The following is a 230,686-nucleotide window of genomic DNA, read 5'->3' as shown; positions in this document are numbered from 1 at the left end:
TAAAGCGTTACTTCCACAAGAAGTGAGAATAAAAAATAGAGATAGAATGAAGGTAGGAAGAAAGAGGTTTTTATAGAATTGCATAGTTGTAGGTTAAAGACTTTCCTTTGACTGATAAGAAAAAGGGAATTTGTTGTTGATAAATAAACGCAATTAGATATTACTTATTTCTTAGCTTTTTGATAAAAAATGTTATTTCAAAAGTAAATGCTAATCATAAGATGAGACTACCCAAAGTTCTATTGTTTGTCCTACAACTATTCTAGTTCCTGCTGATGGTTTTTGTGAGATAACTGTACCAGCTTCTTTTCCTTCTGCGTTTTGATAATGAACTTCTACATCTAATCCATTTCCTTCTAATTCTAATTTTACATCTTCCCCATACTGACCTATATAATTTCCTATCTTAAAATCATCATTAACACTTCCATTAGCAATAAAAAGTGTAACTTCAGTTCCTTGTGGAATGTAAGCTCCTTTTTCCAAATCAGCTTTTGTATATTCTTTTCCATCGACAGCAATTTTCAAAACTACATTTCTGGCACTATTGGTAACATATTCTGGCTTACCCATTTTTAACTTCACATTTTTGAGTTGTGTATGTGCGCTTGTATAAGGGAAGTCTATAATTTGAGGAATACGTGTTTTGGGTGGTGTTTCTGAGTTGATGGTCAGATAAATTTTTCTGTGAATCTTAACAGCAGCATTTGTTGCTGGGTTTTGCTGCAAAACAGTAAGAGGTGGATACTCTGGATTATAAGAAGTATCTGCAATTTCGTAACGTAAATCACGTTTTTCTAAAAACTTTTCTACTTCTTCTATTTTCATTTTATTCAAATCAGGCACACGAATCGTAATGTCGTGATTGGTAGTGCTTGGTAAATACATATAAAAGAAAACATATAAAATAAAAGCCACCAAAAATGCCATTAAGCCCAAATGAATGAGCAAAGTAGAATAATGATTGCGAGTAAGATAATAATGCGCTTTGTGCTTTATTTCCTTGAAGTCTATATTATCTATACGATTTTTGAAAGAATTTGTATCCATTTTTATTATCTGTACTAATTAGCAAAACTTAACGGAACATAGAATAATCGATTACGAATTATGAAATAATCAGCTTAGCTAACCGATAGTTCGGCGAAGCCAATTAAAAATTACGAATCTCGTTGTTTACTTTATATAATTTTTATTCCTAAGTTACAAAAATACAATATTCTATCTTATTCTATGCTTTATTCTGTATTTAAGTAGAAAAAAATAAAATTTTACTCGTTTAAACTATTCTTTTTCCATTATTTTTTTCTTGATATTCTCTTGTAGAATCAAACTGACTGTTTTGTATTCTTCCATTATTACATTCAACTTTTCTTCTATTCTATTAAAAACAAAATCCATTGTTGTTTTTAACAGGCTTTCTGAGAGTTGAACAGAAAGAGCAGCTTCTTTCAATGTTTTGTTATCTAAACTATTTACAAACTCCTCTGTAATTTCATCTAATCTATTTTGTGATAATACCTCAATTTGCTTTCTCATTTTCATGAATGTTTTCATTTCTTGAAAAGAGTCTTTTTTAGGGTCTTTTGAAACCCAATTATCATGTTCTTTGAACATTTTAAGAGTAAGTTCTTTACTTGCTACATCCATGTATTCTCTAAGATGTATCATTACACCCATTAAGCCTTTATTATTTAAAAACTTTTCTACAGCATCTTGAACATCTTTTTCTAGATAATCTGTAAAGACAGTATGGAATGTATCTCTAGAACTCATATCTATTATTTGTTTTGTGGTCATTTCAAATAAGGTTCTTAACTCTACGTCGTGTTCTTCTTCAATATCTTCATGTATAAGCTCATACTCTGTTCGTTCTAGTTCTTCAAAATATTCATTTAGAGCAATCCATTTTTCAAAGTCTTTTTTATGTGTTTCCATCAAGCGCAGCTCAATCTGTTTCAAATCTTGAAAGGCTTTGTATTTTTCTTCAATTATTCTATCTCTAATCTGTTTTTTTGATGGACTCATGATTTTCTAAATTAAATTTTGACAGAAAAAAAGCCAATTATTAGGATAATAAATGGCTTTTTTAAAAACTATAAAGTTATATTTTTTAATTTCCTGCTTGTGTATTGTTTGGATTTTCAGTTGCTTTTGGTTCTAAATAAACCTGTGAAAAATCTCGGTATTGCATCGGATTGTTAGGAAAGTTTTTAACGTAAGGTTGTAACAAACGATAGCCTTCATCATACCATAAAACAATAATTGGAGCATCTCTCATCGCTATATTTTCAGCTTGAGCAAAATATTTTATTGCTTCCTCTTCATTAGCTGCATTCATTGCTTTTTCGTAGAGGTTATCAAATTCATCATTTTGATAACGAGATAAGTTGGGATAAGAAACTGTTCCAACTGTGCTAGGAACATCTTTTCCATAAAACATACGAATAAATGCTTCTGGACTAGGAAAATCTGCAATCCAAGAAAGTTTGATAAGTTGAAAGTTTCCTGTCATCATTTTATCAGTAGATTGAGCCATCGGAACAATGTTAAGTTCTACATCAACACCCAAAACATCTTTTAAATCTTTTTTGATTTCGACAGCTACGTTTGTATTTCTGTCACCTTCTGCATTAAGTTCTAATGTGATTTTAGGAAAGTCTTTTGCATTTCTATAACCTGCTTTGTTGAAGTAATAACGAGCCGAATCAGGGTTATATGCGTATCCATAAACATCATCTGGATAACCTTTATCTTTGAAAGAAGGTGGCGTAATTCCGTGATGACCTGCTTCGTAAGCCTCTCCTCCTAATACATATTCAAAAATTTCATCTTTATTGATAGCAAAAGAAAAAGCACGACGTACATCTGCATTCTTAAAGATTTCATCATCTGTCATAAATGTCAAAATCTGAGTTTGCATTTCTGGTTCGTGTTCTAGTTCAAAAGGCAAAGAACCATCAGCACGTTGATATTCATCAATAATATCGATGATATAATCAGTTGGAAGACGATAAACCATATCTAGTTTATTCTTACGAAACTCAAAAAGTTCTGTTTTTTTGTCTTTAATAAAGTAAACTTTTACAGCATCAAGATAAGGAAGACGATTTCCAGCTTCATCTATTCCATGATAATTGTCATTTCTTTTCAAGATAACAGAAACATCCTCTTCTACATCTGACAAAACGAAAGCTCCTGTTCCGATAGCTTTTCCACCCATATCTACACCATATTTTTCGTAGGCTTCTTTTGCAAAAATATAGGCTTCTGGGCGAGCTAAATAATTAAGAAACAAAGCATTTGGTTTTTCAAGTGTAATCTGAACTGTATAGTTATCAATTACTTTTATACCTTCTATTTCAGTAGCAGGTTTTGCTCCATTTGCAGTAGCTGTATAGTAGGCTGTTGCACCTTTTATTACTCCACCAATAACATGGAAACCTTGATTATCACGACTTTGTGTAGCTAGGCGAGTAAAGCAATATTTTACATCTTCGGCAGTAAATTCTCTTCCTTTTCCATCTGAAAAAGCAGCATCATTGTGAAAATAAACTCCTTTTTTTAGACGAATTGTATAAACTAAGCGATCATCACTAAGTTCATAGCTTTCAGCAAGTCCATTGGTTACTTTTAGTGTTTTTGGATCTAATTTAAAAAGCCCTTCATAAATTTGTGAAGCAATTCTATACGAATAAACATCAACAATATTTAGAGGAAATAATGTTCTGAAATATTCTGTTTCATTGACATTGAATACTCCTCCATAAAATCTACCTCCTTTTGCTTCTCTGCCACCTTCATTATTTGAGGATTTGGAATCACCACAAGAGGTAAGAGATAAACAAGAAAAAAGAGCTAAAAGTAAGAGTAAAGAATAAAGTTTAGTAGGTATTTGCTTCATACGAATGTGCCTTAAATAACGTTGAAGATGAAAAAGTCTGAGTAATATATAATTGAATTTCAATTTATTTTAATATAAGTTGAGTAGTGTTAAGTTAAAAGGTAACTTAATTTTTCCTAAATTTAAAAATTTAAACACCCTTTACAAAAACAATTTGTAGAAATAATTTAGCAAATCAAAAAACTTTGCTCATAAATTATGTAAATATAGTAATTTTTGTCTTGTATTGTCAAACTAATTTGTTTAGCAGTCCAACGAACCCTTCAAACCCTATGATAAAGATAAAGAAAGTAAAACAGGACAATGATCAGAATGAACAACTTCAGAAAGAATTTGACAATTTGTCATATATTCCGAAAAAGGTTGTGATATAAAATGGTAATCAATACGCCAACCCAAATTTTTTGCTCTACAATTATTGCGATATGTCCACCAAGAATATTGATGAGGTGTTGTATTAAAATTTCTAAAAGCATCAATCATACCCTTTTTTTCATAATCATCTAACCATTTTCTTTCTTCAGGCAAAAAACCTGATGATTTTTTATTTGATTTGGGATTATGAATATCTATTTCTTTATGACAAATATTATAATCTCCACAAACTATAATGTTTTTTTGTTTGTTCCGAACTTTTTCTAAATAGTCGTCAAACTCGTCTAGCCATTGATATTTGTACTCTTGACGGTGCGCTCCAGACGAACCAGATGGAATATATACATTTATTATCGAAAAAGAAACACCATTGACTTCAAAATTAGCTTTCAAGACTCGTCCTTCCTCGTCAGACTGTTGCATATCTGAGCCTTTTTCTATTGAAATAGGCTTTATTTTGGTAAGAATAGCTGTTCCACTATATCCTTTTTTTTGTGCAGAAAACCAATGTGACTCATAACCTAGAGATTCAAAAAGAGCTTTATCAACTAATTTTTCTTCAATTTTGATTTCTTGTAAGCATATAATATCTGCATTGATTTCTTTGAGCCACCCAACAAAATCTTTTTTTAGAGCTGCTCTAATACCATTGACATTGTAAGTAATAATCTTCATTTAGCTAAAATAGGGTGTTTGGTTGTGTTGTAGTTTTTACTCAAAACACTAAAGTACTAAAACTATTGGAAAAAGTATTTTTTATTCTAAAAACTATTTATTAGACTTTATTACGATAATTTTTGATAGGTTATTCTTGTCTTTACCCTTAAATTATGAATACCACACGCAATTTCCATGACTTGGTCTCTTACCTCTTCTCCCCACAATCGGATTTCATCTAAGACAATTCTAAGTCTTTTTACTCCTGCTATGCTGTGTTCTGCACGTACTCTACGACTAGACTTTTTACTATTTTCAGCCTTGTCCTGCTCCGATAATTCTTTTCCTCTAGGCTTTTTTTTGGGTTGCTCAATAAGGACACCTTTAGGTCTATGACCTTGATAACCAGTATCTTGATGAAGAATAGTTCCCTCAGGAAAGGTAATATCATCTTCTTCTAATAAACGTTTATCGTGTACTTTTCCTGTTTCTGTATCTCCTAAAAAAACTACCTCTTGATGTTTATCTGTAACTAAAGTATTTTTTATAGTGTGCTTTTTTTTTTCCACTATATACTTCTTTTTGAGCTTTGTAATCGGAGGGACGAGGAATTTCACGTTCGCTTCCATCTACCCATAACTCTAAGGCTTTACCTGCTTCTTCAACACGATCTGCAAGTTTTATTGTCCATTCCGATTCATTTCTTGCAGGCAATACATTAATTTTTCTTAAACTTTCTTTTAAAATGGGAAGAAGGCTGTTAATCCATTGATTAACTTTTCCTTGAGAAACATCAAAAGTAAGAGCTAAAGATTCCTGTAAAGGGTTGTTTTTCAAGTAGTAAAGGATAAAAAAAAGTTTCATTTCACTACCTTTTAGTTGTATTTTTGCGTGTTCTCGGAAGGTGGGCTTATTTCTAGCCTTTCCTTTGAGGTCATAATACATATAATGTTTTTCCCAAAGTGGAGAAAAAGTAGCTAATAACTCATCAAACTCTTTGATAGTCAAGCTAGTAAGAGCCATAAAAGGCTTTTCTTTTTTACGTAAGTTAGGTAAATCAATCATAAAGTAAGGATAAAATGACCGCTAATATAATAAAATTTACGTTTTAAAGTCTATTGAGGGTACTTATTTTTTTGATAAAATTTTTTTATTTATTTCCCATGAGTTATTCATGCATGTTTGTTATAGCGATTTTTTGTGTAAAAATAAAAAATAAGCCTTTTAATTGAATGGTATGAGTTTCTTTGAAGGTGATGAATTTTCCTGTTTAAGTCCTTATTTATGATTTTCATCGGATTAAATAGGTGTTTCGCATAATTTTAGCATTAATTATTTTCTATCAGACCACCTTTGGTAAACTATTAGATATACTATTAATGTAGGATGATAATCCATCTACTATTTTGGATTTGAAATAAGTAAAAAAATAAATTCATTTTTTTTGATTGTTGGACTCTAAAAAATAAAATAATCTTTTTGGTAAAAAAAGTACAAGTTGCTAATTATGTTAAAATTCGAATTATTTTTTGATTAACAACGTAGTGTCTGTATCTTTGCTTCAACGAAAACGAAATTTGATAGCAATTACAACATCCTATTTATTAAAGAGTTATAAGTATATGAAATAATTTGTGTACTCTATTTTTGAATCAAAACACTAACATACCAATAAATAATATTCATTAGAAATATAATTTGTATTTGTCCCTTACACTTCATTCTTTATACATGAGAAATACCATTTTTTTTATCATTTTGTTGTTTAGTATTTTTCCCTTACTATCAGCTCAACTATCAGCCCAACATTCGGGGGGAGGCTTAGAAGAGTATGTACAGGCAGAAACTTTTAGAGCAAAGCGACAATATACGACGGCTATTCCATTGTATGATAAAGCTATAGCCAAAGACCCAAGTAATTATAAATATTTTGTGCAGCAAGGTAAATGCTATTATTTGCTTAAAAGAATAGATAATGCGATTGATTGTTTGGAAAAAGCCACACAGCTCAAAGAAGACCACGTAGAATCGTATATTGCACTTTCAAAATTGTATGGATATAAAGGAAACAGACAGAAAGTGTTAAGCTATTTAGGAAGAGCAGCTCAATTTGAAACAAACCCACAAAACCGTTTGTCGTATCGTTTGCATATTCTTAAATTATTATATTCACAAGAAGAGTTGGTTGGTTTTCCTATTCATTTGCAAGATGCTCGTTCGATTGCACCTCAAAACCCTCATGTTTGGTATTTTTCGGCTTGGTATCACAATCAAGCAAAAGAATATGCACAAGCCATTACAGATGCAGAAGCAGGACTAAAATCACTCAATGATTCTAAAGATGCACCTCGTTTCTATTTTCAGTTGGGTTATGCTTTACATGAAATTGGAGAATACGAAAAAGCAAAAGAAGCTCTAGCAAAAGCAAATGTAGGGTCTTTCAAAGAGAAGGTTTTTAAGATGATGCCAAATTACCAATATAGATTAGCAGAAGCCTATCATAGTATCTTTGAATATAAAACAGCAAAAGAGTATGTCCAACAAGCTCTTAAACAAGACCCAAGTTATACGCAAGCCAATGAGTTAGGAGGACAATTAGCAGTGGAAGAAATAAATCACACAGCAGTTATAGACAGACTAAAAGTAGCTGTCGAACATGCAAAAGATTATGACACAAAAGCTCGTTCGTATTCAGAACTAGCACTCTTGCAGTTTCAAAATGAAGATTATCAAGAAGCCATTCATTCATCAGATTCATGTCTAACTATTCAACCGTTACGTTATGATATTCGTTTTTTGCGTGCTGTTTCGCTTTTTCATGCTGGAGATACTGATGAAGCCATTACAGAAATGAGACAACTATCTCATTTGAGTAATATTCCTCCTACATTGCAAGCTCAATTTACTTTTGCAACAGGTGTAATGTACCGAAAAATAGGAAAAAATGACTTTGCAATCCAGTATTTTAAGAATGTAAAGCATGGAGATTTTAGGTATGCAGCACAGGAAGAAATGAAGAAATTAAATGCTATTTAGATTTTGAAAAACATACAAAAAGGAATTTGAAGCATTCAAATTCTTTTTTGTATGTTTTAAATACAGTTAAAGGCAAGCCTTTAACCTACTTTTCATCTATGTATTTGTATTAATTCTAAATCAGACTTTATATTTCGTATTCACTTCTAACTTCATACATCTGACATCAGACTTTGTTTTATATTTCCCATTCGTTGTTGATGTGCGTAATTCCGTGGTGTGCTGTCATATCAAACTGACAAGGAACAATCGAAACATAACCATTATTTACTGCCCATTCGTCGGTATCATCTCCTTTATCTGGGTTTACAAAATCTCCTGCAAGCCATAAATATTCTCTTCCATAAGGGTCTGTTCGCAAATCAAATTTTTCTTGCCAACGTGCATGAGCTTGACGACAAATTTTTGTTCCTTTTATGTCATTTTCTTTTTTGGTCTCTTTATCAAAACGAGCAGGAAAATTGACATTCAAAGCGATGTTTTTTGGAAGACCGTTTTTGAGTGTTTGTTCTGCAATTTTTAATAAATGAGGACGGATATGCGAAAAATCAGCATCTTCTCCATAATCACACAACGAAAAACCAATCGAAGGCAATCCTTCAATCGCTCCCTCAATGGCTGCTGACATTGTTCCAGAATACAAAACACTAATAGAAGTATTGCTTCCATGATTAATTCCACTTACAACCAAATCAGGCGTTCTGTTTTGAAAAATATGAAATTTTGCAAGTTTGACACAATCAGCAGGCGTTCCCGAACATTCATACGCTTCTACTCCCAAATCTTTAAAGACATCCGATTTCCTAACTTTCAGTGGCATGTGAATCGTAATAGCGTGTCCCATTCCAGACTGTGGACTATCAGGTGCAACGACAATTACTTCTCCCAAAAGCGTCATCATTTCTACTAATTCTCGTATTCCTTTTGCCGTAATTCCATCATCATTCGAAACTAAAATCAATGGTTTTTGATTTTCATTTGCTTTATCTGCTTTTTGCATAGTCTGTTTTGCTTAGTTTTTTGGTTTGTTTTTAGATAAGGTAAAGGTAGGGATTTTTGAGAAAATAGAAAGTAGTGGAGTTTTGTTTTGAGATGTAAAGTGAAATATAGATTTATATGGAAACTAAAAAGTCTTTACCTTTCTTGCGAGGCTTTTTTTGTGGCTATCGTTCATATTTGACAACTTCATAAAAACTTTGTCAGTAGTTTTTTGGTAATCCGACAACTCTGACAATAGTTGTCTAAAAAAACTGCATTTGGGTATATTTTTTAGTGCTAATTTATTAGATTTGTGATTGTTGTTGGAGAACAGCGAAATACAGAATACGAATACACGGCAGGGATGCCGAATACATATTACTCACTCGCAAGATGCGAGCGAGAGCCTTTTTGTATCTGCGAGGGACAGTAGGGGGAATTAACAAAAAATAAGATTGTAAAATATTAAGCATTTTTTGCAGTATAACCTAATATTGCCATTAAAATTAGATATATCTTTGCAAAGGAAATTAGAATTTTATATTATTGTAAATAAATCAATACAACACAAGAGAGCAATGGATATAGTTGGTAAACTTTGGGGATTTTGTCATAAGCTAAGGCATGATGGAGTAGATTCTGCTGATTACATCGAACAGCTTACTTATCTGTTATTTTTGAAAATGGCAGATGAAAAAAAATTAGTTGTTCCAAATGATCATAACTGGCAGGCTTTACTATTTAAAAGTGATGATGACTTAATAAAACAATTAGATGATACTCTAAAAGTTCTTAAAAAGGAATCTGGGATTCTAGGACAAATTTTTGCCGAGCCTGTTTCTCGTATTAAAAACCCTCTTGTACTGCAAGAGCTTATCCAAGAAATAGATAATATAAATTGGACAGAACTTGATGCTGATGTGGTTGGTTTAGCTTTTGAAGAGTTAATTGGAAAAGTTGCAAGTGAAGGAAAGAAAGGAGCAGGACAGTATTTTACACCTCGTCCTCTCATTCAATCTATTGTGCGAGTTATGCAACCCAATCCTTTTATAACTGAAAACTACAAGATAGCAGATGTAGCATGTGGCACAGCAGGGTTTTTAACTGTAGCAAGTGAATGGGTTAAGAAAAATCATTCAAAAGAACTTGAGAATAAACAAAATCAAGAACGTTTTGCAAAGCAAATATTTTATGGACAAGAATTAGTACAACGTCCTCGTCGTTTGGCTTTAATGAACTTATTTTTACATGGTGTAGATACTAGCGAAACCATATCTTTTGGAGATTCAATAGAGAATGACCAAATGCCTAATGAGTTGGATTTGATATTAGCAAACCCTCCTTTTGGCAGTAAGGGATCAGCTCCTGTTAGCCGTGTTTTTCCTGTCAAAACAAGTGATAAGCAGCTCAATTTTTTACAGTTAATTATAGAAAAACTCAAAAAAGAAGGACAAGCAGCAGTAGTATTACCTGATAGTTGTTTGGGAGGTAGAAATGCAAAGAAAATTTGGTCATATTATTTAGATAAAGAGAAGAGTGGAAAAAATGTTTGTAATTTACATACCATTTTAAAACTCCCTGAAGGAATTTTTGCTTCGTATGCTAATGGTGTAAAGGCTTGTGTGGTTTTTCTTGAAAAAGGAAAATCCACAAAAGAACTTTGGATGTATGATGCCAGAAAAGATACTCCCAAGATTACAACTAGAAGTAACACCTTAACAGAAGCACACTTTACAGACTTTGAAGTTTGCTTTCAAAAAAGAAAAGCAACGGAAAGATTTAAACCTCATAATTTAGCAGAAATAAAAGAAAAAGAGTTTGATTTATCTTTTGTGGAGTTTATACCTCCTGAACCTTTACCCCATCCTGCTTTTATGATTGACCAAATGGTTATTTTTTACGAAGCCAAAATCAAAGCGCTAAAAGAACTAAAGACCAAATTACCACCTTACAACGAAGATGAATATGAAAATGGATTTCTCAAAACTACCAAAACACTGGAAAGTAAAGAAGCTAAAGGAGATAGTGAGAAAACAAACAGGCGTAAAACCAATGCATCGCTCTCCTAAAGAGAAAAAGGATATTTCCTTGCTTGAATGGGATGTTGAGGTTTTAGAAAAAGGAATCGCTAATATTTTTGCTGATTGGTATTCTACTGTTCATTGTTTTGAAAATGATATTTTTGTTCTTCGTACAGGTGGACGAAATGGCTTAGTTTTTAAAGGCAAAAAAGGTATAGCTGGTAGTACTTTATATTGTTTAACTCCATTAAGTGTTGATTCAGACTATATTTTTTATTATTTGAAGTCAAAAGAATTTGAACATAGTGGTACTCGTGATTTAAAACCGTCTTTTTGGGAGATGAAAATTCCTATTCCACCTATAGAAGAACAAAAACATATTGTGCAATCTATACAAGAAGCCTATCAAAATTTTGAAACCCAAAACCAAGAGGCTGAAAAGAATTTGTTAGATTCATTCAGAAGACTTGTATCTATACAATCAGAAGAACTTGAAAAAATTGAAGGTTTGGTAGATTTTTGTCAATTAGTATCTGATTTTGCGATATTAGGAAAACTAACAGTTGAATTTCGAAAAGCAAATACAATTTCTGATAGGTTTGAAATAGTAAAATTAAAAGAGTTAGTAAAATCCTTGCAGTATGGTACATCAAAAAAATCTGATAATGAAGGATTAGTTCCTGTTTTACGAATGGGTAATATTCAGAATGGAAAAATCAATTGGAATGATTTAAAATATTCATCTAACCAGTTAGATATTTCAAAATACAAATTAAATAAAGGTGATGTCTTGTTTAATAGAACCAATAGTGCTGAACTTGTGGGGAAAACAGCTATTTTCAATGGAGAAAAGGAGGCAATTTTTGCTGGGTATCTGATTAGGGTAGTGTGTAATTCACGAATAAATCCTTATTACTTAAACATATGTTTAAATGGAACACTAAGTAAACACTATTTCGATAGTGTTAAAATAACAAGTGCAAATCAAGCAAATATAAACGCAAAAAAATTATCAAATTTAGATATATTATTACCTGTTATTGAAGAACAAAATAAAATAGTCAATTTAGTAGAAAATATTTTTGTAGCAGCAGAACAAATACAAAATGATTTTGAAGAACAAAAAAAACAACAAAATAATTTGCTAAAATCTGTAATAAATGCGTTCTTTCAATCATCTTCATTTCCTAATTCTCCAACTGATTGGGATTTAGATGTTCAAATCAAAGAAGCAAGAGAAAAAAGGGAAAAAGAAATCAAACTTTTAAAAGAAAAACAAATGAAAAAAAAAAAGGAAGAAGCATCTAAGTCTAAACTAGATATCCTTTCTCTTTTGGAACAATCTGAGAAAAAAATAATATCTGCAAATGATATTTTGGAAAACTCTAAATTCAAGAATAATATTGATGATTTTTATACCGAAGCAAAAGAACTTGTAAATGAAGGTTTAATAGATTGGAAAATTGACGAAGAAACTAAAAACAACAAAACTCCTTTGAGTATAGTAACATTAATAGAACAAGACAATGAGAATTAAATATCTTAAAATAGAAAAGTTCAAAAATATCAACGATTTTGAACTGGATTTACGGAATAACACTAATAATATTTTAGTAACAGTTGGTAAAAATGGCACAGGTAAATCTAACTTGCTTGAAGCATTAGTATTGATTTTCCGTAATCTTTTTCTCTACGAAAAGCAGTCACTTGCTACAATTCAAGAGTCTTCAAAATATCCTTTATTTGATTTTGTAATTGAATACGAATGTAATGAGAATATTGTAAAAGTGGATTTTAGAAAAAAACAAACTGATGAACCCGACTTATTTCCTTTAAAAGAAGAAACACTAGTAGATTTCGTAGAAAGAGAATATATTTTTAAGGTAAATAATAGAGCGTTGAGAAGTAAGGGAGCTTTTTTTAAAAAAAATGAAGAAGATAATTATAGATTTCTACCTAAATATGTTTTTGCGTATTATTCAGGTATTAGTAATCGCTTAGAAGAACATTTTGATTATCATCAAAATCAATTTTATGACGACTTACTAAAAGGAAAAGATAATCCTTTTCGTCCTCTCTTTTATGCACGTCCTATTCATAGTAATTTTGTTTTATTGGCTTTCTATGCTTTTCAACAGGACGAGAGTATTACTGAGTTTTTAAAAACAAGACTAAATATTGTAGGTTTAGAATCTGCTTTATTTGTTATTCGTAAACCACAGTGGAAAAGTAGAGAAGGCGATATACGCTTTTGGAAAGCTAAAGGTGTAGTAAAGAAGTTTCTTAATAACTTATTTAAAGAATCTTTTATTCCTATAAGGGGTAAAGTGAAAGTAAGAAGAGATTTTCGCCATTCAAAAGAAGAAGAATGCTGGTATTTGTTCCTAAAGGATCAAGCAAGTTTAAAAAAACTTGCTAATACATATTCTAATCAGATAGATTTTTTCAAAGCATTAGAAAGTACCTATATTTCTGATTTAATTCATGAAACAAGAATTAAAGTGAAAAGAAAAAATGAGGATGGTTCAATTACTTTTAAAGAGTTAAGTGAAGGTGAACAGCAATTATTAACTGTTCTAGGCTTACTTAAATTTTCTAATTCTGCTGAATCATTATTTTTGCTTGACGAACCAGATACTCATTTAAGTCCAATTTGGGGACACGATTACCTAAAAATGTTGGAAACAGTATCAGGAGATATAAATAAAAGTCAAATGTTTCTTTCTACACACAAATCTACTACTGTCAGTGGTTTATCCAAAGAGCAAATTCTAGTGTTTGATTTTGACGAAAATGGAAAAACGATTTGGGATTATCCTGAAGTAGATGCAAAAGGTTTAACTTCTGACGGTGTGCTTACACAAATTTTCGATATGGAGTACACGTATGATGAGGAAACTTGGAAAGAAATGCTTGAAAGAAGAAGATTGTTTGCTAGAAAATTAGATTTGGAAAAACAAGGTAAGAATTTGTCAAAAGAAGAAGCAATAGAGTTACAACGTATTACAGAGAAAATGTCTGAAAAAGCACAACCTTATTACGATCCATTATTTTTTGATTTTATAAATGCAATGAATGATTCTGAGTTCGAAACCTATTCAAAACCTGCACCTTTATCAGAAGAAGAAAAGCAAGAACGTATAAGAAAAGCTAAAGAAATCTATGCAAAACTAAAAAAAGAACGTGGGCTATGATTTATATTAATTTAGATGACTTTCAACCTGATGAAAAATGGCGTTGGAAAGCTAATTGGCATACTATGAATATGTCCGATTTATCTACTATTGCAGAAATGAAGGCATATATAACAAATATTTGGAGTGAGATAAAAAATGATATATTATTAATTCCGAATGCTAATAAATGCTGGTTTTCGGAGGCAAAAGATGTGGTTTCTGATTATCATATTGAACACTTCCGTCCAAAGAAAGAAGTTACAAAATTTGATAAATCTGTTCCCCATATTGAATTCCAAGAAGAACAAAGAAGTCAATGGACTACTACAAACAATAAAGCAGATGGTTATTTTTGGTTAGCTTTTGATTATAAAAATTATAGAATTTCAGGAGGTAAAATAAATAGCTCATTTAAAAAAAATCTCTTCCCAATACGTTTTGCAAGTCATTTTATAGCAGAAAACAGGAATCAAGATTATAAATTCGAAGAAATAGTCTTGCTTGACCCCACAAAGAGAGATGACCCTGAGTTATTGACATTTGAAGCTAATGGAAATGCTATCCCTACCTACTGGCATGATATTGATCAATGGAAGTACACTCGTGCAGTAGTATCTATTATCATTTATGGCTTAAATGATATTGATGACCTTGTAAACGCTAGATTAAAAAAATGGGATATCTGTAGAATATTAATAGAAGAAACGCAGAGAAAACACCAAATGAGAGAAAATTTAATTGCAAAAATTGATTGGGGAAATGAAAAAGAAGTTTTGATGTTTGGAGAACTTGAAGAAACTTTAAAAATTAATTATCAGAAACTGAAAGATGAAATTGCCCCTTTTTCTCATTTTTCTTCTGTTGCTATGGCTTGTGTTAAGAGCTATAATTATGAGTGGATTCAAGATTATGTTTTTGCATAATAAATGATTAAGATATTGAGGTTGAAATTTACCAATTAATAATAAGGTTGATAGATGTTGATAAAGATTTATTTCAAATAATACAAAAAAGTTCCAACTCAAAAAAATAATCAAGAATTTTTATACTAACTGTTTGGAAGTCTGTAAATTATTTGTACCTTTGCATTCCCTAAAGGATACTATACGTGAACAAATTGTTGTCATTTAATGGCAAAATAAGTTGTTCATTTGCGTACAAGTCCTTTTTCAAAATCGCTTTTCTTTAGCTTTTCTTCATTCCACAATGATAAAAGCTGTTAGAATATACTAATTAGAAATGTTTTTAAATAAGCATTCTGTTAAAGAATTTTTTGAGAAAGAATCCAATACGTGTGAATCTATTTCACATAGCATCTAAAGTATTTATTAAATACTAAAGGGATTTGAAAAGCGTAATTTAATCTCACTTCTTTTATTTATATTAAAAAAGAACTACATTATATTAAGTTTTTTGAGAAGATTAAGTTCCTAATCCGAATTTGCTCTTTAAAAGGAAACTTTTTTTGTTGTTTATTTATGAAATAGAAAGTTTTAAGAATAGAATAAAAAAACGCAATTCATAATTGATATTTTGAAACGATTTTAAGTTAATTCATAATTCAATTATTTATTTCTCAAAATCATTTTCAAATTTATCTTTTTAAAGACCATTAAACGCAAAAGGAGTTATGTTACAGCCTAAGCGCACCAAGTTTCGTAAACGTCATAAAGAAGTACGTCGTACTAGAGGTATTGCTCAACGTGGTTTTTTGGTGGATTTTGGTGATTTCGGTATCAAAGCCTTGGAGCCAACGTGGATTACTTCACGTCAAATTGAAGCAGCTCGTATTGCCGTTACTCGTGCAATGAAGCGTCAAGGTCAGGTATGGATTCGCATTTTCCCTGACAAACCAATTACCAAAAAACCTGCAGAGGTTCGTATGGGTAAGGGTAAAGGTGCTCCTGAATATTGGGTAGCTCCTGTCGTACCAGGTACAGTGCTTTTTGAAATTTCGGGTGTAGATAAAGAAACAGCTAGTGAAGCATTGCGCCTTGCAGCTCAAAAATTACCAATCAAAACTAGATTTGTAACTCGTATTGATTACGAAGCATAAATTAGTTTTGTAGGTATATAAATTATATCTTAACCGACCTTTATTTCACAAAGTTATGACAATTAAAGAAACAAAAGAAGAAATCAGAGGACTAGATGACGCAGCCTTAGCTACTAAAATAGCTGAACAACAAACTGCTCTTCAACGCTTGAAATTTAGCCACGCTATTTCTCAAATTGAGAACCCTTCAAGTATTAGAGATGCAAAACGTATGGTAGCTCGTCTAAAAACTGAACAAACAGCAAGACAAATTGCTAAATCTAAGTAATTACTTATTATAAATAATTACTTCTAACAGTATTCTGACTATGGAACAACAACCAACAGTACAAAACACTGAACGCAAAAGCCGTAAGGAACGTATCGGGATTGTCAAAAGTAATAAAATGACATCTACCATTACTATTACAGTAGAGCGTAAAGTGAAGCACCCATTATACGGAAAGTTTGTGAAGAAAACTTCTACATTCATGGCACACGATGAAGGCAATACTGCTAACATCGGAGACCGTGTTCGTATTATGGAAACAAGACCTCTCAGCAAACTTAAACGTTGGCGTTTGGTCGAAATCTTAGAACGTGCTAAGTAATTGTATATCTTTATAATTTTAAATTATAATACAAACTACAATAAAAAGCCATTCTAGTTCTGTTTTGAAAGATTTTAATTGATTTTTTAAAGCAAAACATTCTAAAAATAACGTTGCTTTTTTTGATTATTCATTTGATAATCAATTTTAGTAGCACATCGTTTCACTCTCTAATTATTATTGAGCGATGATTCAACAAGAAAGTCGTTTGGCAGTTGCTGACAACTCTGGAGCAAAAGAAGTTTTATGTATTCGTGTATTAGGCGGTACTGGTAAACGTTATGCTTCTGTAGGAGATAAAATTGTCGTTTCTGTTAAGTCTGCAATCCCTTCTGGAAATATCAAGAAAGGTGCAGTTTCGAAAGCAGTCGTAGTGCGTACCAAAAAAGAGATACGCCGTAAAGATGGTTCATATATTCGCTTTGAAGAAAATGCAGCCGTGTTGCTCAACAATCAAAATGAGCCTCGTGGTACTCGTATTTTCGGCCCAGTGGCACGTGAACTAAGAGATAAAAGATTCATGAAAATTGTATCTTTAGCTCCCGAAGTACTTTAAATTTAGAAAGATATTTGTCAGACACTTTCAGAAGTGTCAGATAATTAGAAATCTAGTAAAAGTCTTCTTTAAATTATTAAGTGTTAGACACTAATGTACTAATTGTACAAATCCTTACGGATTATGAAAAAGAAAAACACTCAAAAATCAGTCAAACTTCATGTAAAGAGGGGCGACAACGTAATCGTAATTGCGGGCAACCACAAAGGCGAACAAGGAACAATTACTGAGGTAAAAGTTAGTGAGCAACGTGTTATCTTAGAAGGAATTAATATGGTTAAAAAGCATATTAAACCGTCTGCTAACAATCCAGAAGGTGGTATCATCGAAATGGAAGCTCCTATTCACATCAGCAACGTAGCGCATGTAGATGCTTCTGGCAAAGCTACTCGCATCGGTCGCAAAAAAGATGAGAACGGTAAACTTGTTCGTTATTCTAAAAAAAGTGGTGAAATTATTTAAGTTATGGCAACACCTCGTTTAAAAGAAAAATACTTCAATGAAGTAGTTCCTGCTCTTAAAGACAAATTTGAGTTTAAATCAGTCATGCGAGTGGCTCGTTTACAAAAAATTTGTATTAATAGTGGAGTTGGAAAAGCTGTTTCAGACAAGAAACTCATCGATACTGCTGTAGAAGAAATTTCTACTATCGCTGGACAACGTGCCGTACCTACCTATTCTAAAAAGGCTATCTCGAACTTTAAACTTCGTGAAGATATGCCAATTGGTGTACGTGTAACGCTTAGAGGCGATCAGATGTATGAATTCTTAGACCGTTTGGTAACAGTTTCAATGCCTCGTGTACGTGACTTCAAAGGTATTAGTGATAAAGGCTTTGATGGTCGTGGAAACTATACTTTGGGCGTGAAAGAACAAATTATCTTCCCTGAAATTTCGATTGACAAAGTCAAGCAAATTACAGGAATGGATATTACCTTTGTTACTTCTGCTCAAACGGATGAAGAAGGGTTAGCTCTTTTGAAAGAATTGGGAATGCCTTTTCGCAGTTAATAATTGCTAAACGCAACTGGATTCAATCAATTTTGAACAAATCTGACTTTATCTAAAACTATATTTTTACATAAAACTACTTTGGTTTATTCCTAATAGAACAAAATTGAAATAGAAAACTAAAAATATTGTTTCAGAACCGAGACTAATTGAAGTTCAAATCTAATAAAGTTCAAATCCAAATCTAAGTCAATCATACATTATGGCTAAATCATCGATGATTGCACGTGAGCGTAAACGCCAAAAATTGGTAGATAAATACGCTGCAAAACGTGTAGAACTCAAAAAACTTGCAAAGGACGGAGATGTTGAGGCGCAAATTGCTCTTGACAAACTTCCAAAGGATGCTTCTCCTGTTCGTTTGCACAATCGTTGCCGTTTGACGGGTCGCCCTCGTGGCTACATGCGCCGTTTTGGTATTTGTCGTGTCGTTTTTAGAGAAATGGCAAACGACGGAAAAATACCAGGCGTAACCAAATCAAGCTGGTAATACTTTTTACAAGAACTAGAATAATTTCGAATTCTTTAGAACCTTTACAACATTTAGGGAATAAAAAATTAAGTTCTTTTTTCATATTTCCTGAATACAAACCTTGAGGGAATGACAACGGATCCTATTGCAGACTATCTGACTAGACTCAGAAACGCAATCAAAGCTAATCATAGAATTGTGGAAGTTCCAGCTTCAAAATTGAAGAAGGAAATGACTAAAATTTTATATGATAAAGGCTATATACAAGGCTATAAATTTGTGGATGCTCCTGTAGGCGCATCTATCAAAATAGCATTAAAGTATCACCCTGCTACTCGTACTCCTGCGATTACACACCTAGAGCGTGTAAGTAAGCCAGGTCTGCGTCAGTATCGCAAAGCAAGTGAATTACCTCGTGTACTCAATGGATTGGGTATCGCAGTAATTTCTACTTCGCACGGCGTTATGACTGACAAAGAAGCTCGTACAAATAGTGTAGGAGGAGAAGTACTTTGTTATGTATATTAATATTGCACTCATTTCATATAATTCGTATAATTCATTTAGACTTTTAATTATTTGACTTATACTCTTTGTAGCAAAACTAATTTCTGTTAATCGCTAAAATGAAAATTGCTACAGAACTATAAAAATAATAATTGAAATATCTAATAAATCTGATAGAAAATGTCACGAATTGGTAAAAACCCAGTTACCATCCCTAGTGGAGTAACTATAGACGTTTCGGACAACACCATCAAAGTCAAAGGTACAAGAGGCGAGCTTTCTCGCACAATTGACCCAAGAATCACTGCCAAAGTGGAAGATGGAACGTTGATTTTCGAACGCAAAGACGAAGAAAAACAGACTCGTGCTATGCATGGCTTGTACCGTTCATTGGTACAAAATATGGTGGAAGGCGTTTCTAATGGCTACAAATCTCATTTAGAGCTTGTAGGTGTTGGATATAAAGCAGAAGCAAAAGGACAAATCCTTGAGCTGAACTTAGGTTACTCACACGCTATCTTTTTGCAAGTGCCGAAAGAAATTGCTGTAAGTACTGAGATGCTAAAAGGTCAGAACCCAAAAGTTACCTTAGAATCTAGCGACAAAGAATTACTCGGACACATTACTGCCAAAATACGTTCACTTCGCAAGATTGAACCGTACAAAGGTAAAGGTGTACGCTTTGTAGGCGAACAGATTCGTCGTAAGGCTGGTAAGAGCGCAGGTAAATAATCGTTAAACAATTATTTTTCCTATTAAATAAATTAGGATAAAATTGTCAGACACTTTTATTAGTGTCAGACAATTAGCTTAATTTAATTGAAGAATGTAATTTTGATACGATAACTTCGTGTTCCTTATTTTGAGAAATTTTATAATAAACTAGTATCATGGCAACTACCTCACGTAAGAGTCAGCGTCGAACACGTATCAGACGTAGTATTCGTAAAAAATTAGCCGGAACAGCCGAAAGACCACGTCTTTCTGTATTTCGCAGTAATAAATATATTTATACCCAGCTCATCGACGATGTAAATGGGCATACCCTTGTGAGTGCTTCTCTCAAAGATATTGACGCTGAGAAACATATCAATCAAGAATTATCGAAACAAGTAGGCGCAAAACTCGCCGAACGTGCTAAAGAAAAAGGCATCGATAAAGCAATTTTTGATAGAAATGGTTTCTTATATCACGGCAATATCAAAGCAGTAGCAGAAGGCGCACGAGAAGGTGGACTTCAATTCTAAACCCTTTGCACCCTAATAAATTATGGCAGCAAACGTAAATACCGTTAAAGCAAGCGAAATAGAACTAAAAGAAAAAGTAGTTACTATCAATCGTGTAGCAAAAGTAGTAAAAGGTGGTCGTCGTTTCAGCTTTGCAGCATTAGTTGTAGTTGGCGATGGCAACGGTGTAGCAGGTTATGGACTTGGCAAAGCCAACGAAGTAACAGATGCTATTCAAAAAGGTATAGAAGATGCTAAGAAGAACTTAGTAAAAGTACCTATCATCAGACAAACTATACCTCACCCAATTATTGGGAAATTTGGTGCAGCTAAAGTAATGCTTAAGCCTGCAACGCCAGGTACAGGAGTTATTGCTGGTGGTGGAGCGAGAGCCGTATTGGAAGCAATCGGTATCGAAAATGTACTTGCTAAATCTCAAGGCTCAAATAACCCAGGAAACGTAGTTCGTGCTACTTTTGATGCATTATTGCGTATGCGTGATGCAAAATCAGTTGCCGAGCAGCGTGGTGTTAATCTTACCAAAGTTTTTAATGGGTAAGTAGATAAGAATAATTACAGATTATGACCTGCTAAAGCAGCGAAGCTAATTAAAAATTACGAATTGAATAAAGAGTAATTTTAAATTTAATATTTGTAAAGTAAAATAAGTAATTGTCAGGACACCTTAAAGGTGTCAGACAATTTAGTTTTACAAACTGTTCTTATTTAATTACCAAAAACTATTTAGTAAAATGGCGAAAATTCGTATTACTCAGGTGCGTAGCTCAATCAAACGCCCAAAAAAACAACGCCTAACTTTGCATGCTTTAGGGCTTCGCAAAATGCACCAAACCGTAGAACAGGAAAATACTCCTAATATCGTCGGTATGGTAAAGGCTGTATCACATTTAGTAAAAGTAGAGGAAGCGTAGGTACAAAAAATCATTTTGATTCTTAACTAACTTTATAAAGTTATAGAAAAATGATTGGAAAAAGATTTTTTTTCCTACCTTTGCATCTCACTTAGCAAATTCCTTATTAGATGAGTATTTATTTTACTATCTATATATAAGGATTTTGTCTTTTAAATCATTGAACTTTGCTCAAAGCGTTTAGCCTATTATAGTTATAAAAATACAAATCTGAATTATTTCATTTTTGATATTGAATAGATTAGGAAACAGCGAGTTTTGAGTAAATAAAAACTAATCTAACTGATGAAACTTCACCAATTAAGACCTGCAAAAGGGGCTGTAAAGTCTAGAAAAAGAGTAGGTCGTGGACAAGGTTCTGGACGTGGTGGTACTTCTACACGTGGACACAATGGAGCGCAGTCTCGCTCTGGTTATAGCCAAAAATTAGGTTTTGAAGGTGGACAGATGCCACTTCAACGTCGTGTACCTAAATTTGGATTCAAAAATCCAGGTCGTGTAGCTTACAAACCAATCAATTTGGATACACTCCAAGAACTTGCTACAAAGAAAAATACTAACGTTATTGATGTAGAATTATTAGCTGCAAATGGCTTGGCAGGAAAAGGCGATTTAATCAAAATATTGAATCGTGGTGAACTGACTATGGCTATTGAGGTTACTGCACACAAATTTTCAACTTCTGCAAAAGAAAGCATCGAAAAAGCAGGTGGAAAAGTTACTACTCTCTAACATATAAGATAGAAAAGCCGATTATGTCCTACAATGTAGCTCGTAATTGGCTTATTTCGCTTATCCATAAATTATGGATTAAATACAATTTATACTAATTACTATATCTAGTATTGTTTGTCAAAGCAAGCAAAATTTAGTAAACTAGAAAAAGAATTATGAAGAAGTTTTTTGAAACTATAAAAAATATCTTTTCTGTAAAAGAACTCAAAGATCGCATCTTCCTTACTTTAGGATTATTGATGGTCTTTCGTTTAGGTTCTTTTATTGTTTTGCCAGGTATTGACCCTAGCAAACTTGAAAAAAGTACAGGTGTTTTAGGAATGCTTAATGGTATTCTTGGAGGAGCGTTCGAACGTGCCTCTATTTTTGCTTTAGGTATTATGCCTTATATATCTGCATCAATTATCATTCAACTTCTGACTGTGGCTGTTCCGACATTCCAAAAAATGCAGAAAGAAGGAGAGTCGGGTCGTAAAAAGCTCACTCAAATTACTCGTGCGCTTACTATACTCATTACTATCGGACAAGGTTTTGCTTATCTAAAAGGAACTGTTCCTACAGATGCAATTATTATTGACCAAACATTTTTCTTAATTTCTTCTATTGTCATTCTTACATCAGGAACTGTTTTCTGTATGTGGTTGGGAGAAAAAATTACGGATAAAGGAATTGGTAATGGTATATCTCTTCTAATTATGATAGGTATTATTTCACGTTTCCCTACTGCCATAGTAGCAGAAGCTACTTTGAAAGGTATGGGTGGAATATTCATTTTTGTTTTAGAAATATTAGCTCTTTATTTAGTAGTAATGGGAGTTGTTCTTATCGTACAAGCTGTGCGTTATGTTCCTCTTCAGTACGTAAAACAAGTAGCAGGTCGTTCTCAAAAACAAATGCTTACTCAGAAAAAACGTTCTGCATTACCTCTTAAAGTAAATGCAGCAGGTGTAATGCCAATCATCTTTGCACAAGCACTTATGTTTTTGCCACCTTTGGTAGCAGGAGCTTTTCAAGGAGAAGACACTCCAAATGCTGATTATATTGCAAGTGCATTCTCTGATTTTACTTCATTAGAATACAATATTCTTTTTGCTGTTTTGATTATTGCATTTACATTCTTTTATACAGCAATGACTATCAATGTTCAACAAATTTCAGATAATCTAAAAGATAGTGGTGGATTTGTTCCAGGTGTTACACCAGGTGAAGAAACCAAAAATTATTTAGGTAAAATCTTGGATAGAATTACTCTCCCTGGTGCAATCTTTATTGCTATTATAGCTGTTCTTCCTGCTATTGCAGCAGCAGCTACAGTAGGAGACCAATTTGCTCAATTCTATGGTGGAACTTCTCTACTTATTATGGTAGGTGTAGTTTTGGATACTCTTCAACAAATTGAAAGTTATCTATTGAACAAAGAATATGATGGGTTGATGAACACAGGAAATGTAAAAGGTCGTCAAGCACAACCAATGAATTATATATAAATCCAAACAAAAACGTTATTATTTTATTACTATAATACGATTTTGTCAGATTTTATAATCATATACACAAAGCATCAAGAATCGTCTTGGTGCTTTGTTTGTTTAATAAATGTTTTTTTAATTTAAACCCTTAGGGGTTTCAAAACCTTGAGGGTTTGGATAAAAAAAGAAGTTAGTAAAATGGGAAAAACAATATATAAAACAGCGCAAGATTTAGAAAAAATGCGTGCAAGTGCAGATTTATTAGGACGTACACATGCAGAGGTAGCAAAGTGTGTCATGCCTGGTATTACTACACTTGAATTGGATAAAATAGCTTTCGAATTTATAAAAGATAATGGAGCAGTTCCTAGTTTTTTAGGACTTTATGGTTGCCCAAGTTCGTTACTTACTTCTGTAAATGACCAAGTAGTTCATGGATTGCCTAATAATCGTCCTCTAAAAAATGGAGATATTGTTTCTATTGATTGTGGAGTATTGCTTAATGGTTTTCATGCAGATAGTGCTTATACGTATGAAATAGGGGAAGTGAGTGCAGAAGTAAAAAATCTATTGAAAGCAACTAAAGAAGCTCTATATTTAGGAATCGAACAATTAGTTTTTGGAAATAGAATTGGAGATATTAGTCATGCTATCCAAAAACATACAGAAGCAAAAGGATATTCAGTAGTAAGAGAATTAGTAGGACATGGTTTAGGTAGAAGTTTGCACGAAGCTCCAGAAGTACCAAATTTTGGAAAACCTAAAAAAGGAGATAAAATAAGAAATGGATTAGTAATAGCAATTGAACCAATGATTAATATGGGTTCGAAAGCCGTAGTACAATCTTCTGATGGATGGACTATCATGACTAGAGATGGCAAACCTTCTGCTCACTTTGAGCATACTGTAGCTTTAGTCGATGGAAAACCTGAAATTTTGACGACATTCAAATATATCGAACAAGCAATTAAGATTTTTCATAGTTAATCTTGTCCAATTACTTACACAATTCAATAAATGCTCATTCCAGAGTACATAAAAATTAATGTGTCTTCCTTAACTTCTATTAACCGAATAGATGAGCGAGAAAGTCAAGCATTATTGCGTTTTTTGATAGAAGATTCTTTACAGATAAATAGGCTTGATTTTTCTAATTACTCATTAAATAAAGAAGAAGTTGAGTTATTGAATGAGAGTTTAGAAAGACTGAAAAAAAATGAACCTTTGCAGTATATTACAGGTAAGGCTTATTTTTATGGACTAGAGTTTGAAGTAAGTCCTGCCGTTTTGATTCCACGACCCGAAACAGAAGAGCTTGTTCATCAAATCCTAAGAGATTTTGAAACCAAAAAGAAAAAAAAGCAAATCTTTTTAGAAGTAGGAACAGGCAGTGGTTGTATAAGCATTACACTTGCCAAAAATCTTCCTCATTCACACTTTATAGCTATTGATATTTCAAAAAAAGCCTTAAAAACAGCAAAAAAAAATGCTCAAAAAAATAATATAACTAATATAGAATTTATAGAGTTGGATTTTTTGAAAGAAGACCTTTCTAATCATCCCCAATTACAAAATATAAATCATGTAGTTAGTAATCCTCCTTATATTAGAGGATCGGAAAAAATGAATATGAGTGAAAATGTACTTAATTTTGAACCTCATTTAGCTCTTTTTGTAGAAGAAGAAAAACCTCTTGTTTTTTATGAAGCTCTAGCTAAATTCTTTATAGACACAATAAAAGATGGCTTGCTTTATGTGGAAATAAATCAATACTTAACAAATGAAACAAAAGACCTTTTTAAGAGTTTTGGAGTTAGGAATTGTGTAGTCTTTAAAGACTTGCAAGAAAATCCAAGATTTATAAGAGCTAGTCTATAAATAGATATAGAGTATATTTGTTCAAGAGTAAAGTAGCAACATTTTATCTTGCTTATTTTTTTGAATTTGAATTTCGCTCATTTTTTTATTAAAAAATATGAATTTTTATCCAAAAAAGACGCTAATTTTTATTAAATTCTGTTTTTTTGGTTTAAATTTGCAAACAACTATCTTTGTGTTTTCATAGAAAGAATTATCAGAAATTATTTTGTCTATTTTTTTTAGAATAGTTATTAATCATTCTGAAAAAAAACAATTAATTACTAATAAATAAAATAATTTTTTAAGTAATATTATTTTAAATAATTTTTTCTAACAAACCCTATTATTTTATTTAAATAAATTCCAAGGTATTTATATACTATAAAAATGCAATAAAGATTTAATTTTCTCTTGATTTTGACTTAATTATTTGATAAGTATCTAATTAAAAAGCGTTTCTGTATTTGTTTTTACGTATTTTTGCGTTATATTTTTACAGAGTGCAATAGATTTTAAATATACACCAAGAATAAAAGTAGAAATCAAGCTGACTAAAAAACTGAAAATAAAGAGTAGAGTAAAACTGAGTAAAACCGAATCTTTAAATTAAATTCTAGCGATTTTTAATTTTTGTTTCAACTCATTTTTAGCTTATTTTTTAATAAATTGAGTACAGTTTTGGAAATTTTTTTAAAAATATCTACTTTATTTGTATTTATGTCGAATTATCTCAACTTAAAGTTGGTGTCTTTTATAGTATTTATTTTCTTTGTAACAACTTAACCTAATCGCTAATCTCAATCTAATACCCTGATTATGAAAAAAGGAATCCGTAACTGGAGCTTACTGCTCATGTTTCTTTTAGCTGGTACATTTGCAAATGCACAAGACGATGCTACTGCTACAGCCGAAAGTGACGACAAAGCAAAAGATGGTGCTACAAGCATCTATGAACAATGGCATGACCCACAACGTTTTCGTTTGCCACCTGCCGTAAACCAACTTCTTACTGACGAAGTTTCGCCTGCTATCAGTCGTGATGGCAAAACACTTATTTTCCAATCTAACCGTGGCAAAACATGGAAAGGATATGGTCTTTATATGACTACTCGTGATGACAATGGCAAATGGACAACTCCAACTGCATTGGAATCAATCAATTCTAAAGCTGGTGACAGTACTGTAATTGCTGGACCATTTTTGAGCTATGATGGCAAGAGTCTTTTCTTCTCTTCTAACATGGAAGATACTAAAGGTGGAATGGATTTATATGTAGCTACTCGTGAAAGCTTAGACGGCGAGTTTGGAGAGCCTACAAACTTAGGTGATGTAAATACTGCTGATTACCAAGGTTTCCCAACTGTTTCTGCTGATGGAAACCGTCTTTATTATATGCAACGTGCTGAAGGTGCAGAAAATACAGAAGGTGATTCTGAAGCTGGTACAGAAGAAACTGAATCTAAAAAGTCTAAGAAATCAAAAGTATGGTGTTATACTGCAATGGTTTCTAAGCGTTCGGCTGACAATGTATGGTCTGCTGGCGAAGAAGTAGAAGGTGCTATGAACGAAGATTGTAGCAAAGCATTCCGTATCATGGCTGATGGTGAAACAATGTTTTATACTTCTATGAGAGAAGGTGCTAAAATGCAAGGTCATACAAAAGGTATCCGTGCTGATGCTAAAGATTTTGACTTATTTATGTCTCAAATGGGAGAAGGTAGCGAAACTTGGGGTGATCCAATGGCTGCTGATTTTGCTAATCATCTTTCTGCTGAAGGGTATGTAAGTATGGCACCAGATGATGGAGCGCATACAGTTATGTATTTTGATGCTGATATGAATGCTTCTCATGAGATTTTCTGGACGTTAGTTCCTCCAGGATTTGCTCCTCGTAAAGTAATGATGGCTCGTGGTAATGTAGAGGATTCTATTACAGGAGAGCCTGTTTATACTATCATGAAGTTTGAAAACTTGACTCGTCCGTCACTTAGTTATGATCGTTATGATGACAAAGAAACTGGTAAATTTTCTACTGTTATTACAGAAGGAAATCAATATAAAGTAAGTATTGATCACGAAGATTACTTACCATATACATTTATGTGGGACTTCACAAATGCAGACGAAATCACTAACCTTTATCAACGTGTACGTTTAGTACCTAAAGGTGTTGAAGTTACTGTTACTCTTCTTGACGCTATTGATGAGCAGCCAGTAGATGCAAAACTTACTGTGAAAGCTGCTGATGACACAAGTATTGGAGAAGTTGAGAAAACAGGAACTGGTAAATATGAGGCTCGCCTTGATCCAGGTCAAGTTTATACACTTACTGGTGAAGCAACAGGAAATTATATGGAAGAAGTAGATACTTTAGACCTTACTCAAGCGCAGTTTGGTGATAAAGTAAACAAAATTCTTTATATGCTTGATGCTACTAAAATTAAGTTTGATAACATCAACTTTAGAACAGCTCGTTGGGATTTGAATGCAGAAGCAAAAACAGAATTGGATAAAGTATATCAATTCTTGACTGATTATCCTAAAATGAAAATTCGTATTGAAGCACATACTGACTACCGTGGTGGTGATTCGTACAACCAACGTCTTTCTCAAAATCGTGCAAAATCTGCTTTAGATTACTTAGTATCTAAAGGAATTCCTACAGAACGTTTAGAGTCTGAAGGATATGGCGAAGCACAACCTACTGTTCCTAATGAAGTAGATGGTAGAGCTAATCAAGCAAACATGGCTATCAACCGTCGTGTAGAATTTAAAATTGTTAGATAATAATAAACTCTAACATAAAATATGAAGTATAATTGAGTTAAATTATATTTCAATTAAAAAGACCAATTATCAAAATAGGATAATTGGTCTTTTTCTTTGTTGAAAATCAATCAGTTATATATTTTTTTGAATCTAACTATTTTTTTATTTTTGTAACTAAAACACTATATTATACGTTAATATTTAGTTAGTAATCGTATAAAGACAACATACATAAGTTTTATTACAATATTATTTTTTATGTATTTATATAGGTTAATTATAGAATAAAGTTTGCTAATTACAATTATAAATTAATTATTTTTTTATGTGTCCAAATTTACTAAAGGTCAATAAGACTGCTTTTTTATTAATTGCAGCTATTATCTGTGTTATATTTTTTTTATTTCCAGTAAATAGCAATGCTCAATATCTTCCTGATAATTTGGGAGATATAAAACCTTTGGACAATAAATTAATGGTAAAGATAAAATCAAATACTATTAATGAACTAGAACAGGCAAGTAGTACTTTCAAAACAAAAAAAGTAGAAAGAAGATTTAATTTATCTTCAGTTGAGGCTCAAACGCTTTCTTTCAAAAAAATAAGTGCCACTACTATTCGTCTGCAAGATTGGTATGAGATAGAAATATCAGCTTCTACTACACTTCAAGAAGCAATTCTTTATTATCAAAGTCAAGATTTTGTTGAGTATGCAGAACCTATTTATCCCAATTATATTTTAGCTCCTCCTTATATACCTAATGACCCTTCTATATCAGCTCAATGGCAACTTAGTGTTAGTCAGTTATATGCAGCGTGGGGATTAAATAAAGGAGATACAAGTACAGTAATTGGAATAGTAGATACAGGAATTAATTATAATCATGTCCAGTTAAAAAACCAAATTCAGGTAAATTATGCTGAAAAGTATGGACAAATAGGAGTAGATGATGATAATAATGGCTTTGTAGATGATAGTTTAGGATATAGCTTTGGGTATATGAATCCTAATGTTGCAGATTACCAAGGGCATGGAACAGGTGTGGCAGGAATGGCTTCTACTACTACTGATGATGGTATAGCTCTAGCAGGTACTTCATTTAACTGTCGTATTTTGCCTGTAGGAGTTCTTTCTCCAAGTTTTCAAATTATTAATATGTATGATGGAATTTTATATGCTGCTGAAAGAGGATGTCAAGTAATAAATGTTTCTATTGGAAGACCAAGTCTAAGTTTTCAATGGGAGCAAGATGTAATAGATTATGTAACACTTGTAAAAGATGCTTTGATAGTAGCTGCTGCAGGAAATACAGCACAAGAATTGGATTTTTATCCAGCATCTTACAAACATGTATTATCTGTTGCCAACTCTGATGGAGGGGATAACCGATTTTCAACTGCTACATTTAGCAATTATATAGACGTGATGGCTCCTGGAGCTAGAGTACTAACGACAAATGCAAATGGCTCTCAAACATATGCTTGGGGATCATCTTATTCCTCTCCTTTTGTAGCTGGTATTGCTGGACTTGTTCGTTCAGCTTTTCCTAATTTGTCAGCAGACCAAGTGGGAGAACTTATTCGTGTAACATCAGATGATAAATATAATCAACCTGCAAATGTTCCTTTTTTAGAGAAGTTAGGTAAAGGAAGAGTAAATGCTTTTAGAGCATTAAGTGAAGAAAGTAGTGCTAAAGCTATCCGAATGGATAATTTTTTATACTTTGGAGGGAATGGGCAAGCTGCATTTTCAGGGGATACAATTACTTTAGAAGCCGATTTTATAAACTATCTGAATCTTATCACACCAAATGGAAAGATTGTTATTTCTACTTTATCACCTCATATAAGAATGTTAGATAGTGTATTTAATATAGGTGCAATGACAACTATGCAACAAAAAAATAATGCGAGCAATCCATTCCGTTTTGTTGTTAATCAAAATGCACCTTTAGATTTAGATGTGAAGTTTCGCTTAGGATTTTCTGATACAGACTATTCAGATTATCAATATTTTAGTATTCCTATTAATGCACCTTATCTAGCTATTCCATTTAATACCATAAATTTTACACTTACAGGAAATGGACGTGCAGGATATTATGATATTTATAATCGCTTAGGAAATGGAATTACATCAAATAATTCACAGACTTTGCAAGAAGGAGGTTTGATTGTAGGAAAGTCTGCTACAAATGTTTCAGATAATGTGCTGACAAATATGAATGGAATTGTTAAAGATGATGATTTCAAGATGATTGATATTCCTAGAATAACAGAAAAAACACCATTTTTTACGAAAGCAACTTCAAAATTTGCTGATACACTTGCTTCTATTGTTCCTCCTGTGGGTGTCCATGTAAAACATACTGTAAAAGGACGTACTAATACACCTCATCATCAATATATTATATTAGAATATGAATTTACAAATATAAGTGGTACTGTAATGGATTCTATGAATGTAGGTTTGTATTATGATTGGAATTTGGGAGATTATACACGTAATTTTGCAGACTGGGACAATACTCGTCAGTTTGGTTATGTATTTGGTGCAGGGGCAAGTGGATATGCAGGCATAAAAGCAATTAGTTCTAATAAAACGTATTTTGCATTGGATTTCCAAAATGTAGGAGGAAATAATATTAATGTAAATGATGGTTTTACATCTGCTGAAAAATATCAAAGTGTTTCGACAGGGGTTTCTCGCAAACGTGCAGGATTCAACACTGGTGGAGGAGATGTAGCTCATATTGTCGGAACAGTTCTACATAATTTTGGAGTAAATGAAACACGTAAAGTTACTTTTGTAGTTATGCTTGCTCCTACATTGGCAGCCCTTAGAGATGCTCATGATGCTGCTGTTTTGACTACTGACTCATCTTCTTCTATTTCGCCAATTCCAGTAGTTAATAACACACTTTGTCAGAATACCTCTTATACCATTACACCACAAGGAGGTACAAACTTTAGACTTTATGATATTGCAAATACACAGACTCCTATTCAGTCAGGTACTTCATTTACACTAACTCCTGCTGATTTGGGAAGCACTTTTTATGTTACTAATACAGATTCTGTTTTAGAAGGGGATTATACTACACTTCGTTTTAGCGCACGTACTGCCATAGCTGATTTTAACTCTCCTTCCCAACTTAATTTAGACCAAACTAATATTGTAGGTTTTCAAGATGCTAGTCAGAATGCAGTTTCTTGGTTATGGGATTTTGGAAATGGGCAAACATCAGCACTACAAAATCCTTCCATGACTTATACTAGTCAAGGGACTTATACTGTTAGCCTAACAATTGCTGATATAGCTGGTTGTACAAGTACACATTCAAAAGCAATTCAAGTTGTTCGCAAATCTCCTAAACCTATTATTTCAACTACTTCAAAACAATCATGTGATGATGTACCTATTGAAATACGTCCGTTAGCTAATGGAACAAATTTTAAGTTTTATGACACTCAAAATAGACTTTTAGAAACAGGAAGAAGTTATGTTGTACCAGCAAAATCTCTGGATAGTTTGTATGTAACTAATATAGATTCTGCACTAGAAAGCGACAGAGTATTGGTAAAAATCCAATGGATTAGACTTACAGCTAGTTTTGTGGCAAATCCAAGATATGATACTTTGCTTTATGATAATGTATTATTTCAAAATACATCTTCAAGTGACTTTTTCGTCCAAACTACAACTTGGGATTTTGGCGATGGTTCTCCTATTCAAATGGGAGCAGCCAAAAGACATACCTATTCAGCACAAGGAAGATATAAAGTGAAAATGATTACTACAAATGATTTTGGGTGTGCCAAAACAGTAGAAAAATGGTTTTATGTAGGGAAAATATCTCCTCGTCCTTCTATAGCCTCACCTATTCAAGTTTGTAAAGGAGAAAGTATTACAATTCGTCCTACTGGAGGAACAGTATTTAATTTTTATTCTAATTTAGATTCTCTTCCCATTTCACAAGGAACTGAAATTTCATTTAATTCAACTACTTATATTCCTTCTATTTTGTATGTCAAAGGTGCAGATTCTTTGATTGAAAGTGATCCTGTGAGTACACGTCTTGAAGTAGTACAGGTCGTGCCTAATTTTGATTTTCCTAGAGAACTTTATTTGGATGAAGAAACAATAGTTAGATTTAGAGATAATACTTCTGAGGCTACTTCTTGGTTATGGGAGTTTGGTGATGGAACTACTTCAACAGAGCGTAACCCTTCACATACCTACAATACACAAGGCGATTATACAGTTAGTCTGACTATTAGGACAGCAGCAGGGTGTCAAGGAAGAGCTTCTAAAAATTTGGTTGTATTTAGGCGTTCTCCAAAACCTATCGTAAATAATCTGTTTGTATGTAGATATGATTCGACCACGATTATTCCACAAGGAGGAACACTATTTAATTTTTATAACTCAGCTACAACCGACCAACCAATTCATACAGGAAGGGTTTATAATTTAGGTTTTATAAGTCAGCCTAAAGATATTTGGGTTACAAATTTGGATTCTGCTTTAGAAAGTCCTGCTGTAAAAGTACATGTAGATTTCAGTCGTCCTTCTTCTGATTTTGAAATGAGTGTAACAGATACGCTTAATCTTTTCGAAAAAGATACTTTATTTTTGGAAGACAAAAGTGAGGGAGCTGTTTGGTGGTATTGGAATTTTGGAAATGGAGAAATTGCCACGACTAAAAACACCCAAACGATTTATAAACAGCAAGGAGAATATCAAGTTATCTTAATTACAAGAGATACACTGGGTTGTATAGATTCATTGAGTCGTAATTTAGTGGTCGTTGATAAACCTGTAATTACTGGAGGAGATTCAAACACAAATTATCATGTTTTGGTATATCCTAATCCTGCCTCTGATTATCTAAATGCGTATGTAGAATTACAGACCAGTGATGAAGTAATGATTCGTATTTATAATAGTTTGGGACAAGAATTAATGACAAGTCCAAAAGAAGAAATTACGAAGAAACGTTTTGTTTTTGATGTCAGAACGCTTACAAAAGGTGTTTACTACGTTCAGATAATTATGTCAGATAAAGTGGTCAATAAAAAAGTAGTATTAGAATAAGATTAATTGAAAAGGCAATCTAATTTTTTATTGGATTGCCTTTTTTATGAACAAAGACATAAAAGAATATCAGAAAACCTATTTTAATGATTGCTAATATTTAGAACTATTTGATAAATTAGTTAGTAAACAAACTTTTTCTTATTTTTGTATGTCAATAGTTCGTTAATAATATTACTAAGTATATGTTCAAATTTATAGATTTATTTGCAGGAGTAGGAGGAATTAGAATTCCTTTTCAGGAGTTGGGTGGAGAGTGCGTTTTTACATCTGAGTTAGATAAATTTGCTCAAATTACTTATGAAGCCAATTTTGGAGAAAAGCCCAAAGGAGATATTACTAAAATACACGAAGAAGATATTCCCACTTTTGATATATTATTAGCAGGTTTTCCTTGCCAAGCTTTTTCTATTGCTGGAAAACGATTAGGTTTTGAAGACACTAGAGGAACATTGTTTTTTGATATTGCTAGAATTATAAAATATCATAGACCTAAAGCCTTTTTATTAGAAAATGTAAAAGGTTTAATCAATCACAACAAAAAGCAAACTTTTAAAACGATAAAAGAAACGCTCTATCAGTTAGGATATAATGTTCATTTTAAAGTTTTGAATGCTAAAAAATTTGGTGTTCCTCAAAACAGAGAACGCATTTATATTGTAGGTTTTTTAGAAGATGTAGCATTTGACTTTCCTTTAGATTTGAATATTCCAGTTAAATTAGGTGATATTTTAGATGAAGAAATTGATGAAAGATATACAATATCAGACAAACTATGGGAATCTCACCAAGCTAGAAAAAAAAGAAATCTTGAAAAAGGATGGGGGTTTGGTTATTCTTTATTTACTGAAGAATCTGAATATACAAGTACTATCTCAGCTAGATATTACAAAGATGGTTCAGAGGTTTTGATAGCGCAAAAAAATAATAATCCACGCAAACTTACACCAAGAGAAGCTGGTAGGTTACAAGGTTTTCCAGAAAGTTTTATTATTCCTGTCAGTGATACACAAGCCTATAAGCAATTTGGTAACTCGGTTGCTGTTCCTGTTATCCGAGCAGTTGCAAAAGAAATGCTACACAGTTTAAATCTAATACCTAATGAACATAGAGAACATCAATTTCGTGCAAATAGACAACTACCGATTAACTATTAACTTGGAGCTTTATAAGACATTGAAAGATGTTATACAAGCAAAACTCACAGAAAATCAAACGATTAGTCTTGTAGAAAAACTTAAATTACTGACTTCTTCAAAAGAAAATTTTGATGATAAAGTTAGTATTCTCTATAAAGGAGTTGATGATATATCTAATAATGAAAAGACTAGAGAAAAGATAAAACAACTTATTGATAATAGTATTCTGAAAGAAGAAAACTTAGCTATCTTTAAATTAGCACTTAATTTGGATAGATTCAAAAAAATAATCCTAGAGCAAAGCAAATTAGTAGCAGAGGGCTTTCAACTGACAGAAGATATACACATAATGGATTTTCAGTATGATTACAACATGCTACATTTACCGTATTCGATTAGAGTAACAGGAGCATTATTGATAAAGGCTCTCTTTGAGGAAGTAAACATAAGAAAAAATGTCCTTTATAAACCTTTAATAGAAGATTTGGGAAAAATTGCTAGTTTAGATGCAGATGCAATTTTACAGATTATTTATGCTGAAAGTGCTAGTCAGTCTATTCGTTCAAGTTCGGGTAGTAGTTATGAAAGTAGGCTAGAAGAAGTCTTGAAAAATAACAATATCATGTACAAGAATCAATCTTTTGATGCAAATTTAGAAGCAGTAGAGTATGACTTTGTCTTAATGCGTAATGGGAAAAAAATAGGTGTGAGTGCAAAAAGAACTTTAAGAGAGCGTTACAAACAAAACCATGAAGATGTAGATAAATTAGAAGTTGATGCAATGTTTTTAATTACTTTAGGAATCGACTTAAACGAAGATAAAATTAGATATATTACACACAAGGAAGGCAATCATATTTTTGTAGCATCAGATTTATACGATAAAACTTCTTTCTTTCAAAAAAACGAAAATGTCTATCCATTAAATTTACTCACAAATAATTTAATCGATAAAATACTCAAAGTAAAATAAAGCCTGTTTGTAAATAGCTTTCTTAATCCCTCGCCCCTTTTTAGAATCATTCTAATTAATAGTTAAACAAGCAAAGAAATTGATAATTTGCTTAGTTGTGCGTAATTTTCTAGTTTAAATGGAAAGACATGTATTTTGTCTGTTCATTTATAGAAAAACACACACAATCACACACCATCCTTTCTGTATTCTAACTATTTCTAACTATTTTTTGAGATATGAGTTAGTGTACTATATATCTTTTTGAAAATCTTTTACTCTTAAATAAAAAACAAAAAAATGGCTCTTTACGATTTAGATATGATGAAAAAAGTCTATGCGCAACTCAAAAGTCGTGTAGATAAAGCAAGAGAAGTAGTAGGCAGACCCTTAACTTTGTCAGAGAAAATTTTATACAATCACCTTTGGGATGGAGAAGCAACAACAGCTTTCAAAAGAGGAGAAGATTATGTGGATTTTGCACCTGATAGAATTGCGTGTCAAGATGCAACGGCTCAAATGGCTTTGTTGCAATTTATGCAAGCAGGAAAAGACAAAGTAGCCGTACCAACAACGGTTCACTGCGACCACTTGATTCAAGCAAAAGAAGGAGCAGCAAAAGATTTGGCATTCGCAAACAAAACAAGTTCGGAAGTATTTGATTTTTTATCTTCTGTTTCTAATAAATATGGTATTGGATTTTGGAAACCAGGGGCAGGTATTATTCACCAAGTAGTTTTAGAAAACTATGCTTTCCCAGGAGGAATGATGATTGGTACAGATTCGCACACCGTAAATGCTGGTGGACTAGGAATGGTTGCTATCGGTGTTGGTGGTGCTGATGCTGTGGATGTAATGGCAGGAATGCCTTGGGAATTGAAATTTCCAAAATTAATAGGTGTAAAATTGACTGGAAAATTATCTGGTTGGTCTGCACCAAAAGACGTTATTTTGAAAGTAGCTGGTATTCTTACCGTAAAAGGTGGAACAGGTGCAATCGTAGAATATTTTGGAGAAGGTGCAAAATCTATGTCTTGTACAGGTAAAGGAACTATCTGTAATATGGGTGCAGAAATTGGAGCAACAACTTCTACTTTTGGTTATGATGAGTCAATGGAGCGTTATTTACGTGCAACTGGACGTGATGCAGTAGCTGACGCAGCCAATGAAGTAGCAGATTATTTGACAGGAGATGACGAAGTATATGCAAATCCAGAACAATATTTTGACCAAGTCATTGAAATTAATTTAAGTGAATTAAAACCACACATCAATGGTCCTTTCTCTCCAGATTTAGCTTCTGAAGCAGGAACTGATGTAAAATTAAAAGCTGAAGCAAACGGCTGGCCTTTAAATGTAGAATGGGGATTGATTGGTTCTTGTACCAACTCTTCGTATGAAGATTTATCAAGAGCTGCCTCTATTGCAAAACAAGCTGTGGACAAAGGAATTGAAGTAAAAGCTGAATTTGGAATCAATCCTGGTTCGGAGCAAGTACGTTTTACGGCTGCAAGAGATGGTTTATTAGGTATTTTTGAAGAACTAGGAGCGAAGATTTTTACAAATGCTTGTGGTCCTTGTATTGGTCAGTGGGCTAGATATTCTGACCCTAAGAACGCACCTAAAAACTCTATTGTTCATTCATTCAATAGAAACTTTGCAAAGCGTGCTGACGGAAACCCAAATACTCACGCTTTTGTAACTTCTCCAGAACTCGTAGCAGCAATCGCTATTTCTGGTCGTTTGGATTTTAACCCAATGACAGATACAATTAAAAATAAAAAAGGCGAAGATGTAATGTTTGATGCTCCAGTAGGAGAAGAGCTACCTTCAAAAGGATTTGATGTAGAAGATGCAGGTTTCCAAGCTCCAATGGAAGACGGCTCGGGAGTTAATGTTGTTGTTGCTGATGATTCAGAAAGATTACAATTACTTACTCCTTTTGAGCCTTTGGGTTCTGATATTAAAAATGCTAAATTATTGATTAAAGCATTCGGAAAATGTACAACTGACCATATTTCTATGGCTGGTCCTTGGTTGCGTTTCCGTGGACATTTAGATAATATTTCTAATAACTGTCTTATTGGTGCTGTAAATGCCTTTAACAAAGCAACAGACAACGTTAAAAATCAACTTACAGGCGAATATGGTGCTGTTCCTGCTACGGCAAGAGCGTACAAAGCTGCTGGTGTTCCTTCTATCGTTGTGGGAGACCATAATTATGGTGAAGGTTCTTCAAGAGAACACGCTGCTATGGAGCCTCGTCATTTGGGCGTTGCTGCTGTAATCGTAAAATCATTTGCTCGTATTCACGAAACAAACCTTAAAAAACAAGGAATGCTTGGTCTTACATTTGCTAATGAAGCAGATTATGATTTGATTCAAGAAGATGATACATTCACTTTCACAGATTTGAAAGACTTTGCTCCGAATAAGCAACTTACTTTAGAAGTAACTCACAAAGACGGTTCTAAAGATACTATCAAATTGAATCATACCTATAATGCAAGTCAGATTGCGTGGTATAATGAAGGTTCTGCATTGAATTTAATTAAGAAAGAAAATGCAGCTTGATTCTAATTAAGTAGCTCATTTTATAAATTTAGAAAAGCAAGTTCAGAAATGGACTTGCTTTTTTTGTAGGAAAATTTTGAAGTTATTTAAGAATGTGTTTTTTCTACATAGAAAAGGGAACTTTCAACCTACTTTTTTTGGTATATTTGTCATATTAAAACAAAACGTATCATTTTACTCTTTATGGGGGGAATGATTATAAAAATATGCAAATAACTTTACCATGAAAAAACCTTCTGTTCCACAGGGAATGCGTGATTTTTCGCCCGAACAAATGCTCAAACGTCAATGGCTTTTTGATTCTATAAAAAAAGTATTTATAAAGTATGGTTTTCTGCCTTTAGAAACACCTACCATGGAAAACCTAGATTCTTTGACAGGAAAATATGGTGATGAAGGCGACCAACTTCTTTTTAGAGTGCTTAATTCAGGCGATTTTTTGAAAGATGTACGCAAAAAAGATAATCAAAAAAAAGTAGAAGAATTAGACTATAAAGAAATTACCACAAAAGTCAGTAAACGAGGTTTGCGTTATGATTTGACAGTTCCTTTTGCTCGTTATGTGGTTCAGCACCAAAGCGAAATTACTTTTCCTTTTCGTAGGTTTCAAATTCAACCTGTTTGGCGTGCTGACCGTCCACAAAAAGGGCGTTATCGTGAGTTTTATCAATGTGATGCCGATGTAGTGGGTTCAGATTCCTTGATTAATGAAGCCGAATTATTACAAATGGCTGATGAGGTTTTTGAAAAATTGAATCTAAAAGTTACTATCAAACTCAACAGTAGAAAAATTTTGCAAGGTCTTTCAGAGGTTGTTGGTTTTTCAGAGAAAATGACTGATATTACGGTTGCGATTGATAAATTAGACAAAATTGGTTGGGAAGGCGTAGCAAAAGAACTCACAGAAAGAGAGCTTTCAGAAACTGCAATTTCGAAAATACATGATTTTGTGGAATTTATGACGCACAAAAACACAACTTTCAATCAAGAGAAATTAGATTATCTAAAATTGTTCTTTAGTGGAAATGCAGCAGGAGAAGCTGGAATTATAGAATTAGAACAAGTTCAACAGTTTTTACAAGGAATTTCATTTATTAATAATTTGCAAATTGACCCAACTCTTGCACGAGGTTTAGGCTATTATACAGGCTGTATTTATGAAATAAAAGCAGACGAAGCCGAGATGGGAAGCATTGGTGGAGGTGGTCGTTATGATGACCTTACTGGAATTTTTGGATTAAAAGGCTATTCAGGAGTAGGAATTTCGTTTGGAATCGAACGAATTTATGATGTCTTGGAAGAGTTAGATTTATTTCCAAAAGGTATTTCAGAATCTACCAAAGTCATTTTCTTAGCTTTTGATGAAGCTGCACGAATTTGGAGTTTGCCATTGGTAAGAAGACTTAGAGATAGAAATATTGCTACTGAAGTTTATACAGAAAATAAAAATATCAAAAAGCAATTTGATTACGCCAACAAAAGAAATATTCCTTTTTGTGTAGTTGTAGGAGAAAATGAAATGAGAACAGGACAATTAGCCGTCAAAAATATGATTGAAGGTTCGCAAGAAATGATGTCTATTGATGAATTGATTGAGAAGTTTGCTATTTAGATAGGTCGCTCGTAGGGATACAAGCAACAGTAGAATAACTAAAAAAAATAAGCCTTCAAAAACAATATATTTTTGAAGGCTTATTTTCATTCACTTATCACTTACCATTAATAACTTATCACTATTTATCGTATTCTCAAACGTCTTCCCAATCTCAAATTTGTGCGTGTACTAATTCCGTTGAGTTTGCAGATAGATGAAATAGTAACTCCATATTGACGACTAATTTTCCAAAGAGAATCTCCACTTTTTATTTTGTGATAAACGACTCTTCTTACACTATTTGTACCGTCGGCATCTTCATCTCCGTCGTCTTCGTGTGTATGAGTGCTGTTTACTCGTGCGCCCAAATGCTTGAAGTTGGCAGCCGTTAGTTCAAAATCTTTTAATTTGATTTGATTTTTTTCGAAGTCAAAAATAGTTGCTGGATCTATTGAGTTTCCTTCATAACGCATCTCAAAATGCAAGTGAGGTCCTGTACTTCGTCCTGTACTTCCTCCTTTTCCGATTAACTGACCAGCTTTTACATAATCTCCAACTTCTACATCGGTTGCGCTAAGGTGTCCATAAACGGTTTCAAGCCCGTTGTTGTGCCTTATGACAATATGATTTCCGAATCCTCTACCATATTTTTTTACTCTAATTATTCCATCAAAAACAGCATAAATTGGGTCGCCTGTATCCAAATCTAAATCCGTTCCGTGATGCCAACGATAACGACGATAACCAAAATTTGAGTTTATTCTATTACTTGCCATAGGTGGCGACCAATACTGATTTTTTGCAGAATCATAAAGTGCAATCTGAACAGTATCTCTAAACTTAGAAGCATCAACTCCGTAAGGGTTTACTGAATTCGAATCCCAAATTTTATAATACTGGCGCATCGTAATCCAAACACAATCAATCGCAATTTCTTCCGAAATCATGACGATATTACTCATCTTTGCGTTGTCATAATTGGTTGTATCTTCTCTAAACAAACTTTTACGAGCATTCATACTAATAGAAAGTGTATCTAAAAAAAGTGAATATCCCCAACTTCCACCAAGCGTACTAAGACGCAGCATTGTCGTATCAGATAGGTTTAAAAGAGTAGCATTGGCAGGACGAAAATTTTCATCATCATAACTATCTCCACCAATAGAAGGAGCATTTTTATTTACAACATCTGAATTTTTTGATGCTTTTGAAGCCATTCCCTTTAGAGAATCAATTTCAATTTCTCCATTTTTGGAGGCTGACATAAATAGAGCAGAATCTATATTGTTTTTAGAAATGCCAAAAGCATCTATCGAATCTGTCTTTGAAATCGCTAAAGTTTGTTTTAATGAATCTAGTTTTTTGTTTTTTGTAGCTTCATCTTTTTGAGCGACCTTTTGAGTTTCTTTGTCTGTTTCTGCCTGTGTAGGTAGAATGAGCAAATTCGGAATTGTAATAGTTTTGAAGTCACTTTGATTATTTTTATCTTTTTGAGTATTTTGAGCAGTAGCGTTATTTTTTTGAGCTAAAAAAGTAAATAAAATAAAAAAGAAAGAAACAATTTTTAATAGTTTATGATATTCTTTTATATCATAAAATGAGGCTTTTGAGTAATTATTCAAGTCCATGAGAAAATAATAGGGATGTAAGGCATAAAATAAATAGCTTGTTCAAACAGAATTTTTATTTATCAGACAAGGGAAATTCTAGTTTATTAAATTTGTAAAGAACCGATTGTTCGGTTACAAAATTTATTGCTATCTTTTTATGAGTAATTAAACCACTTATTTTTTTGATAAAAGAATAAACTAAAATCAAATAAATAAATCCTTGAGAATGTTTTTTGTGAGCAGATGAAAAAATTAATGCTAAATTATAAGAGATATTTTATCTGTATAATTTTATAAAAAGCTATGTCAGAGATAATTTTTCTGTTCATAAAACTTTTTCAATATTTTTTTAATATAATGGAACTAATTTTTAATAAGATTCCTTCTAAATGAATGTGCAATTTACAACTATTTTATAAACACTACCAAATATTACTATTTCTTTATTTACTTCATGGTATTTATCTTTTATTTAGTAGGAATAAACTAATTTATTATACTTGGGTTTACATATTTTAGTAAAATAGATTTAGTAAATTTTATTTTTCTTTGAGTTATAATCAGTTCTAATTATTCAGTTTTGCTCAAAAATCTATATTTTTGTAGGTGTAGAAAAATTTGTCTGTTAAGTTATAAATACTAAAGTGTATGGAAAATATGAATGAAAACCAAAATAGCTCTCATCTTAATATGGCTGAAAATATAAACGATTTAGTTTCAAAAAACTATGTTTATGCTGCTGTACTGCATTATTTTGGAATAGATTTTTATAATCATACACATCAAACGCTGGCTCAAACGTGTGCTGAAAAGGGAATTGATGCTAACTTATTGATAAAACAGTTAGAAGCAGCAGTTTGTAAAAAGAATAATTCAAACTCTACTAAAAATCAGAATATTTCTCATTATCCAGTTGAGTTGGTCATTGATTATTTAAAACATTCGCATCGTGTTTTTATGCGTCGCAGTTTGCCTTATATGTCAAAATTGGTTTCTGATTGTGATAGTAAGGATTTTTCTATTCAGTACAAATCAATTATAGAAGACCTCAAAATTGCTTTTCCTTTATTTGCAGAAGATTTTATTCATCATATTTTTGAAGAAGAAGATTCGCTCTTCGATTATATTACTCTTTTGGATAATGCTTTTTATGAAAAAATACCAATGACAAAGGTGTTTTATCCAATGAAAGAACACTCTATTTCTCGTTTTTTACGCCAACATCAACAAGACGACGATGAAATGAAAGGCATCAGAGAACTGACAAATAATTATAAAATTACGACCAAAACGCCTCTTTTAATAAAGGTTTTGTATTCAGAATTAAAGGATTTTGAAGAAGAATTGCAACTACATGCAGATATAGAAAACAGAATATTACTTCCAAAAGCCCTAAAACTGGAGTTGAAATTAAAACAAAATATAATAGAAAAGAGTAAATTTAATTAGCAACTAGAACGTAGATATTGGGAACTAGAGAATGAGAAAGTGAAAATAAATTTCTACCTTCAATCACTAAATATTCCTAAATCAATGTTTTTCTGCAATCCTTTAATTAATTTTTACGTAAGTTGTAAATAGATAGACAAAAGGAATAATTAGGAACACAAAAAGTAAATTATACGATAAGTCAAAAGTAAAAAACGATTAAGTCAATACTAAAGTAAATGGGAAATCTGATATTACCACCTTCACTCACTCGGGAACTTCCTTATGCTGTTACTGCACAACTTTCAGAACTGCCACAAGAAGCACAACGAGAATTTTTTGAAGAGTACAACCGAAATGCACGTACTACTTCGATAGGCTATATTCTGCATTTGCTTGTCTTTGGAACACATTACGCTTACCTCAATCAATGGCTCTTGCAGTTTTTATATTGGTTTACAGCAGGTGGTTTTGGGATTTGGTGGTTTATAGATTTGTTCAGAATTCCTTCAATGATAGAAGCACATAACAACAAAGTAGCAGACCAAACACTTCGTCATGTACTTGTAAAATATCGTTATGGACTCAAAAATCCGACGACAGCAGATTCTATTTCATCTTCAGCAAGAGGTTCACGGTTTATGCTCAGAACGCCTTATGATTTACAGAAAAAAAACACTGGAAAAGAAAATTCTACTCATTTAGACAAACGCAGTATTACTAAAATCCGTCCGATTGCACCTCGTATTTTAGAAACTCCAGATGCTGACCCAATGCGATTAAGTATCATTAATATAAAATCAGGATATTTAGTAGATTTTGATTTGACAACGTGGGAAACTGTCCAAGAATGGCAATACGATTGGGATAATGGAAATAGTGGAAAAGAATTTCGTCTAGTCAATGAAAAAGAAACACTGCATTTGTACATGAGAAATGAAGGAACTCAATTACATACTATTTTGGGTCGCAAAGTAAATATTCATTCTATTGATAGAGAATTAGAAGACGAAATTCAGACAAACTCTCGTCCTCCATCAGTACTTAATTATCAAGAAATAGATTATTTTAGAGAAAATACAAAAATAGGTTGGAGGCACGAACTAACAACCAAAACAAGTGCAAACAAACTCACTATTTGGGAATATTTTGATGAAACAATGACGTTTTTTATGCGTATCGAACAAATTGAAAATCAAACCTACAAAGCAACAGTAGGAGAAGTGATTTCTCCGTTTGAGTTTTCGAATGTTCTTCCTAAAGAATAGTATTCAATTACGAATTACGGATTAAAAATTATGATATTGTGAAATAATGAAATAAAATTTTGTCTTATAAAATAAAAAAAGACATTTTCCGTAATCCGTAATTGGTTTTTAATTCCCCAAAGCTCTCCCAAAAAGCTGTATTATAAGCTCAAACCCTTCTGCATAATTATTTCTTTTTTGTTCGAAAGATAAATTTCCATTTTTATCTTCTGTAATTAAATAGGTAAAAACAAAATCTCCATCTCCATTTTGCCAGCCGTCTAGTTGTCCGAAACGAAGGTCGTTTATTTGATAAATTTTCTTTCCATTTTCTGTTCTTGTTTCTACGGTATAATATCCTTGTGGAACTTCTAAAAGCTGTTTTACTTTTTGATTGTCTTTTATAGGTTCTAAGAGATGCCAATTTTTTTCAAAATAATGGTATTTTACCTCTTTTTTGTTATCCAAAACAGAGTAATAACCACTATAATAACCGTCTTTTGTTTCTACAATATTATTCCAAAGTAAAATATTGAGAGGTGTCGTTTTGGTATCATAACGCAGATAATCTATATTTTGAGCTTTTAGATTTTCTTCAAAAACGCTATTTACTCGTTGCTGATTAATCACTCCCATTAATAAATAAAAAGAAGACATTCCCACGCCAAACCAAACCAAAAAAGCACGTTTTTCATTATATTTTTTCTGCTTAAAAGCTGGAAGAAATCTAGCCCAAAGAAGCAAAATCAGAAAAGGAAAAGTATAAAAAAAATCAACTACAAAAACTGTTTTGAGGGCATAACCGTGTTCTGAAAAAGGATAGAAAATTTTCGTTCCCCAAGTAGTAAAAATATCTAACCACGAATGGGTAATCATTCCCCAAAAGAATAAATTTGTCCACCCCCAAAAACTCATTTCTGACAGGAATTTGAGTTTATATTTTGTGCCTAGAAAATTAAAAAGCCAACCCAAAAGAGGAGCTACCAAAACGGCAAACAAAACAGAGTGCATCAAACTACGATGCCACCTAAGTTCTTGTACAATATCTAAAAAAGGATTTGCCAAAACATCTAAATCTGGAATTGTGCCAGCAACTGCTCCCCAAAGCATAGCTTGGTTTCCTATTTTGCGCCCTGCGATAAGTTCGCCAACAGCTGCTCCTAATACAATTTGTGTGAGTGAATCCATAATGTAGCCGATAGCTTCCAAGCTGTCGGAATGTATTTGTAAAGTTTTTCTGACAGCTTGGAAGCTGTCAGCTACGTAAATTTCGTTTATTTTATTTCTTTGTAATCAAAAGGCTGTAATCTTTGTCCTTTCTTCTGTTTTATCTGATAACATGTACTTATAATACCACTATCTGTATGTGTATTGACTTGAAAAATTGTAGGTTTATTAATATCATTGTCAAAATATAATACTCCTTCTCCGTTTACTGTATATTTCTGATTTAGTATTTCAATCGTTGTTTTAGGAATCTTAATATATTTGTTTACGTTTCTCAAGGAGTAAAATCCTAAAGTTGTATCGTTAGCGTTTATAATAGACCCTTTGTTAGAAATAAACCCACAACTACTATAATATAATCTATTATATTCTGTATCTAATAATCTGTAAGCGTTTTGATATAAATTGTTTTGATAAACATCTATCAAGATTTCATAGTCTGTATTTACAGGTTTTTTAGCTTCTGAATGAATGTAAAAAGCAGCACTATCAGGAAGAGAAGATTTTAGATTAGTAACATTTATTTGACTTGTTTTATAAAGGTTTTCAAGGTCAGAATAGGCACTTTCAATTTTATTATATACTGCTATATCTCTTGGATTACGTCCTCTTTCATAGATAGCAAAATCAGCTTTTTGTAGCTTATAATTATGTATTTCTTTAGTAAGCCTTCTAATTTTCTTATGTGTAGTTATAATAGCTTTCTCTTGTTCTGATTTTGAAGAACAATCTGAAAAACATTGATATACTATAACTAAACAGAGCATCAGCCAAGAAGATATTGCTACAACTTTTTTTATTCGTTTCATAGATTTATCTTTTATATGTGTACAAAGTAGTATCCATTTCAGAAGTTACACTAACAGTAAGTTTTTTATCGTTGTTTCTTAAAGAAGGTGGAATTATCAAAAACCCTTTTTCATTAAAGCAAGTTTTTACATTTTCAGGAGCAACGATTCTTGTGCTTGCTGTATCAAAAGGAATTAGTAGTGAAAGATACAATGCTCTTTTACCATCTGGAATGCCATTATTATCTATTCTTTCCGAAACATGAACGGTCATTTTATAGTTAGAAACAATTTTTTCAATTTTATGTGTGATAGTTTCTTGCCTTATAAAGTGAATATCATCAGTGTACATTTTCATTAGTTGAGTTTCAAAACGAGCCAAATGATATTTACTTTCCAAACTATCTCTAGAAAAATAAAGCTGATTGAGTTGAGAGTTATTTAATCCGTTTTCTAGTTCAAAGTTTTGATAGCGTTTTTCTAAGAGTGGAACTATTTTTTTTGCTTCATTTATATACATTTTAAAGATAGAAGTAATTGGAATTTCCTTTTTTTCTGAAAAGGTTATTTTTTTTAATTCATTCAAAACTATCACCTCTCTCAAACTATCTAACCTGTTATCTATTTGATAAATTTCTAAATAGGATTTTCGTAAAGCAAATTCTATCAAAACATCTCCTTCGTAAAACTCTCTTTTCGTTGTTTTAAACTCTTTATGATACTGCTCAGAAAGCTCATCAGTAAACTTAATCCCTTCCTTAAAAATCATTTTTTCTTCTTCTGTGTATTTTTCTTTCACAAAATCAGAATATCCAAACCACAGAAAAGCAATCAGCAAAAGGAAAGCTGGTAAAATAGGATTCAATGGATTCAATAATTTCCGAAGGTATTTCATAGCGTTTTTGAGTGGATAATAAAGACAAACTAACGCAAAATTTATCACAAAGGTTAATCAGAACAAAAAAAATGAAATTTTTTTAGAAAAAAATGAAAAAAAATTTCCTACCGTTTTTGACTTATTTAACAATTTATTCACAATGTAATCTTGTTTTTTAATAAATTATTATTTTGTGTTAGCTAGATTTTGCAAAATAGATTTTTTAGTGAAAGTGATTTTATTACTAACTGATTATCAATGAAATAGCGATTTTTTCAATTATTATTATATTTTTGTGAATAGGAAGTTACTAAACAACGATCTGCAAATAAAATTCTATTAAAAAACAGACTTCAAAATTATATTTGGTTTAGTAGAATAAATAATGTAAATGACCTTATTTAATTCTTTTATAAAGTAGTTGTATAGACAGCTATATAAGTCATTAAACCTATAAGATTTTAAAAATGGTATAGGTTTAGAAAAACAAAAATAAAACTTAATCTTTTCTAATAAAAAATACTCACACACACACTTTTTCTTCTTAAATTATGGTACAAACACTCACTCCTCCGACAAATGATTCTGTAATGGAAATTATGCAAAAAATGGGACATGAAAATCTTGTTTTTTGTCAAGACGAACACTCTGGTCTTCGTGCAATTATTGGTATTCACTCTACCGTTTTAGGACCTGCCTTGGGTGGAACTAGAATGTGGAATTATGCGACTAGCAATGAAGCTGTAACTGATGCACTTCGTCTTTCTCGTGGTATGTCTTATAAAAACTCTATCGCTGGACTTAATTTAGGTGGTGGAAAAGCTGTTATTATTGGCGATGCACGTACTCAAAAAAATGAGCCTTTATTGCGTCGTTTTGGTAAATTCGTAGAAAGCCTTAACGGAAAATATATCACAGCCGAAGACGTAGGAATGACGACGGTAGATATGAGTTATATCGCAATGGAAACCAAACACGTAACTGGTTTAGACGAAAATCGTGGTGGTTCGGGCGACCCTTCTCCATTTACAGCTCTTGGAACGTATATGGGAATGAAAGCAGCAGCCAAAAAACTATACGGAAGTGATAGCTTAGAAGGGAAAAAAGTTTCTATTCAAGGTGCTGGACATGTAGGCGAATATATCATCGAACATTTATCAAAAGAAGGTGCAAAAATATATGTTACTGATGTTTATGAAGACCGTTTGATGGATATTGCAAAGAAATATAAAGTAGAAATTGTAGGTTTAGAAGAAATTTATGATTTAGATGTTGATATTTACTCTCCTTGTGCTTTGGGAGCAACTGTAAATGATGAAACATTGAGCCGTTTGAAATGTCAAATTATTGCAGGTTGTGCAAACAATCAGCTTAAAGACGAAACGATTCATGGAAATGCATGTTTGGAACGTGGAATCATTTATGTTCCAGATTTTTTGATTAATTCAGGTGGTGTAATCAATGTGTATTCTGAATTTGCTTCACTTCCTCGTGAATGGGTTGTTCAGAAAACTGAGCGTTTGTATGACATGTGTTTGGAAGTAATCAATACATCTGTTTCTGAAAGCAAAAACGCTCAAGATGTAGCCATTCAGATTGCTCAAGAAAGAATTGACTCTATTGCAAATATCAAAACTAGAAGATAATTTGGTTCTTCCGACAATTTAGCGATAATTTCTTAATTTAGCCTTTCTATGGATACTAACACAATAGCAATTTTATTAGGTTTTTCAGATTTTTCAGTAACGAAAATAGAATCTTCTCCACTTCGCTTAACTATTTATGGAGAAAGTAATTTAGCCGATTCTATTTGTCCTAATTGCTTGAAAAAGTGCAATAAAGTGACTTCTACTTCAGAACGTATTGTTCGTGACCGAAATATTTTAGACAAAGAGGTTTATTTACACTTAACTTCTCGTCAATTTCATTGTCAAGATTGTACTCGTTACTTTCAAGAAGTTTTTAGTTTTGTTTCTAAGCAAAAAAATCAAACTCATCGTTTGGAAAAATATCTTTATTTATGTTTGAAAGATAGCAGTTTCAAAGAAGTAAGTAGTTAGACAAAATTATTAAATATTTTTTTTATCTTTGTTTTATGAGAGGAAAAAAACGTTTTATTAGTTTGAGTATAGAGGAAGTATCTTCCTTAGAGCAAGGTTGGAAAGAAGGTAAATCATCAACTTTCCGTACTCGTTGTCATTACATTCTTTTAAGCCATCAAGGAAAAAAGGTTAGTGAGATAATGGATTTTTATCAAGTTACTCGCCAATTAGTTATTCGTTGGTTTAATCGGTATGAAAAAGAGGGCATAGCAGGATTAGAGACGAGTAAAGGACAAGGTCGTCGCCCTATTCTTCGTATAGATAATGAAGAAGAAATGAATAAAGTAGAATCTCTAGTTGAAGCCAGTCCTCAAAGTTTGAAAGTAGTTGTTTCTCAATTGGAAGAGGAATTGGGTAAATCTATGTCAGTCAAGACTTTAAAAAGGTTGCTTAAAAAAAAAATGGTGTTGGAAACGCTTCAGAAAAGTAACTGTTAAGAAACCTGACCCTGTTGTATATGAAGAAAAAAAACGTAGTTTAGAATTTCTCATTCTTTTATTTTTAGCAGGCTGTATAGATTTGCGTTTTTGTGATGAGTCTTCCTTCAATTTAGAACCCAATGTTCCTTATGGTTGGTGTAGAATAGGAGAACAAGTAGGCATTAAAAGTAGTAAGGGAGGTAATTTAAATGTATTTGGATTGCTTAACTTGCGTGGAGAACTAAGCAGTTTTGTAAGCACCCAAAACATTAATTCTAAAGTTATCATTGATTGTATAGATCAGTTTGTAGAAACAATTGAAAAAACGACTGTTCTAGTGTTAGATAATGGACCTTGGCATATTTCTAAAGAAATAGAAGAGAAAATAGAGGAATGGGAAGAGAAAGGAGTACTTATTTTCTACTTACCTTCTTACAGTCCACATTTGAATCCCATAGAAACACTATGGAGAAAAATCAAAATAGAGTGGTTAAGACCTCAAGATTTCACGAGTAAAGAAGACTTACATCAAGCTGTAAAAAATATTCTAAAAAAATACAATAGTAAAAAGTATAAAATTGATTTTACTATATATAAAGGAAAATTGTTACGATAATTATGTCTAACTACTTAGCTATCCGAGAAAACATACTTTGGGATGTTTTAGATGGTATTTTTAAAACCTATAGTAAACGTGAGATAAAAAAACACCTAGATTATTTTCCTCGACGTTTAGGTATTGATGAATTTGCTTACAAAAAAGGAAAAAAGGAATATGCTGTTGTTTTAGTAGATTTAGATACAGGTCAAGTTTGGGATATTTTAGAATACCGTAATAAAGAGTATTTAAAAGCCTATTTTTTATCCAAAGGCGAAGTTTTTTGTACTAGTATAGAAGTATTTTCTTGTGATATGTGGGAGGGATTTTCAAATACAGCAAAAGAAGTATTTCCTAACGCTGATGTAGTAATAGATCGCTTTCATTTTTTTCAGCATTGTAATAAAGTGCTAGATAGCATTCGTAAAGAATTACGACGAAAAGATGATAAAAACGTTCATTTCAAGCAAATAAAATGGCTTTTATACAAGGCATGGAAAGACCTTACTTATAAAGAAAGACGAGTTTTACTTAAAGCGTTTAGGTTTAGCTCAACGCTTAGACAGGTGTATTTTATGAAAGTGGAATTACAAAATATATTTAATACTGATTTGAGTAAACAAGAAGCTAAAAAACTACTAGACCAATGGATAGAAGAAGCTCAAAAAATAAATCATAAGGCTCTAAATAGATTTATAAATACGTTTAATTCTTGGAAAAATGATATTATTAATTTCTTCAAAGATAGATATTCTAACGGAATAGTAGAGGGAATTAATAATAAAATTAAGACCCTCAAAAGGAGTGGGTATGGGTTTAGAAACTTTCAAAATTTTAGATTGAGAATGATAGTCAAATTCATATAATCGCTAAAAAGTCGGAAGAGCCGATAAATTTTGTAATGTTATCGTCGGTGGGGACACCGACAACGGCAGGATTTGTAATTGTCAGACAATTTCAGAAGTGTCAGACAATTTACACACAGCAAAAAAATAGAAAAAAGCGAATTGCCTTGCTGCAATTCGCTTTTTTTGTGCGTATGGTTTAAGTATGAAATACAAATCACATCTAAATTTTAGCACCATGAAAAAAATCTATCAAATCATTTTTGCACTTCTTCTCTTATTTTTTATTACAGAACAAGAAAATCTAGTTTTTGGATAAGTGGATTTACAAACTGCTCTTTCGGGTAGATGTGGGCAGGGCATTTTATCAGTTAATCAAAAAGATAGTACAAATCAAACAGTAAAAGACACAACCAAAACAGCAGCAACTAGATTTAGATGCCGAGCTAGATCTACTTTGGATTTAATTAGAGAACCTTTATATATCATAGATGGTATTCCACTCTCTGAAAATGATTCTACTTTTAAAAAGCTCTCTCCAAATGATATTGAATCAATTTCTGTATTAAAAGGAGCGACAGCAACAGCTCTTTATGGTTCTAGAGGTTTCAATGGCGTAATCTTAATTACACTCAAAAAGAAAGAAATCAAAGAAGAGAAAACAGAAAAATCAGTAGAAGAAATAGCAATAAATATTTTCCCAAATCCTACCTCAGATTTTGTAAAAATTGCTTTAGATATAAAAGAAAAATCAGAAGTAGAAATCAAAATTTATAATCTTCAAACCTTAGAGAGTTATGAAGTTGTAAAAGAAGAATACGAAGCAGGAAAACAAATAATCAAATACCAAACGGATTTCTTGAAAAATGGTATTTATAATCTCAAAATTAAAATTGGAAATCAGATTATCGAACGCAAACTTGTTATTGAAAATTAAAAAATTACATAACACAGATTTTTATAAAAAAAGCGTATTGTATTTTAGTACAATACGCTTTTTTGTGTGTAAATTTGACAAAAAATGTAGCAAAGTAGCGTACTCTTTAGAGTGCGAAAATGTACCATACGCTTTAGCGTTTGGAAAAAGAACTAAAAACCAGTTTATTAAAAAATATGGCAACAGAAAAATATATTTGTGAATCTTGTGGAAGCAACGAGTTTGTAACCAAACCAAATCATTTTGACTTATTTTCAGCAGAAGATGGAAAACTTATTTTTCAAGAATCAATGTTGGTAGAAGATGACAGCGCAATCGAACTCTTTTGTTTTGAATGCGATGAAAAATTAGAATTTGATGATGACGATTTAGAGTTTTAACTTTTCTTTAGAAATTGTGGAGAATAGAAATTAGATAAATTCTGATTCTATTCTCTTTTGATTTTTTTGTAAATTGTTTTTTTATATTTCCATAAATTCTACCTTATGAACAATCAATTTTACCAAACTATTCGTCAAATCATTATTGATGCAAGACAAAAAGTAGCAAAAACAATCAATTTTGCTATGGTAGAAACGTATTGGTTAGTAGGAAAACATATTGTAGAAGAAGAACAAAACGGAAAACATCGTGCAGAATATGGAAAAAATCTATTAGGTTATTTATCCGAAAATCTAAGTAATGAAGTCGGAAAAGGCTTTGACAAATCTAATTTGTCAAATATGAGAAAATTTTATACAGCTTTTCCAATTCTTGACGCACTGCGTCAAGAATTGAGTTGGACACATTATCGCCAATTATTGCGCTTAGAAAATCCAAAAGCAAGACAATTTTATATAGAAGAAACGGTTGCAAATGGTTGGAGTACACGAGTTTTGAATCGTCAAATTAATTCATTGTATTATGAAAGATTACTTTCTTCATCGGATAGAAAAGAAGTAATAAACGAGATGCGAGAAAAAACTAAAGAACTTGCGCCAGAAGATTTTTTGAAAGACCCTTATATTTTGGAGTTTGTTCAACTCAAAGACAACAGCAACTATTTAGAATCTGAATTGGAGGAAACTCTTATCGATAAACTCAATGAATTTTTATTAGAATTAGGAAAAGGATTTGCTTTTGTAGCTCGTCAGAAACGAATTAGTACAGAAACAAAGCATTTTTATGTGGACTTAGTTTTTTACAATTATTTGCTAAAATGTTTCGTTTTGATAGATTTGAAAGTTGCAGAACTTTCGCATCAAGATATTGGACAAATGGATATGTATGTTCGTTTGTATGAAGACAAGTACAAATCAGACGACGATAATCCAACTATTGGGTTAATTTTGTGTACAGACAAAGACCAAACGATTGTAAAATATTCTGTTCTGAATGAAAATAAACAGCTTTTTGCTTCAAAATACATGCTTTATCTCCCTACCGAAGAAGAGTTAAAAGCAGAATTAGAACGAGAAAAATTATTTATTGAGAATAGAAAGAAAATTTAATTTTAAAAAATGGATATTGTAGAAGAATATTATTTTGAAGCAACAAAAAACATAACTGAAGAAATATTGAAAGACCATAATCAATGGTATGATTATGTATTGAAACTTGAAAAGAAATTACAAGTAACTTATACGATTGTAATTTTTCATGAACAAGTCTTTAACGGAGGAATAGATCAGTATTATGTTAATAGTTATGGCATTTTTAGTAGTATTACAATAGATAATTTACGTTACATTGGTTCGGCTAAAGAAGCTGATATTCTTGAAGAAGTATTTTTAAAGTTAAGAAAAAATTATTCTGACAAAGAATTTATAAATAAACTATTTTGGAGTGATTTGAATGAAATTTACGAAAAGGAATGGGAAGACTTTGCAGAAGCTAAAACAGAACAATATTATGAGTTATCAGAAGCTAATCATATTTATGATAATTTAGAAAAATACCTTACTGATAAGTGATTCTATCTTTGTCGATATTTTGGTTCAGCGACACCAGTAAAAAATAATCAAAGAATTACAAAAATAAATTTACGCAAAGAAATCTCGTAATTTTTAATTCGTAATTCGTAATTGAATAAAACATGTACGAAATAAAAATACCCGTTTTTGAAGGCGCATTTGATTTGTTACTTTTCTTTATTGAGAGGGACGAATTAGACATTTATGATATTCCGATTACCAAAGTAACGACTGATTTTTTGGAGTACATTCGTGCGCTAGAAAAAATGAATATCGAACTGGCAAGTGAATTTATTGTAGTGGCTGCAACACTCATGCAGATAAAAGCTAAAATGCTTTTGCCTCGTGAGCAGGTTGATGAAGAAGGAAATATCATTGACCCAAGAAAAGAACTCATTCAACAGCTTTTAGAATATAAACGTTATCGTCCTGTTATTCAACAGCTTTCTAATTTGGAAGATGATTCTTTGGCTAGAGAAACACGAGGAAATATTATTTCAGAACTCAAAACACTTTCAAAAGTACGTCCAGAAGATGTAGATTTGGAAGATGTGGATTTGTATAAATTACTAAAGGCTTTTCAGAATGCAATGGAACTACACGAGCTTTCACAACCAAAACTTAATAATATAAAGCCTTATCCATACAGCGTAAATAATCAAAGAGCCTATTTGATTCAGAAGGTTTTGAATAATGAACGAGTAAATTTTTTGGAAGTTTTGAAGGAAAGTGGAAACCGTGTTTTGGTCGTTTTTAACTTTTTGGCAATCTTAGAACTTATCCAAGTAGGAGATATTAAGCTAGAAATCAGTGAAGAACCTGATTTTAATGAATTCTTTTTATGTAAAGGATAAATTTTTTGTTAAGAAAAACCAAACAAAGTATATCAAAAAAGTGCAATTTCTTAGTAAGGAGTTAATCAGTAGGTAAGGCACGAGTAGTAAGTTTGCAGCATCAAAAAAAATACTAAATGCTCATTCAAAAATTTACTATTTCAATATTATCAAAATGAAAACTTCAAAATTTACTTTATTAACTCTTGCTTTTGTAGGTTTAAATCTAACAACAGCTTGTAAAGACGACGATAATGATACACCTGATGTAATCACTACAGATGTAGAATTGGCTGCTCATTCTATCACACCTTCATTTTTAAAACTTTCTTCTGAATTTTCAGGTGTAAAAGTGATGCCTTTGCTTACTTCAGAAGACAAATTAAGCGAAAGTCCTAATTTCGTTTATGGCTCAATGGCTGATGGTGCTGGCTTGTTGAAAAATGCTGATGGAACTTTTACACTTATCAATAATATTGAATCTGATTATTCTATCGCAAGAATCACACTTGACAAAACATTCAAACCTATAAAAGGCGAGTACATCCTCAACGCACAAGCAACAGCTTCAACAGCTCAATGTTCGGGAACTCTTATTACTCCTGAAGAACATGGTTTTGGTCCTTTGTATTTGTCTGGTGGAGAATGGGGAGGCGCATCTAAAGGTGTTTTTGCTACTGACCCTTTCAAAAGTGCAACTTCGGCTTCTTCGCCTCGTATGCTTACTGCAATGGGACAATGGTCGACAGAAAATGCTGTTCCAATCGGAAAAGACGCATATTCTGACAAAACAGTTGTTTTTATTGGTGATGATCATTCAGATAATGCTATACCATCAGGACAATTAGGAATGTATGTTGGTGATAGAGGTGATTTAGAAGGTGGAAAGCTTTACGGACTAAAAGTAACATCAAATGGTATCAACTATGAAATGGATATGAAAGAAGGGACTTCTTATGACATGGAATTCGTAGAACTCAATGAAACAAATATTGATTTGTTAGATGCAGAAGCCAAACAAAAAGGTACAATGGGATTCTCAAGAGTAGAAGATATTGACTGGAGAAGAGGTTCTGCAAACAACAACAGAGAAGTTTATTTTTGTGTTACAGGTCGTAAAAAAGATGGTTTAAAAGGAAAAGGGTCTTTTTACGGACGTGTTTATAAATTAGAAATGAATCCAGAAGATCCAACCAAGGCAGGTAAAATCACTTGTGTATTAGATGGCGACAAACTAGATGGAAAAGCAAAAGCATTTCATAGTCCAGATAATATCCTTGTAACTGAAAATTATGCTTATATTCAAGAAGATCCAAATGGCTATTTTGATACACAAGACAAAACACATTATGCACGTTTATATCAATATGATTTGAGAACAGGAGCATTAAAAGTAGTTTTGGAATGTGACCAAGTAACAGCAGCAGCACAAGGGTATGGAACAGAAAATGGAGTCTGGGAAATTACAGGAATGATTGATGTTTCTGATGTTGTAGGAATTGATGAAACATTCTTAGTAATCACTCAAAATCACGGTTGGGAAAGAGTTGATGGAACTCCTTTTACAGATGCAAATGCTGTGTCTGATGTAAATGCAAGTACAAAAGAAGGAAGTATGTTATTTATCGTAAATGGTTTAGGAAGATAATTTTTCTATTCTTATTTACTAAAAACAGCCCTAAGAAACGATTGAATAAGTCAATTTTTTCTTAGGGTTTTAGTTTATAATATCGTTCAAGCATTTGCTTGGACGCTCTTTTTCGCAAGCATATGCTTGCAAAGTCATAAGCACAAGATAGAATCTTGCGCTAGAAAGATTAATCTGAAAAACACTCTCTCAAATGAAATTCCCAATTTCCCTCCTTACCTTAGTTTCTATTTTACTTTTTGCTGTTTCTTGTACAAATTCAGAAAAAGAAACTTCTCAAAAAAGCAATCTTCAAGAAGTCAAAAATCCATTCAAAGAAATAGAAACCATCTATTTATCAAATATAGAAAACTGTATCAATAATTTAGAAGCTACCAAAAAAGCACTCAATTTTATTGATAAAGACACAGCTTATAATAAAATTCATATCCAAAAAAGTCAAGAACATTATAGAGAAGCGAGAAATAATTTTAAGAAAATAGAACCAGTTTTGTCTTTTGTGGATGCAAATAATTACAAAACACTTATCTCTCCAAATCTTTTGAAAGTAGAAGAAGAAGATGCTACCAATATCAAAATTAATGAGCCTTTTGGTTTTCAAGTGTTGGAAGAATTATTATTTTTAGAAATCAATTCAAATGAAAACATAGAAAAAGAAATCGTCAAAAAAATTCAAAAAAATGCTGATAAAACACTTCAACGTCTTCGATTAATTGAAAGGAATACGAATCTTTCTGTTTATAAAAATTATCATTTTTTGTGGCTTTTGAGAGATGCTATTTTTAGGGTAACTCTGACAGGAATTACAGGTTTTGATTCTCCTTCAGGAATTTCTCTTGATGACAATAAAATTGTTTATCAAGAACTAGAAAACTATTTATCTTTTTTCGAAGCTAATTTTGAGAAAAAAGAAATTTATCAAGAATGGAAAGAATCACTAAAGAAAAGTATTCAGTTTCTGAATGAAGATGATAAAACTAATTTTGAAAATTTTGATAGATATTCATTTATAAAAAATCACACAGAAGCACAAATCCAGCTTTGGAACAAGACAGTAAAAGATTGGAAAATAGATTTTCCTTTAGAACTTGCCATTCAAAATGATGCAACTTCGCTTTTTTCAGATTCTACATTCAATCTAAATTTCTTTTCTGACCAAAAATTAGGACAAATCTCAAAAGATAAAATCGTTTTGGGAAAACAGCTTTTTAATGATGTAAATCTTTCTAGCAATAAAAAAATGAGTTGTGCAACTTGTCATCAGCAAAACCGAGCATTTACAGATGGAAAGAAAATTCCAGAAGGTCAAAAAAGAAATAGTCCGACGCTTATGTATGCAGCCTTGCAAAAAGGTTTTTTTTATGATAATAGAGCAGGAAGTTTAGAAGGACAAATTGTATCAGTTATCAATAATGAAACAGAATTTCATACCAATGCAGAAATTTTATTGCAAGCTGTTAAAGAGAATCCAGAGTATGTTCAGCAGTTTTCAAAACTTTATTCAGATAGTTTGACAGAACAAAATATCAGAACAGCAATGGCAGATTATATCCGTAGTCTTTCACCTTTTTCTTCTAAATTAGATAGAAATATGAAGGGAACAGAAAATTCTTTGACTCAAAATGAAATCAATGGTTTCAATCTTTTTATGGGAAAAGCTGCCTGTGCGACCTGTCATTTTGCGCCTCTTTTTAATGGAACTGTTCCACCTTCGTTTAGAGAATCTGAAATAGAGCTTATTGGTATTCCGTCAGAAAATGATATCCTAAATGCAAAAATTGATACAGATTTTGGAAGGTACGCCATTTTCAAAACAGAAGAAAGAAAGCATTTTTTCAAAACTCCAACACTTCGAAATATCTCAAAAACAGCACCTTATATGCACAATGGAGTTTATACTACTTTAGAAGAAGTAATGGATTTTTATAATCGGGGTGGAGGTACAGGAATTGGAATTGATTTGGAATATCAAACCTTACCAACCGAACCTTTGAATTTATCAGAACAAGAAATCAAAGATGTAATTGCTTTTTTACGAACTTTAGACGACGAATAAAGGAAGGAATATTTTTTTTGTAACTTACAAATTAACCCTGAACTATATAGCCCAGTAAATTACTATCACTTGGTTTTTTTAAGACAATACCTAATATTTTTTTAGTCTTCGCAAGACTCTGTAAAATAAGATATGAGTAAAATTTTGTACTATAATATATCAACAATCATGAGGAAAATATTAGACCAAGCTAAAAGAAACAAAACGTGGGGAGTTATTATACTGGCAAATTTAACTTTATTATTACCTCTATATTTAGCACTTTCAAATGCAAAAGCAGGAATGGAAACATTAATTATAGCTGTGGTGGCATTAGTTTCTGTTCTTGCAATAAATCCAATTATAGCTCTAATTTTAGTTTTATTCACAGATTCAAAGGATTGGGAAAAGTGGCTTTTTGCTGCATGTATTGTATTTTCAATAATCTCTAGCTTTATACTATATGCTTTATATGCATCATAAAATATATTTAAAATAAGCAGAAAGTAAGATTTTAAACTGTCAAGTTCCTGTAGCTCGTTAAATTGCTATTGTTTTGTTGAGTAATTTATATATAGTCTATAAAAAGAAGGAATATTTTTTTTGTAATTTGCATCAAAATTGAATTTAACACACACAAACGCAGTTCCTTTTTATGCAAAAAATAGCTCTTATTCGTGAAGGCAAAACGCCACCTGACCGTCGTGTCGCTCTTACTCCTACTCAATGCAAAGAAGTTTTAGATAAATATAGAATTACTGATAAAGATTTCGAAATATTAGTTCAGCCTAGTCCTATTCGTTGTTTTTCAGATGAAGAGTACGAAAAAGCAGGTTGTAGAGTTACAGAAGATATAAATGAAGCGAGTATTCTTTTAGGTGTAAAAGAAGTTCCCAAACCTCAACTTATTGAAGGCAAAACCTATTTGTTTTTCTCTCATACCATCAAAAAACAGCCGTATAATAGAGATTTATTAGAAAAAATTATAGAAAAAAATATTCGTCTAATTGATTATGAAGTTCTGACAAATGCAGCAGGGCAAAGAGTAATTGCTTTTGGTCGTTATGCAGGAATTGTAGGAGCATATAATGGGATTTTGACCTATGGAAAGCGTTTTGATTTGTTTGATTTGAAGCCAGCCAATGAATGTTTTGATATGGATGAAATGTGGCAAGAATTTGAAAAAGTAAAACTTCCAAACATAAAAATAGCTGTTACTGGTGGTGGAAGAGTGGCAAAAGGTTCAGTAGAAGTTTTGGAAGGAATGAAAATAAAGGAGGTCAGTCCAGAAGATTATTTGAATAAAGAATTTGATGAAGCTGTTTTTACTCGTCTTCGCTCAAAGGATTATCATTTCAAAAAAGGAAAAACAAAAGAAAATAAAGAATTTGATTTAAAGGATTTTTATAATAATGCTGGTAGTTATGAGAGTCATTTTTCAGATTTTGCTCAAAAGACTGATTTATTGATTGCTGCTGCTTATTGGAATCCAAAATCGCCTGTTTTGTTTACCAAAGATGAAATGAAGCAAAACAATTTCAAAATCAAAGTGATAGCTGATATTACCTGTGATATTGAAGGTTCGATTCCTTCTACGAGTCGTCCTTCTACGATTGCAGAGCCATTTTATGATTATAATGTAGAAACAGAAAGTGAAGAAAAACCGTTTTCTGATGAGAAAAATGTTACGGTTATGGCAGTTGATAATTTGCCGTGTGAACTTCCTAGAAATGCCTCAAAAGATTTTGGTAGAGAACTGATAGACCAAGTTTTGCCCTATTTATTATTTGAAGATAATCCTTATTACCTCAAAGAACATAATTTTGATGATGGCAAACGTATCAAAAGAGCTACTGTTACTAAAGACAAAGACCTTGGAGAAGAGTTTGAGTATTTGAGAGATTATTTGGAAGGGAAATAGATTAACTCAAATCCTTGGGTAGGGAACAGAATTTGACTATTTTTTCATACAGTCTTGTAATTATGTAGTGTATTCTAGCTGCATCACAGCTAAATTTCTAAAAAATAAAATGCTTTTAAATAAGTATTTTATTTTTTAGAAATTATGAACAGCCTACCCTAAGGGTTTCGAAAACTACTTTTGATTGAGTATAGCTTTTAACTTCTATAAAATCTTTGCATTGTATCTACTGACAATAATTTAATCCATAGAAAAGAGTATGAAGAAATATCATGCTTTGTGTAACATCATCAAAATTAGTTATGCGCCATTTGCAATAGGATAATGAATTTCCAACAAAAAATGAATTTCAGAACTCAAAAAAAATCCGTATTTTTGAAGTTGTCTTTTTCTAAAAAAGGTGCTTTTTTGTTTTAGGTAGATATAAAATGTAGTTCTAATTCGTAATTTTTAATAATTGATTAATGAATGTTTCGCCTAACGAATCGTTTAAAGTTGTTTATTCTTTATATGAACATCAGTTTTTGGGTTGTTTGTTTGAGTCGTTTGTGGTACAGGTTCAGCATGGAAAACTGACACTCAAATATCAAAATATTTCTTCTCGTAATGCCCATGAGTTTGATAAAGGTTTGTCAGAATCTGATTATGAATTGATAAAATTAATGGATTCGATTCAGCAAGATGCTATTATCAAAAAATTTAGTACTGTATCTTCAAAAGTAGGAAAGACAGCCAGAACAAATAAAGCAGGAAAAAAACTAACTATTTTTGATTTTGTAGATAAAATTTATGACGAAGAAAAAGGCGATAAAGTTACTCAAAAGCTAATTGAGGAATATATAGAGGTGAAAAAAGTAAAAATTCTGAATCTTCTTTTAGAAAAAAACAAGCTGGTCTATACCATGCAACGAGACGGAACACCAACAGGAGAGTTTATCGAAATCCCGAAAATTCCTGCTACAATTCTTTTTCACGTCTATAAAAATCCTGATAATACACAATATTACCCCACCATTCGTCATAATGAAAAGACGATAGAATTTCGTCAGTCTGATGCCAAAATTGTTTGTAATTCTCCTGCTTGGTTACTTCACAAAAACATTTTATATCATTTTGATAGACCTTTGGAAGGTGCAAAACTAAAGCCTTTTTTACGCAAAAAATTCATTCTTGTTAATAAAAGTGTTGAAGAAACTTATTATAAAAAATTTGTAGCTTCTTTGATTTCATCCTATACTGTGATTCCAGTAGGCTTCAAAATTGAACACGAAAAACACGACCCACAAGCCGAACTTCATTTCAAAATTCTGTCTTCTTCTACTGGGTCACTTTTTGATACAACTGTTTCTTCAAAAAGCAACTCAAATCAAAATGAAAGTGAAAATACAGTAATTTTTGAATTAAATTTTAGATATAATAATGAAATTTATAAGGTTTCAGAACTCAATGAACAGCAAAATGGTCACGTCGTTTTTGAAAATAAAGATGATAACTTTATTTTTACAAAGTTTATCCGACAAGTTGTAATAGAAAAAGCTGCCATTTCAAAACTCAAAGAATTAGGCTTGAAAATTCAGAAAGGAAAAACTACGCTTCCTCGTGGAAAGGCTTTTTCGTGGATAACAGAAAATGAAAATATACTACAAAAACTAGGAATTGAATTAAAACAACATCAAAGTGAAGAAGGCAAAAATTATTTTATTGGAAAATCTCAAATTAGTATTTCGATAGATGAAAATAAAGATTGGTTTGATATTAATGCAAAAGTTTTTTTCGGAGAATATCAAATTCCGTTTATGCAGCTTCGTCAGTATATTTTGAAAGGGCAAAAAGAATTTACATTACCAAATGGAGAAATTGCCGTGATTCCTGAAGAGTGGTTTGTAGAATATAGTGAGCTTTTTGAGTTTATGCAGTCAAAAGATGAAAAGTTTGCACTCAAAAAACACCATTTGGCACTCGTTCAAAATTTAGAACAAGGAAATCTTGCCAACGTAACAATGAACCGAAAACTTCAAAAACTCTATGATGCTGATAATTTTGGAGAAATAGAAGATTTCGAACTTCCAAAAGGATTCAAAGGACAATTACGTCCCTATCAAAAAGCTGGCTATAACTGGCTGCGTTTTTTGCAAGAATTTAATTTTGGTGGCTGCTTGGCTGATGATATGGGACTTGGTAAAACGGTTCAAACCCTTGCTTTGCTTCAAGCACAGAAGGAAAAAGAGGGAGAAGTTGCGCCTTCATTACTTATTATGCCTACTTCACTTTTGTACAACTGGGCAGTTGAAGCCAAAAAATTTGCACCTGATTTGAAAGTTTGGCGATATACTGGAACAGACCGAAATAAAGATATTACGACTTATTTTCCAAAGTATGATGTTATCTTGACTTCTTATGGAACGATGCGAATTGATGCCGATATTTTGAATGGATTTTATTTTAATTATGTAATCTTAGATGAATCACAAGCCATAAAAAATCCGACTTCGGCAATTTCAAAAGCTGTTAAAACGCTAAAATCTCGTTTTAAACTTATCTTGACAGGAACGCCAATCGAAAACTCTACACTTGATTTGTGGTCACAAATGTCCTTTGTGAATGGTGGACTTTTGGGCAATCAAAAATTCTTCAAAACGCATTATCAAATTCCGATAGAAAAGCAAAGTGATGTCGATAAAGCTAGAAAATTACAGACTATTATAAAGCCTTTTATTCTTCGAAGAACTAAAAATCAAGTTGCAACAGAATTGCCACCAAAAGTAGAAAATATCATTTATGTAGAAATGAGTAAATCGCAAGAAAAGGTCTATGAAGAAGCAAAATCGTATTATAGAAATGAAATTTTGAAACATATCGAAATTCAAGGAATGGCAAAATCTCAAATTATGCTTTTACAAGGTTTGACTAGATTGCGACAACTTGCCAATCATCCAAAAATGGTCGACCCAGATTATGATGGCGATTCTGGGAAATTTTCAGATTTGACAGAAAAATTAAAATCTGTTTTGAGTGAAGGACACAAAGTTCTGATTTTTAGTCAGTTTGTAAGGCATTTGACTTTAGTTAGAAATGAATTAGACAAAGATAAAATCAAATATTCCTATCTTGATGGAGGAACAAAAGACCGAAAAGCTGAAGTCGAAAATTTCCAAAATGATGACAAAATAAAAGTTTTTCTGCTTTCTCTAAAAGCTGGTGGAGTTGGACTGAATCTTACGGCTGCTGATTATGTATTTATGTTAGACCCTTGGTGGAATCCTGCCATTGAAGCACAAGCTGTGGACAGAGCGCACCGAATTGGACAAGAAAATAAAGTGTTTATTTATAAATTCATCACTCAAAATTCCGTTGAAGAAAAAATATTAGCTTTACAACAACAAAAAATAGCCCTTTCACAAGATTTGATTACAACAGAATCTAGTTTTGTCAAAACGCTTTCTAAAAATGATATTGCTGACATTTTGAAGTAACCTTTATGAATCTAATAAAAATAGTATTTCTTTCAGTTTTAGTATTCCTACTTGCTTTGCTTGTACAATAAAATCACAGGATTATTTAGAACAAATCAAAGAGGCATAGTAGATAAATTCTTTCTTTTTAGAATGGAAAAGCTATTTGCTTAAATTCCAATTTTTTAATGTGTCCCATTTCTTTTTGAATTTCAGCTTTTGATTTAGTTATACCAAAATAAAATCTATTTTTTTCCTTTAGATTTCTCGTTCAAGCATTTTGTATAGATTTAATGTTTATTTTGGTATTATTTTATCGTACCACCGAAATATATCCCATAATTGGCTTCAACGAATCACTAATTCGAATTTTATAATAATATGTTCCTTCAGCGAGTTTCATTCCATTCAGAAGTGCGTCCCATTCTTTACGATAACCATTTTTTTGAGTAAAAATAATTTTTCCATTTCTATCAAAAATTTCTACATCAGCAGTTGGGTAACGGTCTAAAAATGGAATTTGCCACGTATCATTTGTTCCATCATTATTTGGGGTAAAGGTATTCGGAATTCCTGCAAAACAATCTTCATTTATTTCTACAAAAATAGTATCAGCCGAACATTCATCTGCTTGATAAACAATTTTATACATTCCTTGATTCGATTTATTTAATTGAATTTCCCCACTCACAGAATCTAATTCAATTCCTGTATCTGTTGTAAAGAAAAAAGCGTTTTTATTTCCTACATTATTCAAAATGGTCGGTTTTGGATTAATTTCTAATCTACAATAACTTTCATATTCATAATTGAAACGAGCATCAATCGGTTTTCTACGAATCACAAAATCAGATAATGTAATCTCACAATCATTTGCATCTATAATCTTTACTTGATAAGGTGCTGTTTCATTGGGTTCTAACTCTGAAAGGTCATTGGTATTTGCTGCAATGGTTGTTCCTTTGTATGTCCAAATAGTTCTGTAAGGCTCTGTTCCTCCTTTTATTTGTAAAGAAATTTTTCCGTCATTGAGTTCCGAATTACAAGTAGCTTCTTCTGTAATTACATTTCCATCTAATAATTGAGGTTCTGAAATTGAAATAAGTAAAGAATCTTGACAGCCCAAATCATCAGTTACGTTTACTTTATAATCGCCTTTTGAAAGGGTTGATAAAGAATTTTGAGTTGTTCCATCTTCCCACAAAACTTGATAATTTCCAAATGCTCCTCTAATTTCTAATTCTATTTTTCCATCATTTCCACCAAAACAAGAAACATTCGTGGTTTTTGCTTCAATTTTTAGATTCGAAACTTCAATCAGAATGACATTACTATATTTTGCATCACAATTAAACGTAGTGTCAGGCGTTACTTTTCTTCTAAAATAAGTAGAAGTTGATAATTCTTGAGGTTGATAAGTGAGTGTACTATCCAAATCTGTCCAATTCAAACTATCTGTTGAGGATTGCCATAAATAAGTATGACCAACAAGCGAAGAATCTCCAGTCAGAAGGCTTGGCGTTTCATTTCTACAAATACGCTGTGAAGAAGAAATAATATTATTTTTTACTCCTGCAAAATTTATTCTGACCGTATCGATTACTGTACAAAAGCCATTATCCACCCAAACCGTATAAATTCCCTCTTCCGAAATTCTTATATTTTGAGTTGTATCACCTGTACTCCAAAGATATTCTATTGCATTTGGTGTAGCAATTAATTCATATTCAAAAGGGTCACAGAAAGTTGTATCTTTAAAATTTTCATTAGGAAAATTATTATCAGGAACAGTAAATTCTGTAATAATAGCCGTTTCGGATTGTAAAATTAAATTAGGAACACTATCATTTTTTATTTTGACATAATAATTTCCGATGTGTTTGGCTGCTAGGATTGAATCTGTTTCATTTTGAATAGAATCACCATTAAAAAACCATTGATAATGATTGTATTTTCCTGCTGTTTGTACTTCCAAATAACAAGGTTGGATAATAGGAACAGTTGCTTGAGGAGAGTAACTAAAACTTGCAACTTTCGAAACCTGTTCTTCTAAATCTTCAAAAGTAAGCCTATTATTACTGACATTTAAAGATTGTAAATTGGTAAGCGAATCTATATTATCTATTTCTGTAAATTTATTTTTACTCAAATCTAATGTACGAAGTGAAGAAGATACCATAAAAAATGAATTCGGAATTTTTCCTTCAAAATTATTTATAGAAGCAATAAAAGTCTGAATACTTCTCATATTTCCTATTTCGGAAGGCAAAGTTCCCCTAAATTTGTTAGTAGAAATATTGAAAAACCCCAAAGAAGAAACAGTAGCTATTCGTTCGGAAAGCTCTCCATCTAATTTATTATTGTTTAATTTTATTGTTCTCAAATTTCTTAAATCATAAAAATCTATTTTTTCAAAATTTGTCAGTTTATTATAGGATAAGTCTAAATAAGATAAATTTGTAAAGGAATTAAAAGAATAAACTAAATTGATATCAAGAGGAATATCTATATCTTCAAGAGGTTCTGTTTGAAATAAATTATGTGAAAGGTCAAGATGAGAAAGAACACTTGATAAAGGCAAACCATTAGGTAAAACACTTTTAAGTTTGTTGTTAGAAAGATTTAATATAACAAGCGAAGGTGCATAATACACTTGTATTGGGACTTGATTTTCTAATAAATTATTTGATAAATTACACGTTTTGAGTTTTGACAGATTACCCAAAGAGGAAGGAATTGTTTGAGTTAATTTATTATTCTGTAAAAAAAGTGTTTCTAAGTTTTGTAGATTTGTAATTTGTGGATTTAAAGAAAATTGATATTCATTATTTGATAAATCTAAATAGGTTAGGTTTCCCAAAGTATATAAAGAAGTGGGTAATCCTCTATTTCTTCCGAATTGATTTGAAGCTGCTGATAAAATTTTCAAATTTGGCATAACAGAAATAATATCTCCCAAATCGGAATTAAAACTATTCCTTGTTAGATAAAATTCTTCTAATTGTGTCAGATTTCTCAACGAATTGGGCAAGCCACCAGAAAAACGAGAAGCCGAAAGATTAAATTTTTTGAGTTTTCTAAAATTACCAAATTCAGACTGCATACTTCCAGCAAAACTATTTGACTGAATATACAATTCTTCTAAATTAATCAATAAAAAAAAACCTGTTGTATCTGAAATAGGGCTTGTAAAACCATTTTGAGCAATATTTAGATAAGTCAGTTGTCGCATCTGTCCAAAAATAGAAGGAATGTTTCCATAACTTGCTTTATATTTAGTTGCTGCCATGCTCAATGATTTCAGATTAGAAAGTGAGGTAAGCATTTCTAATGAACCTGTCAGATTATTCGAAGAAATATTTAGACTTTTGAGTGCAGAGAGTCTGCCTAAGAAACTTGGAAGCTCTCCTACAAGTCCACGACTACTCAAGTTTAGAGCTACTATACGTTTATTTTCTATGGTTACGCCACTCCAAGTAGTTGCACTTTGATTAAGTTGCCAAGGGGTTGTCCAATTTCTGCCATCTGTTGCTTGATAAATCTCTACCAAAGCCAACGAATCATTTGCAATAACATTACACTCACATTGAGCAAAACTATTTGTTGAAAAAAAGGTGTAAAAAAAGAGTGTCAATAAAAGGGGAAATAGATAATTTTTCATGGTTTATTTTGGAAGAAAGGGGAAGACAAAATAATTGTTTGATAGAATTTTGTAAGAATGGAGTTTAAAAAATAGAATTATATTTTTTGTCAGAATCAGAATTTTTATTGAAAAGACGAATACCTAATAAAATTTCATTAGTTGTTCCTAATGAATTAAAATTATTTTCATTGCTTTTTATGAATGTTGAAAATTGATAAGAGTAGGCAATATCTAACCAAGAAGTAATCCGAGTTCCTAGAAAAGTCTGAATTGCTTTTTTATGACGATAATTTATAGCCGTCCAGAGTAATTCATTGTAGGAAATCTTTGTATTCAAATCCCAATTAATATCTGTTGTTTTATTTACATTCATCAAAAAAGAAGGCGATACAACAAAGCTTTCTGTTAGGTTAATATTTCCACCTACTGTTACAGTATAAAAGCGTTCTAAATTATTACCTTCATTTGTACTTTGTCCTATATTTATATTATTTTCAAATAATTGATAGACACCAAAACCACCAAAAAAACGGTCATTTCTGAGCCAAATACCAATATTTGCATCTGGAATTGTGCTTTGTTGATTATTCTGAATAGCATTGTCATTCGGATTGTATAAGGTCGCTTTTGAAGCATCAAAACCAATCGTTTTGAGTCCAAAACTAGCACCAAAAGACATTCGAAGTCTAGAATTTGCATCCCACTCATCACGCTGTGAAAGTGTCAAATGATAGGCATAACGAGCATAAATACCTGTTTCAGACCACAAACCAGCTTCATTATAATAGGCTTCTACACCTGTTGCATGATAAGTCGGAGATAAAACTTCTGTTGCCTTTTGAAAAAGTGGACTTTGTGCCAAAACTAAAAAACTATTTGGTGCGCCTTCTATTCCAGACCACTGCTTGCGATAATTCATTTTTATATCTAGTGCATTTTCAACACCTAGTGCAGCAGGATTAACAGTTGCCCAATTCCAGAGATAATTTCCAGAATAGAGTGAGTTTTGCGCTCTAATAGAATAAAAACTTACAAGAGTAAAAAAAGATAAAAAAAGGATTCGGACTCTCATAGTTGTATCATGTTCAGTAGTGAGATTAAAAATTGTTTTTTTAGAATGAAAATTCCACAGAATAAAAAAAGGGAGCTTTAGATAAACGATAAATAATTGGTTTATAAACAGTTTAGCTTCTTTTTTCTTAAAAATACAAAAATAAAGCCTAATTTATGTTGCATTCATGCCAATCAGCAAAATATTTTTCAGTTTTGGTTTATGAAAAATTCTAGTTAAAAATAGAAATTATCTTTGAAGTAAGTTCTTTACTAGAAAAGTGATATTAAAGGAATTAAAAGCTAAAGGAGAAAAAATACGAATATTTGCCTTATATTCGTTTCTAAAACTATAAAGGAGATGAATTGAATAAACAGAATGATTATAGAAATAGCATAACTTTATTTTCAATTCACAAAAAAACTAAGACTAAATATAAAGGTCACTTTATTAAGAAGAAAGTACTATTAAAATTGATATGCTGAATAGAGAATACAACCATTATAAAACCTATTTAAAACTATTTTTAGTAGTTTATCTAATCTCTATTCCTATTTTTTCGAAAGCTCAAACAACAAATCCTCAAGTTATTCCTCTTTCTGCAACAGAAGAAAAAATATCTATTTCCAAATTTTCACAACTTGCAGAAGATACAACAGAGTTTTTATCGATACAAGAAGTTATCAAAACATTAGCTTTTGAAAGCTCTACGGAAGAAAAACCTAATTTTGGTTATACTTCCTCATCTTATTGGTGTAGATTTAGTGTTCAGAATATAGCCAACACGCCTCAAATAAGATGGCTAGAAATTCAATACCCTCTTTTAGATTCAGTTTGGTTGTATGAAGTTGATAGCTCAAAGAGTATTATACAGGTACGTTTATTAGGTGATAAAATGCCTTTTTCAGAGCGAGAAATAAAAGATGCTGACTTAGCGTTTGTGTTAGACATTGATGCTAGAAAAACTAAAACGTATTATATGCGCTTTCGAACACAAGGAACAATGACTTTTCCTTTGGTTCTTTGGAAACCTCAAGCTTTTAGCGAACAGACAGCTAGTGATAGATTTGGTTTTGGTATTTATTATGGAATTATTGTCGTAATGATTTTCTATAATTTATTTATCTTTTTTTCTTTGAAAGATAGAGCCTACTTATATTATGTACTCACAATTACTTCTATTGCACTTTTTCAACTTGCTTTTAATGGATTAGGTTTCGAATACTTATGGGGAAACTTTTATCCTTTTAATGATATTGCTATTCCTTTTTCTATTAGTTGTTTTTCTTTTATTTCACTCCTTTTTGCTAGGCATTTTTTACATTTAAAAGAATTACTTCCTAAAATAGACCGAATGGTGCTGTTTTTTGTAGCACTCATCATTATCGAACTTTCTTTAACTTTCTTTCTTCCCTATAAAGTGATGATAAAAGTGAGTTCTGTTACTGGAATAGTTGCCACAACATTGCTTTTTTATATGGGAGTAATGAGTTATAAAAATGGCTACAAATCAGCTATCTATTTTTTAATAGCATGGTCATTATTTTGGATGGGTATTTTGTGTAGTATTTTTAAAGGTTTTGGACTTTTATCCACCAATTTTATTACTACGTATGCTATACAAATTGGCTCTGCTTTAGAAGTGATTTTATTATCTCTAGGACTTGCAGACCGTATAAATTCTCTCAAAAAAGAGCTTTCTGAAAAAACAATCGCTGAAAAAAATCAAAAAATAGAAAATGAAATAAAGCAACGTTATTTAATAGAATCTCAAAATCAAAAATTAGAAGAATTAGTAGCAGAAAGAACGGCTGATTTAGAACAAAAAACAATAGAATTACAAACTCAAAATCAAAAAATAACAGATAGTTTGAAATATGCAAAGCGAATTCAAGAAGCTATTTTACCTCCCAAACAAGAATTAGATGCTATTTTGGGAGAGCATTTTGTGTTTTTTAAGCCAAAAGATATTGTTTCTGGAGATTTTTATTGGATTTCGGAGCATAAAGAAGAGCAAAAGACAATTATTGCAGCCGTAGATTGTACAGGACATGGAGTTCCAGGAGCATTTATGTCTATTATTGGAAATAATTTGCTCAATCAAATCATCAATGAGAAACAGTTATTTTATCCTTCTCAAATATTGGAAGAGTTGCATGAGGGAGTGCGTACTATACTAAAGCAAGATTCGGATTCAAATATAAACACACTTAGCACCTCTAGGGATGGAATGGATATCGCTCTTTGTGTTATAAATAGAAAAGAAAATACTTTAGAGTTTGCAGGCGCAAACCGTCCTCTATGGATTGTAAAGAATGGGAATTTTGAAGAAATAAAAGGAGATAGAAAAGCGATTGGAGGCTGGCAAAATAAAGGAGAAAAACGAGAGTTTACTACACATTCTATTCATCTAAATGGAGAAATGAAGGTCTATTTATCTTCTGACGGCTACGTTGATCAATTTGGAGGAGATGGACAAATAAGTAAAAAATTTATGTCTAAAAACTTCAAAAAGCTATTGATAGATATGAATAACAATGATAAAACCACTCAAAATCTAGAAAACCAATCTTCTATTTTGGAAGAAGTTATGAAAAAGTGGAAAGGTGACGAACCTCAAATAGATGATGTTTTGGTGGTAGGTTTTGTTGTAAGTAAAGAATCTATTTAAGTTGAACTCTTAAACAACTTTAATTTCATAAACTAGACAACAAATAATTTATACCAAAGAGCATTTTTTGAAGTTATATAAGTTCAACTATAATCCTAAAAACTCTTCTGAGAAACTTATACATCATGAAATTTAATCTTCCTTTAGTAGCTACCTTTATTTTATTTATTATCTCCAGTTTATTTTTCTCCTCTTGTCAGAGCGAAGAAGATAGTTTTATTCCAAAACCCTATGGTTATTTCAGAATTGAACTTCCAGAGCAAAGTTATCAAAAATTAGAAGGCGATTTTCCGTATTCTTTTGAGCATTCGAAATATGCAAAAGTGGTGAAAAATACAAGCCAAAATGCTGAAAATTATTGGATTACATTAAAATACGAACCGACAAGCGTAGCCGAAATTCATATTACCTATAAAGAAGTCAAAAACGACCCTAAACTTTTTATGGAATATGTAAATGATGCTCACAAAATTACTTTTAATGAAATAAATACAGCTCGTTCGTCTGCCATTGACCAAGTAATTGATTCGAAAAATGGTAACGGAATTGTCTTTACGATTTCAGAAGGCGAAGTTCCGACAGTTTTTAATTATTGGGTTTCTGATAGTTCTACGCACTTTTTGAGAGCAGCGATGTATGTTCCGACTTCTAGCCAAAATGATTCTCTTGCTCCAATTTTGAAATACACAAAAGATGATATGATGCACATGTTGGAGACTTTTGAGTGGCGTAATTAAATTATTGAATATCTAAATTAATCAGATAGTTTGTGATAGAATTAACCCTACTAAATATCGCCATTTTTCAAGGAATTATTATTAGTTTCGTTCTTCTAAACTCCCCTTTTTTTAAGAGTAAAACTAATCAGTATTTAGCATTTGCAATACTTTCACTTTCGTGGTCTCTACTTAATTTAGTGATGGATATCACAGAACTCTTCTCTGAATACCCATTACTCAAATTTATAGATATAGTAGATTCAGCAGTATTGTTTCCAGTGTTAATATTGTTATTTGTTGTTTATCAAGTCAATTACCCACAAAAAGACTCTAAAAAAATACTTTGGCTATTTTTGCCTTTTATATTTTCTGTCTTTTGTAGCATCTTAGATGAAATAGATACAAGTACACAAGCAAGTCTTAATTCATATTCCTTTAACCTTTTTAGCACTGTTCTAGGATTTCTTCTTTTCTTCATAACACTCTTTTTTATCCCTACTGTTTTATTAAAAACATATCAGGTTATTCAATTTTCAAAAGATAAACAAGAAAAAAAATGGCTGATTTCTTTATGGCTTTTTGAATTGATTTTTCTAACATCATGGTTATTGACAGTAGTATTAAGTATATTTATTGAGTATGAAATTACCAGCCTAATGCACATTATAGCTGTTTTTACTTCACTCCTTATTCATTGGGTAGCCTATGTAGGTGTTTATAAACTCAAACTAGCTAATGAAAAAAAGAAAATTAAAGAGTTGATATCAAATTCTAGTAAGCTAGAAGAAGTAAAAACTGTTTCATATGATGTAGGTTTATCTAAAAAAATAGAAAAAACTAATGAAACTACAATAAAAACTTCTATAACGTCTTCCGAAAATATACACTATCAAGCATTAGAAGCTCTTTGTTCTAAACAAAAAATTTATATGGATAGTACATTAGATAGAAATAAAGTAGCCGATATGTTAGGTATTAGTCCAAGCTATGTCTCTCAACTCATTAACTCCATAACAAATGAAAACTTCTCTACCTATATCAATACGTTTCGTGTAGAAGAAGCTAAAAAACTAATTTCAAACAAAGAGTTTGATAACTACAATCTGTTATCTATTGGATTAGAATGTGGTTTCCCTTCCAAAGCAACTTACTACAACTGGTTCAAAAAAATAACAGGAATGACTCCAAATATGTACCGAAAACATATAAATAAGTCCTAATTTGTTCACTTTAGAGATATTGAGACTATCTTTTATTCGCCCTAATATAGATTTGTTGGTGTAAACTTTTATTTATTTACCTTAAACCTTCAAAATAATGAACAAGCTATCACAACAACAAAAAGTAACTGAAAAAAGAGAGAGAAGTAGTTTGAAAAAAATATTACTACTACTAATTAGTCTGAATTTGATAAGTTGTACGAAAAATGATGTGCTACCAAGTACATTAGGTAGTGATATTTCAAATAAGAAATATGTTGAAATATTAGAAAATAACTTATCGACATTGCCAAATAATGCTCAAGTAGCTATTGCTTTAGTTCATAATGGAAATACAGACTATTTGGGAGTAACAAATCAAAATAATGAACTTATAAAAACAGACAATGCAGATAAAATATTTGAAATTGGTTCTATAACAAAAGTGTTTACAAGTATTTGTCTTGCAGAAATGGTAACTTCAAATGAAGTTTCATTAACAGAAACGTTGCAAAGTCAATTTGATTTTCCATTGCGAACGGGTGGTGACATTACTTTTCAACAGTTGGCAAATCATACTTCTGGACTCCCTGTTATCCCTACAAACTCTAATGAAATACAAAATCTCAACTTAGAAGATCCATATGCAGTGTACAGTTATGACAACTTGAAAAGTTATTTGCAAAATCACATTATTTTGAATGCAACAAGTGGAACTAAGTATGAGTATTCTAACTTAGGAGCAGGTATTTTAGGATATTCTCTAGCTAAGAAAAGAAGTTCTACTTTTGAAGAATTGTTACAAAGTACAATATTTCAGCCATTAAGAATGCACAATACGACTACTCTGATAGAACAAGTAGATGCTACAAAACTTGTCGAACCACGAGATATAAATGGTCAAGTTGTTTCTCATTGGAATTTTGCAGAAACCTTATCAGGTGGTGGTTCTATAAAATCATCTGTAACAGATATGGCAAAATTTATTCAAAAAAACTTTGAAAATGATGTAGTCTATAATCTTCCACAAGTCAAGACTTTCAAAAATGAAGATAATCTTCATATAGGGTTAGGTTGGTATATTTATCAAGATGATGAATTTACCATATATACTCATGATGGAGGAACTGGAGGATTTTCATCTATGTTAATGCTTGATAAGAACAAAAAAATAGGTGTAATTGTGTTATCTAATGTAGAAGATTATCATAACAGCATATCTCCACTATGTAATGATTTTATTTTAGAAATAAATAATTAAAATTGCCTATTAAAATTAAAAGTAGCTCTTGACCTTAGTTAGGAGCTATTTTTTTGTTATTAAATATTGTCGTTAATATCTAACAATTTGGTATCCTAAAATGTATTACAGTAGTTACATTATTAATAACTGACAAGCAAAAAAATGTCCTTCGAAGAATTAGAAACTACTTTTAGCCGTTTTATAGATTTTGGAAAAGTCTTGGATAAGCCTACACGCAAGTTTTTGGTGTTTTATCTCTATTCGATTTTGAAAGGAGATGGTAACAAAAATGATTTGGGGATTGAGAATGAGGAATTTCAAGCCTCTTATTTTTCTTATCTTAGAAAGACATTAGACCGTATTTTTGAAAATCAAACTATCATCAAACTTGCCAAAGAAAACGCATCTTTGACCAATCAAATAATAAATGATACTATAAAATGGATAAGAGATACCGATAAAAAAATAAATGCAAAAAATCCATTTCAAGAAGAGCAAGACAAATTTGATGCGTGGGCGCACAAACCGACGCATTTGTATCTGACAGATTGGGATAATCTTATCAATTACCTTTCTATTCGTTATGATAGAGAAGAGTTGAACTCCGATTTTTATACTCAAAAATTCAAAGAATTAATCCCAAAAAGTAAAGAGTTTGTTTTATCAAAAGACTATGACCCACAAGCAGAAAAAAAGATTCCTTTAGATATTTTGATTGCTGATTTGTTAGCTCAATGGGATGCTTTACTTACTGCAAAATGGCTAGAATTTCAAGCACAGTATTTGGAAGAAGCAAGTGAAGATTTTTCTCAAAAACTCTATCAAAAAGCTGATGATTTGGAAAAGTTAGGCAAACTTATTTCTCCTTTTGCAATGGAAGTGGGGCGTTATTGGGATTTGTCACAAGCTCTATGGAAAAAAACAGGTTTTGAAGCATTAGAAAAATATGCAGCTATTCTTGAAAACGAAACGGCTATTCAAGAATTGGTAGATTTACTAGGAAAAATGCGAGAGGCACAAATCGAAACCGAAGAAGAAGAATATAAAGAAGTGGTCGTTTATCAATCAAAAGTAAAAGACCCACATTTGCGTTCTGAAATAAACGGAACTAGAATGAGCAATGATTTGAATACTGTTTTGCCTTCCGAAATTGCTTTTTTAGGAAATCCAGAAACAGAATGGATGTTTTTGAAAAAATATGCAGACAGTCAGTTATTATCTTTTCAGTATGAAGGAACAAAAACTATTTTTAATTCGGAAGAAGAAACATTTTCGCACCAATATCAAAAAAAGAAAGAAAAAGGAGCATTTATAGTCTGTATTGATACAAGTGGCTCAATGCAAGGAACACCTTCACAAATTGCCAAGACTTTGTGTTTTGCTATTATGAAAATGGCTGCAAAGGAAAGTAGAAAGGCTTATTTGATTTCGTTTTCGGTAGGAATAAAGAAAATTCGCTTAGATGATATTGCTGAATCTCTGGACAGAATTGTCGATTTCTTGTCTATGTCTTTTGATGGTGGAACAGATGCAACGCCTGCTCTTTCCGAAACTTTGACACTTTTAAAAGAAAATGATTTTAAAGATGCTGATGTTTTGATGGTTTCTGATTTTGTGATGTATTCGTTGAGAGAAGATTTTATCAAAAGAATGGAAACCGAACGCCAAAAAGACACTCGTTTTCATAGTTTGGCGATTGCTAAAGATGCAAATGCTGAGATTTTGGAAGTTTTTGACCACAACTGGGTCTATAATCCAAAAGAAGAAAATGTAATTCAACGTATTTGGAAAGATTTGCAGACTTTGGAGGATTAATAGTACTTTTGTCTTCCAATAAAGCCCCAAAAAATGTCAAACATTCTAAAACTTACTAAAAAGCAAAGAAGTTTTTTAAAGGAAAGCCGTCAAGATCCTATTACTGGAGATGCTTTTTTGTTGGGAGATGAGATTGTTTTTTGTGCTGAATGTAAGTCAGCTTTTTTTAAGGATAGTTGGGAATATATGGGTTCTGTGCATTGTAACCAAAGCGAAACACTTACTAGCTTTCCCACTCACTCAAAATTAAAGTTGGAGAAAGAAGTAGAATATGAATATGTAGCAGCAGATACAGTAATGCGATTTTTAGCTTTTTTGCTTGATGCTGTCGTTGGTATTTTGATAATTATCTTTGCCAAAATTATGTTTAGTGTGTTTAAAAAGACCTCTTCTTCTTTTGATTTGAATAATTTATTTTATGTGTACATGCTCTTTAGAGATTCTTTTTTAGGAACTAAAAGCATAGGTAAAAAAATTATGGGATTTAAGTTTGTACATTCCAAAACTCAACAACCAGCTTCATTTTTTTTAATTTTAATTCGAAATGCTCTTTATTGGATTCTAAATGTTTTTTTTCTACTTCTACAAAAAGACTTTTTTGGATTAGAAACAACTATATTAGGTGTTTTCTGTTTGGTGTCATATAATTTTTTTTATGTTATATTTTTTATTGGTAATATTTTCGATGATGATGAGAATAGTCTTTTTGATAAATTATTGAAAATAAAATTAGTAGAAAATAAATAATTGATAAAAAACTTAAATTCTTGATAAGAAGATACTTCAAATTTATTCTTCCACTTTCAAAATAGTATTTCCAGTCAAAAAACCATCTAACAAAATAGTCTTTGTAACTTTATTAGTAGAATCTCTCACAAAACGAATAGAGGTATCACTTTCATTCATAAAAAATTGATTTTCAGATTGTGGTTTTAGTTCTACTTTATTCTCTCCCATTACAAAAAACAAACTATCTTTTTCTGCTACAAAAGTGGTTGTATGACAGCTTTTGTGCTAAGTAGTAAATTTAGCATCTTCATGATATACAAACTACTCACTATTAGGTAAATATGCTCTTGAAGTAATCTTAATTATTCATTCTTTACAAAAACTGTCAGATAACCTTTAAATTGAGCTAAATGAGGTAAAATATTTTCTGTTATGTTTTTTTTTGATAAGTTTACATACAGATAGAAGAGTAGAAATTGCAAATATGAGTATTTACTATTTTATCTATTTTTTTAGAAAAGAACCTTATTTTTTTCAATAGCTTGAAAATAACTACACAATGCCAAAAGAAACTCACATCATTCCGACATTTTCCCTACAAGAAGCCCAAAAAGCATTAGAAAATCATATCAAAAATCTAAATACAGAAGGCAAACCAACTGATTTATATGCTCCTATCGAATATATTATGTCTTTGGGTGGAAAAAGAATGCGTCCTTTACTCGTTCTTTTGGGCTATTCCTTGTATGATTCGGAATGGAAAAATGCCGTTGCTCCTGCGATTGTAACAGAGGTTTTTCATAATTTTACTTTGTTGCATGATGACATTATGGACAATGCACCAATCCGTAGAGGACAACCCACAGCACACGAAAAATGGGACGAAAATACAGCTCTTTTGTCTGGCGATTTGATGCTTATAAAGACGTATCAATGGTTTGGAGAATCTATTCCTTCTGATAAATTTCATTCTGTTTTGCAGCTTTTCAATGCCTGTGCGATTGGAGTGTGTGAAGGACAGCAGTTTGATATGGAATTTGAAAGCCGAAACGACGTAGAGATAGAGGAATATTTAGAAATGATAAAACTAAAAACAGCCGTTTTATTAGGTTTTTCATTAGAGTTAGGAGCTATTTTGGGAGGAGCAAAGCCTTATGAAGCACAACAACTTAGAGAAGCAGGTATTTTGGCAGGAATTGGTTTTCAACTTCACGATGATATTTTAGATGTTTATGCAGACCCAAAAACGTTTGGAAAGCGAGTAGGTGGAGATATTATAGAAAATAAAAAAACCTATTTGATGCTGACAGCTTTACAAAAAGAAAAAGAAGTTGGAAATAAGGAATTACAGGATTGGATAAACAAGACAGAATTTGATGAAGTCAAAAAAGTAAAAGCTGTTACAGATATTTACAACAATCTGAATATAAGAACGTTCACAGAAGATAAAATGAATGAATACTTTGAAACTTCTTACAAAACTTTAGAAAATCTTTCTGTCAGACACGAAAAACAAAAACAAGTCTTGAAAAATTTTTTGATGCAAATACAGGAAAGACAGAAGTAACTTTTGGGAATGGGAATTGATGGTTAGAGAGTGATAGGGGAAATGAATAAAATTTATCTTAAACTTCTCTTAAATATTTGCATCAAAGCCATCAGAAATTCTTTTTTTATCAAAAAAACTGTATTTTTGCAGTATCAAATCTGTTTATCAGAACCTTTTAAATCAATCAACTATGTTAAATACACTTCTTTTCATCGGTGGACTTGGAGCTTGGGAAATTGCTCTCATTATGCTTATTGTCCTTGTCTTCTTTGGCGCAAAACGCATTCCTGAACTTGCTCGTGGAGTGGGGCGTGGTATTCGTGAGTTTAAAGATGCAACTAGCGAAGTAAAAAACTCAATAGAAGCAGAAAGTAAAAAAGAAGATGTTTCTACAGCTAAAAAAGAAACACAAGTATAAAAATAAAACAGATTTCTTAGTCTGTTAAATTTTTTATAAAAATAGAATATAAATTAATACGAAAGAAAACAAACAGAATTTTGCAAGTTCTATGTTTTCCTTCGTATTTTTGCTTTTATATAAAATGACGTAGAATAATTGTTTTGAGCATTCAAAATTAAATCAATTTTTCTATTCGTAATTCGTAATTTCTAATTCGTAATTAAATTGAAAACTCATATAGATTCCTTTGCTTCTGTCCAAAAAGCCATTCAAAACAAAACACTTACTTGTGTAGAATTGGTCGACCATTACTTAAAAGTCATCCATGAAAAAAATCCTTCTTTGAATGCTTTTTTAGAAGTGTATGATGAAGAAGCAAAAGCACAAGCAAAACTTGTCGATGAAAAAATCCAAAACGGAACAGCAGGAAAATTAGCTGGAATGATTGTCGGATTGAAAGATGTTTTGTGTCATAAAGACCACAAATTAGGTGCATCATCAAAAATGCTAGAAGGTTTTGAATCGCAATTTGATGGAACTGCCGTCGAACGTCTTTTGAAAGAAGATGCAATTGTAATCGGTCGCCAAAACTGTGACGAATTTGCCATGGGTTCTTCCAATGAAAATTCTGCTTTTGGAGCTGTAAAAAATGAAATTGGTACAAACCGAGTTCCAGGAGGAAGTTCTGGAGGTTCTGCTGTTGCCGTACAAGCTGGAATGTGTATGGTTTCCTTGGGTTCTGATACAGGTGGTTCGGTGCGTCAGCCTGCTGCTTTTTGTGGAATTGTTGGTTTGAAACCGACGTATTCACGTATTTCTCGTTATGGTCTGATTGCCTTTGCTTCGTCGTTTGATAGCATCGGAATTTTTGCAAATAATGCTGCTGATGTTGCTATTACCTTAGAAGTAATTGCAGGAAAAGATGATAATGATAGTACAGTTTCTCAAAGAGAAGTGCCGAAATATTCGGAATTATTAAAGCAAAGTAGCAAACCAAAAATCGCCTACATCAAAGAAACTTTGCATAGCGAAGGATTAAGCGAAGAAATAAAAACAGCAACTACCACAAAAATTGAAAAGTTAAAAAAAGATGGTTACGAAGTAGAAGAAGTTGATTTTTCTCTGTTAAAATATGCTTTACCGACATATTATATTTTGATTACGGCAGAAGCAAGTACCAATCTTTCAAGATACGATGGCGTTCGTTATGGTTTTCGTAGTCCGAATGTTACGGATTTGGAATCAATGTACAAAAAAACACGTACAGAAGGTTTTGGTAAGGAAGTTAAGCGCAGAATTATGCTAGGAACATTTGTTTTGAGTGCAAGTTATTACGATGCTTATTTTACGAAAGCTCAAAAAGTAAGACGTAAAATACAGGAAGCAATGAAAGAATTATTTACCAACTATGATTTCATTATTTCTCCAACAACGCCTACAACAGCCTTTGAAATTGGAAAATACGAAGGCGAAACGGTAGAACTTTATTTAGCTGATTTATTTACTGTTCCTGCTTCTGTGGTCGGAATTCCTGCGATTTCTATTCCAAACGGAACAGATAAAGAAGGTTTGCCTATCGGACTTCAAATAATGGGAAATTATTTTTCAGAAGATAAATTATTAGCGTTTGCTGATGAGTTGATGAAGTAAATTTATAAACCCTCGTTGATATTTTCATTTGAACCTCAACGACGGTTGGTTTATAATAGAACTTTTAAAAAATCGTTTGAGTAATAACTTGAACGATTTTTTTTAGTACAATTTTTTTTTTGTATTCAGAAAAATTGGTGTAAAATACCCAAATATCTATATAATTCTTACAAAAGCAGAACATATAAATCAAATAAAATAAAAATTTTATTTTTTGAAAAGCTGATAAATCAGTATATTATTTTGTAAAATCAATCTAAATAATTGCAGATATTAATAAACTATTAATTTTCTCTTACATCTGACTATTTTGAAATTAGACTTATAGTCATTTTTTAGAACGATTTTTGCTATATATTTATCAAAACTTATTTACTAAAAAATACGTACTAACTTTCTATTTTATTGATTAAATTTGAACTTAAATTAAAACAAAACACTTTCTAATGCGTTCTATTTTAGCATCTTAAGAAAGATTTGTGTGAAAATCTATCTAAAGACTTGCAAAATAATATAGAAAAAAGTTATAGATAACTATTCAGTTTTTAGATACAAACTTCATAAAAACTTATTCATATATAAAAATATTGCCCACCTTTTATTACTAGGAAACCACAATAGATGAGACAACTAAAAATTAGCAAACAGATAACCAACAGAGAAAGTCAATCACTAGATAAATACCTCCAAGAAATTGGAAAAGTTGATTTACTTACACCTGATGAAGAAGTAGAATTAGCAAAACGTATTCGTGATGGCGACCAAATCGCATTAGAAAGATTAACAAAAGCTAACTTACGTTTTGTGGTTTCTGTTGCAAAACAATACCAAAATCAAGGACTTTCTTTAGGTGACCTTATTAATGAAGGAAATCTAGGTCTTATCAAAGCTGCACAACGTTTTGATGAAACTCGTGGTTTTAAGTTTATTTCGTATGCTGTTTGGTGGATTCGTCAATCAATTTTACAAGCATTGGCAGAGCAATCTCGTATCGTTCGCCTTCCTCTCAACCGTGTTGGTTCACTTAACAAAATCTCAAAAACGTTTTCTGAGCTAGAACAACGTTATGAGCGTGAGCCTTCTCCAGAAGAGTTAGCTGATGAATTGGAAATTACGCCAGCAGAAGTAATTGATACACTCAAAATTTCGGGGCGTCACGTATCTATGGATGCGCCATTCGTACAAGGAGAAGACAATACACTTCTTGATGTTTTGGAAAATGATACCGAAGATAAGCCTGATTCAGAGCTAATGAATGATTCACTTCGTCGTGAAGTTCAGAGAGCTTTATCTACACTTACTCCTCGTGAAGCTGACGTAATTACGTATTATTTTGGTCTTAACGGAGAACACCCAATGACTCTAGAAGAAATTGGAGAGAAATTCAATCTTACTCGTGAGCGTGTTCGTCAGATTAAAGAAAAAGCAATTCGTCGCCTTCGTCATACAACACGTAGCAAGGCTTTGAAACCTTATTTGGGTTAATCTCAAACGACATTTTTATATAGAAAAACCGAGATTCATTTTTTTGAATTTCGGTTTTTCTCATTTCAGCCAATTTATAATTTGAAGGTTAGAAATATTCTCATAATCCTTTATATTATTTGTGCAAATAGTAAGGTTATTTTCTAAGGCAATACCAGCTATATACAAATCATTTACTCCAGAATGAAGCCCTGTTTGTCTTAAAGTTGCATAGATTTTTGCTGATAAATGTGCAGAATGTTCTGTAAGTTCTAGTATTTTATGTTTTTTTATAAAATCTTGAAATTTGTCTAATTGACTAAACGCATTTTTTGCTCTAAGCCCACTTTCTACTTCGAAAACAGTAGGACGAGCAATATTTATATATCCTACTGTATCAAGATAATTATTAAAATTCTTTGTGAGAACTGGATAATCCTTGAATAAATAATAAGACAAAATATCTGTATCTACGACAACTTGTATCATAAATTTATTTCTTTAAAATAACTCATCTAGTTTATTACTAAGCTCTTGTTTTGATTTTTCTCTTTCTGTATAAATATCTTCTATAAACTGCTCTACATCAAAGTTTTCGTTTTCTACTAAACTTTCTTGCGTTTGACAAGAAACAAATTCTACAAATTCCATTCTTTTAAGAAGTTCTAAAAGGAATTCCATTTTGCTATTATCCGTAATTTGAAGTGTTAATTGTGTCATAATTTTATCATTTGAAATGAAGGAATATTACTTTTGAATAGAACGTACTATTAGCAATTTTAGTTTTTGATATAAAAAACTCTACTCCTCCATTTCCCTCAAAATCCCCACCGTTTCGACACTCACTCTACACACTTTCCTCAAAAGCTCAATGAGTTGTTCTTTCTGATTATCGAAAGAATACGTAGTAAAAATCCCTTGTTCTATGGCTTTTTTGACGGTTTTATCTCTTAATTTTCGTTCGCTGTGGTGTTCCAAAACCCATTCTAAGGCACTTCTGACACCCAAACGATAATGCCATGCTTCTTCTGGAATATTTTTTAGATATGTAGTTTCATCAATCCAAACCAAACTGCGAACTCTGTCGGCTTTCAAAATGGCTTTTTTCTTAGGTTTGCTTTCTGTAACAGATTCTTGATTTTCTGTTTCTTGTTTCTCTATTTCTTTCTCTTCTCTTTCTAGTGGATAAATCGTAACTTCTTCATACTTGAGATGTAGATTTAATAATTTTTCTCCCCACGTTGCCCATTTCCAAAAATCTTCATACATCGGAATTCGTGGCAGTTCGGTATGGAGAATTTTTTCATACTTTTTACGGTATTCTGGCGAGTGCAGAACGGCATAGATATAAGCAAAAATAGTGTCTTTGGTTAGTGTTCTTGCCTCTACTTGATTGTCTTTCATAGACTGCAAACTCTTCTTTAATTCCTTAAAATTCTTGGCTTTAAACTTTACAGGTTTGGAAGAATAATGATAACGAAACTGTTCTAATGCCCAATCAGTAATATTTTCTTTAAATTCTTCTGTTTCTTCATCATAAAAATATTTTGCAAACGTATGTGTCGCTCTTGCACCATATCCATTATCAGGAATAAAATTAGTTGCATGAACCACCAAAGGAACTTGTTTATGAACCGTTACACAAATAGTCGGATTTGGCGTTTGCTGTTTTTGAAGTGGAAAAAAACGAAATTGCTGATACGGACGATGCGTAATTACTTCATCTACATAAACAAATTGCTTTACAAAAGGACGATAAGAAGCCTCTCTAATATTAAAAGAATCATAATTTGTCTCTGCATTCCTTTTAAGGTTTTGCATCAGTTCGGCATTCCATTTTATTTTAGTTTTGTCTGTTGGATTGGTTGTGCTTTTTACACCTAAGAAATTTTGTAAAAGTTCGCTTTGGTCAGAATTATGCCATTTATGACGTTCCTCTTCATAAATCTGACTAAAGTAACTTGCTTTTTTTTCTAAATTTTTTTTATCAAAATCATACATCCATTCATCTCTAGCTGTCAGAAGTGCAGGAGATGCCCATTTAAAAAGAGCTGTTTCTTCGTTGGCAAACTCTGCTGTTTGAGTAGCTTTATGAGAAAGGGGCATAAAACTTAAAAAATCATCTTCTGGAAGTGCAATCCAATAATTTACAGCTTGACTTACTTTTTTGAAAGATAAATTTTGAAACTGGGTACGAGAAAGAGCTTCTCCAAAATTCTTTAACGATTTGAAATTTTTGGTAGGTTTCCAATAATAAACAGGACATTGAGAACGCAAATGAGCCAAACGAAAACCATTTTGATAATTATTTTTATTCTTTCTAACCAAAAAAAGTAAAGCTGATTCATTTTCTTTTATGCTAAAATCCTTTGTACTATCTTTTTCATTTTTTGATAATTCTGATTTTTCATCTATAATTTTTGTTGGATTATCTTCTTCTACATTTTTATATTCCAAATCCATCACATAAATACTATCAAATTCAGCTTGTACTCGCTTTCTAAAACCCTCATACGTAGGTGCATGCAAGACAACTGAAGGAAGCCAAACAGCAATAACACCTTTGTCGGTAAGCCTATCAGTTGCCCAACGAATGAATCGTAACGGCACAGGCGAAAACGCATTTTTTTCATAAATAGGAGTATAAGCTGCCATCACACGGTTGTCAATGGCTGCAAAATCTACCTCTTGACTTGTTTTATCCTTTGTTTTGTCTTTATTATTTTCATTATAAAATAGCTGATTTTGCTGACTTGTTTTGAAAGAATTACCAACAATGATGTGATAATTAGAGTCAATCGAACGATAAAAATCTTGTGCTTCACTTTCTTGCGAACCAAAAAGTAATGTTTGTTTTGGAACATCTACAAAATAAGCAGCATTTGCCCAAAAAATAGGTTGTATATTCGTATAATTATTGCCATTATTTAAACTTGTTTTCCATAAATAATATGACCAAATGGAAAGCGTACAGGTATAAGATTGACCGACAGAAGGCTGAATATCTTGAAAAAAAGTGCCTTGATAGAGCGAAGGAGCTTCAAGATTGGCGATAGATTGTTGAATAAAATTTGAAAATTCTAAAGGTGCAACACCAACTTCAAATTTGCGCTGCCAATAGACAATAATTTGTTCTTTTTCAGCTTTGGAAAAATTAGCTGAAATGTCTTTTAATGAAAAACAGTATTTTTTCCATTGTTCTAAAAAACCATTTTTAAAGAAAACAGAAAAAGCATCTAATTTTTGAAATACAGCATCTGATTTTATAAAAAAAGGAGTTTCTGAACTGGTAGAATCGTCTATAAAAAATAAATTTTCTAATAAAGGAAATACAATTTGATGCGATAAAATAGCTGTTTTGAGTAAGTTCTCATCAGGAAGACTATGAAACCCAGAAGCAAAAGCACCCAAAGTACGATAAGCAACCTGCTGACGAATTTTATTTTTATCAAATTCGCTTTGCAAAGATTCTATTAAATTATCGACTGCAAAAAACTTGGGGAGTTCAGTATTTTTATTCTCCGTATTCATCAAAAAATGCTTCCTTTAATTCTGTCTTATTTCTTGTTTAGGTTGTAAAGGCAAAACTACAAAATAGTTCTCTATTATTTATGGATTTTGTGGTTTGTTTGTCGAAGAGCGTAACGTTTTATTTTTCTCAACCTAATTTTCTGAACAAAAAAAACTAAAATCAATGCTAAAAATAAAACAGGATAAATTACACAAAAAATGAAAAAATTGATTTCGTAATATGATAAACCTAAAATATTAGCAAAATTGATAATAAAATCGGTGCAATAAAAATAAACTTTTGCTATAAAATCATTTATGAAACTACTTGTCAAGAATAAAAATAAAGTATTTTCTTTTCTCAATGATTGAGCATTTTTAATTTTCCGTTGTAAAGACAATGATTTGATGAGCAAATAATACATCAAAAGAGGAATCAGAATCACTAAAATTATAATATTTGCAATTCTATATTTTCCTGTTCTTTGTAAAAAATGAATCACTCCAAAGTAAATTGGGTCAGTAAACTCAAAGTAATTTTGAAGAATTTTGACATGATTATTTTTGCAATAATTTTCTATATTATGACATGCCCACGAACATTTTTTAGTGGATTTTATGGCTGAATTTATAGCTATGATTCCTTGTTCTTGAAAAGGTTTTTCTGTAATGGTTGATCTGATGGCTTCATTTATTGCTATCATTAACAAAAAAGGGAAAAATAATAAGGCTATATTTCTGAGGAAAATGAGAAGTGATTTCATATAGTGCATTTTTATAAAAACTTTGTCAGTAGTTTTTGGTAATCCAAAATAACTCTGACAATAGTTTAGTGCAGAAGTGCTTATTTTTCAAACTATTGACAGCCTCTGAAGAGGTCTGTCAAAGTTAGAAAAATACTATAATGTTTTTACAATTTCCTACCCAAAATCCAAGTCAAAAACACACCCATTCCCACCACAGTAATCGAAGACAAAGGCATCAGAATAGCTGCCACGATAGGGGAAAGCGTTCCACTTATAGCAAAACTAAGTCCGACCAAATTATAACAAAGGGAAATCAGAAGACCAAAACGAACTACCCAAATCGTTTGGCGAGCATAACGCATAAACTTCGAAAGTTTTGGTAAAGATTCGGCTCTCAAAATGGCATCACAAGCAGGAGAAAATTGTTCTTGATTTTCACTAACAGCAATTCCAAAATCAGATTGTTTCAGTGCGCCAGCATCGTTTAATCCATCACCAATCATAAAAATTGATTGATTTTCGTCTGTTTTAGTCGTCTTTAAATTTTTCAAAAACTCTAGTTTGTCTATTGGTTTTTGATTGAAGTGAATGTTTGTTTCTCCAAAAATATTCACAAAACGCATTTTTTCACGCTCTGTATCGCCTGAAAGCAAAGAAAGTTCAAAATCCTCTTTTTTAAATTTTTCTAAGAGATTCAACGTATTTTCTCGTAATGGATTTGAAAGTTCGAAATAACCTTTTATTTCATCATTTTTAGTTACAAAAACTACTGATTTTTGGTTCTCGTTAATACTGTTCAACTCTGAGGAGTTGAACACACGATTATTCATTCCTACAAAATTAGCATTTCCAATTTTCCAAGTATCAAAACCTATTTCATTTTTAGGATTCTGAATTTTGGCTTGTGTTCCTGCACCAATTTTTTCCTCAAAATCATAAATAATTCCTTCCCCATATTTTGAAATGGCTGCATAAATTGCCTTGCTAATTGGATGCAAAGATGCAGAAGAAAGAGCAGCTAGAGCTTGTTGGTCTTCGATGGTTAAATCAGAATTATTATTTTTTAGACTATTTTTTTTCCAAATTGCACTTGGTGTAGAAGTAGTCAGCGTTCCTGTTTTATCAAAAATTAGATGTGCCTTTTGAGAAGCCAACATTTCGATAGAATCTGTATTTTTTAAGAAAAACAACTTTTTAGCCAAAATTTGTCTAGCATTTCCGAAGGCAAAAGGTGCATTTAGAGCCAATGCACACGGACAAGCCACAATCAAAACCGACGTAAAAACATTGATAGCAACCTGCCAACCTTCAGCATACAACCAATAGGAAGCACTTCCAAAAGCAACCAACAAAACAAAAATCGTAAAATTTCTGCCCCAACGCTGCGTTAGATTTTTGAGTAATTTTGAGTTGTCTTTATCAAATGTATCACTATTCCAAAGTTGCATCAAATAACTTTGAGAAACTGTTTTGAGTAATTTTATACGCAACGGTTCGCCCCATTGCCGTCCTCCTGCATACAAACGCTGCCCTTTTTCGCATTTTACTGGTTCGGATTCGCCACTCACAAAACTATAATCTATCTGCGCTTTTCCCTCTAAAAGTTCGCCATCAGCAGGAATAAGTTGTCCATTTTTTACAATCACAATATCATTAATCTTTAAATCAGATAAAGAAATTGATTTTGTAGTTTTCTTAGTTTTATCAGAAATAATATGTTTGGTGGGGACACCAAACAGGGCAGAGTTATTTTTATCATCTATTTCCAAAAGAGCAGCCAAAGGAAAATAAGATTGATAATCTCTTTCAAAAGAAATGCTATCAAAAGTACGACGTTGAAACCATTGCCCAATTAAAAGAAGAAAAATCAAGGCAGCCAAAGAATCCAAATAGCCAGCACCTGTTTGGCTCAGAATTTCAAAAATACTTCTTCCAAAAAGAGCTGTTATTCCTAGTGCAATCGGAATATCAAAATTGAGGGTTTTGTGTTTGAGCGCATAAAAAGCATCTTTAAAATAATTTGCACCACTAAAAAAAACAACAGGAAGCGACAATAAAATATTCAAATACCCAAAAAAACGAGGAAAATCATCTTCTGCAATCGGTAAACCCAAATATTCGGGAAAACTAAGCAACATCAAATTTCCAAAACAAAAACCTGCTACTCCCAAACGAAGCAGAAAATTAGGTGGTAAATTATCCGTTTTTTTCTTGTTTTTAGATTCTAGTTTTAAGTCTGGCGAATAACCTAATTTTGTGAGGTTTTCTACTAAAGTACGAAGCGAAATTTTATCACTATAAAAACTAACATTTGCCTCTCTACGCAAATAATTGACTTTTGAATCTTGAATCCCTTCAAATAAATGTGGAAGTTTTTCCAACAGCCAAACACAAGAAGCACAATGAATTTGAGGTAATTTGAAGGTAATGCGTGTAAAATTTCCATCTGTAAAATCTACAAGTTGGCGCATCAATTCCTCATTATCCAAATAAGCAAACTGTTCTGGGTTTTCTATAATTGAACTAGGCGCAATTCCTGTTTTTTCAAGATTATAATAATTATCTAAACCATTTTTTGTCAGAATATCATATACCGTTTGGCAGCCAGTGCAGCAAAAAGAATGCTCCTCAAACTCAATTGGACTTGAAGGACAATCATCGCCACAATGATAACAAGCTGCTTTTTGAGCTTTTTTGTTTTCTTGTTTATTTTGATATACATTTTCTTTTGGATGATTTTCTAGTAGTGTCGCCATAATCTTGATAATCAAAAATGCTAAAGTTAGATTTTAACATTACAAAATTACCTTTTAAAAAGGGCTTAAAAAATGAAATTTATCAGCTTTTTGGGTGGTTTTGATTATATAATTGTAATGTTAGACATGCTTTTTACACAAGCGTTTGATTAGGGTTGTTTTAAAAAAGTTATCTCTTCAACAGTATAAACAGGAAATTCGGAGTTTTTATATCGTTCATCTCTATTACATTCATTGCCTTCAAAACACTTTTTGAGTTCTAAATTAGACTTTAAAACGTAAATTTTATTATATTAGCGGTCATTTTATCCTTACTTTATGATTGATTTACCTAACTTACGTAAAAAAGAAAAGCCTTTTATGGCTCTTACTAGCTTGACTATCAAAGAGTTTGATGAGTTATTAGCTACTTTTTCTCCACTTTGGGAAAAACATTATATGTATTATGACCTCAAAGGAAAGGCTAGAAATAAGCCCACCTTCCGAGAACACGCAAAAATACAACTAAAAGGTAGTGAAATGAAACTTTTTTTTATCCTTTACTACTTGAAAAACAACCCTTTACAGGAATCTTTAGCTCTTACTTTTGATGTTTCTCAAGGAAAAGTTAATCAATGGATTAACAGCCTTCTTCCCATTTTAAAAGAAAGTTTAAGAAAAATTAATGTATTGCCTGCAAGAAATGAATCGGAATGGACAATAAAACTTGCAGATCGTGTTGAAGAAGCAGGTAAAGCCTTAGAGTTATGGGCAGTGATGTTAAGTTCTCTTTTTAAAGCATATTTTTTGAAACTGTGTACGAAATAAAATTTGGTTATACATTACATTTTCAGAATATTTATCTATTAGGAAATTGAGTGCTATAGTATTGAAAATAGCTCTATTTACTGCATGTTTACTATTTTTAACTTTGTTATCATCCTGTTTGAATACAATATCTTTATTTCTGTGTGCTTTATTTTCAATATCCCAATGCCCTCTAATACCTACATTAAATGACTTGGCTGAGAATCCCTCTTCTAGTTTTTTATTTGAAACATAATAACGACGAGTAGGAGTTACTTTAGTAGGTTCAATAACTGTTTTATAAATTACGATAATTGTTTCAATGCACTGCCATTCTTTCACTTTTTGCACATAATCGTAGCAGTAGCATTGCCAAGTTGTTTTTATGCCATTCTTTTTTTTTCTATAATGTGAGTGTCTCTATGAGTAGTAGTAAGTAGTGTAGTTTCTAAACTAGCTAGTAACTTTGGAGTATTTCCTTTTACTTGAACTGTAAAGTCATTTCCACTAGCGACAATACTTTTTAATGTTTTTTTTGGCAATGTAGAGCATCCAATGTAAACATTAAGCCTTTGTCTTTCAAATTCTTAAGTAGTAACTCTAAAACTATTTTAGCTTCTGATTCTTGTTTATCTTTATTCATATAATCTTTCAATAAAATACTCAAACCTGTTTTTTGACAAAATAAACTCACTACACTAACATAATCTTGTTTGCTTGTATGAGAAGAACTAACGGTAGAACATAGAGTTTGTCCATCTCCTGCTATCCAATCTCCTTTTTCTAATTCCGAATGAGAAAGCATAACAGTATTAAAAGAGGCTGCAAAAGATAAACTATCTAAATAAGATAAAAAAGTATGAAAAGTGCCATAACTAGGAGTACCATGTTTTAAATCAAAATAATCTATAAATACGTCTTGATAAGAAATACAAAAAGTAGCCATTTTACGACTACTCTCATAGCCACAAGCAATACTCAAAAAAATCATCCACATCATAGATTCAAAAGAGTAACGCTGACCTTGACTTCTACGGCTATCTTCCATGTTTCTGATAAAGTCACTAAATTCCATAAACCAAATTTTATTCTGTCAATAAAAAAACAAAAATACAAAATCAATTAGAACTTAACATCACTGGAGTTATGGATAGATGGAAGCGAACGTGAAATTCCTCGTCCCTCCGATTACAAAGCTCAAAAAGAAGTATATAGTGGAAAAAAAAAAGCACACTATAAAAAATACTTTAGTTACAGATAAACATCAAGAGGTAGTTTTTTTAGGAGATACAGAAACAGGAAAAGTACACGATAAACGTTTATTAGAAGAAGATGATATTACCTTTCCTGAGGGAACTATTCTTCATCAAGATACTGGTTATCAAGGTCATAGACCTAAAGGTGTCCTTATTGAGCAACCCAAAAAAAAGCCTAGAGGAAAAGAATTATCGGAGCAGGACAAGGCTGAAAATAGTAAAAAGTCTAGTCGTAGAGTACGTGCAGAACACAGCATAGCAGGAGTAAAAAGACTTAGAATTGTCTTAGATGAAATCCGATTGTGGGGAGAAGAGGTAAGAGACCAAGTCATGGAAATTGCGTGTGGTATTCATAATTTAAGGGTAAAGACAAGAATAACCTATCAAAAATTATCGTAATAAAGTCTATTATATAATTTTCCTTCTTCAAAAAAGCCCTCTTTTTTAAAATCTGGACACATGACCACGCCAAGAAAAATAGTTTCTACTTCATTGCTTTTCTCAATTAGCTTAAATTTATAAGTTTCAAAAACAGTAACAAACCCACAAGCTATAATTTCCCACTCCGACATTTCTATAATTTCTGCTTTTACTTTTCTTAGACGATAAATCTTTTTAAAGAAAATAGCTTGTTCTAAATCTGTAATTCTCCATTTTTCTGTTTCCGAAATTTTCAAAAACTCTTCTACCTTTTCTTCTTTAATTTTTGTAGGATTCAACAAATTATCTTTCCAGTATTTTATTTCTACAAAAGTAGTATTTGTAATTGTATCAAACTCTTTGATGTAGCAAATTTTAGATTTTATAGTTTTTTCATTTGTAGGAAAATAATAAATAACTCGCTTCTTGGGCTGATTGACAAAACTAATTTGAGTTTTGAGAAGTAAATCATTTTTATAAAATGTAGTTAGTTGTACAAGCTCTTCTTCAAGATAAAAATCTAAAAACAAAGTATCCACCGAACTAGAATTGATTGCTTTCTCAATAGAAACTAAGTGATTTTGAAGTGCTTTTTCAGATTGTGTTTTTGAAATAAATGCAACAGAAAGTAAAGTAAAAAAGAGAACTAGACAGAGTAAATTATTTTTCATTTTAGATAAACTGTTTTTTTTGCTTTAGTATTTCATTTTAACCACTTACTCAAAATAATTCTTCCATCTAATAAAATAGGAACATATTGATAAAATCCTCTTTCATCGTACACAAACTTTGCAATTATTACCCAGTTTTTATTTCCTTCTTCTTTAAAAATTATTCTTTCAAAACTTATTTCCGTTAGAATATACTCCTTACTTGAGTTTGGAGAATAATACCGATTTTCTAAATATAACTTCGCATTAGTTGTAACTTCTTCTAAGTCAAGTTTCATTTCACTAAGTGAAGGCAAACTATCTAAAAGGCTTTTATCTATACCCCAAATTTCAGTTGTTTCTGTTTTGCTACCAGAAGATAAAACTGCATAGTAAGAAGTTGTATCTGAATAGTCGCATTTATAGAATTTCAAATGACTAATATTTGGTCTTTGAGCAAAAACACAAGACATTGATACCAAGAAAAAGGAAAAAAACAAGAGTAAAAAGCGCATAAATCAAATAATTATTTTTTGAATGACAAGTATTTTATTGAAAAAATGTAGTTGCATAAGTTCCTCTAAATTTTATTTCTCTGTGTTCTCTGCGAACTCTGTGTTTAAAATGTATTTCGTATATATTTTTTACAAACTCTTCTCAAAAAGCCACTTCCACATCTTTTCATCTTCATAAGCAGGTTTCCAACTTCCATGTCTGACTTTCTCATATTCTGTATAATGAATATCATTATTCCCTGTCTTTTTTAGAGCCTCTACCATATTTCGGCTGCGTTGTGGTTTTACGGTTTGGTCTAATGCGCCATGAAAAGCCCAAATCGGCATATTTTTTAAAGAATCAGTCGTTTTTTCATCTGCACCTCCACAAATAGGAACAATAGCTGCAAACTTGTTTGGAAAACGAGCAGCCAAATCCCACGTTCCATATCCTCCCATAGATAAACCTGTGAGATAAATTCTAGTCGAATCTATTGGTAATTCTTTTTCTAATTCTTCCAAAAGCTCAACCGTCAAATTCATATACTTGCTCATTTCTTTAGGTTGATTGTGCGAATCTGCCGACCAATCTACTTCTACCCATTTATTATTTTTTTCGCATTGAGGCACAAGTACAAAACATTCATAGTCTTTTCTGTTTTTTTCTTGCAATGCCCACGCTCCTATATGCTTGACTGTAAGCGAACTATCCCCACGTTCGCCTGCGCCATGAAGGAACAAAACTAAAGGGTATTTTTTGTTTTTATCATAATTTTTTGGAAAAAGTAAACGATAAGCCATCGAATCCGTTTTATTTGTAGAGTTATTATGCATGACGAACAGCTTATGTTCGAAAAGTTCGTATCTTAGTAGTTGAGCTTCTGTTTGTTGTCCCAAAACGGGAACTGACAAACTAAGCGCAAAAACACATAATAACAGACACACAAAGGCAGAAAAAGAATATATTTTATTTTTCATAGAAAAAAATAGTTAAACCCTAAGGGTTTCTGAAAACCCTTAGGGTTTGTTTGGAAATTCTTACAATATTAAAACATTATGAGCGAAATTCAAGCCGAAACCGTTTCTTCATCAAATACAGAAACTAATTTCAAAACACAAATAGACCAAATTTTTGAAGCACAACAAAACAACCGTTGGGCAGTAGCCAAAACAACAACAAAAGAACGCATCGAAAAACTAAAAAGGTTACAAGATGCACTTTTTAATTATCGTGCAGCTTTTCATCATTCTTTGCGTCAAGATTTTGGAAAACCAGAAGCCGAAACAGATTTATCAGAAATTTATCCTACTTCAAACGAAATAAAACATGCTGTTTCGAATCTTGAGAAATGGATGAAAGACGAATCTGTAAGCACTCCGACGGCTCTTTTAGGTTCAAAATCGTATATTCGTTACGAAGCAAAAGGAGTTTGTTTGATTATTGCACCTTGGAATTACCCAGTAAATTTAATCTTAATTCCTCTTGTTTCGGCGATTGCAGCAGGAAACTGCGTTATTTTGAAACCTTCTGAATATACGCCAAATACTAATACAGTTATGGCACAACTGATTAAAGAAGTGTTTGCTGAAAATGAAGTTGCTTTTGTGGAAGGCGAAGTAGAAGTTTCTAAATATTTGACAGAGCAACCATTTGACCATATTTTCTTTACAGGAAGTACAGCCGTAGGAAAAGTAATTATGAAAGCAGCAGCCGAAAACTTGACTTCTGTAACACTTGAATTAGGTGGGAAATCGCCAGTTATTGTTGATGAAACAGCAAATATTAAAGAAGCAGCTAAGAAAATCGTTTGGGGTAAATTTTTAAATGCAGGTCAGACTTGTATTGCTCCTGATTATGTATTAGTTCATGAAGACATCGAACACGAACTTATCCAACAAATGCTCAAATATTTGAGTGAGTTTTATGGACAATCTTCTGGCGAGCGTTTGGATTCTCCAGATTATGCACGCATTATTAATGAAAAACAATACAAAACGCTGGTTGAGCTTATTGGTAAAGCAAAAGGACAGGGTGCAGTTATTCATACAGGAGGAACAGTGGTAGAAGAGCAGCGTTATATTGCTCCTACGATTATGTCAGAAGTTCCATTGGACTCAGAAGTAATGCAACAAGAAATTTTTGGTCCTATTATGCCAGTTATTCGTTACAAATATCTAAATGATGCACTAGATTTAATCAATAAAAAAGACAAACCTTTGGCATTGTATCTTTTCTCACAAGAACGCAAGACGATTGATAATGTACTTGCTTCTACTTCTTCGGGTGGAGTTTGTATTAATGATACTGTTATTCATTATTTCCAACATAATTTACCTTTTGGTGGAGTTAATCATAGTGGAATTGGAAAAGCACATGGTATTTTTGGGTTTAGGTCATTTTCTAATGAGCGTGCTGTTTTGGAACAACCAACTCGTTTTAGCGCACCTCAACTGATGTATCCTCCTTACAAATCAGAAGTTCAGACACTTATTGATTTTACAGTGAAATGGATTTAATATAGCTGATACTTTCCAAGTGTCAGAAATATAAATCAAACCTATTCTTTCTTTTTTGAGAGAATAGGTTTTCTGTTTTCAAGTACAAATAATAATTCCAAAATGGCTACTATTACAAATAACTTTCAACAAGACAAAATACATCAAAAATAGAACTCTCTAAAACAGGTTGAATCCAAGAGAGCAAATAAAAAACTTATTTTATAATTTATGATTCTCTCAAAAAATCTTTATTTATGCAGCCTATTCCTATTATTTCTATCTTGTCATTCTGAAAAAACAGAAACAAAGACTGAAATTCAAAAAGAAATAGTTGTAAATAAGTTAGAAGAAAAAACAGAAACTCAAAAACAAAATGTAGAAAACTCGTCATCTACAAAAGTTCTAAAAGAAGGTGATATTATTTTTCAAACTTCTACATCTTCACAAAGTAAAGCAATTCAACTGGCTACAAAATCAAAATATAGCCACGTCGGAATTATTTTTAAAGTTAAGAAAAATGGCAGCAAGAGTGATAATTTTGTGGTTTTAGAAGCCGTCGAACCTGTAAAGTTTACACCTTTAAAAGAATGGGTAAAACGAGGTAAGAATGCTCATTTTGTCGTAAAACGGTTAAAAAATGCTGATGAGATTTTGACAGATGAAGCCATACAGAAAATGAGAGGTGTGGGAGAAAATTTAGTAGGCAAAAACTACGATTTATATTTTGAATGGTCTGATGAAAGAATTTACTGTTCTGAGTTGGTTTGGAAAATATACAAAGAAGCCTTAGATATTGAAGTAGGAAAACTAGAGAAACTAGCTAGTTTTGATTTGAATAGTAAAACTGTAAAAGATAAAATGAAAGAACGATATGGTAATAAAATCTCTCCTGCTCAACTTAATGAAAGAGTGATTTCTCCTGCTGCTGTTTTCGAATCTGATGAGCTTATTTTTGTAAAATAAAAATTATCAAACTTTTTTTAAACCCTAAGAATTTTTGAAATTTCTGAGGGTTTTTGATTTTTATATTAAACCTTCCTTTTTCAGTTGTATCTAATCCTACGAAAAGTGAAAATAGAAAAGTGAAATTTCTAAATAAATCATAAAAGAAAAAATCAAATTAAACCTTCACTTTTTAGTTGTATCTAACCTTACGAATACCAACCAATAAAACAACAGAAAAAATGTTGTGTAAGTATTCAAAATCTATTCACTAAAATTATATTTCAAAAAATAATTTAATCTTAAATTTCAATCAATTATGAAAAATATTCAAAAAATCGCTTTATCATTCACTCTTGCTTTCACTTTATTCTTTGCTTTTTCAGTTTCTTCATTTGCACAAGAACATGAAGGCAGACATGGAAAACACGACAATCACGAAGCAAGGTTAGAAAAAATGAAAACAGAACTTGGTCTTTCTGATGCTCAAGTAGAACAAATAAAAGCTCTTCATGAGAAGAAAAAAGAAAAAAGTAAAGCTGATAGAAAAGCCAACCGAGAGGAGTTTAGAGCAGAGGTAAATAAAATCTTAACTCCAGAACAACGCAAAAAAGCAGAAGCCTTGCATGCAGAACACAAAGACCCAAATAAAAGAGCCGAAAAACGTGTAGAAAAATGGAAAACAGAACTTTCTTTGAGTGATGCACAAGCTACAAAAGTAAAAGCTGCCTTAGTTACGAAAATGACTAAAATGCAAGCATTAAGAGAAGCAGCCAAAGACAAGGGAGATGATGAAAAAGTAGATAAAATAGAACGAAAAGCCATCAAAACAGCCTTCGAAACTGAACTAAAATCTATTCTTTCAAGTGAACAGTTTGCTAAATACGAACAAATAAAAGCAGAGAAAAAAGGTAAACATGGCAATCACAAAAAAGGTAAACATGGACAGCCTAAAAGAGAAGTAAAAGATATTAATCCTCCTATTGAGCATTAATCTTAATTTTGTCTTCCGAACTAAATAATAAAAAATGTCATAATTCTAAATTAGAGTTATGACATTTTTATTTAGAAAAATTGCTTTTTAGGAGTCTGCTGTGTGTGATTTTATGAAAGGTTGAATTGCTCTTTACCTAAAAACTCTTTTTTATAAGGTAAAAACTGAAACACAAAACCAAAAAATGGTGTAAATTTGGGATAAATAAAAAAACGTCTAGTAATCCCTAAAAATTTTAAGAAATGCAAAAATGCCCAAGTTGTGCTTGTCCGTATGGATATGCTGTAAGTGATGATTTATATAACTGTCCTGAATGTGCTTTTGAATGGAATCCGAATGAAACGAAGGAAGTAAAAGAAGAAGAGGAAACAGTAAAAGATGCCAACGGAAATCTTCTACAAGATGGAGATGATGTTGTGATTGTGAAAGATTTGCCAGTTAAAGGCGCACCAAAACCTATAAAAGCAGGTACAAAAGTCAAAAATATCAGAATTGTAGAAGGTGACCACAATATAGATTGCAAAATTACTGGGTTTGGAAGTATGGCTCTAAAATCTGAATTCGTAAAAAAAGCCTAGAGAAATTACAAGTGATAAATGGAAAACATTCTATACATAGAAACTATTTTTAGTTGGTCTAGTCTTTATGATTTTTCCATCATTGCTAATATTTCCAAAAAAAACAAAAAAAGAGAGACTGTCCGAAAAGGACAGTCTCTCTTTTTTGATAAAAATTTGTTTGTAAAAACTAAGCATTAGCTGTTTCTAAAACATCTTTCATTGTTTTTCCAATATTTGCAGGAGAATCTACTACATGGATTCCACATTCACGCATAATACGCATTTTTGCTTCGGCTGTATCATCTGCACCTCCGATAATTGCACCTGCGTGTCCCATACGTTTTCCTTTTGGAGCTGTTTGTCCAGCAATAAAACCAACAACTGGTTTTTTATTGCCTGTTTCTTTAATCCAACGAGCAGCATTTGCTTCTAAGTTTCCACCAATTTCACCAATCATGATAATTGCTTCTGTCTCATCGTCATTCATTAAAAGTTCTACAGCTTCTTTTGTAGTTGTTCCGATGATTGGGTCACCACCGATTCCGATAGCTGTAGAAATACCTAAACCTGCTTTTACTACTTGGTCAGCAGCTTCATACGTCAATGTACCTGATTTAGAGACGATTCCGATTTTACCTTTTTTGAATACAAACCCTGGCATGATACCTACTTTTGCTTCATCTGGTGTAATTACCCCTGGACAGTTAGGACCTACCAAACGGCAATCTTGTTTGTCCATTACATACGCCTTTGCTTTTACCATATCTTGTACAGGAATTCCTTCTGTAATCGCAATAATTACTTTAATTCCAGCATCAGCAGCTTCCATAATAGCATCAGCAGCAAATGCAGGGGGAACAAAAATAATTGAAGTATCAGCTTTTGCATCTTCAACAGCATCAAGAACTGTATTATAGACAGGCAAACCTAAATGGAAAGTTCCACCTTTTCCAGGTGTAACTCCACCTACTACATTTGTTCCGTATTCAATCATTTGCTCTGCGTGGAAAGAACCTTCTTTTCCAGTAAAACCTTGAACAATAATTCTAGAATCTTTATTTACAAGTACGCTCATAGTCTGTATATTGATTTTTTGTGAGTGTAAAAAATGATATAGACAAAAATACCTTTTATTTTGATAAAATAGTATTGTCTTTAAATTTAATTACGTTTTTTTTTAGAAAAACTCTCTAAATATAGTTTATAAGCCGTTTTTAGCTCACTAGCTAGTTTTAATTTTTCTAGTTTTATTTCGCTGAATAACTCTGGTGTAAAAATAGTGTAAAAAATAATGAAGCATGAAGGTAGCAATATCTAGTTTAAAAGGCAAGTCAATAGAATTTTAATTATAATCTCCACCTCTTCTTTGAGCTTCTAAACTTTCTGAAAAGAAATTATCATAGTATAATTTTCTTCTTCTGCTCTCGTCTTTCTCTTTGTTGGCTATTTGCTTTTGCATAATATCCTCCTTTAACTTTAGTTGTTTCAAACGCTCTGTTACCTCTAACATTTGATTTGAGTTATTAGGTTGTTGGCTTTCCCTTAAACTAATGCGCTCTTCCTCCAAATAAAGCCTTTCCTGCTTTATTTTCTGTTTCTCTTCTTGTTGGTCTAAATCGATTTCTCTAAGACGAACTAAATAGTTTCTGTTCTCTAGTTCTGAATTTACTTTGTCTAGTTTCTCTTGCTCCTTTTTTAGTCTTGCTTCTAATCTTCTTTGATAAGAAAGCATTAATGAAGGTGTCTTTTTAGTTATCTTTAGCATTTCTATTTTGTCCTCTTCCCACTTGTCCGTTTTTTTGGCTACTTCATCGGTTCTGAAAAGTATATTTCTACCTCTAATTATCAGTACCATAAACTGACCAAAACTAGCCAAACCTAATAGAAAAAAAGAACTTATAGCATATCCAAAAAATAAGATAGGCACTACTAACCCTCCTGTAATTTTTCTAGTAAGGCTCGTTTCTCTTTTGAAAAAATAATCTCGTATTTCTCGTATCTGTGGTAATGCTCTTAGCACAAAACGAACTTGTAATTTACTGAGCCACGCCATTCCAGATAGAAATTCTCCACTTAGAACGAAACGAGTAAATGCTTTACTAACTGTTGATGTGATGCGCTTCAAATAATGGTTTGCTCTTGTCCAGAAAAGTCTTGCCATTGGTTTATTAATTTAGAATGATGTACGTCTTCAATCGGTTTAAAAAATAAATGTTCCTTCATATGAAAAAAATAATCGTCTTTTTCTATTCTTTCCATTAATGCCTTCATCATCGATGGATATTCAAAAACACACAACAAACGATAAGGCTGTTCAAATTCATAATGCTGATTAACAGAACCTGCTTGCATTGCTTCAAAATGCTTTTTGATTTGCTTTAAATTCTTCAATGTATCTTTTCCATTACAGACCTCTAAAAGATACAATTCTTTCTTTAAATCTCCTAACTCTATCATAAATACTACATCTGGAATAACATAGCTTGTACCTACTTCTATTCTTGTTTTTGCTCTTAAATTCTTTCCAGTTCTGTTATTTCCTGTCTTATCAAAATAAGTATCAAAGAAAAGTAGATGTGAACCGTTTGTTTTTGTCCACTTATTCAAATGAATATGAAAATCTATTGTACTTCTTCTGTGAAAATAATCTTTGAAAAATAAGTTAGCTCTTCCTATTGGTATTCTAATCTCCTCCTCTTCCATTCCTAAGCCTTCCATAATTAGCTTTTTGCCTTTTGTAGTGAGGTAATTAACATTTTCCACTCTACCAATTTTAGGCGTAAATCCATATGAAATACTTTGCAAAAGTTTCAACTGTCTAAGTTCTTTTACTTTTTTGCTTACATTTCTTTTGTCGCTCATAATACCTATTTCTACCAGTTGCGAAACAGTAAGATATTTGTATTTGGCTAAACTAAGTAATATTCGTTCTTGGGAATGGCTAAGTCTATTCATTTTCTTCTTTATTTTGAGTAAAACCAAATTTTGGTTTCGGACTGTTTTTTGGAATCGGTTCTTTTTTGGTTTCAATAGGAATAACTACATTTTGCTCTTCACTATCTGCCTTCTGACGATTTTCTTCTTGCTCATTTTCTATTATTATTGTTCTCGTAATTGGATTAGTCTCTTCTACTTTATCTTTGTAGTGTCTAAATAAATAATTCTTTAGATTCTCTTTTTCAAAATCTCTAAGCTGATATGACCGATGTGTAAGGTGGTTTGTTGTTTTGATAGAAAAGGCTTTGTTACTTCCTACTTTTGAGAAAAATGTATATTGTTCTAACTTTTGAAGTTTCTCTAGTTTTACTTCCATTTCTCTAGCAAAAACAGATAATGTAAGTGGAGAGTTACGACCTACAAACTTGATATGTGTATTTCCTAACATAATTTCTTTAAGTTTTTTGTTGTCTATTTGTGCTAGGTTTTGATTTGCTGCTATAAGATGCAAACCGTATTTTCTTGTTTCTGCTAAAATCTTTTCAATACTTATCGTCAAATAATTATGAAATTCATCGATAAAAAGATAGGTAGGTGTTCTAAATTCTTTAGGTTGGTAAGCTCTTTTTAGGGCTGCACTTGTGAGTTGTGCAATGATAAATTTACCGTATATACTTGAAATCTCTGTTCCCATTTTTCCTTGTGCCAAATTGAAAAAAATTACTTTTTCGCTATTGATAGCTTTTCTAAGTGAAAATGTGCTTTTACCATTTATGAGGTCGTGGAATATCTTGTGATTAAGTAGGCTTTGTATTCTCGTATAAACAGACTGTTTTGTAATTCTGTAATCTGTTTTCTGAAACGCATTTTTGAAAAAAGTTTGATGGCTAGGGTTTGGACTTTGCAAACCTTTTTCTATTAAATCAAGATTATGTTTGTCGTCCATAAAACGCTGTAATTCTGACAAACTTCCTGTATTACTTCTTAATAAAACTGCAATGCAAGGCGTTAGAATTGCTTCCATCTGCAAAGAAAGCGCACTAGGAATTAATTCTTTAAAAACGTTTACTAGCTCTTGGGTTAAAAGGTCTATATTGTCTTCGCTTTTATCGTGTGTTTCAAATGGATTGAGCGTAGCTATTTTATTTCTGTCTAAATAAGGGTCTATATAAATTATCCTATCTTTTTGCTCTCCTACTATTTGTAATTTCAAAATCTCCTCTGCTAAATCTCCGTGTGGGTCTATCAAAACCAAAGACCCTTTTTGCTTTTTAATGAGCTGATAAAATAGATTTTTGAGTAATTCAGATTTGCCCACTCCTGTCATTCCTGTAATGTAGGTATTTTGTTGGAAGTCTTTTATTCGTACAGGAATGCGAAGTGGGCGAAAGAAAAAGCTTGCCACAGGAATCTGATTGAATTCCACCATCAATTTAATATATCCTTCTTCATCGGCTGTATAATGTTGGATAAAAAATTCGTGTGCTTCTTTATCTCGTATAAGTAAAAATTCAAATATTTTGAAAGCACTAATTTCAAAATCTTCTCTAGGGGAATGATTGAAAATATCTATAAACTCTTCGTAAGAAAATAGACGAACATCCCACAATCTTAATTGTAATTCGTCGTCGTCTTCTGTCTCTAATTGTTCATCTACATTTTGTGTCCACTTCTTCAAAATCTCAAAAGTATCTTCTATATCACGAGCATATCCAACCCCTATGTCTATCGTTTCTGGGTCTTGGTAATGTGTACCTAAAATAGTATAAAATAGCGTTTTGAAATCCTTCCAATTCATAATTTTGTGGACTTGTCAAAGTTAGTAATCTTTTTAGTGAATGCAATTCATAGATGTACTCATTTGTGATACGTTTTACCTATGATTTGCTCTACTCATTTAATATACGACAAGGTAGGTGCTTAAGTTACTGTAATTCAATAATTTATACCATATTGTTGTATTCAATAATATCTACTTCTACCTATTTGTCTCCCTTCGCTCAATAAATAGGTAGAAGTAGATATTTCGCTATTCCTTTTTTTCTTTTTCCACGAGCGAACCGAAAGGCAAAAAACCAAAAATTCAAAATAAATTCAACTTCTTTTCTGAATTGAAAAATGAAATAAATTATCAATATTTTTATTCTCTCAAAATAAAAATTAGCCACTCATAACTTTTGGTTATGAATGGCTAATTTCTTTAAAAACTTGAAATATTCTTGAAGTGTGGATTTAGAAATTTTCCTTAAATCTTTGAACCCTTTTAAATGATTTTTGCAAATTTTAATTTTCAAATTACTACCACAGAAACATTTATCATTCGGACGTATTTTAAAATTTTTAGATGCTAAAAAGACAAGTCTTGTGATAACATCTATTCTTTCTATATTTAGTATTTCTTTTAAAGAATCTATAATTGCACTAATGTAATTATGTGAAAACTCACCAAACTTATATTCCTTATTTATTTCAAAATATGAATTATTTTGCAAATAAGGAATTAAGATTATTTCAGCAAAATCTACTAAACTTTTTACTTGAGTGGCTAAAAGAATTTCAATATATACTTGGGTAGTAAAACATAAAGTGTCATCTTTATTGATATGCCTATCTACTTTTCTTGGTATTCTTTCGTTTGTTTCCCAAACTCTAGGAAATGATGTAGGAAAATTTGTAATATCTATTTTAATAAAATATTTATCTTCATTTCCTACTTCTAAAAAACCTTCTATTATCCCCTCTTCAACAAGTGATAAACTAGGATATTTCTGTAATACACCTTCTATATTTTTATCCATTTTTAGCAAAAGGTTTAGGTTTGAATGGTGTGCTAATTAGCTTTTTAGAAAGTTCATCAGATTTCTGTTTATCATCTATATCAGGTGCAGTAGGAAATCTATCTCCAAACTCTTTTCGCATTATTTCACTCGCTTTTTTTCTATTACTCTCTTCATCTGCTTTTTCACAAGCGTTTACTAACTTATTCAAGTTATCCAAAAAATTTTCTCTCCTCGTCTGAGAATAATCAGCAAAAATATCTTCTATTGGTGCAGTAGGTCTTTCGCATTTAAAACCATTAACTTTATTCAACTCTTCATTTATTTTGCTAACTGTTTCTCTAAATGCTTCGTCGTCGTTATCACATTCTACATAGTTGTTTGAAGCAAGTATAGTTAGTTCAAATCCACTTGGTAACTTTAAGTTTGTATTACAATTCTCTCTATAATTTTTCCAAGCCTTTAGATACCGAACTATTCTTTCAAGTTGTTTATTTTTCAAATTATTAAACCACTCAAAAAATGCTTTAGGGTCGCTTTCTGTCCAACCTTTACTTCTGTGTGCTAATTCTATTTTATCTCCATCCTTGTAATATATAGGTAAATCTATATGCCTACCATTTGAAAAAACAACCCTTACACACGTTGTTTTTCTTACAGGTGGTATAGAAGTATGGTCTTTAACAGCTTCACATACCCAGTTATGCCACGTATCTATATTTTGTATGTTATCTTCGTTTTCATTCTCTATAAAATAGATACCGTAGTCTAAATCATACTTTAGTTTTTTTTCTTCTCCCTCGTATTGTGGAATAGGATTGATAGTTGTATTCATCTCAGAAGAACCTTGTCCCCAAAATTTTGGTTGTAGCTCATTCTTTTTGTTCTCTTTGAACCACTCTTTGATTTTCTTCTTGAGTGAATCACGACTACTCATTAAATCATCTTTTCTTGCAGAAGTTAATTTAATTTTTTTATTAAATTCGGTAAATTGTTGGTTCAATACTGCCATTTTTAAAAAGGTGGGTTATGTTTATTATTTATATATTTAAGGTCTGTAAATTGTCCTCTTGTTTGTGGCATACGGTTAGTATAATATTTGCCTTTCAAACGCTTTTTCTCATCTCCATCAAAAACAACTTCTATTATTTCTGTTCCATAATGAGGGGGATATTTTAGCTTTTCATTACCTTCATTTTCATAAGTATATGTTATAATAAAGGTATCATCTTCTTTTCGCTTGATTAAAACTTCACGACTTATAGAAGGAGAAGATTCTTCTCCATTTTTTTTAAATGTAAATGACCTAATTGTTATAGTAGAACCAGTTTGATGTATAATTTTAGTATGTTGTAACTTGCCTGTCTTAGTTTTTCCGTTTTCATCTCTATATTCATACTCTAAGTAACCTTCATAAGTTCCATTAAAATCTTTTATCCAAAGTAAGTATGAAAAGGGTTTAATTTTCCATAACCATCTATTTACTACATATAGAAATGGTATAATTATAGGCTGAATAGATAAAGTTATTGCCATATCAAGCCAGTTCTGAAAACCAAATTTTGATAATAAAGATATTACTCCTAATTGAATAATAAATGGTGTTATTATCAAATAAAGGAGAGATTTAGGATAATAGTAGTTAAAATAGTTTTGATTCATTACATTTATTTTATGTTAGTCTTTCCACGTAACGAACCTTATTACAATTTAGTTTCATTTATTTCAAATTATTTTAGCAAAATGCTATTTTCACAACCTATTTTAAAAACCTTGTCTATAATACCTTGCAATTCTCTATAAAATCAATATGATATATTCATAGGTATCTGCTTAAAAAGCGAATGCCATAGAGACCTTCATTTGAGTCTCCAGATTCCTGCTCTCCTTCGTGTGAGTAGGCGATTTTTTTTTAAATGAAATTTTTAATTTTCTTTTTCAAGAGTTGCAAAAAATTAGAGTGCAAAACAGAATTAGATTTTTCCTTAATTAGTCTTTTAGTAGAAATAACTTTGAAACGATTTAGGATAAATGCACTTGGATTTGAAAGTCCGTATTGAGTAGGGTTTTTAATGAGAAGTTTATAAACCCTATGTTCTTCTTTGTATTTTGTTGTGATAGGTAGAATAAGAACCATTCAACGACCTACTTTTTTGTTTAGAATCAAGCCTACTCTTCTAAAATTTCATTCTTTTCATTTTGATTGTTCGTTACCTATATTCATTCACTCATAATATCGCCAAAGTTGTCATTCACGAACTGAAAGTATAGAATCATCGCTTTTTTCTATTTTTTGTTTTTGCTTGTCTCGCAAATCAAAATCTGCTTTTGTTTTTTCCATTCAAACAAAGTCTAAAATAAAATTTAATCGTCTTCGGATAGGAATTTTTTAGCCAAAAAATTCTGTCGTAATATTTTCTTTCCTCGTGGGCGTTCGCTTAGTTGTTGCAAATGAGGTTTTGAAATATGAGCTTTAAACTCCTCTTCCAAACTATTTTTTTCATCTTCTGAAAGTGCTTTTTCTATCTGAATAATTAGCTGTTCTTTTTCTTCTTGTGCTTTCTGTTTATCTTTTTCACTCTGTTTCTGTTCTTCTATCTCTGCTTCTTTTCTCTGTTGCTTTTTGTTTCTTTCTATTTTGACTTCTTCATCAAAAAGGCTTTTTTCGTGCTTTCCTTCTATCAAAGTCTTGAAAGTGTAAGCTCCTAATTTTTCTATTTCTCCTGTCTTATATTTCTTAGCTATTTCTCAAAGGATTTTTTCCAAATGAAGTAAATCATTCTCATATTTTTTTAGCACCTCACGGACTTGTCTAGGGGTAAGCAAAAATTTTGCGCTTAAATCATTTTGTACAACGGTCTGAACTGGGTTTTGAGTACCCTCTTTCTCTTTCCTTTGAATATAGAACACCAACTTATTTACTCTCCTACCCTTTTTGATTTCTTTAAAGGTAAATGAAATATCACAATAAGCTCAAACTTCTTTCTGCGCTCTCTTTAAAATATACCTTTTAAAATCAGCGTATGATTTATACTTTTTTTCTACCTTTAGAATACTTTTTAGCTCTGTAAGTTCAAAAGTTCTTTTCCCTATCGTTTCGTACTGTTTGAGTAATTCATAGATTCTAATACTGGAAAATGATTTTATTCTAACGATATTGTGAAGATTATACTGTGTAAATCTCTCTTTAAGTTCTAATAAATACGCTCTTATTTCTTCATAAAACTGAATTTCTACATAGCCTTCTCCGTCGTGGTAAACAGAAGGTCAGAATAATTGACACATCAAAACAGATTTATCTTCTCCTCTTGGTATTTCTACAATCTTTTTCATTAGACTTTTAACGGTTGCTTTCACTCTTTTGTATTCCTGCTTAGATTGTGTATTTACAAGCTGTTTAAAATCCTTTACATAGATTCTATATTTGGTATTTGATTCATCTTTTGGCTGTATTTTAGAAACGGCTAATAAAAATACCTTCATTTCTAAAAGAGAAAAATCATATTTTGCATTAATTAAATAATTATGCTTTACGACTAACTGCTGTGTGGCTTTTTCCATTGTGGCAAAATAAGCTAAACACCAAAAATCTAAGGAAAAATTATAGGAATACAAGTTTAAAATATGAAAGGAAAATATTTATTTCCATACTTGCTTTTTTTCTTGCCCTATTTCTCTCATAGTTATACCCTATAAGTTTCCATCTTAAACCCTAAGTTGTTCCACTTTTGACCCTAAATTTCTCATACTTGACCCTATAAGTTTCCATCTTTAAGTCTGAAACACTAGGTCTGAACTGGTCTTTAAGCTGCGTAAAATATATAAAATAGTAAAATAAAAAAAGACAACGTTGTTTTTCTTTAGGTTTTCAGAAAGAGTAGATAGACTAAAATTAGTGTAAGAGCAAAAGCAAGTCCTCCCAAAAGTGCAAAAAATAAAGCTGTTTTTCATTTGAAACGAGCTACTTCCTCCACTTTATCCAAAAATCTATTTTCCAAAGTATCATATTTTTTCTGCAAGTTTTTTCTTTCTGTTTTCTCTTCATTAAACGCAAGTGCATATTTTTGAACTTGTTCGTTTAGATTATTGCTATAATTTTCTAGTTGTTTTTTTTCTTTATTTCGGTTTTGGGTATTTTCCTTGCTTTCTGAACTTTCTGCAACCCTTTCCGAAAGATTTCAGAAATTTCAATTTGGCTTTTCTATACTATTTTCTTGTATTTCTTCTGAATTATTTTGTATTTCTTTCTGAATATTTGGAAATATTTCTGAATCTTTCGGAAAGGTATTGCCAAGTGATTTTGCATACTCTAAAAATGGTGCAAACTCTAGGTAAGTCCTACCATTTCTTTGTTCTTCTTTGAATTTACCTTTTAGTTTTTTTCTGTAATTATAGATTGTCCTTTCGGAAACTCATAGTTTTTGAGCTATTTGGTGGGGGAGTAGGTGCATTCTAAATGGACTTTTTATAAAAAAAAACTAAAGATAGATAAATTAGGTTTATTTGTTTTCAGTAGCTAATTTAGCATTTCAAATAAAAAAATCAAGAATGGAAAATATTATTGTAAGAGAAAAAGGAGCTTCTTCTGAAATTCTGAAAGATAAGTATAATTTAGATTTAGAAGGAATCCAAAAATGGCTACAAAGGAAAACTATATTGAGTTCTAGTGATACGCTAATTTCGTTTACTGACCTAAATGATTGGCATAGAAAGGGAGCAGAAACTTATTTTACATCTTTTCAAATAAAATATAGAAATGTTTATGATATAATTAAAGAAAAACAAATAGTTATTAAGGCAATAATAACACTACCACCAGAGAAACATTTGCAAGACTGGAGTAACAGAAGAAAATTATTACAAGAAAATGGACTAAATATTTCTAATTGGTATTTTTACGGTCAAGGTGTTATCATAGAAGATTTTTACCCTAATGACTATAAAAGTACAAAAGATTTTAGAGAGCTTATTATTATGGCTGATACTTTAGACAAGCTAGGTTTTAATACAATTAACTTTCTTAATGATGTAAGATGTAATAGTTTAGGAAGACCACATTATATAGATTTTGGTTATGACTTAGGAGAGTTTTCTTACTTTAGAAAAGATGTAGCTATACAAAGACTAAAAGCAACTTATCCAAACAGAGTAGATGATATAGATAATTTTCTTAACTCATAACTTTTATGGGTTTTCATTCTTTCTTGAAAAATATTGTGTTATATTTGTACATTAAATCAAAAAACACAATAAATACTTAGTATGGAACTTTCAATAGACAAAGAACTAATAACTTCTATAACAGAAGGAGTAAAAAAAGCGCAAGATAGTAGTATAGAATATTTAGAAGTCTTCACAAATAGTGAAGTCTTAGAGGGAGAAAATGAGTTTCTTTTCTTTATAAAACCTGAATTAACTCTATCTTCAGAAGATATAAAAATAGATAAAATATTTGAAATGATTTTTGCCAAAATGCAAGAATTTAATTTGAGCATTAAAAATATTAATATATTATCTGCGAACTATTTAGATAAAAATAATATAATAGCACAACACTATGGAGTTATTAATAGTATAGCTTCTGACGCTAAAAATAATCTTTCTGAGGCAGCTCATAATAAGTTTAAAGAATTATTTGGCAAAGAAGTAAATGATTGTAATGTCTTAGGTGGTATTGAGTTCCTTGAAAAATATGATTTCTTTAATCCTTTATCACTAGAATATCTATGGCAAAACAACAAAAATGTAAAATTGGCAGGAGGTACATATTGTGAGGAAATAAAGATGGATTCAGAAACAGTTTATTTAGTTAATGGTTTTCATCCAAGTCAATTACTTCATTTTACAGAAAAAGGTCGTTCTATTGTAACGTTTACATTAGTTGGCAATACAAATTGGTCGGAGGCACGAAACAATCTTATAGGAGCTACCAATCCTATCAATGCTAAAGAAGGTAGTATAAGAAAAATTTTACTGGAACAAAAAGAACAATTTGGTTTAGACCAAGTTTCTCAAGGAATGAATGGTGTACATCTTTCTGCTGGTGCTTTGGAAGGATTAGTTGAACTAAAACGCTATAATTCTAACTATAATTTGAGTAATGGAGAAAAAAATTATAATAACTTTTCTTTTGGGAAAAAGCTAATTAATACATTTCCCAAAGATAAAGTGGAAACTATTATTTCTAATCCTAATGTAGAATTTGAAGGTAAAAATATTTCGTTATTTGATTTAACAGAAGAAAAAAATTCAGAAGAAAGTATTAGTACTTTGAAAGAGATATTCTAAAAATAATAACTTTAGAAAATAATTAAGAGTGATAATTTGATAGATTTCAAGTTATCACTTTTTTTATCCTTCTTTAGCTTGTTTTTGTTGTAGTGAATTCTTATATTAAAAAAAATTTTACAAAAAAAATAAAATGAAACAGATACTAATAGGAACTGGTAACCCTGCTAAATTTGCTCGCTATAAGAGTGTATTAGAAAGATTTTCAGATATACAAGTTATATCTTTGAAAGACTTAGATAAAGAAGCTCTTCCTATAATTGAAGATGGGGAAACAGCAAAAGAAAATGCTTTGAAAAAAGCGAAGATTTATGCAGATTATACAAAAATACCGACACTTAGTGTTGATGAAGCTCTGTATATAGATGGGCTTCCAGATAATGAACAACCAAGAACTAAGGTAAGACGTTATGAAAGTGATGTTGCATTGACAGACGATGAGATGTTAAATAAATTCCAATCTAAAATATCTAAACTAAAGAATAAAGGAATAACTTGGATTTATGCAATATCGTTAGCCCATCCAGACGGAGAGATTCTATATGAAGAAGTGCATCTAAAGGAAGAAATGACAGATACGCCAAGTTTACCAATAATTGAAGGTTACCCATTAAGTTCTCTTTTGTTTGACCCTAAAAAGAAAAAGACCCAAAGTCAATATAATCAAGATGATTGGAATGAATATCTTACCCCTTTATATAATAAAATACAGTTAATAATTGATAAATTTCTTAAATCATAGTTATATGGCATTTTTAATACCGTTTTCTGGTGCTTCTAATTCGGGTAAAACAACAACCCTTAATAAAATTGCTCAAAAATATTCTGATAACTCTGTAGTAATATTAGATGAGATAATAAGAAGAAACAATAAGCCTTTTGATATTGATACAATAAGAAATGACCCCAACTCATATCTTGAATTTCAGTATGAAATCAACCTTCAAAAAATAGAAGAAGAAAAAGCTCTTTTAAATAAATATAAAAAAACAAACGATATAATATTGATAGATAGAAGTATTATAGACAGTTTGTTTTATTGTACTTTCTACTTAGATAAATCTAACTTATCAGATAATTCTTTGGGAATATATGTTGATATGTTTGAGAAGATAAAAGCTCATATAGATAGTCTTCCATATTTTAAAATATTATTATTCAGTCCAATAAAGAATATAGATTTTGATTCTGGTCTTAGAACAAAAAAACTTAAATACTTTCAAGACTTTGAGTTTTTTTTTATAAAAAAACTAACTTATGGATGTTTTAGTAATGATTTAATATTAGAAATATCTACTAATCAAATACCAACATTTATAGATGATTTTATGACTATATTAAAAATAGAGTAAAATCAATTTCTTCGTTATAAAAATTATTTGTAAAAATGAATACTTTCAATTCTTTTCAAGAGGTTTATTTTTCGTCTTTAAATGAACTTATTAGTAATGGAAAAAAAGTTAGTTCTGTATCAGATACTCGCTCTATAGGTTCTTCCTTTGGTACTAGGAAGAAGGATTTTTATGAAATAAAAGGCTATTCCTTTACTTTATCAAATCCTCTCAATAGATTAATCTTTTCTAAAGAAAGAAAACTTTCTTTAGGTTTCTGTTTTGCTAATTTTATATGGTTACTTTCAGGGAGTAATCTAGTAGAAGATATTAGTATTTATAATAGACAAGGTAATGTTTTTTCAGAAGGTGGTAATTATTATGAAGCAGCTTTTGGAGAAAGAATATTTGGAAAGGGTAATCTATTTTTCTATTTGAAGAAGTTAATAGAAAAAGATAGAAATACTAGACGTGCTATGATTCCTATATTTATTCCCTCAGATTTGGTTAAATTACCTTTAGATACACCCTGTGTATCTAGTATTCAGATAATGATAAGAGATGAAAAGGTTGATTTTTTTCTTCATATGAGGTCTCAATCTGTGGTAACAGTTTTTCCTTATGATATATTTTTATTTTCAATGCTACAAGAAATAATTTCTCTATTATTAGGTATTAAAATAGGAGAATTTCATTATTATTGTAATTCTTTTCATTATTATGAACACGAAAGTGATACATTAAAAAAAATTATTTCAGAGGATATTTCTAACTTAGAAACATTTTGTATGCCTGCTATGTCATTAGATAATAAATTATCTGTTAATGATATTGTTAATTTAGAAAAAACTTTCAAAGATAATATTAATGCTGACATAGAAGATATTTTTAAAAATTTATCTTATGATTTATCTGATTATTGGGTTGAAATATTTAATTTAGTTTATCTAAAGATTCGATTAGAAAAAGGATTAGAGATAGATAGGAGCAAATCTAAATATTTATCATTTGAAAACATTTTTTTATAAAAAAATTAAGCAAGTAGAATAAAATCTACTTGCTTTTTGTTGATTCTAATAATCTTCTGCAAACATAAGAGTAGCATAATTATACTCCTGTGGCTTTTGACCAGACTGTAACTCAGTCTTAGTGGATTCATCTATGAAAAACAGTTTTTCTCCTGTTTCTTCATTTAGATAGACTAATAAATAGTCTATTCCATTTTGTTCTTTCGCAAATTTCAAGGCATTAAATACAATAGCTTGTATAACTTCCTGTTCTAAACCTTCTTGAACGGTAGCTGTCATAAGAATACGACCAGAAAAATGATAATCTCCTGTTTGTACTTCTTGTTCTTTGCGTGTCCATCCAAATTTTGAAATATCCATTTTGTATTACATTTTTGTTTGAAAATTTATTTTCAAGAGTATGTAAATAGAAATGGATATTTCAAGTGATTTGAATCCGAATAAGTGCTACAAATCCATTATAGCATTGTCCAAAACTGTATTTTCAAACTTAGATAAATAGTGTTGTGTAACTGCTAAATCGCTGTGTCCTAAGGCTTCTGAAATAATATCGGTGCTTATTCCTTTGCGTTTTAAAGCCATTGCAGCAGTATGTCTAGCTGTATAAAATGTGATATACTTATGAATCCCTTGTATCAGAGCAATTTGCCTTAAACTTTCATTTATTTCTTTTTGAGTATTTCCTATTTTATTTTTTATCTTGGTTATGGTATTATGTTTCTCTTTTTTCAAGACTGGAAACAGATAGTCCGATTCAGAACTAAAAAGCTCTATAATACCTTGTGTTTCTTTCGTAAGTAATAAGCTAAATGATTTACCAGTTTTTTGTCTGATATATTCCAAACGTGTGCCTTTTATGTTATCGTCTGTTAGCTTTGCTATATCTGTGAAATTCATCCCAAATAATTTGAAAGAAAACATAAAGTAGTACCAAGCCAAAGATAGTTCTGGGTATTTCTTAATATTGAAATTCCTAAACCTATCTAACTCTTCTTTATCTAAGGCTCTAGGTCTTAAATCTGACTTAAATTTTGAAAAATTATATCCGTCCTTTTTGAAAGAATTATTAAAAGGGTTTTTATCTTTTGCAATATGATTGCATCTAATACCTTCATAATACATAGCTCTTAGTATAGCCATACGAGTAAAGACTGTTCCCTTTTTAGAACCTAATGCAAATAATTCAGCTTCTAGCTTTTTTAGAAAAGAATAGTTTATACTTTCAAATTTTAATGGTTTAGGGTGGTAACGCTTTAAGATATTATAAACGTCTTTGTAACCTCTTGAAGTAGATATTTTTCCAAGTTTTTTCTTAGCAGAAATTAGCTCTTCAACAAAGTCATAAAAATTAACTTCTTTTTTCTCTTCCTGTTTTTCTTCTTTTTCTCCTCTAAATACTTTTTTGAAAGTAGGGAAATCAAATCGTTCTCCTTTTCTGACAAAATCATCTACAAGCTCATGAGCAAGTAGTTCTTTTTTACGTAATTCAAGGTTTTTAGCTTTTGCATTAGGATAGCTTTTATTAAACCTTCCTTTCTTTTTATCCCAATCTTTTGGAAAAGCTCTGTAACCTAGTGAAAGACGATAAGGTTTTTCTTCATAAACGTAAAGCATAACTGGCGACTGTCCGTCTGCTAGTTTTTTCTGTGTGTACAAAATAGTTTTGATAGAAGACATCTTGGTGTAAATATAGTGTAAAAAAAATCACTATGTTCTACTTTGACTTATTCAACTCTTTTGACTAAAAAGCACCTTATTTATATCTGAGGGGCATTTTCATATTATACATAAAAAGTAAAAAAACAATAGATTATTTATTTTGATAAAATAATAATCTTAGAAATAGAATTATTGAAAATATCGTTGATAATGACACCAACAACAAAGGATATTCTTATATTCAAATTATAAAAACACTCATTTCAAGGTTACAAGTCAAGTTAGAAATTTTTCTTTTTTAGTTTATTTCTTTTGGAAAAACTAGTTTTTCAATTCAAAAAATCATTGAATCTGTTTAAAGTTTATCAATAGTTTAAATTATACTTTAACTATTGTCAGAATTTACTTTGGTAAAAACTACTGATGAAGTTTTTTGATTGAACATAAAACTTTAAACATTGTTAATTTCTTCCTGCCATAACTCCACCATCAATATCCCAAATAGCTCCTGTAACCCAAGAAGTTTTATCTGTAAGTAAAAAATAAATGGTTTGAGCAATTTCCTCTGGTCTGCCAACTCTTCCAATAGGGTGGAATCCATTAAAACCTTGCAAATTTTCTTCAATTTTATCTTTTTCCATAAATGCACCATAAATAGGTGTCACTACAACAGCAGGTGAAACAGCATTTACTCGTATATTATGATCAGCTAATTCCATTGCTAAGTGTTGTGTGAAACTATGCAAACCTGCTTTTGCCATTGAGTAAGCTGAAGAAGGAGTAGCTTTAATTGCTTGTTTTGCCCACATAGAACCAATATTTACTATAGAGCCTTCTCCATTTTTTGCCATTACTTGAGCTACTGATTGAGTAATAAAGAAAAAGGCTTTATTAAAATTATGATAAATCTCATAATCTTCTTCTTGATGCTCTAAAAATGGCTTTGGACTAAAATAACCTGCTGCATTGACTAAGTATTTTAAGTTTGGATACAGGCTAGAAATAGTTTTTGAAAAACTAGTTACTTTTTCAAAGTCTGATAAATCTAACTCTACACCTTTTACACTTCCTAATTTTGATAATTCTTTGATGGTTTGGTCTAGTTGTTTGTCAGGTCTGCCAATAATGATAACTTCATTTCCATCTTTTAACAATAGTTCTGCTGTACTTCTACCCATTCCTGTTGTTCCACCTACTATAATTGCTTGCTTTGTCATATTTGAATTGATTTAATGGTTAATAATATGACACAAAGTTGAGGCTTTCAGTACAGAGAAAATGGTAAATTAGGGAAAAGGAATGATAAATTACAGAAATTGCTTTTGAAATTCTTTGGGAGTAAGAGAAGAGTGCTTCTTAAAATATTTAGTGAAATAAGTAGCTTCTTCAAACCCTAATTGATATCCAATTTCTTTTATACTCAAATTTGTATTTGAAAGTAAACGTTTGGCTTCTAGTATCTTTCTTTTATGGATAAAATTAGCAGGTGTTTCATGAAGATATTTTTTTGAAATATTTGTCAGTGTTTTATCACTAATTCCTAATGACTCACTAAAATAGGAAACTGTTTTAAACTCATTTTTAGACTCTATAACCATTTTTTTGAAGCGCATTACTAGCTCAAAATTATAATCTATTTTTAAGTCATTCAAATCTATCTCTTGGTCTGACTGTGACCATTTCAGTCTTTCAAGATTTAGTAAAAACACTTGAAAGTAATGATAAATTTGCTCTTTATAACCTCGCTTTTTAGTTTCTATTTCATTAATTAACTTCTTTGTCAGATATTCAAAATCATGTATCTTATCTTCTGAAAGAATTATGAATGGTTGTCCTGACTCATTGAAAATTTTATATTGAATTAGATTAAAAGAGTCTTTTTCTTCTTTATTTAGAAAAAAATCATTAAAATGAAATAGATAACCATCATTTTCAGAATCTTTACAAAAATAATGTACTTGTCCTTCCGAAATGAAAAAAATAGAATTTTTAGGATGTAAATACTCCACATAATCCACAAAATGTTTTCCTTTATTTTTAAACCAAATCACTTGAAAAAAAGTATGCACATGTGGCTTAAAGCAATGTTGTATATTTTTTTCACAATATAGTTTGGAGGCATTAATATCAAGTTGCAATTTAGAATAATTGTCTTTGTGTAAATGATATTTTTTGAGTGGATTCTCATTCATTGACTAGTTTATTGTAGTTTTTAATTTCTTTCTCTAAAATCTTCTTCAATCCTGTAAAGAAAGTCATTAAGGTTCAAGTTTATGTTCAATATGATTATGTTCTAAAGGAAAGCATATTAATTTTAGTAACCGACCTCACTCATTCTTCAAATGGTCTAAATACAATATTCCATCAAGATGGTCTATTTCGTGTTGAAAGATAACAGAAGTAAAACCATCAACGATTTCTTGATGCTGTTTTCCATCTAAAGTTTGGTATTCAATGGTTATTTTGTCTGGACGAATTACTTTTTCTCTACGGTCTGGAATAGAAAGACAGCCTTCCATTGTTTCTTTTACTTCTTCATCGTATTTGATAATTTTTGGATTGATATAAACTTCAAAAGGCATTTCTTCTTCCTCTTTATCAAAACGCTTGACCCAAATAATACGCTTATTGATTCCCACTTGTGGCGCAGCAATTCCTACACCCATCGAACTAGGGTGACGAACGGTTTTGAAAAGTCGGTGTACAAAATAATGAATTGTTGTATCCGTAGGATTAAATTTTACTTCTTGACATTTTTTTCTCAAAAATATAGAATCTTCCTTGTTAGTAATTTTCCAAATACGCATCGCTTGACTAGAATCTTGCTCATAAATCAGCTTTAATTCTTCTTCTGAAAAAAATGAAGTGCTAGAGCTGGAAGGTAGATTCTTACAAGAATTGAGAATAATTAATGCTAACAGAAAAAGGAAAAAGTAATGTGATTTCATTATAATTTAGTGAGTGATTTACATATATGGAAAGGCTATAGATTTATACAGTACTGGACATGTGTTAATTTAGGTTGTATTTTGAGTTTTAGATTTTTGCACTAATTGGGTTATTATTTTTAATATTTTGTCTATAGAAGTAGCATAAAATACTACTTTTCCATATCCGATTCTAAAAACAGACTCGTAAAAGGATTCATTGTCTTTTTTTACTCTTTGTTTTGTTTTTACTCCTTCTAAGATACAGAGTAAAAAAGATGCAATTACTAATGCCATTAGAACACGAATTTTTCTTGGGTTTACCATTCCTAACTCCTCTAAATGAAATCCATTTGTTTTCAAATGTCTAAATAAACACTCTATTTTCCATCTGAGATAATAGATAGCACTAATTTTCTCCTTTGTTAAACGATATTTGTTGGTTAATAAAATGACAAACTTTTCACTTTCTTTTGCTGCTTGAGCATTATAAGAAATCACTATTTTTAGTTTTTTTGCAAAGTCAGTTTCAAATTCTTGGCTTACTAGTTTGCCTGATTTAGCTTTTTTAAGTAAGCTGTGGTATTTTTTAACTTCTAATTGATAATCTCCCTTACAAAGACGAATAATGTAAGTATATCCTTGTTCTTCTAAATACCTAAACCAAACTCTACCTTTATACTCTCTATCAGCTAAAATTGTAAATCTTTTTAAAAAAGGATATAACAATAAAGCCGATGCTAATAAACTTTTACGATGAGCAACAGTAGAACTACCTTTTCGTTCTAAATTGATCCAAAAAATAGGAATAGCCATTTTTCTATAAATAACACTTAAGACCAAAACATGATAGGTATATTCCCCTAATTGCCAAACACTACCATCCATAGCTAGATAGAAAATTTCTTTTTTTATGTCTTTTCTATTCAAAAAAGAGCCTATACTAAAAACTAGAATCAGCTTCCATAGTGTTTTTTGAACATAGACATCCAAAAAATAACGAGTAAGCCGTTTATAATGAGAATCAATTTGAACAGTAGGAGAATTTAAAAAAATACCTACTTGATTTTTTAATTTGTTTAGATTAACAGTTTCTTTTATCAGAATACAGCTAATAAGCAACAAAGTAGCGTGAACATAATGGATAGGAATATCTGAAAATTCCTTTGTATATTTGTTCAGCAGGACGGAATAGAGTTTTTTGGTTTTCACACTTCTAAATTAACTCTTTCTGTCCTTTTTTTGTCAAAAATTTAACTCATGTCCAGTACTATAATAGATTTAAGACACCGAGATTAAAAATAAAGTAAAAACAAAAAATAAGCAACTACGATGTTAGTGTAATTGCTTATTCTTCATTAATTGGAAGAGGGTATTTGTCCGATTGTTTAAATTTATAGCTGGTTTTTTTAATGAGAGTCAAAAGTATGAAGTTAAATTCTACACTTCTGACCTCTGACATTTTACTTCTTACTTTATTCTAAAGTCTTACTCCGAAGCTAAACGCATTGAGTTTTGGTAGATTAGAGTTTTCTGTAAAAAGCGTATTTATGTCATAATTGAAAAAAAGACGAAGCCCACTATCGAACTTATCTTCTCCTATTCCAATTTCTGCTCTTACACCGTATCTCCAATCGTTTAAACGAAAGTTAGAATGCTCTTTATCTTTCTGACGGTCGCCGTTTTCGTGATATACAATTTTGGTATAACTACCTACTCTATATCCTGCATATCCACCAAAAGCTAATTTTAGTCCTCTCTTGTTATTTTCTGCAAAATCTAAATGCACCATCAAAGGTATATTAATGTAAGCAGCCGTTAGTTTTGACTTGTCTAAAGAACTTTCATATTCAGGGAAATCAACTCCATCTCTTGTTTCTAAGGCATAATTGTCTCCCGAAAACATAAAGTTATTCCAAGATGCTTCTAAGCCATATTGTACTAAAAGTGGGCTTTTCTTTCCACCAATTTGAGTCTTAAACATTGTACCAAAGGCAAAATAACGAGAACCCCAAGAGCGTAATTCATACCGTTTCCCTGTTGGTGTTTCTCCAAAATTTCCATTTTGAAAATAATTATTTAAACCAAAATCAATTGGAATTTGATGACGTGTTCTTGTCCAAAAAGTGTTTTTATCATCTTTGTCATCATCTCTTTCGATACGAATTCCTCTTGAACCAATAATGATAGTACGTGTTTTTGTATTTTCTTTTACTTCAAAAGAATCTTCTTTATTTGTTTCAGAATCTATTTCTTCTTCACTTGTCGTTTCAATTTTGCCATTATTTTGATGTGCTTCTTCAAGGTAATTTGCTGTTCTTTCCATAATCAAATTCCAATCAAGATTACGAATTTCTTTTGCATCTTTTTGATTTTGAATATAGACTGTTACTTTGCTGCTATCACCAAAATCAATAAGTACTGTATCAGCTTTTGATTGAGCAGAAGAATTTGATAGAGTAGTGAAAGATAATCCAGCTATCAAAGTAAGTAGAAAGAGTACTTTTAGATTAATCTGCTTGGATTTCATTGTTCTGATTAGATTGATTAGTAGTTGTTTTTTCGGTTGCTTTTTCATTATTCGGAAGTATATTTTGTAAATTAACTTTTTTACCAGATTTCAAATTCCAAACTTCTTTCAAGACTGTTTTTGCTTTATCAAACTGTGAAGGATTTTGATTTGCATCAAAACCTGTTGCTTGACTTGTAGTAGTTGAATAGTCATTATTTCCTACCTTAATTGTAATAGCAACAGTTTGATTATCAATGTTTAATTGATGTGTGTCTGCACTATTGGTTTCTTTTTTCAAAGAAGTAGAGGTAGTCGAACTCTGTACTACAAAATCACTTGCCCATACATTTTGGGAAATATGTGTACTTGGATTAGTGAATGTGTTAGTATTCATTTTCTCCTGTGATTTTTGGTTCTTGATTTTGGTTTGGTCTTTTTCAAGACTGGCTACTGCTCTATCAATATGTTTCTGAGGATTGATTCCTTTTACATGTTGATTTTTAGAAGCAGTATTTTTATTATTAATTGTTGGGGGTATTTGCTTATTAGATGCGATTATTTTCGAAGAGGTTGCGTCTGTATTTTGATTTTCTTCTTTATTTATGAATGAATTTTTATCAGACTCAGACTCAAAATCAGAATTAAGAGAAGCTATGCCTTCTGAACCATTCAAATCATTTGCAATTTCTGTTTGAGAAGAGTTTGCAATCGTATTCGAATTTATATCTACATTATTTGAAGTAGAAGGATTAAAAAAGATAGCCCAAATCAAAAGTGATGCAGCCACACCACTTACAGCCGACCAAAGAGGAAGGTAAGAGCGTTTCGTAATCGATTTTGTAATGGGAGTTGTCTCTCCTTTTTTGTCTGCTAATCCGTGCTGAACTCTTCTCCAAACGTGGTCTTCGGTAGGAACAGTGTGATTTTGTAAAGCTTCTTTGAAAAGAAGGTCTAAATCAGAATCCGAATTAAAATTATTTTTTTGATTGTCCATTATGACGTATATATTTTGAAAAGATTTTTTCAGAACCTTTATGTAAAAGACAAATTTTTTATTGTTGTATTTTTTTTAGCTTTTATAACACAAAACTATTAACAGATTGACTATTCAATGTATCATCTGTATTTGTGTCTATTTGCTCCAACCATTTTTTGAGTAATGCCCTTGCTCTACTTAATTGAGATTTTGAGGTATTTTCAGAAATCCCTAACTCTTCAGCAATTTCTTTGTGTGAAAATCCTTCAATGGCATACATATTAAAAACAGTTCGGTATCCGTCAGGTAATTGTTTGACTAGAGAAAGCAAATCATTTGTTTCTAAAGCTGTTGAGGCAGGATTATTTTTTCCTTTATAGTCTGCATTTTCTATTTCTTCCATAAACACTTTTTTGCGTTTTCGGATAAGACCTAGAGCTTCATTACTCACAATTCTGCGAATCCAACCTTCAAAACTTCCTTCGCCTTTGAAAGAATCCAAGTGTTCGAATACTTTCATAAAAGCAGTAACTAACACATCTTCTGCCTCGTGATGATTGCCTACATAACGCAAAGCGACACCAAACATTTTACCAGAATGCTGTTCATAAAGTTGTTTTTGTGCTTTACTACTACCATTTTTACAGGCTTCTATCAGTTCGCTTTCTGATAATTCTTGAGTAGAGCGTTCTTTATTGCGAAGAAATCCGAACATAAAATTATTTCATAAAAAAGGTTGAATACGTATTTAATCTAACTGTTTCAAGTTGTTGGTAAGACTCCAACAACAGCTATAACAGATATTTAAAAATACGTTGGAGATAAGTTGTTTTTGTTTCTTACTAATTAGATGCAGAATCATTTGGAAAGGTTGCGTGAGGAATATTTTTTTCTAAAAAAAGAGTTTTTAAAATGAATTACGACTTGGTTACGATATTACGATGATGGATTAGTATTGTTTGGTGGGGGGGGGATTTTTTATTTGTGTAGTTTAGCTTTTAATCCATTAGCATAATTAGCATAATCTTTTGAGCCTTTCAAACCTAGTTTTGTGTTGGTTACCACTAACTTGATAGTCTCTATCATTTTATTTGATGAGGTTGATTACTTCGGTTTCTAGTTTGGGTGTGATTTGTGACATAGCTATTTGCATTTGAAAGATTGCTGAAACTGGAAAAACAACTACTTTACTTTCTTTAGCTCAATAGCTAAATATTCAACATATTTTCTAGCATCTATCAAAGTAGTTTTTGCTTGTTTTTTTAATGATTTTATAGCTTTTAGGACAGCTCCTTTTTCTTCTCTTTCTAAGATTAGAATTAAATTTTCTCGTATTTTTGGTTTAAAAGTTCTGATAAAATCAATAAATTCTTGTTCAACTAATCCAAAATAATTGTCCATTGTAATTGTTTGAATATTTATTGCTCTGTGAAACTTTACATCCTTCTTTTGGTCGCCTTCCCAACAGCAATAGTATTCTACATTTTCTATCAGAGTTAATTCTTTTAATAACTTTATAAGTTTTATGGGAGCTTTTTTATTTTCCTCGGCTTCTTCCGGTAGAAAAATATCTTGACTAGCAAACGCAAATCCACAAGAGCAGGAGTTACCATCAGAACCTAAATAATAAATGTTTTTCTTAGAAAATTTAGAGCCTAAAACAGTTTTTATTGTTTCATCAATTTTAGAAATACGAATATCTTCTTTTTTTGAATCAAAATACTTTTCTTCTAATTTTTGATTTGTTGCAATATAGACAGCATAACACATAATTATATTGATTATTAAAGTACATTTTTTTATTAAAGAGAAATAAAAATAAACCCTAAAAGTTTTTTAAACATTTAGGGTTTTGTTTCTACTCCTCCTCTTCTCCATTAGCCATTACATTTCTAAGAGAATCTACTCCTTCAATTTTTATCTCTCTATCTCTTATATTTTGAGGTTTTGAAGTATTTTTAGTTTGTTCGTTCTTCTCGTTTTCTTCTTTGCGTTTTCTTCTTCGCTCTGCAATTCGTTTCAAAAGACTAGCCGTAATATTTAAGAAATTAGCTTCTGTAATTATTCCGACTAGATTATTATTTGCTACTACTGGCAAACAACCGACTTTGTGTTTTCGCATCAAATCCATTGCTTCATGAATATTGGCTTCTGGCGAAACGGTATAGACATCTTTTATCATCAAATCTTTTACAGTAGTTACATCATTTTTTATATCTCTTTGTCCAGAATTGAAATGACGAAGCAAAAGACGAGAAGAAACCAAACCACCCAAAACACCATCACGACATTCCACAGGCAAATAACGAATGCGTTGCCAGTCCATAATATCGGCTGCAAACTCAGGAACATCATCTTCTGTAACCGTAAAAAGGTCAGTATCCATAAATTCTTCTACCAATAAATCGGAAGGTTGCCAGTCTGAAATATCATCGATGGTAGCAAGTTTCCACGTATGAATGGGCTGATTATTTTTTTGCTTGGCTGCAATGGCTACCGTTATGGCTGTCATGACTTCCTCTTTTGTAGTCTGTTTGATGAGTTTAGAGTAGGATTGTAGCATCCAACTAGAGCCTGTTTGTTCTGATTTTACACGAGCTTCAATAATTCCCATGTATTTATCAATATCTTCTTGATTGATATTTGCTTTTTGTAATCCTTTTCTTGCCATCGGAATTATTTCATTCAGAAGTAAATCCTTTGTACTCATTTTTTTGCCATTTACCCATTTTACATCCACACGCAAACCATGACGAGCTACATTCATAAAATTTGCACGAGCATCATCAAATTCCATTATTTCAGTTACGTCTGGATAGGTGTCTTCAAAAGCATTCATTGCGCCAATCCAAAGTGCAGCATTTGCTACTTCATCAACTACTGTTGGTCCTGCTGGTAGAATACGATTTTCAATTCTCAAATGTGGTTTTCCATTCGGACTTACGCCATAACACGGACGATTCCAACGATACACTGTCGAATTATGAACATTCAAGGCACGCAACTTTGGTGTTTTTCCTTCTTGTACCATTTTGATAGCATCTTCATCAATATCAGTCGTCAAAAGAACTCTAAAACGCATGATATCCTCACGATACAAGTCTAAAATCGAACCTTTGAGCCATTTATTTCCAAACATCACACGAGGACTACGCTCACGTAAATGTTCCGACGAAATACGAGTATCAACCGACTGACGAAAAAGTGCAATCCTAGTTTCACTCCAAAGACGTTTATTAAAAAGCATTGGAGAATTACAAGCTGCTGCCAAAATAGGTGCAGAAATAGCCATGGCAACATTATATTTTGAAACAAATTCCTCAGGTTTTATCTGCAAATGAACTTGAAAACTTGTATTACAAGCCTCTACCAATGCTGTATCATGTAATGTATTTAGTTCATCAATGCCTTCAATTTTGAGTTCGTAAGTTTCCTTTCCTCTCAATTTTTTGAGGGAATTCATCAGTGCATAATAACGGTCTAAAGGCGTAATATTGTCAGTCGTGAGGTCAAATTTTCTTATTGTTGGAAGTATTCCTGTTAGGATATAGTCAATATCACGTTTTTTAGTTACTTTTTCTAGTGCTTTCAATAATTTGAGTGTTTCGGCTTCTACTTTCGAAAAACAATCACCTTTGAAAGGTTGAGGTTCTAAATTACATTCTACATTAAAACGAGCTAATTCTGTCGTAAAACTATCATGATTTAGTTCTTCCAAAACTTCCAAACAAGTGGCAGAAGGTTTTCCGTGATCATCAACCAAACAAATTTCTTGTTCTGCTCCAATGTGCATTTGTTCGTTATCGAAGCAATCTTTTTTGAGCATCAACTCAAGAGCTTGAATATCCTTGAGTAAGTATCGTGTAAATTCATTGAGGTCAAGCTGATTATCTGCTATTCTTACGTTTAAATCTCCCATAAAATCGTTGTAAGTAGGTATAAAAAATATTTTTAAATTAAATGTTTTGGTAAGTCATTATACTATAAATTAATCTAAAATACGAATTTTAACTTAGTATCGTAATGATTTTCAGAATTTGTTAAAAAAAACACAACTTGCTTTTGAAGTTGTCATTCAAATAAACAAATTTGATTTTGTATTTTTGTAAAAAGTCATTTGATAATAATCAATTTCTAAACCTCTAAAAATAAACTACTAAAATACATGAAAATACTTTGTATTGGCAGAAATTATGCTGACCATATTGCCGAACTTCAAAACGAACGTCCAACAGAACCTGTTATTTTTTTGAAGCCAGATACAGCTATTCTTAAAAATAACGATGCCTTTTATCATCCCAATTTTAGCAATGATATTCATCACGAAGTAGAGTTACTTTTAAGAATTTGTAAGGAAGGAAAACATATCGAAGAAAAATTTGCAGCTTCTTATTATGATAAAATTGGTTTAGGAATTGATTTTACAGCAAGAGATTTGCAATCCAAAGCAAGGGAAAAAGGTCTTCCTTGGGATATTGCAAAGGGTTTTAATGGTTCTGCACCAATTTCAGAATGGCTAGAGCTTTCAGAAATTAGAGATATAAATTCAATAGATTTTCATTTGGATGTAAATGGACAAACTCGCCAAAAAGGAAATAATGAACTCATGATTTGGAACTTTGATGAGATAATAGCGTATATTTCTAAGTTCTTTACTCTCAAAATAGGCGATATTATTTTCACAGGTACACCAGCAGGAGTAGGTAAAGTAAATATTGGAGATAAATTAGAAGGTTTTATAAGAGAGAAAAAAATGTTAAATTTCGAAATTAAATAAATCTAAATCCTCATTGATGGTTCAGACCTCAACGATGTTTGTATTAATTGAAACAGCTATAAAAAGTATGAAAAATAATGCTTCTTCTCTTATGAAAATTACTTTAATGTATAGTTTATTCTTCATACTTTTTACTGTAAATTCTCTAAAAGCTCAACCAGAAGTTTATACACAAGCTGTTGAGATGGCTCAACAAGGCAATCCACAAGATGGACTAAATCTTCTCAAAAAAGAACTAAATGCTGATTCTCAAAATACAGAACTACTTTATTATACAGGGCTTTATTTAGAACAGCTCAAAAATATTCCCAAAGCAGTCGACCTTTATAAAGAAGCTGTCAAGATAGATAAATCAAATTTTGAAGCAAATTATAGATTGGGCTTTTTGTATGAAAAAGTAGATTCTATCTCACAGGCTTTTTTGTATTATGAAATGGCTCTTTTACATGTTCCCTCTTCCAAATCACAAGAAAAAAATACGATTTTGGGTAGGATTATTATTCTGTCTGATGAGGCTGGAAGATTTGATAAAGAAGTTGTAAACTATGCTGACGAGTATTTCAAAAATGAACAATTAGATAATATTCCTCCTCCTGTTGCGCTTTCTTTAGCTAATATTCTTTATCAAAATACAGAATATGAAGATGCTCAAAAACTTACGAAGTCTATTTTAGAAAAAGTAAATTCGAATGCGTATCCTATTCAAAAAGCAGCTTTTATTTATACCAGTTGTGCTTTTCGTTTGCAAGATTTTGATGGAATGACAATCTATTATGCTAGGATAAAAGATGAAAAACTCAAAACAGAATTAGAAAATACTGCTCCTCAATATTATTATAATTTGGGTTATGCCTATTTTTTTATGTATGATTTTGATAAAAGCATGCGTTATCTCCGAACAGCACTTACTATAAAACCAGATTATTCGCCTGCACAAGTTTTTTTGAATAAAGTAGAAGACCAAAATACCGACAAATCAGATGCCATTTATCATATCCGAAAAAAAATAGAGTTTTCAGAACATCTCTCTCATGATGCAGCCTATTATTATGATTTGACACGCCTTTTTGTATATGAAAAACGTTACAATGAAGCCATCAAAGTAGCAGATTCGTGTTTGCAATTAGAGCCAAACAGAAAAGAAGTTTATTTTTTGGAAGCGATAGCCAATTATAAAACAGTTAGAGATAAAGAAGGAATACTAATCATACAAAAAGTACTCAAAAAATTTCCAAAATTAGAAAATGAAGAACGTTCAAAGTATTATTTTTTACTAGGATTGTTTTATAAAAGAACCAAAAACTATGGAGAAGCTAAAAAAGCATTCGAACAAGCCGAAAGAGGAGTTTTTGAAGATGCTGCAAACTGGGAACTCAAATCAATAAAGTAAGAAGTAATTTTTTTAGAATTACGAATTTTTCGCACTAAAAAATAGTATCATTTACACTAAAAATCAGAGCAACCCAGTTTCACACTGATAACTGATAACTGTATTATTTATCCATCGCTACTCTAAAGCCAATCAGATTACTACCAAAACCTTGAGGATTGTAATAACGATTTGCTGTGCGTAGGTTTCCTTTATTTCCAAACCAACTTCCACCTCTAATACAACGATTCAGACCTTGAGGAACACCTTTAGGGTTTTTCTCACGCATTTGACGATAACGTCCATAGTGGTCATAACACCACTCCCAAACATTTCCAGACATATCATAGATTCCTAATTCGTTAGGTCTTTTTAGTCCTACTGGTTGTACCATTTCGACTGAATTTTTTTCAAACCAACCTACTACTTCTGCATAATTTGCCCCTGAATAGGTATAATTTAAAGTGCTTAAGCCTCCTCGTGCTGCATATTCCCATTCTGACTCTGTTGGTAATCTTTTACCTGCCCATTCTGCATACTGACTTGCATCATCCCATGTTACACCTACTACTGGGTGTGTATCATCCCAACCCCACATAGGTTCTTTGGGCATATCTCTTCCTGTAGCTTCACAAAATGCTCTGTATTCTTTGACTGTAACTTCATATCTTCCAATATAAAAATCATCTAAATCTACTTCGTGAATAGGCATTTCATTTTCAAAAACAGTACTTCCCATATTAAAAACACTTCCTTTTACAAAGACCATTCCTGTTGTATCTTGATTGGTTTTGAATAAATTAGAAGGTAATAAAAAGGAATAATTTGAAGAGTATATTTTTGAGGTTTCTAATGTGGTATATTCTTTATCCAATGAAGCAGGAAAAAAACCACTTCCAAAAATAATAATGGCTACTCCAAAAGCAGAAAGTAAAAATGAAAAAATATGAGTTGAAGTAAAACGAGTTTTCATAAAAATATAAGTAAATGAGGTAATTCTTTGGTGTGAGTATTAATTTTGAATTAATTTTAATCTAATCTTTAAATCTACAAAATTATCAAAAACTATAAGGAAAAAATCTTGCCAATGTATATTTTGCAACGTTTCTTATAAAACTCATCGTAAGGGATTTTAAGAATTATTTACACTTTCTCACTAAACCCAATTTATTACGATGAAATACTATTTACACAACTTTATTTTTTTTGCTTGTTTTTACTTTTGTGTTTTCGCTTCTGCTTTTTCTCAACAGTCAAATGACTTGGGCGATTTATCGATTTTAAAAATCAAAAATGATAGTGCGCTTATTTATTTAGAAAATGTTTCTATTCAAGTAGAAATTATAGGAAATAGAGCCACAACAGTAACGAAGTTGACTTTTTATAATCCGAATGATAGAGTTTTGGAAGGAGAACTGAATTTTCCTCTTGCTGACAAACAGCGTGTTTTTAGATTTGCAATGGATTTGAATGGAAAACTTAGAGAAGGTGTAGTAGTAGAAAAAGAATTGGGAAGACGAGCTTTTGAAGGAGTGATTAGGCAAGAAATTGACCCAGCTTTATTAGAAATGACAGTTGGAAATAATTATAAAGCGAGAGTTTATCCGATTCCTGCAAAAGGACGAAAAATAATTTTGATAGGATATGAAGAAGAACTACAAGACAGCAAAGCTCCTTTGTATCAAATGAATTTGAAATATGGAAAAGTAAAAGAATTTGATTTGAAAGTAGAAGTTATTAATCAAACTGAAAAGCCAACAATTAAGCAAAATCAGCTTTCTAATTTTAAATTTAAAAAATGGCAAACTTCATATATCACAGATTCTAAAAAGAAAAATTTTGATGCCACAGGTATTTTTAGTTTTGAGATTCCAACCCAAATAAATGAAAAGATTTTTAGAGAGAAAAACAATGACAAGAATACAGAAAATGATTATTTTTATATCAATCTGATTCCTAATGTCATTCAAAAAGAAAAAGTATTGCCTTCTTCTATGGTTGTTTTGTGGGACGTTTCACATTCTAGTAAGGAGCGAAAAACAGAAAAAGAAATAGCACTTCTTGAAAATTATTTAGAAAGAATAAATCAAAAAAAGTCGGATAATTCTTTAAACCTAAAACTAATTTTATTCAATAATAGAATAGTCAGTCAGAATGATTTTTTGATAAATGAATCTAATTTTGAAAATCAAATCATCAAAATTAAAGAGCAATTAGAAAGCGTAATTTATGATGGAGGAACGGATTTAAAAGCCATTGATTTTCCTAAGTTAGAACAAGAGGAAATACTTCTTTTTTCGGACGGAATTTCGAATCTTTCGTACTCGGCAGATGCTTTTCCTATCAAAAAAGACAATCTACAAACTATTTATACTATCGTTTCTAGTGGAACAAATGATGCTCCTTTTCTAAATTCTTTAGCTCAAAAAACAGGAGGAAATTATATCAATCTTTCTTATGAAACGCAAAAAGAAGCTGTAGAAGCTCTTTTATCTCAAAATTATCAGTTTTTGGGAGCAAAATATAAAAATAGAATCCTAAGCGAAGTTTATCCACAAACACCTCAAACATTACAAAAAGGAAAAACGTTTTCTCTAGCAGGACAGATAAATTCTAACAAAGATGCAGAAATAGAAATTCAGTTTGGAATAGGAAAACAAGTTTTAGAAACTAGAAAAATTACAATTCCTAAAAATTACAATTCAACCTCTATTCAGCGTATTTGGGCAAATAAAAAAGTGGATGAGTTTTCTCTAAACACAAGACAAAATAAAACCAAAATCATTGAAGTAGCCAAAAATTATAGCTTGATTACGCCTTATACTTCGCTTATCGTTTTGGATAGAATAGAAGATTATGTCAAATATGAAATTTCGCCACCTGCCGAACTAAAAGAAGAGTATGAAAAACTATTAGCTCAAAAAACTCAAAAAATAGCAAGTACAGAAAGTGAAATTATCAAATTAGCTCTTGCAGACTATGAAGAAAAAATAGAATGGTGGACAGAAAACAAAAAAGATTCATTACCAGAAGAGCCTGAAAAAACGAATCAGACAAATACGACTACTTCTCAAACTACATCTCAAGTCAATACTGAAACCAATACAAATTCTACAACAGAAACAACAACTGAAAATGTAGAAGAAACTCAGCAAGAAGAGGAAGGAATTGAGGAAGAGGAAATTGAGAAGGAAGAAAATAACTCTAGTAAAGAAACTGAAAATCAAACTACTCAAAATCAAAGCATTTCAGTTAATCAAAGTGAGGTTTTAGGCTATGAACGTAATAAGACTGTAACAGGAGTAGTTTCTGCTGAAGAGGGAGCTTTACCAGGAGCAACTGTACAAATAAAAGGAACAACAATAGGAACACAAACAGATATTGATGGCAATTATTCTATTGTTTGTAGTGAGAAAGATGTACTTGTTGTTAGGTTTGTTGGTTATCAAACTATAGAAAAAAGTGTAGCAAGTCAAAGTAATATTGATGTAACTCTATCAGATTCTAATTTGGAGGCAGTTGTGGTTACTTCTTATGGAGTTGAACAACCAAAAAAGAGTTTAGGCTATTCTGTTCAATCCATTCAAGGAAAAGTAGCAGGTGTACAAATAACTGGAAATGCTGGAGCTTCTTCAAATGTAGTAATCAGAGGAAATTCGTCAGTTAATCTAAATGCTGAACCATTGTATGTAGTAGATGGAATTCCAATGGAAAAGAGTGATTATAGTCAGATTAATCCAGAGCAAGTAAAATCTGTCAGTATATTGAAAAATGAAAATGCGACGGCTCTGTATGGAAGCAAAGGAGCAAATGGTGTTATCATAGTCATTACAAAAGAAGCTGCTGAAAAAGGCTATGTTTTGCCTGACTCTACTCAAAAAGCACTACAAACTCAACAGAAAGAAACTACAAAATTAGTGGTAAAAGAATGGAGTGCAGATGAACCCTATATGGATTCTATCAAAAATTCTACAAAAGAAAATCGTTTTGAAACCTACCTTTCACTCAAAGAAAATTATTCTTCTACACCTTCTTTTTTCTTGAGCGTGGGAAGTTATTTTATTCAGAATGAAGAAGAAGAAGTAGGCTTACAGATTTTATCTAATGTTGTAGAGCTAGAACTAGAAAATTATGAACTTCTGAAAATGTTGGGTTATAAATATAGCCAACTAGGGCAAATGGAAACAGCTATTTTTCTCTTTGAGAAAGTAAAAGAGCTTCGTCCAGACGAACCACATTCGTATAGAGATTTGGCTTTAGCGCATCAAAAAAATGGCGATTATCAAAAAGCTTTAGATTATTTTTATGAAGTTTTGATAATGGATTTTGATAAAGAAGATGAAAACTGGGATACCTTAGAAGACCTTTTTCCTCTTTTTAAAGTTATCGTTTTCTCAGAGTTTTCTAGCTTGATTGAGCTACATAAAGACAAATTAGACTTATCAAAAATCAATAGTAGAATAGCGAAAGAGTTGGAAGAAGAGCAAAAAAAGCAGTTATTCAAAAATATGCCTGTCGATGTACGTGTTATTTTGGATTGGAACACCCTTGAAACAGACATTGATTTGTGGGTTGTAGAGCCTACTGGAGAAACGTGTAATTATTGGAATAGCAGAACTCAAAATGGTGGTTTTATGATTGAAGATATGACAGATGGGTATGGTTCAGAAGAATATATTTTGAAAGAAGCTATTAAAGGAGAATATATCTTGAAAGTAGATTTTTATGATGATAGAACACAAAAAATAGCAGGAGCATCCACACTAAAAGCAACCATTTATTTCAATTATGGTTCTAAAAATCAAACTCAAAAAGAAATTGTATTTCAATTAGAATCTGGAATGGAAGAAAACGAAGATGAGATAGAAATAGGTAGATTTGAGTGGAAAAAGTAGATTTCAAAGTTTTCTAAAAAACCCTAAGGGTCTTCGAAGTCCCTTAGGGTTTAGATTATAGTTTTTAGTATCTTTGTAAACAAAGACAAACCGAAATTCTATTTTACTCTTTTCTATAAGATGACAAACAAACAACTCGCTCAAGCCTTCAAACTGACAGGTTCTTTACTAGAACTTCACGACGAAAATCCTTTTAAAGTTCGTTCTTATACAGGAACGGCTACACGACTAGAAAATCTAAATGAAGTCGCTGCCGAATTATCTCAAAAAGAACTTATTGCTTTAGGTTTTAGTCAGAATATGAGTGATAAAATTCTTTCTTTATTAGAAAATGGAAGTTTTAAAGAATTAGATGAATTGACAGCACAAACGCCAGCAGGAGTTTTCGAAATGCTTGGTATAAAAGGAATGGGAGCAAAAAAAGTGCGTGTTATTTGGACAGAATTAGAAATCGAAACGGTAAAAGATTTATACGAAGCTACACAAGATGGTTCATTAGAAAAAACAAAAGGATTTGGAAAAAAAACAGCCGAAAATATTGCTAATCAGATAGAATTTTTAGAAAAACAAGAAGGAAAACAACGTATCAATATTGCTTTTCAGTATTCTGATTATATTTTGAATAATTTAGAAAAACAAGATTTTATTGAAAAAATAAGTGTAGCAGGACAAGTAGCAAGACACGAACCAATTATTGATACAATTTCTTTTGTTAGCATTTTAAAAGAAGGAAAAACGACGAAAGAAGTATTTCAGTTTTTGAATAATTTAGATGGAATAAGTTTTGATGCAAAAAATAGTTCGCCTTTTTTATGGAAAGGAAATTTTGATGAAATTGATTTGAATTTAGAAATTCATATTACAGACAAAGAAAATTTTTATGGCAAACTTTTGAGAGAAACTTCTACGCTTTCTCATCTTCATTACTCTTCAAATAATCCGAATCATTTAGAAAGTTCTTTACTTTCGGCTTCTTATCAAAAAGCAAATTCAGAAGAAGAAATTTATCAAAAAGTGGGTTCAAAGTTCATTCCTTATCCACAAAGAAACGGTCTAGTCAATAATAATAATGAGTGGAAATGGATAACAGAAAATAATCAAAGCGACCTTTTAGAATTAGAAGATTTAAAAGGAACAATTCACAATCATTCCACTTACAGCGACGGACAAAATAGTGTCGAACAAATGGCTCTTGCTGCTAAAGAATTAGGGCATTCCTATTTAGTAATCTCTGACCATTCTCAATCTGCTTTTTATGCAAATGGTCTGAACAAAGAACGAGTAGAACAGCAATGGCAAGAAATCGAAGAATTGAATCAAAAACTAGCTCCTTTTCGTATTTTTAAAGGAATAGAATCTGATATTTTGAATGATGGAAGTTTGGATTATGATGAAAATACGCTCAAAGGTTTTGAAGTTGTGATTGCTTCTGTGCATTCCGTTTTGGGAATGAGCGAAGAAAAGGCAACCGAAAGACTTCTAAAAGCTATTCAAAATCCATACACAAAAATATTAGGACACCCAACAGGAAGGTTACTTTTGAGAAGAGAAGGTTATCCGATAGACCACAAAAAAATCATTGATGCCTGTGCAGAAAATAATGTAGCCATAGAAATAAATGCAAACCCTCATCGCTTAGATTTGGATTGGAAATGGATTGATTATGCGATGCAAAAAAATGTTTGGCTCTGTATTAGTCCTGATGCACACTCTACCGAAGGCTTAAAAGATACTAACTGGGGCGTAAAAGTAGCTCAAAAAGGAGGACTTTTGAAGAAAAAAACGCTTAATACGCTTTCTGTGGAAGAGTTTGAGAGTTGGGCGAAATCTTGACAGTAGGAAAATGAAATATATCATAACAAAGAAATATATTAAATATGATTGATTTGGCAGAGGCAAAAATTATACAAGCTGGACATTTAGAAAGTTTAAGTAAGATGTATAAGCAAAAAATAGTAAGCCATTCTCTTGAAGAATATTCTTTTGGGTGGGCATTTTCATATAACACAGAAGATTCTGCACATAATCCAAAAAACAGCTTGATAGGAGCGCAACCAATCATTATAAATAAGTGGACAGGGCAATCATCTGACCTTGAATTCCATTTTAGCGAAATGATAAAAGGAATTACGTTGGAAGACAAATTTTATGAAAAATATCCTAGTTTTAGAAACTATGATACCTAAGACCAATTAGCTAATTATGTTTCTTGTACGCAAAAGAGTTGTCTTTTTAAAGTCAAAAAATATACACGAATGCAAACCTACCTAAAAACCCTACAATCAGAATTTGAAAGCCAAGCAAACCCAAAAATCGCAGCACAGCAAAAAGCCTATATGCGAAATCAATTTGAGTATGTTGGAATCAAAACCCCTCAACGAAGAGAATTACAAAAGCCTTTTTTGAGTAAAGAATTTTTGCCTAAAAAATCAGAATTACATCAAATTGTAAAAATCTTATGGCAAAAACCACAACGAGATTATCAGCTTTTTGCACAAGAACTAGCCTTCAAATACAAAAAAGAACTAGAAAAAGAAGATATTGCCCTTTTTGAGTTTATGATTTTGAATAAGTCGTGGTGGGATACAATAGATTTTATAGCTCCAAAACTGGTCAATCAATATTTTAAATCATTTCCAAAAGAAAGAGATTTTTATATTGAAAAATGGCTAGAATCCAAAAATATTTGGTTGCAGCGTTCTGCTATTTTATTTCAACTCAAAGACAAAGAAAATATAGATACACATTTACTGACTTCAATTACTATTTCTCTTATTCCATCAAAAGAATTTTTTATTAATAAAGCAATCGGTTGGATTTTGAGAGAATACAGCCGAACAAATCCAAATTGGGTAATTGATTTTGTAGAAAAAAATGAATCTGAATTGAGTAATTTGAGTAAAAGAGAAGCTCTTCGCTTATTAAAGGATTAATAAAGAATTAAATTGACTAAATTTGCAACACAATTTATGAAATAATATTCGTTACAAAGATAAAACACTTCGTAGGTCAAAGGCTTGCCTTTGACAAAAGATATAAAATCACGTCAAAATCAATCTATGAAAAACCTAATTTTTTGGAGAAAATGGTCTTTAAGTGAGCGTATTTTGTGTACGCTTTCTATTTTTGCGCTTTTTGCTGGTTTGGGAGCTTATTTGTATGCGTTTGTGTTGGGAGAAAAAGCTGTCTTCGAATGGACTTCCAATGGCGAACTTACTACTGTTCCTCTTCAAATTGATAGCTTTCAACATATCTTTTTTCCTTTTATTGCAGAAGTAGATGGTTATCTATTAAATAAAACATTTTCTACTTCCTTTCTTCAGCTAAATTATTCTGCTGCCACTATTTTTGTGTTTAGTCTTGCCTTTGCGTGGGTTTTGATTCTGACTGCTTCAACATATTTGCGTGTCCATTGGTACGGAATTGTGCTTTTCGCTTTTGCAATTTTTCTTAGTTATTGTTCTATTGATGGATTAGCTGGCATTCAAGGACTTATGGATTTTAGAAATGAAAAGACATGGTTTATTATTGTTCTTTTGAGCTTTGGAGTAGTTACTTTTTTGTTTCAATTTTTTGCAAAAGGTTCTTTATTTCTTCGTTTTTTAGTTATTTCTGCTGTGGCTATCGGAATGAGCTTTTTGGTAGATTCACAACTAAATACGCTCAATAATCCTGTGTTTTTCTTGGCTAATTACGGCATTGTTATTCCTATTATCCTTACATTTTTGTTTGTTATTTTTAATGCTCACGAAATTCCTAGAGCTTTATATTGGGTGGTTTCTCGTGGTGCAGATGGCTCAAATAGTACACTAATACATTTTGCGATAGTGAGTGCAATTTTCTTTTTTCACATGGTGTATTCGTATCTTTTTAGTGTTCGTGCCGTTTCTTGGGAGCTTATTTATGTTCCTCCTTTTGTGATTTTTGTGATTATGACTGTGCTAGGAATTTGGGGTTTTGTGGGAAGAGAAGAACACTATAAAAAGTTTTTTACGGCTCGTCCTGTGGGTTTGCTTTTGTATATCGGTTGGGCTTTGATTGCTTCTTCGACTATTATGTACGCTATTGCGACTAATAATGACCCTTTAATTGATATTTTTTCGGATATAATTATTTATTCAAACATTGGATTTGCGCTTGCTTTCTTTGTTTATGTTTTTGTCAATTTTAGTGAGCTTTTGGAAAAAAGCATTCAATCCTATCCTCTTCTTTGGCAACCTCGCAAAGTAAATTGGAGTTATGCAGCTTTGTTAGGTTTTTTTATAATTACTATTTTGGCGTATCGTCATAATTTTATTCATTACAATCAAGCTCAAGCAGGATATTTAAACGGAATTGGAGATGTATTTTTGTCAGAAGCAGATGCTTTAAAAAATGAAGATGTTGATGAAAATGCTACTGGAGATGGAATGACAAGTAATTTGACGTTAGAAGAACTAGAAGCAAGAGATAAAAAAGTAGAAGAAACTTACCAGCTTGCCAAAATCAATTATCAATCAGCCATTTATAAAATTTATACCAATCATAAAGCCTATTGGGGAATGGCAGGGATTGCGCTGCGTCAGTTTCATTGGCAAGAGGCCTATTCATTTCTCAAAATAGCATCAGAAAGAACAGCGTCTCCTTATACTTATACAGCCGTTTCGGATTTGATGAACCGTACAAATAATGCTGATGAATCTTATTTTATGCTGTTAAATGGTTCGGCAGAGTTTCCAAAAAATCCACAATTAAAAAATAATTTGATTTTTAATTCTATCGACCGTTTTGGATTGAAAAATAATGATTCTTTGGCTAGAGAATTAGAGAAAATCAAAAAATATGCTGATTCAAAAGAAATAGAAGCAACTTTGGAGACAAACTGGTGGACATTAAATACACTAACAGACAATTATACAGCCTTAGATTCTTTAGAATTGCGTATCCAAACACAAGACAATACAGGCGCACTTTCGAATAAAATTTTATATCAAAAACGCTTTTTTGATTTAGATAAAAAAGCTGCGAAATTAAACTCAAATACAAAAATTGATTTTAATGAAGAGTTAATTCAAGATTCAGTTTGGACGACAGAAGATTTGCTCTATGTTTATCATTATGGTCTTCTAAATCAACGAGTTATAGATGAAAAAGTGAACCAAAAAGTAGATAGTACGATTGTAGAACTTATCCAAAATAGAGAACAAGTTTTGGCAAATCAAGAGCATATTCCTTTTATGCTTTTGGCTAAGGCAGTCAATCAATATAGATTAGGTAATGTGTATGATGCTTTCATAACACTAAAATATTTAGATACATCGTATGGAAATTCGACTTCACAATACAAACATTTATTAGGACTTTGGTTTTTGGAACACAAACAATATGATGAAGCAAGTTTATATTTTAATAAAGCCTATTTGATGGGTAGGGGGCTGAATAATCTCTATGAAGCCATTGCACTTTCTGAAAAATCATTGTATCAAGCAGACAAAACCGAAGCACTTCAAATGTGGAGAGGTTGGGATACGACGGCTACACATCCTTTTCAAACAACAGCAAATGAAATGTATTTGATTTTACAAAAAGAAGAAGCCAAAACTATCAATTTTGATTCTTTAGATGAAGATGCAAAAAGACGTTATTTTCATTATCAAATTCCATATTTGATAGGAGAAGAAGGAACAAAAGAATTTGCTGAAAAGCTCCGAACAATGAAAAATCAAAACCTAAAATTGGAAGTAGTTTTGGATAAAATAGAATTTGATTTGAAACGTGGTGATTTGCAAAGTGCGTTAGTTTGGCGTAATTCTGCTACACAACTTAGTGCAGAAGAATTAGAACCAAGAACATTAGAACGTTTCCAACTCATTGATTTAGAGTTACTTTGGAAAGATAATAAATTACTTTCAATGGCTTCTGTTTTGGATAACCTAAAGCCTACTCGTGCATATCAAAAAGCTAAAAAACATTTTTATACAGCTCTTTTTGCCGAGCAATTAGGAGATACTACTCGTTCTAAAAATGCAATGGAAAAAGCCATTGAAGGACTTCCTTTTGATTTTGAAGTGTTGGAAGAAGCTATTACTTATTATAAGCGAAATAATTTGAAAGGCAAAGCATATAAAACAGCTTTTCAGATTATAGAAACATTTCCTTATTCGGCTAGAGCGAATGAAATTTATGCCTTGGAGTCTTTAGATGCAGGTTTGGATAATTATGCTGAACGTTCGTTAGATTTCTTGAAACTAAATATGCCAAATGCGTATGAAAAATTCTTACCAAAATATGATTCTCTTAAAAGTCAGAAAGAAAAAGCTTTTGAAGAGTGGATGAATGGGGGAGAGATGTAATAATGAATTACGACCTGTCAAAGCAGCATAGCTAATTATGAATTTTATTTTCTTATAAATCTTCATTTTATGAAATCAAACCTTATTCTGTTCTTTTTCATTTTTCTATTTTTTTTCAGTTGCAAGAATGAAGATGTTGAGACAGAAAGCCAATCTAAAGAAGTAAAAAGAGACTTTCCTAAAGTAAAAAAACTATCTGAATATCCAAAAACAGAGTTTTTACCAACTTTAGAAAATAAAATTTCCAAAGATAAAAATGCTGTTTACTGTGTAACACTTTTGTATGCTTGGGATGAAGTTAGAAAAGCTATCAAAACTCCTCTACAAATTCAGAGTACAGAAAATTCAAAAGACTTGATTTTGCTCAATAACTCTACTTCTTTTAAAAATGTATTGAATGATGATGAATATATTTCTTTTGGAGGTATAAAAAAGGCAGATGAAGAATTTCTTTTTGGTAGAATAATAGCAAGAGCTGAATTTAATAAATCTTTACCTTTTGAGCTTGATTTGAATAGTTTTGATAATGAACTAATTTTTAAAGGAATAAAAGTAGCTTCTTTCGGAACTTTTGGAGGTGGAAAAGATACTTACAAAACAATTAAAATTCTTTACTATAAAAATGACAACGAATTTGTTATCAAACTCTTGCCAAAGGATAAGCAACACGAAATTCTTTTATTCAAGACAAAAAAGCAATTTAAAAACTTTGCTCAAATGAATAATGAGTTAGAAAAAAAGAAATCTTTAGGTAAGAAAGAACGAAAACAAGAAAGTAAGAGTTGGAAATATTATCTTCAAGATGAAGATGAAGTAATCATTCCAAAATTCAATTTTAATATTGAAACAAATTATTCAAATATAGAAGGAAATACAATTACTTCTTCAAATAAAGACTATTTAATTGAATTAGTGTATCAACGTACAGCCTTTATCTTTGATGAAAAGGGAGCAAAACTAGAAAGTGAAGCAGAGATTATGGTAGCAATAGAAGACTTAATGGAAGAAGAAAAACCCAAACCCAAAAAGATGCGATTTGACAAACCTTTCTTTGTTTTGCTTAAAAAAGTAGAAGCTACAAATCCTTACTTTGTTCTTTTTGCAAATAATACCGAACTTATGGTAAAGGAATAAATTACACACAAACTTCATTGACGACTGCATTTGAGCCTCAACGACGGTTAAAGTAATAAAATAGTGTTTTCAGAACTTCTATATTTTAAGATGTTGTTATTAGTATTTTTTGTATTTCACTTTTCATTATATCCATATCATTCAAAGAAAAAACTTTTATATTATCTGAAGGGTCTAATCCACATGCAGTTGTTGTAATTACAGGAATACCCATAGCAATAGCTTTTAAGATTTGTCTTGGTTGATGTTCAATGTATGTTGGATAAACTACTAAACTAATTTGGTCATAGTTTCCATCAAAACTCTCTATTTTTAAGTCTTCCCAAAAATCATCCTTTTCGATGGCTCTTCCAGAAATAACCAAGTTGAGGTTTAATTCTTTTGTAAGTTTTTTGATTTCATATCCACCCTTTCTACCAAGAGCCGAAGCTGGAAAAAGTACTTTATTTCCTTTTCTTTGTGTATTTGATGATATTGTTGGTAGTTGCCAACTTAATTTCTCAACTTTATTTTTGAATATTTCTGCAATTTCAGAATGTGTAGTTATTATTTTTTGTGCCTTTGTAAGAGCTTGATTTTCTAATTCAATTAATTCTTTAGATACTCTAAAATCCTTTAGTGTTGGACTTTCTGTATGTTTTGAGAACGCAAAATCAAGTCTTTCATGTAGTTTTTTGAAGGGCAATCTTGTCATCAAAACATCAAAGGTTCTGCCACCCAAAGCACCTGTTTCATAAATAAATGGAAGTAGATTTTGACTAATAACCAAGTGAGTAGAGGAAAGAGGTATATGTTGAACTGCTTTTTTTGCAATTTGCTTGTCAAGTTTTAGCATAAGTTCAAAGACATTATTATTCTTTTTACTCGCTAATCTTAATTTAACAGCACGATAAATTCCTTCAAATGTTGTTGAATAGACCTTTCCTAAGTTCAAGGCTTTCCAAGAATAGCGTTCCGATTTTATAAATCTATTTTTTTTGAGAGGTATAATAAAATTATCTGAAGGTGTAGAAATAGAGGTTACATAATTGTCAAATTCAACCCATTTTTCATCTAAGATAAAGGTTGTTATTGCAGCTTCTTGTTTTTTTGATGTTCTGTCTGGATGCTTAAAACAAGCAAAATTTCCACATGAATAACAGTCATTCAGTTTGTGAGTGTTTCTTAGTTCAAAACTGGTATCAGTAGGTTTAGTATTTTTTTGTTTGCTTTTAAAACTAAGAATTAATTTATCTGAAGTCAGTTCGATATTAATTCTAAAATCAAAAGAAGATTTAAAACGCAAGTCAATATAATTCCATTTGACTGTTGCATCTCTATCCTGTTCTGCTAAAGAACCTTTAATTACTTTTGTATGCTTATGCCTTTCGATTATATCAAAATTGGCTTTACTTGCAGCATCATACAACGCATTTGATAACTGACACAATCCACCTGCTATTGTCGGAACAACACAACCTTCTCTAATTTCTCGTCCAATGACATAGCCTTGTCCAAAATTTGGATTTCCAATATGTTTCCAAAAACTAAAAACTTCATTTGCCTTGACTTCAAGACCATTTAATTTTTTGGATGCAATTCTTAAATTTTCAATCTTTCCAGCCGTCAAAATCCAATTATCTTTATTATCAAAAGGATTCCATAAGTCACTTTCTGAAAAAGCAATAATAGGCTCATCAATTAATTTTTGTTGATTTTTGAATTTTTTTGGAGGTGAGAGCATATTTTTGAGAAAACGCTTTCCTATTAAAGCAGTCATTTTCAGTTGAAATACTTTATCATTAATAAAACTGTGTTTTTCTGTTAGTTCTTCACTATGCATGGTTATCTTTTTTATAAGTAGATACACTATTTTTTATCAGTACTTAATTTAAGCAAATAATCATTAACTAAATACAAAACACTAAAAAAACTCATTCCTTTTTTGATTGGAATGAGGAAGATTTGTATTTATAATTACTGGAAAATATAAGTCTAAGATTTGAGAAATAATAGGACATTACAGAAAATAGGAAGTGTTTTTTTACTTATCAATGTAATGGGTAAGAAGTTTTAAATCCATTTTCTAAAAGTGAAATTCGTTATTTGTCAGTAATATCATTTGAAATTGTAATCTTATTCCCATCTCTCAAATTTATTAATACTTCTTTGACATCAGAAATTCCTAAACCTGTTATTGCTTTTAAGAGTTTGATTTTTGCTAATACATTATTCCCTAACTCAGTTTTCTCAAGTTCTATATTTAATCTGAGAGTATCTTTCTCTAAAAATGGATCTCCATATTGTTCATATGATTCAATATAGCTTTCAACAGTTTTTCCTGAACCTGTATGATATACTTTTTTCGTGTTTTTATCTACTAATACAGCTCCATTTCCAATTGCCAAGTTATCAAAATTTCTAGTTTTGATAAATTCTTTTGTTTGATAAAATACCACAAAACATGTATCAGTTTCAAAAGTATTTTCAGGCATTACAGCAAATAAATCTGATTCTCTTATTAAATCGTCTGTTACTAATTTTTCTGCATTTTGAGCTGTCATAATTAATACTGTAATGAGTTAAAATATGAATTATAATGAATGATTATAATTTGTATATTGTTTTTATTCTAGCTGTTGTTGGTATACTCAATCAAAAATGGTTTTCGAAAAAATAAAACTGTCAGACACTTTCATAAGTGTCAGTACAGTTCAAAAAACAAATTATCTGACACCTTAATGTTCGACAGGTTTACTTTTCCGAAAACCAAAAGCGTATGAGTATATCTCCATCAACGACAAAAAGATAAATGAAAGCTACATTGGCTAATTGCATTTATAGGTTGAATCTAGGATTCAAAAAAACTGATTTGAGTATTTCAGTTCAAATCAGTTTTAAAGTTATGTTCTTATATCAAAATAAAATCTATTTTTCCCTTTAGATTTCTCGTTCAAGCATTTTGCTTGGACGCTCTATTTTGTCAGCATCTGCTGACGAAATAGATAGATACAAGCTAGAATTTTGTAGCAGTGAAGTGTAATATTTATTTTGGTATTGTAAAGGACCGAAAAGTTAAAAAGTAGTTCTCTTCTTTCTCCAATCACTCATTCCACTAACATTACCGTTGCCAGTGTCCCCACCAAGGATAACTGATTTTTTCTTTCTATTTTCCAAAAGTTGGCTTACAATAGCTACTGCAAGTTCTTCTTCTTCTTTTGAAGTTTGAACATCTAAATATTCAGGTTTGAAATGATTTTCTACGAATTTTGTACTAAAATTTCCACTTCTGAATGCTTCATGCTTCATTACAAATTTACAAAAAGGTAGCGTCGTTTGTATTCCAGAAATTTTGTATTCATCAATCGCTCTTATCATTCTGTCCATGGCTTCTTCTCTATTTGCTCCAAAAGTAATGAGTTTTGCAATCATTGAATCATAAAAAATAGGGACTTCCATTCCTTCCTCAAAACCATCATCTACACGAACTCCCAAGCCTTTTGGTGTATTATATTCTACTACTTTTCCAACATTTGGTAAAAAATTATTGGCTGGGTCTTCTGCATATACACGCACTTCAATCGAATGACCATTTATTTTTAAATCTTCTTGTTTGAACGAAATTTCTCGTCCTTCTGCAATTTTGATTTGTTCTTTTACTAAATCAATTCCTGTAATCTGCTCTGTAATTGGATGTTCTACCTGCAAACGAGTATTCATTTCTAAAAAATAAAAATTCAAATCCTCATCGACAATAAATTCTACCGTTCCTGCACCGTAATAATTACATGCTTTGGCTACATTTACGGCAGCTTCCCCCATTGCTTTACGCATTTTATCATCTACAACAGCCGAAGGAGCTTCTTCTACTACCTTTTGGTGGCGACGTTGAATAGAACATTCTCTCTCAAAAAGATACAGAATATTTCCATGTGTATCTCCCAAAATCTGAATCTCAATATGACGAGGTGAACCAATATATTTTTCAATAAAAACAGCACCATCTCCAAAAGCTGATTGTGCTTCACTAACAGCACGTTTCATTTGCTCTTCAAATTCGTCTTCTTTTTCTACTACACGCATTCCTTTTCCACCACCTCCAGCACTTGCTTTTACCAAAATAGGATAACCGATTTGAGCAGCTTCTTTTTTGGCTTCTGCAATATCTTCCACAGCATGATTAATCCCTGGAACCATTGGAATATCATATTTCGAAACGGCATTTTTGGCAGCCAATTTACTACCCATTACCTCAATTGCTTCTGGAGAAGGAGCAATAAAAATAAGTCCTGCTGCTTTTACTTTTCGTGCAAAATCTGCATTTTCAGACAAAAAGCCATACCCTGGATGAATGGCTTGTGCGCCTGTTGTTTTGGCAGCTTCGATGATTCTATCTCCTCTTAAATAAGACTCAGAAGAAGGAGGCGCACCAACACAAATTGCTTCATCAGCAGCACGTACATGAGGTGCTAAACGGTCTGCTTCACTAAAAACAGCGACAGTTTTGATACCCATTTCTTTACACGAACGAATAATACGAAGAGTGATTTCGCCACGATTGGCAATAAGGACTTTTGTGATTTTGGTAATGTTCATTATATGTTGTGGTGTTTTTTATCTATTTCTTTGGTTATCTTTTGAATGTTGAGAAGACTTAGAAAACAAAAATAACATTTCTCTGCTAAAGAAACACAATATAGGTGTATTTTGAAGCGAATTTTTACGAATTAATCCTAAAAAGTATAGACATAAAAAAAGCCCTTACAAAACTGTAAAGGCTTTTTTCTATCTTTCAATTATGAAAATCTCAAAGTATCAGAACTATTAGAAAATAAAAGAGAGTAATCTAATAATATTCTGTTAAGATTTTGCTCCTTCTCTTGGGCTCGAACCAAGGACCCTCTGATTAACAGTCAGATGCTCTAACCAGCTGAGCTAAGAAGGAATTTAAACTGGTTTCATTATCTATTAAATAATGTTTTGCAAAGGTATGAAAACTTTATTTGAATAACAAAACAAATTATGGTTATTTTTAAATGAGTTTAAACTTTTTTTTGTTTTAAAAACGTGTCTTCTTTCTTTTTGAGGACTTGTTTTTCCCATTTGCTGATGCAAAGGTAAAACGTTTTTTTGAACTACACAATAGTTAGACTAATTTTTTTTAAGTTTTTTCTGTGTTTTTAATGCTTTTAGTCTGTTTTTAGAGCTATTTTGTTGATAAACAAGGAGTTATTTGAAGTGTTTTTTTAAGTTTTTCTGAAAAAAAAATATTTTGTTTCAAAATAAAGTCTCCTTACTTATGCTTTCTCAACTTATTTGTGACAAAATAAGTTCGAATTGTTTTTTTAATGTCGGAATTTCTTTGCGAGCTGTTACCCAAACGAGTTCGAAATTAATACCTAAATACTCATGAACCAAAACTTTATGCAGTCTTTCGATGGCTTCCCAATGTAATTGTGGATAATCATCTTTCAAATTATCAGAAACTTTTTCTACAATCAATCCAATAATTTCCAGTTGTTTTACAGTCGCAATACGCATCATCGAATTATTAAGAAAATCTTCGTGGGAAGCTCCTTTTACATAACTTTCGATTTCATACATAGACTCCAAAACACTTTGTATGCGTGCTAAGTCTGTTTTGCTTTGACTCATAAGGGGTTTTGGGATTGAGTTTTAGGGATAATAAATAATCTTAGTGTGTAAAGAAAAGCGAATTAATTTACTTTCCAATATTACAAAACTTCTAAGAGAATTACCTACTAAAAAATATTTTTTATTTTTTACACATCAAAAATAGTAATTTCATTTCATAAAAAGTAATTTTGATTTTATCTTGTCTTGCGTAATTCTAGTTTTTTGGCTATTTATGCTAGTTTTTGATTAGTTTTTCTATTTTTACAAGTCTGATTTTATACTTCTTACCTCTTACTTTATTTCATGTATTCTGCATCTTACAAAAAACATCGTTTAAAATTTCACTTTTTGGCTGGCACTTCTCGTGGTACAATGAAGGAAAGAGATACCTATTTTATCTATTTATCAAAAAAAAATGATACTGAAACGATCGGAACAGGAGAAATTTCACCTCTTTCTGGATTGAGTATAGATTTTCTTCCACATCTTGAAAGTATAATTGCAGATGTTTGTAAACGAATAGGAAATACTGTTATACATTCACTTTCAGATATTTTTGCTTTAATTCCTGTTTCTCTTCCTGCTGTTCGTTTTGGTTTTGAAACTGCTTTTTTGGATTTAGAAAATGGTGGAAAACAAATTATTTATAAAAATGATTTTTCGCTCAATCAAAAAACTATTCCTATTAATGGTTTGGTTTGGATGGGCGATTTTGAGTTTATGAAAAGTCAGTTAGAAGAAAAGTTAGGACAAGGATTTTCTTGTATAAAGCTAAAAATTGGAGCAATAGATTTTGAAAAAGAATGTAAATTATTAGAATCTATTAGAGAGCGTTTTGATGAAAATAAAATAACCATTCGTGTAGATGCAAATGGTGCTTTTCCTGTACATGAAGCTCTACAAAAACTAAAAATATTGTCAAATTATGCCATTCATTCTATCGAACAGCCGATTGCAACAAATCAATGGCACAAAATGAAACACCTTTGTAAACAAACACCTTTACCAATTGCCCTTGATGAAGAACTAATTCCTTTGGTAAATTTGGATGACAAAAAACAAATGTTAGATTATATAAAACCTCAATTTTTGATTTTCAAGCCTACTTTATTAGGAGGGTTGCAAAAAACGGCTGAATGGATAGAACTTTGTAAAGAAAGAAATATAGACTGGTGGATTACCTCAGCTTTAGAATCAAATATTGGGCTTAATGCAATTTCTCAGTTTGTAGCCAATTATAATCCTACACTTCCACAAGGATTAGGAACAGGAAAATTATATCATAATAATATAGAATCAAATTTAGAAATTGAGAATGGAGAGATTTTTAGTAGAAAATAACTTTTATTCATTCATCAACCTATCTCTAACTTCCATCAGAGCAAACCCTAATAAATTTAGTCCTCGCCACGTATTTGGATTATAGATTTTATTAGAGTTTTGAGAAAGACCTATTCCCCAAATTGTATCCATTGGACTTGCTTCCACAATGATTTTAGTTCCTGTTCCAAGTAAAAATGATTTATATTCTGGATTTGAAAATTTGTGATAATTACCTTCTACGACAATTTTAAATCGATTTTCTTTCCAAATCTCATCATCAAAATTTTTGACTTTTCTACCTAATTTTTTGGCTTCGGCTGGAGTTTTGGCTTTCAAAATTTCTTCTAATATTTCCCTATCATTAAATAAACGTGCTTTTTCTGCCATCATAAAATGTTCTGCTGTTGGGTAAGAAATTCCATTTACAGAAAATTCCTTTTCCCACCATTGACTAAAAATAGTTTTGCTAAGACTTCCATCATGCGTTGGTTTGTGTCCCCAAAAGAATAAATAATCAAGGTTTTTATCTTGTTTTTGCAAGTTTTCGTATTCTGAAATGAGCCAAGGGAGAGAATAAGTCATAAGAAGTAAATTTAGAATTTGAAGAAAAATAGTTTCGATAGAGTAAAAATAGAACACTCACTTTTCAAAAGAAATTCATTAATCACTAATAATTTATAACTAATCACTATTCTTTCTCCACAATCACTTGAAAACGAAATGCCCATTGCCATTTTATTCTATAATTTTTAATTCCTGCTTGTTCTAAAAGTTTGATTAAATCTTGTTTTTTGAAGGCACGCAAAACAGATAGAGGTGCATCATGTTGCACTAAATATGAACCATTAAATAATCGTGTCAGAAAATAAATACTGTAATAAGCGATAGGATTTCTATGCAAATCATTAATTATAAAACCTTTTGAAGTAAGTTTTTGAATATTTTTAAAAATTAAAATCAATTCCTCATCTGTAAAATGATGACAAAAAAGCGACATCGTAGCCCAATTATATCTATTTTCATTCTTTGAATCAATATCAAAAACATTGAGCTGTTCATAATTTATTTGAGGAAAGTTTTTTGACTTGTTTTGAGCATAATTTATCATAAAATCATTAGCATCAATTCCTGTCAATTTTGCCTTGATATTTTTTTTCTCAAACCATTTGGTAATTTGACGAAGTGTATCTCCTCCTCCACTTCCAATATCTGCAAGTGTTACCGTTTTTTGATTTTGATGTTCTTGATTCTTACTAATTTTATTTTCTTTATAAAGCGTATCCAAAGCAGAAGTCAAAACTTTATACCCTCCTAAGGTTGTGTTTATAAATTCTAGCTCATCAAGATTTTTTTTGAGGTCTTTGGAAGCAAGGTTTAAGTCGTCCATTAATTCCTTTTTGTAGGAACGGGTTTTGAAATTCATTTTTTACAAGATTAATTGAAAGGCATAAAAAAAGGATAGCATTTTTGTAATACTATCCTATCAAAGTTAGGAAAGTTTGAACTAAAGTTATTCTCCCAAATCAGCCACACCATAAACACCACCAAATTGTTTACACCAAATAATTACATAACGGTACTGTGTAATTGAAATTTCAGAAGAAACATTGATAGTTTGAGAGCCATTAGAAGAGTCTAAAGAAGCTAATTCTACGGCACCATTTACACTATTATTAGTATCTCCTAAATATACCCTCAAATCTGGAGGAGAAGACGAAGTAGAAAAGTCATCTCCCAACACAACTTGCAAAACATCGTTTTCAATACGAAGTTTTACACTTCCCGAACCTCTATTTGTAAATGTTCCTTTGCGTATTACTTGTATTGTTGCAGGACTGCTTTGAATTCCATCAACTGTTGCTGTAACGTTTGCTGTTCCATAGTTCTCTGCTGTAACTTGTCCGTTTTCTACGGTTAGAAGTTCTATGTTACTGCTTGTCCAAGTAGCTGTTTTTCCTGTAATTTCTTGTCCCAAATTATTCTTTACAGAAAAATCTAAACTTGCCATTTCTGTCAATGTAATTTCTGTATTTGATGGAGTAATTGTTACAGTAGCTACTTGATTATTATTAGTTACGACAGTCAAAAGTGCTGTTGCTTCTATGGTTTGATACGTTGCTTTTATGGTCGTTTGTCCTGCTGAGAGTCCTGTTGCAGTTCCTTGAGGTGTTACATTTGCGATAGCAGAATTACTACTTGACCAAATAATATCAGAAGGAGTAGAAACTGTATTTCCCATATTATCAAAAAAAGTAGCCGTAAAAGTGGCTGTTTCATCAATAGCTATGCTTTGAGAAGTTGGAGATATTTCCAAACGTTCTGGTATTTCTATTGGAGCGACTTCTTCTGTTTTTTTATTACAGGAAACGAAAAGAAGTGAAAAAATGCCTAAAAAGGCAACATAATGAAGTTTATTTTTAAATGAATGTAATTGCATTGAGATTGTAAATTTTGATAAAACAAATTTAAAAAATTACACTCTCCCCTTATTTTTAGTTGATTAGAATTATTTTTTGAATGAATTCCAAATAAAATTATTCATATTTTTTTATAGTTGAGTTAAAAACAACAAATGATTAACAAATTTTAATATGTGTAGTGAAATGCTAAGGAAATACTAATTCATTTTGAGTGAAAGTGCTTTCTTTGCATTATTTAAATAAATAATTAGGATTTATAAGTTAATTAAATTAACTTTAAATCTCAAGATTAATAAATTTTACTACCTATTATTTTCTATTCCCTTATTATTGTTATAAAAATTTATTATGAAAAAATTAAGTGTGCTATTGTTTATTCTTTCAATTTTAGTGTTCAGTTGTGAGCTGAAAGAAGATGAAAATGAGCTTTTACCTAATCGTTATGCTAAAAAATCTGCCTCTTCTATTCAAATAACCCAAATGAGTAGTACTGATGTGGCAGGAAATTGGGCAGAAACTGAGATTAATTACATGACAAATAATGGTTATATGTCAGGTTATACAGACGGAACATTCAGACCTGCTAATAATGTTACACGAGCTGAGTTTGCGACAATGATTGTAAGTTGTCTGAATCCTTCTCCAAAGCCTGAAAATTCAAACCTTAGTTTTTTAGATATTAGTGGGCATTGGGCAGAACAAAATATTCTCAAAGCTGCAAAAGCAGGTTATTTGTCAGGCTATCCAGATGGAACTTTTAAACCACAAGACAATATTACTAAATTACAAACCCTTGTTTCTATCGCAAATGGACTTAATGTAAGTGGTGGAAATACCAATTCTTTAGCTGCTTATTTTGATGACTCTTCCCAAATAGCTGCTTGGGCAAGTACAGCCATAGCTAATGCTGTTCAGAATAAGTTTGTGATTAATCATCCTGATAAACGTAAGTTAGAACCAAATAAAAATGCTACTCGTGCTGATGCAACATCACTTTTGTATAGAGCTATGATGGCTAAAAATATTGCTCCTGCCTATGAAAACTCATATTTAGTCAAATTTGGACTTACTTCTACTTATCCAAATCCTGCAACAAAAGGAGAAGCAATTACTTTCTCTGGAAAGGCTGCCAATCTTACTTCTGTTAAGTTTTCTGTAGATGGATATCTTCTTTATACAGCAACTCCTTCTAATTATTCTTATTCGTTTACTTATACTTTTTATGGAGTAGGTACAGATAGGGCATTAAAAATTGAAGGATATAACGGAAATACACTTGTTACTACACAAAACAAAACTATGAGCATCAAAGATGATGTAGTTTTGATTACTTCTCGTCAGCAATATGATGTAGCAGTAGGCACAACAGTATGGAAACTTTCAGGCAGAAATGGATTTTTCTTTGAAAATGAAATGACAATCAATGCTGATGGTTCTCCTAATGCCTACAATCCTAGCAATACTGGTTTAGATTATTTAGCGAATGCAGGTTATCCAGGGAATTGGTGGGGAATTGCTACTAATTCAAGTGGAACTCCTTACATTCAGCGTTCGTTTGAACCTGCACCAGGATATTATGTTTCTACAACGGCAATGGTAGATGCTAGATATACCGACCGTGAACCTCGTAGATATGCAAATTCTGAAACGATTCCATTTTTAGTCTTGCCAGCTAGTAAGGCTATGGGAGCAAAATTAGGCGATTTTGGAGTGATTTATAATCAAAGAAATGGCAGGTTTTGTTATGCTATTTATGCTGATGTAGGACCTACAAGTCATTTGGGAGAAGCCTCTATAAAAGCAGCCGAACTATTAGGAATCAATAATAATCCTAAAAATGGAGGTCAGTCTGGTGATGTTGTCTATTTAGTATTTCCGAATACTCGTATAACAAATGGACAAATTCCGACGTATCAAACTATTCTTACAGAAGGAGAACGTCATTTTACTGAATGGGGTGGAATTGCTCAATTAGAATATTTTTATTAGGATAATAGATAATTTTGAAAGAATAGACAATTAGATTAAAGTTTTCTTTTTGGATATAAACTCTATAATTACAAAACGTAGTTATAGAGTTTTTTTGCTTAGATATTTGTTATGACATTTCTATAAAATATCATTTCTTGCTAACTTTTTTGGCTAAAAATGGTTATTTTTGCTGATTACATGTATAACAGACTTCCCAGTCTGTTGAATAGAATTGATAAAGTAAATATAAATCCAAACAGACAGAGATGTCTGTTTTATATAATTTCAAAATATAGATTATTCCCAAAATGCCCACTACCACAGAAAAAGCTCTCACAAAAGAAGAAATAGCAGCAAAAGAAGCAGAAGAAAAGCGAGTAAAAGAGTTAGAAAGTTATGATACCAAATACAATATTGTCATAAAAGGCGCACGAGTAAACAATCTCAAAAATATTAGTTTGGCTGTTCCTCGTAATAAACTCATCGTTATTACTGGCGTTTCGGGTTCTGGAAAATCGTCGCTTGCCTTTGATACACTTTTTGCAGAAGGGCAACGTATGTATGTGGAAAGTTTGAGTAGTTATGCACGTCAGTTTTTGGGTAGAATGGAAAAACCTGATGTGGATTGGATTCGTGGCGTTTCTCCTGCTATTGCTGTTGAACAGAAGGTAAATACTCGTAATCCACGCTCTACGGTAGGAACAACGACAGAAATTTATGATTATCTAAAACTTCTCTTTTCAAGAATTGGAGTTACTTATTCGCCTATTTCTGGGGAGATGGTAAAGAAAGATAATGTTTCTGATGTAGTTGATTTTATTGAAGGTTTTGGAGATGATGAAACCGAAAGCAACGCAAAATATATGATTCTTGCGCCTTTAGTAATTCCAGAAGAACGAACTTTTGAAGACCAATTAAATATTCTTTTACAGCAAGGTTTTACGAGAATAAAAGCAGGAGAAGAGGTCATTTTTATAGAACAATTATTACCAAAAGAAATTGACCCAGAATTAGAAAAAGGAAAAGACCAAACCAAGCAAAATTTAGAGAGTTTTTTAGAAGAACACAAAGGCGAAAATCAAAAGGATTATTTAGAAGAAAAAAAGAAATTAAAAAAAGCAGGAAAAAAGCCTACAAAGAAAACTACAAAAGCAACAGAGCCTGTTTCAAGACTGACAAAAGAACAACAAGCCGAACTCAAACGACTTCAAAAACATACACTTTATATTTTGATTGATAGAGGTGTAATCAAAAAAGGCGACGAGCAAAACCGTTTTCGTATTGCTGATTCGGTTCAAACTTCATTTTATGAAAGTAAAGGAGATTGTGTTGTAGAAATTTATCAAAAAGGAAAAGACGTAGAAACGACCTCTTTTTCAGACCGTTTTGAAGCTGATGGAATGTTATTTGAAGAGCCAAATATCAATTTTTTTAGTTTTAATAGTCCTTACGGTGCGTGTCGTACTTGTGAGGGTTTCGGAACTGTTTTGGGAATTGATGAAGATTTGGTAATTCCTGACAAAACAATGTCGGTATATGAGGGAGTGATTGCACCTTGGAGAACCCCAAAAATGAGTAAATGGCTAACTCCGTTGATAAAAAAAGGAATTGATTTTGATTTTCCGATTCATCGTGCGTTTAATGATTTGACCGAAGAGCAGCAACGACTTCTTTGGACAGGAAATAAATATTTTAAAGGATTAGATGAGTTTTTTAAAGACTTAGAAAGTGAAAGCTATAAAATTCAATATAGAGTGATGCTTTCAAAATATAGAGGTAGAAAAATTTGTCCAGACTGTATCGGAACACGCATCAGAAAAGAAGCAGGTTATGTAAAAATAGGCGAAAAATCGATTCAAGAATTGGTTTTGCTTCCTTTAGATGAACTTACTGAGTTTTTTCAAGAAGTACAGCTTACAGAACATCAAGCCAGCGTTTCGAAACGAATTTTGATAGAAATTAGAAACCGTTTGCAATATCTCAATGAAGTAGGTTTGCAATATCTGACTTTAAACCGAAAAACAGCAACACTTTCAGGTGGAGAATTTCAACGTATAAAACTAGCTACTTCGCTCGGTTCTGCTTTGGTAGGTTCGATGTATATTTTAGATGAGCCGAGTATTGGACTTCATCCACGAGATACGCAAAATTTGATAAAAGTATTAAAAAAACTGCGTGATTTGGGAAATACGGTTATTGTAGTCGAACACGAAGAGGAAATTATGCGAGCTGCTGACCAAATTATCGATATTGGACCCGATGCAGGAGCGCATGGTGGAAATCTTATTTTTCAAGGAACTTTAGAAGAATTAGAAAAAGATTCGGATAGCTACACAGCAAAATATTTGCGTGATGAAATGCAAGTAATCGTACCTCAAACGCCTAGAAAATGGAATGAATATATTGAAGTGGTGGGAGCGAGAGAACATAATTTAAAGAATATTTCGGTAAAATTTCCTTTGGGAATCTTGACGACAGTTACGGGCGTTTCGGGTTCTGGAAAATCTACTTTGGTGCGTCAGCTTTTATATCCTGCCCTTGCCAAACATTTGGGAAACCACAATGACGAGAGTGGAAAAATGGATAAACTAGACGGAAATCTAAAGAAAGTAACGAGCGTAGAAATGGTCGATCAAAATCCGATCGGTAAATCTTCTCGTTCCAATCCAGTTACGTATGTGAAGGCGTATGACTACATTCGTGCGCTTTTTGCAGACCAAACTATCTCAAAACAGCGAGGTTTTACACCTGCTTATTTTTCCTTTAATGTGGAAGGTGGACGCTGCGAAACGTGTCAAGGAGAAGGAAAAATTAAGATAGAAATGCAGTTTATGGCTGATATTTACTTGACGTGTGAGTCGTGTAAAGGAAAGCGTTTTCAAGCCGAAGTTTTGGAAGTAGAATTTGGTGGAAAAAATATCGCTGATGTTTTGGATATGACGGTTGATGAAGCCTTGATTACCTTCAAAGATTCGAAACCGATTATGGCACGTTTGAAGCCTTTGCAAGATGTTGGTTTGGGATATATTCAGTTGGGGCAGTCTTCCAATACGCTTTCAGGTGGAGAGGCACAGCGTGTAAAACTAGCTGCTTTTCTTACCAAAAGTGCCAGTGATAGAGCTAACCGAGATCATATTTTATTTATTTTTGATGAACCTACAACAGGTTTGCATTTCCACGACATTGCCAAACTTCTAAAATCTATCAATGCACTTATCGAACACGGACATTCTGCCATCGTCATCGAACACAACGTAGAGGTTATTCGTGCAGCCGATTGGGTGATTGATTTAGGAAAAGAAGGAGGAAAAAATGGTGGACATCTTTGTTTTGAAGGAACACCGAAGGAATTGGCTAAATTGAAGGAGAATTATACAGGTGGGTTTTTGTAGGAATTTACATAGTGTCCAAAGGACTTTTGACTTTGCTTTTGCTATTTTTTGTAATGTGTGTGTAAATTTGCGTCGTTTTAATTGAGTTATGTCCCAAAAACTCTTGGATAAAACGTATATCTGTACCATTTTCTAACAAATGTGTAGCAAAGCTGTGCCTAAGTGTATGCACGGTAGCTTCTTGGTTGATGTTAGCGTTTTTAAGGGCTTTTTTGAATATTTTCTGAATACTTGTAGTAGAGTATTGTCCTCCATTTTGACCTTCAAATAGCCATTCTTTAGGCTTGTAAGCCTTATAATATTCTCGTAGTAACACTAAAAACTGCTCTGATAACATTACTTCTCTGTCTTTATACCCCTTTCCACCTTTTACTCTGATAATCATTCTTTTTGAATCGATATCATTTATTTTGACTTTAGTAATTTCGCTTATTCTCAAACCAGCACTATAAATACCTGTAAGAATAGTTTTATGCTTTAGGTTTTTAGGGCTGTTTATCAAACGTACGACATCTTCTTTTGATAATACATTAGGTAGTTTGTGTTCCTGTCTATCAGGGTATAGATAATCAATTTTTAAATCCTTCTTATACATCTCTTTATAAAAAAGTTTGATTGCTCCTACAATTTGTTTTTGTGTAGAAAAGGATATTTTTTCTTCTCTTATTTTTTGATAGAGATATTCTTGTACTTCTTTTTGGGTTATGTGTTCAATAGGTTTCTCAAATTGCCTAAAAAACTTCTCTAGTACAGATTGATACGCTTTTCTAGTGCTATAAGCATAGCGTTTGATTTCTAATAATTGCATAAAATTTTCTACTTTTTCCATAATAACTCTTTTTTAGTTGGATATATGTAACTATAATTATATTTACGTAATAACCCCTAATTTAGTTGGTTATCTGGATGTTTTTTGTCATATTTACATTGTTTTTGTAGTATTGAGTTTATATAACCGTTGGCAGTCATTAGAACGAACGAATGAAACAAATTAAAATATCATCCAATTCCGAAACAATCTCTGCTACTCTATTTGAATCTGATAAGAGCGATACTGTTCTTATTATCGCCTCTGCAACAGGTGTAAGACAAGAGTATTATCATAAATTTTCTAAGTATTTATCGGACAATGGAGTTTCGGTTATCACATTCGATTATTTTGGTATTGGTCGTTCATTAACAAAACCGATTAAAGAGCTAGATAATAATGCAGCTGATTGGGGAAAAAATGATTTGGAATCTGTTTTACAATATGTATTAACACATTTTCCGAACTCTAAAAAAGTAATTCTTGGACATAGCATAGGTGGTCAACTTATTGGATTGGCTAAATCGTCCACCAAGTTTGACAAGATAATTCTTGTAGCTGCTCAATCTGGATATTGGAAATTTTGGAAAGGAATAGGCAGATTAAAAATGTGGTTTAATTGGTATATTCTATTTCCTACTCTATTGAATTTTTTTGGGTATCTGAACTCAAAAAAACTGAGCGGAATGGAAAACCTACCAAAAAATGTAGCTAACCAATGGCGAAATTGGGGTAAAAAGCCTGATTATATACAAAGTGATAAATCAATAGTCTTGAAATACTATGATAAAATTGAACTCGACATTAGTGCATTTAGTATTGAGGATGATGATTTTGCACCTAAAGAAGCTGTAGAATGGATGACCAGTCAGTATCGGAACTCAAATGTCAAATCAAGTCATTTTATTCCTTCTAATTTCGGAGTTAAGAAAATTGGACATTTTGGAGTGTTTAAAGACAAGTTTAAAACTACAATTTGGGAAATATTACAGAATGAAATAAAATAACGAACTGCCAACAATGTATATAAAAAATAGGCGGAATAGTAATATAATCAAGGCTTGTGACTCGTGTCAAATTTTGAGCTTAACCGCAAGTTTAGTGCTTCTTATCGCCTACTTTTCATATACTAACCGTTAGCAACAAGTTAAAAGAAACAGAACTTAAAATTAAAATAAGAAACTATGATAAAAATAATTTTATTTATATTTATTAGCATATTAATTATACAATCTGCTTACTCGCAATCGGAGCGAACAATAAAAAATATTACAGCTTTTTCGAAAGCTTATGGATATGTAAAGTATTTTCATCCAAGTGATGAAGCAAATGAATTAGACTGGAAGAAGTTTTCGGTTTATGGTGTAAGAAAGGTTGAAAAATGTAAAAATGATGAAGAATTGGTTAAGGAGTTAAATAGAATTTTTTATTTCATTGCACCAACATCTAAATTTATTTTAAAATCAGGAAAAACAGATTATGATACAAAAATATTAATCCCCAAAGATACTTCTGAGTATAAACAAATATATTGGCAACACAATGGAGTTAGCTTTAATATGGAAGAGGAAGGTATAAAAGACAACCCTTATAAAAGTGTAAGAATAAATAAAACAAAGAACCTTGACAAGTCATCAGAATTTGGAAATGTTTTAACATCAATTGATCCAGCAGAATTTAAAGGCAAAGAAATAAAATATGAAGGATGGTCAAAATTAGACGCAAGTAGTGAAGGTCAAGGACAGTTTTGGATTAGAGTAGATAAAAGCGATAAAGAAATAGGCTTTTTTGATAATTCAAGGAATAATCCTATTAAAAAAGATAAGTGGCAAAAGTTTGAACTTAAAGGTAAAATTGATATAAATGCAAAGAATTTAGTATTTGGTTGTTTTCTTCTAGGAAAAGGAACATTATATGTTGATAATATTAAGCTTTTTTATAAAGAAAATGATAAGTGGATAGAAATTCCTATAAAAAACAGTGATTTTGAAACAGAGGATATTGCCTCTGATAGAAATAGTAGTAATCAATGGAAAGGATTTGGAACTGGATATAAAATTGTTTCGCAAGATAAATATAAAATTTCTGGAAATAAATCAGTAAAGATTGAATATGTAGGTAGTTTTGAAAAAGAAGAAGGAAATAATTTGTTTGATTGTAGACCAAAATTTGGAGAATTAATTGAAAGTGAAATAGCAACAAATATATATTGTCAAATCCCACTTGTATTGTATGGAAATGAAGATAAAACTTTTCCTGTTTCCGATAAATCAGAATATAAAAAACAAATAACTAAAATTTTAAATACAAAAAATAGTCCTGATAATTTATATATTAGAATTGGAAATGTTATAAATGCTTATAATTTGTTTAGACATTTTTATCCTTATTTTGATGTTGTGCAAGTAGATTGGGAGGCTGAATTTGTGAAAACAATAAAGCAATCATTTTTAGATAAAAATGGAAAAGAGCATTTAGAAACATTACAGAAATTTACAGCAAAATTAAAAGATGGACATATTAGTGTTGAAAGTAATTATGACGAATATTATATTCCTCCTATTTTATGGGAATGGGTAGAGGATAAATTAGTGATAACCTATGTGAAGAATAAAGAATTATCAATCAAAATAGGTGATGTAGTAGAGAGTATAAACGGTAAATTGCCATCAGTATTTTTTAAAGAAACAAAAGAGAAAATATCAGCAGCAACAGATAGTGGGTTAAGTTATGAAGCAAACTATTCAAGTTTATGTGGTGCAAAAAGTAGTAAAATACATATCAAGGTTAACTCAAAACAATATGAATTGGTAAGAGATTATACATATCAAGAAGTTGTGAATAGTGATGATATTTATCCATTAAAATATAATTTTTATAACGACAGTAGTGTTGTTTATCTAAACCTTGATATAATTGAAATTGATACTATAAATTACCTAATGCCAATTCTTGAAAAATCAAAGGCAATTATATGTGATTTAAGAGGGTATCCTAATGGAAATCACGAACTAATAAGTCATTTGTTAAAAGAAAATGAAAAAGATAGTTCTTGGATGCAAATACCTCAAATAATTTATCCTAATTATGAAAATCTTTGTGGTTTTGAAAAACACGGATGGTTATTGGAAGCTAAGAAACCCTATTTAGGAAATAAACAAGTTATTTTTATTACTAATGGTCAGGCTATAAGTTATGCTGAAAGCTATATGAGTTTTATAGAGGGGTATAATTTGGCGACAATAGTAGGGCAAACAACAGCAGGAACAAATGGAAATGTTAATTCTTTTGAATTAATTGGAGGTTATATGATAACTTGGACAGGAATGAAGGTTATTAAGCATAATGGAAATCAACATCATGGAATAGGAATAATACCAAATGTAAAAGTTGAAAAGACAATAAAAGGAATAACGGAAAATAGAGATGAATTTCTTGAAAAATCATTGGAATTAATAAGATAACCTGTTGCTAACAAAGGCTCAAAAACAAGCGAGCAGAAAATGGTAAAATGAAACGAATTACATTAAATAAACTCCCCTGCTCCATCTCGGCTGTTAAAAAACAAATAAAAAAATAGGCTCTAGCTTGGCTCTGCCGAGTTAGGGCTATGTATTCGGCTTCCAGCCGTGGTTTTCAATTTTTAAATGTAAAGAAATTTTATAACAAAGCGTATTTATTAGACAAATAAATGTGTTTTATCTGACAACTTTGTAGTATTTTGTCAAATTATTACTGCATTGCTTGTCCAATAAACTATTCTTATGAAAGACACAGACCAAATTTTACACCTTCTGAGCAAATCCGATTCACTTTCATCTAGTGAAATATATGAGAAATTGAGTTATAAGAAAAGTAGTCGTACTTTAGTTCGCTTATTAGATAAGTTGGTAGATAAAAAGTTAGTTGTAAAAACAGGGGCTAATAAAGGGACAAAATATTCCTTATCAAACTCTTACGGAATTTTACATTCAATAGATATAAACGAGTATTTTACCCAAGACATCGATGATAGAGAAATTGTAGATACGTTTAATAGTCAATTAATTAAGCAAGATTTGTATGAGTTGGATTTATTTACTGATTCAGAGTTGCTAAAGTTAGAAGACTTACAACAACTGATAACTACGGACAAGTTTACTCTTAATAAAAAAAGTGTTATTTTTGTTTAAAAAGCTATGTCTATTAGTACCTATATTTCAGATTTACTTTCTTATTACAGTAACCAAGGAGTAAAAAAAAGATTCTTTCTTTATGTACAAATTTAATATTTTTTAGGCATTTAAAAATATACACAATGACTACTAGAAATGACTATGAAAGCTTTAAAGGTTTATTAAGTGGTAAACAAGTTAATACTTTAGATAGAACTACTCTACTTCATTGTGTAGCAGAAAAAACTAAATCAGATTTAGGCTCTTCTCAACACATTTATTTATTACACGCCCCTTGTGATATACGTAAACCTCATTCCTCAGATTTGGAAGATTTAGGCAAAGTTTTATCCTTAGAAAAAACAGTTATTTCTGGGTATTCAAGTTTTAATAGTGTAGCTATAACCCCTGATAGTCAAGAAGTTCGCTTGTTAGACAGCTTTGTTTATAGCAATTCTCAGCCGAATTATGTATCTCAATCTGATGTTGCACTTATAGAAAAAGAGAATGGAAAAGCAAAAGAATTAAAGAATAAGAAAGGTCAACTCATTAGCATAGAAAAACAAAACTTAGTACGTAAAGACACTTATTACAATGACTCAAAGTTAGCAAAAACTCAAATCAGCAAAACAAGTGGTTTACTAAAAAAAGAAGATAGAACAATTTGTCATGTTTTGGATAGAGAATTTGATGATTCCACTATGTTTGAACACATAGAAAGTTTGGGAGATGAGTTTGTCATTCGCTTAAAATTAAACCGTTTGTCTAATGAAAGTCAAGTGGTTTATACGCCAAAGGGTAAAGTATCTAAGCAAGTCAAACGAAGAAAAATAATAGATAAAAAATTTACTCAAGAGAGTAATTTCTTTATTGACAAGTTGGATATTAAAGGGGAACTACATCGGAACGTAGAGGGGTTAGTGGAATGGGAAACTTTAATTATTGGAGATAAAACATATACTGTTTTACGAATTAGTTTATCTTCAAAAGGAAAGCCTTTGTTTAAACATCCTATGCTTTTGCTGACTAACAGAAAGATAAAAAATGCAGAACAAGCCTGTCAAGCATATAAAACTTATATTTTGCGTTTTAAAATAGAAGTTGTTTTTAGATTTCTCAAACAAAATATGGGGTGGGAAACCTTCCAAGTACGAGATTTTAATGTAATAGCTAACTTGTTAGCATTAGCTTTCTTTTTAGTAGGATATTTTAAAGAATTGGAAGAGGAATTAAGAAACCATCCTTTAACAAATTTTCTTTGTAAACTAGCTTTATCAAAAGGAAAAACTACTATATTCTTCATTCTCAAAGGACTTGAAAAGCTTGCTCATCATCAAGAAATTATAGAATGGATGGAAAAAGAAAATATTACTCAACAACAAATTGATGAATTTATGAAACAAATCAAAGGAGAAAGTCCGTAGTTGTCAGCAACAAGTATATCTAAAAAACATCGGCGAACTATCAGCAGAAGAGTATTCGAGAGAAATTGAAAGATTAGCCATTGATTTGAGTTGGAAGTCTTCTCAAATAGAAGGAAATACCCACTCTGGCGCAAGGTTCTTACCTTGTGTCTATTATTTCAGCAAGCATATGCTTGCGAAAGAACAAGTACAAGATAGAATCTTGCACTAGAAATTCCTCATTCCCATCAAAAAAAGGAGTAAGGATTTTTTTTGATTATTCTAATTCAAATTGTTTTTTTTACAAAAACAATTTTATTCCTTCTACATATCCAAAATGTTTATCAAACGTAGCCACAGGTAATTGATAAGTCAAACAAGTAGCAGCAATCCAAATATCATTTTCTGGAATTGGTCTTCCTATTTTTTTGAGTTGATTTCTAACCAAAGCATATTTTTCTGCTACTTCATACGTAACAGCCAAAATTTCAGTAGCATTTATAAAGTTTGTGATAATTTCAATGTTTTGAGCAACACGAGAAGAATTATTTGCACCAAATAAAAGTTCGCCACAAACAATGACAGGCAAACAAGGTGTGTAGTTTTCTAATTTATTTACAATTTCTGCATTTCCTTTGAGTATGGCAGAAACTACATTTGTATCTAAAACTATTCTCTCCTTTACCATTCTCCTTCTATTGTATTAAATTCTGAATTGATAATTGTTTCAATTTCCTCAGCATTTTCTTTAGGCATACTTCCTGCAAAATGTCGGATTGGATTAGTGATAAAAGGAGGTTTTTGATGCTTCATAAGTTCCACAAATTGAGAAACTAAATGCAACATTCCATATCTTTCTAAAATATCTAAATCTAAAATAATTTGCTTCTTTAATGTGGTATTCATAATTTTTGAATTTTAATTTATAAGTAGTTGGTTTTACTTTTATATAACGCAAAAAGAATGGTTATCGTTTTCTCTACTTACTCATTTCCATTATTTTCCCCACCTATTCGTAGTTTCCCACTAAGAACCTATAAATGTATTTAAGCATCACGCTTTCAAAATATTTATAAAACCAAACCTTCCTCATTCCCATCAAAAAAGGAGTGAGGAGTTTTTTGTTTATTTGTATAGTTGATGATTATTTTCTAAATTTAGATGGCAAAAACTAACCTAAACAAGTTTTATATTTTTATAGGAAGTGATTATATAGCCTATGAAGTTATTTAAGAATATAAAAAGTACCCTATTAAGCCTAGTTTGTAACTACAATTTATTAGTTTTAAATCTTAGATTTATGAAGTTGATTTTTCTTTTAAATTTTCCTTATTCTAATGAAAAAAATACGTATTTACATAGTTTTTATAATGAGTATAACCTTTTTCTCTTGCTCATCAAAACACAAGGTTGATGATAACTTTGATTATTATTCAGATTGTTTTTTTCCTAACAATGGCATATTAGAATTCAAAAACCTTAATAAAGATTTGGTAGAAATTGAAGTCAAAAAATTCATTAAATCCATAAATAATAAACTTTTACATAAAGAATCAGATAATATAACCAATTGGATTCATGAATATTTAATTGAAGAAAATATCACTACCCCCTCTAATGGAATACAAGATTGGGTATTTTATAATGAAGATAAGTCAGTTCAGATGCACCTTTATTTTTGTGATACCGAGATTTTAGAACTCGGAAAAGAGTTGAATACTGACTCTGTGTCCACTCAATTTCAAATATCAGCTTATAGTAGTAGTGAGTCTAGTAGTAGTGAATCAAGCAAATTCCAAACAACGGTAAGGTTCAACTCAATGTTTAAACATAAGTGTATTACTAATCTTAAAATAAGGATAGTCATTACAGAGAAGGCAATATTTGAAAATAATGTTCAACAATTCATTTCAAAACCTATTTCTGATACAGCTTATCTTTACACATACATGGGAGTTGAGATATTGACAATATTGAATAGTAATAAATAACAAATACTAATAATTTGCATAGTTTATATCTAGCCTTATTTTCCCACCTATTCTTAGTGTCCCACTAAGAATCTAAAAATGTATTTAAGCGTCACGCTTTGCAATTCCTCATTCTACGTTCTTGTTGGTGTTCCCCATTTGCAAGTATTTCCTTACTGCCGTTGCCCTTGTCTTTAGTTTCGGCTTGCCGTTACGATGACCAACAACGGCTTTGGGATTTTTTAAAATTTTCATAAAAAAATAAAAATCAGCAAATTACATTTTACGTTAGTCAGAATAATTTTTCACTCCAATGTAAAAATTGAGTCGATACCCAAAAGACCTTATTTTTTTGTATCTTATGTACTTTATCCATTCAACATGCTATGTTTGTTGCTAAAAAATAAGATATGTATAAGCTATTAAAGTCTATATTCCCTGTTCTTAAGAATGCGATTCTAAGTGGTCAACTTTTTAAAGGAAAAGCTGAATTAATCCCTCCAATTGATGACATCCATGCTGACTGGGATGTTAATGTTCCTGTTTCAGATGATGCCAATATTCTAGTAAATATATTCAAATCCAAGAAAGCACTTGCTGAAAAAAGAGCACTTCCTGTAATTATGTGTGCTCACCCCTATGACAACCACTTAGTTTCTGCTTTAGGTAAAACTCCTTTCAAAGGTGTCCCCAAACAATATAGAACAATCCCCCAAGTGGGAATCCCTAAGTTTTCAACCCTTACAAGTTGGGAATCTCCTGACCCAAATTTTTGGGTTGCCAATGACTATATTGTCGTAAATATGAATATGCCAGGATATGGAGGGAGTACAGGAACGCCTAGTGTTCTTAATCGAAATCAATCTAAAGTATTCTATGAAGTTATTGAATGGGTTGCCGAACAAGATTGGTGTAATGGAAATGTGGGACTGAACGGTGTGAGTTTTCTTGCAATTTCGCAATATCATGTAGCAGCTTGTCAAGATTATGAAAATAAGACACCAAAAGCATTAAAGTGTATATCCCCATGGGAGGGTATTACTGACATTTATCGTGATTTAGTTAATTCAGGAGGGATTCCTCAAGAAGGCTTTGCCAACTTCTGGTGGGCTTTGGAAATAAAACATTCATTGACAGGGTCTTCAAAAGATTTTATTAATAGTCAAGGAGGTAAGCCCACCGACTTTTTAGTCCAGCACCCTTTCTATGATGAATTTTGGGAAGAGAAAAGAGCACCTTGTGAAAATATTGATATCCCAATTTTAACATGTGTTTCTTTCTCGGATGTTAATCTCCATACCAATGGCTCATACCGTTCATTCACAGATGTAAAGAGTAAAGAAAAGTGGATGTATACCCATAGAAATGGAAAATGGGATGCCTACTACAGCCAAGAGGTGCTAGAACTTACCTTAAGGTTTATGGATTACTACCTCAAAGACAAGAAAGATAATGGATGGTCAGAAACTTCACCGATTAGGTTAGAGGTAAGGTCTAGTCGTGATAAAATACATGAAATAAGAGGAGAAAACGAATGGCCAATTAGCCGAACTCAATACTTGAAATATTACCTAACAGCTAATAATAAGCTGCTATCTAGCCCAGAACACTCAGAGGGGAAATTGTCTTATGATGGAAAAAAAGGTGTTCAAAACTTTAGAGTAACCTTTACTGAAGATACTGAAATCACAGGACATGCCAAGCTAAAAGTTTGGATGGAGTTACAATCTAAAAATGCCAATGATTTTAATGTCTTTACCGTATTAAATAAATATGATAAAACTGGAAAGAGAGTACCCTTTTATGGAACTGTTGGAAACAAAGAAGATGTAATTACGAGGGCTTTTATGCGTGCTTCTTTTAGAGAGTTAGACAAAGAAAAATCAACTGATATTATCCCTTATCACCTTTTTAAAGGACACAAAAAAATAAATTCAGGAGAAATCATATGCATGGAAATTCCCTTCCCTCCAACTTCAGTATATTTTTATGAAGGAGAAACTCTAGAATTAACTCTTGCCTCCTACGAAATTTATCCACATTTACCAATGTATAAAGATAATTCACTAAATACAGGTGGAGAACATGTAATTCATACAGGAGGAAAGTTTGATTCATTTTTACAACTTCCTATAATTCCTAACATAAAAAACTGAACACAACCCCACTCTGGCGCAAGGTTACTACCCAACATATGCTGATGAACCGAAAGTCGGTGTAGTCAAAGAACAAGTACAAGATAAAACCTTATACTAGAAACCTCTCAGCTGTATGTTTAGTTTTTGACAAAAGATAGTTGAGTGTTATATTGAAGATTACAACCTATCATTTATCAAGTCTTAGACTTGTGTTTTCCAGTATTTATAAAATCAAACCTTCCCCATTCCCATCAAAAAAAAGGAGTGAGGAGTTTTTTGTAGTTGATGGTTATTTTTTTATTTTGTGTCGTCCTAATATAGTGTTACACAACTAATTTTATTATGGAACGTAAATATGTTAAACGTACACAGAAAGACTACACCATGCAATTCAAACTTCAAGTAGTTAAGGAAATTGAACAAGGTCTTTTTACAGTCACTCAAGCCCAACGGAATTATGGTATTCAGAGCCGAAAAACAGTTGTGAATTGGCTTGATAAATATGGTAATTTTGATCATTCTTATAAAGTAATTCGTCCTATGAAAACAGCAGAACAACGTTTAATAGAACAAGAACAGGAAATTCGTCATCTAAAAAAGCAAAATGCTACTTTACAAGAAGAGCTATCTACTTTAGATAAAAAGGCTATTTTGTTTGATATGATGATTGATTTAGCAGAAAAGGAATATAAAATTCAGATACGAAAAAACTCCAAACCCAAGTAATTAGTTCATTTAGTGAACAGCATGCAACAAGTATAAGTAAAACCTGTAAATTGCTTGGGATAACTAGACGGGTGTATTATTACTCTTTATTGCGAACGAAAAAATGTAAAGAGTTGGCTCAAAAAGTAGTTGATTTAGTAAAAAAGGTTAGAGCGCAAATGCCAAGAGTTGGTACTCGTAAACTCTATCATATTTTAGAAGCTCCTTTGAAAGCCTTGAAAGTGGGACGAGATAAACTATTTTTTATTTTAAAAGCTAACCATCTTCTTATTTTACCTAAACGGAGGTATCATGTTACTACAAACTCACTTCATCGTTTCAAAAAGCATAGAAATTTGATAGCAAATTTGAAAATTGAACGAGCAGAGCAAGTTTGGGTAAGTGATATTACTTATGTTGGAACAAGGGAGAATCCGATGTATTTAGCATTGGTTACAGATGCGTATTCAAAAAAAATAGTGGGTTATGATGTTTCTAATAGTTTAGAAACAGTTGGTTGTTCAAATGCTTTGAAAATGGCATTGAAAAACAGAAACTATCCTTTACGAGAACTAATTCATCATTCAGATAGAGGGGTTCAATATTGTAGTGATGAATATCAAACTATTTTAATTAAAAACCGTGTTCGTTGTAGTATGACAGAATGCTATGACCCATACGAAAATGCTGTTGCAGAACGTGTGAATGGAATTTTAAAACAAGAGTTTTTATTGGACTCACAAATAACTTATTTGAAGTTTTTACAAAAAGTGGTAAAACAAAGTGTGGAAATTTATAATACAGAAAGACCTCATTGGTCGCTCTACATGCAAACACCACAACAAACACATCAAGAGGAAAACATTCGAATAAGAACGTATAAAAAAGAAAAATCAGACAATCTAAAGACTGCCTGATCTATATTTAATTTATCTAAAAACCTGTAACACTATTTCAGGACTAGACATTTGACTAAACTTTTCTGTTCTTAATATGCTTTTCATCCAAAACTGGATAGAAAAAACGTTATGTTTTTTTATATAAAAAATAGCAAATATGATGAGATTCAACTTTTTAGTATTGATAACTTTATTATTAACTTCCTGCTCGTCTGAGATTCAAGATAATAGTTTATCAGAGCATCTAAACAATGAAATAGGAGGAAATTGGAAGATAAAATCTGCTGAGAAAAGAGAACTTGAAGAACTAAAAGAAAAACTCATTGAACTAACTAATGATGTTGAGATGCTTACACACATGTCTAAAAGAAATTTCGATTTGGAAAATCAAACAAGAGAACTTCTAAACTTGGAGCATATACCAATAGAAGTTTTACACACTAAAACAAACTTCAAAAAAGAAATTGCACTAAACTATGAAGATTCTCCAAATAAAGACTTATTATTCCGTGCAGATAGCTCTATTAATATTTTAAAGCAACATTATTATATACGTTCTAAGTCATTAGAAGAACTTCTTATAAAAATTCAAAATTAAAATAACTATCAACCATCGTATAAATAATAAAATTAGACGATGACTTATCAGTTTGCAAATCCTCCTATCCTTTATCAAGTCTTAGACTTGTGTTTTCCAGTATTTATAAAATCAAACCTTCCTCATTCCAATCAAAAAAAGGAGTGAGGAGTTTTTTTAATCTAAGTGCAGCACAGAGCTTCAAACCTGCGTTTATATTAATGTGTACTTAAATTCAAAATATTCACAGTAAAATCATACATCAAAAAATCATGAAAAAGTATTTATTGTTTTTAATTATTGGCACTTTTCTTTTTAGTTGTTCAGATGACGATAGTGTCAAAAAAAATGAACTTATCGGAAAAACTTTTGATCATCTTTGGTTTGAAACAGAACAAGAATGTTTGGATGCACAACCTGATCCAGATTTTTTCATAAATTGCCATCAAGAAATAAGGTTTGTTGATGAAAAAAAGGCTTTCATTATGCTTACAGATATTATGTATTCTGTTGATTATACAGTTGATGATTCCAAAATAATAATTAGTGAGAATATTGTTTTTGAAATAATAAACGCTTCTTCTATAAAGGAAGTTAATGATGGTACAATATGGAATGAAAGAAAAGGTAATTCTATTTGGGATTAAAACCTTATGTATTTTGTTAGTATATGCTGATTAAAGAACAAGTACAAGATGGAATCTTGCACTAAAAAAACTTCCTTATTCCCATCAAAAAAAGGAGTAAGGGTGTTTTTTGTGTTTAAAACTATTGTCAATAGTCTGTAATTATTTGTTTTTTTGTTATTTTATTACGTAATTTGTGACTTGTTAAGAAACATTACTCCATTTATTAAACCTACAAATGAAAAATTTAAAAAAGAAATTTGGAAAACATGCTATCTCTGTAAAGAAAGCTAACACCATTATAGGTGGTCAAGACTATGTTTGGTGTTGTGGACCTGGTATCCCATGTTCTTTCAGTTTTACACAGGCATTACAGAATTGTGGCTGCCCTCCAGGAGTACTTTGTCAAAGTGCTAATATATATAGAGTTTACATATAACAATTTACATCTTAATATAACTGTTTAATAAGAAGTAAATCTCATCTGTTCATAGTGTCCCATTAAGACCTACCAATGTATTTAAGCATCACGCTTTGTAATTCCTCATTCCAATCAAAAAAAGGAGTGGGGAGTTTTTTTTGTGTTTATGAGTTGAATCCAAGAATAGAAAAGAAATAAGGAAAATAATTATACCAAATTCAGAAAGTTGCAAGAGTGTTTTTACAAAAGTCGTCTTGAAAGTAGATGAGATTTGAAAATAGATGAGAAAAAGACTTGCCTTTTCCTATAATCTAGCGTAATTTTATAATTAATCCTCAATAATAGCTTTATTTCTTGTTGAAGGTTTTTTATAAAAAAAATAAAAATTCTATGCGTTTACATCGTAATTTAGTTTTGGCTGTCATTGATTCTCTTTCCCAAATTTTCAATCAAAAAAAACAGGCTGATAAAATTGTTGCCATTACCTTAAAACAAGACAAACGTTGGGGGGCAAGAGATAGAAGTTTTGTAGCAGAAACGATTTATGAAATTGTACGCTGGAAAAGGTTGTATGCAAAACTAGCAGGAATAGAAGAAGCCTATCAAAGTGAAAATTATTCTACTCAAAATTTATTTCAATTATTTTCTATTTGGGCAGTTTTGAAGGAAATAGAACTTCCAACTTGGAACGAATTTGAAGAAATAAATTATGATAAAGAAACGATAAAAGAAGAGTATAACAAACTATCTGAAATCCGAAAATATAAAGAATCCATTCCCGATTGGTTGGATAATTTGGGAGAAAAAGAATTAGGAAATGATATTTGGACAAAAGAAATTGCTGCACTCAATAATCAAGCTCCAGTAGTTTTGCGTGTCAATACACTGAAAACAAGCGTTGCAAAACTCCAAAAACAGCTTTCAGAACAAAACATTGAAACCAAAAAAATTACTCAAAAAACGGCAACTTATCCAGAAGCAATTCAGCTTTTAGAAAGAAAAAGTATTGTCAGAAATGCCTTATACAAAGATGGTTTTTTTGAGATTCAAGATGCTTCTTCACAGCTTATTGCTTATTTTTTAGATGTGGATAGTGATAAAAACAAGTCTTTACAAATCATTGATACCTGTGCAGGTGCAGGAGGAAAGTCACTTCATATTGCTTCTCTTTTAAAAAATAAAGGACAAATAACAGCAATGGATATTTATGAAAATAAGCTGATAGAATTGAGAAAAAGAGCCAACCGTGCTGATGTTCACAATATTAAAACATATTCTATAAAAAGAGAAGGCAAAAATATTGATTATAATCAATTTAAACCATTCTATAATTCAGCTGATAGAGTTTTGATAGATGCGCCTTGTAGTGGGTTGGGGGTTTTGAGTAGAAACCCTGATGCAAAATGGAAACTTAACCTTGATTTTTTGGAAGAAATAAAACAAACACAACAAAATATCCTGCAAGAGTATTCTAAAATGACTAAAAAAGGTGGAAAGTTAGTTTATGCAACTTGCTCTATTCTGCCTTCTGAAAACCAAAATCAAGTTGAAATATTCTTGAATAGTGAAGCAGGAAAGGATTTTAAATTTATTGAAGATAAAAAAATACTTTCTCATCAGACTGGTTTTGATGGATTTTATATGGCTATTTTGGATAAAAAATAACTTGTTTTTATGACATAACCTTATTAGATTTTACCACGTAATTATATATCTAATTATATTTTCAAATTACCAATTTCATAAGATGAAAAAGAAGTTTCATATTCTATCAATCACTATCTGTCTAATAGTTTTATATAGTTGTAAACCTAATATTGAAAAGACCTCAGATGATGTAAAAGCTGCGAGTGTAGTATTTTCGCAGTTTCTTGACTCTCATCAAGTACCTTGTTCCTATAAGTGGAATGTAAAAGCATTTAAGCCTCTTGCAGGAGATAATGAGGAGTATATATTGACAATGAAAGTCTATGATTTGAAAATCTTGGATGAGAGTTTTGAGATGTATGCTAAAAGAGTAGCTAGTTTGGGTAGTCTTTTACTATATCAGTCAATAGGAGATAACTCTTCATTTACTAAGTTTGGAGTGTCGATTTTGAGCCACACAGGTAAAAAATACAAAAGGCAGTACACTCTTCAAGAATTGAAAGCTGCAAGTTTATGTTTAGAGAATGCAAGTAAATTTATGCAAACGGTAGTTAAAGATTCTGTGGATTTTTCTTACCATGATTTTCAGACGAAAGATACAAAAAGCGTTGTTGAAGAAATGTTTGAACTGAGTGAGACTAATTTGGGTAAGATAGAGACTTCTTTACCAAGCTCATTTTACTTCAAAGATGGGACAAAGTATCAACTAAGAGTTATTATGGGAGCAAAACGAAAAGACTACGATAAAATTACGCATATAACCTTTTCAATGGATACTTCAACACATAAAATAATTTATCTAAGTCTTGATGCTGAGAAAAAGTAATGGATTTTATATGGCTATTTTGGAGAAAATTTAATTAAAAAATAATGAAAGAAATCAACTTCGAAGAGTTTTGGGAAAATAGTGATTACACACTAAAAGAATATGTGTGTGTGTTCCCATCTAATGAATTAGTAGATTCTATTGAAAAAGAATTAGGTTATAAGCTGCCAAAATTCTATATCGAAATGATGAAAATTCAAAATGGAGGAACTCCTAAAAACACTTGTTTTCCTACAAATAAAGCAACATCGTGGGCAGATAATCATGTTGCCATCACAGGTATTTTAGGAATTGGAAGGCAAAAAACATATTCACTTTGTGGTGATTTGGGTAGCCAGTTTATGATTGATGAGTGGGAGTATCCGAATATAGGAGTTTGTATTTGTGATTGTCCTTCTGCTGGACACGATATGATAATGCTTGATTATCGCAAAAACGGTAAGCAAGGAGAACCTCAAGTTGTTCATGTCGACCAAGAATCAGATTATAGAATCACATTTTTAGCTGAAAATTTTGAAACATTCATAAAAGGATTAGTACATGAAAGTACTTTTGATACTTAAGAAGAATATCTAAAGGAATATCCAAAAATGATTGTATTTGGGAATAATGAAATAAATACATTTGTATGCTCCTAGTTTTGTAGAAGATTGGTGGAATAGCCGAATAGAAAGCAAAGTAATTAATACAAAATTACTAGATGGATTAAGATTTCAAAAGACTTTTGAATTAGAAATAATGGATAAAATGACACAATATAAATAAAATAAAAAAAGTTGTTAGTTGGATTTTAAAACTATACACTTTTATTTAAGCTAAATTTTTGAATTTTTACACAATACTCTTGAAAATGAAACCTCAAATCCTACAAAACATATCTCTAAAATCATATAATACGTTCGGCATAGATTGCACAGCCAAAAATTTTGTAGAAGTAAAAACAGTTGATGAATTAGTAGCCATTTTAAAGATAGTAGAACAAGAAAATTTTTCTTCTATTTTTATTTTGGGAGGAGGAAGTAATGTTCTTTTTTTGAATGATTTTGATGGATTGGTAATCAAAAATTCTATTGCAGGAATAGATAAAGTAAATGAAAACGAAGATGATATAACTCTTTATGTGGGTGCTGGCGAAAACTGGCATCAATTCGTGCTTTTTTGTTTGAAAAATAAGTATGGAGGAATAGAAAATTTATCTCTCATTCCTGGAACGGTAGGAGCTGCACCGATGCAAAATATTGGAGCGTATGGAGTAGAAATTCGTAATGTGGTAGAGCGAGTAAAAGTAATTGATAGAATAACAAAACAGCAATTTTGGATTTCGAATGCTGAATGTCAGTTTGGTTATCGTAGTAGTATTTTTAAGCATCAAGCAAAAGACAAATATATCATTCTTGGTGTAGAATTTAGATTAACTAAAAAAAATCATATTCTAAATACCTCTTATGGAGCAATTCAAGATTCTTTAAAAGAACTAAATTTAGAAGCCAATCAAATTCCTACTATTGAGCAAATCAGTAAAGCAATTATTTCTATTAGAGAATCAAAATTACCAAACCCAAAAGAAATTGGAAATGGAGGAAGTTTTTTCAAAAATCCTGAAATTCCAAGTAGTCAGTTTGAAAAATTAAAAGAAGAGTTTCCTAGCATTGTAGGTTATCCTGTTTCTGATGAAATAACAAAAGTTCCTGCTGGTTGGCTTATCGAAAGATGTGGTTGGAAAGGAAAAGTAGTCGGAAATACAGGCGCACACAAAAATCAAGCTCTCGTTTTGGTAAATTATGGCAATGCAAAAGGAGAAGAAATTTGGAATCTAGCTAAAGAAATTCAAAAATCAGTTTTTGATAAATTTGGAATTGCTATCGAAGCTGAAATTAATATTGTGGGATAAAAAATGTCTTTTTAGCCATTAATTTTTACATAAATTTTCCTCCAATAGTTAAGATTCCAACTCCAATCAAAATAATACTTATTGTAGAAACATAGCCTATATCCCAAAGAAAAACAGAAAGTCCTATTCCTGCTAAAATACATAGAAGTCCAATCACTAAGTTTGCACTCAAAAAATGACCTTTTTTCTTATTTTTATCTAACTCTTCAAGGTGTGCTACTATTTCACGTATCAATTCTTTATCCTCCGTTTCAGCTTTTAGATGCAAAATAATATCTGTGTAAGAACGGTTATATCCTTTCAACGTTAGAGCATCTTTCAAGAGCTTTTCTTTTACTATTTTCCTATCGTCAGATTTTGTATTGTTTGTTTCAGGTGTTTCCATTAAAATAAAGAGTATTGTATACAAATTTTCTAAAACTTAATTTTCTAGTTTTCCAGCTAAACCTAACATTACAAAATTAATAGAAGTCTTTGAAATTAAACCCAAAAATTTCTAATTTTTACTACTCTTTTCGTAAATACTCTTAAAGTCCTCAATGTAAGTGGGTTAAAGTTTGTTAAGTGCATTTTAAAAGAATAAGGATTGCTTTATTTTGTATAAATTCATATCAGAAACAATGGCTAAAGTGTCATTATACATCATTTAGAAAAAATTTAACTCTCAAAAAAACTTATTTGGAAATACATTTACCTCTCCTACAAATTATAAGTAGAACAAAAAAAAATACGCATACAGTTGAAATACAATAGCGAAGAGGGAATACTTATAAAAGATATAAAAATATGAAAATAGAAGGATTAGTAGGCGCAAAACAAGTACGCTATATTATTGCTCTGATGAGTTTGGCAATGTTAGGACTGATAGGATTACAGTTTTATTGGATAACTACCACTGTAACACTCAATAAATCTCGCTTCAAGCAAAATATACATCAAGTATTAGAAAAAGTAGCTGCTCGTTTGGAAAAACATGAGGCGATTTATGTTTTGAAGAGTAATGCTGACCAAATGAGTGGGCAGCTTATCTCTACATTAGATTCTATTACAAGAGCGCAAAATACAAGTTCCTCACTCACTTATGAACTTCAATTTCAAGTGAAAAATGGACTAACTTCAAGTAGCCAAAGTACTGAGCTTATCCTTCAACCGATGGCAAAATATGATATTCGTGACCCAAAAATTGCGTGGGAAGAAAACAAACGCCGAAGAATAAATAAATCTCAAATTGTATCTATTATTGCTGAAAAGTTATTTTTTCAAAATCAAGAAAAGCCCATTGGGCAACGTACCAGTCGTCCTGTCATTGATTCTATTTTGCGTGAAGAAATGCAAAATAAAGGAATTACACTAGATTATGATTTTGCAGTTTTTAATCACTCTCAAAAACAGTGGTTTTTTGCTTCTCCTTCAACCAATAGTGAGTGTTTGGTAGAAACGAATTATTGTACCAAACTTTTTCCAAATGATATGCAAAATCCAGACAATTTGTTGTGTATCTATTTTCCTACTGAATCTAAGTATTTATTAGGAAAGATGGCGATGATATTATCTTCTTCTATTATTTTTATTGGTGTCATAATTCTTTGTTTTGCTGCTGCGATTTATACAATTATTCGTCAGAAAAAAGTATCAGAAGTAACAAATGATTTTATAAATAATATGACACATGAGTTCAAAACACCGATTGCTACTATTTCACTTACTCGTGAAATTTTGCAAGACCCTAGCATTCAACAAAACCCAGAAAAAACAAATCGCTATCTAGGAGTAATTGCAGATGAAAGCAAACGACTGAGTTCGCAGGTAGAAAAAGTATTACAGGCTGCAAAACTTGATAGAAAAGACTTCAAACTCAATATAAAATCACTAGATATTCATAAGATTATAGAAAAAGTAATCCGTAACAGTGCCGTACAGGTAGAAAACCGAGGTGGACAAATTTTTACAGATTTGAAAGCAACTCAAACACTTGTGGAAGGCGACCAAGTACATATTACAAGCATTATTTCAAACTTGATAGACAATGCAAATAAATATTCGCCCAATACGCCACGTATAGAAGTACAAACACAAAATACTTCAAACGGAATTGAAATAAAATTTATTGATGAAGGACAAGGAATTCCGAAGAAAGTAGTTAACAAAATTTTTGATAAATTTTACCGAGTACCGACTGGAAATGTCCACAATGTAAAAGGATTTGGATTAGGGCTTAGTTATGTCAAATCTATGGTAGAAGCACATCACGGAACAATTAGCGTAGAAAGTGAAATTGGAAAAGGTTCTGTTTTTACAATCAAATTGCCTTTTAAACAACCTGTTTAGGACATGGGAATTAGAGAGTGGGAATTGGGAAATAGGACATGGGAATTAGGAAGTTTTCGCTTTCAATGATTTCATAAGTCCTCCTATTAGTCTGCCTATTTTTTCTACTTTTAGTAATAAATTATCTTGTGTATTTTTATCTACATAGTCTAATTCATGAGAAAGAATAATTTGTGTTTCTAATTCTCCTAAAGAACCTCTAGCAATAGATACTATCCTAATTCCCAATTTACACTCTCAAACCTAAAATCGTCATATCATCTCGTTGAGGTTCGTCATTCTTAAAGGTTTCAAATTCTTTTGTGAGTTCTAGTTTTTGGGTGGCAAATGGATAATCTTTTATTTGCTCTAAAAATTGTGTTAGTCTTTGCGTTCCATATTTTATTCTATTTGAATTATTTTGGTCTGCAAATCCATCTGTTGTAAGGTAAAGCATATCACCTGCTTGCAAATGAATAGTGTGTGTTATAAACTGTTGATTTTCTTGCTTTTGTTTTCCACCTATACTTCTGTTATTTCCTTTTGCTTTCAAAAATTGCCCTCCTTGTACATAATAAAGTGGGCGATGCGCTCCTGCAAACGTTACTTGTTTTCCTAAGTCCGTATTTTCAATGGCACAAATAGCGACTTCCATTCCATCATCATTTTTACCTTCATTTTGCTTTAAGGCGTGCTGAATTTCCAAATGCAAGACTTCTAAAATCATAGCAGGGTCGTAGATTTTACTTTGTCCGATAATTTTATTTAATAATGTCTGTCCAATCATCGACATAAATGCTCCTGGTACGCCATGTCCAGTGCAATCCACCACAGCAACAAATGTTTTGCGCTTCTTACGATAGACCCAATAAAAATCTCCTGAAACTACTTTTTGAGGTTTGTAAATAGCAAAACTATCTATAAAATATTCATTAAGTTCGGATTCAGTAGGCAAAACAGCATCTTGAATCTGACGAGCATATCGAATAGAATCCATTATCTGCATCTGTGAACGCTCAATTTCTTGTGTTTTTTCTTGGGTTTCGTGCAAACTGCTTTGTATTTTGTCCAACATCAAACCAAAATCTTTTGACAGCCATCCTATTTCATCGTTTGTGATAATTGGATTTATTTTAAAATCTTCTGAAAAATCATTTTTGATAACTTTATGAATAGACTTTGAAAGCTGCCGAACAGGCAAACTCAATTTTTTACTTATCAGATAACTTACCACCATTCCCAAAATAAAACACAAAAGAATAACTGCCCCAAGTGTATATTTTATTCTGTAAGTAATTTCTTGTGCTTGGTGTTCGCCTTCTTTATTTATTTCTGCAATAATATCAGCAATTTGATAGGCTTTTTGCTGTGTTTGATGGCGCATTCCTTCGTGAATATTTAATCCAATTTGTTTTTCATAATCTACCATATCCAAAAAAGCATATTGATACTTTCGAAGTAAATCTAGCATGTTTGTTTGACGTTCTTTGTCTTTTATGGTTTCTCTAATTTCTGCTCGTAAATCTTGAACAGCGAGCGAAAGTTTGTTGATATAATCTTCTTCTTTACGAATCATAAAATCTTTTTCATGCCTTCTAATCATCAATAGTTTTTCTCTTCTGAAAGGCAAATTGGAGTTTTCTATTTCATGAATAAACTTACGCATCTGTCCTACTTTTCCGTAATCTTTATGTCCTTTTCGTTTTGTAAGTTGCACTAATCGCTCAAAAAGCACTTCATATTCTCCAACTGCTTGCTTGAGTTTGAACAATTTTTTATCAATATCTTCATTACGTAATTCTTCTCTATTTTTTAAAGCAGTCAGATTGCGTTGAATATCATATAATTTTTTGGTACGACTATCTAAGTATTCACTTTTTCCTGTTTCAAAAAATGCTGTATTAATCGTTTCATACGTAAAAAAATCTTTTTCTATTCCACTAAGTGTCTGAATATCAATATGAAGTTGAGTAAGTAGGTCGGTAATATTTTCTATGCGTTCTCGTTTTTCATAAAACATAAAAATAGCACCAATAATAAGTGCTGTTAGAAGCAAATAAATGCTAAAATAGAGTTGTAGCTTGTTTTTTATGCCTCTAAATTTTTTAGTTGCTAGATGAGAGTTGGTAAAATTTTGATTCATTTCCTTAAAATTATAATCGTAATGTAAGCTGGTAATTGTTCCCTTATTAGGCTTTATTTCTTGACTACAAAATTACTAGGAACACACTCAAAAAACACAAAAAAAGGATTGCTAAATAATTACAGTTTTATAAATTTCAATAAACAGAAAGAAAATTTAAGCAGCTACTATAACTTTGAATATAATTATTAAAAGAATTAATATTACTTTTTAGGTTGAAAATGAACTCTGTTATTCTTGATTTAAAGTTTTGTAAATAAATTGTTACAAGCTGAAACAGAGCTTGTTTTTAGTAGAAAACAAGACTTCCAATCACAAAAAAACTCCTCATTCTAATTAAAAAGTAGAGTGAGGAGTTTGTTTATAACTGAATCTATGAATTACTTTAAAATAGCCTTTCCATCTTTATCCAAAAATAAATGTTTGCTATCTACATTATACATTCGTAGCGCATTATCACTGTCTTTTCTACTTTGATTGAGGTAAACTCTACCACTTTTTGAAATAAAATCAAGTGTATCTAACGACAAAAATGGCGAAAAAGGGATGGAATCATTTTGAGCAGGATAAATACGATATTCATTTTTAGAAGCATCACGAACTTTTCCATAATAGACCCACGTAGGCAAATGAGCAACATTTTTCAAGACAATTTTTGATACTTCCTCCTTCGTTTTTGGGTCTTTTTCTGTTACTTTTTCCATCTCCAGCCAAACAATCGCTCCATTATGACGATAACGTTTTCTTTGTCCTGAATAGAAATTTCCCATCGAATAAGCCACAATTCCACTATCTAAAGTTGCATTTGCTTGTGATTTATACTTTTTCAAAGGTTGTAAAACGTGTGGGTGTCCTCCAATGATTACATCTGCACCGAGTTCGATGGTTTTGTCAGTAATCATTTTTTGATAAGAATTTGGTTCTGGTAAATATTCTGCTCCCCAATGGTAATGAATCAAAACAATTTCTGCACCTTGTTTTCTTGCTTTCTGAATGTCTTGCCCTACTTTTGCAGTATCAATAAGTTGAAAAAGATGACTTTCAGACTCACGAAGTGTAATATTCGAAAACTGTGTATAAGCCAAGATACTGTACTTAATATCATTTTTTTCAAATACTTTTATTTCGTCTTGCGCTTTCTGTGAACGATACGAACCCAAAACACCCTCAAAATTTCTCTTATCCAATTCATCTAGAGTACGCAAAACACCATCTTTTCCTTGGTCGTAAGTATGGTTATTTACCGTTACGATAATATCAAAACCTGCATCTTTGAGTGCATCGGCATAAGCGTTTGGTGTGTTGAATTGTGGATAAGATTTATAGTTTTTTCCTTCTCCTGCCAAAACAGTTTCCAAATTACCGACCATCACATCAGCAGCCGATAAAAATGGCTTTACTCCTTCAAAAACTGGAATAAAATTATACGTGTCATTTCCTTCAAAAACGGCTTTGTACTGTGAACCATGACACATTAAGTCGCCAGTAAAAGCAAAGGTAATTTTGTTAGTATCTGGTTTTTCTGTAAAATCTTTGATAGGTTCAAAGTTGGCAATGACTTTCAAAGAATCGTCTGTACTTGCTGATACTTCATGTGCAGGAGAACACGATGAGAAATTTGATAAGATGATAACTGCTAAAATGTATATATAGAGGTGTTTCATTGGTTTCTGTTTTATTAAAAAGTAAAAACAAAATTACTAATTTATTTGTATTTTGTGAGGCATAGAACACTGATACGGTCTTTGTTTTTCGCTAAAATAGAGTTTACAAACTCTATTTTAAGTAATTGAGCATATTTAATTATAAGTTGTAGTGAATTTTACTTCTAAAGCGAAACCCATAACTAAAGTTATGGGATAGCAAGAAGCCTGTTTTACTCTTGTTTTATAAGTTTTCCCCACGATTAAAATCATGGGTTTCGTTATGTTTAATTTTGCTCAATTACTTATCAAAAAATAATCATTCTTAAACTTCTGTTACAAGTTATGGTGTCGCCTATCACTAAAATACCAATAACAATATTGATGCTTATCCTTGTTCAGAATGTGCTTTCTTAGAAACCAACGAATGAACGATGGCAAAAAGCAGAATAGAAACACTTATCCCAAAAAGATTTGCATCTAACTCATAAGGTAATTTCAAACCTTCTAGTTTCTGCATCAAAATCAAAATTAGTGTGGTTGTTCCTCCTCCAATCATTGCCACAAGTGCAGCAGCAGGACTTGGATTTTTGATAAAAAGCATTGCCAAAACAGGTACAAACAAGCCAGAAACCATAAACGCATACGAATAAAGCATCAGTTCCAAGACATTTTGCATGTGCAAGGCAAGTACAATCGCAAAAGCACCAATTACAAAAGTTAGGATTTGAGAAAGAACTAAATTACTCGCCATTTTCTTTTTAAAACGACCAATAATATCTGTCATTAGATTTCCAGAAGCAGCCATCAAACAACTATCTGCCGTCGACATAATTGCAGAAAAATAAGCTGAAAGCATCAAACCCATCAAACCAACAGGAAGCATTGTACGAAGCAAAAGAGGCAAACCCATTTCGGCATCTAATGGATTGGTTGCAGCCGTTGCCACTGTAAAACCAGCATCAGCAAAAGCTCCTTGCAAATAAGCAACTTTAGCAAACATTCCTAACAAAACACCCATAAAAGCCATAAAAGGATATTCGAAAACTCCTGCAATACGCCACGCACGAATCGCTGTTTTTTCATCTTTTGCTGCATAAATTCGTTGATACAATGTCATTCCGACAAACCAAATTGGTACAATCGTAATCAACCAATTTATGACTTGAGAAACGGTAATATTTCCAAACGAAAGCATTTCAGCAGGCAAAAACTCTCTTATTCCTTCCATTCCACCCACAAAATAATAACCCATCGGAAGTCCAATTCCGACAAGACCAGTCAAGAGAATAATCCATTGCACCGTATCAGTATAAATTACGGCTTTTATTCCACCAAAAACAGTATAAAGAACAGCCACAACGCCCATCGCCCAAACGGCTTGTTCTAAAGTAATAGCCGTCGGAAAGGTCGCAGAAGCTAGTTTTGCACCTGCCAAAATCTGACTACTAGAAAAACCTACATAACCAATAAGTGAAATAATACCTGCTGCAAGCGCAACATCTCTTGTATAATAATGCTCAACGGCTTGTGGAAAACTAAGCAATTTTTTCTTTCTAGCAATCGGATAAATTTTGGGAATCAAATAAACAGCACTCAACCAAGCACCCAAAAGACCAGTAAATAACATCCAACTTCCTGCAATTCCTATTGAAAAACCCAGTCCACCAAGTCCAATCGAAAAGCCTCCTCCTACATCTGTCGCCACTACGGAAAGTCCGATATGCCCTGCTGAAAGTCCACGTCCACCGACATAATAATCTTCATCTGATTTGTTGGTGCGATAAAAATAAAAACCAATAGCCAGCAGCGCAATAAAATAAACAATAAAAATACTAATATCTATCCAATGTAAATCCATTAAAAAACGTTTTTTTGATAATTTTGAAATAATATTATAAAATACAAAATTTCAAAGGTAACGAAAATGGAAGGGAAATGCTAGTTTTGTAAAGTTTCTAGTACAAGGCTTTGGGCATCACTCCTCCTCCTTCAAAGCCAAAATATCCTTAGCATAAAAAAAGGCTTTGGTAATAAATAAGCAAGAAATTAGTATTTTATCTCATTTAAGTACAACCAAAACCTAAAGGTTTAATTTAACTCTAAAAAAAACTTAACTTTTATTTCTGCTTTGTAGAAAGCCAATCCTTATACTCTTATACTTTTTTTCATGATTTTCTCATAAAGTTAGACTACATGGTATAGAGTATTTTGAAAAAAAGTAAGTGTTAATTTAAGTGCTTATAATTTATGATTCGCTCATCTTGGGTATATTTTTCAGGGTTAAAATCTGACTGATGGAATGAAGTAATAAAAAAATCATATACAATTTGATTCTTATGTTGGCTCATAAACTGACTATCAATACTACCTGTAACACCTACCCATCTAAATAGAGCAGAAAAATAGTTCATGTCACAGAAATTGCTATGCTCTGCCCCTCTAAACATCAGAGTTGGATAGTGTTGATTATTTTTATCTCGGAAATTACCAAAGTAACTTAATATTTTTTTCTTTGGGTTTGAGCGTGCTAAGAATAGAATATTGGCATCTGATTTTTTATCATAAAAATCTCCATAAACAGTTCCATCCATATTTATAGCTGCACGTATAGAACTATCTTTTAAGGTAGCATTGATAGCAGCGTTTCCACCAAATGAAAAACCCATTGAGCCAATTTTAGAGGTGTCAATTTTTTCAAAGAAAAAGTCACCACTTTTAATCTGTGCTTCTTTCATATAATCGATAGCTGTAATAATATCATCTGACCAAATATCAGAATACCTATTTCTTGATTCCAAATAGGGATGTTTTCTGATTGCCAACAAGCTACTATCTAGTACAGATTGCTGTTCGGCAGCGTCAATATCTGCATACAAAGTTTTAATAAGTGGTTTGTCAAGAGTATCAAATAATGGAATTGTCTTTGAATCTATTATAGTTTTTTCATTTATTGGCGCAAAAACAGCCTGATTTAGGTGTGTAATAGCCACTATAATAAATCCTTTACTTGCCAAGCTCTCAAAAAGGTCAGCATTTTCAGATGCCCAACCACCATACTGATGAGAGTAGGTAATCATAGGAAACTTACCAGTAGCAATAGGAATATTGAAATAAGCATTTGTCTTGATTTTGAGTATTTGTTTGAGTCCTACCCTTTCAAGTATAGATGGATTTTTAATTGCTTCTTTTACTGATTTTTTGCCTCCCTCAATAGATAAAGCTCTTTCTTTATTAGTTACTTCTATTGCAGGATACCATATTTTTAGATATACTGTTTTATTGCTATCCACAAATTGATGAAAGTCAGCTACTCTGTTTGTAGTAATGATTCGGTGAGTAACACCTACATTATATTTTCCTTCTGGTTTAGGTAAATCTACTTGTCTTGCTAATGAGTTAAACCCTAATATAACTAAAGCAACTAATGTAAAAAGTGTAAAGGCAGCAAGGCGTAACGTTTTTTTAATGATTTTCATATGATTAAATTAAATGAGTTTATGATTTTTATCAAACATAAACGCTTGTACTCTCTACTCCTATTTAATATGACCAATACTATAGAAACAAGCTCAAACGATATTGAGAATACTATAATCAAGGTTTAATATGAAAACCATATTGTATGATTCAAAAATAATGGTGTTGGTCATATTTATTTTGTTAGCTTTTTACGAATAATTATTTTCACTTATAAATCAATCACTCTGAAACAATGAAAATCAATAGAAATAATTTTATAAATGTGAGCTACAAAGAAATAATCATTGGAGGCTTACTTACTATACTGACTTTTGCGATAGTGGCAATTTCTGGAGGTTTTATTGTTCGCTTTGAGGCTGTTGTTTTACCTCTCTATATTGTTATACATGCTTTTAGTTTTTTGATTTGCTGGCTAATCATTACACTTTTGGTTTCTAGGTTTCCACTCTATAAAGTTTTGGGAATACTTGGATTACTTTTTTTAGGAGCAGTAGCAGAGTATTATTTACGTATTCCAAATAATCCAATTACTACTCCTCTTCTTCTTTTATTTTGGATGGGGGTTAGTTATTTAGTAGTTCCAACATTTTTTGAAAAATATCAAGTAGCTATTATTTTCGTTTATGGAGCTATCATTTCCTACTTTTTTGTATTTAGAATGGAAACAAACTACGCTGAAAATTATCGTCCTGTGATTACAAGTTTTTTGATACTTTCTATTTCTGTAACACTTTTAACATGGATTTATGAGCGTTGGAAGTGGGTAACTACACTAAGGGCTGATAAAGTAAATGCAGAATTAATGCTTTTGAAAAGTCAGATTAATCCACATTTTTTCTTCAATACTTTAAACAATTTGTATGGACTTGCCATAGAAAAATCAGAACGCACTCCTGAAATGATACTAAAGCTTTCAGATATGATGCGTTACACAATTTATGATGGAAGAGCTGATAGTGTTGAGCTGAAAAATGAGATTGCCTATATGGAAGATTATATTGAGCTACATAAAATGCGCTATCAGAAAAAAGTGGAGATTACTTTCCAAAAGAACATTACTCATTCTCACAAAATAAGTCCAATTTTGTTAGTAATACCCTTAGAAAATGCTTTTAAACATGGTGTAGAAAGTTTGTTAGAAGAGGCATTTATTGATATTCAAGTAACTACCACAGATTCAGAAATATTTTTCCGAATCAGAAATAATTATTCTGCAATAGAAAAAGGAAATATAGGCATTGGCTTAGAAAACCTAAAAAAGCGACTTGCAATGATATATCCAAAAAAACATGAATTAATAATTACCAAATCAACAGATATTTATGACTTACAATTATCCATCAAAGTAATTTAAAATAGTATGAAATATTTAATCATAGACGACGAACCGATAGCACATCGAATCATAGAGAGTTATTGTAAAGAACTAACGTATCTAAAAAAAGTGGGTAATGCTTATAATGCCATAGAAGCATCTGTGATTATCTCTAACCAAAATGTAGATTTAGTATTCTTAGATATTAATATGCCTAAAATTACAGGTTTTGAATGGCTGAAAACATTATCACACCCTCCAAAAATAATCGTAACAACTGCCTATAAAGAATACGCTTTAGAAGGATATGAATTGGATATTGTTGATTATTTACTCAAACCTTTTTCGCTTACACGTTTTCTAAAAGCAATAAGTAAAATTAATATAGAAAGAAAACAGATTTCATCTGATACTCATCATACTGATGCAATACAAGGAAACTATATTTTTCTGAAAGGAGATAAAATGTACCATCAGCTTTCGATGCAAGATATTTTGTTTGTAGAAGCTCTAGGAAATTATACTAAAGTTTATTTGGCTGATAAAATGATTCTGACACACGAAAAAATCTCTATGATGGAAGAATTACTTAGAAAAGAAAAGTTTTTACGTGTTCATAAATCGTTCGTTATAGCAGTAGAAAAAATAGAAATAATTATAGGAAATCAAATTATCATACAAAATCATAAAATACCCATCGGACAAACCTACCGAAGCAGAATCAACTCACTCATCAATAGAATAAATTAGAGGTTTTAGAGAGTTTCTAAAAGAAAAACCCTACACAAACAAACTAGCAATTTGTATGTGTAGGAGAATATAAGCTGCCTCTAATAATTTCAGTTTTTATTTCTGCTTTGTAGAAAGCCAATCCTCACGCTCTTCTACTTGTTCTTTTCTTGTAATTGGTTCATCTTCTGCTAAATAAACTAAGGCACGATATGGAATCTGAACAGGCATTACTTCTACGCTATTCTTTTTACCGAACCTTTCATACGTAACTCGTACAGCTTTTCCTTTTTCTAAAGTTGATAAAACTTCCCTGTAATCATTCATTGACGTAATGAGTTTGTTGTCAATGCTTACCAAAACATCACCTTTTTCTAGTCCTGCCTCATAAAATGGTGAACCATAAAGCATGTAATTTGAGATAGTAGCATTTTTTTCTGTTTTCTTTTTGTCAATATCAAGTCCTAACTTTCCAAACCAAACTTTACCTTTTTGGGTAAGTTGAAAATCCATTGCAACTGTAGAAAGAAGTTCGTTATAATTTGGCAATTCATGTCCTTCAATGTGTTTATTGAAAAAACCTTCTGCAAACTGTTTGTCATTTGTTACCTCTGCTAGAGTCCTTTGAAGATCTCTCATTGTGTAAGGCTTTTCTGTTTTGCCAAACTGTTTCCATAATTGTTGCATATAATCATCCAAACTTTTATCAAAACGCTTTCTCATTTCCATATCTAAAGCTAAACCCATAACACCACCATAATAATAATAAGTAATAAAAGTATTATAGTGAGAAAGTGGGTCGTTTGCAGTCGCTGCATCTGCAAAAGTAGCTTGTTGGCTCATTTGAGCAGGAGAATGAAAGTTATGACCGGGAGAAGTCAAAACATAATTCAACATTCCATTCATCAAATTTGCGTATGTAGTTTCATCGATAAGACCAGCACGAAGCATAACCAAATTGGTATAATAAGACGTAAAGCCTTCGCCAAACCAAAGCTCAGAAGACATATTTGTACTAGAAAAATCAAATGGTTCTAATGATTGAGGACGCAAACGCTCAATATTCCAAGCGTGAATAAACTCATGAGCAACTGTAAATAAATGACCATCTGCTAATTTTTCAGCATCTGTAATAATGGTAGAATTTCGGTGTTCCATTCCATCACCGTGTGCTGTTGGCTGATAATTCAATAGGAAAGTATAAGTTCCGTAATCAAAATTAGGAGCTTCTCCAAAAAGAGCAATTTCTTCTTTTACAATTTTCTTGATTTTTTCTACATATTCTTTTGCTTCTTGGTCTGTTGTTTCTGTTCCAGTTTTATTCAAAGCCACTCTAAAATTTTGATTTGCTTCTTTCCATTCACTCCAAAATAAATTTCCTATCAAAACAGGAGCATCTAATAAATAATAATAATTTGGCGCATAAAAAGTAGAATCATTGATTTGTGATAACTGCGTTGCAACTGTCCATTTCTCATCATTATTATCTTTAAAACTATTATTTTGAGGCAATGAGAAAGTTACTTTTATTGTCTGGGCATCTTTATCTTCTTTGTTTTTTCTGATAGAAGCATCTTTTTCAAAATTTTCATCATAAAAATTATCAACTAAAAGGTAAGTAGCAGGAGCGTTTAAATGTACTTGAATAGTATTTATTCCTGAATATGTTCCGTCTGCATAATCTGCAAAAAGCGTATATTCAACTTTCATATTATCGCTTGCTTTCGGTATGTTCCAAGTATAAGGCGAAGTACGGACAATTTCTAATTTATTTCCTTTTGCATCAAAAGCATTTACAGAATAAACATTTTTTGCAAATTCATGTAACGCATAACGTCCTGCCGAACTTCTACTCATACGCAATTTCAAAGGCTCATCTTTTGGAGCTTTAGGAACAGAGATAGTAACTTTTGCCGTATGATGAACACGATTAGAAAAATCAAAATGATAGGCTACTTTTGTAGTGTTTTCGGTTTTAGTTTCTGTTTTATCTTGCGCTTGAATACACGAAATATTCAGACTAAGAAGAAAAAAAACAGCTAAGAAAAACTGTTTTTTGTTTTTTTTGAGGGAATGTAAAAACATAGTTGAGGGTTTATATTGTAATCCTAGTTCAAGCGTCGACGCTTGAACTAGAAAATTAAAGCACAAAGATACCGTTTTGAAATTCAGTTTACAATTCTAAAAAAACACAAATTCTATGAAAATCACGTATCAAAAACTCACACAACAAGATTTGCCACTCCTCAAAGAATTAATCAAAATTTTTGAAGAGGTTTTTGAAATGGAAGATTTTGTTTTGCCAAATGACAATCACCTGCAAAGCCTTTTAGAAAATGAAAGAATGGTTTTCTTTGTTGCTATTTTAGAGGAAGAAAGAAATAAAAAAGTTATTGGAGGTTTGAGAGCTTATATTTTGCCTTCAGTTTATTATGCTAGTTCTGAAGTGTATTTGTATGATTTGGGCGTAAATCCAAATTTTCAACGACAAGGAATTGGAACTAAATTAATGGAAAACATAAAAGAATATTCTAAAAATTTAGGCTATAAAGAACTTTTTGTACAAGCCGATTTGGAAGATAACCACGCTATTGATTTTTATAAAAAAACAGGTGGAAAAGCTGCTGATGTAATTCATTTTTCGTATGAATTATAGTATTTTCAAACTATGGTCAGAGCTATTTTGGATTACCAAAAAACTACTTAATTCTTTTTATACTGAATTGCCTTAAAAATCGCAGTTATAATGAGTATCAAAAATGAAATAATGGATAAAAAGCCAAAGAAAATCATAGCATACAATACTAAAACAGTTATGATAGGAGAATCTTGTATTAAAGATAATAATAATAAGCTAAGTCCATACAGTACAATAAAACCAATAAATAATTTGAAGAGTATAGAAACAAATTTATTCCTATACACATATCTAAATAATTCTTTCATTTGCTTTTATTAATTATGATTGAAATAAATTAACTGTTTTATTATTCCATATCTAATATTCTATGTTCAGCTACTCCACCACAGGGTTTTTCAATTATTTTATACCGAACTATTCTAAAAATTACAGTTATAATTAGTAATAATAGAAAACCTGCAACTGCGAAAGAAGAGTAAAATCCAATATAAAGTAATCCTACTAATAATATATCTGGAATTTGATTTTTTAAGGTGTATAATAATAGCAAACAAGTTAGATGCAACAAAACAGCTATTAAAAATAGCTTGAGTAGTACAGAAACAACCCTATTCTTGTAGATATATCTAAATAACTCTTTCATTTTCTTGACCTGTTTTCATTGAATTTAGGAACAACTAACTATAAAGTTATTAGATACGAAAATAAGAAGACTTTAGTTGAATAGCATTATTTATTTTCTAGTTTTACATTTCCTAATCTCTAATTCCCATTTCCCAAAAATTACCCCTTCATTCCCGAAAGGTGGTCAGCAAGGTGCAAATAATGTGCTTTTTCGTATTCTGATTTAGAGAGTTTTCCATACATAAAATGAGGTTCATACGCCTTTCCATAATTTTCAAAATCTGAAATAGACTTTCGAACTCTATCAAAAGCAACTTCTAAATCGCCTTCTTTTTCTATCGGTGTAGCATCTGGAATAGGGTCATTTCTGTCGTGGCTCATATAACCCTGTGAACCAAATTTTTCGAAAACAATTTTCCCTATTGTATTCTGAATAATTTTCGGACGATGTTTTGGAAATCCTGTCAATGAATATTCTATACTTTGGGCGCAATGAACCAAATTTTGATGCAGCGACCAATCCCCTAAAAGCTGAATTTTTTTAGGGTTTAACAAGACTATTTTTTCTAATCTATCCAGTTCTTCTTGGGCTTCTTTGAGAGAAGAAAAAGAAAGATTACGTAACACTTCATTTTTGGTAGAAAGACGATGGTCAAGGACAAAACTCCCTCCTGCTGCTCCCACAAGAACAACTCCTGAAGTAATTGCTCCTACTTTTAAAAATTTACGACGGTTCATAAGTAAGTGTTTTTTTGATTCTGTAATAAAGATAATTCATAATTTACACAAAAAAAATGCTATTTTTCAAAACTTAGTTTATCTTTTTTTACCTTCGTATAAGACTTGATGTCTAAATATGATGTTATGTCTTTAGATTTTTTTTATAGAGTACAATATTTTTAAATCAAAAATTATTTACAATCAATTAGTTACTATCGTAATTTTTAATTCGTAATTCGTAATTGATTCTTACATTATGAAAGTTACAGAAAGTGAGCAGTTATTATTAAAACATCTTCAAGGGACATTATCACCTTATGAAAGAGGTATTTTGATGCGTGTAATTGAAGAGAGCGAAGAAGCAGAAGAAAATCAAGATACAGAAAATATAAAATTATCCTCTCAAAAAATCTTAGCATGGGAAGAAATTTGGCAACGAACCAATTTAGAAATTCCAAGTTTTGAGGATAAAAATTTATCTTTTGAAGAAATTGTAAATCAAATTAATCAAAAATTAGGTTTTGAGAATATAGAAAATACCGAACGTGTCAAACAAAATACAAAACAAAAATCTAAAGAAAAAACAAAACAAACACAATCTATTCCATCAAGAACGGCATTATCCGAACGAAAAGAATACGAAGAGTTTGAGCAAAGCGAATTTGAAAAACGATTAAAAAGACGAAAATCTAAAAACGGATGGTTTGCTTTTGCTGTTGTGGTGGTTTTTGCTGTTGGCTTAGGAATTGGTTTGCAATATCTCAATAATTATATAGAGAGTCAGCCGAAAGATTGGAAAACAAAAACGCTTTCAGATAGCTCAAAAGTACGTTATACAACAGATTCTCGTTTTGTTTTTCCAACCGAATTTAGAAGCGATGAAAGAGCCGTTCAGCTTGTCGGTTTGGCAGAGTTAGAAGTCAAACCAAATCTAATTTCCTTTGTACTTGATGCAGGAAGTTTCAGAATCAAAACCAAAGAAGCTACTTTTAACGTATCTAGTCAAGATAGTTTGTTTGTACTTGTAAAAAAAGGAGAAGTTACCGTTTATACGACTTCTGACACGCTGGCAAACTTAAAAGAAAATCAACTTTTACGTTATTATCCAAAACTGAAAAAATGGGAAGTGAGTGAAATGGAGATTGAGAAATAGGAATTATAAATAACACAAATTCAAAAACTATGAAAAAGTACAAAATAATAACAAAGAATAGAATAATAACTTTTGCATTCTTTTTTATATTTTTTCCTGTGGTATTGTACCTTACTATTTTGATTTTACGAATGCTGTACAATCATTTTTTTATTCCATTTGTAATACTCTTTTCTATCTACATTATATTTGGAACATTATTTTCAGTCTTTACTTTTTATTTATTTTGGCGATTTGTTTTAGGGAATTTTGCATTAAAACACAGACCTTCATTAATTCCCTATTTCTTTAAAGACAAAAAAAATAAAGGAAGTTTTGAAGTAACAGAAAATTATTTTTTAGGAAGGTATCATTTTAATAGAGCAAATTATGAGCAAGCAGAAAGCTATTTTAAAACGGCTGTAAATTCTTTTTTTTCTAAGAAAATTACTTTAGATGAATTTAAAAGTGAATCTCAACCTTATAATAAAGAAGAGATGAAAAAGAAAGTTGATAAATTCTATGAAGAAAATAGTGATTTTAAAGCATTTTTCAAGACCATAAAATTATATCTTTTACAATTTATAAAAATAGTAGCAGAAGGAATAGATTCCATTGTATTAATGGAACAAGAACCTATTATTTATTACATAAAAACAAGAAAAATAATCTCTTCAAACTACGACTTTCTACACGATTTTGATGAAGATGAAAAATGTTTTAAAGAAAATTTGACTAATGATATAAAAAATAAAAAAGAAATAGATGAGAGTTTTTTTAAAGGTTCAGTTGATTTTCGCTGTATTGAAGCTAAATTGATGTTAGAATATAATGAATATGCCTACTATGAAAAAGCATTAGAAATAAGTCATGAAATTATAGACTGTGTAGAAAAAAGCAGCAATCAAACTATTTTATGGCGATTATTATATGTTCGTGGCTGTGCCTATCACAAATTAGGCGATGCAGATTTGGCTTGTAAAGATTGGAAACGTGGAATCGAACTGGGAGATGTAGAATTTAGTCAGAAAATGTATGAGGAGAATTGTAACAGTTTATAAAACAATATTAAATCGATTTTGAAATGGAGAAAGAAGAAAATAAATTAAAATTTGATTATTTTATTCCTGCATTAGCTATGTTTGTAGGAGTACCTTTTGTTGCTTGGTTATTAGGATATAAAACAAATTTTTGGAGTAGTATTTTGTCTTTACTACCTTTTGCATTTTTATTTTCAGTCCTTTTTTGGCGTTTTATAGTAGGTCGTTTTGCTTTAGCATACAAGCCTTCTTTAATTCCTTATTTCTTTAAAGACAAAAAAGACAAAGGTAGTTTTGTGATAACAGAAAATTATTTTTTGGGAAAATATTATTTTGATAGAGCAGATTATCCGAAAGCAGAAAAATATTTTTTTAAATCAATGGAAGAATATTTTTATAAAAAAGTTGATTTTAAAATTAATGAAAGTTCAGAAAATACTACTTCTACACCACTTTTTAAAGGGAAAAACAAGGCTTCATTAGAATCACAAATAGATGAGTTTTACAAAAATAATAATGACTTTATAGCTTTTCTTAAATCTTCTTGGCTTTATCTAGTAGAATTTATCAAAAAAATCAATAACATAATGGATTGGTTTTATTTGCAAGGAAAACCTGTTCTCTATTGGATAAAAACAAAGAAAATACTTTATCCAGACGATAAGTTTTTACAAGATTATGATGAAGAAAAAGCACTTTTTTTAGAAAATATAAATGACAAAGAACAGGAATACAATCAAGGCATTTCTAGTGGCTTATTTTTCGGAACGCCTGATTTTTTGTGTATTCAATCTAAAATTTTACTAGATTTAGGTAACTATGATTTTTACAGAAATGCTTTAGAAAATTGCACTAATTCGATTGAAGAAGTACAAAAAAGCAGCAATCAAACTATTTTATGGCGATTATTATATGTTCGTGGCTGTGCCTATCACAAATTAGGCGATGCAGATTTGGCTTGTAAAGATTGGAAACGTGGAATTGAACTGGGAGATGTAGAGTTTAGTCAGAAAATGTATGAGGAGAATTGTAAGGAATCATAACCTAAAAAACAATGAAACGACATCAAGAAATTTTAGAAATTATAGGAGGAATAATTGGACTGGGTGTACTCTGTTTTTTTGCGTACAAAGCCTATCAAGTTATTACAGAATTTCCTATTTTTTTTGGTGTTTTGGGTTGTATTTGGCTTTTATGGCTAATTTATAATTTCAGAATTACGGTAGCCAAAATTGGTCTTTATTTTAATCCGAAAACTTCCTATAATTTACTCAAAAATCATCTTGAAAAAGGGCGTGCAGTTGCTTTGAAAAAATATATTTTTGGAAATGCGACTTATGGTATTTATTACAAAGCCTCAAAAGATGAACGAGAAAAATTAAAATCAGATTTGGAAAAAGGCGAACAGTATTTGACAGAAGCTTTAGAATTATTGGAAGAAAGAGATGAGAAAGTAAAAAGTAGTATAGATAGGAAAAAGTTTGAGGAAATAAACAAAGAATGGGAGTATCTTTTTAAAGGAAGACCACAGCAAAAAGAAATTGATAATGTCTTTTTTATGATAAAAACCGTTTTTACTCACATTTTTAGAGTCATAAAATGGTTTATTCCGATTGCTATTAAAGTAATTTCTATTTACTTTAATCATTCATTCTTAGAAAGCAAAAAAGTCTATTATCAAAGAGGTGCAATTCGTGCAGGTTTAGAAAAATATGAGCTTTCTTTAGAAGATTTTGAGGTTCTTCCGACAATTTAGCGATAATTTCTTAATTTAGCCTTTCTATGGATACTAACACAATAGCAATTTTATTAGGTTTTTCAGATTTTTCAGTAACGAAAATAGAATCTTCTCCACTTCGCTTAACTATTTATGGAGAAAGTAATTTAGCCGATTCTATTTGTCCTAATTGCTTGAAAAAGTGCAATAAAGTGACTTCTACTTCAGAACGTATTGTTCGTGACCGAAATATTTTAGACAAAGAGGTTTATTTACACTTAACTTCTCGTCAATTTCATTGTCAAGATTGTACTCGTTACTTTCAAGAAGTTTTTAGTTTTGTTTCTAAGCAAAAAAATCAAACTCATCGTTTGGAAAAATATCTTTATTTATGTTTGAAAGATAGCAGTTTCAAAGAAGTAGCTATCCGAGAAAACATACTTTGGGATGTTTTAGATGGTATTTTTAAAACCTATAGTAAACGTGAGATAAAAAAACACCTAGATTATTTTCCTCGACGTTTAGGTATTGATGAATTTGCTTACAAAAAAGGAAAAAAGGAATATGCTGTTGTTTTAGTAGATTTAGATACAGGTCAAGTTTGGGATATTTTAGAATACCGTAATAAAGAGTATTTAAAAGCCTATTTTTTATCCAAAGGCGAAGTTTTTTGTACTAGTATAGAAGTATTTTCTTGTGATATGTGGGAGGGATTTTCAAATACAGCAAAAGAAGTATTTCCTAACGCTGATGTAGTAATAGATCGCTTTCATTTTTTTCAGCATTGTAATAAAGTGCTAGATAGCATTCGTAAAGAATTACGACGAAAAGATGATAAAAACGTTCATTTCAAGCAAATAAAATGGCTTTTATACAAGGCATGGAAAGACCTTACTTATAAAGAAAGACGAGTTTTACTTAAAGCGTTTAGGTTTAGCTCAACGCTTAGACAGGTGTATTTTATGAAAGTGGAATTACAAAATATATTTAATACTGATTTGAGTAAACAAGAAGCTAAAAAACTACTAGACCAATGGATAGAAGAAGCTCAAAAAATAAATCATAAGGCTCTAAATAGATTTATAAATACGTTTAATTCTTGGAAAAATGATATTATTAATTTCTTCAAAGATAGATATTCTAACGGAATAGTAGAGGGAATTAATAATAAAATTAAGACCCTCAAAAGGAGTGGGTATGGGTTTAGAAACTTTCAAAATTTTAGATTGAGAATGATAGTCAAATTCATATAATCGCTAAAAAGTCGGAAGAGCCGATTTTGAAGAATGTATAACAAAAGAATATGAGAAAGTAAGCTCTCTTTATGGAAAAGTATATGCTTTGTTTGGCTTAGAACACTATGAAGAAGCATTAGGAATCATAGAAGAGATTCTAAAAATCGATGAGAAACATAATAAATCCATTTATAAAAAAGGTTCAATTCATTACAAACAAGGAAATACTGAAGCAGCTTGCAAAGACTGGAAACTTGCAGTAGAATCTGGATATAAAGAAAGTAATGAAGAAAAAGAAAAATGGAAAGAAAAATGTGCTACTTGCTAAGTAAAAAATAAATAACTCAACAAAATAGCAGCAATTATTCCCACACCATCAGCAATCAAACCACAACTAACAGCATATCTTGTATTTTTGATATTGACAGCTCCAAAATAAACAGCCAAAACATAAAATGTAGTATCGGTTGAGCCTTGAAGTGTTGCAGCTACTTTTCCAACAAAAGAATCCACTCCATGTGTCGTAAAAGCATCAATCATAAGCCCTCTTGCACCACTTCCACTCAATGGTTTCATAATCGCAACAGGCAAAGCTTTTACAAATTCAGTATCAAAACCAAATAAAGAAATAAACCAACTTACTCCAGAAATTAGCATTTCCATAGCTCCCGAAGCACGAAAAACTCCAATAGCAACAAGCATAGCAACAAGATAAGGAATTACTTTTATGGCAATTGAAAACCCTTCTTTTGCTCCTTCAATAAAAGTTTCATAGACATTTACTTTCTTAAAAGCAGCCCAAGCAATAAAACCAACCATTACTCCAAATAAAATAAAGTTACTAGCAACAGAAGAGTACGAACTAATTTTTTCTTGTGGCAGTGTACTAAAAAACCAAGTAATAAATGAAATAAAAGCTGTAAGTCCACCCAAGTAAGCAATTACAACAGGATGTAGGAGATTGAGTTTTTGTTTGACTCCGACAGCCAAAATACCAGCCAATGTAGCAAAAAAGGTTGCTATTAGAATAGGAACGAATATTTCAGCAGGATTAACAGCCCCAGCTTGCGCTCTATATACCATTACCGAAACAGGAATAATAGTCAGACCTGAAGTATTTAAAACCAAAAACATAATTTGTGCATTACTAGCCGTTTCAGGTTTTGGGTTTAAAGATTGTAACTCTTCCATTGCCTTTAATCCCAATGGTGTGGCTGCATTATCTAATCCTAGCATGTTTGCCGAAAAATTCATGAGCATTGCACCAACAGCAGCATGATTTTTTGGAACTTCTGGAAAAAGATGCTTAAATAATGGACTGACAAGTTTTGCTAATACCTCTATTGCACCAGCTTCTTGACCTATTCGCATAATACCTAACCAAAGAGCCATTGCACCCGTTAGATAAAGAGAGATTTCGAAACCTATTTTTGCACTTTCAAAAGTAGAGTTTGTAATCTTAGAAAAAACTTCTATATCACCTGTAAAAAGCTGAAAAACAGCAAAGACAAAAGCAACAAGAAAAAAACCTATCCAAATTCGATTAAGAGCCATTTGTATTTTTGTAAATTTTATAAAAATGTAAGAAGTAAGTAATTTTTACCCACTATCCAGTCAAAAAATAATGATTTAAAGGCGACAAAAGCAAAAAAAAATTACAAATGTGTCTTTTATATGTTGATTAACACACTAAATTAAATTTTTTGACGTACTTTTACTAAATAATTTCTTTAAGTATTGTTTTTTGATAAAAAGAAAAAATAAAGGTGTTATTGAGTTAAAATATAAATATATACATATTAAGATACAGAGTTTTTAAGCTAATTGTAGGATGTGTTTTAATAAAAATTAATTTAAACCTATTTAATCAATAATTTTGATATAGGATTTTTAATTAATGACGTTATTTAAAAATAGGTCTGAGAATATTTTTATTCGTATTTTAACGCAGCAACACCCAAGAAAGACCATTTTATTTTTTTAAATAGTTTCACTAACTAATTCTTTAAATCAAGGAAAATAAGCATATTTACTAGAATAACTAATAAAGTCCACTAATTTAAAACTATATAAATAGCATTTATAATTTATTTATCTAATTATGATGAATAAATTAATGTTATATACTTTTTTTTACAAAAAAAAAGTATAATGAAAATAATTATTATTACTACAACTATCTTCTATGGAGTCTTATTTTGAGTTTTTTTATTCTTCCCCTAATTTTGAAGAAATTGATGCCAAAAGCATTCGATACATTACAGACAAAATTATTCGTAAATCTGATGCTGCCTTAGCTGTCATTTTAGGAGGCGATGCACAGACTTTCGAAATGAAAATGGAAAAATGGGACGAGCTTACCCATAAATTAAGCAGTATCTCAGGTATTATTTTTCTTCTTGCTCATACATCTTCTAATGAAGGAGTTTACAAACAAGCCAACCAAAGCATACAAGTTTTGCAAAGATACGGAAATGGTCTTTCGCTCAACGAAGAATTATACAAAGCTATCAAAAAATATAGTTTATCCGATGATGCTCGTTGGCTAAAAGGTTATAAAAAGAAATTTATCAAAGAAACTGTCAGAGAATTCGAACGCAATGGCTTTGCTCTTGTGCAGCAAGATAGAGATGCATTAAGAAACCTAAAAGATCAATTATCTGACCTTGCTAATGAGTTTTCAAGAAATATTGCAGAGCATCAAGACCAAATTATTATCTCAGAAGAAGATATAGAAGGGCTTCCAGAAGACTACAAAAAACGTCATCAAATGGAAGATGGAATGTATAAAATTACATTAGATTCTCCTTCTTATCGTCCATTTATGCGTTATGCAAAAAGTGAGAAATGGCGTAAAGAGCTATATATCAAATATTTGAATAAAGGAAATCCAAAAAATACAGGTGTACTTATCAAAACGATTGCTCTTCGTAATCAAATGGCTAATTTGTTGGGTTATAAAACGTATGCTCAATACGTCATTGAAGAAAGAATGGCAAAAACCCCTCGTACTGTTTGGGATTTTGAAGAAGAATTGACTAAAAAAGTGAAGCCAAAAGCAGAAAAAGATTATAAAGAACTTTTGAGTATCACAGAAGGGAAAGAAGAGTTACAAGGTTGGGAAACAGGATTTTATAATAATATTCTTTTAGAGAAAAATTATAATTTGAATGCAGAAGAAGTAAAGCAATATTTTGAACTTAATAATGTCTTTAAAGGAATTTTCAAGATTTGTAAAGATCTTTTTGGAATTGATTTTGTCAAAATGTATCATCATTCTGTTTGGCACGAAGATGTAGTAGTTTATGAAGTCCGAAAAAAGAATGCTATTTTAGGAAAAATGTATTTGGATTTATACCCACGACCAAATAAATATAGCCATGCAGCTTGTTTTGGATTAGTTTCGGGAAGAGAAACTACTAGAGGGTATCAAATGCCACATACAGCATTGGTTTGTAATTTTCCTCCTTCTACTTCTGATTCGCCTTCACTTCTTTCGCACGACCAAGTAACGACTGTTTTCCATGAGTTTGGTCATGGTTTGCATCAACTTTTAACAAAATCAGCTTTAGCAGCCTTTGCTGGAACAAGTGTAGTACGAGATTTTGTAGAAGTACCTTCACAGCTTTTCGAAAACTGGGCGTGGGATTATGATATTTTGAAAGACTTTGCATTTCATCACAAAACAGAAGAAGTATTACCTAAAGAACTTTTTGATAAAATGGTGGCTGCTAGAAATGTAGGTTCTGGGTTATTTACACTTCAACAGATTTTGTATGGAACATTCGACCTTACTTTACACGACAACTACAACCCACTTACAGATGAATCTCCAAGCAAGTTATTTAATAAACTTCAACGCCAAATTACACTTACTCCACCAGTAGAAGAAACAGATTTTGCTTCAGGTTTTGGACACTTGATGGGCTATGCAGCAGGATATTATGGTTACCTATGGGCAAAAGTATATGCTGAAGATATGTTTTCTATTTTTGAGAAAGAAGGATTATTGAATCCCAAAATAGGCAAAAAATATGTAGATAAAGTTCTTTCAAAAGGAGGGAGTGAAGATGAAATGAGTCAAATTAAGAACTTTTTGGGAAGAGAACCAAAACAAGAAGCATTTTTGAAATCTTTAGGTTTATAGATGGTTATAAAGGTTTATAAACACTTATTTTGATTTTTTCATAAAAAAAGATAGCTTTGTGCAACCCTTTTATGATTCGTTGGGTCTTAATAGTGTAAGGCAAACTTGCCATTCCGTCGAAAATGCGAATGTAATTGTAGTTTTATTCTTTCAGTTTGTAATTTTTAATTATTTATTGACTTATCAATTTTTTGCGCCGACTGCAATTTTGTTTCATTTTCGCTTATCATAAATAAAAGACCATTTCTTGTTTGTATGAGAAATGGTTTTTTTTATGCCTTTTGCTCTTTAAAAGTTACGCTACATAAAGACATAAAAAAACTACTTCAAAAATCATAAAAATCTAAGAAGTAGTTAGTTAGCTAACTCAATATGTAGAGGCAGTACACATAAAATTTGTTTCATAAATTGTTATGGTAGTTTAAAGGGTTCAGAATTTATACAGGTTTTAATTTATTGAAATCTTTTTATTTTTTAAATTAAAGCCGAATAATTCACTAAATAATTATGGTTTTACCCAAGTTAAGATTGTAGTTGTCATAATAGATAGAATTTAATAGTTGTGTTTGTTAAGATAAGTAAGTGAACTGTTTTGAAGTCCTTGTAATTAGAAGAGTCAGAAAGTTGTATTTTGGTTGCATATCACATTTTATTTATTTTCTCTGCCTTCTGTATATAAGACGCTAAAAACTGAAAAAATGCACACACAAACCTTAAAATTTAACATATTTTTTGATAATTATCTTCATTTACTTTCAAGTGTTCTATAATTACACCAAAAATGGCTTTTTATTCGACTAAAAATTAAAAATTTAGGTTCTTCCGACAATTTAGCGATAATTTCTTAATTTAGCCTTTCTATGGATACTAACACAATAGCAATTTTATTAGGTTTTTCAGATTTTTCAGTAACGAAAATAGAATCTTCTCCACTTCGCTTAACTATTTATGGAGAAAGTAATTTAGCCGATTCTATTTGTCCTAATTGCTTGAAAAAGTGCAATAAAGTGACTTCTACTTCAGAACGTATTGTTCGTGACCGAAATATTTTAGACAAAGAGGTTTATTTACACTTAACTTCTCGTCAATTTCATTGTCAAGATTGTACTCGTTACTTTCAAGAAGTTTTTAGTTTTGTTTCTAAGCAAAAAAATCAAACTCATCGTTTGGAAAAATATCTTTATTTATGTTTGAAAGATAGCAGTTTCAAAGAAGTAGCTATCCGAGAAAACATACTTTGGGATGTTTTAGATGGTATTTTTAAAACCTATAGTAAACGTGAGATAAAAAAACACCTAGATTATTTTCCTCGACGTTTAGGTATTGATGAATTTGCTTACAAAAAAGGAAAAAAGGAATATGCTGTTGTTTTAGTAGATTTAGATACAGGTCAAGTTTGGGATATTTTAGAATACCGTAATAAAGAGTATTTAAAAGCCTATTTTTTATCCAAAGGCGAAGTTTTTTGTACTAGTATAGAAGTATTTTCTTGTGATATGTGGGAGGGATTTTCAAATACAGCAAAAGAAGTATTTCCTAACGCTGATGTAGTAATAGATCGCTTTCATTTTTTTCAGCATTGTAATAAAGTGCTAGATAGCATTCGTAAAGAATTACGACGAAAAGATGATAAAAACGTTCATTTCAAGCAAATAAAATGGCTTTTATACAAGGCATGGAAAGACCTTACTTATAAAGAAAGACGAGTTTTACTTAAAGCGTTTAGGTTTAGCTCAACGCTTAGACAGGTGTATTTTATGAAAGTGGAATTACAAAATATATTTAATACTGATTTGAGTAAACAAGAAGCTAAAAAACTACTAGACCAATGGATAGAAGAAGCTCAAAAAATAAATCATAAGGCTCTAAATAGATTTATAAATACGTTTAATTCTTGGAAAAATGATATTATTAATTTCTTCAAAGATAGATATTCTAACGGAATAGTAGAGGGAATTAATAATAAAATTAAGACCCTCAAAAGGAGTGGGTATGGGTTTAGAAACTTTCAAAATTTTAGATTGAGAATGATAGTCAAATTCATATAATCGCTAAAAAGTCGGAAGAGCCAAAATTTATTGTAATTTTTTAATACTAGAATTAATCTATTTTTAAAATTTTTGCTCTAATTATGCAATCTCAACCCTTTTAGCCTCTCTTAAAGTTCCCTTTTTGATTATAAATCATTGATTATTTATGATAAAAATGTAAACATCTGATTTTTAAGCAGTTATTTATTTTGTAATTGTGCCTATTCTCAATAATATTGGAAATTTCACTGTTCTGACTTCTTTATCTTTCCATGCATTTTCTAAATCTTGATAAATTATTTCTACAGCATCATTCTTTAAATTACTTGAATTTTTATTGTTATAATGTTTTACAGCCGACCATGTATTCAAATATCCTATTAAGTTTTCTAATGTCCATTCTAGCTCATTAAATAATTTCTTATTTTTTTTCAGCTCTACTTCTTTAAAAGGAAAAGGAATTATTTGATAATTTTCATCAATGTATTTTCTTTCTTTATCCCAATATTTACCCAAAATATCGTAATACAATTTGTTAATGATGGCATCAATTTCTTCATTAACTTCTAACTTGCCATATCCTAAAACCACAAAAACTCCTTCTTTTTTGAGTGTTCTGTTTACTTCTTGATAAAATTTATCAAAATCAAACCAATGAATAGCCTGTGCTACAATAATTAAATCAAAAAAATCAGATTTAAAAGAAGAGTTTTCTGCCTGTTCGATAGCATAAAATATATTTTCTTTTTGAACAGCATTTTTGATTTGATTCTGACTTATATCTGTAGCAAACACCTTTTCAAAATCTTGCGCCAACTTATCAGCCACCTGTCCGTTTCCAGTCCCAGAATCCCAAGCATTTTGTTTTTTATCCAAATAAGAATAGATAATTTCAAAAACTTCTTTGGGATAAGAAGGACGATAAATAGAGTAACTTTTAGAGTGCTGAGAAAAATTATCTTTCATAGAATTATGATTTGATATAAAATTATAAATAACTCAAATTGTGTACAAGAGAATTCCTAGTATGTAGAAAAGAGTTTTTTTATTTCCTAATTTTTAATTGCATCATAAATCACTTGTTGTATTCTCGTTCTAGTATTAAGGTTCATGAGCATTTTACTTTCTCGTGTGGGATAAACTCTATTAGACAGAAAAACAAAAATCATTTCAGTTGCAGGATCAACCCAAACCATTGTTCCTGTAAAACCAAAATGCCCATAACTCAGCGCAGAGGCATCTTTTGCTGTATTTCCATTCGGACTCCATTCCAAAAGAGGTTTATCAAATCCTAATCCTCGTCTGTTTCCATCTTCACAAAACTGACAACGTGTAAATTCTGCAATCGTAGTTGGCTTGAAAAAAGTAGCTTCTCCATAACTTCCCCCATTCAAAAATAGCTGTAAAATTTTGGCTACATCATTGGCATTTCCAAAAAGTCCTGCATGACCAGAAACTCCACCACGCATGGCAGCAGCTTCATCATGAACAGTTCCCCAAACTAACTCCTTTCTAAACAATGAATCTCTTTCAGTAGGAACAATTCGATTTCTTGAAAACTTTTCTAAAGGTCTGAAAGTAAGTGTAGGTGCAGATAAAGGTTTATAAAAATGAGTTTGAAGAAAGTTACTGAATTCCTCTTGTGCTATTCTTTCAATAATTTCGGGAGATAAAATAAAACCCAAATCGCTGTATTTATATTCTTTTGTTGCCCACAGTTTCGAATCTGCAATGATTTTGAGCATATTTTCTTCGTAATAATCTGTCTTTATAAAAAGATTTTCGGCAAGCTGCGTTTCAAAACCTTTTTCTTTCTTATTTCTAAAAATATCTCTTGGAAGAACCTTATGATTTCGTGTTTCTTTGTGTCCAAAATCAATAAAAGGAAATAATTGGGCTTGATGTGTCAGAATATCCTTCAAAACTAATGTATCTTTATTTGTACCTTTAAAGAAAGGCAAAAAATGAGATAGAGTAGAATCTAAAGGCAAACGATTTTGGTCATAAATAGCCATATATGCAGTCGTTGAAGCCAAAATCTTGGTAACAGAAGCCAAATCGTAAATATCACTTTTTTCTGCTTTTGTAGTAGAATCGTAAGTATGAAAACCAAATGCTTTTTGATAAATAACATTTCCTTTCACAGCCACCAAAACTTGTGCGCTCGGCATTGCCTTTGCATTCATTGCCTCCAAAACAAGTGTATCTATAAGTCGAAGGTCTTGTGATTTTATTCCTACCTCTTCTGAAATGGTATATTTTAGTCTGTTTTTTTTCGTAAAAATCCCACTTCCTTCTTCAAAATTGGGTAAAATCTCATTTTCCAAAACTCCTCTTGCAGCTACTCCACCACAAAGAAGTTGAGCTGATAATTCTTCTGAAATTGAATTATAAACAGGGCAGAATAAAAGAGCATTTGTTAGTAAAAGATTTTTTTGATTTCCTTTTATAAAACTTCTATTCTCAAAAACTACCACAGAAACAGGTTTTGAAGAAGCAAAGATAGAAATCTGATGAGCTATAAAATTAGAAAGTGTATCTATTTTATCATTTTTCCCTATCAAAAAAATAATTTCATTAAAATTATCCAAACTCTGAAAATCAGCAGCAAGTTTTAGAGAATCTCCAGAAGGAATAATATGAAAACTTGTAAAGTCAGCATACAAATTGATATTCTCTTCAAAAATAGAAAATGATTTCTCCGAAATACTAACAATAGCTTTTCTCTCTTTAGCCAGATTTTGAAGAGGGATATGATTACTTTTATTATGAAGCAAAACTAAGCTAGATTCTATCAGTTTTCGCTTCTGTAACATTGTTTTTGGGGCATTCCAATCTTGCCACCAACTGACACAGCCTCCTATTGAAAAAGTGAGAATAATAAAAAAAGAAAATAGAAATATTTTTTTTGTAGATTTTTTCATAGAAAAATAATTGGACTGTCTGATGTTTGTAATTAAAGAGTAATTTAGTTAGAAAAAGCCATTTTGACAAAGCTATTTTTCTATTACGCAACATTACTTTTTAGAAAATTAGAGACTATTTATAGAATAAGTCTAAAAAAGAACGTTATTTTTGAGTAACTTATAATCTATCTTTGTTTTTTGCTGCTTTCTGAAAAGTATTTTTGTCAATTCTCTATGTTTATTTATGTATCAAACCATCGAAATTTATAAAGAGGTAGTCATTCAAATTGCTACTCCCAAAGGCTCTGGAACAGGGTTTTATCTTCGTAATCATAATATTATTGTTACTAATCATCATGTTATTGAAGGATGTGCAGAAGTAGCAATAAGTGGGAAAAATGTCCCTAAACAGCTTGCAGAGGTTTGTTTTACAGATACTCGGCTGGATTTGGCTTTTTTGGTTGCGCCTCATTCCGAGTCAGAAATAAAAATGCCTACCATTGATTATTCACAAGAAATATTGAGAGATGGAGAAACTATTGTAGCCATCGGACACCCCTATGGACTCAAATATACCACTACACAAGGAATAATTTCGAAAGCAAAACGATTACACAACGGCATTAATTACATTCAAGTAGATGCAGCCATCAATCCTGGTAATAGTGGAGGTCCTTTAGTAGATAATGCAGGGCGAGTAATTGGTGTAAATACCTTTATTCATAGAGAGGGAACAGATTTGGGTTTTGCGCTGCCTTCCAATTATTTGGAGGAAACACTAAATGATTTTGAGAATTTTGGGAGAGAAAAAGCTGTTCGTTGTGGCTCGTGTACCAATGTTATTTTGCTTCCTAAGATTCAAAATTCTTATTGTCCTTCTTGTGGCTCAAAACTTATTGATTTTACAAAAGAAGTTTATACGCCTGTCGGAATTGCACATTTGATAGAAGAATTAATTACACAATTAGGCAAAAATGCAAGTTTGGCTCGTGCTGGTGCAAACCGTTGGGAAATGGTAGAAGGAAGCGCAACAATAAACCTTACCTACAACCCTGAAAGTGGTTATATTTTTGGCGATGCTTATTTGTGTAATCTTCCTAAAGATAATATTGGCGATACCTATTCTTTTTTATTGCAGCAAAATCATTCTTTGAAAGGGCTTCGTTTTAGTGTAAATGGACAAGATATAATTCTATCTTTTTCTATTTTTGGACAATACCTAAAACTTCAAACTGCCGTAGATTTAGTTAAAAATCTCTTAGAAAGAGCTGATTACTTTGATAATGTATTGGTCAATGAATATGGTGCTACTTGGAGAAGGCAGGAAGAATGGTAAAATTTTAAATCAATACTTCAAAATGGAAATAGTTTATTTTTTAGCGAGTTTATACAAATATATATTTATACTTTCTGGCTGTATTGCAGTCATAGGATTTGGCTTTTTTATTTACTCTATTGATATTAGAAATCCAGAAATAAGAGAGAAGAAAAAAAATACAGGTTATTTTTTGATGGGGCAAGTTATCTTAGTGTTATTCATTTTTGTAGCTATTTCTAATTCAATACAGGCTGATTATCTAAAACATATAAGAAAATTTGCTGGACAAAATAACATTACTGTTTCAGTAAATAATGAACCTTTAGAAAAAGAGTTGTCATCAATTCTTATTACTCATTTATCTAATTTGAGGGAGTTACCAGCACATCATTCTTCACCCACCGATGCTTTTTATGTTACACTTTTTCACACTAATAAGCAGAATCAACAAGATAGCATACGTTTTATTTTTGCACAAGATAGCAATATAGAAAACGAATATTGGATAACTGTTGAAACTGAGAAGCCTCAAGATGACAAAAAAGAACTTTATTTAGAAAATGAATTGGGAAGAATACAAGTTACTGAACCTTCCCTTATAAGTAGTTAGACAAAATTATTAAATATTTTTTTTATCTTTGTTTTATGAGAGGAAAAAAACGTTTTATTAGTTTGAGTATAGAGGAAGTATCTTCCTTAGAGCAAGGTTGGAAAGAAGGTAAATCATCAACTTTCCGTACTCGTTGTCATTACATTCTTTTAAGCCATCAAGGAAAAAAGGTTAGTGAGATAATGGATTTTTATCAAGTTACTCGCCAATTAGTTATTCGTTGGTTTAATCGGTATGAAAAAGAGGGCATAGCAGGATTAGAGACGAGTAAAGGACAAGGTCGTCGCCCTATTCTTCGTATAGATAATGAAGAAGAAATGAATAAAGTAGAATCTCTAGTTGAAGCCAGTCCTCAAAGTTTGAAAGTAGTTGTTTCTCAATTGGAAGAGGAATTGGGTAAATCTATGTCAGTCAAGACTTTAAAAAGGTTGCTTAAAAAAAAAATGGTGTTGGAAACGCTTCAGAAAAGTAACTGTTAAGAAACCTGACCCTGTTGTATATGAAGAAAAAAAACGTAGTTTAGAATTTCTCATTCTTTTATTTTTAGCAGGCTGTATAGATTTGCGTTTTTGTGATGAGTCTTCCTTCAATTTAGAACCCAATGTTCCTTATGGTTGGTGTAGAATAGGAGAACAAGTAGGCATTAAAAGTAGTAAGGGAGGTAATTTAAATGTATTTGGATTGCTTAACTTGCGTGGAGAACTAAGCAGTTTTGTAAGCACCCAAAACATTAATTCTAAAGTTATCATTGATTGTATAGATCAGTTTGTAGAAACAATTGAAAAAACGACTGTTCTAGTGTTAGATAATGGACCTTGGCATATTTCTAAAGAAATAGAAGAGAAAATAGAGGAATGGGAAGAGAAAGGAGTACTTATTTTCTACTTACCTTCTTACAGTCCACATTTGAATCCCATAGAAACACTATGGAGAAAAATCAAAATAGAGTGGTTAAGACCTCAAGATTTCACGAGTAAAGAAGACTTACATCAAGCTGTAAAAAATATTCTAAAAAAATACAATAGTAAAAAGTATAAAATTGATTTTACTATATATAAAGGAAAATTGTTACGATAATTATGTCTAACTACTTAGAACGACTAAATAAGCAATCTAAAAAACAATAATCTAATTACTTTGAAAAACTCTTTTTACTCAAACGAAGTAGAAAGAGTTTTTTTGTACAATTCTCTTTATAAATCCATATAATTTCCTTTAATTTACAAAAAAGGCAAAATTTTTATTTGAATTCTCATAAAAAATAAGAATTTTTGTTAGTCTAATACACAAATTCAATTTACAATTTAATTTTATCCCTCTTTAATGGAAAATATCATTTACTTAGTGCCTCTTTTTGGGGTTCTTGCGCTTATTTATACAGCTATTCGTTCGGCTTGGGTCAGCAAACAACCTGCTGGCGACGAAAGAATGACTACGATTGCTCGCTACATTGCCGAAGGAGCAATGTCATTTTTAAAGGCTGAATACAAAGTAATGGCTGGTTTTGTAGTCATTGCTTGTTTGGGTTTGTTTTTCTTAGGAATGACAAGTGCAAATTCACATCCTGCGATTGTAGGTTCATTTATTATTGGTGCTGTTTTTTCTGCATTAGCAGGTTTTATTGGAATGCGTATCGCTACAAAAGCCAATGTAAGAACAGCAGAAGCTGCAAAGACAAGTCTTTCTAAAGCCTTAGATGTTTCTTTTACAGGTGGCGCAGTCATGGGAATGGGTGTTGCTGGTTTGGCTATTTTGGGAGTTGGTTCTCTTTTTATTGCTTTTTACTGGTATTTTGTGCAGCGTGTAGGAGCAGGAGTAAATGGTTTTGAAATGGAAATGGCTCTTGAAGTTTTGACAGGATTTTCTTTGGGGGCTGAAAGTATTGCTCTTTTTGCTCGTGTAGGAGGAGGAATTTATACAAAAGCTGCTGATGTAGGAGCTGACCTTGTAGGAAAAGTAGAAGCAGGGATTCCAGAAGATGACCCTCGTAACCCTGCAACGATTGCAGATAACGTAGGAGATAATGTAGGAGATGTAGCAGGAATGGGAGCAGACCTTTTTGGTTCGTATGTAGCAACTATTTTGGCTGCCATGATTTTGGGTAGAGAAATAAAAGTTTTTGATGAGTTTAATGGACTTTCTCCAATCTTGTTACCAATGATGATAGCAGGTTTGGGAGCAATTTTTTCTATTGTTGGTGCTGCCTTTGTTCGTGTAAAAGAAGGTGGAAATGTACAAACAGCTCTAAATATTGGAAACTGGGCTGCAATTTTACTTACTGTAATTGCTTCTTACTTTTTGGTAGATTGGATGTTGCCTGAAAGCATGAGTTTTAGAGGCTTTACGTTTTCTTCAATGGGAGTATTTTGGGCAATTGCGATTGGTCTTGCCGTAGGTGCAGCCATGTCTTACATTACAGAATATTTTTGTTCGATGGGAAAAGGACCTGTAAATTCTATTATTAAACAATCTGCAACAGGTGGAGCGACAAATATTATTGCAGGTTTGGCTGTCGGAATGCACTCAACAACTCTTCCAACGCTTGTTTTGGCTGCTGGAATTGTAGGAGCTTATGCAGTAGCTGGGTTTTATGGTGTTGCAATGGCAGCAGCAGGAATGATGGCTACAACAGGAATGCAGCTTGCCGTAGATGCCTTTGGTCCTGTGGCTGATAATGCTGGTGGAATTGCAGAAATGAGCCATTTACCTCCTGAAGTGCGTGAGCGTACAGATATTTTGGATGCAGCAGGAAATACTACGGCTGCTGTTGGAAAAGGTTTTGCTATTGCTTCGGCTGCCCTTACTTCACTTGCTCTTTTTGCTGCCTTTGTTGGTATTTCTGGAATTAGTGCGATTGACCTTTATAAAGCTCCTGTTTTGGCTGGACTTTTAGTAGGTGCAATGATTCCTTTTGTATTTTCGGCTTTGGCAATTTCTGCCGTAGGTCGTGCAGCGATGGAAATGGTAAAAGAAGTTCGTCGTCAGTTTAAAGAAATCAAAGGAATTATGGACGGAACAGGGACGCCTGATTACGACCGTTGTGTTCAGATTTCTACAAAAGCTGCCATTCGTGAAATGATGTTACCAGGGGCGATTGCGATTATTGTTCCTATTTTGGTAGGTTTTGGTTTCAAAGGAGTTTTTGCAAATGTGAGTTCTGCTGAGATTTTGGGTGGACTTTTAGCAGGTGTTACTTCGTCAGGTGTTTTGATGGCTATGTTCCAATCAAATGCTGGTGGTGCGTGGGATAATGCTAAAAAATCATTTGAAAAAGGGGTAGAAATTGACGGCAAAATGTACTACAAAGGTTCTGAACCTCACAAAGCTGCCGTTACAGGTGATACAGTAGGTGACCCTTTCAAAGATACTTCGGGACCTTCGATGAATATTTTGATTAAACTTATGTCTATTGTTTCTTTGATTATTGCGCCTCATATTAGCGTAAATGAAGGAAATCATTCAGAATTAGAAATTCCTGTTCCAAAAATTATTCAAGTAGAGAATAGTCAAAAGAATACGCAAAAAGCAGATTTAGCTTTCAATTCTAATTCTAGCAAAATTATTATTTCTGATTTTAAGAAGTAAATGCTAGGGTAGGAAAAAGCGTGCCTTTTCCCTACAAACTTCTATAATAAAAAAATCCACTTTCTATCTTTTTTGATGGGGAATGGATTTTTTTATGGTTTTATGTAGCTATTTCTGTTCTTAGCATCACACTAAGAACTATAAAAACTAAAAGTGTCACGCTTGTGTTAGTATGAAATACAAAGAGTGATGCTTAAATACATTTTAGGGTGGCAGTTACGAACAGGTGGAGTTCAAAAAAATCATTAACGACCTTTATTCAATGTCTTTTTCATCCGATTTCCGATACTTTTTAGCATTTGCATTGCATGCTCAGGATTTTTTGTCAGATGTTCAATAAATTCAGTTTTTGCCATTGACATAATACGCAAATCATTTTTTGCGACCACATCAGCAGTTCTGACATCATCAGTAAGTAATGCTAATTCGCCAACTACTTCTCCTTGTGTAACAACAGCAAGTATTTCACCAGTATCAGGATTTATTACTTCTGCTTCACCCTCAATAATCACAAAAGCAGAATACCCCAATTCTCCAGCTCGAATTATATATTCGCCTTTTTTGTAAAAAAAACAAGTATAAGATTTAAGAAAATTATAGAGTCGATTATTTTCAGCGAAGCTATAGAAAAAATCCGTTAAATTTTTTACATCTAGAATTACGGGTAAAAACTCAAGTCCACTTGGAGTTTTTAATGTTTCTTCTGTTAAAGCTTTAAAACCAATTCGGGTTAGTAGTTTTGCTATTGGTGGATTTATAGGTGCAATAACATGGCTTACATTACGAGATGCACCAAAATAAGTAGCCATCAATATTAAACTTAATGCAATATGTTGATTTCTGTAGGGCTCTGTGACACAAAACATACTGCAACTTAGCAATGTATATTTTTCTGGCAAGTGAGAACGAAAATTATAATAGTCATCGGCTGGAAGACCCATTTGGGAGTCCGTATTAAGGCGCAAACCACCAACAACCTCATTTCCTTTTAAAACAACCAAATTGCTTGTTGTGTTATATGCATCAAACCTATCAATCACTCTTCCATCTGGTGTAGGATTAAATAAACTTTCTTCTTCACTAAATACTTTATGTCGTATTTTTAGTAAACTATCTATATGTACAGGGTCATTTGTTAATGTGATTTGAACAGGCATTTTCTTTTATTTTGATACTGCGAAAACTAGATATTCACCATGATGTAGCTCCCCATGTTTGATGTTTTTTAGGTAACGTTTTTTCAACTGATTTGTTGCAGCAATATCATTGATTTCATAATTTTGTTTATCCAAAAAGGCTTTCATATTTTTTTGTTCTAACAACCATTTTAATGGTTCCGACTTAAATTTAAGATAGATGCGAAGTAGAACGCCAACATTATTATTCGGGCTATCAATTGGTTCAACGCAAGTAAAAATAAAGTTTATTGGTTGGTTTGTTACATTTTTTAATGTATTAAATAAACTAACTACTTCCGACTCGGTCAGATACATTAATACACCTTCACAAATAAAAATAGTTTTACGATTTGAGTCGAAAGATGGAAAGTTTTTCAGTGTTTTACCTGTATCCTCTTGACTTAAATCTACAGGAAGCAAATGCAAGTTAGTAGGAGATTTATCAAAAAGAGCTTTTGCTTTTTGTTTGTTTGTTGCTGGATGGTCAATTTCTATAAAATTTACTTCTGGGTGTTTTTTATGTAAACGCCATGCTAATGTGTCAAAACCTGCTCCAAGGTTTACAACTTGGGTAGCACCATTTTTTATTCCTTCACATGTAGCATCTTCAATAAATTGTTTGCGTAAAACGTAATGCAAAGTTATACCTGGCATTAATATCTTTTCAACTAATGGAGCAAAAAATCTTGTTACTTTGCTATTTAGTTGTTTCAAACGTTTTCGACCCTCAGCAGATGCATTCAAAATTTGTTTACCCACAATTACTGTCTCTTCTGATACTAATCCTTTGTATGCTGGGTTTATTGCACTCAAAAGTTGACCTTGCAATACTGTGTAAGCAGTGGAACTAGCTTTATCTTCTTTCATATAACAAATTTTATTTCTGTATGGTTTGTTTACAAAAATGTATTATAAATATTTACCCCCTGCTGTCGCTCGCAAGATTGCCCTCGCTTGACTCTGCGAGTGAACAATATGTATTCGGCATCCCTACCGTGTATTTGGATTTCTAAATTAGCACAAATCTAATATTTTAAAGTCAGAATCAAAAAAAGCATAACTAAAATACTAAATACGAAAACCACAGCTACAAGCCGAATACATATAGAAGGCATTTACAAATAAGTGTGAACAAATCTAAATAGTTATTAAAAAGCCGTAGTGTTGTTATAAATAAAATTATCTATTTTTCATTTACTATCAACAACTACGACTATGACAATCACCAATCTAACCAAAGAATTTATCGAAACAAACTTAGTAGTTTATCTTCCTGTACCTAAGCGAGGTCGGAAACTGAAAGCAGAACTTTGGCGTTACGTAAAAGCTATTATCCATAAATTAAAAACAGGCACTCAGTGGTCAGAACTTCCTGTACAACAGTTTTTTAACATTGATATTTCTCCTAGTGCAGTATTTAACCACTTCAATAAATGGTCAAAAATAGGAGCTTGGAAAAAACTTTGGACAGCTCTATTAACTAAAAATAAATCCAAACTAGCCCTTTCTAGTATGCAAGTAGATGGTAGCCATACTCGTGTCCATAACGGAGGTGAAAAAGTAGGATATCAAAAACGTAAAAAAGCTAAAACAAGTAATGCACTTTTTTTTACAGATAGCAAAGGAATCCCTGTGGCTATGAGTCAAATTATGGAAGGAAACCACCATGACAGCTATAAAATTGAAAAAAATATGAGAGAGATGTTTGCTGATTTAGAGCGTTCTAAAATTGAGACGAATGCACTTTTCTTAAATGCTGATGCAGGATTTGATTGTAAAGGTTTCCGTCAAATATGTGAAGACTATGAAGTTATTCCCAATGTTAAACATAATCCTAGAGGTAGCAAACTGTCTGTTAGTGAGTACATTATGGACGATAAGTTGTATCAAGATCGCTTTGTTGTAGAACGTACTAATGCTTGGTTAGACGGATTTAAAACACTTTTAGTACGCTACGAAAAAACTGTACAAAACTGGAAGAGTTTTCACTATATTGCATTTGCTTTAATACTTATTAAAAATAATTAAGATTTATTTGTAAATGCCTTCATAAAATAGTTTGTCAGTTTGCACAAAAGTATTTTCTAATTTTAATTATTCTCTCTATTTCTAATCCTAAAAATACTCTTCAAATCCATTGCTCTATCCATAATTCGTTTGTTGTTTCCAAAAAGAAGAATAATATCAATAATTAGAATAATTGTGAAAATCGCAGAAACTAAATTATTAGCTACATTAAAGGAGTTACCAAAACTATAACTAAAATTATAGGCATACGCACCAAAAACACCTGCTAATCTAGGAATTCCGATAGGTGCATTTCTCAAAACGGATTGCCACCAACTTAGTCTGTTTTCATCTCTTTCTTCTACGACTTCAATATTCATCAAATTTTTTCCTAAACTCAATGAACGTCCTTTATAAGAAAAATCTCTCAATAAAAAGTATGTCCAAAGCAAAGGAGAAAGGGTATAAGAAAGTGCAAACTGAATCAGCCAAACCAAAGCCAAATCTATCAAAACACTTCCCAAACGATGTCCTGCACTTACTACATTTAAGTTTTGTAGTGTTTCATTAATCTTAAAATTAGAGTTTACTCGGCTATAATATTCAGCCGAACGCTTTTTAAAGTGTCCTAATGAAGTGGTTTGAGGAATGGCAGGAAGAGTACGTGTTTGATTACAATGGCGATTTCCCAAATACGACCAACTATCTGTATGAAAAGCCGATTTACATTCAGCACAAAGCACAATTTTGTCGCCAGCCTCCAAAGTATCGCCTGTAATTGGGTCAATACGTGCTTGAGTAAGAAATTTTTCGTGTCGTTGTGGGTCTAGTTGATGAATATGCATGATTTATAAATCTTTGGGAAATGCTAGTATGTAAGGCTTATTATAAGTAATACGTTAGAGTTTCAGTTTGTGTTGTATATTTTAACTTCTAAAATCTAAAATCTTAATTTGTTATTCTAATTTACTAAAATTATCTCTAAAAAGGTCTTTTCAGATTCTTATAAAATCTAAATTCTGAAAAAAAAGAACTTTTACACCTACTTAACAAGGAAAAGGCAAGCCATTTTCCCTACTCTAATTTTATTACTTCAAAATTTATTTAATATCTTTGAATTATTATTCTCAAAGGAGATTCAAAACACAAATTCAAATCTTAAAAAGAAATTATTATGAGTAAAGTATTAATTATTGGTGCTGGTGGAGTTGGTAATGTGGTTGTCAAAAAGTGTGCAATGTTGCCTGATGTTTTTTCAGAAATTATGCTCGCTAGTCGTACACTTCCAAAAGTAGAAGCTGCTGCAAAAGAAGTAAAAGAACTTACAGGAAGAGATATTCAGACTGCCAAAGTAGATGCTGATAATGTTCAAGAACTGGTTGCTCTTATCAAAAAATTTGAACCAAAATTAGTAATTAATGTAGCTCTTCCGTATCAAGATTTGCCAATTATGGACGCATGTTTGGAAACAAAAACGCATTATTTGGATACTGCCAATTACGAACCAAAAGATGTAGCTAAATTTGAATATAGCTGGCAATGGGCATACAAAAAACGATTCGAAGACGCTGGAATTATGGCTCTTTTGGGTTGTGGTTTTGACCCTGGTGTTACAGGAGTATTTACGGCACATGCAGCCAAATATCATTTTGATAAAGATGGAATGGAATTTTTGGATATTGTAGATTGTAATGCAGGAAGTCATGGAAAAGCATTTGCAACTAACTTTAATCCTGAAATCAATATTCGTGAGATTACTCAACGTGGAAAATATTGGGAAAATGGCGATTGGAAAGAAACTGAGCCTTTGGAAGTAAATAGAATGATTAATTATCCAGAAGTAGGACCTAAAAAATCATTTATGTTGTATCATGAAGAGTTAGAATCACTAACGAAAAATTTCCCTTCACTAAAACGAGCTAGATTTTGGATGACTTTTTCAGATGAATATATTACGCATTTGAGAGTATTGGAAAATGTAGGAATGACCAGAATTGATGAAGTAGAATATCAAGGACAGAAAATTGTTCCTCTTCAGTTTTTGAAAGCTGTTTTGCCTGAGCCGTCTTCTTTGGGAGAAAATTATGAAGGACAAACTTCTATTGGTTGTCATATTAGAGGGAAAAAAGATGGAAAACCTGCTTATTTCTTCATTCATAATAACTGCGACCACGCCAAAACCTACAAAGAAATTGGCGCACAAGCTGTTTCTTATACAACTGGCGTACCTGCGATGATAGGTGCAAAAATGATGTTGGAAGGAAAATGGATGAAAGCTGGTGTTTATAATGTGGAAGAGTTTAATCCTGACCCTTTTATGGAAGATTTGAACAAATACGGTTTAGAGTGGCACGAAAAGTCAAATGAGTTTGTAGAATTTAATGATTAATTTCTAACTTTAGATTTGAAAAATGGGTTCAAGCAGTAATGTTTGAACCTATTTTTTTTAAGCAAAAACAAAAGTATCATGTATATCATTTCCCTTTATTGCATTCGAACTGACAGCATCTTGATTGGGAATATAAACCGAAAAAGTAGTTTTTTGAAAAGGAATAGAGGTGCAAAAAATACTTCCTTCTAATTTATTTACAGCTTTTTTGACTAAATATAGTCCTAAACCACTTCCTATCGAACGCTCTGAAGAGCGCACAAACATATTAAAAATAGAACCTAAAAGTTCGGTAGGAATTCCCTCTCCATTATCACTAACTTCTATCAAAACCTGTTCTTTTTCTACTTTAATAAAAAGTTCTACTATGGGCTTTTCATTAATATTATGATAAATAAGAGAGTTTCGTAATAAATTAATAATAATCAGTTTCAACCATGTTTTATCAGTAATAAGTTGGCTATGACTTTCTATTTTGACTTTGATAGATATTCCATTCGAAGCATAATCATAAGCTGCTGTTTTGGCTTCTTCTAAAAATAATTGTAAGTTATCAATTTCTGTAAAAGATAGTTCTTCTTCTACCAAATCATGAAGTTGCATGAGTCTTCGAAGCATCGTATCCATTTGTTTGAGTGTTGCATCAAATAATTCTATGTAGGTATGAACTTCGTAAATAACCTGCATATTACTATCATTTTCAAGTCCATTCATAGACATTTTCAAAAGATTACTCAAGCCTTCTAAGCGTACTAAAGGCGCACGCAAATCATGTGAAGCTCTATACATAAAAGTATCTAATTCATGTCTTGCTTCTGCGACACTTTTTACACTTATTTCAAGTTCTTTTGTTCGTTTTTCTACTTTATCATTGAGCTTTAAATTAAGAGTTGCAATTTTTTCTTTTTGGGTGATGAGTTGGGTGTTTTGTTGGACTGTTTCATTATTTTTTTCTACTAGTTTTTTATTGAGTTGCTTTTTTTGTTGATTTTGATAAAATAAAATACTTAAGAAAAATATAGCAGCAAAAAGACCAATCGTAATTGCTAAAATTATGATTTGTTTATTTTCATTTTCTTTTTCTAAAACTTTGACTTGTGCAAATGCTTGCCCATTTTCAAATGCTGATTGTATAGCTGCTAGATTAATAGCAATTTCACGGTGGTTGAGTGAATCACGAATCAATTTTGCAGCACGTTCTAAATATAAAGCTCTCTGAAAACTATCTATTTCTGTAAATAATCTAGCTCGTTCCTCATATATAGAGGCTATTGTTTTGTTTAATTTATGTTTGGAAGCAATACTGTAAGCACTATCCAAATAAATACTAGAATTTGAAATGTCTTTTTTTTCTCTATAAATTTTACCTAAAAGAACAAGAGCATTTGCAGCACTACCCCAGTTTTTGTATTGATTACTCAATCGAACATCTTCTTCTAATAAATAAATTGCTTGTCCATAATTTTTCTTTTTGTAGAGAATTTCTCCAATATTTCCAGTTGCTAATGCAAGGGCTGTTGTATCCTGCATTTGTGTCGCAATTTGTTTTGCTATTCTATAATAGTAGAGTGAAGAATCTAGTTTTCCAAGTTGTCTATAAGCTACTCCCAAATTATTTGCTGTATAACGTTGTTCCCACAAAAAGCCATTTTTTACGGCATAATTATATCCATAATTATAGTTTTTGATAGCTTCTGGATAATTTTCAACTTGATAATAAATATCCCCAATCTTATACAGTAAGATTACTTTATTAAATTTATCATCTATTTTAGTAAAAATTTGTGAAGCATCTAATGCATAAATAATAGCCTGTTCTTCTAATCCCAAATGAATATAATTACCAGCCAAAAATTTAGCAGAAAAAGCTCTTTCACGAAGTAAATTATTGTCTTTAGCTATTTTATAAGCTCTCAAGTTACGCTCTAATGCAAGTCCTCGTTTTCCAATACCTTCAAAAAAGTAACCTTCTAACCAATGGAAATGTATTTTGATTGTCGTTTGAGTTGTATCTGTAATTTTTTGTTGTAGAGAGTTGAGTCTTTTTTGATTCAAATCATTTGTGCCTTTGCTTAATAAAGTAACAAGGTTTTCATAAGGTTGTATATTTTCTGTTGAAGAAAGAAAAATCAACTCTGTATTATTCCACTCTTCATCCACTTTATTTAGTTGGGCAAATGAGAGAGGAATCAGAGTTGTTCCAAAAAATAGCAATAAAAGCCATTTTTTCATAGCAAGCCTAATAATATAGTATGAGTCAGTGAAAATTATAAATAAAATAATTGAACTCCACAAGTTAGTAATTAAAAAAATAGCTTAGGCTTTTACAAAAATAAAAACCTAAGTTTTTTTATAAAAAAATTATAATCTAAGAATATCTAAGGTATAAGCACCTCCTTCACTAAGCGTAAAAAATGTGCTTTTTGAATACGAACTATCATTGGCTTCCGAAGAGCGAAAAACAAAACGATAACGACCTGGTTGAAGTGCAAAATTAGTACGTGGAATTCCTTTTTCTGGTAAGTTCATTACCCATTCTTCACTTCCATCTTGATTGACAACATAAATACTTCCATATCCTGAAAGTTTATTCAAAATGGTAACTACCCCTGGTGTTTTTACTTTTAAAGTGGTTGTTCTGCCTTGATTAATTTGTACATTATCAAAAATAGTTGTTGGGCGTGTCAAGACTTCTACTCTGTAATTACCAATCAGATAATTATGAGGTTCATTGACTTGTTGATTGACCAATATTTCACTACTTCCTGTTTTCTGAACAATGGCACTATGTCCTGTCGAATAATCTAATGAACCTTTTTGTTCAATATTTAATTTTCCTTGAGGTGTCATTACCTTGATTACATTGTGTCTTCCTCCAATAATTTCTACATTTTTTTGTACGATGGGTGGTGTAGTATAAACAATCAAATCATAAGTAGGAATGGCATCAATATCTAGTTCATCTGTTTTTCCTCCTTTATCTCTAAAATGAACAAGGTTATAACGAGCTTTTTTGGTTACTTGGTCAATGAATGCCATGTGAACATTAGCTTCTTTGGGTTGTTTTTTCTCATCTAAAAGTTCGACTGTTACAGTTGTTTTTCCTAATGTTTGTTTGACTACTTCTTGCAAAAAGCCTTTAAACTGTTTTGAAGATTTTGCATTAAAAAAACGTCCCATACATTCAAAACCCTTTGCGTATTTCGGCTCAATTCCCATTCCTACAATAAAAGGCTTCAAAAATATTCCTTTTTCTTGTAATCCTCTTGAAATTGCACAAGGATCACCATCACAGGCTTCTATTCCGTCGGTTATCATTACAATTACATTTCTTGTATCTTTTCCATCGTTTGGAAAATCTTTTGTAGCTTGTTCTAATGAATAAGCGATTGGTGTTGTTCCTTTTGGCTGCAAACCGTCAAGCATAGAGCGAATTTGATTATTATTTCTTGAACCAAAGGCCACTTCTAATTTAGAATCTTGACAGTTTTTTTGTTTGAAATTGAATTGATGACCATAAACACGCATCGCAACTTCCACATAAGGTACATTAGCAATCGAATCTATCATATTGGATAAAATCTGACGAGCAATATTAATGCGTGTGTCGCCTTCCCAAGCCGAATTCATACTTCCACTAGCATCTAAGACAAACAAAAGGCGAGTAGTTTGAGGAACTTGTTTTTTCTGAGCAAAAGACGAAGAAGGTAAAAAAGAGAGTGAAAAAACACTAATTAAGAGCAAAATAAATGGAAATCGTAGGTTTAGTTTCATAGTTATATCGATAATTGGAAGAGAGTTAGGGTAAAAGTGAGCTAGTTTTTTTAATTTTGTAGTAAGAAAAATGTAGCTTAGAGAAAAATATATTTTAGACTTTAGCCTAAGATAAAAATTAAATGTTAAAAAAATAAAGTTTCAAACATCTTTCCAAAAAATAGAATTTCTATTTTAATAGCTTTCTGTAAAATAACATCCTATTTCAAAAACAGTTTACATCTAATAACACACAATTTTTTTACCTCGTTCATAAAAACATAATGACTAGCTCAAAAACAGACATTCAAATACTAGAAGAAAAACAAAACGCACATATTCAAAAACTAAGAACAGAAATAGAGCCTTTACGTCAGCAACTTTTGCATCATAAAGTATATAAAAAAATAAGTTCAGTAGAAGATTTAAAGATTTTTTTAGAGCATCATGTTTTTGCTGTTTGGGATTTTATGTCACTTCTTAAATCACTTCAAAACGAACTTACCTGTGTTCAAGTGCCTTGGATTCCGAAGGGAAATCCTCTTACTCGTCGTTTAATCAATGAAATTGTTTTGGCAGAAGAAACTGACCAAGATGAAGAAGGAAATGCAAAAAGTCATTTCGAACTCTACATTGAGGCAATGAATGACTGTAAAGCTGATATTTCCAAAATTACGTATTTGATACAACTTTTGAAGGAGTGGAAAAGTGTCAGAACAGCTCTTTCTCAGATTGATATTGCAACTTCTATCAAAGAATTTGTTTCATTTTCTTTTGATGTCATTGAAACTAAAAAAGCGCATAAAATAGCTGTTGTATTTACGTTTGGAAGAGAAGATTTAATTCCTGATATGTTTACTTCTATCCTAAGAGACATGAAAAACTCGTCTAAAAACTCTGACAAAGATGCTGAAAGTATCAAAAAGCTAGTTTATTATTTTGACCGTCATATCGAACTTGATGGCGACCACCATTCTCACATGTCTATCCAAATGATAAAAGAACTTTGTGGAGATGACGAAACAAAATGGAAAGATGCCATAGAAATTAGTAAACTTGCTCTTCAAAAAAGAATTGATTTGTGGGATGGAATACTGGCTGAAATTACAAGTAGTGATAAGTGATAAATTGGTAGTGATTAGTTAAATTTCTTATGAAAAAATACGTTTTGGTATTTTCGTTTTTCTTGTTTTCGTTTTCTGTTTTTGCTCAAAATTTTGATTCATTAATTTCTAAAACAGAAAAAGAACAGTTTTTAAATCAAAAAAATGAAATTTTGATGCTGCTTTTTGATGGAATAGAAATTACGAATCAACACCAAAAAAATGAAGTCAAATGGAAACCTAATTTTTATGAAAACAAACAGGTTGTAAATTTTGATGATGATTTTGCTTATACTGGGTTAGATACAGTGTTTTTTTATCAAGAAGGAGATACAAAAAAAGCTGTTGTTATCTTTGCAACTTATGTGTACGAAAATAATAAAGTAATTAATTGTCACTCTTGCGCTCCTAATATTTCAGTTGCTACTTTCAAATATGATGAAAAACTAAAAAAATGGGAATCTGTTCTTTTTGAGAAATTTTATGGTGTACATGGAAATTGGGGAGGAATTCATCCTATGAAATTAAAAAAAATAGGAGAAAATAAGTATGCTATTTTATTTCACTCTGGTTTTACTCATATGGGTACTGATGATTCTTGGACTACTATTTATGACTTATATTGGATGAAAAAACTGAAAACTATCAGAACTTATCATGATAATTCGGGCTATTACCCAGAGAGTGAGAAAGAAAAAATTGTTATAATAGATACAGATATAGAGTTTGAAAAAAGTGATAAAGAATACTATGATTTGATAATCACTACAAAAGTGAAAGACTCTACAAGTGTGGAAGTTTTCGAACACAAAAACATAGAAGGATATGTTTCAAAAGAGTAGTAAATAAATTTATTCTTTTTCTTTCACTATTTTCTGAATAGCTTTTATATTTGGATTGATGGACGTAATAGAAACTTCCTTTTCTCCTTCTAAAATGTAGAATAAATAAGAACTATTCTGTCCTACTACATAAACTTCTTTTACAAAATCATTTGAGAAAGTTATTTTGGTTCTTTATGATTTTAGTTGCAAATGTTTAAATTAGCATTTATTTTCTCTTTATTACAAATATCATTTTTATGGATAGTGTAATTGTTTTTGATGAATTATTACATATTGTCGCTCCTTTTCATATTCGTCAAATTGATAAAGATGAATTAGCCAAAAAGGTTCATGTTTATGTTGAAGTTTGTTCTACTTACCGTCCTTCTGCTTTTGAAGACTGGCGTATTCATAGCTATAAAGATAGAGAGTGGGAGCATTTAAATATTTTTGAATATCGCTGTTTTATTCATTGTAAACTACCTATTTATCAAAACAAAATTACTAAAGAAACTTCTCAACTTAAAGTAGATTTTTCTAGAGAGTTTTCTCGTTTTACTCTACTTTATGAGCAAAAAGTAATGGATTTACTAAAAATATATCATTGTTTTCAAAAAGTAGCTAAACAACTAGGTATTTATACACAGCGAGTGGAACACATTTATCACTATTATACGCAAGACTTAAATGAAAATCCACCTCTAGGAGCAGTTAGAAAAATAGGAGCAGATGAAACTTCTACTAAAAAAGGACATGATTATATCACTTCTTTTATAGATATGGAAACTTCAAAAATAATTGCAATAGAAGATGGGAAATCAGGGGCTACTTTTGAGCAATTAGCTCTACACCATCCTAATCCTAATACAGTAAAGGAGATTTCTATTGATATGTCTCCTGCTTTCATTAGTGCAGCCAATGAATATTTTCCAAATGCAGCTCTTACTTTTGATAAATGGCATGTAATTAAGTTATTATACAAACACTTAGAAAAGTTAAAGAAAACACCAATTTATGATAGTCTAGTACTTAGTATGGAAAAACTTGAAAGTTTTTACGAGAACAAATCAATAGAAGAAGCCAAAGCACAATTACTGTTTATGGCTGATTTTGCAGAAGAAATAAAACCCAAAAATCCATTCACAAAGACAATATATCGTCATTTTGAAGGTATTATAAATTACTTTTCTTCTAAACTAACAAATGGTATTTTAGAGGGAATTAATTCAACTATACAGGTAATTAAAAGAGTAGCTAGAGGATTTAGATACACTCATAATTTCAAGAAAATGATACGATTTATTTTTAGTGATAAAGTGTATTTGCAACCGAATTCATAAAGAACCGTTATTTTATAATTTTCTTCAAAATTTTGTATTTTTATTCTTTTACTTATTTTATTTCCACGTCCGACTCCTAGTCCTATAAACATACAGAATACACAAAATAAAATAAAAGGTATTCCTTTATTCTCTTTTGTTGAGCTTATCATTCTATCTGATTTTTCTACATTACCAGTTAAGTTATACCACTTTTTTAGTCTGTATTTTTGATGGAATTTTGGTAAAAACTTTGTAATATAGAAATAAGCAAATATAATTATACCAATGAATATAAAAGATAATAACCAACTTTGAGTGAGAATATTTACAGGACTCAAAAGAATATCTGAATAATTGAGAATATCTACACCTAAGAATCTAAAGTAAATTACATCACTAATGATTCCCAAAAGTATCAAATAAATATAACCAAGTGATAAATATTCTTGTAAAGTGAGTTTTTCTTTTAGCATAATTTTGAGATTTTAAAGTGAATTTTGAGATTTAAAATTAAATATAAAAACCCTAATAACCTGCTTTATAGGACAGAAAATTAGGGTTTAGCTCTAAGAAGAAATAACATTTTTATTTATCTAAATACTTCGCATACGTACTCAAATCTTTATCTCCTCTTCCAGAAAGGTTGATAATGACCACTTTTTTATCAAAATCTGTATCATCTTCTTTTAGATTATTCAAAACAGCTAAAGCGTGAGCTGATTCTATGGCTGGAATAATTCCTTCTAAAAGAGCCAATTCTTTTCCTGCTCGCATTGCTTCATCATCCGTAACAGAATAAAATTTTGCTCGTTTACTATCTGCTAAATGTGCGTGCAAAGCTCCAATACCGGGGTAATCTAAGCCTGCCGAAATTGAATATGGCTCAACTACTTGTCCGTCTGTGGTCTGCATCAAAAGTGTTTTGCTTCCATGCAAAACTCCTAATGTTCCACAAGCTATTGTTGCAGCCGTTTCTCCACTAGAAATTCCCATTCCTGCTGCTTCTGCTCCGATAAGTTGAACCACTTTTTCATCAATATAATGATAAAATGCGCCTGCTGCATTACTTCCACCACCTACACAAGCAATTACGTAATCTGGATTTGGTGTGCCTTCTTTTTCTGTAAGTTGATTACGCATTTCTTCACTAATCACAGATTGAAACCAAGCCACCATTTCTGGATAAGGGTGAGGACCTACCACAGAACCAATAATATAATGTGTATCAACTGGATTATTTATCCAATAACGCATCGCTTCATTTGTCGCATCTTTTAAAGTTTTGCTACCCGAAAGGGCTGGACGAACTTCTGCACCAAGCATTTTCATTCTTTGTACATTGGGTTGCTGTCTTTCGATGTCTATTTCGCCCATAAAAATGATACATTCCATTCCCATCAAAGCACAAACTGTTGCTGTTGCTACTCCGTGCTGTCCTGCACCTGTTTCGGCTACGATTTTATTTTTACCTAATTTTTTGGCTAAAAGAACCTGTCCAACCGTATTATTTACTTTATGTGCGCCTGTATGATTTAGGTCTTCACGTTTTAAATAGATTTTTGCACCATATTTTTCAGACAAACGGTTGGCAAGATAAAGAGGTGTAGGTCTTCCCACATAATCTTTTAATAAATGACGAAATTCTTTTCTAAATTCTTCATCATTTTGTAAAGCATAATAGGCTTTTTCGATTTCTTCAATATTTGGATATAACATTTCTGGAATGTATGCACCTCCAAATTGTCCATAATACCCTCGCTCATCTGCTATTTTGGAACGTAAAACCGTTTTTAGTATATTTTCTTTAGCTGTATTTTTTACAATAGTTTCTTCTTGATTTATCATTATAATATATGTTGAGGGAGAAAGAGATAGGTTTAAAATAAATTGTTTCCCACATTGTCCGAATAATCTTCTTTATGGATTTTATAATTTTGACCTAAATTTAAGAACTATTTTTTACTTTTGTTTCCTCTCTAAGCAATCTGTTAGTAATTTATGTTTTGAAAGAATTAATATAAATAATTTTGAAATGCAAAGTAAGGAGGCTGTTTAAACATCTAAATTTCTAAAGTTTTGATTGAAAATAAGCTATCACAAAAGAATAAATTGTAATTTCGTGTCTTCAAATAAAGAAAACTAATTATATACTCATAGTGGAAAAAACGACTTCTTTTACGCCTCCTGCTTCTCAAACTCCGAATAGTTCTGACAAAGAAAAAAAACGCTCTGCACAAGTTCCGATTTTGCTTTCATCTATCTTTATAATTGCTGTTTGTGGAATTTTGTATGAACTTTTGATAAGTAGTATTTCGACTTATTTTTTGGGAAGTAGTATTCTTCACTTTTCGATTACGATTGGTCTTTTCCTTTCTGCAATGGGTTTAGGTTCATTTTTGAGTAGGTATGTCTATCGAAATTTATTGGATTGGTTTGTCGTTATCGAAACTATTCTTGGGCTTGTTGGAGGTTGTTCTACGCTGATTTTATACTTTAGTTATACCGTTTTAGACAATTATTATGCTGTTGCTCTTGTTATTATTGTTTTTTTGGGAGCGTTTGTAGGTTTAGAAATTCCGATTGTTACACGTCTTTTGAAAGAACATAATAATCTGAAAGATACTATTTCAAATGTTTTGGCTTTTGATTATTTGGGTTCTTTGGTGGCTTCTGTTGCTTTTCCAATTTTGCTTTTGCCTTATTTAGGTCTGATGCGAACAGCTTTTTTTATTGGAATAATAAACCTTTTAATTGCCATTTTTAATGCGTGGGTTTTTAGAAAAGAACTAAAACAAGCTGCTGCAAAACTCGCTTTTTCTGGAATTTCGATGGCTGTCTTGCTTATTGGTTTTATTTATTCGTTTCAAATAAGTGATTTTTTTGAGCAAATGATGTATCAAGATGAAATTATTTATTCTGACCAAACTCCTTATCAACGTATCGTAGTAACCAAATACAAGAAAAATACACAACTTTTTATCAATGGAAATTTACAGTTTTCGACGCTTGATGAATACCGTTATCACGAAACTTTGGTTCATGTTCCTGCTCTTCTGACTGGACATTTAGAAAATGTTTTGATTTTGGGAGGTGGCGATGGTTTGGCAGTTCGTGAACTTTTAAAGTACGATGAAATTGAAAGTATTGATTTGGTAGATTTAGACAAAGCGATTACAAACTTAGCAAAGCACAATCGTATTTTTAGAGAAGTAAATCAAAATTCATTAGCCAATCCAAAAGTAAAAATTCATAATGTAGATGCGTTTAAATTTGTAGAAGAATCAACAAAACAGTATTCTCTCATTATTGTAGACTTGCCAGACCCTCACGAGGCTTCTTTGGGAAAATTGTATTCAATAGAATTTTATCGTTTGGCTAAGAAAATTCTTTCAAGAGATGGTGTTTTGATTACTCAATCTACTTCCCCTTATTTTGCTCCAAAACCATTTTGGTGTATTCAAAAAACAATGCAAGAAGCTTTTCCTTCAGCACTTCCTGTAAATGTCTATGTTCCAGCGTTTGGAATGTGGGGATTTAGTATGGGAATAAATAATCCAAAATTTAATCAAAATGATAGTACAGCTATTGGACTTCCTTCTCAAAAGCAGCTAGACAAAATTTATAAAGAGATTACCAGAAAACTAGAGAAACGACAATTAGATTTGAAATATTTAGCTCCAGAGGTATTGCCTAAACTATTCGTTTTTGATAAAGATATGTTTTATGATATAGATATTGATGAAACTGGCGAAGGAGATTCTGTAAAAGTAAATCGTTTAGATAATCAAATTTTGATTCAATATTATGAGCAGAGTTGGAAGCGTTGGGAATAGAAATAAAGTTTTGAAGTATGAAGTCAGAAATAAGAAGTAATTGCAAACAAAAGCACAAATAATTTGTAGGGAAAAGGCTTGCCTTTTACTGTATTCTTGTTTTTAAACTTTGACAGTCTTTTCACAAGGCTGTCAATAGTTTCATAAGCCAAAGTTTTTGTTCAACTATTGTCAGAGTTATTTTGGATTACCAAAAAACTACTGACAAAGTTTTTATTTCAAATTCCGTAATCCGTAATCCGTAATCCGTAATCCGTAATTGAATTTTTACTCTCCACTAGCAGCAGCAGCCAAACGCTCTGCATTTTCGGCAAGTTTTAGCTCTTCGATAAACGAACCAATATCTCCATCCATTACATTCGGCAAATTAAAGACACTAAAGTTTATTCTATGGTCGGTAACACGTCCTTGTGAGTAGTTGTAAGTTCTGATTTTATCTGAACGGTCGCCACGTCCTACCATCGAACGACGAACTTCTGAAGTTTCATCATTCTTTTTCTGTAATTCCATATCATACAAACGAGCTTTCAATACTTTCAAAGCCTGTTCAAAGTTTTGAAGCTGCGAACGTCCATCTTGACATTCAACTACTAATCCTGATGGAAGGTGAGTCAAACGAATAGCTGATTCTGTCTTATTTACATGCTGTCCACCTGCTCCTGATGCTCTAAATGTATCTTTTTTGACATCACCCATATCAAGGTTGATTTCTACGGCATCTGTTTCTGGCAAAACAGCAACTGATGCAGCCGAAGTATGAACACGTCCTTGACTTTCTGTATCTGGAACACGCTGTACACGATGTACACCTGATTCGTATTTAAGTTTTCCGTAGGCTTCATTTCCTGTAACTGAAACGATAATTTCTTTATAACCACCTGCTGTAGCTTCACTAAATGAGATAATATCCCACGTCCATTTCTGAACCTCTGCAAAACGCTGATACATTCTATACAAATCGCCTGCAAAAATACCAGCTTCATCACCTCCTGCGCCTGCACGGATTTCAAGAATTGCATTTTTGTCATCATCTGGGTCTTTTGGAATAAGTAGCGTTTTGATTTCGTTTTCTATTTTTTCTTGTTTTGGCTCTAATTCTTCAAGCTCCTGTTTTGCCATTTCTCTAAAATCTTCATCTTTTTCTTCTCTCAAAACAGATTTTGCTCCTTCAATATTACTTAGTATTTTTTTATACTCTTCATATTTCAAATCAATTTTTTCTAAGTCTTTGTATTCCTTGCTCAATTTTGCATAATTTTCCATGTCGCTCATCAAGTCAGGATTCATCATTTCCTCACGAACAGCATGAAAGCGTTTTTTGATTTCTTCTAATTTATCTACCATATTGATTTAAAAAAATTATGACCTGCCAAAGCAGCGAAGCTAATTAAAAATGTAATTCTACTAGATTATAAAGAATTTACAACCTAAAAATGTTTTTTACCAAAAATTCATTTACTAAATTGCAAATTATTTTTGAAAATAGAGTACAAATATACAATAATAATTTGAGTATTTTATTACCTAAAATAATCAATCATTTCTTGAGCCATTATAACAGTAAGCCCTTCTGGGTGTCCTAAACGATTATCTTTTATTAGATTTGATAAAATATTGACAACTTCTTTTTCTAATGAAGGATTAGATTCAACCAATTCTTCATTGATATAAAGTCTTCTAGGTACTTCTGGGTGTGGAGGTGGTGTATATTCTTCTTCATTAAATACTTCTAGACCTTCGTCGGTAGGAAGCATATCAACTTTTATTTCTTTGTCCTCTTTATCATATAGAATCAACATCAAACTACAAGGTTGAGGAGGTACCCAAAAATCTAGTTTTTTAATATCTTTGTAAGAAGGTAAATTCATTTTTTTATTTCGAAAAATATTGCTAAAATTTTATATATTTATTTTTCTAAATTTAAGCAAAAATACTAATAATATTTAATTTATATGAACAAAGTGATTTTTATTCTATTTCTTATTAATCTTTTTGTTTCTTCTTGTATTTCAGAACAGAACACTTCCCAAGATGAAGTTATTAATAAACCCTATGCTATTTTTATTATGCCTACACAAAAGGTAATAGATAGTTTGCAAAAAGCTGATGAGAAAGTATATAGCATAGTACTAGATGACAATATGTATTACTTAGGTTTGGCTAGAAAACATTTAGATTCCTTACAAATTCCTGTTTTAGATACAGTAGGAGAAGGAGATATAAAATTCCAAACAAATAAAAATGAAATTTTTGAATTGGATTTATCTCAAAATGCTTGGCAAGTTATCTTATTTAATGGAACTGATGAACCTATTAAAATAAATACCACAGATTACGAAACAGAGATTAAAAAATACATGAAGTAATAAAAAAACTTTACCTTTGCAGTATTAAGTGTAACACACTCTTTAGTGTGTGAGAATATATCGTGCCTTTTAAAGGTACGTAAAAAAAGATATAAAATTAAAAGCCTTTAAAAATAGATTTATGTTAAGAACGCATACTTGTGGAGAGCTTCGCCTTTCGGACGTAGAAAAAAATGAAGAAATAATCCTTTGTGGTTGGGTACGTCGTATTCGTGATAAAGGAAAACTCCTTTGGATTGACCTTCGTGATAGATACGGAATTACGCAGCTTTTTTTAGAAGAAGACAGTACAGACCCAAAACTTTTAGAACTCGTTAGAGAAAAAATGGGTAGAGAGTGTGTCATCAAAGCAACAGGAAAACTGATTGAACGTACTTCGAAAAACTTAGATATTCCGACAGGAGAAGTAGAATTAAAAGTTACAAGCCTTGAGATTCTGAATGAATCTAAAACGCCTCCTTTTTTGGTAGAAGACGAAACAGATGGAGGAGATGAGCTGCGTATGAAGTACCGTTATTTGGATTTACGTCGTCCAAAATTGCAGAATAATATGATGCTTCGCCACAAAATGGCACAAGCAATGCGTAGATATTTGGACGGAAAAGATTTTATGGAAATTGAAACGCCATTTTTGATAAAATCTACTCCTGAAGGCGCACGAGATTTTGTAGTTCCTAGTCGTATGCATCCTGGAGAGTTTTATGCTTTGCCACAAAGTCCACAAACATTCAAGCAGATTTTGATGGTGGCTGGATATGATAAATATTTCCAAATTGTTCGTTGTTTTAGAGATGAAGATTTGAGAGCCGACCGTCAGCCAGAGTTTACTCAAATTGACTGTGAAATGTCGTTTGTTTCTCAAGAAGATATTCTAAATAATTTTGAAGGACTTTTAAAATATCTTTTCAAAGAACTCAAAGGAATCAATATAGAAAATGATTTTCCTAGAATGACGTATGATGAAGCGATGAAAACCTACGGCAACGACAAACCAGATATTCGTTTCGAAATGAAGTTTAAGGAAATGAATGAAGTTACAAAAGGAAAAGATTTTAAAGTTTTTGATGATGCAGAATTAGTTGTAGGAATAAATGCAACAGGTTGTGCAGATTATTCTCGTAAGCAACTAGACGCACTTACTAATTTTGTCAAAAAACCTCAAATCGGTGCAACAGGACTTATTTATTTGAAAGTAAATACTGACGGAACGCTCAAATCATCAGTAGATAAATTTTTTAATGAAGAAGATTTGAAGAAATGGGCTGAGCTGTTTGATGCAAAAGCAGGCGATTTGATTTTGGTTTTGGCAGGAAATGCAGACAAAACTAGAAAAGCCATGAGCGAATTGCGCTTAGAAATGGGCAATCAATTAGGACTTCGTAAAGCAGACGATTACAAACCTCTTTGGGTGCTTGATTTTCCTTTATTAGAATGGGGAGAAGAAGAAAATCGTTGGTTTGCGATGCACCACCCTTTTACTTCTCCTAAAAAAGAAGACTTAGAAAAATTAAATACAAATCCTGCTGATGTTCGTGCAGATGCGTATGATTTGGTTTTGAATGGTGTTGAAATTGGTGGAGGTTCTATTCGTATTTACGATAGAGCTTTACAGGAGAAAATGTTGTCGTTTTTAGGTTTTTCAGATGAAGAAGCAAAAGCTCAATTTGGTTTCCTAATGGACGCTTTCGAATATGGTGCGCCTCCTCACGGTGGAATTGCACTAGGTTTTGACCGTCTTTGTGCTTTATTTGGTGGCGAGCAGAGTATTCGTGATTTTATTGCTTTCCCTAAAAACAATGCAGGAAAAGATTTGATGATAGATGCACCAGCTCCGATTGATAAAAAACAACTTGATGAATTGGAAATTAAAGTTGATTTGAAAGCCAAATAGTGATTAACTGTTAGTTATTAGTGGTTAATGAAAGACTGTTTGATAATTTTTATTATTGAACAGTTTTTTTATAAAAAAATCATAGTTTTAATACATTTCAGGGTCAATTAACTTATCAGGCTCACAATACATTTCCTCATGTGTTTTATCACAAAGAAATTCATTAATCATAGTTGATAGTTTGTTATAATAGTTTTGAGTGTTGTCATATCTTGTTACGAAATAGTAGGTAGTGTCCATTTTTTCTGGCTCTTTTATATTTTGAGAGTCAAGTTGATAAGTCTTTTGTTGAATAAGGTTAGAAAAAAAGTTTAACTCTTTTGTCTGATTTACTGCTTTCATTATATCCGAAATAAGTAAAAAATTCTTAGCTCTCAAATGTAAAGCCTGTCCTTCCAACTCAGATAATTTTTCAGTTCTATTCTTGTAAAGTCTCAAGAATCTCCATAGAAGCTTTTTGCCTTTATCGTGATAAAAATTAGCACTATCAATCTGTTTTTTATGCAAAAAAATCTCTCCTATCATACCTAATATTTCAACATATTCAAAGATTTTCTTGTTACTTTTAAAGCCAAGCGATGCCTTTTGATAATTTATAAGAGCTTCATCGATTTTTTTATCTTCTAATAACAACTTTGCTATTTCTTCATAAACGTAGGTTTGTGTACTTTTATCTGTAGAATGTTCTTCTAAAACCTCTCTAAGTTTCGCTAAATATTTAGAATGGTCTATGTTTTTCATTTGAGCTAAAACAGAAACAAAAACAGCTATACTTTCTACTTTCTCTGATATTTTTCCTTTTTTGAGAGCATCTAAACCTCCTTGTTTGTAGTTGAGTTTATCTAAATCATAGCCTGTTTTTCCTAGTTTCCATTTTTCGTCAGTTAAGTAATTCAAACAAATTTGGTCGCCTTCTGCCGAACAAGAGCCTGTTTGATATGTTCCGTAAAGAATCATATCAGCATTGTGATATTTTCGTAACTCATCAGCTTTTTGGTCGTTAAAATTTTCTAAGTCAATATTTTCCCAATAGTGTGTTTTTACTTTTAGGCTATCTTTTTGAATAATTCCATTTAGACGTTCTTTAATCACAAAACCTGCATCGTAATTTTTCCCGTTGTCTTTACAAATCTCATTGAAGGGAAGAATAATAATCTTGAAATCTTGGTCGTCTTCTACAAAAAACTTATCAAATCCTAAAGCTATTTTTATTTCCTCTTTTTGCCAAAATCCAATAACAGTAACAAATACTACAAAAAGCAAAATTGATAAACCTTTGGTTTTTGTACTGTGTATTATATCTCCAATATGAAAATTCCCTCCTACATTAATCGTACTGTTGCTAATTACATTTTTTGATCTTTCAATAAACTCTTGGCTAAAACTCTCTTTTGACATCAAACTATACAAACTCTGTAATTCTTCTACTTCTATATTTTCATTTGGGTTTTCTGTAATATTTGTTCTTAATTTTAAAATATGCTTTTCTAGTTGCTTGATTCTTTGTTTCAAATCAAATTTGTAGGGAGCATAAAAAGTAATAGCTTCCTCAGTACGATAATAGTTTAATCGTTCTAAAAGGTTATCCAGTAAAATTTGAGTTGGAGAAGAGTGCATATTTTTCTATTATTTTGATTATCTTGTAGTAAGTTATAAAAAAATAAAACAAAATGGGAATCTCAAAAAGAAAAATAAGTGTAGAGGAATATATGATGATTGATGCAAATACAGATGAAAAAATAGAGTATTTGAATGGAGAAATTCGTGCAATGGCAGGAACAACTCTTGAACATCAAACCATTATCTTAAATTTAGTTGAATTGTTGCGTTCTTGTTTGAAGAAAAAAGGATGTAGATTAGTAACTGGAGATATGAAACTTCACACACCAGACTGCGAAAAGGCATTTTTATATCCTGATATTCATATTTATTGTGGGGAAATAGAAAAGGAGAAAATGCTTTATGGCGCATATTCTTTGAAAGAACCCAAAATTATTATAGAAGTGCTTTCTGCTTTTACAAGTAACTATGACAAAGCAGATAAATTTGAATGTTACAAAAAAATAAAATCTCTTGAAAAGTATATTATGATAGAAAGTAGCCTTGATACAAAAGAACCTGCTGTCTATGTTCGTACTTTGGAAAGTGAAACAAAATATACAGAAGAAATGCTCAATATCGATGCTATTTTGGAGATTTTGGGTTGTGAAGTGAGTGTGAAGGATATTTATGAGATGTAATCCTAAAGGATGAGCTGCAAAAATACACTCTCATAGTAAATCATAAACTATAATTTCATTCCATAGTAATTAGTTAGTGTGAGTAAAATTTGGATTCGTCATTATACAGAACTAAATAATTTATAGAATAAATATCAATCTGATTATTTATGTAGAACAACCTATAATTTATTGATAATCAGTAAGTTGTTTTGTGGTAAGATTTCCTACAACAAAATAGATTTTAAAAAAGTTCAAAAAAGTCTAATTTTTTTATAGAAATAGTTTGCAGGAATAAAAAAAGCTCTTACCTTTGCAATCCCAAACGAGGGAAATGTAGCTTACTCTTTAGAGTGAGAAACTTGTACCAAAGACTTTAGTCTTTGTAAATCAAGCAAAACGAAACGAAAATAAACTTTGAAAGTTTTAGAAATAAAATTTGGTAGTTTGAAAATTAAGTTTTACCTTTGCATTCCCTTTCAGAAACGCTGAAAGAAAAAGTTATTAAAATGATAAGTAAAAAGATAGAAACAAAAATAAAAGATAAAATAAATTATTAAATTTAGTTTGTATTTGAAATAAAAGTTTTTACCTTTGTACTTCCAAAAAAAGCGAATGTTTTAGCTTTCGTTTCAAGTAAAGGTTTTGAAAACTAAAAAAAAACTTTCAATATTTTTCTCAATTAATTTGAAATAAAATTTGGTAGCTTGAAAATTAAGTTTTACCTTTGCATTCCCTTTCAGAAACGCTGAAAGAAAAAGTTATTAAAATGATAAGTTAAAAAGATAGAAATAAAGATAAAATAAATTATTAAATTTAGTTTGTTTTTAAAGTAAAAGTTTCTACCTTTGTGCTTCCAAAAAAAAAAGAGTGATTGACTCTTTTAGGATTTGAAAATGTATTTCGCAAATGGTTTTAAAACGAAAAAAACTTTCAAAATTTTAGAAATAAAGTTTGGTGGTTTAAAAATTAAGTTTTACCTTTGCATTCTCTTACAGAAAAGAGCTAGTCAAAACAATTTATAGACGTTTTAATCTTTTCTAAAATGACCAAAAAATTAATTCAAAAATAATTGAAATTTAATTTGGAAGTTAAGAAAAAAAGCTCGTATCTTTGTAAGACCTTTTGGAAACAAAAAGATTAAAAAGTTAATCAAAATGTAACGAAAAATTAATTTGAATTTGACAAACGAAGTCATAATTCACAACTACTAAAGTAACTCAATTTATTGTTTTACATATAGTAACAAGTTCCTTGACATGCAGGTTATGAACAAAACAGGAAAAATTTAAGTATCAATTAATTTATAGTAATATAAATTAATTATCATAAAAAAAACTTTCTGTCAATTCTTAAAAACAAAAGTAATACGGAATTAATAATCAAAAAGAATAA

At 31.4% G+C, this 230,686-nt stretch carries 195 protein-coding genes, 1 tRNA gene and 3 pseudogenes (1 of these 199 running past the window's edge); 117 read left to right on the top strand and 82 right to left on the bottom strand.

What is annotated here, in order from left to right:
- From ACE193_RS09810 to ACE193_RS09780, 7 genes are all read right to left on the bottom strand, one after another.
- A protein-coding gene (locus ACE193_RS09810; RefSeq protein WP_375562797.1) for a gliding motility lipoprotein GldH crosses the window boundary here: on the bottom strand, nt 1-84 show its 5' end (the start). Its footprint begins 393 nt before the window's first position; 84 of the gene's 477 nt are visible here — the first part of the coding sequence; its start codon is at nt 82-84; its stop codon lies off the left edge, out of view.
- Between the two features lie 126 nt (nt 85-210).
- On the bottom strand, nt 211-1,050 hold the full coding sequence (locus tag ACE193_RS09805; RefSeq protein WP_375562796.1) for a PASTA domain-containing protein: 840 nt from the start codon (nt 1,048-1,050) through the stop codon (nt 211-213).
- Nucleotides 1,051-1,284: 234 nt separating this feature from the next.
- Nucleotides 1,285-2,028: a hypothetical protein gene (locus ACE193_RS09800; protein ID WP_375562795.1), complete on the bottom strand. Its 744-nt coding sequence runs from the start codon at nt 2,026-2,028 to the stop codon at nt 1,285-1,287.
- Nucleotides 2,029-2,113: 85 nt separating this feature from the next.
- Nucleotides 2,114-3,904, bottom strand: a complete 1,791-nt coding sequence (locus tag ACE193_RS09795) for an ABC transporter substrate-binding protein (RefSeq protein WP_375562794.1) — start codon at nt 3,902-3,904, stop codon at nt 2,114-2,116.
- A 270-nt stretch (nt 3,905-4,174) separates the two neighbouring features.
- Nucleotides 4,175-4,954, bottom strand: coding sequence for an exodeoxyribonuclease III (locus ACE193_RS09790; protein WP_375562793.1), 780 nt, complete (start codon nt 4,952-4,954; stop codon nt 4,175-4,177).
- Nucleotides 4,955-5,064: 110 nt separating this feature from the next.
- Entirely contained in the window at nt 5,065-5,505 is a 441-nt protein-coding gene (locus ACE193_RS09785; RefSeq protein WP_375558619.1) for a transposase family protein, read from the bottom strand.
- On the bottom strand, nt 5,459-6,001 hold the full coding sequence (locus tag ACE193_RS09780; protein ID WP_375558620.1) for a transposase family protein: 543 nt from the start codon (nt 5,999-6,001) through the stop codon (nt 5,459-5,461). The genes ACE193_RS09785 and ACE193_RS09780 overlap by 47 nt, the downstream gene beginning before the upstream one ends.
- A 666-nt stretch (nt 6,002-6,667) precedes the next feature.
- On the opposite strand from ACE193_RS09780, the gene ACE193_RS09775 reads away from it, so the two are divergent.
- Nucleotides 6,668-7,972 (top strand): tetratricopeptide repeat protein, encoded by a 1,305-nt coding sequence (locus ACE193_RS09775; RefSeq protein WP_375562792.1) that lies wholly within the window; start codon nt 6,668-6,670, stop codon nt 7,970-7,972.
- 178 nt (nt 7,973-8,150) lie between these two features.
- On the opposite strand, the gene surE is transcribed toward ACE193_RS09775, so the two are convergent.
- Nucleotides 8,151-8,972, bottom strand: a complete 822-nt coding sequence (surE, locus tag ACE193_RS09770; protein WP_375562791.1) for a 5'/3'-nucleotidase SurE — start codon at nt 8,970-8,972, stop codon at nt 8,151-8,153.
- A 496-nt stretch (nt 8,973-9,468) separates the two neighbouring features.
- Here surE and ACE193_RS09765 point away from each other — a divergent pair, with 496 nt between their 5' ends.
- The 26 genes from ACE193_RS09765 to hisS all read left to right on the top strand — a co-directional run bounded on the left by ACE193_RS09765 (nt 9,469) and on the right by hisS (nt 39,705).
- Nucleotides 9,469-11,019, top strand: a complete 1,551-nt coding sequence (locus ACE193_RS09765; RefSeq protein ID WP_375562790.1) for an N-6 DNA methylase — start codon at nt 9,469-9,471, stop codon at nt 11,017-11,019.
- Complete coding sequence (locus ACE193_RS09760) at nt 10,910-12,508, top strand: restriction endonuclease subunit S (protein ID WP_375562789.1); 1,599 nt, start codon at nt 10,910-10,912, stop codon at nt 12,506-12,508. Before ACE193_RS09765 ends, ACE193_RS09760 begins: the two co-directional genes overlap by 110 nt.
- A complete protein-coding gene (locus ACE193_RS09755; protein ID WP_375562788.1) occupies nt 12,498-14,165 on the top strand; it encodes an AAA family ATPase in 1,668 nt (555 codons plus the stop codon). Before ACE193_RS09760 ends, ACE193_RS09755 begins: the two co-directional genes overlap by 11 nt.
- On the top strand, nt 14,162-15,070 hold the full coding sequence (locus ACE193_RS09750) for a hypothetical protein (RefSeq protein WP_375562787.1): 909 nt from the start codon (nt 14,162-14,164) through the stop codon (nt 15,068-15,070). The genes ACE193_RS09755 and ACE193_RS09750 overlap by 4 nt, the downstream gene beginning before the upstream one ends.
- A 707-nt stretch (nt 15,071-15,777) precedes the next feature.
- A complete protein-coding gene (rplP, locus tag ACE193_RS09745; protein ID WP_375562786.1) occupies nt 15,778-16,203 on the top strand; it encodes a 50S ribosomal protein L16 in 426 nt (141 codons plus the stop codon).
- Nucleotides 16,204-16,258: 55 nt separating this feature from the next.
- Nucleotides 16,259-16,471, top strand: coding sequence for a 50S ribosomal protein L29 (gene rpmC / locus ACE193_RS09740; RefSeq protein WP_014798367.1), 213 nt, complete (start codon nt 16,259-16,261; stop codon nt 16,469-16,471).
- A gap of 40 nt (nt 16,472-16,511) precedes the next feature.
- Nucleotides 16,512-16,793 (top strand): 30S ribosomal protein S17, encoded by a 282-nt coding sequence (gene rpsQ / locus ACE193_RS09735; protein ID WP_338769684.1) that lies wholly within the window; start codon nt 16,512-16,514, stop codon nt 16,791-16,793.
- 187 nt (nt 16,794-16,980) lie between these two features.
- A complete protein-coding gene (gene rplN / locus ACE193_RS09730; RefSeq protein ID WP_375562785.1) occupies nt 16,981-17,349 on the top strand; it encodes a 50S ribosomal protein L14 in 369 nt (122 codons plus the stop codon).
- A 123-nt stretch (nt 17,350-17,472) separates the two neighbouring features.
- Nucleotides 17,473-17,811 carry a 50S ribosomal protein L24 gene (gene rplX, locus ACE193_RS09725; RefSeq protein WP_375562784.1) on the top strand — a complete coding sequence of 113 codons (339 nt, stop codon included), beginning with the start codon at nt 17,473-17,475 and terminating at the stop codon, nt 17,809-17,811.
- 3 nt (nt 17,812-17,814) lie between these two features.
- A complete protein-coding gene (gene rplE, locus ACE193_RS09720; RefSeq protein WP_375562783.1) occupies nt 17,815-18,360 on the top strand; it encodes a 50S ribosomal protein L5 in 546 nt (181 codons plus the stop codon).
- Between the two features lie 202 nt (nt 18,361-18,562).
- On the top strand, nt 18,563-18,850 hold the full coding sequence (gene rpsN / locus ACE193_RS09715; RefSeq protein WP_375562782.1) for a 30S ribosomal protein S14: 288 nt from the start codon (nt 18,563-18,565) through the stop codon (nt 18,848-18,850).
- Between the two features lie 111 nt (nt 18,851-18,961).
- Complete coding sequence (gene rpsH, locus ACE193_RS09710) at nt 18,962-19,360, top strand: 30S ribosomal protein S8 (protein WP_014798373.1); 399 nt, start codon at nt 18,962-18,964, stop codon at nt 19,358-19,360.
- Nucleotides 19,361-19,519: 159 nt separating this feature from the next.
- On the top strand, nt 19,520-20,071 hold the full coding sequence (rplF, locus tag ACE193_RS09705) for a 50S ribosomal protein L6 (protein ID WP_375562781.1): 552 nt from the start codon (nt 19,520-19,522) through the stop codon (nt 20,069-20,071).
- A 158-nt stretch (nt 20,072-20,229) separates the two neighbouring features.
- Entirely contained in the window at nt 20,230-20,586 is a 357-nt protein-coding gene (gene rplR / locus ACE193_RS09700; protein ID WP_375562780.1) for a 50S ribosomal protein L18, read from the top strand.
- A gap of 22 nt (nt 20,587-20,608) precedes the next feature.
- Nucleotides 20,609-21,124: a 30S ribosomal protein S5 gene (gene rpsE, locus ACE193_RS09695; RefSeq protein ID WP_338769661.1), complete on the top strand. Its 516-nt coding sequence runs from the start codon at nt 20,609-20,611 to the stop codon at nt 21,122-21,124.
- 193 nt (nt 21,125-21,317) lie between these two features.
- Entirely contained in the window at nt 21,318-21,497 is a 180-nt protein-coding gene (gene rpmD / locus ACE193_RS09690; protein WP_338793165.1) for a 50S ribosomal protein L30, read from the top strand.
- A gap of 285 nt (nt 21,498-21,782) precedes the next feature.
- Nucleotides 21,783-22,229, top strand: a complete 447-nt coding sequence (gene rplO / locus ACE193_RS09685; RefSeq protein WP_375562779.1) for a 50S ribosomal protein L15 — start codon at nt 21,783-21,785, stop codon at nt 22,227-22,229.
- Between the two features lie 158 nt (nt 22,230-22,387).
- A complete protein-coding gene (gene secY / locus ACE193_RS09680) occupies nt 22,388-23,719 on the top strand; it encodes a preprotein translocase subunit SecY (RefSeq protein ID WP_375562778.1) in 1,332 nt (443 codons plus the stop codon).
- Between the two features lie 180 nt (nt 23,720-23,899).
- Nucleotides 23,900-24,688: a type I methionyl aminopeptidase gene (gene map / locus ACE193_RS09675; RefSeq protein WP_375562777.1), complete on the top strand. Its 789-nt coding sequence runs from the start codon at nt 23,900-23,902 to the stop codon at nt 24,686-24,688.
- A 30-nt stretch (nt 24,689-24,718) separates the two neighbouring features.
- Complete coding sequence (gene prmC, locus ACE193_RS09670) at nt 24,719-25,579, top strand: peptide chain release factor N(5)-glutamine methyltransferase (RefSeq protein WP_375562776.1); 861 nt, start codon at nt 24,719-24,721, stop codon at nt 25,577-25,579.
- Between the two features lie 798 nt (nt 25,580-26,377).
- Nucleotides 26,378-28,348, top strand: a complete 1,971-nt coding sequence (locus tag ACE193_RS09665) for an OmpA family protein (protein ID WP_375562775.1) — start codon at nt 26,378-26,380, stop codon at nt 28,346-28,348.
- A gap of 307 nt (nt 28,349-28,655) precedes the next feature.
- Nucleotides 28,656-33,428 (top strand): PKD domain-containing protein, encoded by a 4,773-nt coding sequence (locus tag ACE193_RS09660; RefSeq protein ID WP_375562774.1) that lies wholly within the window; start codon nt 28,656-28,658, stop codon nt 33,426-33,428.
- Between the two features lie 185 nt (nt 33,429-33,613).
- The gene (locus ACE193_RS09655; protein ID WP_375562773.1) at nt 33,614-34,585 is read left to right on the top strand and encodes a DNA cytosine methyltransferase; all 972 of its coding nucleotides are present in this window, start codon (nt 33,614-33,616) and stop codon (nt 34,583-34,585) included.
- Complete coding sequence (locus tag ACE193_RS09650; protein ID WP_375562772.1) at nt 34,530-35,540, top strand: hypothetical protein; 1,011 nt, start codon at nt 34,530-34,532, stop codon at nt 35,538-35,540. Before ACE193_RS09655 ends, ACE193_RS09650 begins: the two co-directional genes overlap by 56 nt.
- Nucleotides 35,541-35,819: 279 nt before the next feature.
- A complete protein-coding gene (locus ACE193_RS09645) occupies nt 35,820-38,093 on the top strand; it encodes an aconitate hydratase (RefSeq protein WP_375562771.1) in 2,274 nt (757 codons plus the stop codon).
- Between the two features lie 223 nt (nt 38,094-38,316).
- Nucleotides 38,317-39,705 carry a histidine--tRNA ligase gene (gene hisS / locus ACE193_RS09640; protein ID WP_375562770.1) on the top strand — a complete coding sequence of 463 codons (1,389 nt, stop codon included), beginning with the start codon at nt 38,317-38,319 and terminating at the stop codon, nt 39,703-39,705.
- A 125-nt stretch (nt 39,706-39,830) separates the two neighbouring features.
- On the opposite strand, the gene ACE193_RS09635 is transcribed toward hisS, so the two are convergent.
- Complete coding sequence (locus tag ACE193_RS09635; protein WP_375562769.1) at nt 39,831-41,315, bottom strand: peptidoglycan DD-metalloendopeptidase family protein; 1,485 nt, start codon at nt 41,313-41,315, stop codon at nt 39,831-39,833.
- A gap of 630 nt (nt 41,316-41,945) precedes the next feature.
- Here ACE193_RS09635 and ACE193_RS09630 point away from each other — a divergent pair.
- Together ACE193_RS09630 and ACE193_RS09625 are read left to right on the top strand one after the other, a co-directional pair.
- Nucleotides 41,946-42,746 (top strand): hemerythrin domain-containing protein, encoded by an 801-nt coding sequence (locus ACE193_RS09630; RefSeq protein WP_375562768.1) that lies wholly within the window; start codon nt 41,946-41,948, stop codon nt 42,744-42,746.
- Nucleotides 42,747-42,964: 218 nt separating this feature from the next.
- A complete protein-coding gene (locus ACE193_RS09625) occupies nt 42,965-43,993 on the top strand; it encodes a DUF4178 domain-containing protein (RefSeq protein ID WP_375562767.1) in 1,029 nt (342 codons plus the stop codon).
- A gap of 108 nt (nt 43,994-44,101) precedes the next feature.
- Here ACE193_RS09625 and ACE193_RS09620 read toward each other — a convergent pair whose 3' ends face one another.
- From ACE193_RS09620 to ACE193_RS09610, 3 genes are all read right to left on the bottom strand, one after another.
- Nucleotides 44,102-45,160, bottom strand: coding sequence for a metal-dependent hydrolase (locus ACE193_RS09620; protein ID WP_375562766.1), 1,059 nt, complete (start codon nt 45,158-45,160; stop codon nt 44,102-44,104).
- Nucleotides 45,161-45,246: 86 nt separating this feature from the next.
- Nucleotides 45,247-46,008 (bottom strand): hypothetical protein, encoded by a 762-nt coding sequence (locus tag ACE193_RS09615; RefSeq protein ID WP_375562765.1) that lies wholly within the window; start codon nt 46,006-46,008, stop codon nt 45,247-45,249.
- Nucleotides 46,009-46,012: 4 nt separating this feature from the next.
- Entirely contained in the window at nt 46,013-46,882 is an 870-nt protein-coding gene (locus ACE193_RS09610; RefSeq protein WP_375562764.1) for a hypothetical protein, read from the bottom strand.
- A 533-nt stretch (nt 46,883-47,415) separates the two neighbouring features.
- On the opposite strand from ACE193_RS09610, the gene ACE193_RS09605 reads away from it, so the two are divergent.
- From ACE193_RS09605 to ACE193_RS09535, 15 genes and pseudogenes are all read left to right on the top strand, one after another.
- Nucleotides 47,416-48,510, top strand: coding sequence for a Glu/Leu/Phe/Val dehydrogenase (locus ACE193_RS09605; RefSeq protein ID WP_375562763.1), 1,095 nt, complete (start codon nt 47,416-47,418; stop codon nt 48,508-48,510).
- Between the two features lie 48 nt (nt 48,511-48,558).
- On the top strand, nt 48,559-48,924 hold the full coding sequence (locus tag ACE193_RS09600; RefSeq protein WP_375562762.1) for a transposase family protein: 366 nt from the start codon (nt 48,559-48,561) through the stop codon (nt 48,922-48,924).
- 35 nt (nt 48,925-48,959) lie between these two features.
- A complete protein-coding gene (locus tag ACE193_RS09595) occupies nt 48,960-49,403 on the top strand; it encodes a helix-turn-helix domain-containing protein (protein WP_375558679.1) in 444 nt (147 codons plus the stop codon).
- Nucleotides 49,404-49,434: 31 nt separating this feature from the next.
- A pseudogene (locus tag ACE193_RS09590) lies at nt 49,435-50,001 on the top strand (IS630 family transposase); the annotation flags it as partial.
- A 2-nt stretch (nt 50,002-50,003) separates the two neighbouring features.
- On the top strand, nt 50,004-50,849 hold the full coding sequence (locus tag ACE193_RS09585) for an ISL3 family transposase (RefSeq protein WP_375562761.1): 846 nt from the start codon (nt 50,004-50,006) through the stop codon (nt 50,847-50,849).
- 298 nt (nt 50,850-51,147) lie between these two features.
- On the top strand, nt 51,148-51,765 hold the full coding sequence (locus tag ACE193_RS09580; protein WP_375562760.1) for a TonB-dependent receptor plug domain-containing protein: 618 nt from the start codon (nt 51,148-51,150) through the stop codon (nt 51,763-51,765).
- 176 nt (nt 51,766-51,941) lie between these two features.
- The gene (locus ACE193_RS09575) at nt 51,942-52,145 is read left to right on the top strand and encodes a hypothetical protein (RefSeq protein WP_375562759.1); all 204 of its coding nucleotides are present in this window, start codon (nt 51,942-51,944) and stop codon (nt 52,143-52,145) included.
- Nucleotides 52,146-52,250: 105 nt separating this feature from the next.
- Nucleotides 52,251-53,255 (top strand): YhcG family protein, encoded by a 1,005-nt coding sequence (locus ACE193_RS09570; protein ID WP_375562758.1) that lies wholly within the window; start codon nt 52,251-52,253, stop codon nt 53,253-53,255.
- A gap of 9 nt (nt 53,256-53,264) precedes the next feature.
- Entirely contained in the window at nt 53,265-53,717 is a 453-nt protein-coding gene (locus ACE193_RS09565) for a DUF4375 domain-containing protein (RefSeq protein WP_375562757.1), read from the top strand.
- 122 nt (nt 53,718-53,839) lie between these two features.
- Nucleotides 53,840-54,571, top strand: a complete 732-nt coding sequence (locus ACE193_RS09560; RefSeq protein WP_375562756.1) for a segregation and condensation protein A — start codon at nt 53,840-53,842, stop codon at nt 54,569-54,571.
- 154 nt (nt 54,572-54,725) lie between these two features.
- A complete protein-coding gene (locus ACE193_RS09555) occupies nt 54,726-56,198 on the top strand; it encodes an alkaline phosphatase PhoX (protein ID WP_375562755.1) in 1,473 nt (490 codons plus the stop codon).
- 193 nt (nt 56,199-56,391) lie between these two features.
- Nucleotides 56,392-58,254, top strand: a complete 1,863-nt coding sequence (locus ACE193_RS09550) for a cytochrome-c peroxidase (protein ID WP_375562754.1) — start codon at nt 56,392-56,394, stop codon at nt 58,252-58,254.
- Between the two features lie 168 nt (nt 58,255-58,422).
- Nucleotides 58,423-58,716 carry a hypothetical protein gene (locus tag ACE193_RS09545; protein ID WP_375562753.1) on the top strand — a complete coding sequence of 98 codons (294 nt, stop codon included), beginning with the start codon at nt 58,423-58,425 and terminating at the stop codon, nt 58,714-58,716.
- Nucleotides 58,717-58,888: 172 nt separating this feature from the next.
- Complete coding sequence (locus tag ACE193_RS09540; protein WP_375562752.1) at nt 58,889-60,154, top strand: NAD(P)-dependent oxidoreductase; 1,266 nt, start codon at nt 58,889-58,891, stop codon at nt 60,152-60,154.
- 464 nt (nt 60,155-60,618) lie between these two features.
- Nucleotides 60,619-63,627 (top strand): DEAD/DEAH box helicase, encoded by a 3,009-nt coding sequence (locus tag ACE193_RS09535; protein ID WP_375562751.1) that lies wholly within the window; start codon nt 60,619-60,621, stop codon nt 63,625-63,627.
- A gap of 292 nt (nt 63,628-63,919) precedes the next feature.
- On the opposite strand, the gene ACE193_RS09530 is transcribed toward ACE193_RS09535, so the two are convergent.
- Complete coding sequence (locus tag ACE193_RS09530; RefSeq protein ID WP_375562750.1) at nt 63,920-67,267, bottom strand: leucine-rich repeat domain-containing protein; 3,348 nt, start codon at nt 67,265-67,267, stop codon at nt 63,920-63,922.
- Between the two features lie 64 nt (nt 67,268-67,331).
- Nucleotides 67,332-68,321 (bottom strand): PorP/SprF family type IX secretion system membrane protein, encoded by a 990-nt coding sequence (locus ACE193_RS09525; protein ID WP_375562749.1) that lies wholly within the window; start codon nt 68,319-68,321, stop codon nt 67,332-67,334.
- Between the two features lie 457 nt (nt 68,322-68,778).
- On the opposite strand from ACE193_RS09525, the gene ACE193_RS09520 reads away from it, so the two are divergent.
- From ACE193_RS09520 to ACE193_RS09495, 6 genes are all read left to right on the top strand, one after another.
- On the top strand, nt 68,779-70,971 hold the full coding sequence (locus tag ACE193_RS09520) for a 7TM diverse intracellular signaling domain-containing protein (protein WP_375562748.1): 2,193 nt from the start codon (nt 68,779-68,781) through the stop codon (nt 70,969-70,971).
- A 125-nt stretch (nt 70,972-71,096) separates the two neighbouring features.
- On the top strand, nt 71,097-71,708 hold the full coding sequence (locus ACE193_RS09515) for a gliding motility lipoprotein GldD (RefSeq protein ID WP_375562747.1): 612 nt from the start codon (nt 71,097-71,099) through the stop codon (nt 71,706-71,708).
- A 182-nt stretch (nt 71,709-71,890) separates the two neighbouring features.
- Nucleotides 71,891-72,910 carry a helix-turn-helix domain-containing protein gene (locus tag ACE193_RS09510; RefSeq protein WP_375562746.1) on the top strand — a complete coding sequence of 340 codons (1,020 nt, stop codon included), beginning with the start codon at nt 71,891-71,893 and terminating at the stop codon, nt 72,908-72,910.
- Between the two features lie 97 nt (nt 72,911-73,007).
- Nucleotides 73,008-74,150 carry a serine hydrolase domain-containing protein gene (locus ACE193_RS09505; RefSeq protein ID WP_375562745.1) on the top strand — a complete coding sequence of 381 codons (1,143 nt, stop codon included), beginning with the start codon at nt 73,008-73,010 and terminating at the stop codon, nt 74,148-74,150.
- 144 nt (nt 74,151-74,294) lie between these two features.
- The gene (locus ACE193_RS09500; RefSeq protein WP_375562744.1) at nt 74,295-75,947 is read left to right on the top strand and encodes a VWA domain-containing protein; all 1,653 of its coding nucleotides are present in this window, start codon (nt 74,295-74,297) and stop codon (nt 75,945-75,947) included.
- 33 nt (nt 75,948-75,980) lie between these two features.
- The gene (locus ACE193_RS09495; protein ID WP_375562743.1) at nt 75,981-76,694 is read left to right on the top strand and encodes an RDD family protein; all 714 of its coding nucleotides are present in this window, start codon (nt 75,981-75,983) and stop codon (nt 76,692-76,694) included.
- Nucleotides 76,695-76,736: 42 nt separating this feature from the next.
- On the opposite strand, the gene ACE193_RS09490 is transcribed toward ACE193_RS09495, so the two are convergent.
- Nucleotides 76,737-76,904: a hypothetical protein gene (locus ACE193_RS09490; protein ID WP_375562742.1), complete on the bottom strand. Its 168-nt coding sequence runs from the start codon at nt 76,902-76,904 to the stop codon at nt 76,737-76,739.
- A gap of 331 nt (nt 76,905-77,235) precedes the next feature.
- Between ACE193_RS09490 and ACE193_RS09485 the strand changes: the two genes are divergently transcribed.
- The 4 genes from ACE193_RS09485 (at nt 77,236) to ACE193_RS09470 (ending at nt 81,760) form a co-directional block, all read left to right on the top strand.
- Nucleotides 77,236-78,243, top strand: coding sequence for a polyprenyl synthetase family protein (locus tag ACE193_RS09485; RefSeq protein ID WP_375562741.1), 1,008 nt, complete (start codon nt 77,236-77,238; stop codon nt 78,241-78,243).
- 172 nt (nt 78,244-78,415) lie between these two features.
- Nucleotides 78,416-78,643 (top strand): twin-arginine translocase TatA/TatE family subunit, encoded by a 228-nt coding sequence (locus tag ACE193_RS09480; protein WP_375562740.1) that lies wholly within the window; start codon nt 78,416-78,418, stop codon nt 78,641-78,643.
- 207 nt (nt 78,644-78,850) lie between these two features.
- Complete coding sequence (gatA, locus tag ACE193_RS09475; RefSeq protein WP_375562739.1) at nt 78,851-80,275, top strand: Asp-tRNA(Asn)/Glu-tRNA(Gln) amidotransferase subunit GatA; 1,425 nt, start codon at nt 78,851-78,853, stop codon at nt 80,273-80,275.
- Between the two features lie 621 nt (nt 80,276-80,896).
- Entirely contained in the window at nt 80,897-81,760 is an 864-nt protein-coding gene (locus ACE193_RS09470; protein WP_338769115.1) for an RNA polymerase sigma factor RpoD/SigA, read from the top strand.
- A 60-nt stretch (nt 81,761-81,820) separates the two neighbouring features.
- On the opposite strand, the gene ACE193_RS09465 is transcribed toward ACE193_RS09470, so the two are convergent.
- The 5 genes from ACE193_RS09465 to ACE193_RS09445 all read right to left on the bottom strand — a co-directional run bounded on the left by ACE193_RS09465 (nt 81,821) and on the right by ACE193_RS09445 (nt 88,751).
- Nucleotides 81,821-82,228 carry a PIN domain-containing protein gene (locus ACE193_RS09465; protein ID WP_375562738.1) on the bottom strand — a complete coding sequence of 136 codons (408 nt, stop codon included), beginning with the start codon at nt 82,226-82,228 and terminating at the stop codon, nt 81,821-81,823.
- A 12-nt stretch (nt 82,229-82,240) separates the two neighbouring features.
- A complete protein-coding gene (locus ACE193_RS09460) occupies nt 82,241-82,459 on the bottom strand; it encodes a hypothetical protein (RefSeq protein ID WP_375562737.1) in 219 nt (72 codons plus the stop codon).
- 81 nt (nt 82,460-82,540) lie between these two features.
- On the bottom strand, nt 82,541-85,270 hold the full coding sequence (locus ACE193_RS09455; protein ID WP_375562736.1) for a type ISP restriction/modification enzyme: 2,730 nt from the start codon (nt 85,268-85,270) through the stop codon (nt 82,541-82,543).
- A gap of 74 nt (nt 85,271-85,344) precedes the next feature.
- Nucleotides 85,345-86,013 (bottom strand): hypothetical protein, encoded by a 669-nt coding sequence (locus ACE193_RS09450; protein WP_375562735.1) that lies wholly within the window; start codon nt 86,011-86,013, stop codon nt 85,345-85,347.
- Between the two features lie 146 nt (nt 86,014-86,159).
- A complete protein-coding gene (locus ACE193_RS09445; RefSeq protein WP_375562734.1) occupies nt 86,160-88,751 on the bottom strand; it encodes a heavy metal translocating P-type ATPase in 2,592 nt (863 codons plus the stop codon).
- 318 nt (nt 88,752-89,069) lie between these two features.
- On the opposite strand from ACE193_RS09445, the gene ACE193_RS09440 reads away from it, so the two are divergent.
- A complete protein-coding gene (locus tag ACE193_RS09440; RefSeq protein WP_375562733.1) occupies nt 89,070-89,558 on the top strand; it encodes a transposase family protein in 489 nt (162 codons plus the stop codon).
- Here the strand turns inward: ACE193_RS09440 and ACE193_RS09435 are convergent.
- The 3 genes from ACE193_RS09435 to ACE193_RS09425 are packed head-to-tail and all read right to left on the bottom strand — an operon-like array spanning nt 89,511 to nt 90,612.
- Complete coding sequence (locus ACE193_RS09435) at nt 89,511-89,888, bottom strand: hypothetical protein (RefSeq protein ID WP_375562491.1); 378 nt, start codon at nt 89,886-89,888, stop codon at nt 89,511-89,513. The genes ACE193_RS09440 and ACE193_RS09435 overlap by 48 nt on opposite strands.
- Before the next feature lie 32 nt (nt 89,889-89,920).
- The gene (locus ACE193_RS09430; RefSeq protein WP_375562490.1) at nt 89,921-90,079 is read right to left on the bottom strand and encodes a hypothetical protein; all 159 of its coding nucleotides are present in this window, start codon (nt 90,077-90,079) and stop codon (nt 89,921-89,923) included.
- The gene (locus tag ACE193_RS09425) at nt 90,061-90,612 is read right to left on the bottom strand and encodes an ISAs1 family transposase (RefSeq protein WP_375562489.1); all 552 of its coding nucleotides are present in this window, start codon (nt 90,610-90,612) and stop codon (nt 90,061-90,063) included. Before ACE193_RS09425 ends, ACE193_RS09430 begins: the two co-directional genes overlap by 19 nt.
- 91 nt (nt 90,613-90,703) lie before the next feature.
- Between ACE193_RS09425 and ACE193_RS09420 the strand changes: the two genes are divergently transcribed.
- Nucleotides 90,704-91,192, top strand: coding sequence for a transposase family protein (locus ACE193_RS09420; RefSeq protein WP_375562732.1), 489 nt, complete (start codon nt 90,704-90,706; stop codon nt 91,190-91,192).
- On the opposite strand, the gene ACE193_RS09415 is transcribed toward ACE193_RS09420, so the two are convergent.
- From ACE193_RS09415 to ACE193_RS09405, 3 genes are all read right to left on the bottom strand, one after another.
- Nucleotides 91,177-91,884 carry a hypothetical protein gene (locus ACE193_RS09415; RefSeq protein ID WP_375562731.1) on the bottom strand — a complete coding sequence of 236 codons (708 nt, stop codon included), beginning with the start codon at nt 91,882-91,884 and terminating at the stop codon, nt 91,177-91,179. The two genes, ACE193_RS09420 and ACE193_RS09415, sit on opposite strands and share 16 nt — an antisense overlap.
- Before the next feature lie 32 nt (nt 91,885-91,916).
- Nucleotides 91,917-92,378 (bottom strand): hypothetical protein, encoded by a 462-nt coding sequence (locus ACE193_RS09410; RefSeq protein ID WP_375562730.1) that lies wholly within the window; start codon nt 92,376-92,378, stop codon nt 91,917-91,919.
- A gap of 129 nt (nt 92,379-92,507) precedes the next feature.
- The gene (locus ACE193_RS09405) at nt 92,508-93,335 is read right to left on the bottom strand and encodes an alpha/beta hydrolase-fold protein (protein ID WP_375562729.1); all 828 of its coding nucleotides are present in this window, start codon (nt 93,333-93,335) and stop codon (nt 92,508-92,510) included.
- A gap of 78 nt (nt 93,336-93,413) precedes the next feature.
- Here ACE193_RS09405 and ACE193_RS09400 point away from each other — a divergent pair, with 78 nt between their 5' ends.
- The 4 genes from ACE193_RS09400 to ACE193_RS09385 all read left to right on the top strand — a co-directional run bounded on the left by ACE193_RS09400 (nt 93,414) and on the right by ACE193_RS09385 (nt 97,370).
- Nucleotides 93,414-94,874, top strand: coding sequence for an aldehyde dehydrogenase family protein (locus tag ACE193_RS09400; protein ID WP_375562728.1), 1,461 nt, complete (start codon nt 93,414-93,416; stop codon nt 94,872-94,874).
- Between the two features lie 210 nt (nt 94,875-95,084).
- Nucleotides 95,085-95,819 carry a YiiX family permuted papain-like enzyme gene (locus ACE193_RS09395; protein WP_375562727.1) on the top strand — a complete coding sequence of 245 codons (735 nt, stop codon included), beginning with the start codon at nt 95,085-95,087 and terminating at the stop codon, nt 95,817-95,819.
- A 298-nt stretch (nt 95,820-96,117) separates the two neighbouring features.
- Nucleotides 96,118-96,792: a Spy/CpxP family protein refolding chaperone gene (locus ACE193_RS09390; protein WP_375562726.1), complete on the top strand. Its 675-nt coding sequence runs from the start codon at nt 96,118-96,120 to the stop codon at nt 96,790-96,792.
- Nucleotides 96,793-97,034: 242 nt separating this feature from the next.
- Complete coding sequence (locus ACE193_RS09385) at nt 97,035-97,370, top strand: zinc ribbon domain-containing protein YjdM (protein WP_375562725.1); 336 nt, start codon at nt 97,035-97,037, stop codon at nt 97,368-97,370.
- A 169-nt stretch (nt 97,371-97,539) separates the two neighbouring features.
- On the opposite strand, the gene sucD is transcribed toward ACE193_RS09385, so the two are convergent.
- The 11 genes and pseudogenes from sucD to ACE193_RS09330 all read right to left on the bottom strand — a co-directional run.
- Nucleotides 97,540-98,427, bottom strand: a complete 888-nt coding sequence (gene sucD / locus ACE193_RS09380; protein ID WP_375562724.1) for a succinate--CoA ligase subunit alpha — start codon at nt 98,425-98,427, stop codon at nt 97,540-97,542.
- Nucleotides 98,428-98,694: 267 nt separating this feature from the next.
- Complete coding sequence (locus tag ACE193_RS09375; RefSeq protein WP_375562723.1) at nt 98,695-99,513, bottom strand: hypothetical protein; 819 nt, start codon at nt 99,511-99,513, stop codon at nt 98,695-98,697.
- Nucleotides 99,474-100,307, bottom strand: coding sequence for a MarR family transcriptional regulator (locus ACE193_RS09370; RefSeq protein ID WP_375562722.1), 834 nt, complete (start codon nt 100,305-100,307; stop codon nt 99,474-99,476). Before ACE193_RS09370 ends, ACE193_RS09375 begins: the two co-directional genes overlap by 40 nt.
- Nucleotides 100,300-102,087: a type IV secretory system conjugative DNA transfer family protein gene (locus tag ACE193_RS09365; RefSeq protein WP_375562721.1), complete on the bottom strand. Its 1,788-nt coding sequence runs from the start codon at nt 102,085-102,087 to the stop codon at nt 100,300-100,302. The genes ACE193_RS09370 and ACE193_RS09365 overlap by 8 nt, the downstream gene beginning before the upstream one ends.
- A gap of 370 nt (nt 102,088-102,457) precedes the next feature.
- Nucleotides 102,458-103,087, bottom strand: coding sequence for a hypothetical protein (locus ACE193_RS09360; protein WP_375562720.1), 630 nt, complete (start codon nt 103,085-103,087; stop codon nt 102,458-102,460).
- Nucleotides 103,080-104,078, bottom strand: coding sequence for a cyclic GMP-AMP synthase DncV-like nucleotidyltransferase (locus ACE193_RS09355; protein ID WP_375562719.1), 999 nt, complete (start codon nt 104,076-104,078; stop codon nt 103,080-103,082). Before ACE193_RS09355 ends, ACE193_RS09360 begins: the two co-directional genes overlap by 8 nt.
- Before the next feature lie 2 nt (nt 104,079-104,080).
- Nucleotides 104,081-104,728 (bottom strand): hypothetical protein, encoded by a 648-nt coding sequence (locus ACE193_RS09350; RefSeq protein WP_375562718.1) that lies wholly within the window; start codon nt 104,726-104,728, stop codon nt 104,081-104,083.
- 250 nt (nt 104,729-104,978) lie between these two features.
- On the bottom strand, nt 104,979-105,203 hold the full coding sequence (locus ACE193_RS09345; protein ID WP_375562717.1) for a hypothetical protein: 225 nt from the start codon (nt 105,201-105,203) through the stop codon (nt 104,979-104,981).
- A 227-nt stretch (nt 105,204-105,430) separates the two neighbouring features.
- Nucleotides 105,431-105,751: a hypothetical protein gene (locus tag ACE193_RS09340; protein ID WP_375562716.1), complete on the bottom strand. Its 321-nt coding sequence runs from the start codon at nt 105,749-105,751 to the stop codon at nt 105,431-105,433.
- 288 nt (nt 105,752-106,039) lie between these two features.
- Entirely contained in the window at nt 106,040-106,159 is a 120-nt protein-coding gene (locus ACE193_RS09335) for a hypothetical protein (RefSeq protein ID WP_375563353.1), read from the bottom strand.
- A 24-nt stretch (nt 106,160-106,183) separates the two neighbouring features.
- A pseudogene (locus ACE193_RS09330) lies at nt 106,184-106,627 on the bottom strand (replication initiation protein); the annotation flags it as partial.
- 987 nt (nt 106,628-107,614) lie between these two features.
- Between ACE193_RS09330 and ACE193_RS09325 the strand changes: the two are divergent.
- The 5 genes from ACE193_RS09325 to ACE193_RS09305 all read left to right on the top strand — a co-directional run bounded on the left by ACE193_RS09325 (nt 107,615) and on the right by ACE193_RS09305 (nt 111,713).
- Nucleotides 107,615-108,247 carry a hypothetical protein gene (locus ACE193_RS09325; protein ID WP_375562715.1) on the top strand — a complete coding sequence of 211 codons (633 nt, stop codon included), beginning with the start codon at nt 107,615-107,617 and terminating at the stop codon, nt 108,245-108,247.
- Between the two features lie 81 nt (nt 108,248-108,328).
- A complete protein-coding gene (locus tag ACE193_RS09320; RefSeq protein ID WP_375562714.1) occupies nt 108,329-109,354 on the top strand; it encodes a hypothetical protein in 1,026 nt (341 codons plus the stop codon).
- Nucleotides 109,355-109,487: 133 nt separating this feature from the next.
- Nucleotides 109,488-110,096, top strand: coding sequence for a non-canonical purine NTP pyrophosphatase (locus tag ACE193_RS09315; RefSeq protein WP_375562713.1), 609 nt, complete (start codon nt 109,488-109,490; stop codon nt 110,094-110,096).
- Nucleotides 110,097-110,100: 4 nt separating this feature from the next.
- Nucleotides 110,101-110,706 carry an AAA family ATPase gene (locus tag ACE193_RS09310; protein ID WP_375562712.1) on the top strand — a complete coding sequence of 202 codons (606 nt, stop codon included), beginning with the start codon at nt 110,101-110,103 and terminating at the stop codon, nt 110,704-110,706.
- Nucleotides 110,707-110,741: 35 nt separating this feature from the next.
- Nucleotides 110,742-111,713 carry a thymidylate synthase gene (locus ACE193_RS09305; protein WP_375562711.1) on the top strand — a complete coding sequence of 324 codons (972 nt, stop codon included), beginning with the start codon at nt 110,742-110,744 and terminating at the stop codon, nt 111,711-111,713.
- Nucleotides 111,714-111,758: 45 nt separating this feature from the next.
- Here ACE193_RS09305 and ACE193_RS09300 read toward each other — a convergent pair whose 3' ends face one another.
- From ACE193_RS09300 to ACE193_RS09250, 11 genes are all read right to left on the bottom strand, one after another.
- Entirely contained in the window at nt 111,759-112,073 is a 315-nt protein-coding gene (locus ACE193_RS09300; RefSeq protein ID WP_375562710.1) for a hypothetical protein, read from the bottom strand.
- 87 nt (nt 112,074-112,160) lie between these two features.
- Entirely contained in the window at nt 112,161-113,390 is a 1,230-nt protein-coding gene (locus ACE193_RS09295) for a tyrosine-type recombinase/integrase (RefSeq protein WP_375562709.1), read from the bottom strand.
- Between the two features lie 443 nt (nt 113,391-113,833).
- Nucleotides 113,834-114,589 carry an SDR family NAD(P)-dependent oxidoreductase gene (locus ACE193_RS09290; protein WP_375562708.1) on the bottom strand — a complete coding sequence of 252 codons (756 nt, stop codon included), beginning with the start codon at nt 114,587-114,589 and terminating at the stop codon, nt 113,834-113,836.
- Between the two features lie 90 nt (nt 114,590-114,679).
- Entirely contained in the window at nt 114,680-115,564 is an 885-nt protein-coding gene (locus ACE193_RS09285; RefSeq protein ID WP_338812305.1) for a helix-turn-helix domain-containing protein, read from the bottom strand.
- A 135-nt stretch (nt 115,565-115,699) separates the two neighbouring features.
- Complete coding sequence (gene def / locus ACE193_RS09280) at nt 115,700-116,320, bottom strand: peptide deformylase (RefSeq protein ID WP_375562707.1); 621 nt, start codon at nt 116,318-116,320, stop codon at nt 115,700-115,702.
- 69 nt (nt 116,321-116,389) lie between these two features.
- The gene (locus ACE193_RS09275; RefSeq protein ID WP_375559008.1) at nt 116,390-117,511 is read right to left on the bottom strand and encodes a transposase; all 1,122 of its coding nucleotides are present in this window, start codon (nt 117,509-117,511) and stop codon (nt 116,390-116,392) included.
- Nucleotides 117,512-117,779: 268 nt separating this feature from the next.
- The gene (locus ACE193_RS09270) at nt 117,780-118,829 is read right to left on the bottom strand and encodes an outer membrane beta-barrel protein (protein WP_375562706.1); all 1,050 of its coding nucleotides are present in this window, start codon (nt 118,827-118,829) and stop codon (nt 117,780-117,782) included.
- Nucleotides 118,810-119,805 carry a hypothetical protein gene (locus ACE193_RS09265; RefSeq protein WP_375562705.1) on the bottom strand — a complete coding sequence of 332 codons (996 nt, stop codon included), beginning with the start codon at nt 119,803-119,805 and terminating at the stop codon, nt 118,810-118,812. The genes ACE193_RS09270 and ACE193_RS09265 overlap by 20 nt, the downstream gene beginning before the upstream one ends.
- An 82-nt stretch (nt 119,806-119,887) precedes the next feature.
- Entirely contained in the window at nt 119,888-120,502 is a 615-nt protein-coding gene (locus ACE193_RS09260) for an RNA polymerase sigma factor (protein ID WP_375562704.1), read from the bottom strand.
- Between the two features lie 467 nt (nt 120,503-120,969).
- Nucleotides 120,970-121,557 (bottom strand): hypothetical protein, encoded by a 588-nt coding sequence (locus tag ACE193_RS09255; protein ID WP_375562703.1) that lies wholly within the window; start codon nt 121,555-121,557, stop codon nt 120,970-120,972.
- Nucleotides 121,558-121,645: 88 nt separating this feature from the next.
- On the bottom strand, nt 121,646-123,706 hold the full coding sequence (locus tag ACE193_RS09250; protein ID WP_375562702.1) for a CBS domain-containing protein: 2,061 nt from the start codon (nt 123,704-123,706) through the stop codon (nt 121,646-121,648).
- 246 nt (nt 123,707-123,952) lie between these two features.
- Between ACE193_RS09250 and ACE193_RS09245 the strand changes: the two genes are divergently transcribed.
- Together ACE193_RS09245 and ACE193_RS09240 are read left to right on the top strand one after the other, a co-directional pair.
- The gene (locus ACE193_RS09245) at nt 123,953-124,564 is read left to right on the top strand and encodes a fumarylacetoacetate hydrolase family protein (protein ID WP_375562701.1); all 612 of its coding nucleotides are present in this window, start codon (nt 123,953-123,955) and stop codon (nt 124,562-124,564) included.
- Between the two features lie 34 nt (nt 124,565-124,598).
- Nucleotides 124,599-125,954: a tetratricopeptide repeat protein gene (locus ACE193_RS09240; protein WP_375562700.1), complete on the top strand. Its 1,356-nt coding sequence runs from the start codon at nt 124,599-124,601 to the stop codon at nt 125,952-125,954.
- 103 nt (nt 125,955-126,057) lie between these two features.
- Here the strand turns inward: ACE193_RS09240 and ACE193_RS09235 are convergent, their stop codons facing one another.
- The gene (locus tag ACE193_RS09235) at nt 126,058-126,906 is read right to left on the bottom strand and encodes a formylglycine-generating enzyme family protein (RefSeq protein WP_375562699.1); all 849 of its coding nucleotides are present in this window, start codon (nt 126,904-126,906) and stop codon (nt 126,058-126,060) included.
- 202 nt (nt 126,907-127,108) lie between these two features.
- On the opposite strand from ACE193_RS09235, the gene ACE193_RS09230 reads away from it, so the two are divergent.
- The 6 genes from ACE193_RS09230 (at nt 127,109) to ACE193_RS09205 (ending at nt 138,294) form a co-directional block, all read left to right on the top strand.
- Nucleotides 127,109-130,828, top strand: coding sequence for a VIT domain-containing protein (locus ACE193_RS09230; protein WP_375562698.1), 3,720 nt, complete (start codon nt 127,109-127,111; stop codon nt 130,826-130,828).
- A 120-nt stretch (nt 130,829-130,948) separates the two neighbouring features.
- On the top strand, nt 130,949-132,661 hold the full coding sequence (locus ACE193_RS09225) for a PHP domain-containing protein (protein WP_375562697.1): 1,713 nt from the start codon (nt 130,949-130,951) through the stop codon (nt 132,659-132,661).
- A gap of 44 nt (nt 132,662-132,705) precedes the next feature.
- Nucleotides 132,706-133,014 carry a hypothetical protein gene (locus tag ACE193_RS09220; RefSeq protein WP_375562696.1) on the top strand — a complete coding sequence of 103 codons (309 nt, stop codon included), beginning with the start codon at nt 132,706-132,708 and terminating at the stop codon, nt 133,012-133,014.
- Between the two features lie 69 nt (nt 133,015-133,083).
- Nucleotides 133,084-133,761 (top strand): DNA alkylation repair protein, encoded by a 678-nt coding sequence (locus ACE193_RS09215; RefSeq protein ID WP_375562695.1) that lies wholly within the window; start codon nt 133,084-133,086, stop codon nt 133,759-133,761.
- Between the two features lie 126 nt (nt 133,762-133,887).
- Nucleotides 133,888-137,160, top strand: a complete 3,273-nt coding sequence (locus tag ACE193_RS09210) for a hypothetical protein (RefSeq protein ID WP_375562694.1) — start codon at nt 133,888-133,890, stop codon at nt 137,158-137,160.
- A gap of 69 nt (nt 137,161-137,229) precedes the next feature.
- A complete protein-coding gene (locus ACE193_RS09205; protein WP_375562693.1) occupies nt 137,230-138,294 on the top strand; it encodes a hypothetical protein in 1,065 nt (354 codons plus the stop codon).
- An 85-nt stretch (nt 138,295-138,379) separates the two neighbouring features.
- On the opposite strand, the gene ACE193_RS09200 is transcribed toward ACE193_RS09205, so the two are convergent.
- The 5 genes from ACE193_RS09200 to ACE193_RS09180 all read right to left on the bottom strand — a co-directional run bounded on the left by ACE193_RS09200 (nt 138,380) and on the right by ACE193_RS09180 (nt 143,928).
- Nucleotides 138,380-140,116: a VanW family protein gene (locus ACE193_RS09200; RefSeq protein WP_375562692.1), complete on the bottom strand. Its 1,737-nt coding sequence runs from the start codon at nt 140,114-140,116 to the stop codon at nt 138,380-138,382.
- A gap of 259 nt (nt 140,117-140,375) precedes the next feature.
- Complete coding sequence (locus ACE193_RS09195; RefSeq protein ID WP_375562691.1) at nt 140,376-140,837, bottom strand: hypothetical protein; 462 nt, start codon at nt 140,835-140,837, stop codon at nt 140,376-140,378.
- A 511-nt stretch (nt 140,838-141,348) separates the two neighbouring features.
- Nucleotides 141,349-142,863, bottom strand: a complete 1,515-nt coding sequence (accC, locus tag ACE193_RS09190; RefSeq protein ID WP_375563352.1) for an acetyl-CoA carboxylase biotin carboxylase subunit — start codon at nt 142,861-142,863, stop codon at nt 141,349-141,351.
- Between the two features lie 281 nt (nt 142,864-143,144).
- Nucleotides 143,145-143,218 (bottom strand) — tRNA-Asn (locus ACE193_RS09185).
- A gap of 362 nt (nt 143,219-143,580) precedes the next feature.
- Nucleotides 143,581-143,928 (bottom strand): DUF86 domain-containing protein, encoded by a 348-nt coding sequence (locus ACE193_RS09180; RefSeq protein WP_375562690.1) that lies wholly within the window; start codon nt 143,926-143,928, stop codon nt 143,581-143,583.
- A gap of 285 nt (nt 143,929-144,213) precedes the next feature.
- On the opposite strand from ACE193_RS09180, the gene menC reads away from it, so the two are divergent.
- Nucleotides 144,214-145,251 (top strand): o-succinylbenzoate synthase, encoded by a 1,038-nt coding sequence (gene menC, locus ACE193_RS09175; RefSeq protein ID WP_375562689.1) that lies wholly within the window; start codon nt 144,214-144,216, stop codon nt 145,249-145,251.
- 3 nt (nt 145,252-145,254) lie between these two features.
- Here the strand turns inward: menC and ACE193_RS09170 are convergent, their stop codons facing one another.
- From ACE193_RS09170 to ACE193_RS09160, 3 genes are all read right to left on the bottom strand, one after another.
- Nucleotides 145,255-145,815 carry an NADAR family protein gene (locus ACE193_RS09170; protein WP_375562688.1) on the bottom strand — a complete coding sequence of 187 codons (561 nt, stop codon included), beginning with the start codon at nt 145,813-145,815 and terminating at the stop codon, nt 145,255-145,257.
- A 106-nt stretch (nt 145,816-145,921) separates the two neighbouring features.
- A complete protein-coding gene (locus ACE193_RS09165; RefSeq protein ID WP_375562687.1) occupies nt 145,922-146,656 on the bottom strand; it encodes a methyltransferase domain-containing protein in 735 nt (244 codons plus the stop codon).
- 87 nt (nt 146,657-146,743) lie between these two features.
- The gene (locus ACE193_RS09160; RefSeq protein ID WP_375562686.1) at nt 146,744-147,670 is read right to left on the bottom strand and encodes a DM13 domain-containing protein; all 927 of its coding nucleotides are present in this window, start codon (nt 147,668-147,670) and stop codon (nt 146,744-146,746) included.
- A gap of 373 nt (nt 147,671-148,043) precedes the next feature.
- Between ACE193_RS09160 and ACE193_RS09155 the strand changes: the two genes are divergently transcribed.
- A complete protein-coding gene (locus ACE193_RS09155) occupies nt 148,044-149,642 on the top strand; it encodes an S-layer homology domain-containing protein (protein WP_375562685.1) in 1,599 nt (532 codons plus the stop codon).
- Nucleotides 149,643-149,932: 290 nt separating this feature from the next.
- The gene (uvrA, locus tag ACE193_RS09150; protein ID WP_375562684.1) at nt 149,933-153,016 is read left to right on the top strand and encodes an excinuclease ABC subunit UvrA; all 3,084 of its coding nucleotides are present in this window, start codon (nt 149,933-149,935) and stop codon (nt 153,014-153,016) included.
- A 4-nt stretch (nt 153,017-153,020) separates the two neighbouring features.
- Here uvrA and xerA read toward each other — a convergent pair whose 3' ends face one another.
- Entirely contained in the window at nt 153,021-153,845 is an 825-nt protein-coding gene (gene xerA / locus ACE193_RS09145) for a site-specific tyrosine recombinase/integron integrase (protein ID WP_375562683.1), read from the bottom strand.
- A 152-nt stretch (nt 153,846-153,997) separates the two neighbouring features.
- On the opposite strand from xerA, the gene ACE193_RS09140 reads away from it, so the two are divergent.
- From ACE193_RS09140 to ACE193_RS09125, 4 genes are all read left to right on the top strand, one after another.
- A complete protein-coding gene (locus ACE193_RS09140; RefSeq protein WP_375562682.1) occupies nt 153,998-154,831 on the top strand; it encodes an alpha/beta fold hydrolase in 834 nt (277 codons plus the stop codon).
- 177 nt (nt 154,832-155,008) lie between these two features.
- Nucleotides 155,009-157,288, top strand: coding sequence for a S41 family peptidase (locus ACE193_RS09135; protein ID WP_375562681.1), 2,280 nt, complete (start codon nt 155,009-155,011; stop codon nt 157,286-157,288).
- Between the two features lie 300 nt (nt 157,289-157,588).
- Entirely contained in the window at nt 157,589-157,996 is a 408-nt protein-coding gene (locus ACE193_RS09130) for a hypothetical protein (RefSeq protein WP_375562680.1), read from the top strand.
- Nucleotides 157,997-158,121: 125 nt separating this feature from the next.
- Nucleotides 158,122-159,402, top strand: coding sequence for a transposase (locus tag ACE193_RS09125; protein ID WP_375562679.1), 1,281 nt, complete (start codon nt 158,122-158,124; stop codon nt 159,400-159,402).
- Nucleotides 159,403-159,682: 280 nt separating this feature from the next.
- Here ACE193_RS09125 and ACE193_RS09120 read toward each other — a convergent pair whose 3' ends face one another.
- Nucleotides 159,683-160,069, bottom strand: a complete 387-nt coding sequence (locus ACE193_RS09120; protein ID WP_375562678.1) for a type II toxin-antitoxin system VapC family toxin — start codon at nt 160,067-160,069, stop codon at nt 159,683-159,685.
- Nucleotides 160,063-160,287 (bottom strand): hypothetical protein, encoded by a 225-nt coding sequence (locus ACE193_RS09115; RefSeq protein WP_375562677.1) that lies wholly within the window; start codon nt 160,285-160,287, stop codon nt 160,063-160,065. The genes ACE193_RS09120 and ACE193_RS09115 overlap by 7 nt, the downstream gene beginning before the upstream one ends.
- A 464-nt stretch (nt 160,288-160,751) precedes the next feature.
- On the opposite strand from ACE193_RS09115, the gene ACE193_RS09110 reads away from it, so the two are divergent.
- The 11 genes from ACE193_RS09110 (at nt 160,752) to murB (ending at nt 171,081) form a co-directional block, all read left to right on the top strand.
- Nucleotides 160,752-161,372, top strand: coding sequence for a hypothetical protein (locus tag ACE193_RS09110; protein WP_375562676.1), 621 nt, complete (start codon nt 160,752-160,754; stop codon nt 161,370-161,372).
- A gap of 389 nt (nt 161,373-161,761) precedes the next feature.
- Nucleotides 161,762-163,507, top strand: a complete 1,746-nt coding sequence (locus ACE193_RS09105; protein WP_375562675.1) for a CocE/NonD family hydrolase — start codon at nt 161,762-161,764, stop codon at nt 163,505-163,507.
- Between the two features lie 324 nt (nt 163,508-163,831).
- Nucleotides 163,832-164,215: a helix-turn-helix domain-containing protein gene (locus ACE193_RS09100; RefSeq protein ID WP_375559769.1), complete on the top strand. Its 384-nt coding sequence runs from the start codon at nt 163,832-163,834 to the stop codon at nt 164,213-164,215.
- Complete coding sequence (locus tag ACE193_RS09095; RefSeq protein WP_375563340.1) at nt 164,215-165,111, top strand: IS3 family transposase; 897 nt, start codon at nt 164,215-164,217, stop codon at nt 165,109-165,111. The genes ACE193_RS09100 and ACE193_RS09095 overlap by 1 nt, the downstream gene beginning before the upstream one ends.
- 142 nt (nt 165,112-165,253) lie before the next feature.
- Nucleotides 165,254-165,691 (top strand): hypothetical protein, encoded by a 438-nt coding sequence (locus tag ACE193_RS09090; protein WP_375562674.1) that lies wholly within the window; start codon nt 165,254-165,256, stop codon nt 165,689-165,691.
- Between the two features lie 251 nt (nt 165,692-165,942).
- On the top strand, nt 165,943-166,317 hold the full coding sequence (locus tag ACE193_RS09085) for a hypothetical protein (protein WP_375562673.1): 375 nt from the start codon (nt 165,943-165,945) through the stop codon (nt 166,315-166,317).
- A gap of 790 nt (nt 166,318-167,107) precedes the next feature.
- Nucleotides 167,108-168,382: an RsmB/NOP family class I SAM-dependent RNA methyltransferase gene (locus ACE193_RS09080; protein WP_375562672.1), complete on the top strand. Its 1,275-nt coding sequence runs from the start codon at nt 167,108-167,110 to the stop codon at nt 168,380-168,382.
- An 82-nt stretch (nt 168,383-168,464) separates the two neighbouring features.
- A complete protein-coding gene (locus ACE193_RS09075; RefSeq protein ID WP_375562671.1) occupies nt 168,465-169,190 on the top strand; it encodes a hypothetical protein in 726 nt (241 codons plus the stop codon).
- A 44-nt stretch (nt 169,191-169,234) separates the two neighbouring features.
- Nucleotides 169,235-169,753: an SMI1/KNR4 family protein gene (locus ACE193_RS09070; RefSeq protein ID WP_375562670.1), complete on the top strand. Its 519-nt coding sequence runs from the start codon at nt 169,235-169,237 to the stop codon at nt 169,751-169,753.
- Between the two features lie 61 nt (nt 169,754-169,814).
- Nucleotides 169,815-169,955: a hypothetical protein gene (locus ACE193_RS09065; RefSeq protein ID WP_375562669.1), complete on the top strand. Its 141-nt coding sequence runs from the start codon at nt 169,815-169,817 to the stop codon at nt 169,953-169,955.
- An 85-nt stretch (nt 169,956-170,040) separates the two neighbouring features.
- Nucleotides 170,041-171,081, top strand: coding sequence for a UDP-N-acetylmuramate dehydrogenase (murB, locus tag ACE193_RS09060; protein ID WP_375562668.1), 1,041 nt, complete (start codon nt 170,041-170,043; stop codon nt 171,079-171,081).
- Between the two features lie 25 nt (nt 171,082-171,106).
- Here murB and ACE193_RS09055 read toward each other — a convergent pair whose 3' ends face one another.
- Nucleotides 171,107-171,466: a hypothetical protein gene (locus tag ACE193_RS09055; protein WP_375562667.1), complete on the bottom strand. Its 360-nt coding sequence runs from the start codon at nt 171,464-171,466 to the stop codon at nt 171,107-171,109.
- Between the two features lie 401 nt (nt 171,467-171,867).
- On the opposite strand from ACE193_RS09055, the gene ACE193_RS09050 reads away from it, so the two are divergent.
- Complete coding sequence (locus ACE193_RS09050) at nt 171,868-173,409, top strand: sensor histidine kinase (protein WP_375562666.1); 1,542 nt, start codon at nt 171,868-171,870, stop codon at nt 173,407-173,409.
- A 45-nt stretch (nt 173,410-173,454) separates the two neighbouring features.
- On the opposite strand, the gene ACE193_RS09045 is transcribed toward ACE193_RS09050, so the two are convergent.
- The 5 genes from ACE193_RS09045 to ACE193_RS09025 all read right to left on the bottom strand — a co-directional run bounded on the left by ACE193_RS09045 (nt 173,455) and on the right by ACE193_RS09025 (nt 180,653).
- The gene (locus tag ACE193_RS09045; RefSeq protein WP_375562665.1) at nt 173,455-173,637 is read right to left on the bottom strand and encodes a four helix bundle protein; all 183 of its coding nucleotides are present in this window, start codon (nt 173,635-173,637) and stop codon (nt 173,455-173,457) included.
- Nucleotide 173,638: 1 nt separating this feature from the next.
- Entirely contained in the window at nt 173,639-175,531 is a 1,893-nt protein-coding gene (locus tag ACE193_RS09040) for a SpoIIE family protein phosphatase (RefSeq protein WP_375562664.1), read from the bottom strand.
- 380 nt (nt 175,532-175,911) lie between these two features.
- Complete coding sequence (locus ACE193_RS09035; protein WP_375562663.1) at nt 175,912-177,195, bottom strand: CapA family protein; 1,284 nt, start codon at nt 177,193-177,195, stop codon at nt 175,912-175,914.
- Nucleotides 177,196-177,562: 367 nt separating this feature from the next.
- Entirely contained in the window at nt 177,563-179,035 is a 1,473-nt protein-coding gene (locus tag ACE193_RS09030; protein ID WP_375562662.1) for a sodium:solute symporter, read from the bottom strand.
- 367 nt (nt 179,036-179,402) lie between these two features.
- The gene (locus ACE193_RS09025) at nt 179,403-180,653 is read right to left on the bottom strand and encodes a hypothetical protein (protein WP_375562661.1); all 1,251 of its coding nucleotides are present in this window, start codon (nt 180,651-180,653) and stop codon (nt 179,403-179,405) included.
- Between the two features lie 236 nt (nt 180,654-180,889).
- Between ACE193_RS09025 and ACE193_RS09020 the strand changes: the two genes are divergently transcribed.
- Nucleotides 180,890-182,011 (top strand): sensor histidine kinase, encoded by a 1,122-nt coding sequence (locus ACE193_RS09020; protein ID WP_375562660.1) that lies wholly within the window; start codon nt 180,890-180,892, stop codon nt 182,009-182,011.
- A gap of 6 nt (nt 182,012-182,017) precedes the next feature.
- Nucleotides 182,018-182,722 carry a LytR/AlgR family response regulator transcription factor gene (locus ACE193_RS09015; protein ID WP_375562659.1) on the top strand — a complete coding sequence of 235 codons (705 nt, stop codon included), beginning with the start codon at nt 182,018-182,020 and terminating at the stop codon, nt 182,720-182,722.
- Between the two features lie 96 nt (nt 182,723-182,818).
- Here the strand turns inward: ACE193_RS09015 and ACE193_RS09010 are convergent, their stop codons facing one another.
- Nucleotides 182,819-184,786 carry a M61 family metallopeptidase gene (locus ACE193_RS09010; protein ID WP_375562658.1) on the bottom strand — a complete coding sequence of 656 codons (1,968 nt, stop codon included), beginning with the start codon at nt 184,784-184,786 and terminating at the stop codon, nt 182,819-182,821.
- Nucleotides 184,787-184,901: 115 nt separating this feature from the next.
- Between ACE193_RS09010 and ACE193_RS09005 the strand changes: the two genes are divergently transcribed.
- Complete coding sequence (locus tag ACE193_RS09005; RefSeq protein WP_375562657.1) at nt 184,902-185,357, top strand: GNAT family N-acetyltransferase; 456 nt, start codon at nt 184,902-184,904, stop codon at nt 185,355-185,357.
- A 47-nt stretch (nt 185,358-185,404) separates the two neighbouring features.
- Here the strand turns inward: ACE193_RS09005 and ACE193_RS09000 are convergent, their stop codons facing one another.
- Complete coding sequence (locus ACE193_RS09000; protein ID WP_375562656.1) at nt 185,405-185,647, bottom strand: hypothetical protein; 243 nt, start codon at nt 185,645-185,647, stop codon at nt 185,405-185,407.
- A gap of 478 nt (nt 185,648-186,125) precedes the next feature.
- Nucleotides 186,126-186,704, bottom strand: coding sequence for a DUF1569 domain-containing protein (locus tag ACE193_RS08995; RefSeq protein ID WP_375562655.1), 579 nt, complete (start codon nt 186,702-186,704; stop codon nt 186,126-186,128).
- Between the two features lie 238 nt (nt 186,705-186,942).
- On the opposite strand from ACE193_RS08995, the gene ACE193_RS08990 reads away from it, so the two are divergent.
- The 6 genes from ACE193_RS08990 (at nt 186,943) to ACE193_RS08965 (ending at nt 192,138) form a co-directional block, all read left to right on the top strand.
- Entirely contained in the window at nt 186,943-187,839 is an 897-nt protein-coding gene (locus tag ACE193_RS08990) for a hypothetical protein (protein ID WP_375562654.1), read from the top strand.
- Between the two features lie 29 nt (nt 187,840-187,868).
- Nucleotides 187,869-188,879: a hypothetical protein gene (locus ACE193_RS08985; protein WP_375562653.1), complete on the top strand. Its 1,011-nt coding sequence runs from the start codon at nt 187,869-187,871 to the stop codon at nt 188,877-188,879.
- A gap of 23 nt (nt 188,880-188,902) precedes the next feature.
- Nucleotides 188,903-189,901, top strand: a complete 999-nt coding sequence (locus ACE193_RS08980) for a hypothetical protein (RefSeq protein WP_375562652.1) — start codon at nt 188,903-188,905, stop codon at nt 189,899-189,901.
- 11 nt (nt 189,902-189,912) lie between these two features.
- Nucleotides 189,913-190,614: a hypothetical protein gene (locus tag ACE193_RS08975; protein WP_375562651.1), complete on the top strand. Its 702-nt coding sequence runs from the start codon at nt 189,913-189,915 to the stop codon at nt 190,612-190,614.
- A gap of 26 nt (nt 190,615-190,640) precedes the next feature.
- On the top strand, nt 190,641-191,828 hold the full coding sequence (locus tag ACE193_RS08970) for an ISL3 family transposase (protein ID WP_375558606.1): 1,188 nt from the start codon (nt 190,641-190,643) through the stop codon (nt 191,826-191,828).
- Nucleotides 191,829-191,916: 88 nt separating this feature from the next.
- Entirely contained in the window at nt 191,917-192,138 is a 222-nt protein-coding gene (locus ACE193_RS08965; RefSeq protein ID WP_375562650.1) for a hypothetical protein, read from the top strand.
- On the opposite strand, the gene ACE193_RS08960 is transcribed toward ACE193_RS08965, so the two are convergent.
- Nucleotides 192,135-193,364: a nucleoside recognition domain-containing protein gene (locus ACE193_RS08960; RefSeq protein WP_375562649.1), complete on the bottom strand. Its 1,230-nt coding sequence runs from the start codon at nt 193,362-193,364 to the stop codon at nt 192,135-192,137. The two genes, ACE193_RS08965 and ACE193_RS08960, sit on opposite strands and share 4 nt — an antisense overlap.
- Nucleotides 193,365-193,995: 631 nt before the next feature.
- On the opposite strand from ACE193_RS08960, the gene ACE193_RS08955 reads away from it, so the two are divergent.
- Nucleotides 193,996-195,957, top strand: coding sequence for a M3 family metallopeptidase (locus ACE193_RS08955; RefSeq protein ID WP_375562648.1), 1,962 nt, complete (start codon nt 193,996-193,998; stop codon nt 195,955-195,957).
- Between the two features lie 860 nt (nt 195,958-196,817).
- Nucleotides 196,818-198,005 (top strand): ISL3 family transposase, encoded by a 1,188-nt coding sequence (locus tag ACE193_RS08950; protein WP_375558606.1) that lies wholly within the window; start codon nt 196,818-196,820, stop codon nt 198,003-198,005.
- A 186-nt stretch (nt 198,006-198,191) separates the two neighbouring features.
- Here ACE193_RS08950 and ACE193_RS08945 read toward each other — a convergent pair whose 3' ends face one another.
- Together ACE193_RS08945 and ACE193_RS08940 are read right to left on the bottom strand one after the other, a co-directional pair.
- On the bottom strand, nt 198,192-198,953 hold the full coding sequence (locus ACE193_RS08945) for a class I SAM-dependent methyltransferase (protein ID WP_375562647.1): 762 nt from the start codon (nt 198,951-198,953) through the stop codon (nt 198,192-198,194).
- An 86-nt stretch (nt 198,954-199,039) separates the two neighbouring features.
- A complete protein-coding gene (locus ACE193_RS08940) occupies nt 199,040-200,911 on the bottom strand; it encodes a serine hydrolase domain-containing protein (RefSeq protein ID WP_375562646.1) in 1,872 nt (623 codons plus the stop codon).
- A gap of 226 nt (nt 200,912-201,137) precedes the next feature.
- Between ACE193_RS08940 and ACE193_RS08935 the strand changes: the two genes are divergently transcribed.
- The 5 genes and pseudogenes from ACE193_RS08935 to ACE193_RS08915 all read left to right on the top strand — a co-directional run bounded on the left by ACE193_RS08935 (nt 201,138) and on the right by ACE193_RS08915 (nt 206,406).
- Nucleotides 201,138-202,229 (top strand): trypsin-like peptidase domain-containing protein, encoded by a 1,092-nt coding sequence (locus tag ACE193_RS08935; RefSeq protein ID WP_375562645.1) that lies wholly within the window; start codon nt 201,138-201,140, stop codon nt 202,227-202,229.
- A 22-nt stretch (nt 202,230-202,251) separates the two neighbouring features.
- A complete protein-coding gene (locus ACE193_RS08930) occupies nt 202,252-202,821 on the top strand; it encodes a hypothetical protein (protein WP_375562644.1) in 570 nt (189 codons plus the stop codon).
- Nucleotides 202,822-202,856: 35 nt separating this feature from the next.
- The gene (locus ACE193_RS08925) at nt 202,857-203,300 is read left to right on the top strand and encodes a helix-turn-helix domain-containing protein (protein ID WP_375558679.1); all 444 of its coding nucleotides are present in this window, start codon (nt 202,857-202,859) and stop codon (nt 203,298-203,300) included.
- Between the two features lie 31 nt (nt 203,301-203,331).
- Nucleotides 203,332-203,898 (top strand): annotated as a pseudogene (locus tag ACE193_RS08920) (IS630 family transposase); the annotation flags it as partial.
- Nucleotides 203,899-204,144: 246 nt separating this feature from the next.
- Entirely contained in the window at nt 204,145-206,406 is a 2,262-nt protein-coding gene (locus ACE193_RS08915; protein WP_375562643.1) for a sodium-translocating pyrophosphatase, read from the top strand.
- Between the two features lie 245 nt (nt 206,407-206,651).
- Here ACE193_RS08915 and ACE193_RS08910 read toward each other — a convergent pair whose 3' ends face one another.
- Both ACE193_RS08910 and ACE193_RS08905 read right to left on the bottom strand, forming a co-directional pair.
- A complete protein-coding gene (locus tag ACE193_RS08910) occupies nt 206,652-207,563 on the bottom strand; it encodes a cyclic nucleotide-binding domain-containing protein (protein WP_375562642.1) in 912 nt (303 codons plus the stop codon).
- A 6-nt stretch (nt 207,564-207,569) separates the two neighbouring features.
- A complete protein-coding gene (locus tag ACE193_RS08905; protein ID WP_375562641.1) occupies nt 207,570-208,451 on the bottom strand; it encodes a class I SAM-dependent methyltransferase in 882 nt (293 codons plus the stop codon).
- Between the two features lie 348 nt (nt 208,452-208,799).
- Here ACE193_RS08905 and ACE193_RS08900 point away from each other — a divergent pair, with 348 nt between their 5' ends.
- Entirely contained in the window at nt 208,800-209,612 is an 813-nt protein-coding gene (locus ACE193_RS08900) for an IS5 family transposase (protein WP_375560620.1), read from the top strand.
- Between the two features lie 62 nt (nt 209,613-209,674).
- Here the strand turns inward: ACE193_RS08900 and ACE193_RS08895 are convergent, their stop codons facing one another.
- Nucleotides 209,675-210,436 carry an RDD family protein gene (locus ACE193_RS08895; RefSeq protein ID WP_375562640.1) on the bottom strand — a complete coding sequence of 254 codons (762 nt, stop codon included), beginning with the start codon at nt 210,434-210,436 and terminating at the stop codon, nt 209,675-209,677.
- A gap of 329 nt (nt 210,437-210,765) precedes the next feature.
- Between ACE193_RS08895 and ACE193_RS08890 the strand changes: the two genes are divergently transcribed.
- Entirely contained in the window at nt 210,766-211,980 is a 1,215-nt protein-coding gene (locus ACE193_RS08890; protein ID WP_375562639.1) for a saccharopine dehydrogenase family protein, read from the top strand.
- 57 nt (nt 211,981-212,037) lie between these two features.
- Here the strand turns inward: ACE193_RS08890 and ACE193_RS08885 are convergent, their stop codons facing one another.
- Both ACE193_RS08885 and ACE193_RS08880 read right to left on the bottom strand, forming a co-directional pair.
- Nucleotides 212,038-214,212 (bottom strand): ATP-binding protein, encoded by a 2,175-nt coding sequence (locus ACE193_RS08885; protein WP_375562638.1) that lies wholly within the window; start codon nt 214,210-214,212, stop codon nt 212,038-212,040.
- Between the two features lie 129 nt (nt 214,213-214,341).
- Entirely contained in the window at nt 214,342-215,754 is a 1,413-nt protein-coding gene (locus tag ACE193_RS08880) for a VWA domain-containing protein (protein ID WP_375562637.1), read from the bottom strand.
- A gap of 263 nt (nt 215,755-216,017) precedes the next feature.
- Here ACE193_RS08880 and ACE193_RS08875 point away from each other — a divergent pair, with 263 nt between their 5' ends.
- From ACE193_RS08875 to ACE193_RS08865, 3 genes are all read left to right on the top strand, one after another.
- Nucleotides 216,018-216,857: a DUF3050 domain-containing protein gene (locus ACE193_RS08875; protein ID WP_375562636.1), complete on the top strand. Its 840-nt coding sequence runs from the start codon at nt 216,018-216,020 to the stop codon at nt 216,855-216,857.
- Between the two features lie 29 nt (nt 216,858-216,886).
- Nucleotides 216,887-217,678: a hypothetical protein gene (locus tag ACE193_RS08870; RefSeq protein WP_375562635.1), complete on the top strand. Its 792-nt coding sequence runs from the start codon at nt 216,887-216,889 to the stop codon at nt 217,676-217,678.
- A 239-nt stretch (nt 217,679-217,917) separates the two neighbouring features.
- Entirely contained in the window at nt 217,918-219,000 is a 1,083-nt protein-coding gene (locus ACE193_RS08865; protein ID WP_375558860.1) for a transposase, read from the top strand.
- On the opposite strand, the gene ACE193_RS08860 is transcribed toward ACE193_RS08865, so the two are convergent.
- Both ACE193_RS08860 and trpB read right to left on the bottom strand, forming a co-directional pair.
- On the bottom strand, nt 218,934-219,455 hold the full coding sequence (locus ACE193_RS08860; protein WP_375562634.1) for a hypothetical protein: 522 nt from the start codon (nt 219,453-219,455) through the stop codon (nt 218,934-218,936). The two genes, ACE193_RS08865 and ACE193_RS08860, sit on opposite strands and share 67 nt — an antisense overlap.
- A gap of 112 nt (nt 219,456-219,567) precedes the next feature.
- Nucleotides 219,568-220,827, bottom strand: a complete 1,260-nt coding sequence (gene trpB / locus ACE193_RS08855; RefSeq protein WP_375562633.1) for a tryptophan synthase subunit beta — start codon at nt 220,825-220,827, stop codon at nt 219,568-219,570.
- A 311-nt stretch (nt 220,828-221,138) separates the two neighbouring features.
- On the opposite strand from trpB, the gene ACE193_RS08850 reads away from it, so the two are divergent.
- Entirely contained in the window at nt 221,139-222,815 is a 1,677-nt protein-coding gene (locus tag ACE193_RS08850; RefSeq protein WP_375562632.1) for a polyamine aminopropyltransferase, read from the top strand.
- 267 nt (nt 222,816-223,082) lie between these two features.
- Here ACE193_RS08850 and prfA read toward each other — a convergent pair whose 3' ends face one another.
- Complete coding sequence (gene prfA / locus ACE193_RS08845) at nt 223,083-224,159, bottom strand: peptide chain release factor 1 (protein ID WP_375562631.1); 1,077 nt, start codon at nt 224,157-224,159, stop codon at nt 223,083-223,085.
- Nucleotides 224,160-224,335: 176 nt separating this feature from the next.
- The gene (locus tag ACE193_RS08840; RefSeq protein WP_375562630.1) at nt 224,336-224,683 is read right to left on the bottom strand and encodes a hypothetical protein; all 348 of its coding nucleotides are present in this window, start codon (nt 224,681-224,683) and stop codon (nt 224,336-224,338) included.
- Nucleotides 224,684-224,767: 84 nt separating this feature from the next.
- On the opposite strand from ACE193_RS08840, the gene ACE193_RS08835 reads away from it, so the two are divergent.
- Nucleotides 224,768-225,181 carry a hypothetical protein gene (locus ACE193_RS08835; RefSeq protein ID WP_375562629.1) on the top strand — a complete coding sequence of 138 codons (414 nt, stop codon included), beginning with the start codon at nt 224,768-224,770 and terminating at the stop codon, nt 225,179-225,181.
- Between the two features lie 121 nt (nt 225,182-225,302).
- On the top strand, nt 225,303-227,072 hold the full coding sequence (gene aspS, locus ACE193_RS08830; protein WP_375562628.1) for an aspartate--tRNA ligase: 1,770 nt from the start codon (nt 225,303-225,305) through the stop codon (nt 227,070-227,072).
- Nucleotides 227,073-227,159: 87 nt separating this feature from the next.
- Here aspS and ACE193_RS08825 read toward each other — a convergent pair whose 3' ends face one another.
- On the bottom strand, nt 227,160-228,689 hold the full coding sequence (locus ACE193_RS08825) for a hypothetical protein (protein ID WP_375562627.1): 1,530 nt from the start codon (nt 228,687-228,689) through the stop codon (nt 227,160-227,162).
- Nucleotides 228,690-228,742: 53 nt separating this feature from the next.
- On the opposite strand from ACE193_RS08825, the gene ACE193_RS08820 reads away from it, so the two are divergent.
- Nucleotides 228,743-229,312: a Uma2 family endonuclease gene (locus tag ACE193_RS08820; RefSeq protein ID WP_375562626.1), complete on the top strand. Its 570-nt coding sequence runs from the start codon at nt 228,743-228,745 to the stop codon at nt 229,310-229,312.
- Nucleotides 229,313-230,686: the final 1,374 nt, after the last annotated feature.

The sequence above is a fragment of the Bernardetia aquimarina genome, from assembly GCF_042180575.1.
Classification (GTDB): Bacteria; Bacteroidota; Bacteroidia; order Cytophagales; family Bernardetiaceae; genus Bernardetia.
Note: the sequence above shows the minus strand (reverse complement) of the source record. Positions and strands in the feature narration are given on the sequence as shown.

Coding starts and splice junctions, on each gene's coding strand:
- secY (WP_375562778.1), top strand. CDS start 22,388: ATGAAGAAGTTTTTTGAAACTATAAAAAATATCTTTTCTGTAAAAGAA.
- ACE193_RS09495 (WP_375562743.1), top strand. CDS start 75,981: ATGTCAAACATTCTAAAACTTACTAAAAAGCAAAGAAGTTTTTTAAAG.
- ACE193_RS08890 (WP_375562639.1), top strand. CDS start 210,766: ATGAGTAAAGTATTAATTATTGGTGCTGGTGGAGTTGGTAATGTGGTT.
- ACE193_RS09760 (WP_375562789.1), top strand. CDS start 10,910: ATGAATATGAAAATGGATTTCTCAAAACTACCAAAACACTGGAAAGTA.
- ACE193_RS08915 (WP_375562643.1), top strand. CDS start 204,145: ATGGAAAATATCATTTACTTAGTGCCTCTTTTTGGGGTTCTTGCGCTT.
- ACE193_RS09105 (WP_375562675.1), top strand. CDS start 161,762: ATGTATAAGCTATTAAAGTCTATATTCCCTGTTCTTAAGAATGCGATT.
- ACE193_RS09240 (WP_375562700.1), top strand. CDS start 124,599: ATGTTTGTATTAATTGAAACAGCTATAAAAAGTATGAAAAATAATGCT.
- ACE193_RS09565 (WP_375562757.1), top strand. CDS start 53,265: ATGGATATTGTAGAAGAATATTATTTTGAAGCAACAAAAAACATAACT.
- ACE193_RS09605 (WP_375562763.1), top strand. CDS start 47,416: ATGGTACAAACACTCACTCCTCCGACAAATGATTCTGTAATGGAAATT.
- ACE193_RS09775 (WP_375562792.1), top strand. CDS start 6,668: ATGAGAAATACCATTTTTTTTATCATTTTGTTGTTTAGTATTTTTCCC.
- ACE193_RS09575 (WP_375562759.1), top strand. CDS start 51,942: ATGGCAACAGAAAAATATATTTGTGAATCTTGTGGAAGCAACGAGTTT.
- ACE193_RS09395 (WP_375562727.1), top strand. CDS start 95,085: ATGATTCTCTCAAAAAATCTTTATTTATGCAGCCTATTCCTATTATTT.
- ACE193_RS09180 (WP_375562690.1), bottom strand. CDS start 143,928: ATGAGTCAAAGCAAAACAGACTTAGCACGCATACAAAGTGTTTTGGAG.
- ACE193_RS09630 (WP_375562768.1), top strand. CDS start 41,946: ATGGAAAATATGAATGAAAACCAAAATAGCTCTCATCTTAATATGGCT.
- prfA (WP_375562631.1), bottom strand. CDS start 224,159: ATGGTAGATAAATTAGAAGAAATCAAAAAACGCTTTCATGCTGTTCGT.
- ACE193_RS09510 (WP_375562746.1), top strand. CDS start 71,891: ATGGATATCACAGAACTCTTCTCTGAATACCCATTACTCAAATTTATA.
- ACE193_RS08825 (WP_375562627.1), bottom strand. CDS start 228,689: ATGCACTCTTCTCCAACTCAAATTTTACTGGATAACCTTTTAGAACGA.
- ACE193_RS09130 (WP_375562680.1), top strand. CDS start 157,589: ATGAAAGACACAGACCAAATTTTACACCTTCTGAGCAAATCCGATTCA.
- rplO (WP_375562779.1), top strand. CDS start 21,783: ATGAAACTTCACCAATTAAGACCTGCAAAAGGGGCTGTAAAGTCTAGA.
- rplR (WP_375562780.1), top strand. CDS start 20,230: ATGGCAACTACCTCACGTAAGAGTCAGCGTCGAACACGTATCAGACGT.
- ACE193_RS09050 (WP_375562666.1), top strand. CDS start 171,868: ATGAAAATAGAAGGATTAGTAGGCGCAAAACAAGTACGCTATATTATT.
- ACE193_RS08870 (WP_375562635.1), top strand. CDS start 216,887: ATGAAAAAATACGTTTTGGTATTTTCGTTTTTCTTGTTTTCGTTTTCT.
- ACE193_RS09595 (WP_375558679.1), top strand. CDS start 48,960: ATGAGAGGAAAAAAACGTTTTATTAGTTTGAGTATAGAGGAAGTATCT.
- ACE193_RS09790 (WP_375562793.1), bottom strand. CDS start 4,954: ATGAAGATTATTACTTACAATGTCAATGGTATTAGAGCAGCTCTAAAA.
- aspS (WP_375562628.1), top strand. CDS start 225,303: ATGTTAAGAACGCATACTTGTGGAGAGCTTCGCCTTTCGGACGTAGAA.
- ACE193_RS09025 (WP_375562661.1), bottom strand. CDS start 180,653: ATGAAAATCATTAAAAAAACGTTACGCCTTGCTGCCTTTACACTTTTT.
- ACE193_RS09600 (WP_375562762.1), top strand. CDS start 48,559: ATGGATACTAACACAATAGCAATTTTATTAGGTTTTTCAGATTTTTCA.
- ACE193_RS09585 (WP_375562761.1), top strand. CDS start 50,004: ATGTCTAACTACTTAGCTATCCGAGAAAACATACTTTGGGATGTTTTA.
- ACE193_RS08930 (WP_375562644.1), top strand. CDS start 202,252: ATGGAAATAGTTTATTTTTTAGCGAGTTTATACAAATATATATTTATA.
- ACE193_RS09755 (WP_375562788.1), top strand. CDS start 12,498: ATGAGAATTAAATATCTTAAAATAGAAAAGTTCAAAAATATCAACGAT.
- ACE193_RS09305 (WP_375562711.1), top strand. CDS start 110,742: ATGAATACTTTCAATTCTTTTCAAGAGGTTTATTTTTCGTCTTTAAAT.
- ACE193_RS09220 (WP_375562696.1), top strand. CDS start 132,706: ATGATTGATTTGGCAGAGGCAAAAATTATACAAGCTGGACATTTAGAA.
- ACE193_RS09610 (WP_375562764.1), bottom strand. CDS start 46,882: ATGAAATACCTTCGGAAATTATTGAATCCATTGAATCCTATTTTACCA.
- ACE193_RS09460 (WP_375562737.1), bottom strand. CDS start 82,459: ATGACACAATTAACACTTCAAATTACGGATAATAGCAAAATGGAATTC.
- ACE193_RS09400 (WP_375562728.1), top strand. CDS start 93,414: ATGAGCGAAATTCAAGCCGAAACCGTTTCTTCATCAAATACAGAAACT.
- ACE193_RS08860 (WP_375562634.1), bottom strand. CDS start 219,455: ATGCTAAAAGAAAAACTCACTTTACAAGAATATTTATCACTTGGTTAT.
- ACE193_RS09490 (WP_375562742.1), bottom strand. CDS start 76,904: ATGGGAGAGAATAAAGTAGAACTAAAACCACAATCTGAAAATCAATTT.
- ACE193_RS09645 (WP_375562771.1), top strand. CDS start 35,820: ATGGCTCTTTACGATTTAGATATGATGAAAAAAGTCTATGCGCAACTC.
- rpsN (WP_375562782.1), top strand. CDS start 18,563: ATGGCTAAATCATCGATGATTGCACGTGAGCGTAAACGCCAAAAATTG.
- trpB (WP_375562633.1), bottom strand. CDS start 220,827: ATGATAAATCAAGAAGAAACTATTGTAAAAAATACAGCTAAAGAAAAT.
- ACE193_RS09235 (WP_375562699.1), bottom strand. CDS start 126,906: ATGAAAACTCGTTTTACTTCAACTCATATTTTTTCATTTTTACTTTCT.
- ACE193_RS09500 (WP_375562744.1), top strand. CDS start 74,295: ATGTCCTTCGAAGAATTAGAAACTACTTTTAGCCGTTTTATAGATTTT.
- rpmD (WP_338793165.1), top strand. CDS start 21,318: ATGGCGAAAATTCGTATTACTCAGGTGCGTAGCTCAATCAAACGCCCA.
- sucD (WP_375562724.1), bottom strand. CDS start 98,427: ATGAGCGTACTTGTAAATAAAGATTCTAGAATTATTGTTCAAGGTTTT.
- ACE193_RS09120 (WP_375562678.1), bottom strand. CDS start 160,069: ATGGTAAAGGAGAGAATAGTTTTAGATACAAATGTAGTTTCTGCCATA.
- ACE193_RS09650 (WP_375562772.1), top strand. CDS start 34,530: ATGAACATAGAGAACATCAATTTCGTGCAAATAGACAACTACCGATTA.
- ACE193_RS09210 (WP_375562694.1), top strand. CDS start 133,888: ATGAAAAACCTAATTTTTTGGAGAAAATGGTCTTTAAGTGAGCGTATT.
- xerA (WP_375562683.1), bottom strand. CDS start 153,845: ATGGAAAAAGTAGAAAATTTTATGCAATTATTAGAAATCAAACGCTAT.
- ACE193_RS09030 (WP_375562662.1), bottom strand. CDS start 179,035: ATGGATTTACATTGGATAGATATTAGTATTTTTATTGTTTATTTTATT.
- ACE193_RS09255 (WP_375562703.1), bottom strand. CDS start 121,557: ATGTGTTATGCTGTCTATATTGCAACAAATCAAAAATTAGAAGAAAAG.
- ACE193_RS09265 (WP_375562705.1), bottom strand. CDS start 119,805: ATGGACAATCAAAAAAATAATTTTAATTCGGATTCTGATTTAGACCTT.
- ACE193_RS09525 (WP_375562749.1), bottom strand. CDS start 68,321: ATGAGAGTCCGAATCCTTTTTTTATCTTTTTTTACTCTTGTAAGTTTT.
- ACE193_RS09415 (WP_375562731.1), bottom strand. CDS start 91,884: ATGAAAAATAATTTACTCTGTCTAGTTCTCTTTTTTACTTTACTTTCT.
- ACE193_RS08885 (WP_375562638.1), bottom strand. CDS start 214,212: ATGAAAAAATGGCTTTTATTGCTATTTTTTGGAACAACTCTGATTCCT.
- ACE193_RS09665 (WP_375562775.1), top strand. CDS start 26,378: ATGAAAAAAGGAATCCGTAACTGGAGCTTACTGCTCATGTTTCTTTTA.
- ACE193_RS09055 (WP_375562667.1), bottom strand. CDS start 171,466: ATGGAAACACCTGAAACAAACAATACAAAATCTGACGATAGGAAAATA.
- ACE193_RS09115 (WP_375562677.1), bottom strand. CDS start 160,287: ATGAATACCACATTAAAGAAGCAAATTATTTTAGATTTAGATATTTTA.
- ACE193_RS09245 (WP_375562701.1), top strand. CDS start 123,953: ATGAAAATACTTTGTATTGGCAGAAATTATGCTGACCATATTGCCGAA.
- ACE193_RS09520 (WP_375562748.1), top strand. CDS start 68,779: ATGCTGAATAGAGAATACAACCATTATAAAACCTATTTAAAACTATTT.
- ACE193_RS09010 (WP_375562658.1), bottom strand. CDS start 184,786: ATGTTTTTACATTCCCTCAAAAAAAACAAAAAACAGTTTTTCTTAGCT.
- ACE193_RS08945 (WP_375562647.1), bottom strand. CDS start 198,953: ATGAAAGATAATTTTTCTCAGCACTCTAAAAGTTACTCTATTTATCGT.
- ACE193_RS09320 (WP_375562714.1), top strand. CDS start 108,329: ATGGAACTTTCAATAGACAAAGAACTAATAACTTCTATAACAGAAGGA.
- ACE193_RS09445 (WP_375562734.1), bottom strand. CDS start 88,751: ATGGCGACACTACTAGAAAATCATCCAAAAGAAAATGTATATCAAAAT.
- ACE193_RS09360 (WP_375562720.1), bottom strand. CDS start 103,087: ATGGATAAAAATATAGAAGGTGTATTACAGAAATATCCTAGTTTATCA.
- ACE193_RS09570 (WP_375562758.1), top strand. CDS start 52,251: ATGAACAATCAATTTTACCAAACTATTCGTCAAATCATTATTGATGCA.
- ACE193_RS09555 (WP_375562755.1), top strand. CDS start 54,726: ATGAAAACTTCAAAATTTACTTTATTAACTCTTGCTTTTGTAGGTTTA.
- ACE193_RS09020 (WP_375562660.1), top strand. CDS start 180,890: ATGAAAATCAATAGAAATAATTTTATAAATGTGAGCTACAAAGAAATA.
- ACE193_RS09635 (WP_375562769.1), bottom strand. CDS start 41,315: ATGGACTTGAATAATTACTCAAAAGCCTCATTTTATGATATAAAAGAA.
- ACE193_RS09325 (WP_375562715.1), top strand. CDS start 107,615: ATGGAAAATATTATTGTAAGAGAAAAAGGAGCTTCTTCTGAAATTCTG.
- ACE193_RS09205 (WP_375562693.1), top strand. CDS start 137,230: ATGAAATCAAACCTTATTCTGTTCTTTTTCATTTTTCTATTTTTTTTC.
- ACE193_RS08980 (WP_375562652.1), top strand. CDS start 188,903: ATGGAGAAAGAAGAAAATAAATTAAAATTTGATTATTTTATTCCTGCA.
- ACE193_RS09385 (WP_375562725.1), top strand. CDS start 97,035: ATGCAAAAATGCCCAAGTTGTGCTTGTCCGTATGGATATGCTGTAAGT.
- ACE193_RS09390 (WP_375562726.1), top strand. CDS start 96,118: ATGAAAAATATTCAAAAAATCGCTTTATCATTCACTCTTGCTTTCACT.
- ACE193_RS08990 (WP_375562654.1), top strand. CDS start 186,943: ATGAAAGTTACAGAAAGTGAGCAGTTATTATTAAAACATCTTCAAGGG.
- ACE193_RS09805 (WP_375562796.1), bottom strand. CDS start 1,050: ATGGATACAAATTCTTTCAAAAATCGTATAGATAATATAGACTTCAAG.
- ACE193_RS08895 (WP_375562640.1), bottom strand. CDS start 210,436: ATGCATATTCATCAACTAGACCCACAACGACACGAAAAATTTCTTACT.
- ACE193_RS09015 (WP_375562659.1), top strand. CDS start 182,018: ATGAAATATTTAATCATAGACGACGAACCGATAGCACATCGAATCATA.
- ACE193_RS09425 (WP_375562489.1), bottom strand. CDS start 90,612: ATGGAATTTAGTGACTTTATCAGAAACATGGAAGATAGCCGTAGAAGT.
- ACE193_RS09750 (WP_375562787.1), top strand. CDS start 14,162: ATGATTTATATTAATTTAGATGACTTTCAACCTGATGAAAAATGGCGT.
- ACE193_RS08995 (WP_375562655.1), bottom strand. CDS start 186,704: ATGAACCGTCGTAAATTTTTAAAAGTAGGAGCAATTACTTCAGGAGTT.
- ACE193_RS08935 (WP_375562645.1), top strand. CDS start 201,138: ATGTATCAAACCATCGAAATTTATAAAGAGGTAGTCATTCAAATTGCT.
- ACE193_RS09260 (WP_375562704.1), bottom strand. CDS start 120,502: ATGTTCGGATTTCTTCGCAATAAAGAACGCTCTACTCAAGAATTATCA.
- rplF (WP_375562781.1), top strand. CDS start 19,520: ATGTCACGAATTGGTAAAAACCCAGTTACCATCCCTAGTGGAGTAACT.
- ACE193_RS09560 (WP_375562756.1), top strand. CDS start 53,840: ATGTACGAAATAAAAATACCCGTTTTTGAAGGCGCATTTGATTTGTTA.
- ACE193_RS09035 (WP_375562663.1), bottom strand. CDS start 177,195: ATGAAACACCTCTATATATACATTTTAGCAGTTATCATCTTATCAAAT.
- ACE193_RS09620 (WP_375562766.1), bottom strand. CDS start 45,160: ATGGATTCACTCACACAAATTGTATTAGGAGCAGCTGTTGGCGAACTT.
- ACE193_RS09485 (WP_375562741.1), top strand. CDS start 77,236: ATGCCAAAAGAAACTCACATCATTCCGACATTTTCCCTACAAGAAGCC.
- ACE193_RS09160 (WP_375562686.1), bottom strand. CDS start 147,670: ATGCAATTACATTCATTTAAAAATAAACTTCATTATGTTGCCTTTTTA.
- ACE193_RS09080 (WP_375562672.1), top strand. CDS start 167,108: ATGCGTTTACATCGTAATTTAGTTTTGGCTGTCATTGATTCTCTTTCC.
- rpsQ (WP_338769684.1), top strand. CDS start 16,512: ATGGAACAACAACCAACAGTACAAAACACTGAACGCAAAAGCCGTAAG.
- ACE193_RS09470 (WP_338769115.1), top strand. CDS start 80,897: ATGAGACAACTAAAAATTAGCAAACAGATAACCAACAGAGAAAGTCAA.
- ACE193_RS08925 (WP_375558679.1), top strand. CDS start 202,857: ATGAGAGGAAAAAAACGTTTTATTAGTTTGAGTATAGAGGAAGTATCT.
- ACE193_RS09355 (WP_375562719.1), bottom strand. CDS start 104,078: ATGGCAGTATTGAACCAACAATTTACCGAATTTAATAAAAAAATTAAA.
- ACE193_RS08835 (WP_375562629.1), top strand. CDS start 224,768: ATGAACAAAGTGATTTTTATTCTATTTCTTATTAATCTTTTTGTTTCT.
- ACE193_RS09465 (WP_375562738.1), bottom strand. CDS start 82,228: ATGATACAAGTTGTCGTAGATACAGATATTTTGTCTTATTATTTATTC.
- ACE193_RS08865 (WP_375558860.1), top strand. CDS start 217,918: ATGGATAGTGTAATTGTTTTTGATGAATTATTACATATTGTCGCTCCT.
- rplP (WP_375562786.1), top strand. CDS start 15,778: ATGTTACAGCCTAAGCGCACCAAGTTTCGTAAACGTCATAAAGAAGTA.
- ACE193_RS09405 (WP_375562729.1), bottom strand. CDS start 93,335: ATGAAAAATAAAATATATTCTTTTTCTGCCTTTGTGTGTCTGTTATTA.
- ACE193_RS09290 (WP_375562708.1), bottom strand. CDS start 114,589: ATGACAAAGCAAGCAATTATAGTAGGTGGAACAACAGGAATGGGTAGA.
- ACE193_RS09795 (WP_375562794.1), bottom strand. CDS start 3,904: ATGAAGCAAATACCTACTAAACTTTATTCTTTACTCTTACTTTTAGCT.
- ACE193_RS08905 (WP_375562641.1), bottom strand. CDS start 208,451: ATGAAAGAAGATAAAGCTAGTTCCACTGCTTACACAGTATTGCAAGGT.
- ACE193_RS08970 (WP_375558606.1), top strand. CDS start 190,641: ATGGATACTAACACAATAGCAATTTTATTAGGTTTTTCAGATTTTTCA.
- ACE193_RS09250 (WP_375562702.1), bottom strand. CDS start 123,706: ATGGGAGATTTAAACGTAAGAATAGCAGATAATCAGCTTGACCTCAAT.
- def (WP_375562707.1), bottom strand. CDS start 116,320: ATGAAATCACATTACTTTTTCCTTTTTCTGTTAGCATTAATTATTCTC.
- ACE193_RS08960 (WP_375562649.1), bottom strand. CDS start 193,364: ATGGCTCTTAATCGAATTTGGATAGGTTTTTTTCTTGTTGCTTTTGTC.
- ACE193_RS09195 (WP_375562691.1), bottom strand. CDS start 140,837: ATGACAGCTCAAAATGCAGAAAAATTAGTAACAGACGATTTAATAAGA.
- ACE193_RS09660 (WP_375562774.1), top strand. CDS start 28,656: ATGTGTCCAAATTTACTAAAGGTCAATAAGACTGCTTTTTTATTAATT.
- ACE193_RS09300 (WP_375562710.1), bottom strand. CDS start 112,073: ATGGATATTTCAAAATTTGGATGGACACGCAAAGAACAAGAAGTACAA.
- rpsH (WP_014798373.1), top strand. CDS start 18,962: ATGACAACGGATCCTATTGCAGACTATCTGACTAGACTCAGAAACGCA.
- ACE193_RS09295 (WP_375562709.1), bottom strand. CDS start 113,390: ATGTCTTCTATCAAAACTATTTTGTACACACAGAAAAAACTAGCAGAC.
- ACE193_RS09125 (WP_375562679.1), top strand. CDS start 158,122: ATGACTACTAGAAATGACTATGAAAGCTTTAAAGGTTTATTAAGTGGT.
- ACE193_RS09005 (WP_375562657.1), top strand. CDS start 184,902: ATGAAAATCACGTATCAAAAACTCACACAACAAGATTTGCCACTCCTC.
- ACE193_RS09365 (WP_375562721.1), bottom strand. CDS start 102,087: ATGAATTGGAAGGATTTCAAAACGCTATTTTATACTATTTTAGGTACA.
- ACE193_RS08820 (WP_375562626.1), top strand. CDS start 228,743: ATGGGAATCTCAAAAAGAAAAATAAGTGTAGAGGAATATATGATGATT.
- ACE193_RS09550 (WP_375562754.1), top strand. CDS start 56,392: ATGAAATTCCCAATTTCCCTCCTTACCTTAGTTTCTATTTTACTTTTT.
- ACE193_RS09165 (WP_375562687.1), bottom strand. CDS start 146,656: ATGAATTTCAAAACCCGTTCCTACAAAAAGGAATTAATGGACGACTTA.
- ACE193_RS09780 (WP_375558620.1), bottom strand. CDS start 6,001: ATGATTGATTTACCTAACTTACGTAAAAAAGAAAAGCCTTTTATGGCT.
- ACE193_RS08940 (WP_375562646.1), bottom strand. CDS start 200,911: ATGAAAAAATCTACAAAAAAAATATTTCTATTTTCTTTTTTTATTATT.
- ACE193_RS09480 (WP_375562740.1), top strand. CDS start 78,416: ATGTTAAATACACTTCTTTTCATCGGTGGACTTGGAGCTTGGGAAATT.
- ACE193_RS08975 (WP_375562651.1), top strand. CDS start 189,913: ATGAAACGACATCAAGAAATTTTAGAAATTATAGGAGGAATAATTGGA.
- rpsE (WP_338769661.1), top strand. CDS start 20,609: ATGGCAGCAAACGTAAATACCGTTAAAGCAAGCGAAATAGAACTAAAA.
- ACE193_RS09515 (WP_375562747.1), top strand. CDS start 71,097: ATGAAATTTAATCTTCCTTTAGTAGCTACCTTTATTTTATTTATTATC.
- ACE193_RS08900 (WP_375560620.1), top strand. CDS start 208,800: ATGACAATCACCAATCTAACCAAAGAATTTATCGAAACAAACTTAGTA.
- ACE193_RS09345 (WP_375562717.1), bottom strand. CDS start 105,203: ATGGTTCTTATTCTACCTATCACAACAAAATACAAAGAAGAACATAGG.
- ACE193_RS08880 (WP_375562637.1), bottom strand. CDS start 215,754: ATGAAACTAAACCTACGATTTCCATTTATTTTGCTCTTAATTAGTGTT.
- ACE193_RS08985 (WP_375562653.1), top strand. CDS start 187,869: ATGAAAAAGTACAAAATAATAACAAAGAATAGAATAATAACTTTTGCA.
- rplX (WP_375562784.1), top strand. CDS start 17,473: ATGAAAAAGAAAAACACTCAAAAATCAGTCAAACTTCATGTAAAGAGG.
- ACE193_RS09505 (WP_375562745.1), top strand. CDS start 73,008: ATGAACAAGCTATCACAACAACAAAAAGTAACTGAAAAAAGAGAGAGA.
- ACE193_RS09225 (WP_375562697.1), top strand. CDS start 130,949: ATGACAAACAAACAACTCGCTCAAGCCTTCAAACTGACAGGTTCTTTA.
- ACE193_RS09375 (WP_375562723.1), bottom strand. CDS start 99,513: ATGGCAAGACTTTTCTGGACAAGAGCAAACCATTATTTGAAGCGCATC.
- rpmC (WP_014798367.1), top strand. CDS start 16,259: ATGACAATTAAAGAAACAAAAGAAGAAATCAGAGGACTAGATGACGCA.
- ACE193_RS09090 (WP_375562674.1), top strand. CDS start 165,254: ATGAGATTCAACTTTTTAGTATTGATAACTTTATTATTAACTTCCTGC.
- ACE193_RS09110 (WP_375562676.1), top strand. CDS start 160,752: ATGAGTATAACCTTTTTCTCTTGCTCATCAAAACACAAGGTTGATGAT.
- ACE193_RS09135 (WP_375562681.1), top strand. CDS start 155,009: ATGATAAAAATAATTTTATTTATATTTATTAGCATATTAATTATACAA.
- ACE193_RS09350 (WP_375562718.1), bottom strand. CDS start 104,728: ATGAATCAAAACTATTTTAACTACTATTATCCTAAATCTCTCCTTTAT.
- ACE193_RS09075 (WP_375562671.1), top strand. CDS start 168,465: ATGAAAAAGAAGTTTCATATTCTATCAATCACTATCTGTCTAATAGTT.
- ACE193_RS09085 (WP_375562673.1), top strand. CDS start 165,943: ATGAAAAAGTATTTATTGTTTTTAATTATTGGCACTTTTCTTTTTAGT.
- ACE193_RS09535 (WP_375562751.1), top strand. CDS start 60,619: ATGAATGTTTCGCCTAACGAATCGTTTAAAGTTGTTTATTCTTTATAT.
- ACE193_RS09040 (WP_375562664.1), bottom strand. CDS start 175,531: ATGAATCAAAATTTTACCAACTCTCATCTAGCAACTAAAAAATTTAGA.
- uvrA (WP_375562684.1), top strand. CDS start 149,933: ATGCCCACTACCACAGAAAAAGCTCTCACAAAAGAAGAAATAGCAGCA.
- ACE193_RS09170 (WP_375562688.1), bottom strand. CDS start 145,815: ATGACTTATTCTCTCCCTTGGCTCATTTCAGAATACGAAAACTTGCAA.
- ACE193_RS08875 (WP_375562636.1), top strand. CDS start 216,018: ATGACTAGCTCAAAAACAGACATTCAAATACTAGAAGAAAAACAAAAC.
- surE (WP_375562791.1), bottom strand. CDS start 8,972: ATGCAAAAAGCAGATAAAGCAAATGAAAATCAAAAACCATTGATTTTA.
- ACE193_RS09315 (WP_375562713.1), top strand. CDS start 109,488: ATGAAACAGATACTAATAGGAACTGGTAACCCTGCTAAATTTGCTCGC.
- ACE193_RS09100 (WP_375559769.1), top strand. CDS start 163,832: ATGGAACGTAAATATGTTAAACGTACACAGAAAGACTACACCATGCAA.
- ACE193_RS09215 (WP_375562695.1), top strand. CDS start 133,084: ATGCAAACCTACCTAAAAACCCTACAATCAGAATTTGAAAGCCAAGCA.
- ACE193_RS09545 (WP_375562753.1), top strand. CDS start 58,423: ATGAGGAAAATATTAGACCAAGCTAAAAGAAACAAAACGTGGGGAGTT.
- ACE193_RS08910 (WP_375562642.1), bottom strand. CDS start 207,563: ATGCCTGTTCAAATCACATTAACAAATGACCCTGTACATATAGATAGT.
- ACE193_RS09615 (WP_375562765.1), bottom strand. CDS start 46,008: ATGAAACGAATAAAAAAAGTTGTAGCAATATCTTCTTGGCTGATGCTC.
- ACE193_RS09530 (WP_375562750.1), bottom strand. CDS start 67,267: ATGAAAAATTATCTATTTCCCCTTTTATTGACACTCTTTTTTTACACC.
- ACE193_RS08950 (WP_375558606.1), top strand. CDS start 196,818: ATGGATACTAACACAATAGCAATTTTATTAGGTTTTTCAGATTTTTCA.
- rplN (WP_375562785.1), top strand. CDS start 16,981: ATGATTCAACAAGAAAGTCGTTTGGCAGTTGCTGACAACTCTGGAGCA.
- ACE193_RS08955 (WP_375562648.1), top strand. CDS start 193,996: ATGGAGTCTTATTTTGAGTTTTTTTATTCTTCCCCTAATTTTGAAGAA.
- ACE193_RS09200 (WP_375562692.1), bottom strand. CDS start 140,116: ATGCATAGTGAAGAACTAACAGAAAAACACAGTTTTATTAATGATAAA.
- ACE193_RS09000 (WP_375562656.1), bottom strand. CDS start 185,647: ATGAAAGAATTATTTAGATATGTGTATAGGAATAAATTTGTTTCTATA.
- ACE193_RS09410 (WP_375562730.1), bottom strand. CDS start 92,378: ATGCGCTTTTTACTCTTGTTTTTTTCCTTTTTCTTGGTATCAATGTCT.
- ACE193_RS09655 (WP_375562773.1), top strand. CDS start 33,614: ATGTTCAAATTTATAGATTTATTTGCAGGAGTAGGAGGAATTAGAATT.
- ACE193_RS09455 (WP_375562736.1), bottom strand. CDS start 85,270: ATGAATACGGAGAATAAAAATACTGAACTCCCCAAGTTTTTTGCAGTC.
- ACE193_RS09540 (WP_375562752.1), top strand. CDS start 58,889: ATGCAAAAAATAGCTCTTATTCGTGAAGGCAAAACGCCACCTGACCGT.
- ACE193_RS09285 (WP_338812305.1), bottom strand. CDS start 115,564: ATGAATGAGAATCCACTCAAAAAATATCATTTACACAAAGACAATTAT.
- ACE193_RS08840 (WP_375562630.1), bottom strand. CDS start 224,683: ATGAATTTACCTTCTTACAAAGATATTAAAAAACTAGATTTTTGGGTA.
- ACE193_RS09070 (WP_375562670.1), top strand. CDS start 169,235: ATGAAAGAAATCAACTTCGAAGAGTTTTGGGAAAATAGTGATTACACA.
- ACE193_RS09310 (WP_375562712.1), top strand. CDS start 110,101: ATGGCATTTTTAATACCGTTTTCTGGTGCTTCTAATTCGGGTAAAACA.
- ACE193_RS09440 (WP_375562733.1), top strand. CDS start 89,070: ATGATTGATTTACCTAACTTACGTAAAAAAGAAAAGCCTTTTATGGCT.
- map (WP_375562777.1), top strand. CDS start 23,900: ATGGGAAAAACAATATATAAAACAGCGCAAGATTTAGAAAAAATGCGT.
- ACE193_RS09800 (WP_375562795.1), bottom strand. CDS start 2,028: ATGAGTCCATCAAAAAAACAGATTAGAGATAGAATAATTGAAGAAAAA.
- ACE193_RS09450 (WP_375562735.1), bottom strand. CDS start 86,013: ATGAAATCACTTCTCATTTTCCTCAGAAATATAGCCTTATTATTTTTC.
- ACE193_RS09230 (WP_375562698.1), top strand. CDS start 127,109: ATGAAATACTATTTACACAACTTTATTTTTTTTGCTTGTTTTTACTTT.
- murB (WP_375562668.1), top strand. CDS start 170,041: ATGAAACCTCAAATCCTACAAAACATATCTCTAAAATCATATAATACG.
- ACE193_RS09625 (WP_375562767.1), top strand. CDS start 42,965: ATGGGAAATCTGATATTACCACCTTCACTCACTCGGGAACTTCCTTAT.
- prmC (WP_375562776.1), top strand. CDS start 24,719: ATGCTCATTCCAGAGTACATAAAAATTAATGTGTCTTCCTTAACTTCT.
- ACE193_RS09270 (WP_375562706.1), bottom strand. CDS start 118,829: ATGAAATCCAAGCAGATTAATCTAAAAGTACTCTTTCTACTTACTTTG.
- menC (WP_375562689.1), top strand. CDS start 144,214: ATGTATTCTGCATCTTACAAAAAACATCGTTTAAAATTTCACTTTTTG.
- ACE193_RS09370 (WP_375562722.1), bottom strand. CDS start 100,307: ATGAATAGACTTAGCCATTCCCAAGAACGAATATTACTTAGTTTAGCC.
- rplE (WP_375562783.1), top strand. CDS start 17,815: ATGGCAACACCTCGTTTAAAAGAAAAATACTTCAATGAAGTAGTTCCT.
- ACE193_RS09140 (WP_375562682.1), top strand. CDS start 153,998: ATGAAACAAATTAAAATATCATCCAATTCCGAAACAATCTCTGCTACT.
- hisS (WP_375562770.1), top strand. CDS start 38,317: ATGAAAAAACCTTCTGTTCCACAGGGAATGCGTGATTTTTCGCCCGAA.